187 protein-coding genes, 1 tRNA gene and 7 pseudogenes (2 of these 195 only partly in view) are annotated in these 230,686 nt (G+C 72.5%); 90 read left to right on the top strand and 105 right to left on the bottom strand.

Annotation, left to right across the window (positions count from 1 at the left end):
* The 3 genes in view from DVA86_RS30140 to DVA86_RS30130 are tightly spaced (at most 7 nt apart) and all read right to left on the bottom strand, a layout consistent with a single transcriptional unit that may run on beyond the window.
* Positions 1-865, bottom strand: the 5' portion of a protein-coding gene (locus tag DVA86_RS30140; protein ID WP_208883083.1) for a cobyrinic acid a,c-diamide synthase CobB. Its footprint begins 581 nt before the window's first position; only the first 865 of its 1,446 coding nucleotides appear in the window; its start codon is at positions 863-865; the stop codon falls past the left edge of the window.
* Between the two features lie 7 nt (positions 866-872).
* A complete protein-coding gene (gene cobO, locus DVA86_RS30135) occupies positions 873-1,472 on the bottom strand; it encodes a cob(I)yrinic acid a,c-diamide adenosyltransferase (RefSeq protein ID WP_208883081.1) in 600 nt (199 codons plus the stop codon).
* Complete coding sequence (locus tag DVA86_RS30130; RefSeq protein WP_208883079.1) at positions 1,472-3,682, bottom strand: putative cobaltochelatase; 2,211 nt, start codon at positions 3,680-3,682, stop codon at positions 1,472-1,474. The genes cobO and DVA86_RS30130 overlap by 1 nt, the downstream gene beginning before the upstream one ends.
* A gap of 343 nt (positions 3,683-4,025) precedes the next feature.
* Here DVA86_RS30130 and DVA86_RS30125 point away from each other — a divergent pair, with 343 nt between their 5' ends.
* Entirely contained in the window at positions 4,026-5,354 is a 1,329-nt protein-coding gene (locus DVA86_RS30125) for an MFS transporter (protein ID WP_245997348.1), read from the top strand.
* A 243-nt stretch (positions 5,355-5,597) separates the two neighbouring features.
* Entirely contained in the window at positions 5,598-8,222 is a 2,625-nt protein-coding gene (locus DVA86_RS30120) for an NACHT domain-containing protein (protein ID WP_208883078.1), read from the top strand.
* An 86-nt stretch (positions 8,223-8,308) separates the two neighbouring features.
* Here the strand turns inward: DVA86_RS30120 and DVA86_RS30115 are convergent, their stop codons facing one another.
* Entirely contained in the window at positions 8,309-10,840 is a 2,532-nt protein-coding gene (locus tag DVA86_RS30115; RefSeq protein ID WP_208883076.1) for an ATP-dependent Clp protease ATP-binding subunit, read from the bottom strand.
* A 447-nt stretch (positions 10,841-11,287) separates the two neighbouring features.
* Here DVA86_RS30115 and DVA86_RS30110 point away from each other — a divergent pair, with 447 nt between their 5' ends.
* Positions 11,288-11,926: an SCO3374 family protein gene (locus tag DVA86_RS30110; protein WP_208883074.1), complete on the top strand. Its 639-nt coding sequence runs from the start codon at positions 11,288-11,290 to the stop codon at positions 11,924-11,926.
* Here the strand turns inward: DVA86_RS30110 and DVA86_RS30105 are convergent.
* From DVA86_RS30105 to DVA86_RS30055, 11 genes are all read right to left on the bottom strand, one after another.
* Positions 11,905-12,243 (bottom strand): histone-like nucleoid-structuring protein Lsr2, encoded by a 339-nt coding sequence (locus DVA86_RS30105; RefSeq protein ID WP_208883072.1) that lies wholly within the window; start codon positions 12,241-12,243, stop codon positions 11,905-11,907. The two genes, DVA86_RS30110 and DVA86_RS30105, sit on opposite strands and share 22 nt — an antisense overlap.
* Positions 12,244-12,387: 144 nt before the next feature.
* Positions 12,388-12,915 (bottom strand): amino-acid N-acetyltransferase, encoded by a 528-nt coding sequence (locus DVA86_RS30100; RefSeq protein WP_208883070.1) that lies wholly within the window; start codon positions 12,913-12,915, stop codon positions 12,388-12,390.
* A 9-nt stretch (positions 12,916-12,924) separates the two neighbouring features.
* Entirely contained in the window at positions 12,925-13,314 is a 390-nt protein-coding gene (locus tag DVA86_RS30095) for a BlaI/MecI/CopY family transcriptional regulator (protein ID WP_208883069.1), read from the bottom strand.
* 30 nt (positions 13,315-13,344) lie between these two features.
* Positions 13,345-13,494, bottom strand: coding sequence for a hypothetical protein (locus tag DVA86_RS30090; RefSeq protein ID WP_208883067.1), 150 nt, complete (start codon positions 13,492-13,494; stop codon positions 13,345-13,347).
* A 162-nt stretch (positions 13,495-13,656) separates the two neighbouring features.
* Entirely contained in the window at positions 13,657-14,565 is a 909-nt protein-coding gene (locus DVA86_RS30085; protein WP_342776382.1) for a hypothetical protein, read from the bottom strand.
* 107 nt (positions 14,566-14,672) lie between these two features.
* On the bottom strand, positions 14,673-15,470 hold the full coding sequence (locus DVA86_RS30080; protein WP_208883065.1) for a type III pantothenate kinase: 798 nt from the start codon (positions 15,468-15,470) through the stop codon (positions 14,673-14,675).
* A 2-nt stretch (positions 15,471-15,472) separates the two neighbouring features.
* Complete coding sequence (gene nadC / locus DVA86_RS30075; RefSeq protein ID WP_208883064.1) at positions 15,473-16,576, bottom strand: carboxylating nicotinate-nucleotide diphosphorylase; 1,104 nt, start codon at positions 16,574-16,576, stop codon at positions 15,473-15,475.
* On the bottom strand, positions 16,573-18,507 hold the full coding sequence (locus tag DVA86_RS30070) for an L-aspartate oxidase (RefSeq protein ID WP_208883062.1): 1,935 nt from the start codon (positions 18,505-18,507) through the stop codon (positions 16,573-16,575). The genes nadC and DVA86_RS30070 overlap by 4 nt, the downstream gene beginning before the upstream one ends.
* Before the next feature lie 226 nt (positions 18,508-18,733).
* On the bottom strand, positions 18,734-19,699 hold the full coding sequence (gene panC / locus DVA86_RS30065) for a pantoate--beta-alanine ligase (RefSeq protein WP_208883060.1): 966 nt from the start codon (positions 19,697-19,699) through the stop codon (positions 18,734-18,736).
* Positions 19,696-20,682, bottom strand: coding sequence for a Rossmann-like and DUF2520 domain-containing protein (locus tag DVA86_RS30060; protein WP_208885354.1), 987 nt, complete (start codon positions 20,680-20,682; stop codon positions 19,696-19,698). Before DVA86_RS30060 ends, panC begins: the two co-directional genes overlap by 4 nt.
* Before the next feature lie 238 nt (positions 20,683-20,920).
* Positions 20,921-22,063, bottom strand: coding sequence for an NADH-quinone oxidoreductase subunit D (locus tag DVA86_RS30055; protein WP_208883058.1), 1,143 nt, complete (start codon positions 22,061-22,063; stop codon positions 20,921-20,923).
* An 82-nt stretch (positions 22,064-22,145) separates the two neighbouring features.
* Between DVA86_RS30055 and DVA86_RS35645 the strand changes: the two genes are divergently transcribed.
* From DVA86_RS35645 to DVA86_RS30020, 7 genes and pseudogenes are all read left to right on the top strand, one after another.
* Positions 22,146-22,796, top strand: a complete 651-nt coding sequence (locus DVA86_RS35645) for a PH domain-containing protein (RefSeq protein ID WP_245997347.1) — start codon at positions 22,146-22,148, stop codon at positions 22,794-22,796.
* Positions 22,793-24,142, top strand: a complete 1,350-nt coding sequence (locus DVA86_RS30045) for a PH domain-containing protein (protein ID WP_208883056.1) — start codon at positions 22,793-22,795, stop codon at positions 24,140-24,142. Before DVA86_RS35645 ends, DVA86_RS30045 begins: the two co-directional genes overlap by 4 nt.
* 125 nt (positions 24,143-24,267) lie before the next feature.
* Positions 24,268-25,671: pseudogene (locus DVA86_RS30040) on the top strand (serine/threonine-protein kinase); the annotation flags it as partial.
* 76 nt (positions 25,672-25,747) lie between these two features.
* Positions 25,748-27,388, top strand: coding sequence for a serine/threonine-protein kinase (locus tag DVA86_RS30035; RefSeq protein WP_208883053.1), 1,641 nt, complete (start codon positions 25,748-25,750; stop codon positions 27,386-27,388).
* A gap of 118 nt (positions 27,389-27,506) precedes the next feature.
* Complete coding sequence (locus tag DVA86_RS30030) at positions 27,507-29,240, top strand: succinic semialdehyde dehydrogenase (RefSeq protein WP_208883051.1); 1,734 nt, start codon at positions 27,507-27,509, stop codon at positions 29,238-29,240.
* A gap of 66 nt (positions 29,241-29,306) precedes the next feature.
* On the top strand, positions 29,307-31,232 hold the full coding sequence (locus DVA86_RS30025; protein WP_208883049.1) for a GMC family oxidoreductase: 1,926 nt from the start codon (positions 29,307-29,309) through the stop codon (positions 31,230-31,232).
* Between the two features lie 150 nt (positions 31,233-31,382).
* Entirely contained in the window at positions 31,383-32,216 is an 834-nt protein-coding gene (locus DVA86_RS30020; RefSeq protein WP_208883048.1) for an aldo/keto reductase, read from the top strand.
* 735 nt (positions 32,217-32,951) lie between these two features.
* On the opposite strand, the gene DVA86_RS30015 is transcribed toward DVA86_RS30020, so the two are convergent.
* Positions 32,952-33,278: a chorismate mutase gene (locus DVA86_RS30015; protein ID WP_208883046.1), complete on the bottom strand. Its 327-nt coding sequence runs from the start codon at positions 33,276-33,278 to the stop codon at positions 32,952-32,954.
* Positions 33,279-33,749: 471 nt separating this feature from the next.
* On the opposite strand from DVA86_RS30015, the gene guaA reads away from it, so the two are divergent.
* Positions 33,750-35,297 carry a glutamine-hydrolyzing GMP synthase gene (gene guaA, locus DVA86_RS30010; protein ID WP_208885351.1) on the top strand — a complete coding sequence of 516 codons (1,548 nt, stop codon included), beginning with the start codon at positions 33,750-33,752 and terminating at the stop codon, positions 35,295-35,297.
* Positions 35,298-35,405: 108 nt separating this feature from the next.
* Positions 35,406-35,999, top strand: coding sequence for a Uma2 family endonuclease (locus tag DVA86_RS30005; RefSeq protein WP_208883045.1), 594 nt, complete (start codon positions 35,406-35,408; stop codon positions 35,997-35,999).
* Positions 36,000-36,018: 19 nt separating this feature from the next.
* Here the strand turns inward: DVA86_RS30005 and pip are convergent, their stop codons facing one another.
* Positions 36,019-36,990, bottom strand: a complete 972-nt coding sequence (pip, locus tag DVA86_RS30000; RefSeq protein WP_208883044.1) for a prolyl aminopeptidase — start codon at positions 36,988-36,990, stop codon at positions 36,019-36,021.
* 65 nt (positions 36,991-37,055) lie between these two features.
* Between pip and DVA86_RS29995 the strand changes: the two genes are divergently transcribed.
* From DVA86_RS29995 to DVA86_RS29955, 9 genes are all read left to right on the top strand, one after another.
* On the top strand, positions 37,056-37,625 hold the full coding sequence (locus tag DVA86_RS29995) for a MarR family winged helix-turn-helix transcriptional regulator (RefSeq protein ID WP_208883042.1): 570 nt from the start codon (positions 37,056-37,058) through the stop codon (positions 37,623-37,625).
* A 138-nt stretch (positions 37,626-37,763) separates the two neighbouring features.
* Positions 37,764-38,669 (top strand): SAM-dependent methyltransferase, encoded by a 906-nt coding sequence (locus DVA86_RS29990; protein ID WP_208883041.1) that lies wholly within the window; start codon positions 37,764-37,766, stop codon positions 38,667-38,669.
* A 123-nt stretch (positions 38,670-38,792) separates the two neighbouring features.
* Positions 38,793-39,050 carry a helix-turn-helix transcriptional regulator gene (locus DVA86_RS29985; protein WP_208883040.1) on the top strand — a complete coding sequence of 86 codons (258 nt, stop codon included), beginning with the start codon at positions 38,793-38,795 and terminating at the stop codon, positions 39,048-39,050.
* Positions 39,047-39,589, top strand: coding sequence for a hypothetical protein (locus DVA86_RS29980; RefSeq protein ID WP_208883038.1), 543 nt, complete (start codon positions 39,047-39,049; stop codon positions 39,587-39,589). Before DVA86_RS29985 ends, DVA86_RS29980 begins: the two co-directional genes overlap by 4 nt.
* A gap of 65 nt (positions 39,590-39,654) precedes the next feature.
* Positions 39,655-40,272 carry a MarR family winged helix-turn-helix transcriptional regulator gene (locus DVA86_RS29975; protein WP_208883036.1) on the top strand — a complete coding sequence of 206 codons (618 nt, stop codon included), beginning with the start codon at positions 39,655-39,657 and terminating at the stop codon, positions 40,270-40,272.
* Positions 40,273-40,276: 4 nt separating this feature from the next.
* Positions 40,277-41,182, top strand: a complete 906-nt coding sequence (locus DVA86_RS29970; RefSeq protein WP_208883034.1) for an EamA family transporter — start codon at positions 40,277-40,279, stop codon at positions 41,180-41,182.
* Between the two features lie 172 nt (positions 41,183-41,354).
* Entirely contained in the window at positions 41,355-42,050 is a 696-nt protein-coding gene (locus DVA86_RS29965; protein ID WP_208883032.1) for a haloacid dehalogenase type II, read from the top strand.
* On the top strand, positions 42,047-42,721 hold the full coding sequence (locus DVA86_RS29960) for a GntR family transcriptional regulator (RefSeq protein ID WP_208883031.1): 675 nt from the start codon (positions 42,047-42,049) through the stop codon (positions 42,719-42,721). The genes DVA86_RS29965 and DVA86_RS29960 overlap by 4 nt, the downstream gene beginning before the upstream one ends.
* A gap of 135 nt (positions 42,722-42,856) precedes the next feature.
* Entirely contained in the window at positions 42,857-43,627 is a 771-nt protein-coding gene (locus tag DVA86_RS29955; protein ID WP_245997345.1) for a serine hydrolase, read from the top strand.
* 89 nt (positions 43,628-43,716) lie between these two features.
* Here DVA86_RS29955 and DVA86_RS29950 read toward each other — a convergent pair whose 3' ends face one another.
* The 5 genes from DVA86_RS29950 to miaA form a co-directional block, all read right to left on the bottom strand.
* Positions 43,717-44,736, bottom strand: a complete 1,020-nt coding sequence (locus DVA86_RS29950) for an alpha/beta hydrolase (protein WP_208883029.1) — start codon at positions 44,734-44,736, stop codon at positions 43,717-43,719.
* 87 nt (positions 44,737-44,823) lie between these two features.
* Positions 44,824-46,632, bottom strand: a complete 1,809-nt coding sequence (locus DVA86_RS29945) for a RelA/SpoT family protein (protein ID WP_208883028.1) — start codon at positions 46,630-46,632, stop codon at positions 44,824-44,826.
* 188 nt (positions 46,633-46,820) lie between these two features.
* Positions 46,821-47,690, bottom strand: coding sequence for a diaminopimelate epimerase (gene dapF / locus DVA86_RS29940; protein WP_208883026.1), 870 nt, complete (start codon positions 47,688-47,690; stop codon positions 46,821-46,823).
* A gap of 102 nt (positions 47,691-47,792) precedes the next feature.
* Entirely contained in the window at positions 47,793-48,260 is a 468-nt protein-coding gene (locus DVA86_RS29935; RefSeq protein ID WP_245997778.1) for a hypothetical protein, read from the bottom strand.
* Between the two features lie 107 nt (positions 48,261-48,367).
* On the bottom strand, positions 48,368-49,318 hold the full coding sequence (gene miaA / locus DVA86_RS29930; RefSeq protein WP_208883023.1) for a tRNA (adenosine(37)-N6)-dimethylallyltransferase MiaA: 951 nt from the start codon (positions 49,316-49,318) through the stop codon (positions 48,368-48,370).
* A 251-nt stretch (positions 49,319-49,569) separates the two neighbouring features.
* On the opposite strand from miaA, the gene DVA86_RS29925 reads away from it, so the two are divergent.
* Entirely contained in the window at positions 49,570-49,782 is a 213-nt protein-coding gene (locus DVA86_RS29925) for an antitoxin (protein WP_208883022.1), read from the top strand.
* Positions 49,783-49,913: 131 nt separating this feature from the next.
* On the opposite strand, the gene DVA86_RS29920 is transcribed toward DVA86_RS29925, so the two are convergent.
* From DVA86_RS29920 to DVA86_RS29910, 3 genes are all read right to left on the bottom strand, one after another.
* Entirely contained in the window at positions 49,914-50,627 is a 714-nt protein-coding gene (locus DVA86_RS29920; RefSeq protein WP_208883021.1) for a class III extradiol dioxygenase subunit B-like domain-containing protein, read from the bottom strand.
* Between the two features lie 72 nt (positions 50,628-50,699).
* Positions 50,700-52,211 carry a tRNA (N6-isopentenyl adenosine(37)-C2)-methylthiotransferase MiaB gene (miaB, locus tag DVA86_RS29915; protein ID WP_208883019.1) on the bottom strand — a complete coding sequence of 504 codons (1,512 nt, stop codon included), beginning with the start codon at positions 52,209-52,211 and terminating at the stop codon, positions 50,700-50,702.
* 113 nt (positions 52,212-52,324) lie between these two features.
* The gene (locus DVA86_RS29910) at positions 52,325-54,640 is read right to left on the bottom strand and encodes a terpene synthase family protein (RefSeq protein WP_208883018.1); all 2,316 of its coding nucleotides are present in this window, start codon (positions 54,638-54,640) and stop codon (positions 52,325-52,327) included.
* 295 nt (positions 54,641-54,935) lie between these two features.
* On the opposite strand from DVA86_RS29910, the gene DVA86_RS29905 reads away from it, so the two are divergent.
* A complete protein-coding gene (locus DVA86_RS29905; RefSeq protein WP_208883016.1) occupies positions 54,936-55,967 on the top strand; it encodes a TAXI family TRAP transporter solute-binding subunit in 1,032 nt (343 codons plus the stop codon).
* A 113-nt stretch (positions 55,968-56,080) separates the two neighbouring features.
* Complete coding sequence (locus DVA86_RS29900; RefSeq protein ID WP_208883015.1) at positions 56,081-59,128, top strand: alpha-mannosidase; 3,048 nt, start codon at positions 56,081-56,083, stop codon at positions 59,126-59,128.
* A 33-nt stretch (positions 59,129-59,161) separates the two neighbouring features.
* Here DVA86_RS29900 and DVA86_RS29895 read toward each other — a convergent pair whose 3' ends face one another.
* Both DVA86_RS29895 and DVA86_RS29890 read right to left on the bottom strand, forming a co-directional pair.
* Entirely contained in the window at positions 59,162-60,583 is a 1,422-nt protein-coding gene (locus tag DVA86_RS29895) for a sensor histidine kinase (protein ID WP_208883013.1), read from the bottom strand.
* A 23-nt stretch (positions 60,584-60,606) separates the two neighbouring features.
* Positions 60,607-61,329 (bottom strand): response regulator transcription factor, encoded by a 723-nt coding sequence (locus tag DVA86_RS29890; RefSeq protein WP_208883011.1) that lies wholly within the window; start codon positions 61,327-61,329, stop codon positions 60,607-60,609.
* 300 nt (positions 61,330-61,629) lie between these two features.
* Here DVA86_RS29890 and DVA86_RS29885 point away from each other — a divergent pair, with 300 nt between their 5' ends.
* From DVA86_RS29885 to DVA86_RS36360, 5 genes and pseudogenes are all read left to right on the top strand, one after another.
* Positions 61,630-62,415, top strand: a complete 786-nt coding sequence (locus DVA86_RS29885; protein WP_208883009.1) for an amino acid ABC transporter ATP-binding protein — start codon at positions 61,630-61,632, stop codon at positions 62,413-62,415.
* A 49-nt stretch (positions 62,416-62,464) separates the two neighbouring features.
* The gene (locus DVA86_RS29880) at positions 62,465-63,292 is read left to right on the top strand and encodes a glutamate ABC transporter substrate-binding protein (protein WP_208883007.1); all 828 of its coding nucleotides are present in this window, start codon (positions 62,465-62,467) and stop codon (positions 63,290-63,292) included.
* Between the two features lie 79 nt (positions 63,293-63,371).
* Positions 63,372-64,040 carry an amino acid ABC transporter permease gene (locus tag DVA86_RS29875; RefSeq protein WP_208883005.1) on the top strand — a complete coding sequence of 223 codons (669 nt, stop codon included), beginning with the start codon at positions 63,372-63,374 and terminating at the stop codon, positions 64,038-64,040.
* Positions 64,037-64,918: an amino acid ABC transporter permease gene (locus tag DVA86_RS29870; RefSeq protein WP_208883003.1), complete on the top strand. Its 882-nt coding sequence runs from the start codon at positions 64,037-64,039 to the stop codon at positions 64,916-64,918. Before DVA86_RS29875 ends, DVA86_RS29870 begins: the two co-directional genes overlap by 4 nt.
* A gap of 167 nt (positions 64,919-65,085) precedes the next feature.
* A pseudogene (locus DVA86_RS36360) lies at positions 65,086-66,138 on the top strand (FAD-dependent monooxygenase); the annotation flags it as partial.
* A 221-nt stretch (positions 66,139-66,359) separates the two neighbouring features.
* Here DVA86_RS36360 and DVA86_RS36355 read toward each other — a convergent pair.
* The 7 genes from DVA86_RS36355 to DVA86_RS29830 form a co-directional block, all read right to left on the bottom strand.
* On the bottom strand, positions 66,360-66,965 hold the full coding sequence (locus DVA86_RS36355) for a LysE family translocator (RefSeq protein ID WP_425471006.1): 606 nt from the start codon (positions 66,963-66,965) through the stop codon (positions 66,360-66,362).
* Between the two features lie 73 nt (positions 66,966-67,038).
* On the bottom strand, positions 67,039-67,614 hold the full coding sequence (locus DVA86_RS29855; RefSeq protein WP_208883000.1) for a helix-turn-helix domain-containing protein: 576 nt from the start codon (positions 67,612-67,614) through the stop codon (positions 67,039-67,041).
* A gap of 104 nt (positions 67,615-67,718) precedes the next feature.
* Positions 67,719-68,639, bottom strand: coding sequence for a phosphotransferase family protein (locus DVA86_RS29850; RefSeq protein ID WP_245997340.1), 921 nt, complete (start codon positions 68,637-68,639; stop codon positions 67,719-67,721).
* 113 nt (positions 68,640-68,752) lie between these two features.
* The gene (locus DVA86_RS29845) at positions 68,753-69,940 is read right to left on the bottom strand and encodes an outer membrane protein assembly factor BamB family protein (protein ID WP_208882996.1); all 1,188 of its coding nucleotides are present in this window, start codon (positions 69,938-69,940) and stop codon (positions 68,753-68,755) included.
* A 153-nt stretch (positions 69,941-70,093) separates the two neighbouring features.
* Positions 70,094-70,957 (bottom strand): hypothetical protein, encoded by an 864-nt coding sequence (locus tag DVA86_RS29840; RefSeq protein WP_208882994.1) that lies wholly within the window; start codon positions 70,955-70,957, stop codon positions 70,094-70,096.
* A 13-nt stretch (positions 70,958-70,970) separates the two neighbouring features.
* The gene (locus DVA86_RS29835; protein WP_208882993.1) at positions 70,971-71,402 is read right to left on the bottom strand and encodes a hypothetical protein; all 432 of its coding nucleotides are present in this window, start codon (positions 71,400-71,402) and stop codon (positions 70,971-70,973) included.
* Positions 71,403-71,431: 29 nt separating this feature from the next.
* A complete protein-coding gene (locus tag DVA86_RS29830; protein WP_208882991.1) occupies positions 71,432-74,170 on the bottom strand; it encodes a CHAT domain-containing protein in 2,739 nt (912 codons plus the stop codon).
* Between the two features lie 452 nt (positions 74,171-74,622).
* On the opposite strand from DVA86_RS29830, the gene DVA86_RS29825 reads away from it, so the two are divergent.
* A complete protein-coding gene (locus tag DVA86_RS29825) occupies positions 74,623-75,045 on the top strand; it encodes a hypothetical protein (protein WP_208882989.1) in 423 nt (140 codons plus the stop codon).
* Between the two features lie 65 nt (positions 75,046-75,110).
* Here the strand turns inward: DVA86_RS29825 and DVA86_RS29820 are convergent.
* Positions 75,111-75,192 (bottom strand) — tRNA-Tyr (locus DVA86_RS29820).
* 199 nt (positions 75,193-75,391) lie between these two features.
* On the opposite strand from DVA86_RS29820, the gene DVA86_RS29815 reads away from it, so the two are divergent.
* A complete protein-coding gene (locus tag DVA86_RS29815) occupies positions 75,392-75,880 on the top strand; it encodes a YajQ family cyclic di-GMP-binding protein (protein WP_208882987.1) in 489 nt (162 codons plus the stop codon).
* Here DVA86_RS29815 and DVA86_RS29810 read toward each other — a convergent pair.
* The gene (locus DVA86_RS29810) at positions 75,867-77,480 is read right to left on the bottom strand and encodes an MFS transporter (RefSeq protein WP_208882985.1); all 1,614 of its coding nucleotides are present in this window, start codon (positions 77,478-77,480) and stop codon (positions 75,867-75,869) included. The two genes, DVA86_RS29815 and DVA86_RS29810, sit on opposite strands and share 14 nt — an antisense overlap.
* 83 nt (positions 77,481-77,563) lie before the next feature.
* Here DVA86_RS29810 and DVA86_RS29805 point away from each other — a divergent pair, with 83 nt between their 5' ends.
* Entirely contained in the window at positions 77,564-78,181 is a 618-nt protein-coding gene (locus tag DVA86_RS29805; RefSeq protein WP_208882983.1) for a TetR/AcrR family transcriptional regulator, read from the top strand.
* Between the two features lie 12 nt (positions 78,182-78,193).
* Here the strand turns inward: DVA86_RS29805 and DVA86_RS29800 are convergent, their stop codons facing one another.
* The 11 genes from DVA86_RS29800 to DVA86_RS29750 all read right to left on the bottom strand — a co-directional run bounded on the left by DVA86_RS29800 (position 78,194) and on the right by DVA86_RS29750 (position 89,999).
* Positions 78,194-78,598, bottom strand: a complete 405-nt coding sequence (locus DVA86_RS29800) for a YccF domain-containing protein (RefSeq protein ID WP_208882982.1) — start codon at positions 78,596-78,598, stop codon at positions 78,194-78,196.
* Positions 78,595-79,458, bottom strand: a complete 864-nt coding sequence (htpX, locus tag DVA86_RS29795) for a zinc metalloprotease HtpX (RefSeq protein WP_208882980.1) — start codon at positions 79,456-79,458, stop codon at positions 78,595-78,597. Before htpX ends, DVA86_RS29800 begins: the two co-directional genes overlap by 4 nt.
* 119 nt (positions 79,459-79,577) lie before the next feature.
* Positions 79,578-81,203, bottom strand: a complete 1,626-nt coding sequence (locus DVA86_RS29790) for an NADH-quinone oxidoreductase subunit N (protein ID WP_208882978.1) — start codon at positions 81,201-81,203, stop codon at positions 79,578-79,580.
* Positions 81,200-82,789 (bottom strand): complex I subunit 4 family protein, encoded by a 1,590-nt coding sequence (locus tag DVA86_RS29785; RefSeq protein ID WP_208885348.1) that lies wholly within the window; start codon positions 82,787-82,789, stop codon positions 81,200-81,202. Before DVA86_RS29785 ends, DVA86_RS29790 begins: the two co-directional genes overlap by 4 nt.
* Positions 82,790-82,815: 26 nt before the next feature.
* On the bottom strand, positions 82,816-84,837 hold the full coding sequence (locus tag DVA86_RS29780) for an NADH-quinone oxidoreductase subunit 5 family protein (protein ID WP_208882977.1): 2,022 nt from the start codon (positions 84,835-84,837) through the stop codon (positions 82,816-82,818).
* Entirely contained in the window at positions 84,834-85,223 is a 390-nt protein-coding gene (gene nuoK / locus DVA86_RS29775) for an NADH-quinone oxidoreductase subunit NuoK (RefSeq protein ID WP_208882975.1), read from the bottom strand. The genes DVA86_RS29780 and nuoK overlap by 4 nt, the downstream gene beginning before the upstream one ends.
* The gene (locus DVA86_RS29770) at positions 85,223-85,828 is read right to left on the bottom strand and encodes an NADH-quinone oxidoreductase subunit J family protein (RefSeq protein ID WP_208882974.1); all 606 of its coding nucleotides are present in this window, start codon (positions 85,826-85,828) and stop codon (positions 85,223-85,225) included. Before DVA86_RS29770 ends, nuoK begins: the two co-directional genes overlap by 1 nt.
* On the bottom strand, positions 85,825-86,418 hold the full coding sequence (locus tag DVA86_RS29765; RefSeq protein WP_208885346.1) for a NuoI/complex I 23 kDa subunit family protein: 594 nt from the start codon (positions 86,416-86,418) through the stop codon (positions 85,825-85,827). Before DVA86_RS29765 ends, DVA86_RS29770 begins: the two co-directional genes overlap by 4 nt.
* A gap of 137 nt (positions 86,419-86,555) precedes the next feature.
* The gene (locus DVA86_RS29760) at positions 86,556-87,518 is read right to left on the bottom strand and encodes a complex I subunit 1/NuoH family protein (protein ID WP_208885344.1); all 963 of its coding nucleotides are present in this window, start codon (positions 87,516-87,518) and stop codon (positions 86,556-86,558) included.
* A gap of 446 nt (positions 87,519-87,964) precedes the next feature.
* The gene (locus DVA86_RS29755; protein WP_208882972.1) at positions 87,965-88,846 is read right to left on the bottom strand and encodes a transglutaminase-like domain-containing protein; all 882 of its coding nucleotides are present in this window, start codon (positions 88,844-88,846) and stop codon (positions 87,965-87,967) included.
* 28 nt (positions 88,847-88,874) lie between these two features.
* Positions 88,875-89,999: a GNAT family N-acetyltransferase gene (locus tag DVA86_RS29750; RefSeq protein ID WP_208882970.1), complete on the bottom strand. Its 1,125-nt coding sequence runs from the start codon at positions 89,997-89,999 to the stop codon at positions 88,875-88,877.
* Between the two features lie 138 nt (positions 90,000-90,137).
* Between DVA86_RS29750 and fdxA the strand changes: the two genes are divergently transcribed.
* Positions 90,138-90,464, top strand: coding sequence for a ferredoxin (gene fdxA / locus DVA86_RS29745; RefSeq protein ID WP_027764481.1), 327 nt, complete (start codon positions 90,138-90,140; stop codon positions 90,462-90,464).
* Positions 90,465-90,550: 86 nt separating this feature from the next.
* Positions 90,551-91,648, top strand: coding sequence for a succinyldiaminopimelate transaminase (gene dapC, locus DVA86_RS29740; RefSeq protein WP_208882968.1), 1,098 nt, complete (start codon positions 90,551-90,553; stop codon positions 91,646-91,648).
* 196 nt (positions 91,649-91,844) lie between these two features.
* On the opposite strand, the gene DVA86_RS29735 is transcribed toward dapC, so the two are convergent.
* Both DVA86_RS29735 and DVA86_RS29730 read right to left on the bottom strand, forming a co-directional pair.
* Positions 91,845-92,171 carry an ATP-binding protein gene (locus tag DVA86_RS29735; protein ID WP_208882966.1) on the bottom strand — a complete coding sequence of 109 codons (327 nt, stop codon included), beginning with the start codon at positions 92,169-92,171 and terminating at the stop codon, positions 91,845-91,847.
* A gap of 231 nt (positions 92,172-92,402) precedes the next feature.
* Positions 92,403-93,395: a VldE C-terminal domain-containing protein gene (locus DVA86_RS29730; RefSeq protein WP_208882964.1), complete on the bottom strand. Its 993-nt coding sequence runs from the start codon at positions 93,393-93,395 to the stop codon at positions 92,403-92,405.
* Positions 93,396-93,434: 39 nt separating this feature from the next.
* Here DVA86_RS29730 and dapE point away from each other — a divergent pair, with 39 nt between their 5' ends.
* Both dapE and DVA86_RS29720 read left to right on the top strand, forming a co-directional pair.
* Positions 93,435-94,514 (top strand): succinyl-diaminopimelate desuccinylase, encoded by a 1,080-nt coding sequence (gene dapE, locus DVA86_RS29725; RefSeq protein WP_208882962.1) that lies wholly within the window; start codon positions 93,435-93,437, stop codon positions 94,512-94,514.
* Between the two features lie 190 nt (positions 94,515-94,704).
* A complete protein-coding gene (locus tag DVA86_RS29720) occupies positions 94,705-95,451 on the top strand; it encodes an LOG family protein (RefSeq protein WP_208882960.1) in 747 nt (248 codons plus the stop codon).
* 106 nt (positions 95,452-95,557) lie between these two features.
* Here the strand turns inward: DVA86_RS29720 and folP are convergent, their stop codons facing one another.
* Complete coding sequence (gene folP / locus DVA86_RS29715; protein WP_208882958.1) at positions 95,558-96,424, bottom strand: dihydropteroate synthase; 867 nt, start codon at positions 96,422-96,424, stop codon at positions 95,558-95,560.
* A gap of 132 nt (positions 96,425-96,556) precedes the next feature.
* On the opposite strand from folP, the gene DVA86_RS29710 reads away from it, so the two are divergent.
* Both DVA86_RS29710 and DVA86_RS29705 read left to right on the top strand, forming a co-directional pair.
* Complete coding sequence (locus DVA86_RS29710; RefSeq protein WP_208882956.1) at positions 96,557-96,946, top strand: DivIVA domain-containing protein; 390 nt, start codon at positions 96,557-96,559, stop codon at positions 96,944-96,946.
* The gene (locus DVA86_RS29705) at positions 96,933-97,568 is read left to right on the top strand and encodes a DNA-3-methyladenine glycosylase I (protein WP_425470945.1); all 636 of its coding nucleotides are present in this window, start codon (positions 96,933-96,935) and stop codon (positions 97,566-97,568) included. Before DVA86_RS29710 ends, DVA86_RS29705 begins: the two co-directional genes overlap by 14 nt.
* A gap of 42 nt (positions 97,569-97,610) precedes the next feature.
* Here DVA86_RS29705 and chcB read toward each other — a convergent pair whose 3' ends face one another.
* Positions 97,611-98,399, bottom strand: coding sequence for a 2-cyclohexenylcarbonyl CoA isomerase (gene chcB, locus DVA86_RS29700; protein ID WP_208882954.1), 789 nt, complete (start codon positions 98,397-98,399; stop codon positions 97,611-97,613).
* Positions 98,400-98,708: 309 nt separating this feature from the next.
* On the opposite strand from chcB, the gene DVA86_RS29695 reads away from it, so the two are divergent.
* Positions 98,709-98,876, top strand: coding sequence for a DUF3117 domain-containing protein (locus DVA86_RS29695; RefSeq protein WP_106965600.1), 168 nt, complete (start codon positions 98,709-98,711; stop codon positions 98,874-98,876).
* Between the two features lie 90 nt (positions 98,877-98,966).
* Here the strand turns inward: DVA86_RS29695 and DVA86_RS29690 are convergent, their stop codons facing one another.
* Positions 98,967-99,653, bottom strand: a complete 687-nt coding sequence (locus DVA86_RS29690; RefSeq protein ID WP_208882953.1) for an O-methyltransferase — start codon at positions 99,651-99,653, stop codon at positions 98,967-98,969.
* Between the two features lie 130 nt (positions 99,654-99,783).
* On the opposite strand from DVA86_RS29690, the gene sigE reads away from it, so the two are divergent.
* The 5 genes from sigE (at position 99,784) to DVA86_RS29665 (ending at position 104,783) form a co-directional block, all read left to right on the top strand.
* The gene (sigE, locus tag DVA86_RS29685) at positions 99,784-100,557 is read left to right on the top strand and encodes an RNA polymerase sigma factor SigE (protein WP_208885340.1); all 774 of its coding nucleotides are present in this window, start codon (positions 99,784-99,786) and stop codon (positions 100,555-100,557) included.
* On the top strand, positions 100,554-101,483 hold the full coding sequence (locus tag DVA86_RS29680) for an anti-sigma factor family protein (protein WP_245997337.1): 930 nt from the start codon (positions 100,554-100,556) through the stop codon (positions 101,481-101,483). The genes sigE and DVA86_RS29680 overlap by 4 nt, the downstream gene beginning before the upstream one ends.
* A 76-nt stretch (positions 101,484-101,559) precedes the next feature.
* A complete protein-coding gene (locus DVA86_RS29675; RefSeq protein WP_208882952.1) occupies positions 101,560-103,335 on the top strand; it encodes a S1C family serine protease in 1,776 nt (591 codons plus the stop codon).
* Positions 103,336-103,456: 121 nt separating this feature from the next.
* Complete coding sequence (locus DVA86_RS29670) at positions 103,457-103,936, top strand: sec-independent translocase (protein WP_208882950.1); 480 nt, start codon at positions 103,457-103,459, stop codon at positions 103,934-103,936.
* A gap of 163 nt (positions 103,937-104,099) precedes the next feature.
* Positions 104,100-104,783 (top strand): hypothetical protein, encoded by a 684-nt coding sequence (locus DVA86_RS29665; RefSeq protein WP_208882948.1) that lies wholly within the window; start codon positions 104,100-104,102, stop codon positions 104,781-104,783.
* A 165-nt stretch (positions 104,784-104,948) separates the two neighbouring features.
* On the opposite strand, the gene DVA86_RS29660 is transcribed toward DVA86_RS29665, so the two are convergent.
* Genes DVA86_RS29660 through DVA86_RS29650 form a run of 3 tightly spaced genes read right to left on the bottom strand, consistent with a single transcriptional unit; the run spans position 104,949 to position 108,120 of the window.
* Complete coding sequence (locus DVA86_RS29660; RefSeq protein ID WP_208882946.1) at positions 104,949-106,112, bottom strand: Mrp/NBP35 family ATP-binding protein; 1,164 nt, start codon at positions 106,110-106,112, stop codon at positions 104,949-104,951.
* A gap of 57 nt (positions 106,113-106,169) precedes the next feature.
* Complete coding sequence (locus DVA86_RS29655) at positions 106,170-106,709, bottom strand: DUF1003 domain-containing protein (RefSeq protein ID WP_208882944.1); 540 nt, start codon at positions 106,707-106,709, stop codon at positions 106,170-106,172.
* Entirely contained in the window at positions 106,702-108,120 is a 1,419-nt protein-coding gene (locus tag DVA86_RS29650) for a magnesium transporter MgtE N-terminal domain-containing protein (RefSeq protein ID WP_208882942.1), read from the bottom strand. Before DVA86_RS29650 ends, DVA86_RS29655 begins: the two co-directional genes overlap by 8 nt.
* A gap of 241 nt (positions 108,121-108,361) precedes the next feature.
* Here DVA86_RS29650 and DVA86_RS29645 point away from each other — a divergent pair, with 241 nt between their 5' ends.
* Complete coding sequence (locus DVA86_RS29645) at positions 108,362-109,075, top strand: hypothetical protein (protein ID WP_208885336.1); 714 nt, start codon at positions 108,362-108,364, stop codon at positions 109,073-109,075.
* 231 nt (positions 109,076-109,306) lie between these two features.
* Positions 109,307-110,134 (top strand): annotated as a pseudogene (locus DVA86_RS29640) (HAD family hydrolase); the annotation flags it as partial.
* 11 nt (positions 110,135-110,145) lie between these two features.
* Here the strand turns inward: DVA86_RS29640 and DVA86_RS29635 are convergent.
* From DVA86_RS29635 to hisC, 5 genes are all read right to left on the bottom strand, one after another.
* Positions 110,146-111,909, bottom strand: a complete 1,764-nt coding sequence (locus tag DVA86_RS29635; protein ID WP_208882940.1) for a GAF domain-containing sensor histidine kinase — start codon at positions 111,907-111,909, stop codon at positions 110,146-110,148.
* 54 nt (positions 111,910-111,963) lie between these two features.
* The gene (cydD, locus tag DVA86_RS29630; protein ID WP_208882938.1) at positions 111,964-115,575 is read right to left on the bottom strand and encodes a thiol reductant ABC exporter subunit CydD; all 3,612 of its coding nucleotides are present in this window, start codon (positions 115,573-115,575) and stop codon (positions 111,964-111,966) included.
* Between the two features lie 8 nt (positions 115,576-115,583).
* Positions 115,584-116,585: a cytochrome d ubiquinol oxidase subunit II gene (gene cydB, locus DVA86_RS29625; protein WP_208882936.1), complete on the bottom strand. Its 1,002-nt coding sequence runs from the start codon at positions 116,583-116,585 to the stop codon at positions 115,584-115,586.
* A 16-nt stretch (positions 116,586-116,601) separates the two neighbouring features.
* Positions 116,602-118,149 (bottom strand): cytochrome ubiquinol oxidase subunit I, encoded by a 1,548-nt coding sequence (locus DVA86_RS29620; RefSeq protein WP_245997336.1) that lies wholly within the window; start codon positions 118,147-118,149, stop codon positions 116,602-116,604.
* Between the two features lie 296 nt (positions 118,150-118,445).
* Complete coding sequence (gene hisC / locus DVA86_RS29615) at positions 118,446-119,525, bottom strand: histidinol-phosphate transaminase (RefSeq protein WP_208882932.1); 1,080 nt, start codon at positions 119,523-119,525, stop codon at positions 118,446-118,448.
* Positions 119,526-119,847: 322 nt separating this feature from the next.
* Between hisC and DVA86_RS29610 the strand changes: the two genes are divergently transcribed.
* The 3 genes from DVA86_RS29610 (at position 119,848) to DVA86_RS29600 (ending at position 123,734) form a co-directional block, all read left to right on the top strand.
* Entirely contained in the window at positions 119,848-120,975 is a 1,128-nt protein-coding gene (locus DVA86_RS29610) for a LacI family DNA-binding transcriptional regulator (protein WP_208882931.1), read from the top strand.
* Positions 120,976-121,325: 350 nt separating this feature from the next.
* On the top strand, positions 121,326-122,573 hold the full coding sequence (locus DVA86_RS29605; protein WP_208882929.1) for a metallophosphoesterase: 1,248 nt from the start codon (positions 121,326-121,328) through the stop codon (positions 122,571-122,573).
* A 171-nt stretch (positions 122,574-122,744) separates the two neighbouring features.
* Entirely contained in the window at positions 122,745-123,734 is a 990-nt protein-coding gene (locus tag DVA86_RS29600; protein WP_425470944.1) for a hypothetical protein, read from the top strand.
* A 120-nt stretch (positions 123,735-123,854) separates the two neighbouring features.
* On the opposite strand, the gene DVA86_RS29595 is transcribed toward DVA86_RS29600, so the two are convergent.
* From DVA86_RS29595 to DVA86_RS29575, 5 genes are all read right to left on the bottom strand, one after another.
* Positions 123,855-125,057: an LCP family protein gene (locus DVA86_RS29595; RefSeq protein ID WP_208882925.1), complete on the bottom strand. Its 1,203-nt coding sequence runs from the start codon at positions 125,055-125,057 to the stop codon at positions 123,855-123,857.
* Between the two features lie 124 nt (positions 125,058-125,181).
* Entirely contained in the window at positions 125,182-126,351 is a 1,170-nt protein-coding gene (locus DVA86_RS29590) for a cystathionine gamma-lyase (RefSeq protein ID WP_208882923.1), read from the bottom strand.
* Between the two features lie 85 nt (positions 126,352-126,436).
* The gene (locus tag DVA86_RS29585; protein ID WP_208882921.1) at positions 126,437-127,369 is read right to left on the bottom strand and encodes a fructosamine kinase family protein; all 933 of its coding nucleotides are present in this window, start codon (positions 127,367-127,369) and stop codon (positions 126,437-126,439) included.
* An 11-nt stretch (positions 127,370-127,380) separates the two neighbouring features.
* Positions 127,381-127,923, bottom strand: coding sequence for a low molecular weight protein-tyrosine-phosphatase (locus DVA86_RS29580; RefSeq protein ID WP_245997777.1), 543 nt, complete (start codon positions 127,921-127,923; stop codon positions 127,381-127,383).
* A gap of 143 nt (positions 127,924-128,066) precedes the next feature.
* Complete coding sequence (locus DVA86_RS29575) at positions 128,067-128,444, bottom strand: phage holin family protein (RefSeq protein ID WP_208882917.1); 378 nt, start codon at positions 128,442-128,444, stop codon at positions 128,067-128,069.
* A 42-nt stretch (positions 128,445-128,486) separates the two neighbouring features.
* Between DVA86_RS29575 and DVA86_RS29570 the strand changes: the two genes are divergently transcribed.
* Together DVA86_RS29570 and DVA86_RS29565 are read left to right on the top strand one after the other, a co-directional pair.
* On the top strand, positions 128,487-128,804 hold the full coding sequence (locus DVA86_RS29570; RefSeq protein ID WP_208882915.1) for a cupin domain-containing protein: 318 nt from the start codon (positions 128,487-128,489) through the stop codon (positions 128,802-128,804).
* Between the two features lie 243 nt (positions 128,805-129,047).
* Complete coding sequence (locus tag DVA86_RS29565; RefSeq protein WP_208882914.1) at positions 129,048-129,269, top strand: DUF5326 family protein; 222 nt, start codon at positions 129,048-129,050, stop codon at positions 129,267-129,269.
* Here the strand turns inward: DVA86_RS29565 and DVA86_RS29560 are convergent.
* Positions 129,232-130,509: a YibE/F family protein gene (locus DVA86_RS29560; protein ID WP_425470943.1), complete on the bottom strand. Its 1,278-nt coding sequence runs from the start codon at positions 130,507-130,509 to the stop codon at positions 129,232-129,234. The genes DVA86_RS29565 and DVA86_RS29560 overlap by 38 nt on opposite strands.
* Before the next feature lie 394 nt (positions 130,510-130,903).
* On the opposite strand from DVA86_RS29560, the gene fomD reads away from it, so the two are divergent.
* The 3 genes from fomD to DVA86_RS29545 all read left to right on the top strand — a co-directional run bounded on the left by fomD (position 130,904) and on the right by DVA86_RS29545 (position 135,068).
* A complete protein-coding gene (gene fomD / locus DVA86_RS29555) occupies positions 130,904-131,743 on the top strand; it encodes a cytidylyl-2-hydroxypropylphosphonate hydrolase (RefSeq protein ID WP_208882912.1) in 840 nt (279 codons plus the stop codon).
* A gap of 157 nt (positions 131,744-131,900) precedes the next feature.
* Positions 131,901-132,581 (top strand): class I SAM-dependent DNA methyltransferase, encoded by a 681-nt coding sequence (locus DVA86_RS29550; RefSeq protein WP_208882910.1) that lies wholly within the window; start codon positions 131,901-131,903, stop codon positions 132,579-132,581.
* A gap of 72 nt (positions 132,582-132,653) precedes the next feature.
* Positions 132,654-135,068, top strand: coding sequence for a SpoIIE family protein phosphatase (locus DVA86_RS29545; RefSeq protein WP_425470942.1), 2,415 nt, complete (start codon positions 132,654-132,656; stop codon positions 135,066-135,068).
* Between the two features lie 128 nt (positions 135,069-135,196).
* Here DVA86_RS29545 and DVA86_RS29540 read toward each other — a convergent pair whose 3' ends face one another.
* On the bottom strand, positions 135,197-135,730 hold the full coding sequence (locus DVA86_RS29540) for an alkyl hydroperoxide reductase (RefSeq protein WP_208885332.1): 534 nt from the start codon (positions 135,728-135,730) through the stop codon (positions 135,197-135,199).
* A 1-nt stretch (position 135,731) separates the two neighbouring features.
* Positions 135,732-136,286: a peroxiredoxin gene (locus DVA86_RS29535; protein WP_208882906.1), complete on the bottom strand. Its 555-nt coding sequence runs from the start codon at positions 136,284-136,286 to the stop codon at positions 135,732-135,734.
* 259 nt (positions 136,287-136,545) lie between these two features.
* Here DVA86_RS29535 and DVA86_RS29530 point away from each other — a divergent pair, with 259 nt between their 5' ends.
* The 6 genes from DVA86_RS29530 to DVA86_RS29505 all read left to right on the top strand — a co-directional run bounded on the left by DVA86_RS29530 (position 136,546) and on the right by DVA86_RS29505 (position 143,213).
* Positions 136,546-138,006 carry a catalase gene (locus DVA86_RS29530; RefSeq protein WP_208882904.1) on the top strand — a complete coding sequence of 487 codons (1,461 nt, stop codon included), beginning with the start codon at positions 136,546-136,548 and terminating at the stop codon, positions 138,004-138,006.
* A 119-nt stretch (positions 138,007-138,125) separates the two neighbouring features.
* Complete coding sequence (locus DVA86_RS29525; protein WP_208882902.1) at positions 138,126-138,650, top strand: PadR family transcriptional regulator; 525 nt, start codon at positions 138,126-138,128, stop codon at positions 138,648-138,650.
* Positions 138,647-139,342, top strand: coding sequence for an ABC transporter ATP-binding protein (locus tag DVA86_RS29520; RefSeq protein WP_208882900.1), 696 nt, complete (start codon positions 138,647-138,649; stop codon positions 139,340-139,342). The genes DVA86_RS29525 and DVA86_RS29520 overlap by 4 nt, the downstream gene beginning before the upstream one ends.
* Complete coding sequence (locus tag DVA86_RS29515; protein WP_245997334.1) at positions 139,339-141,801, top strand: FtsX-like permease family protein; 2,463 nt, start codon at positions 139,339-139,341, stop codon at positions 141,799-141,801. The genes DVA86_RS29520 and DVA86_RS29515 overlap by 4 nt, the downstream gene beginning before the upstream one ends.
* A 141-nt stretch (positions 141,802-141,942) precedes the next feature.
* Positions 141,943-142,884, top strand: a complete 942-nt coding sequence (locus tag DVA86_RS29510) for an SPFH domain-containing protein (RefSeq protein WP_208882898.1) — start codon at positions 141,943-141,945, stop codon at positions 142,882-142,884.
* Positions 142,885-142,967: 83 nt separating this feature from the next.
* Positions 142,968-143,213, top strand: coding sequence for a type II toxin-antitoxin system antitoxin (locus DVA86_RS29505; RefSeq protein WP_208885329.1), 246 nt, complete (start codon positions 142,968-142,970; stop codon positions 143,211-143,213).
* Between the two features lie 99 nt (positions 143,214-143,312).
* Here the strand turns inward: DVA86_RS29505 and DVA86_RS29500 are convergent, their stop codons facing one another.
* The 4 genes from DVA86_RS29500 to DVA86_RS29485 all read right to left on the bottom strand — a co-directional run bounded on the left by DVA86_RS29500 (position 143,313) and on the right by DVA86_RS29485 (position 148,463).
* Positions 143,313-144,791: an AI-2E family transporter gene (locus DVA86_RS29500; RefSeq protein WP_208882896.1), complete on the bottom strand. Its 1,479-nt coding sequence runs from the start codon at positions 144,789-144,791 to the stop codon at positions 143,313-143,315.
* A gap of 204 nt (positions 144,792-144,995) precedes the next feature.
* On the bottom strand, positions 144,996-145,709 hold the full coding sequence (locus tag DVA86_RS29495) for an aggregation-promoting factor C-terminal-like domain-containing protein (protein ID WP_245997332.1): 714 nt from the start codon (positions 145,707-145,709) through the stop codon (positions 144,996-144,998).
* 411 nt (positions 145,710-146,120) lie between these two features.
* Positions 146,121-147,443, bottom strand: coding sequence for an RNA 5'-3' helicase PhoH2 (gene phoH2, locus DVA86_RS29490; protein WP_208882892.1), 1,323 nt, complete (start codon positions 147,441-147,443; stop codon positions 146,121-146,123).
* A gap of 258 nt (positions 147,444-147,701) precedes the next feature.
* The gene (locus tag DVA86_RS29485; protein ID WP_208882890.1) at positions 147,702-148,463 is read right to left on the bottom strand and encodes an isoprenyl transferase; all 762 of its coding nucleotides are present in this window, start codon (positions 148,461-148,463) and stop codon (positions 147,702-147,704) included.
* 134 nt (positions 148,464-148,597) lie between these two features.
* Between DVA86_RS29485 and mgrA the strand changes: the two genes are divergently transcribed.
* Positions 148,598-149,644: an L-glyceraldehyde 3-phosphate reductase gene (mgrA, locus tag DVA86_RS29480; protein WP_208882888.1), complete on the top strand. Its 1,047-nt coding sequence runs from the start codon at positions 148,598-148,600 to the stop codon at positions 149,642-149,644.
* 262 nt (positions 149,645-149,906) lie between these two features.
* Here mgrA and DVA86_RS29475 read toward each other — a convergent pair whose 3' ends face one another.
* Together DVA86_RS29475 and DVA86_RS29470 are read right to left on the bottom strand one after the other, a co-directional pair.
* Positions 149,907-150,641 (bottom strand): prepilin peptidase, encoded by a 735-nt coding sequence (locus tag DVA86_RS29475; RefSeq protein WP_208882886.1) that lies wholly within the window; start codon positions 150,639-150,641, stop codon positions 149,907-149,909.
* A 185-nt stretch (positions 150,642-150,826) separates the two neighbouring features.
* The gene (locus DVA86_RS29470) at positions 150,827-151,441 is read right to left on the bottom strand and encodes a TIGR03086 family metal-binding protein (protein WP_208882884.1); all 615 of its coding nucleotides are present in this window, start codon (positions 151,439-151,441) and stop codon (positions 150,827-150,829) included.
* Between the two features lie 97 nt (positions 151,442-151,538).
* Between DVA86_RS29470 and DVA86_RS29465 the strand changes: the two genes are divergently transcribed.
* Positions 151,539-152,483 (top strand): helix-turn-helix transcriptional regulator, encoded by a 945-nt coding sequence (locus tag DVA86_RS29465; protein ID WP_208882882.1) that lies wholly within the window; start codon positions 151,539-151,541, stop codon positions 152,481-152,483.
* A 106-nt stretch (positions 152,484-152,589) separates the two neighbouring features.
* On the opposite strand, the gene DVA86_RS29460 is transcribed toward DVA86_RS29465, so the two are convergent.
* On the bottom strand, positions 152,590-153,333 hold the full coding sequence (locus DVA86_RS29460) for a bleomycin resistance protein (RefSeq protein WP_208882880.1): 744 nt from the start codon (positions 153,331-153,333) through the stop codon (positions 152,590-152,592).
* Between the two features lie 125 nt (positions 153,334-153,458).
* Here DVA86_RS29460 and DVA86_RS29455 point away from each other — a divergent pair, with 125 nt between their 5' ends.
* A complete protein-coding gene (locus DVA86_RS29455) occupies positions 153,459-153,944 on the top strand; it encodes an HAD domain-containing protein (protein ID WP_222623382.1) in 486 nt (161 codons plus the stop codon).
* 433 nt (positions 153,945-154,377) lie between these two features.
* On the top strand, positions 154,378-155,352 hold the full coding sequence (locus tag DVA86_RS29450) for a pentapeptide repeat-containing protein (RefSeq protein ID WP_245997330.1): 975 nt from the start codon (positions 154,378-154,380) through the stop codon (positions 155,350-155,352).
* A gap of 61 nt (positions 155,353-155,413) precedes the next feature.
* Here the strand turns inward: DVA86_RS29450 and DVA86_RS29445 are convergent, their stop codons facing one another.
* Together DVA86_RS29445 and DVA86_RS29440 are read right to left on the bottom strand one after the other, a co-directional pair.
* A complete protein-coding gene (locus DVA86_RS29445; protein WP_208882876.1) occupies positions 155,414-156,370 on the bottom strand; it encodes a tetratricopeptide repeat protein in 957 nt (318 codons plus the stop codon).
* A 200-nt stretch (positions 156,371-156,570) separates the two neighbouring features.
* Positions 156,571-158,813: pseudogene (locus DVA86_RS29440) on the bottom strand (MMPL family transporter).
* Between the two features lie 280 nt (positions 158,814-159,093).
* Between DVA86_RS29440 and DVA86_RS29435 the strand changes: the two are divergent.
* Positions 159,094-159,915 carry a TetR/AcrR family transcriptional regulator gene (locus DVA86_RS29435; protein ID WP_208882874.1) on the top strand — a complete coding sequence of 274 codons (822 nt, stop codon included), beginning with the start codon at positions 159,094-159,096 and terminating at the stop codon, positions 159,913-159,915.
* A 120-nt stretch (positions 159,916-160,035) separates the two neighbouring features.
* On the opposite strand, the gene DVA86_RS29430 is transcribed toward DVA86_RS29435, so the two are convergent.
* The 3 genes from DVA86_RS29430 to DVA86_RS29420 form a co-directional block, all read right to left on the bottom strand.
* Positions 160,036-161,244 carry a cytochrome P450 gene (locus DVA86_RS29430; protein WP_208882872.1) on the bottom strand — a complete coding sequence of 403 codons (1,209 nt, stop codon included), beginning with the start codon at positions 161,242-161,244 and terminating at the stop codon, positions 160,036-160,038.
* Positions 161,245-161,910: 666 nt separating this feature from the next.
* Positions 161,911-163,119, bottom strand: coding sequence for a cytochrome P450 (locus DVA86_RS29425; RefSeq protein ID WP_208882870.1), 1,209 nt, complete (start codon positions 163,117-163,119; stop codon positions 161,911-161,913).
* A gap of 154 nt (positions 163,120-163,273) precedes the next feature.
* A complete protein-coding gene (locus DVA86_RS29420; protein WP_245997328.1) occupies positions 163,274-164,533 on the bottom strand; it encodes a cytochrome P450 in 1,260 nt (419 codons plus the stop codon).
* Between the two features lie 99 nt (positions 164,534-164,632).
* On the opposite strand from DVA86_RS29420, the pseudogene DVA86_RS29415 reads away from it, so the two are divergent.
* Positions 164,633-174,064, top strand: a pseudogene (locus DVA86_RS29415) (type I polyketide synthase); the annotation flags it as partial.
* A gap of 289 nt (positions 174,065-174,353) precedes the next feature.
* Here the strand turns inward: DVA86_RS29415 and DVA86_RS29410 are convergent.
* The 6 genes from DVA86_RS29410 to DVA86_RS29385 form a co-directional block, all read right to left on the bottom strand.
* Positions 174,354-174,938 carry a TetR/AcrR family transcriptional regulator gene (locus DVA86_RS29410; protein ID WP_208882868.1) on the bottom strand — a complete coding sequence of 195 codons (585 nt, stop codon included), beginning with the start codon at positions 174,936-174,938 and terminating at the stop codon, positions 174,354-174,356.
* A 64-nt stretch (positions 174,939-175,002) separates the two neighbouring features.
* Entirely contained in the window at positions 175,003-178,200 is a 3,198-nt protein-coding gene (locus tag DVA86_RS29405; RefSeq protein ID WP_208882867.1) for an NACHT domain-containing protein, read from the bottom strand.
* A gap of 44 nt (positions 178,201-178,244) precedes the next feature.
* Positions 178,245-178,826 carry a GNAT family N-acetyltransferase gene (locus tag DVA86_RS29400; RefSeq protein ID WP_208882865.1) on the bottom strand — a complete coding sequence of 194 codons (582 nt, stop codon included), beginning with the start codon at positions 178,824-178,826 and terminating at the stop codon, positions 178,245-178,247.
* Between the two features lie 44 nt (positions 178,827-178,870).
* The gene (locus tag DVA86_RS29395) at positions 178,871-181,450 is read right to left on the bottom strand and encodes an NACHT domain-containing protein (protein ID WP_208882863.1); all 2,580 of its coding nucleotides are present in this window, start codon (positions 181,448-181,450) and stop codon (positions 178,871-178,873) included.
* Positions 181,451-181,535: 85 nt separating this feature from the next.
* On the bottom strand, positions 181,536-182,087 hold the full coding sequence (locus DVA86_RS29390; protein ID WP_208882861.1) for a GNAT family N-acetyltransferase: 552 nt from the start codon (positions 182,085-182,087) through the stop codon (positions 181,536-181,538).
* A gap of 182 nt (positions 182,088-182,269) precedes the next feature.
* Positions 182,270-182,827 (bottom strand): TetR/AcrR family transcriptional regulator, encoded by a 558-nt coding sequence (locus tag DVA86_RS29385; protein ID WP_208882859.1) that lies wholly within the window; start codon positions 182,825-182,827, stop codon positions 182,270-182,272.
* A 152-nt stretch (positions 182,828-182,979) separates the two neighbouring features.
* Here DVA86_RS29385 and DVA86_RS29380 point away from each other — a divergent pair, with 152 nt between their 5' ends.
* From DVA86_RS29380 to DVA86_RS29370, 3 genes are read left to right on the top strand one after another with little or no spacing between them, the layout of a single operon-like run.
* Complete coding sequence (locus DVA86_RS29380; RefSeq protein WP_208882857.1) at positions 182,980-184,731, top strand: MDR family MFS transporter; 1,752 nt, start codon at positions 182,980-182,982, stop codon at positions 184,729-184,731.
* The gene (locus tag DVA86_RS29375) at positions 184,728-185,228 is read left to right on the top strand and encodes a helix-turn-helix transcriptional regulator (RefSeq protein ID WP_245997325.1); all 501 of its coding nucleotides are present in this window, start codon (positions 184,728-184,730) and stop codon (positions 185,226-185,228) included. Before DVA86_RS29380 ends, DVA86_RS29375 begins: the two co-directional genes overlap by 4 nt.
* Before the next feature lie 39 nt (positions 185,229-185,267).
* The gene (locus DVA86_RS29370; RefSeq protein ID WP_208882856.1) at positions 185,268-185,741 is read left to right on the top strand and encodes a VOC family protein; all 474 of its coding nucleotides are present in this window, start codon (positions 185,268-185,270) and stop codon (positions 185,739-185,741) included.
* Here DVA86_RS29370 and DVA86_RS29365 read toward each other — a convergent pair.
* From DVA86_RS29365 to DVA86_RS29345, 5 genes are all read right to left on the bottom strand, one after another.
* A complete protein-coding gene (locus DVA86_RS29365; RefSeq protein ID WP_208882854.1) occupies positions 185,732-187,219 on the bottom strand; it encodes a sensor histidine kinase in 1,488 nt (495 codons plus the stop codon). The genes DVA86_RS29370 and DVA86_RS29365 overlap by 10 nt on opposite strands.
* Positions 187,220-187,344: 125 nt before the next feature.
* Entirely contained in the window at positions 187,345-188,115 is a 771-nt protein-coding gene (locus DVA86_RS29360) for a response regulator transcription factor (protein WP_208882852.1), read from the bottom strand.
* 11 nt (positions 188,116-188,126) lie between these two features.
* A complete protein-coding gene (locus DVA86_RS29355) occupies positions 188,127-188,963 on the bottom strand; it encodes a hypothetical protein (RefSeq protein ID WP_208882851.1) in 837 nt (278 codons plus the stop codon).
* Positions 188,951-189,460, bottom strand: coding sequence for a SigE family RNA polymerase sigma factor (locus DVA86_RS29350; protein WP_208882849.1), 510 nt, complete (start codon positions 189,458-189,460; stop codon positions 188,951-188,953). Before DVA86_RS29350 ends, DVA86_RS29355 begins: the two co-directional genes overlap by 13 nt.
* A gap of 198 nt (positions 189,461-189,658) precedes the next feature.
* Entirely contained in the window at positions 189,659-190,585 is a 927-nt protein-coding gene (locus DVA86_RS29345; protein WP_208882847.1) for an HhH-GPD family protein, read from the bottom strand.
* A 183-nt stretch (positions 190,586-190,768) separates the two neighbouring features.
* On the opposite strand from DVA86_RS29345, the gene DVA86_RS29340 reads away from it, so the two are divergent.
* Both DVA86_RS29340 and DVA86_RS29335 read left to right on the top strand, forming a co-directional pair.
* Positions 190,769-192,598 carry a sensor histidine kinase gene (locus DVA86_RS29340; protein WP_208882845.1) on the top strand — a complete coding sequence of 610 codons (1,830 nt, stop codon included), beginning with the start codon at positions 190,769-190,771 and terminating at the stop codon, positions 192,596-192,598.
* Complete coding sequence (locus tag DVA86_RS29335; RefSeq protein ID WP_208882843.1) at positions 192,595-193,257, top strand: response regulator; 663 nt, start codon at positions 192,595-192,597, stop codon at positions 193,255-193,257. The genes DVA86_RS29340 and DVA86_RS29335 overlap by 4 nt, the downstream gene beginning before the upstream one ends.
* On the opposite strand, the gene DVA86_RS36350 is transcribed toward DVA86_RS29335, so the two are convergent.
* Positions 193,236-193,706 carry a phosphatase PAP2 family protein gene (locus DVA86_RS36350; RefSeq protein ID WP_425471005.1) on the bottom strand — a complete coding sequence of 157 codons (471 nt, stop codon included), beginning with the start codon at positions 193,704-193,706 and terminating at the stop codon, positions 193,236-193,238. The genes DVA86_RS29335 and DVA86_RS36350 overlap by 22 nt on opposite strands.
* Positions 193,707-193,981: 275 nt before the next feature.
* On the opposite strand from DVA86_RS36350, the gene DVA86_RS29325 reads away from it, so the two are divergent.
* Positions 193,982-194,797, top strand: coding sequence for a hypothetical protein (locus tag DVA86_RS29325; RefSeq protein ID WP_208882841.1), 816 nt, complete (start codon positions 193,982-193,984; stop codon positions 194,795-194,797).
* A gap of 7 nt (positions 194,798-194,804) precedes the next feature.
* On the opposite strand, the gene DVA86_RS29320 is transcribed toward DVA86_RS29325, so the two are convergent.
* The 5 genes and pseudogenes from DVA86_RS29320 to DVA86_RS29300 all read right to left on the bottom strand — a co-directional run bounded on the left by DVA86_RS29320 (position 194,805) and on the right by DVA86_RS29300 (position 198,573).
* Positions 194,805-195,800, bottom strand: coding sequence for a hypothetical protein (locus tag DVA86_RS29320; RefSeq protein WP_208882839.1), 996 nt, complete (start codon positions 195,798-195,800; stop codon positions 194,805-194,807).
* A pseudogene (locus DVA86_RS29315) lies at positions 195,797-196,510 on the bottom strand (glycosyltransferase); the annotation flags it as partial. The pseudogene DVA86_RS29315 and the gene DVA86_RS29320, both read right to left, overlap by 4 nt.
* Positions 196,441-197,277, bottom strand: coding sequence for a GNAT family N-acetyltransferase (locus tag DVA86_RS29310; protein ID WP_208882836.1), 837 nt, complete (start codon positions 197,275-197,277; stop codon positions 196,441-196,443). The pseudogene DVA86_RS29315 and the gene DVA86_RS29310, both read right to left, overlap by 70 nt.
* Positions 197,278-197,413: 136 nt before the next feature.
* Complete coding sequence (locus tag DVA86_RS29305) at positions 197,414-197,908, bottom strand: DinB family protein (RefSeq protein WP_208882834.1); 495 nt, start codon at positions 197,906-197,908, stop codon at positions 197,414-197,416.
* Positions 197,909-197,946: 38 nt separating this feature from the next.
* Positions 197,947-198,573 (bottom strand): SAM-dependent methyltransferase, encoded by a 627-nt coding sequence (locus DVA86_RS29300; RefSeq protein WP_208882832.1) that lies wholly within the window; start codon positions 198,571-198,573, stop codon positions 197,947-197,949.
* Between the two features lie 107 nt (positions 198,574-198,680).
* Between DVA86_RS29300 and DVA86_RS29295 the strand changes: the two genes are divergently transcribed.
* Positions 198,681-199,331, top strand: coding sequence for a helix-turn-helix domain-containing protein (locus DVA86_RS29295; protein ID WP_208882830.1), 651 nt, complete (start codon positions 198,681-198,683; stop codon positions 199,329-199,331).
* Between the two features lie 56 nt (positions 199,332-199,387).
* Here DVA86_RS29295 and DVA86_RS29290 read toward each other — a convergent pair whose 3' ends face one another.
* Complete coding sequence (locus DVA86_RS29290) at positions 199,388-200,281, bottom strand: bifunctional helix-turn-helix transcriptional regulator/GNAT family N-acetyltransferase (protein WP_208882828.1); 894 nt, start codon at positions 200,279-200,281, stop codon at positions 199,388-199,390.
* Between the two features lie 120 nt (positions 200,282-200,401).
* Between DVA86_RS29290 and DVA86_RS29285 the strand changes: the two genes are divergently transcribed.
* From DVA86_RS29285 to DVA86_RS29270, 4 genes are all read left to right on the top strand, one after another.
* On the top strand, positions 200,402-201,133 hold the full coding sequence (locus DVA86_RS29285) for a DUF7873 family protein (protein WP_208882826.1): 732 nt from the start codon (positions 200,402-200,404) through the stop codon (positions 201,131-201,133).
* A gap of 1,229 nt (positions 201,134-202,362) precedes the next feature.
* A complete protein-coding gene (locus tag DVA86_RS29280) occupies positions 202,363-203,820 on the top strand; it encodes a Glu/Leu/Phe/Val dehydrogenase dimerization domain-containing protein (protein WP_222623381.1) in 1,458 nt (485 codons plus the stop codon).
* Positions 203,821-204,302: 482 nt separating this feature from the next.
* Positions 204,303-206,111 carry a coagulation factor 5/8 type domain-containing protein gene (locus DVA86_RS29275; protein ID WP_208882824.1) on the top strand — a complete coding sequence of 603 codons (1,809 nt, stop codon included), beginning with the start codon at positions 204,303-204,305 and terminating at the stop codon, positions 206,109-206,111.
* Between the two features lie 182 nt (positions 206,112-206,293).
* Positions 206,294-206,977: an HAD family hydrolase gene (locus DVA86_RS29270; RefSeq protein ID WP_208882822.1), complete on the top strand. Its 684-nt coding sequence runs from the start codon at positions 206,294-206,296 to the stop codon at positions 206,975-206,977.
* Between the two features lie 30 nt (positions 206,978-207,007).
* On the opposite strand, the gene DVA86_RS29265 is transcribed toward DVA86_RS29270, so the two are convergent.
* From DVA86_RS29265 to DVA86_RS29255, 3 genes are all read right to left on the bottom strand, one after another.
* Entirely contained in the window at positions 207,008-208,132 is a 1,125-nt protein-coding gene (locus DVA86_RS29265) for a winged helix DNA-binding domain-containing protein (RefSeq protein WP_208882820.1), read from the bottom strand.
* 114 nt (positions 208,133-208,246) lie between these two features.
* Positions 208,247-208,807: a DinB family protein gene (locus DVA86_RS29260; RefSeq protein ID WP_245997775.1), complete on the bottom strand. Its 561-nt coding sequence runs from the start codon at positions 208,805-208,807 to the stop codon at positions 208,247-208,249.
* A gap of 205 nt (positions 208,808-209,012) precedes the next feature.
* A complete protein-coding gene (locus DVA86_RS29255; RefSeq protein ID WP_208882818.1) occupies positions 209,013-209,576 on the bottom strand; it encodes a YceI family protein in 564 nt (187 codons plus the stop codon).
* Positions 209,577-209,901: 325 nt separating this feature from the next.
* Here DVA86_RS29255 and DVA86_RS29250 point away from each other — a divergent pair, with 325 nt between their 5' ends.
* The 5 genes from DVA86_RS29250 (at position 209,902) to DVA86_RS29230 (ending at position 216,255) form a co-directional block, all read left to right on the top strand.
* Positions 209,902-211,902, top strand: coding sequence for a serine/threonine-protein kinase (locus tag DVA86_RS29250; protein WP_208882816.1), 2,001 nt, complete (start codon positions 209,902-209,904; stop codon positions 211,900-211,902).
* A 101-nt stretch (positions 211,903-212,003) separates the two neighbouring features.
* Positions 212,004-212,768, top strand: a complete 765-nt coding sequence (locus tag DVA86_RS29245; protein WP_208882815.1) for an FHA domain-containing protein — start codon at positions 212,004-212,006, stop codon at positions 212,766-212,768.
* 150 nt (positions 212,769-212,918) lie between these two features.
* Entirely contained in the window at positions 212,919-213,488 is a 570-nt protein-coding gene (locus DVA86_RS29240; RefSeq protein WP_208882813.1) for a phosphoesterase, read from the top strand.
* Positions 213,485-215,050: an alkaline phosphatase D family protein gene (locus DVA86_RS29235; RefSeq protein WP_208882812.1), complete on the top strand. Its 1,566-nt coding sequence runs from the start codon at positions 213,485-213,487 to the stop codon at positions 215,048-215,050. Before DVA86_RS29240 ends, DVA86_RS29235 begins: the two co-directional genes overlap by 4 nt.
* 446 nt (positions 215,051-215,496) lie before the next feature.
* Positions 215,497-216,255, top strand: a complete 759-nt coding sequence (locus DVA86_RS29230; RefSeq protein WP_208882811.1) for a hypothetical protein — start codon at positions 215,497-215,499, stop codon at positions 216,253-216,255.
* Positions 216,256-216,303: 48 nt separating this feature from the next.
* Here the strand turns inward: DVA86_RS29230 and DVA86_RS29225 are convergent, their stop codons facing one another.
* Entirely contained in the window at positions 216,304-217,173 is an 870-nt protein-coding gene (locus DVA86_RS29225; RefSeq protein ID WP_208882810.1) for an SAM-dependent methyltransferase, read from the bottom strand.
* 230 nt (positions 217,174-217,403) lie between these two features.
* On the opposite strand from DVA86_RS29225, the gene DVA86_RS29220 reads away from it, so the two are divergent.
* The 3 genes from DVA86_RS29220 (at position 217,404) to DVA86_RS29210 (ending at position 222,645) form a co-directional block, all read left to right on the top strand.
* Positions 217,404-218,963, top strand: coding sequence for a type 2 periplasmic-binding domain-containing protein (locus DVA86_RS29220; protein ID WP_208882808.1), 1,560 nt, complete (start codon positions 217,404-217,406; stop codon positions 218,961-218,963).
* A 339-nt stretch (positions 218,964-219,302) separates the two neighbouring features.
* Positions 219,303-221,987 carry a helicase associated domain-containing protein gene (locus tag DVA86_RS29215; protein WP_425471004.1) on the top strand — a complete coding sequence of 895 codons (2,685 nt, stop codon included), beginning with the start codon at positions 219,303-219,305 and terminating at the stop codon, positions 221,985-221,987.
* 343 nt (positions 221,988-222,330) lie between these two features.
* Entirely contained in the window at positions 222,331-222,645 is a 315-nt protein-coding gene (locus tag DVA86_RS29210) for an LppU/SCO3897 family protein (RefSeq protein WP_208882805.1), read from the top strand.
* A 360-nt stretch (positions 222,646-223,005) separates the two neighbouring features.
* Here DVA86_RS29210 and DVA86_RS29205 read toward each other — a convergent pair whose 3' ends face one another.
* Entirely contained in the window at positions 223,006-223,191 is a 186-nt protein-coding gene (locus tag DVA86_RS29205; RefSeq protein ID WP_208882804.1) for a hypothetical protein, read from the bottom strand.
* Between the two features lie 634 nt (positions 223,192-223,825).
* On the opposite strand from DVA86_RS29205, the gene DVA86_RS29200 reads away from it, so the two are divergent.
* The 3 genes from DVA86_RS29200 (at position 223,826) to DVA86_RS35625 (ending at position 227,920) form a co-directional block, all read left to right on the top strand.
* A complete protein-coding gene (locus DVA86_RS29200) occupies positions 223,826-223,972 on the top strand; it encodes a hypothetical protein (RefSeq protein ID WP_208882803.1) in 147 nt (48 codons plus the stop codon).
* 2,067 nt (positions 223,973-226,039) lie between these two features.
* Complete coding sequence (locus DVA86_RS29195) at positions 226,040-226,333, top strand: hypothetical protein (protein WP_208882802.1); 294 nt, start codon at positions 226,040-226,042, stop codon at positions 226,331-226,333.
* Between the two features lie 1,386 nt (positions 226,334-227,719).
* On the top strand, positions 227,720-227,920 hold the full coding sequence (locus tag DVA86_RS35625) for a 4'-phosphopantetheinyl transferase family protein (protein WP_245997324.1): 201 nt from the start codon (positions 227,720-227,722) through the stop codon (positions 227,918-227,920).
* A 347-nt stretch (positions 227,921-228,267) separates the two neighbouring features.
* Here the strand turns inward: DVA86_RS35625 and DVA86_RS29185 are convergent, their stop codons facing one another.
* Positions 228,268-229,200 (bottom strand): zinc-binding dehydrogenase, encoded by a 933-nt coding sequence (locus DVA86_RS29185; protein WP_208882800.1) that lies wholly within the window; start codon positions 229,198-229,200, stop codon positions 228,268-228,270.
* 89 nt (positions 229,201-229,289) lie between these two features.
* Between DVA86_RS29185 and DVA86_RS29180 the strand changes: the two genes are divergently transcribed.
* Positions 229,290-229,886, top strand: coding sequence for a TetR/AcrR family transcriptional regulator (locus DVA86_RS29180; RefSeq protein WP_208882798.1), 597 nt, complete (start codon positions 229,290-229,292; stop codon positions 229,884-229,886).
* Here the strand turns inward: DVA86_RS29180 and DVA86_RS29175 are convergent.
* A pseudogene (locus tag DVA86_RS29175) lies at positions 229,870-230,052 on the bottom strand (response regulator transcription factor); the annotation flags it as partial. The gene DVA86_RS29180 and the pseudogene DVA86_RS29175 overlap by 17 nt on opposite strands.
* A gap of 585 nt (positions 230,053-230,637) precedes the next feature.
* On the opposite strand from DVA86_RS29175, the gene DVA86_RS29170 reads away from it, so the two are divergent.
* A protein-coding gene (locus tag DVA86_RS29170) for a hypothetical protein (protein WP_208882796.1) crosses the window boundary here: on the top strand, positions 230,638-230,686 show its beginning. The gene runs 299 nt beyond the window's last position; 49 of the gene's 348 nt are visible here — the first part of the coding sequence; its start codon is at positions 230,638-230,640; its stop codon lies off the right edge, out of view.

Below are 230,686 nucleotides of genomic sequence, written 5' to 3'. Positions count from 1 at the left end.
CGCTCGCCACGGCGACGACCGGCCTCCGCGCGCGCGGCGCGCGCCGAGCACCGTAGGGAGCCGCATCTGCGCGCCGAGCACCGTACGGAGCCTCGTCTGCGCGCCGAGCACCGTACGGTGCCGCCGCCACCTCCGCCGCCGCGTCCCACGCCGTGCCCTCCAGCGGGGGCGCGCTGCGCGCCAGGGTGAGCAGCGCGTCCAGGTCGCAGCCCTCCCGTACGCGTGCCGCCAGCGCCGACACCATCTGCCGCGCCTCGGTGTGCCGTTCGGCCTCCGGTACGAGCCCCAGGTGGCGGCTCGGCGACTGCAGCGCCGCCTCGCGCCGCAGGGCGCCGAGCACGGGCACGCCGGACTCGTCGAGCGCCGCGCGCAGCAGGTCCTCGTGCCGCTGCGAGCCGAGCTTGTTCAGGATCACGCCCGCGACCCGCACCTCGGGGTCCCAGGACGCGAAGCCGTGCACCAGCGCGGCCACGGACCTGGACTGCGCGGAGGCGTCCACGACGAGCACCACAGGCGCCCGCAGGAGCTTCGCCACGTGCGCGGTCGAGGCCAGCTCCCCTTCGCCGCTGGCGCCGTCGTAGAGGCCCATCACGCCCTCGATGACGGCCAGTTCCGCGCCGGCGGCGCCGTGCAGGAAGAGGGGGGCGATCCGTTCGGGACCGCAGAGGTACGCGTCCAGGTTCCGCCCGGGGCGGCCGGTGGCCAGCGCGTGGTAGCCGGGATCGATGTAGTCGGGGCCCACCTTGTGCGGCGACACGGCCGCGCCGCGCTCGGCGAACGCGGCCATCAGGCCGGTGGCGACGGCCGTCTTGCCGCTGCCCGAGGCGGGCGCGGCGATGACGAGCCGGGGGACGTCGGTCAGCATGCGCGGGTCACCATTCGATGCCCCGCTGGCCCTTCTGGCCCGCGTCCATCGGGTGCTTGACCTTGGTCATCTCCGTCACCAGGTCGGCGGCGTCGAGGAGTCCGGGCGGCGCGTTGCGCCCGGTGATCACCACGTGCTGGGTGCCGGGCCGGTCCCGCAGGACGGCGACCACCTCGGCGGTGTCCACCCAGCCCCAGTGCAGCGGGTAGGCGAACTCGTCGAGCACGTACAGCCCGTACGTCTCCGCCGCCAGGTCCCGTTTGATCTGCTCCCAGCCCTCGCGGGCGGCCTCCTCGTTGCCCAGTTCGGCGTCACGCTGGATCCACGACCAGCCCTCGCCCATCTTGTGCCAGTCGACGGTGCCGCCCTCTCCGGAGGCGCCCAGCACGCGCAGGGCGTGCTCCTCGCCGACCTTCCAGCGGGCCGACTTCACGAACTGGAACACCCCGACGGGCCAGCCCTGGTTCCAGGCGCGCAGCGCCAGCCCGAAGGCCGCCGTCGACTTGCCCTTGCCGGTGCCCGTGTGCACCGCCAGCAGCGGGCGGTTGCGGCGCTGACGTGTGGTGAGACCGTCGTCCGGTACGACGTTCGGCTGTCCCTTCGGCATTACGCTGCCCTCTTCCTGCCGCGTACGGCTGCTGCTTCGGTTTCGCGTGCTGCTGCGGCCGCGGTCGCCACTGCCGCCCCGCTGTCCTTCCTGACGCTCCGTACGAGGTCCGAAACCGCGTCCGCACGGAGCTCGTCGAGCGTCACGGCGGGGCCGCCGCCCAGCCGGTGCGCGAGTTCGGCCGCGAGGCCCAGCCGTACGGGGCCCGATTCGCAGTCCACGACCACCGACGCCGTGCCCTCCGCCGCCAGCAGTCCCGCCGCGTGCCGCGCGCGCGGCAGCGGTTCCGCACCGCCCGTCGCCCGCCCGTCCGTCACGACGACGAGCAGCGGGCGGCGCGCCGGGTCGCGCATCCGCTCGACGCGCAGTACCTCGCGCGCCCTGAGCAGTCCGGCCGCCAGCGGCGTACGGCCCCCGGTGGGCAGCGATTCGAGCCGGGCCGCGGCGGCCTCCACCGACGACGTGGGCGGCAGCGCCAGTTGGGCGTCCGCCCCGCGGAACGTCACCAGGCCGACCTTGTCGCGGCGCTGGTACGCGTCCAGGAGCAGCGACAGCACCGCGCCCTTCACGGCGCTCATACGCTGCCGTGCGGCCATCGACCCGGAGGCGTCGACGGCGAACAGCACGAGGTTGCTCTCGCGGCCCTCGCGCACCGTCTCGCGCAGGTCGTCCCGGCGTACGAGCAGCCCGCTGCCGGTACGCCCGCGCGCGTGCTGGTGCGGGGCCGCGGCCTGAACGGTCGCCGCCAGGTGCAGCTTCCCGAGCGCGCCGTGCGGGCGGCGCGCGCCGGTGGTGCGGCCCTGCGCCGTACGGGCGCGGGAGCGCCGCCCGGCGGCGCCCTCGCCGAGGCCGGGGACGGTCAGGGTGCGCGTCTTGAACGGCTCGGAGGCCTGCGCGGGGCGCTGTTCGGGGGCGCCGCCGGCGGCGCGGCTCTGCCCGGGGGCGGCGGTCTCCGTGTCCGCGTCCTGGGTGTCGGCGGCGTCCTGTGCGTCCGTGGCGTCCTGCGGAGCGGGCTGCTCCTCCGCACGCTGCTCGGGCAGCGGCGGCCGCCCGGACGGCGGCGGGTCCTCCGGGCCGCCGCCGTCGGGACCGCCGTCCTCAGGGCCGTCCTGCGGTCCGCCGCCGTCCGGACCGCCGTCGGGGTCCGGCTCCGGGCCGTCGTCCTCGCCAGCGTGCTCTCGCAGCGTCTCGTCCAGCTTGTCCTCGTCCAGTCCGGGCGCGTCGAACGGATTGCGCCGCCGCCGGTGCGGCAGCGCCAGCAGCGCCGCCTGCCGTACGTCCTCCGCGAGCACGTCCGTACGGCCCGCCCAGGCCGCCAGCGCGCTCGCCGTACGCGCCATCACGATGTCCGCGCGCATCCCGTCCACCTCGAACGCGGCGCACGTCGCGGCGATCTGCCGCAGCGCGGCGTCGCCCAGCCGCACGCTCGGCAGCAGCGCGCGGGCGGCGGCGATACGGGCGCGCAGCGCGTCCTCGTCGTCGGCCCAGCCCGTGGCGAAGCCGTCCGGGTCGGCGTCGTACGCGAGCCGCCGCCGTACGACCTCCACCCGCTCGTCCGTCTCGCGGGAGGCCGCCACCTCGACGGTCAGCCCGAAGCGGTCCAGCAACTGCGGCCGCAGTTCACCCTCTTCGGGGTTCATCGTGCCGACGAGGAGGAAGCGCGCCGCGTGCCGTACGGAGACGCCTTCGCGCTCCACGTACGAGGCGCCCATCGCGGCGGCGTCCAGCAGCAGGTCGACGAGGTGGTCGTGCAGGAGGTTGACCTCGTCGACGTACAGCACACCGCGGTGCGCCTCCGCCAGCAGGCCGGGCTCGAAGGCCTTGACGCCCTCGGACAGCGCCCGTTCGATGTCCAGCGCGCCGACGAGCCGGTCCTCGGAGGCGCCGACGGGGAGTTCGACCATGCGGGCCGCGCGCGTCGTACCGGAGGAGCCTGTGCCGGTGCCCGTGCCCGGTTCTGTCGCGGGCTCGTGAGGACCGTCCGGGCAGCCCGGGTCGGGCGCGGCGGGGTCGCAGGAGAACCGGCAGCCGGGCACGGCCTCCAGGCGCGGCAGGAGGGCGGCGAGGGCGCGTACGGCGGTCGATTTGGCGGTGCCCTTCTCGCCGCGTACGAGGACGCCGCCGATGGCGGGGTGCACCGCGTTGACGAGGAGGCCCAGCTGGAGGTCCGGCATGCCCACGAGGGCGGTGAAGGGATAGGGGGTGCTCACGTCGCTGCTTCTCCTTGGGGTCCTTCGTGCGGGCGGGATGCGGCGGGTGCGCGGGGCGCGAGCCGGACGGTCCTTCCGCAGCAGCGGCACGAGGGCCGCCTCGGCCGGAGCCGACGCCTGCGCCATCGCCGTCAGCGTGCCGTCCGGGCCGATCTCCACAAACCGCTGCACGCCGCGCTCCGCCAGCGTTGTCACACCGTCCGCGACGCGCACCGCCCCACGCACATGCCGCACCCAATACTACGCCAAACACCACCCCTCCGCACAGGCCACCCCACCCGCCCGCTCCACCACCACCCGCTCCCGCCCCCGTACGGCACAGGGCTTCGCCCTGCTCGGCACCGTGCAGGCCGTCCTCATCTTCACGCTCGCCGCGCTCGCCGTGCCGCTGCCCGACATCGGCGCCGAGTACGGCCTCCTGCGCGCCGACCTCATCCTGCTCAACGCCGCGTACGGGCTGACCTTCGCCGGACTGCTGCTGTTCGGCGGCCGGCTCGTCGACCGTTTCGGCGGGCGCCGCATACTCACCGCGGGGCTCGCGGTGTTCGCCGCCGCGTCGCTCCTCGCGCCGCTCGTACCGGGCTATCCGGCGCTGCTCACCGCGCGCTTCGCCCAGGGCACCGGCGCCGCGCTGATCGCGCCCGCGGCGATGGCGCTGCTGCGTGCGCTGTTCCCGGCGCCGCTCGCGTACGCCCGTGCCATGGCCACGTGGGGCGGCCTCTCCGTACTCGGGGCGACGGCGGGGAATCTGCTGTCGGGGGTCATCTCGGCGCTGGCGTCGTGGCGTTGGACCTTCGCCGTGCCGCTGCTGGTGGCCGCCGCCGCGCTCGCGCTGGCGCCCCGGCTGCTGCCCGCGCCCCCACCGCGTACGCGCGCCCCGGGGGCGTACGCGCCGCCCGCGCTGGATCTGCCGGGCGCCGTGCTCGCCACCGCCGGTATCACCGTGGCCAGTTACGGCCTCGTGCTCACCGACGCGCGCCCGTGGTCGTCGGCGGCCGTACTGGTGCCGCTGCTGTTTGGTGCCGCGCTGCTGGCCGCGTTCGTGCTGGTGGAACTGCGCGTACGCGACCCGCTGCTGCCGCCGCGCTTCCTGCTGCGGCCACGGCGCGCGCTGGGCCTGACCGCCATCGCCCTCACCGCGACCAGCACCGCGATCGCGTTCCTGCTGTTCTCCCTCCACCTACAGGAGGCGCGCGGCTGGTCGCCGTTGGAGACGTCGGCGGCGTTCGTGCCGTTCGGCGCCGCGCTGCTGCTGGCCGGCGGCGCGGCGCGGCCGCTGATCGCGCGCCACGGTACGGGCCCGGTCACCGCAGCAGGCCTCGGCACCGGCGCGGCCGGGCTGCTTCTGCTGGCGGCCACGGGGCTCGACACGGGCCTCCCGTACGCGCTCGGCCTGCTGCCCGGCCTCGTCCTGCTGCCGGCCGGGGCGGCGGCTTCGTTCGCGGGCGCCGCGGTACTCGCGATGGAGGACGTTCCGGGGCGGCAGACCGGCCTCGCAGGCGGCGTGCTGAACACCGCCATGGAGCTGGGCCCGACCGTCGTCCTCGCCGTCCTGCTGACCTTCGGCGGCGACGCCGCCTCACTCACCGCGGCGGGCGCCTCGCTGGCCGCCGTCGCCGCCGGGGTGGCCGTCCTCGGCGGCCCGGCCCGGTCCGGTCCGTCCGGCGGTTGAGGACGAGCCGGGGCAGCCACGGCCCGGGGCGGGCCAAGGCGCCGGGCCCGGCACACGCACATCGGGGCCGAGGGCCGTCCTCAAACGCCGGACGGGCTTGAAAGGCTGCGCTCCGAGCCCTGACCCGGACGGGCGAACGCGGGCGATAGCCGCGGACCGCCTCCCGCGCATAGGCTTGGTTGAACACGGCAGCCACTGCCAAGAGCCGCCGCACGCACGCCAGATGGCCTCCGGGGGAGCCGCATGGAACCCGTCCGCCTGCCCTCAGTCGACGCAGCGCCGCTGGTCCGGAGGCTCTTCACGCAGCAGAGTCCGGTCACGCAGCAGAGTCCGGCAGTCCCGCCGCAGCCTCAGCACCCGCAGCAGCATCCGCAGCAACCCGCGCAGCACGAGCAGCTGATCGCCGGCCTCGTCTCCTTCCGCGGCACCAACCCCGACTGCGGCTACGACGAACTGGAGCGGCTGGCCGCCGAGTTCGTACGGCTCGGCCTGGGCGCGTACGAGCTGCCGCAGGGCGAGACGGCCGGCGTCGGCACCGTACTCGCCCGCACCCTGGCCATCATGGGCGAGCTCGACACCACGGACGTACAGGCCCTGCGCATGGGCCCGCAGGACTACGCGCGCCGGCTGCGCGCGGGCGTGCCGGGCGCGGACCGGAGCCTGTCGCCGGAGGCGGCGTCGTTCCACGACAGCCTGCTCGTGGCCGTCTGCCTGCACGTACTCAACCTGCTCATCGACCGCTCGCCGCATCTCGCCGAGCGGCTGCCCGAACGGAGTCACCACATCCGCCAGCTGGTCGATCTGGGCGATGTCGCGGTGGTACGGCGGCGGCCGACGCCGTCGGCGGAGGACGCGGCGTTCGAGGAACGCTATCTGCGGACGGTTGTCGAGCAGTGCAACCGCGTCACGATCCACGGCATCGACCTGCCGAATCCCAACACCCCCGACACATGGCCGCTGGAGACGACGTATCTCAGTCTCGGCGCCCAGTTCGACGACTCCGCGGACGACGCCGAACCCACCGAGCCCATCCTGCCGCTGATGCCCGCGGAGCGCGCGCTGGCCACCCAGGAACGCCTCCTGGTCCGCGGCGTCGCCGGATCCGGCAAGACCACCCTGCTGCAGTGGCTCGCCATCACCACCGCACGGGGCCGGCTGCCCGCCGAACTCGAGCCGCTGCGCGGCCGCATCCCGTTCCTCCTGCCCGTACGCCGCTTCGCCCGCAGCGGCTTCCCCACCCCGAACGACTTCCTCACGGCCATCCACCATCCGCTGGCCGACGAGGCACCGGACGGCTGGATCGCCCGTACCCTCGCCGACGAGCGGGCCCTGCTTCTCGTCGACGGCCTGGACGAGGCGCCCGAGCACCAGCGCGCCGCCCTCAGCGAACAGCTCCGCCGCGTCCTGCGCATCTACAGCGGCAACATCTGCCTCGTCACCACCCGCCCCCCGGCCGTCGACGCCACCTGGCTCACCGGCGAGGGCTTCACCGAACTCACCCTGGCCCCCATGAACCGGGACCAGGTCGCCGCGTTCATCACCGCCTGGCACACCGCGGCCCGTACCGACGACGGCCGCGACCACCAGCACCTGGAGGACTACAAGGAACGCCTCCTGCAGTCCATCCCCCTCTACCGCGAGCTGCGCGGCCTCGCCACCAACCCCCTGATGTGCGGCCTGATCTGCGCCCTCAACCGGGACCGCAGCGGCTCCCTGCCGCAGGGCCGCCGCGAACTCTACGAAGCCGCCATGGAGATGCTCCTCCAGCGCCGCGACCCCGAACGCCGCGTCCTGCACGCCGACGACGTGAAGCTGGACCGCGCGCCCCGCGAGCGCATACTGCGGAAGCTCGCGTACCGCATGCTCGTAGAGGAGCGCTCCGTACTCGAAACGGAGGCGGCACTCGAGGAGATAGAGGCCCACACGCCCGCGATCCCGGCCGTCTCGGGACAGGGCGCGCCGGACCAGATCTTCGAGCATCTCCTGCTGCGTACGGGGCTGCTGCGGGAAGGGGCCGACGGCACCGTCGAGTTCATCCACCGCACCGTGCAGGACTACCTCGCCGCCAAGGAAGCCGTCGAACGCGGCACCTTCCAGCTCCTGTTGGAGCACGCGCACGAGCCGGAGTGGGAGGAGGTGATCCGTATGGCCGTCGCCCACGCCCGGCCCCACGAGTGCGCCACCCTCCTCGAAGGGCTCATCGCCCCGGGCCTCACGGGCATGCCGCGCAACCGGCGCCGGCTGCTGGCCGCCGCCTGCCTGGAGCACGTCACCGAGCTCGACCCGGCCACCCACGCCCGTATCCGCCGCGAGACCCGCCACATGGTCCGCCCCACCACCATCGCCGCCGCACGCGGCCTGGGCTGGGTCGGGCCCATCGTGCTGGAGATGCTGCCGGACCCCGCGACAGTCACGGACGAGGAGGCGCACCGCCTCGCGGTCACGGTGACCCGTATCAAGGACGACGCCGCCATCCACTACCTCGCGCAGCTGCGGCACCGTACGTCGCTGCCCCTCCGCGCGGAACTCGCCCGCGGCTGGCACAACTTCGACACCGCCCACTACGCCGAGGAGATCATCCGCCACCTCGACTCCGAGGGGCTCTACTTCCCGCTGACCGACCGGGTGGAGCTGAACACGCTGGCGAAGCTGGGCGGGCGCGAGTGCGTGCAGATCGCCGGGCAGTTCACCCCGGAGGAGCTGCTGGCCGGGCTCTCACGGGAACGGCTGGCGCACCTGTGGCTGGCGTACGACCTGGGCGGGTCGATGGAGTGGCTGGAGGAGTTCCCGCATCTGACGACGCTGCGGGTGACGCCGCGGCTGCCGCGCGTCAACGGCGTACCGGAGGGCATCCGCATCATCTCGTGACAGACAGCATCCCGTGACAGAACTGCGCCGGGCGTACGTCCGTGGACGTGCGCCCGGCGCAGTGTCGCCGTGGACGGACCGGAGGGTCACGCCTCCTTGGAGAGGTTCGGCGTGCTGCCGCCGCCCGCCGCGGACTCGACCGGCGGGGCGTCGGGCAGTGCCGACTTCTCCTCGCCGCGGAAGGTGAAGGTCTTCGCTTCGCCCTCGCCCTCCGTGTCGACGACCACGATGTGGCCCGGAAGCAGCTCACCGAACAGGATCTTCTCGGAGAGCGGGTCCTCGATCTCGCGCTGGATCGTCCGGCGCAGCGGCCGGGCGCCCATCACGGGGTCGTAGCCCTTCTTCGCGAGCAGCTCCTTGGCGTCGGTGCTGAGCTCGATGCCCATGTCCCGGTCCTTCAGCCGCTCGTCCACCTGCGAGAGCATCAGGTCCACGATCTGGATGATGTCCTCGCGAGTGAGCTGGTGGAAGACCACCGTGTCGTCGACACGGTTGAGGAACTCGGGCCGGAAGTGCTGCTTCAGCTCCTCGTTGACCTTGTTCTTCATCCGGTCGTAGTTGGTGCTCACGTCACCCTGGCCGGCGAAGCCGAGGTTGAAGCCCTTGGAGATGTCCCGGGTGCCGAGGTTCGTCGTCATGATGATGACGGTGTTCTTGAAGTCCACGACCCGGCCCTGGGAGTCGGTCAGCCGACCGTCCTCCAGGATCTGCAGCAGCGAGTTGAAGATGTCCGGGTGTGCCTTCTCGACCTCGTCGAAGAGGACCACGGAGAACGGCTTGCGGCGCACCTTCTCGGTGAGCTGGCCGCCCTCCTCGTACCCCACGTATCCGGGCGGGGAGCCGAACAGCCGGGAGACGGTGTGCTTCTCGCTGAACTCCGACATGTCGAGGGAGATCAGCGCGTCCTCGTCGCCGAAGAGGAACTCGGCGAGGGTCTTGGACAGCTCCGTCTTGCCGACACCGGACGGGCCCGCGAAGATGAACGAACCGCCCGGCCGCTTCGGGTCCTTGAGTCCGGCACGCGTACGCCGGATCGCCTGCGACAGCGCGTGGATGGCGTCCTTCTGCCCGATGACGCGCTTGTGCAGCTCGTCCTCCATGCGCAGCAGCCGCGAGGACTCCTCCTCGGTCAGCTTGAAGACCGGGATGCCGGTGGCCGTGGCCAGGACCTCGGCGATCAGGTCCTCGTCGACCTCGGCGACGACGTCCATGTCGCCGGCCTTCCACTCCTTCTCCCGCTTGGCCTTCTGGGCGAGGAGCTGCTTCTCCGTGTCGCGCAGCGACGCGGCCTTCTCGAAGTCCTGCGAGTCGATCGCGGACTCCTTGTCCCGGCGGACGTTCGCGATCTTCTCGTCGAACTCGCGCAGGTCCGGCGGCGCGGTCATACGGCGGATCCGCATCCGCGAACCGGCCTCGTCGATCAGGTCGATCGCCTTGTCCGGCAGGAAGCGGTCCGAGATGTAGCGGTCGGCGAGCGTGGCCGCGCCGACCAGCGCCGCGTCCGTGATGGAGACGCGGTGGTGCGCCTCGTAACGGTCCCGCAGGCCCTTCAGGATCTCGATCGTGTGCGGCAGCGACGGCTCCGCGACCTGGATGGGCTGGAAGCGACGCTCCAGGGCGGCGTCCTTCTCCAGGTGCTTGCGGTACTCGTCGAGCGTCGTCGCACCGATGGTCTGCAGCTCGCCGCGGGCCAGCATCGGCTTGAGGATGCTGGCGGCGTCGATCGCGCCCTCGGCGGCGCCCGCACCCACCAGGGTGTGCAGCTCGTCGATGAACAGGATGATGTCGCCGCGCGTGCGGATCTCCTTGAGCACCTTCTTCAGGCGCTCCTCGAAGTCACCGCGGTAGCGGGAGCCGGCGACCAGGGCGCCCAGGTCCAGGGTGTAGAGGTGCTTGTCCTTCAGGGTCTCGGGCACCTCGCCCTTCACGATCGCCTGGGCGAGGCCCTCGACGACCGCGGTCTTGCCGACGCCGGGCTCGCCGATGAGCACCGGGTTGTTCTTGGTACGGCGGGACAGCACCTGCATGACCCGCTCGATCTCCTTCTCGCGCCCGATGACCGGGTCGAGCTTGGATTCGCGGGCGGCCTGCGTCAGGTTGCGGCCGAACTGGTCCAGGACAAGGGAAGTGGAGGGCGTGCCCTCGGCGGGGCCGCCGGCCGTGGCGGCCTCCTTGCCCCCGGAGTAACCGGAGAGCAGCTGGATGACCTGCTGCCGCACGCGGTTCAGATCGGCGCCCAGCTTCACCAGGACCTGGGCGGCGACGCCCTCGCCCTCGCGGATCAGGCCGAGCAGGATGTGCTCCGTACCGATGTAGTTGTGGCCGAGCTGAAGGGCCTCGCGGAGCGACAGCTCCAGAACCTTCTTGGCACGGGGAGTGAAGGGAATGTGGCCGGAGGGCGCCTGCTGGCCCTGGCCGATGATCTCCTCCACCTGCTGGCGGACCGCCTCGAGCGAAATCCCGAGGCTCTCCAGTGCCTTAGCGGCGACACCCTCTCCTTCATGGATCAGGCCCAGAAGGATGTGCTCGGTGCCGATGTAGTTGTGGTTGAGCATCCGGGCTTCTTCCTGAGCCAGGACGACAACCCGCCGCGCGCGGTCGGTGAACCTCTCGAACATCGTTAATCGCTCCTCAGAGCGGTCAGGCAGTGAGGGGTCGGTCCCCTCCCTGTCCTTCCGCAGCTTAGTCCCGCAAGCGGGGACCGCTCATTCCAACTGCCGACACCTGCCCGGATCGCCCCCACGCGGGCGGGGACTGGGCGCCTCGTGCCCCGAACAGCTGACAACAGTTCCAACCCGATGGTGGGAGACGATGTTCCCGCAGGCCAGGCGTATTCACCTGGATCCAGTACGCCGACGGCGAACGCCCCGCCACCGATGCACCCGCGCGTCTCGTCCATCGCTGTCCACACCCCCGTTCCACTAGGGACTTCTTACCCGCTGCCACTGACAGTCCATGCCGTGACACCGTACGCATCCGCTACCGGCGAACACTATTGCGCGCACGAAACGTGGCGAGCCGTCAACCGTGCGTAACGCAAGGCCCGTTCCTCAGTTGCTCCGCACATGACGCCTTCCCCTGCGAGTCCCCGTACGAGTCTTACGAGCCGTACGACGGCAGCGTTCACAGCGTTCACCCTCTTCACGATCCCACGCCAGCGCACGGAGTGCGGCGGCATCGACTGGTACGCGCGGGAACTCGGCTGGCCCGTGCGGGCCGAACCGCCGGAACTGGTCACGGGAACGCACTTCGACGCCCTGCGGCTGCCGGCCGCCGCGGGCCTGCCGCTGCTGGCGCGGACGCGGCACGCCGGTCCCGCACTGCGGGCCGGATCCGACGTGTGGCTGCTGATCGCCGAGGGGGCCGCGGCGGAGGTGCCGGGGCTGCTCCAGTGGCTGGAGTGGGGAACGCTCGCCACGGAGCTCGGCCTCCGCGCGGTCGGGGCGGGCGGGCGTGTTCCCGCCCCGGTGCCGGGTGCGCCGTACCCGCGGGAGGCCGCCTGGGTGCGGCCTCCCCTGCCGGGGCGGGAGGGTGAGCGGGCCCTGCCCGCGCTGGGAATCGGAGGGCGCGGGGAGGCCCCCGATCTTGTCCGCCTGGTCGGCGCCGCGGCGACGGAGTGTCACCGGGCGCTGCTGCGGCGTACACATGCCGCTGCCGGTGCCGCTACGGCTTTCGCCGCGGATCAGCCGTTGGCCTTCTCATAGGCCTCACGGATGTTGGCCGGAACGCGACCCCGGTCATTCACCTCGTAACCCTGCTCCTTCGCCCAGGCACGGATCTTCGCCGTGTCCTGGCTGGCGCTCGTGGAAGCGGCGGCGCGGCCGCCCTTTCCGCGACCGGAACGGCCACCGGTGCGCCGGCCCGCCTTCACGAAGTCGGCAAGCGCGTCACGGAGCTTGTCCGCGTTGGCGGTGTTGAGGTCGATCTCATAGCTCTTGCCGTCCAGCGCGAACGTCACGGTCTCGTCGGCTTCGCCGCCTTCGAGGTCGTCGACCAGAAGAACCTGAACCTTCTGTGCCACCGGTAACTCCATTCGTCATCGATAACCGATTACTGATACTACCGACGAAAGCAAACCGCTTTTCCGCGGGAAACACAAACCCTCAGCGGAGTTTGACTCTCGACTCAGCAAGATTCACGGGATGTTTCGGACATAGCGGATCACTCAGAGATGCAGCAGCATGCGACTGTTACCCAAGGTGTTCGGCTTCACCCGTTCGAGCCCGAGGAACTCGGCGACGCCCTCGTCATAGGAACGCAGGAGCTCGCTGTAGACGTCACCGTCGACCGGAGTCTCGCCGATCTCGATGAAGCCGTGCTTGCTGAAGAAGTCCACTTCGAAGGTGAGACAGAAAATACGCCGCACACCCAGCCAGCGCGCCGTCTGCAACAGCTTCTCCAGCACCAGATGCCCCATGCCGGTGCCCTTCAGGGCCGGGTCCACGGCGAGAGTTCGCACCTCCGCCAGGTCCTCCCACATCACGTGGAGAGCCCCGCAGGCGACCACCTCCGCGTCCTGGTCGCGTTCCGCGACCCAGAACTCCTGGATGTCCTCATAAAGCGTCACGGTGGCTTTGCCGAGCAGGATGCGATCGCGCGAGTAGGCGTCCACGAGACGCCGCACCGCGCGTACATCACTCGTGCGTGCCCGCCGAACGGTCACCCCGCTCGCCGGGTTCAGATGATCGGGCATGCGGCGACGCTATCGCTCCGGGACATCGGGGCGCACACCGCTCACCTGTACGACTCGGAGAGCGTCGCGGAGGGCTTCCCCTTCTTCCGGGGACATCATGCCGAAGAAGTCCACGAGCGCGGCCGCGAGGTTGTCACTGGCCGACCACGCCTCGTGCATGAGAGCGGCGGAGTAGGCGGCCCGGGTGGAGACCGCGGCATATCGATAGGCGCGGCCCTCTTGTTCGCGCCGGACCCAGCCCTTCTGATGAAGGTTGTCCATTACGGTCATCACCGTCGTGTAGGCGATGGTCCGTTCCCGTTGCAGGTCTTCGAGGACTTCTCGCACGGTGACGGGGCGGTTCCACTGCCATACCCGCGTCATGACGGCGTCTTCCAACTCTCCCAATGGCCGAGGCACAGGAGAATAATAGGCGGAGATGTCGCGAATTCAGCCGTCCGTCTTCCGCGCGGCCGCGTCCACGATGGCATCCTCCTTGGTCTTGTTCGCGCCACCCTGGCTCTTCACGATGGTCACGACCAGTGCGGTGAAGGCGATCGCCATCACGACAGGCGGGGTCAGAGCTGCGACGTAATCCATGGTGTCGGGCCTCCTCGGGCAACGCGGACTCCACTCAGGGTAACGCCGCGTCCCCGTACGGCCGTCGGCAGGCCACCGCGCGGCACGCCCGTACGGGAGTGTGCGTACGGGCGCGGCGCCTTCCGTACGGGAGAGTGCCGTACGGAAGGCGCCGCGCGCGTGTCATGCGGGGAGCGCCTCGCGGGGCGGGCCAGTGACGGGGGTCTCCGGGTCCGTGCAGTCCGGGCAGACTTCCGGACTCAGGCCCGGACTCAGGCTCTCCCATTCAGTGCCCAATTCCGGGCCCAATTCCCCGCCCTGTTCCGGGCAGAGGTCCTGCGACGGGTCCTCCGCGGGCTCGTCGCCCGGCTCCTGCGGACGGCGGCGGCGCGGCGGGAACACCTCGGCGGGCGTCGGCACCGGGCGCGAAGGCTGCGGCTCCGGCCGCGGCGACGACGGGCTCTCGCCCGGCTCCTTCGCGGGGGCCTTGTCCGGGGCCTTGCCGGGGTCCTTGTCCGGGCTCTTGCCCGGCGACTCGGACGCGGGCCCACCCATGGACGCGGACAACGGCTGCGGCCCGTCAGCGGCCTCCCGCGCGTCGCCGGGCGCCGCGGCGCTCACGGGCCCGTACGGCGGCTCCGGCGCCGCCGAGCGGCCCCCGGGGAGCACCAGCAGCCGCGCCCGTACGGCCTGTTCGGCCAGGCGCTCGCTGCGGTGAAGCAGTTCCGTACGGCGCGTGCCCTCGCGCTCGGCGGCCGGCTCGGCGCAGAGCAGCCGGAGCGCGGCGAGGTCGTCGGGGCGCGGCAGGTAGCCCGCGGCGAGCGCGTCCTCGAGCTGTTCGAGGTAGCCCGCGGCGGAACCGGGCAGCGCGGCACGGTAGCGGGCGAGGTCGGCGAGCAGGAACGAGCGGAGTCTGCTCCCTTCCCGTACGGCTTCGTCTAGTGCCTCGGCGAGCCGGAGGTACTCTCCGGACTCGGCGGCGGAGGCGGGGACCGCGGCGGGCTGAAGGGCGACGGCGAGAGCGCCTCGGAGCACACGCAGCTCTTCCGCGCTGAAGGCCATGCCGCCTCGGGATCCGTATGGCGTGGGCATGGGGTGATTTTAGGTGTCTTGCCGACTAAATCGTCTTATCCCCGATTTGGCGTGTTCAGGCCGCGCCCCCGACACGGGCCGCCGCACCGGTCGTACGCCGCGCGTGCTCAGGCCCGCGACACGTTCCGCTCGTAGACGAGGCGCAGGCCGATCAGGGTCAGCCAGGGCTCGTGCTCGTCGATGACCGACGCCTCCCCGAGCACCATCGGGGCCAGCCCGCCCGTGGCGATGACCGTGACGTCCTCGGGCTCGTCGGCCAGCTCCCGGGAGATCCGCCGTACGACTCCGTCGACCTGCCCGGCGAAGCCGTAGAGGATGCCGGACTGCATCGCCTCGACGGTGTTCTTGCCGATCACGCTGCGCGGCCGGGCCAGTTCGATCTTGCGGAGCTGCGCGCCCTTCACGCCCAGCGCCTCGACGGAGATCTCGATGCCGGGCGCGATGACGCCGCCCACGTACTCGCCGCGTACGGACACCGCGTCGAACGTGGTCGCCGTGCCGAAGTCGACGACGACGCAGGGGCCGCCGTACAGCTCGACGGCCGCGAGCGCGTTGATGACCCGGTCGGCGCCGACCTCCTTCGGGTTGTCCATGAGGACCGGCACGCCCGTCTTCACGCCGGGCTCGACGAGGACGGCGGGAATGTCGCCGTAGTACCGGCGGGTGACCTCGCGCAGCTCGTGCAGGACGGACGGCACCGTCGAACAGATCGCGATGCCCTCGATGTTGTCCCCCAGCTCCTCGCCGAGGAGGGGGTGCATGCCCATCAGGCCCTGGAGGAGCACGGCGAGTTCGTCGGCCGTACGGCGGGCGTCGGTGGAGATCCGCCAGTGCTCGACGATCTCCTCGCCGTCGAACAGGCCGAGGACGGTGTGGGTGTTCCCGACGTCGATGGTCAGCAGCATGCTCAGCCGACCTCCTGCGCCTCGTCGCGCAGGTCGAGGCCGATATCGAGGATCGGCGCCGAGTGCGTCAGCGCCCCGACGGCGAGATAGTCGACGCCGGTGTCCGCGTACGTACGGGCCGACTCGAGCGCGAGGCGGCCCGACGACTCGAGACGCGCCCGGCCCGCGACGAGCGCCACGGCCTCGGCGGTCTGCTCCGGCGTGAAGTTGTCCAGCAGCAGCAGGTCCGCTCCCTCGGCGAGGACCGGCTCGATCTGGTCCAGCCGGTCGACCTCCACCTCGATCGGGATGTCCGTGCCGCCGAACTCCCGTACGGCGTCCCGCACTTGCTTGAACGCCTCGGCGACGCCGCCCGCCGCGATCACGTGGTTGTCCTTGATCAGCGCCGCGTCGGACAGCGCGAAGCGGTGGTTGACGCCGCCGCCGCAGCGGACCGCGTACTTCTCCAGGGCGCGCAGCCCCGGCGTCGTCTTACGGGTGTCACGCACGCGCGTACGCGTCCCCTCCAGCGCGTCCGACCAGGCGCGGGTCGCGGTGGCGATGCCGGACAGGCGGCACAGCAGGTTGAGCGCGCTGCGCTCGCCGGTGAGCAGGTCGCGGGTGCGGGCCCGTACGGTCAGCAGCCGCTGCCCCGGCTCCACCCGCTCGCCGTCCTCGGCGTGCCGCTCCACCTCGAACTCGTCCGTGCACACCACCGACAGCACCGCCTCCGCGATGCGCAGGCCCGCGACCGTACCCGCCTCGCGGGCCGTGAAGTCGCCGGTGGCGATGGCGTTCTCGGGGACGGTCGCCACGGTCGTGACATCCACGCCGTGGTCCAGGTCCTCCTCGATGGCGAGGTGCGCGACGTCCTCGACCTGTACGGGATCCAGCCCCGCGTCCTGGATGAGGCGCGCGAGCGCCGGGTCGAGGCCGCAGTCGAGGGGGTCCAGGCCGTAGTCGCGGCCGCCAGCGCCGTACGGCTCGTCCGCCCCGGCGGCACAACCGCATCCGTCTCCGCAGCCCCCGCCCCCCGGGGCGGCTTCGGCGGGCGAACCGCCGATCTGCAGCAGCGGCACATCCACCGGCTGCGGACGGCGCTCTTCGTCGGAGGTGGGGCTGGTCACGGGTTCTCCTCGGTGGCGGCGGCCTGGCTTCCGGGCGGCGCGGGGTTCGTGGGCGGGTCGTGCGTGGACGGGGCGTTCGAGGGCGAGGCGTTCGTGGACGCCTCGGTCGCGGGGCCGCCCCTGGACGGTTCGACGGGCGGGAAGGCGGTCGCGTCGGTCGTACGGACGTCGAGGGTGTCGAGCGTAGAGCTCCGCGCGTCCGGGCGCAGGGAGACCGTGAGATGGCGGCGCCATACGGCGTCGTCGCGCTCCGGATGGTCCTCGCGCCAGTGGCAGCCGCGCGTCTCCGTACGGCGCAGCGCGGCCGCGACCAGTACGCGCGCGACGAGGTGCAGGTTGGCCGTCTCCCAGGTGTCCACGCCGGGTTCGGCGGGCTTGTGCTCGGTGTCCGCGCTGAGCGCGGCCAGCTGGGCGGCGGCCCGGGTGAGGCTCGTACCGGAACGCAGCACGCCCGCGCCCTCCGTCATGATCCGCTGGATCGCCGTACGGGCGGAGGCGGGGAGGAGCGGTGTGGTGAGGGCGGGCGCGGCCGCGGATTCGGTGGCGGGCAGCGTGGGTTCGTGGGCGTCGCCGTGGGTGCTGTCCTGGGCGATGCCCTGCGCGATGTCCTGCGCGATGCGTTCGGCGAAGACCAGGCCCTCCAGAAGGGAGTTGGAGGCGAGCCGGTTCGCGCCGTGCACCCCCGTGCAGGCCGCCTCGCCGCACGCGTACAGGCCCGGGACCGTCGTACGGCCGCGCAGATCCGTACGGACGCCGCCCGACGCGTAGTGCGCGGCCGGCGCCACCGGGATCGGCTCGGTGACCGGGTCGATGCCGTGCGCACGGCACGCGGCCAGGATCGTCGGGAAGCGGTGCTCCCACATCTCGGCACCGAAGTGGCGGGCGTCCAGGTACATGTGCTCGGCGCCGCGCTCGCGCATCCGCCGCATTATCCCCTTGGCGACGATGTCGCGCGGTGCCAGCTCGGCGAGTTCGTGGCGGCCGAGCATGAAGCGCTCGCCGTCGGCGTCGACGAGGTACGCGCCCTCTCCCCGTACGGCCTCCGAAATGAGCGGCTGCTGCCCCTCCGCCTCCCGGCCGAGATACAGCACCGTCGGATGGAACTGCACGAACTCCAGGTCGCTCACCTCAGCCCCCGCGCGCAGCGCGAGCGCCACGCCGTCACCGGTGGACACGGCCGGGTTCGTCGTCGCGGAGAACACCTGCCCCATGCCGCCGGTCGCGAGCACCACGGCGGGCGCGTGCACGGCACCGACGCCGTCGTGCTGGCCCTCGCCCATGACGTGCAGGGTGACGCCGGTGGTACGGCCGTCGTCGGGGGACGTGAGGAGGTCGAGGACGAGCGCGTTCTCGACCGTGCGGATGCTGCCCTGGGGGAGGCCGGTTGCGGGTGCGCCGGTTGCGTCGGGTGCGGCGGGCGCGGGTGCGGCGGGCGCGTGGGTGCGTACGGCCTGCACGAGCGCCCGGGAGATCTCCGCGCCCGTCGCGTCGCCGCCCGCGTGCGCTATCCGGCTCCGGTGGTGACCGCCCTCACGGGTCAGCGCGATGCCGCCCGTACGGGACACGTCGAACTGCGCTCCGCTCGCGATCAGCCGCCGTACGGCGTCCGGTCCCTCCGTGACGAGCGTGCGTACGGCCATCTCGTCGCACAGGCCCGCCCCGGCCACCAGGGTGTCGTCCAGGTGCTGTTCGGGGGTGTCGCCCTCACCGAGCGCGGCGGCGATGCCGCCCTGAGCCCAGCGGGTCGAACCATCGTCCAGACGCGCCTTGGTGACGACGACCGTACGACTGCCCGCCGCCGCGCAGCGGAGGGCGGCGGTGAGCCCGGCAACGCCGGAACCGACGACGACGACGTCCGCGTCGATGATCCAGCCGGGCGGGGGCGCGGGGAGCTTTGTGCCGGGCTTTGTGCCGGGCCCGTGCCCGGTCATACGGCACCTCCGCCGTCGCGGTGCGCCGTCGCGCACCGCGACGGCGACGACCTGTTGCGCCGCAACGGCGCGCAACCACCACGCACGCAACCGGCGGTCACCACCGGCCCGTTCGGCACCGCCGAACAGCGACGCTCGGCCACTCGCCGTCGCGGCGGAGAGAAGCGGCCGGTCGGCGCCGCCGAGCCGCGGCGGTGCGGTGCAGAGGAACGGGTGGAGGGCGGGGTCATCGCGGGCCTTCCCTTAGGGGGATGCGGGCGTTGTCGATCAGCCGCGTCGTACCGACGCGCGCCGCAACCGCGAGGACCGCTTCGCCCTCGAAGTCCTCCGGAACCTCCGTGAAGTCGTCGGGGTCGACAAGCGCCAGATAGTCCGGCGCCAGCGGCGGCGTACCGGCGCGTGCCCCGTCCAGTACCCGCAGTGCCGCCGTACGGACCGCCGCCGGTCCGCCGTCCGCCGCGTCGCGGCCGGCGAACAGGGCGCCGGACAGGGCGAGTGCCGTACGGCGTTCGGCCGGGCCGAGGTAGCGGTTGCGGCTGGAGAGGGCCAGACCGTCCGGTTCGCGGACGGTCGGTACGCCGACGATCTCCGTCGGGAAGTTCAGGTCGCGCACCATCCGCCGGATGAGCGCGAGTTGCTGGGCGTCCTTCTGCCCGTAGTACGCGATGTCGGGCGCCGTCAGGTGCAGCAGTTTCGCGACCACGGTGAGCATCCCGTCAAAGTGGCCGGGCCGGTGCGCGCCTTCCAGGCGTTCGCCCATGGGCCCGGCAGTGATGCGCACCTGCGGTTCGCCGCCGGGGTACACCTCGTCTCCCCCGGGCGCGAAGACCGTGCCCGCGCCCGCCTCGGCGGCGACGCGGAGGTCGGCGTCGAGCGTGCGCGGGTAGCGGTCGAGGTCTTCGCCGGGGCCGAACTGGAGCGGGTTGACGAAGACCGTCACCACCACCTGACCGTCCGCGCCCACCCGTGAACGGGCGGCGCGGATCAGGGCCGCGTGGCCGTCGTGCAGGGCGCCCATCGTCATCACGACGGCGCGCCGTACGCCCTCGGTGCGCGCGGGCGGCGGCGGGAGTTCCGCGGCTGTGCGGGCGAGGCGGAGGGGCGCTGCGGCAGCGGCGGCCGTACGGTCCACACGGTCCGTACGCGCGCCACCGTCCGTACGCGCGTCGCCCGGGCGCTCGGCGGTCGTCATCGTCCGTCCTCCCCCGCCGGTCCGGGCCCCGTGGGCCCGCCGGTCCCGCCAGAGCCGCCGGTGCCGCCGCTCCCGCCGGAGCCCGCGGGCCCCGCCGGTCCCGACAGCACGTCCAGCAGGTCCTCCGCCAGCTCCGGCTTGAGCAGCCCGTGCGCCAGCGCGCGGTCCGCCGTCGTACGCGCCATCGCGAGGTACCCGGCGACGGCCTGCGGCGCGTGCTCGCGCAGCTCGCTGACGTGGGCGGCGACCGTGCCCGCGTCGCCGCGGGCGACGGGTCCGGTGAGGGCCGCGTCGCCGGAGCGCAGGGCGTTGTCGAGGGCCGCGCCGAGCAGCGGCCCGAGCATGCGGTCGGGGGCCTCGACGCCCGCGGTCCGGAGCAGTTCCATGGCCTGGGCGACCAGCGTGACCAGGTGGTTCGCGCCGAGTGCGAGCGCCGCGTGGTAGAGCGGACGCGCCTCCTCCGCGATCCACTCGGGCTCGCCGCCCATCTCGATCACCAGCGCCTCGGCCGCGAGCCGCAGTTCCTCGGGCGCGGTGACGCCGAAGGAGCAGCCTGCGAGCCGTTGTACGTCGACGGGCGTACCGGTGAACGTCATCACCGGATGCAGCGCCAGCGGCAGCCCGCCCGCGCGCAGCACCGGTTCGAGCACGTCCGTGCCGTACCGCCCGGAGGTGTGCACGAGCAGCTGCCCCGGGCGTACGGAGCCGGTCTCCGCGAGGCCGGCGGCCAGGCCGGGGAGCGCGTCGTCGGGGACGGTGAGCAGGACGAGGTCGCAGCGCGCCAGCACCTCGGCGGGCTCGACCAGCGGAACGCCCGGCAGCAGCTCGGCGGCCCGGGAGCGGGACGCCTCGGAGACACCGGACGCGGCCACCGGCCGGTGCCCGGCGAGCCGCAGCGCGGCGGCCAGCGGGGGGCCGACGCGGCCTGTGCCGACGACGCCGACGCTGAGCCGCGCGGGGCGGTCCTCGGCCCGTACAGGCAGGGGATCGGGCCCGGAGAACCCGGAAGCCCCGGAGGGAGGCCCGGACGGCTGCCCGGAGAGAGGCCCGTACGCGGGGTCGGGCGGTTGCTGTGCGTTCACGGAGTGCTGACCTTCCGTCTTCCGTTCCAGTCCGCGTGCGGTACCGGACGATGTGACGATGCCCGGCCATGCTACGTGAGCGCCGCCCCGCACCCTCCGCCGCGCACCCTCGGCCTCATGCCCCGCCGTACCCGCCGGCTCACTTGTCGATGTCACCCACGACGAAGAAGAACGACCCCAGGATCGCCACCATGTCCGCGACCAGCGTCCCCGGCAGCAGTTCGACGAGCGCCTGGATGTTGTTGTACGAGGCGGAGCGCAGCTTCAGCCGGTGCGGGGTCTTCTCGCCCTTGGAGACGAGGTAATAGCCGTTGAGGCCGAGCGGGTTCTCCGTCCAGGCGTACGTGGCGCCCTCGGGGGCCTTGAGCACCTTGGGCAGCCGCTGGTTGACGGGCCCGGGGGGCAGCTCGGCGAGCCGGTCGAGGCAGGCGTCGGCCAGTTCGAGGGAGTTGTGCGCCTGGCCCAGCAGCACCTCGAAGCGGGCGAGGCAGTCGCCGCCCTGGCGGGTGACGACGCGGAGGGTGTCGCGCAGTTCGCCGTACGCGAGATACGGCTCGTCGCGGCGCAGGTCGAAGTCCACCCCGGAGGCGCGGGCGATGGGGCCGCTGACTCCGTACGCGTGCACGGTCTCGGGGGCGAGGACGCCGACGCCCTCCGTACGGCCGCGGAAGATCTCGTTCCCCAGCACCAGCCGGTCGAAGACGTCCATTCGGGAGCGTACGGCGGCCACGGCTTCGCGGGCCCGCCCGTACCAGCCGGCCGGCAGGTCCTCCTTGAGGCCGCCGACGCGGTTGAACATGTAGTGCATCCGGCCGCCGGAGACTTCCTCCATCACGTTCTGGAGCTCCTCGCGCTCGCGGAACGAGTGGAAGACGGGGGTGATGCCGCCGAGCTCCAGGGGATAGGAGCCGAGGAACATCATGTGGTTCAGGACCCGGTTCAGCTCCGCGAGAAGGGTGCGGGTCCAGACGGCGCGCTCCGGCACCTCCATGCCGAGCATCCGCTCGACGGCCAGCACGACGCCCAGCTCGTTGGAGAACGCGGACAGCCAGTCGTGCCGGTTGGCGAGGACGATGATCTGCCGGTAGTCGCGTGCCTCGAAGAGCTTCTCGGCGCCGCGGTGCATGTAGCCGACCACGGGCTCGGCGGAGGTGATCCGCTCGCCGTCCAGGACGAGGCGCAGCCGCAGTACGCCGTGGGTGGAGGGGTGCTGGGGGCCGATGTTGAGCACCATGTCCGTGCTCTCCGCGGCACCTCCGATGCCAACCGTCGTCTCCGTCATGGCCCATAGTGTGGCACTTCCGTCCGCCGCCTCCTTCCCCGGTCGGATACGCACTGTCACGGGACGCGCATACGCTGCCCACATGACGACGGGCAGAGACGAAGACGGGGACAGAACGGGCGCCGGCGGGGGTGCGGACGGCGGCGACCGTACGGAAGTCCCCCGTACGGAAAACGCGCACCGTACGGAGGCCGCCGTCGCCCGTACGGAAAGCGCGCACCGTACGGATGTCTCCCGTACGGACGCCGCCCTTACGGGCGCCTCCCCCGCCGGCGAGCGCTGGCAGAGCGTCGAGCCCGCCCTCCTCCGTATGCGCCGCCTCGTCCTCCTCGGCACGCTCCTCCCACTGGCCGCCGCGGCGGGCGCGCTGCCCGGCGTGCTCGCCGGCCGCGTGTGGTGGCTGTGCGCGCTGCCACCCCTGGCGGCGGCCGGCTGGGGGTGGGGCGCGCTGGCCCGCAACTGGCGTTCGTGGCGGTACGCGGAGCGCGCCGACGATCTGCTGATCACCCGCGGCGTCCTGTGGCGGGAGATGACGGTGGTGCCGTACGGGCGGATGCAGCTCGTCGAGGTCACCTCCGGCCCGCTGGAACGGCGTTACGGCCTCGCCCGCCTCCAGTTGCACACCGCCGCAGCGACCACCGACGCCACCATCCCGGGGCTCACCCCGCAGGAGGCCGAACGGCTGCGGGACCGGCTGACGGAGCTGGGCGAGGCCCGTTCGGCGGGGCTGTGACCGTGCGACTGCTGCCCGCCCGGCCCGAAGGCAACCGGCTGCACCCCATCACCCCGTGGCGGCGCGCGTGGGCGCCGGTCGCCGGTTTCACCGTGTACGCCGTCCAGGACTTCGAACGCACCCGCCAGTGGTTCACCGAACTGACCGTCGGCTGGCTGCTCGCCGGCTTCGCCGTACTGCTGCCGGTGGCGGGCGCGTACGGCTTCTTCTCCTGGTGGTTCACCAGTTACGTGGTGACGGACACCGAACTGCGCATCCGTACGGGCCTGTTCTTCCGACGGACGGCGCACATCCGGCTGGACCGCATCCAGGGCATCGACGTGAGCCGGCCGATGCTCGCCCGTATCGCGCAGGTCGCCAAGCTCAAACTGGACGTCGTCGGCACGGAGGCCAAGGACGAACTGGCGTACCTGGGCGAGCGCGACGCGACCGCCCTCCGCGCCGAACTCCTCGCCCGCGCCGCCGGGATGGCGCCCGACGCCGCACCGGAGGCGGGCGAGGCACCGGCGCACGAGCTGCTGCGGGTGCGTACGGGCATGCTCATCACCGGGCTGCTGCTGCTCGGCAGCGGCTGGGCGGCGCTGGCGGCGGCGCTGGCCGTGCCGCCGCTGGTCTACCTCGCCAGCCACAGCCCCTGGGTCGCCCTCGCGGTCGCGCTGCCGCTGCTGGGCGGGGTGTGGGCGAGCAGTCTGGGGCGGTTCCTGACCGAGTTCGACTGGACGGTGGCGGAGTCGCCGGACGGCCTCCGTATCGACCACGGCCTGCTGGACCGCGACCACGCGACGGTGCCGCCGGGCCGCGTGCAGTACGTACGGGTCAGGGAGCCGCTGCTGTGGCGCCGCCGCGGCTGGGTACGGGTCGAGCTGGAGGTCGCCGGCGCCGCGAAGGGCGCACGGGGCAAGGCAGGCGGCGTCCTGCTGCCCGTCGCCACCCACGCGGACGCGGCACGCGTCCTGGCCCGCGTCCTCCCGGGCGTCGATCTGGCCGCGACGGTGGCGGCCACCGTACGGGCACCGGTACGCGCCCACTGGTGCGCACCCGTACGGTGGCGCGGCTACGCACACGGGGTGACGGACGCGGTGTTCGTGACGCGCAACGGGCTGATGCACCGCCGTACGGAGCTCGTGCCGCACGCGAAGGTGCAGTCCGTGCGCTTCCGCCAGGGCCCGTGGCAGCGGCGGCTGCGGCTGGCCGACGTGGCCGTCGACCACGGAGCGCGGGGCTGGGCCGCGGCCCGGCAGCGCGACGAGACGGAGGCCCGCGCGTTCGTCGCCGCCCAGGCGGAACGCTCCCGCACGGGCCGCCGCGAAGCGGGCCCCGAGCGGTGGCTGACGGGCGGTGGCTGAGGGGCGTAGGGGCGCGGGGCGCGTACGGGCGGTCTTTTTGTTACTGGCACGCCCATCGCCGAGACCGACACCTAGGCCTTCGTCGGCAGCGTCAGATGGGTAAAAGGGACCGCCCCCCGTACCAGGGTTCCCCCGACCGCTACCGCGGCCCCGTCACCGCACTCGACGCCGAGCGTGCGCGCCAGGCGCGCATGACCGTCGTGGGCGCCGTGACCGAGCGCTGGGCGCCCGAGCAGGCCGGTCCGGTGTACGAGAACTGGCGGCTGGCACCACCCGTCGGTCCCGCCGCGGACCTGTGGGCGCTGGGCGTGCTGCTGTTCCGCGCGGTCCAGGGGCACGCGCCGTACCCGGAGGACAGCGTCGCGGAGCTGGTGCAGATGGTGTGCGCCGAGCCGCCCGCGTACGCCGAGGAGTGCGGCGCGCTGCGGCCGGTCGTCGAGTCGCTGCTGCGCCAGGACCCCACGGAGCGGCCGGAGTTCGAGGAGCTGCGCGGCTGGCTGCGTTCGCTGATCCGGTCCGCGCCGGAGCCGGAGGTCGGCCGCCGTACGCTGACCGCGCCGCCGTCGCTGGAGCCCGGCCGCCCGTCCGACCCGAAGCGGCTGCCCATCAAGCGGCGCCGCGGCGAGCTCGTACGCAGGCGCCGGATGCGGAAGCAGCCTGCCCCGCCCCAAAAGCAGCCCAAGCAGCGGCGCGGACACCGGCCCGCGGACGAGCCGGCCGCCGCGCCCCAGGTCGAGCTGCCGGCGGAGCCGCGGCCCGAACGCCCCGCGCGGCGCCCCCGGCGCGAGCCGCGGGCACGCGCCCCGCGTGGCGCGGACAGCCCGCGCCGGCTGGGCCGGCTGCTGCTCGGGCTGGTGCTGCTGGTGCTGACGCTGGCGGTGCTGTACGCGATGTGGTTCATGCCCGAGCAGGACAGCGGCGGTTCGGACGGCCGCCAGCGCGGCTCGGTGGGGGAACAGGAGCCCGCGCCGTCGGGCGCCCCCGAGGACGGCGAGGGCGGCGACGAGGGCAAGGCCGGTGACGGCCGGGACGCGCCCGAGGAGCAGTCGCCGCAGACGACGCAGCCTGCCGATCTCGCCAAGGGCTTCAGCCTGCACAAGGACGCCACCGGCTTCCAGATCGGGCTGCCCGACGGCTGGGACCGCAGCGGGCCGAACGACCGCGGCCAGGTCCGGTTCGACTCGGGCGAGTTCGAGATGGTCGTCGTCAAGGGCCGTGACACGACGGCGAAGTACGGCAAGGACCCGCTCGAGTACCAGGCGGACAGCGAGCGGGAGCTGGCGCCGTTCCGCGACTCCGGCTGGTCGTCGGCGAGCAGCCTGCGCCGTATCGACGTGGGCGACACGGCGATGGCGGAGGGCACTTACACCTGGGAGGACGACAGCGGGCGCAAGGTCTACGTGCGCAACCGCGCGATGATCCTCGGCGACCGCTACCACCTCGTGCTGCTGATCGGTCCGGAGGACGAAAAGCAGGATGTGGACCGGTATTTCGAGGGTGTCGTCGACACGTACCGGGTGCTCTCCTGACGGCTGCGCGGCAGCAGTGTCACAGCTGGGTTATCCAACTGGCGTCCGGACGGCTCCACACGGTAATGATGGGGTCATGACGAACGACGGGGGGCCAGTGAACGAGCCCACGAGCTACGGGCTGCAGCCGCCGACGGCCGCGGCCCAGCAGCAGCACGCTCGCCCGCAACAGCAGAACGCGAGCCCGTACGAGCCGACCCAGGTCGCCACATCCGCCAACGCGCCCGGCGGCGGCGGGAGTCCGGAGGGCGGCCGGGTGCTGGGCGGGCGGTACCGCCTCGACGCGCGCTTCGGGCACGGCGGCATGGGCACCGTGTGGCGCGCGCACGACCAGGTGGTGGACCGCGACGTCGCCGTCAAGGAACCGCGGGTGCCCGACCACCTGTCGGACCAGGAACGCCAGACCATGTACCAGCGGATGCGCCGCGAGGCGCGCGCCGCCGCCCGTATCGACCACCCGTCGGTCGTCACGGTGCACGACGTGGTGGTCGAGGACGGCCAGCCGTGGATCGTGATGGAGCTGGTCAAGGGCCGTTCGCTGGGCGACCAGTTGACCGAGGGCACGCTGGGCGCGCGCGACGCCGCGCGGATCGGCCTGGCGGTGCTGGGGGCGCTCGGGGCGGCGCACGAGGCCGGTGTGCTGCACCGCGACGTGAAGCCGGACAACGTCCTGCTCGGGCGGTACGACCGGGTGGTGCTCACGGATTTCGGCATCGCCCAGGTCGAGGGCGAGCAAGGGCTCACGGAGACCGGCGCGTTCGTCGGCTCGCCCGAGTTCATCTCGCCGGAACGGGTGCTGGGGCAGCGGCCCGGACCCGAGTCGGACCTGTGGTCGCTGGGTGTGGTGCTGTACGCGGCGATGGAGGGCGTCTCGCCGTTCCGCCGCAGCAACACCCCGGCCACACTGCAGGCCGTCCTCTCCTCCGAACCGCAGATGCCCGCGCGGGCAACGGGCGCGCTCGGCACGATGATCATGCAGCTGCTGCGCAAGGACCCGGCCGCCCGGCCCGACCCCGCCGAAATCCGGCAGACGCTGGAGGAGGCGGCCCGGCCGCCGCAGCCGAAGGCGGGGACGCTGACGAACGGGGCCGGCGGCACCACCCGGGTCCAGGGGCTCACCCGCTCGTACGCCCGTGCGCTGCGCGGCAGCCGCAAGGCCCAGTTCGGCACGGGCGGCAGCGTACTGGCGATAGCCGTCGCGCTGGTGCTGCTGCTCGCCAATCCGTTCGCGGACAGCGGGCTGCCCGACGGCTGGAAGCAGCGGGACGAGACGAAGCAGACGGGCGCCTCCCTCGCGGTCCCGGCGGACTACGTACGCTCCGAGAACGAGGGCCAGGTGACCTTCACGTCCAAGGACGGGGACTGGTACATCGAACTGTCCAAGGCCGAGGACGCGGAGAAGGGCTCGGTCGGCGAGGCCAACAGCAGGCTCGAGTGGTACAAGGACACGCTGTACAGCAACTTCGAGAACGTCGAGGGCACGGTCGAGAGCACGAAGCACCAGGGGAAGGACGCGGCTGAGCTCGAGGCCACGTACCAGCCCGAGGACTCGCCCAAGAAGCGCTCGGCCCGGGAGCTCGTCTACGTCAACGGCAATGCCATCGAGTGGCACCTCATCCTCCAGGCGCCGGACGGCGACGCCGCCTCGCGCAAGGAGGCCAAGGAGATGTTCGAGGACCTGGTCGCGAACCTGGAGATCAAGCAGGCCAAGTCCTGACCGGGCTGCCCGCTCGGCGCCGATCGTGCCAGTGATCGCTGGCGCAGTTGTAAACGAGCGGTGAAGACTGGTTACCGCCGGGTATGCGGGTGCGCACAGCGGCCGTACGCTCACCCCCATGACGGACTCGCAGGACACCGAACGGCACGAAACCGACCGCCCGGAACCCGCGCCGGACACCGCCGCGTCCGGCAGCGCGGCCCCGGACGCCGCTGCTGACGCCCCGGACGCCCCGGCGCCGGACGCCGCGCCGGACGCCGCCCCGGACGGCGGGAACCCGGTCGCCCCCGCGCCCGCGGGCGCTCGTACCGCGGCCGACGTGGTCACGCCCGAGCTGGTCGCGCGCCTCACCGGCCCGGTGGTCGGCTCGGGCAGTACGGCCGGCCACTCGCCGTTCACCGGGCAGCGGCTCGCCGAGCTGCCCGAGTCCACCCCGGAGGACGTCGTCACCGCCTTCGCACGGGCGCGTGACGCGCAGCGGGCGTGGGCGGACACGCCCGTACGGCGGCGGGCCGCCGTCCTGCTCCGCTTCCACGACCTGGTGCTGCGCCGCCAGTCCGAGGCGCTGGACCTGATCCAGCTGGAGACGGGGAAGGCGCGGCTGCACGCGTTCGAGGAGGTGCTCGCCGTCGCCGTCGCCGCGCGGCATTACGGCCGCAAGGCCCCCTCGTACCTCGGCGCGAAGCGGCACACCGGCGCCATCCCGGCCCTCACCAAGGTGACCGAACTGCGCCAGCCGCGCGGCGTCGTCGGCCAGATCGCGCCCTGGAACTACCCGCTCGAACTCTCCGTCGGCGACGCCCTCCCCGCTCTCGTCGCGGGCAACGCGCTGGTCATGAAGCCCGACACGGAGACCGCGCTCACCGCGCTCTGGGCCCGCGAGCTGCTCATCGAGGCCGGGCTGCCCGAGAACGTGTGGCAGGTCGTCCTGGGCGAGGGGCCCGTCATCGGCACCGCTGTCGTCGAGAACGCCGACTACGTGTCGTTCACCGGCTCGACCCGCACGGGGCGCGAGGTCGCGCAGCGAGCGGCGGCGCGGCTCGTCGGCTGTTCGCTCGAACTGGGCGGCAAGAACGCCATGCTGGTGCTGCCCGACGCCGACCTCGACAAGGCGGCGCAGGGCGCGGTGCGCGGGTCGTTCTCGTCCGCGGGCCAGCTCTGCATCTCCATCGAGCGGCTGTACGTCCACGAGTCGGTCGCCGACGACTTCCTGGAGCGCTTCGCGGCCCGTACGAAGGCGATGCGGCTCGGCAGCTCCCTCGCGTACGGCGCCGACATGGGCTCCCTCGTCTCCCGGCGCCAGCTCGACACGGTGAGCAGGCACGTCGAGGAGGCCGTCGCGAAGGGCGCCAAGGTGCTCGCGGGCGGCCGGGCGCGGCCCGACATCGGGCCGCTCTTCTACGAGCCGACGATCCTCGACGGCGTCGAGTCCCCGATGGCGGTGTGCGGCGAGGAGACCTTCGGACCGGTCGTGTCCGTCTACCGTTTCTCTTCCGAGGACGAGGCCGTCGAACTCGCCAACAGCACGCCGTACGGCCTCAACTCCAGCGTCTGGAGCCGGAACGGCCGCCGCGCGCGCGGAGTCGCCGCCCGCCTCCGTACGGGCACCGTCAACGTCAACGAGGGCTACGCCTCCGCGTACGGCAGCGTGCAGGCCCCGATGGGCGGCATGGGCGACTCCGGACTGGGCCGCAGGCACGGTTCGGAGGGCATCCTCAAGTACACCGAGGCACAGACCGTCGCGCACCAGAGGGTGCTGCCGATGGCGCCGTCGCTGGGGATGAGCGAGGAGGCGTACGCGGCGTTCATGGGGCGTTCGCTGAAGCTGCTGAAGGCACTCCGCTTCCGCTGACCGGTGGGGCCTCGCGGCCCCCTTGCACCGCTTCCGTTTCCGCTCCGCTTCCGATCAGGAGACCCCGTGCAGGCGTACGACTACGACGTGATCGTCATCGGCTCCGGCTTCGGCGGAGCGGTGTCCGCCCTGCGCCTGACGGAGAAGGGCTACTCCGTCGGCGTCCTCGAGGCCGGCCGCCGCTTCACCCGCGAGTCCCTGCCGAAGAACTCCTGGGACATCCGGAACTACCTCTGGGCGCCCGCGCTCGGGCTCTACGGCATCCAGCGGATCCACCTGCTCGACAACGTCATGATCCTGGCGGGCGCGGGAGTCGGCGGCGGCTCGCTGAACTACGCCAACACCCTCTACGTACCGCCCGCGCCCTTCTTCCAGGACCGCCAGTGGGGCCACATCACCGACTGGCAGGACGAGCTGAAGCCGTACTACGACCAGGCGCAGCGCATGCTCGGCGTACGGCTCAACCCGACGATGACGCCCTCGGACGTCCATCTGAAGGCGGCGGCCGAGCGGATGGGCGTGGGGGACACGTTCCACTTCGCGCCGGTGGGCGTGTTCTTCGGGGACGGCAGGGACGCGGTGGAGGGTTCCGGGACCTCCGGGGACTCCGGGACCTCCGAGGGCGCCGAGGGCTCCGACGCGTCGGGCGGTTCCCGTACGGAGAAAGCCCCGGGGCCGAGCGCGGCCCCCGGCGGCGAGGTCCCCGACCCGTACTTCGGCGGCGCCGGCCCTTCCCGGCGCGCCTGCTCCGAGTGCGGCGAGTGCATGACCGGCTGCCGGCACGGCGCGAAGAACGCGCTCACCGAGAACTACCTGCACCTCGCAGAGCGCGCCGGCGCCACCATCCTGCCCATGACCACCGTCGTGGACCTCCGCGAGGTGGACGAGGAGGCGGACGAGGGCTTCCTCGTCGGCGTCGTCCCGACGGACACCCGGCGCGGGCGCCGCGCACGGCGCACCCGGCGTACGGCGGGTGCGCCGCGCGGGATGCGTACGCTGCGCGCCCGCAGGGTGGTCGTCGCCGCCGGCACGTACGGCACGCAGACCCTTCTGCACCGGATGCGCGACAGCGGCGCGCTGCCCCGTATGTCGGCCCGGCTCGGGGAGCTGACCCGTACCAACTCCGAGTCCCTGATGGGCGCCCAGACCGTCCCGCGCCGCTACCGCGAGAAGCACGCCGACAAGAAGCTCGACTTCACCCGCGGCGTCGCCATCACCTCGTCGATCCACCCGAACGAGAACACCCACATCGAGCCCGTCCGCTACGGCAAGGGCTCCAACGCGATGGGCGCCCTCACCACGCTCCAGGTGCGGCACGGCACGCGGCTGCCGCGCGTGCTCGCGCACGTGGGGACCTGCCTGCGGCACCCGAACCTCTTCCTGCGTTCGCTGTCGCAGCGCAAATGGTCCGAGCGCGTCATCATCGGCCTCGTCATGCAGACGCTGGACAACTCCCTCACCACGTACCGCAAGGAGAAGGGCCTCGGCAAGGGCCTGCTGACCGCACGGCAGGGCCACGGCGCGCCGAACCCGCTGCACATCCCGGAGAGCGCCGAGGCCGCCCGCCACCTCGCCGACGAGATCAACGGCTTCGCGGGCGCCAATGTCGGCGAGCTGATGGGCACCCCGCTGACCGCGCACTTCCTGGGCGGCTGCCCGATCGGGGACAGCGCCGAGAACGGCGTCATCGACCCGTACCAGCGGCTGTACGGGCACCCGGGCATCTCCGTCGTCGACGGCTCCGCGATCACCGCCAACCTCGGCGTGAACCCCTCGCTCACCATCACCGCCCAGGCGGAGCGCGCGATGTCCCTGTGGCCCAACAAGGGCGACGAGGACGCCCGTCCGGCACAGGACGAGCCGTACGCACGGCTGCCCGCGGTGCGGCCCCGTACGCCGGCGGTCCCGGAGGACGCGTTCGCCGCGCTCCGGCTGCCGGTCCTGCCCGTACCGGCGGTGCCGCCGAAGCGGAAGGCGCCGGCGGCCGACTGAGGGTTCACGGCTGACGGCTGAGCGCGGCCCGCCGCCGCGGGGACACGTACGCCGGGCGGGCCCGTACGGTCCGGACTACGGTGATCCGGGGGCCGGGCGGCCCGTGCCGGCCCCGGCCCCGGCCCCGGCACCGGCAGAAAGGCGTACGCGATGACCACGGCCCGGACAGTGACCCTCCCCTCCGGCGCCACGGTGCCCGCCCTCGGTCAGGGCACCTGGCGCATAGGCGAGGACCCAGCCCGCCGCGAGGGCGAGCTGACCGCGCTCCGGCACGGCCTGGACCTGGGCATGACGCTGATCGACACGGCGGAGATGTACGGGAGCGGCGGCGCCGAGGAGCTCGTCGGCGAGGCGGTACGCGGCCGGCGCGACGAGGTGTTCCTCGTGAGCAAGGTGCTGCCCTGGCACGCGGACGCCCGCGGCACGGTCGACGCCTGCCACGCCAGCCAACGCCGCCTGGGCACCGACCACATCGACCTGTACCTGCTGCACTGGCGGGGCGAGGTGCCGCTCGCGGAGACGGTCGAGGCGTTCGAAGGGCTGGTCGAGGAGGGCAGCATCGGCAGCTGGGGCGTCAGCAACCTCGACACCGGCGACCTCGCCGAACTGCCTGCCCACGCACGGGTTCAGACCGACCAGGTGCTCTACAACCTCGTACGCCGCGGCCCCGAGTACGACCTGTTCCCGCGCTGCCGGGAGCTCGCCGTGCCGCTCATGGCGTACTCGCCGGTCGAACAGGGCCGGCTGCTGCGCCATGAGGCGCTGCGCGCCGTCGCCGCCGCGCACGGCGCCACCCCCGCCCAGGTGGCGCTGGCGTGGGTGCTGCGGCACGACGACGTCATCGCGATCCCCAAGGCGTCCTCCGCGGAGCACGTGGCGGAGAATCACACCGCGCTCTCCCTGCGCCTGACGGAGGACGATCTCCGCGTACTCGACGAGGCGTTCCCGCCGCCGACGGAGAAGCAGCCGCTCGACATTCTGTGAGCCTCGACCTCTAGTGAGCGGGGCAGTCCCACCGAGAGCGCCGAAAGGCCCCGGGTGCCCGCCGGGTGGGTGGCGGCGTCCGCGGGGCCTTACGGCCGGCATCGGAGCCAGGGCAGCAGCGATGCCGGCGGGCGACGCCGGGGGGTAACGCCGCCGTCCGGTGGGAGCCTTGGCGAAAGCGCCCGAGTGGTGAACAGTGCTCGAACCGGCCGTCCAAGGTCACCAACATGGCTGGATACAGAGGGATTTACCCCACTCCGCATCGTCCTCGATGCGCGCCGGGCCCGCAACCGTACGGGGCGAATCGGGCGGTGATCGGTACACACCGCTCCGCGGAGCGGCCGGTCCAGGGCGTCCCCGGGACCGGCCGCTGGGCCCCCTGCCGTGGCAGAGGGTCGTGACCGGGCTGCTGTCCCCTGCTGTCCGGTCACTGCACCGAAGCGAGGTCCCACGACGCGGTCGCTCCCGTTCCGAGGAGCCGCGTCTCATCGCTCCGGTGATGCCGCCCCTGAGCCGCCGGGCGCCCAGCCGGCTTCGGGGACACTCCATCCAACGAGAACCGCCGGGAGCGGTCACGCGCCGTACGGGTGACCGGCCGCTCGCCGTATGCGCGCGCGGGGCACGTACGAGCGCACCGCGTACGCCCGCCGCATGCCCTCGGCGGCGCGCACCCGCGCCACACCGGCCGGTGTCACCTGTGCCGGGACCGGACCCGCCGGGTTCACACCGGCCGTGTCACACCTTTCCGCGGCTCAGCTCCAGCAGCGTCATCGCCAGCGCGGTGCCGGGGCGGCCCAACTCGTCGCGGTAGCGGGCGAGGATCTCCATCTCGCGGGAGAGGTTCACGCGGCGGCCGCCGGAGCCGATGCGCGCCCGCTGGATACGGGCGGACACGGACACCCGTTCCTGGACGAGGGCGATGATGCGCGCGTCCAGCTCGTCGATGCGTTCTCGTGCGCCGGTGATCTCCGCCGCCGCCTCGGCGTCGCGTGCGCCCGTGTCCGTGGCCGGCGCGGTGTCCGTGGCGGGCGCGGTGCGGGGAGTGCTCGTACTGGTGGTCATGGTCTCTCCGGGGCTCGGGGCGGAGCCCGGTGCCGTCCGGCCCGTGGACGGAGCGAACGCAGCGCGCCCCGGGCCTTGACCGGCCCGGGGCGCCTGGGAAGTCGCTTGTCAGTGGCTCAAGCAGCACGACCATGGCAGCCGGACGGGCCGGTGCCATAGGTAAACCAGAAGGTCGTCTGCGTGGGCATGGCGCCCAGTATGCCGACCGCGCGGAGCCGGGGCCGGCACGAGCCGCATTCTGAGACGCCCGGCGGCCCCGGTAGAATTGCCCGGGTCCACCCCTTCAGCTGCGGTTCCCCGTCCCCGCGGGGCGCGCAGCCGCCCGCTCCACCGCCGAAAGGCCGCCCCGTGGCATCAGAGCCCACCGCCGCGTCCGACACCTCCGCTTCCCACCCGGCAGCGACCTCCCTCGCCGGGACCGGCCCCGCCGCGTCCGCGGTCGCCGGGCCGGCCGCGGAGCCGGACACGGTCCTGGTCGTCGACTTCGGCGCGCAGTACGCCCAGTTGATCGCGCGCCGCGTGCGCGAGGCCCGGGTGTACAGCGAGATCGTCCCGCACACCATGCCCGCCGCGGAGATCCTCGCCAGGAACCCGAAGGCGATCATCCTCTCCGGCGGCCCCTCCTCCGTGTACGCGGACGACGCGCCCTCCATCGACCGCGCGCTCTTCGAGGCCGGCGTCCCCGTCCTCGGTCTCTGCTACGGCTTCCAGCTGATGGCTCAGGCTCTCGGCGGCACCGTCGACAACACCGGCAGCCGCGAGTACGGCCGTACGGACCTGTCCATCGCCAAGCGCGGCTCCACCCTCTTCGAGGGCACTCCCGGCGAGCAGCAGGTGTGGATGTCGCACGGCGACGCCTGCTCGGCGGCCCCGGAGGGCTTCACCGTCACCGCGTCCACCGCGACGGTGCCGGTCGCCGCCTTCGAGAACGACAAGCGGAAGCTCTACGGCGTCCAGCACCACCCCGAGGTCATGCACTCCACGCACGGCCAGCAGGTGCTGGAGCACTTCCTGTACCGCGGCGCGGGCCTCGCCCCCTCCTGGACCACGACCAGCATCGTGGACGAGCAGGTCGCGGCCATCCGCGAGCAGGTCGGCAGCAAGCGCGCGATCTGCGGACTGTCCGGCGGCGTCGACTCGGCGGTCGCCGCGGCGCTCGTACAGAAGGCCATCGGCACCCAGCTGACCTGCGTGTACGTCGACCACGGGCTGATGCGCAAGGGCGAGACCGAGCAGGTCGAGAAGGACTTCGTGGCCGCCACGGGCGTCCAGCTGAAGGTCGTCGACGCCGCGGACCGCTTCCTCGACGCGCTCGCCGGGGTCTCCGATCCGGAACAGAAGCGGAAGATCATCGGGCGGGAGTTCATCCGGGTCTTCGAGCAGGCGCAGGCCGAGCTGGTGGCGGAGGCGGGCGCGGCCGGCGAGGACGTCGCGTTCCTGGTCCAGGGCACGCTGTACCCGGACGTCGTCGAATCCGGCGGCGGCTCCGGCACCGCCAACATCAAGTCCCACCACAACGTCGGCGGCCTCCCCGAGGACCTGGAGTTCGAGCTTGTGGAGCCGCTCCGGAAGCTCTTCAAGGACGAGGTCCGGATGGTCGGCCAGGAGCTGGGGCTGCCGGACGAGATCGTCCAGCGGCAGCCGTTCCCCGGGCCGGGGCTCGGCATCCGTATCGTCGGCGCCGTCGACCGCGAACGCCTCGACCTGCTGCGCGAGGCCGACGCCATCGCCCGCGAGGAGCTCACGGCCGCGGGTCTGGACCGGGACATCTGGCAGTGCCCGGTGGTGCTCCTCGCCGACGTCCGCTCGGTCGGCGTCCAGGGCGACGGCCGCACGTACGGCCACCCCGTCGTGCTCCGCCCCGTCTCCTCGGAAGACGCGATGACAGCGGACTGGTCCCGGCTCCCGTACGACGTCCTGTCCCGCATCTCGACCCGCATCACGAACGAGGTGCGCGACGTCAACCGCGTCGTCCTGGACATCACGAGCAAGCCGCCGGGCACGATCGAGTGGGAGTGACCCCCGGGTCCTCGGCCGCGCGGCCCTTCACGCTTTGAGCTGAAGGGCCGGGCTTTTCCTCCCGCTAGTCTGGACGCACGGCCAAGAATCCCGTCCATGGGAGGAACCATGACTGCCGAGCCGTTCCAGACCGGCACCTCGTGGCCGATGCCGCCGCAGGACGGCTACACCGTGGACGATCTGTTCAACCTGCCTGACCTCCCGCCGCACACTGAGTTGATCGACGGGAGCCTGGTCTTCGTGAGCCCGCAGCGGGACTTCCACATGCTGGCCCTCTACCTCTTGGAAAGAGGCCTGCGGTGTTCTGTTCCCGAGGACTTGAGGGTCAAGCGCGAGATGGCCGTGGTCCTGAGCCGGAAGAGCGCTCCGGAGCCGGACTTGTTCGTCGTCCATGCCTCCGCAGTGACCAGCCGCAGACAGACCCGCTACGAGGCCATGGACGTCGTCCTCGTGGTGGAGGTCGTCTCTCCTGAGTCGGAGGAGCGCGATCGAGACACCAAGCCGTACAAGTACGCCAGGGCGGGCATCCCGCACTTCTGGAGGGTGGAGATGAAGGGGGACGACGACCACCCGGTCGTCTACGTCTACGAGTTGGACACGGTGACCCGCTCGTATGTCGCGACCGGCATCCACCACGACCGGCTGAAGCTGTCCGTGCCGTTCGACATCGACATCGATCTGGCGGAGATCGACCGGCTGTAGCGGTCGGCTGGCCTCGGCGTCAGCGGGCGGCGAAGCGGTCGAGGGCCGCCCGTTCCCGTGCGCGCATCTCATCGCTGCCCAGGTGGCCCGAGTCGGACACGACCTGCAGTTCCGCGTCCGGCCACGCACGGGCGAGTTCCCACGCGGTGCTGAGCGGGCCGCCCAGGTCGAATCTGCCGTGGATCAGCACGCCCGGGATGCCGGCCAGGCGGCCGGCGTCCCGGAGCAGCGAGCCCTCGTCGAGCCAGGCGCCGTGCGCGAAGTAGTGCGAGGCGATCCGGACGAGGGCCAGGCGGGCGGGGGAGGGGCGGCCGGTGTACGGGGTGGGTGGCGAGTTCGGCTCCAGCGAGATCACCGCGTCCTCCCACGCGCACCAGTCGTTCGCCGCCTTCGTCCGCACCTCCGGGTCCGGGTCCGCCATGAGCCGGGCGTAGGCCGCGACCAGGTCTCGGCCCCGGCTGTCGGGGCCGGGTGCGCCGGGGGCGCCGGCCCGGAACCGTTCCCACTCGTCGGGCAGGAACCGCGCCACGCCCCCGTACAGCCAGTCGATGTCCGAGCGCCGGGTCATCGTGACGCCGCAGAGGACGATCTCGGAGACGGTCCGCGGGTGGCGTTCGGCGTAGGCGAGGATCAGTGTCGAGCCCCAGGAGCTGCCGAAGAGCAGCCACCGCTCGATGCCCAGGTGGGTGCGCAACAGCTCCATGTCCGCGACCAGATGGTCCGTCGTGTTGCTGCTCATGTCCGTGGCCGCGGCGCTCGCGTGCGGGGTGCTCCGGCCGCAGCCGCGCTGGTCGAAGAGGACGATGCGGTAGCGGTCGGGGTCGAAGTACCTGCGGACGCCCGCGCGGGCGCCGGAGCCCGGGCCGCCGTGCACCCAGACTGCGGGCTTGCCGTCCGGGTTGCCGCTGACCTCCCAGTGGACGAGGTTGCCGTCGCCGACGTCGAGCATCCCCTGCTCGTACGGCTCGATGGGCGGATACAGCTCAGTCATGTCACCCCTCCCTCTCCGCTCTCATTCAGCGGCCGACAATACAACAGCGCTGTTATATTTCTGCCATGACCCCGCCCGTCCCCTCTGACCCGTCTCGTCCGCCCGCTCCTTCCGCCGTGCCGGAGCCGGAGCCGGAGCCCGGGCCGGAGCTGCTCGGCACCCGGCTGCGCCACCTGCTCGACCTCATGGAGGCCGATGTCGCCGCCGTGTACGCCGATCTCGGACTGCCCGACGGATACCGGCCGCGGTTCACCCCCGTCATCCGTACGCTCGCCGCCACGGGTCCACTGCCGATCCGCGATCTCGCGACGGCCATCGGCGTCACGCACTCCGCCGCCAGTCAGACGGTGGCCCAACTGGTCAAACGCGGGCTCGTCGACACCGCGCCGGGCACCGATGCGCGCCAGCGGGTCGTACGTCTGACGGCGGCGGCCGAGCCGCTGCTTCCCGCGCTGGAGGCCGAGTGGGCCGCGACGAGCGCGGCGGCCGCCCAGTTCGAGGAGGAACTGCCGTACCCGCTGAGCCGGTTGATCGGCGAGGCGCTCGAGGCGCTGCGCCGCCGGCCGATGCGGGAACGGATCGCGGCCACCGCCGCGCCGCACGGCACCGCGCCGCACGGCACCGCACCGCGGTGAACCGGCCCGCCTACCGCGCCAGTTGGCCGGAATGCGGTGGGGGACGGCCCCGCTCGCGGCGCTAGCGTGGGGAGGCGCAACGCGACACCGTCCGTGGCCGGTTGGCCGCCGAGCCGCAATCCGCCTCCGGGGGGCACCGTGCAGGATCCGGCCGCCGGGGAAACACCCGCGCACAGAGCTCCCGCCCAGGGCACGCCCGAAGAGGCGTCCGCCGAGCGGACGTCCGCAGCCGGGGCCGAGCCGCCGCCGGCGCGGCAGGCCCGTACGCGGTCACGGCTCGCAGGCGTCTACACCGGCTACACCGGAGGCAAGGACGCCCACGAGGACGACCGCAGGCTCGCGGAGGCCGTGGGCAGGATCAACCCGACGGCCGTGCTCTGCGCCGAACAGAACCGCGCCTTCATGCACCGCGCCGTCCGCTGGCTCGCCGCGGAGGCGGGCATCCGGCAGTTCCTCGACATCGGCTGCGGTCTCCCCGTCCATCCCGATCTCCACGACGTGGCCCAGGCGGTCCGGCCCGACGCGCGTATCGCGTACGTCGACAACGAGCCGACCGTCCTGGTGCACGCCCAGGCGCTGGCCCGCAGCACACCCGAAGGCAGGGTGACCGCCTTCGCGGGGGACGTACGCGACCCGGAGGGCGTCCTCTCCGATCCGCGGCTGTCCGCCACGCTGGATCTGACCCGGCCGGTCGCCGTGTGCGTGATCGCGGTGCTCCACTTCGTGCCGGACGGAGCGCGCGACGCGCGCGGCATCGTCCGCCGGCTGCTCCGCGACCTGCCCTCCGGCAGCTTCTTCGTCTGCTCCCACGTCACTTCGGAGTTCGCCCCCGTGATGCTCGAACGGGCCTCACGTGAATACCGGCGCGCCGGGCACGCGGTGGCGATCCGCAGTCGCGCGGAGATCGAGCGGCTCTTCGACGGTCTCGAACTCGTCCCGCCCGGCGTCGTTTCCGTGCACCACTGGCGCCCCGACGACCCCGCCGCGGCCGCGCTGGACGAGGCCGCGATCAACGGCCTCGCCGGAGTCGGCCGCGTCCCGTGACGCGCTGACGCGCCTGTCACCTGCACCTTGCGCTTCCCCATGGCGCATCCCCCGCCTCTTCGCTTTCCCGGATCCCGCCAGTTCGTGTTGCCAAGCTGTGTTGAGATGTAGTACACCTTATACATGAGCGAGCAGGTGCACAACCGACTGGCGATGGTGCGGGCAGAGCGAGAGGTCTCGCGGCAGCGTCTGGCGGAAGCAGTCGGCGCCCACTACCAGACGATCGGGTACATCGAGCGGGGGCAGTACAACCCGAGTCTCGACATGGCCCTGCGCATCTCGGCTTTCTTCGAGTTGCCGGTGGAGGCGCTGTTCTCGCTGGAGCCGTTCCGGCCGCTCACGGACGAGGTATACAGGCACGGAAAGAAGGCGACACCATGACGGGGACCAACGCACAGCGGACCACGCGCTACGACCGCTGGACGTACGGCAAGATGAACGACTCCCGGCTGAGTCATCTGCACGCCACCCGTGCGCAGCGGCACCGGATCGTGGCTGCGCACGTCGTGGTGACAGCCGCCGCGACCGCCGGGCTGATGCTGTTGTACGGCCTCGGGCAGCCCTGGTGGCTGGCGCTGCTGGTGGGGGCGACGGTCCTGTGGATCCCGCTGACCGGCCTGCTGAATTCCATGACGCGGGGCCTGCTCGAGCTGCGTCTCCGGATACTCGACGAGCGCCAGGTCGCCGAGCGCGAGGCGGTCCTCGCGCGGGCGCACCGCGGCACGCTGCTGGTCATGGTCGCGTGCTTCCTGGGGGTCATCGCGGCGCACGCGGCGGGCGCGACGATCTCGGAGCTCGGTGGGCCGATCGCGGCCGTAGGGGCGGCGACGCTCGTAGTCCACTGGCTGATGCCGCTGTGGATAGCCGGTTTCCGTGCGGAGGACGAGCCGGGGGAGGACGAGATGCCGGCCACGAGCTGACGCCGACGGGACGCGGGGGCAGCGCGTGGGTTGCCTACTCCTCCGTAGCGCGTTATGCATGACTCATGCATGATGAGACGGAGGAAGCTACGGCAGGCAACGGCGCGGGCACGCGCGCGCCGAGCCCGCGTCCTGCGGGCCGCACTGCGAACCTGCTCGGCGCCACCGCGCTCGCCGTCACCGACCTGGCGCTCACCGACGCCTCGCGGGCGGCGGGAGTGAGCGCCAGCGGCGCCGCCGCGCTGGTCGCCCTGTCGGCCGCGCCCGGCCTCAGCGTCACCGAACTGGGCCGCCGGGTGGGGCTCTCCCAGTCCGCGGCGGCCCGCATGGTGGACTCGCTGGAGGCGGGTGGACTGCTCGAACGGCGGCCCGGGCCGGGCCGCTGGGTGGCCGTCCACCTCACCGCGACCGGCACGCGTACGGCCGAGGGGCTGCTCGCGGCCCGGAGCGCGCCGCTCACCGAACTGGTCGCTGTCCTCGACGAGAAGGAGCGGGAGGAGCTCGACGGCCTGCTGGCCAAGCTGCTGACCCGGCTCTACGCGGACGTCGGCAGTGCGGACCTGCTGTGCCGGCTGTGCGACCGTAAGGCCTGCGTACGGGGCGCGGTCTGCCCCGTCGGCGAGGCCGAGCGGTGCGCGGGGCGTGCGGAGCGCGACGAGTCGGAAGGGCCCGAAGGGCGCTGACGACATGGGTGCGCTGCTCGCACTCGCCTCCGCGCTGTTCTACGGGCTCGCGGACTACGCCGGCGGGCTGCTGTCCCGCCGCGTCGACTTCACGGCGGTCGCACTCGCCGGTCAGCTCGGAGGGCTCGTGCTGACCCTGGTGGCCGCCCCGCTCGTGCCCGCCCCGGCACCGGCGGGGACGGACCTCGCCTGGGGTGCGCTCTCCGGCGCGGGCACGGGTGCGGGGATGCTCTTCCTCTACCGGGGTCTCAGCCGGGGCGCGATGAGCGTGGTGGTGCCGGTCAGTGCCGTGGGCGGGGTGGCGCTCCCGGTTCTCGTCGGGGTGGCGCTGCTGGGCGACCGGCCGTCGCCGCTGTCCTGGCTGGGGATCGTAGTCGCCGTCCCGGCGCTCTGGTGTGTGTCCCGTACGCCGTCCGCGCCCGCGTCCGCGTCCGGAGTCGGGACCGCGTCCGGAGTCGGGACCGAGCCCGGAGTCGGGGCCGGGGACGGGTCCGGTGCCGTGGTGGACGGCCTGGTCGCCGGCCTGGGCATCGCGCTGCAGTACGTCGCGCTCGCCCAGGCCGGGCCGGGTTCCGGCATCTGGCCGGTCGTCGTGGGCCGCGTCGCTGCCGCGTGCACGATCCTGCCGCCTGCCGTCCGTGCGGTCCGAAGCGGCAGGTCGCGGCTGCGGCTGCCCGTACGGCTCGCGGGTGCTGCCGCCGCCACCGGGGGCGCCGCGGCCCTAGCCCTCGTCTGCTATCTCCTGGCGACCCGAGCGCAACTCGTCGTCGTCGCCGTCGTGTTGTCGTCCCTATACCCCGCGATCCCCGTTCTGCTCGGCGTCACGGCCCTGCGTGAGCGGCTCCGCCCGGTGCAGACCGCTGGCCTGGCCGGAGCCGGAGCGGCGATCGTGCTGCTCACCCTCAACTGAGCGCTCCCCACCGGCCGCCCTCGGCTTGCTCGCCCCCAACCCAGTCCGCCTCCAACCGAGCCCGCTGCCGAGCGCCGACCGCCGACGTGGCCGTTGACCCGCGCCACCAGAAAGTGTCACTCTGTCTGACAGTACGACTGTTAGCTCGCCGCCCTTCCCCGGAGGTACCGAGATGTCTCCCCCCTTCGCCGTCGCGACCTTCGACAACTACGGCACGCTGACCGACTGGGAGGGCGGCGCCGCCCAGTTCCTGTACGAGCTGGCCCTGCGCAACGGCGATACGGACCTGGTCCCCGGCATCGAGCTGCGCGACCTGTGGGAGGGAATCCAGTTCGAGATCCTCGGCCGCGAGTACCGCAGCTACAAGCAGGTGCTCGCCGAGAGCCTGCGCGAGGTGTGCGCCGTGCGCGGCTGGCCGTACGACGAGGAGCTGGCCGCCGCGTTCGTCCGCTCGATGCGTTCCTGGCAGCCGTTCCCCGACACCCGCCCCGCGCTGCTGCGGGCGCAGGCCGCGGGCATGCGGCTGGTGATCCTCTCCAACACCGACCGCGACATCATCGAGCACAGCAGGCGCCACATGCGCGTCCCCTTCGACGACGTGATCACCGCGGAGGACTGCCGGACGTACAAGCCGAGTCTCGACTTCTTCCGGCAGGCGCTCGACAGGATCGGCGTCGAGCCGGAGAAGATCATCCATGTCGCGTTCGGCTTCAAGTACGACAACGCCCCGGCGAAGCACTTCGGGATGACCACGGCGTGGGTCAACCGGCACGCCGAGCCGGCGCCGGACGGCGAGCCCGCCGACCACGAGTGGCGTGACCTGTGGAGCCTGGCCGCCCTCGCCGACGGGCAGCCGGTGCCGCGATGACATTCGACGCGGTGGCGGGCGGCCGTTCCGGCGGCGGCCCCTTGCAGGTGACGAGTACGACCGACGCTCTCGTCGCCGAGCTGCGCAAGCAGATCCTCGGCGGCGAGCTGCGGCCGGGGGAGGCCCTGCCAGAGATCGCCGTGGCCAACGCCTTCGGCGTCGCCAGGCCCACGGTCCGTTCGGCGCTGCAGATCCTGGCGAGCCGGAATCTCGTGCACCGGCCGCAGGGACGGTCCGCCACGGTGCCGGTGCTGACGGCGGACGACGCGCGTGACCTGCACTTCGTCCGTGCCCCGCTCGAGTACGAGGTCGTCACCGCGATCGTGGAGCGGCGGATCGACGTGACCCCGGTGCGCCGCCGGCTGGGGGAGCTGGAGGCGCTGCCTGCGGAGGCGAGTTGGGCCGACCGCGTGCAGGCGCACACCGCGTTCCACATCGCTCTGGTGGACGCGGTGGGCAGCCCGCGCCTGAGCCGGCTGTATCCGCCGTTGCAGGAGGAGATGCAGCTCTGCCTCGCCCAGCTGCAGCCGTCCTACCCGCGCCCCGACGACCTCGCGCGCGAACACCGCACCCTGCTCGACGCCGTCTCCGGCAACGACGCCGGGCACGCGCGCGCGGTGATGCGCGAGCATCTCGACCAGGCGGTACGGCGCTTCACGGCGCGGGAGTGAACGGGCCGCCCGCGCAGGCCGTTTGTGCGGAACGGCCGCATACGGTGGGCCCGCTTGCGGGTAGCCCGTACGAGGGTCGGCCGTACGAGGACAGGCCGCACGACGGCCTGCCGTACGCGGAGGGGAGGGACCGGCGTGGCGTGGTTCGCGGGCACGGCTGCCCCCGCCCCCGACGCCGTACTCGCCGCCGCCCTCCGGGGCCTGGCCCGTACGGCCGAGGGAAACGTCTCGCTGGCGATCGGTGACCCCGCGTCCGGCAGCAGCGCCGTCTACGCGCCGCCCGACGAGCACGCGTTCGTCACCGCGAGCGTCGCCAAGGTCGGCATCCTCGCCGCGCTCCTGCTCCGCGCCCAGAAGGAGGGTCGGCCGCTCACTGCCGAGCAACGGACCGACGCCCGCCAGATGATCCAGGTCAGCGACAACCACGCCGCCGACCGCCTCTGGCGCGCCATCGGCGGTGCCGACGGCCTCGCCGAGGCGAACCGGACGTTCGGCCTCACCGGGACCGTGCCCGGCGCGGACGACCACTGGGGCCTGACCACGACCACCGCCGCCGACCAGTTGCGGCTGCTCACGGCGGTCACCGCCGCCGACTCGCCGCTGACGCCCGAGTCCCGCGCGTACGTGCGCGCGCTCATGTCGCGGGTACGGTCCGGGCAGGACTGGGGCGTGTCGGCCGCCGCCGACCCCGGGACGGGCACCGCGCTGAAGAACGGCTGGCTGCCCCGTACGGCCTCCGGCCTGTGGGTCGTCAACAGCGTCGGCGTGGTGCGGCACGACGGCCACGAGCTGCTCCTCGCCGTGCTCTGCGACGGTCAGCCGTCCCAGGCGACGGGGATCGACACGGTGGAGGCGGCCGTCGTCGCGGCCGCCGAGGCGGTCACCGGCGTCCTCGTCGGCCGCTGAACGAGCGCGCCCCGTACGCCTGTTGCCGCCTGCCCCGGACGCCCTCGCCCGTACGGTCACCCCCCCCCGTACGGTCACCCCCCGTACGGTCACCGCCGCCGTACCGCCACCCCCTCCAGCGCGTCCACGACCGGTGCGGGATCGAGCGGGCCGATGTGCGGCGCCCGCGTGAAGTCGTGCACGGTGAACTGGTTCCCGGGCGTCAGCCGGTCCGCCTCGTTGATCATCCGGTCCTGGAGCTCCGGCGTGACCAGCCGGTCGCGCCCGAACCGCAGATACGTCCGCGGCACCCGCCCCCACGTGTCCCGCTCGCCGACCGCCCGTTCCCCGTACGCGCGCAGCGTCTCGTCCGTCTGCATCCCGGCGATCACCCGCCGGAACGCGTCGTCCGGATGGTCCGCGCAGATCATCTCCTTGAAGACGTCGAGGTCCTTGCGCCTGCCCGTACGCCAGTTGAAGCGCGCCACGCCCAGCCGTTCCATGTCGCCGACGACCTGCTCGTCGGTGCTGACGGCGGAGGCGCTCTCCGGCGCGGACATGCAGTCGTTGAGCGTCGGCATGCTGCGGGAGGGGCAGAACGACGCCATGTAGCAGATGTGGTCGATGAGTTCGGGCACGGCGTTCCCCGTACGGGTGACGGAGATGCCGCCCATGCTGTGCGCGACGAGCACCAGTGGCCCGTGCTCGGCGGCGCGCCGTACGGCCTGCTCGACCCGCCGCGCGTAGTCGTCCAGGCCGAGCCGGGCCACCGGCGACGGCTCGGTGGCGAGGGCCCGCAGGTCCTGCGTCTGGTACGCCTCCGGCACGAACGCCTCGGCGCCGTGCAGCGGCTGGTCCACGGCCACGACGCGGTGTCCGCGCAGGGTGAGTTCGCGGGCGATGGGGGTCCAGTAGGCACCGGCGCTGTGGGTGCCGTGCACGAGGACGTACGTGCGCACCGTCCCGTGCCGTGGGCGCCCGCCACCGTGGGGCGCGCCGCGCACGGCCGCCGAGGCCGCACCCGTACCGGCGCCCGTACCCGCGGCGAGCGCGGCCCCGCCCGCGACGATGCCGGCATTCCGCAAAGCGATGCGACGAGTCACTCGTCCGCCGTAGCTGTCTCCACTCATGCGCCCGACGCTACGGAGCCCCCAAGCCGCGGCCCATGGGCCTGAGCGCCCTCCCGGGGGTGTACGTGACACCTCCTCATGTTGTTGTCAAGCGGCGGTCGTGACGGAAGGCGGAGCGTGGTAGCACTGTCGGTCACGGATCATGGCGAAGAGAACGTTGACGCGGCGGCGGGCGAGCGCGAGGACGGCATGCTTCGGTGAAGCCGGTGCGCTGGACGGTGATGTCGCGGGGGCGTGCGTACGGGATTCCGCGACGGGTTCCGGTCGCGCGTCGCGCCGCGGCGCGGGCCGGGCGTCCGTGCCGTGCTCCGCGGGGGCCGTCACGGTGTCGGCGGCCGGTACGGGCGGGTGCGCCGCGAGCCACTTCCGGATGGCGATGCGGGCGGCGGGCGTCCGCGCGTGGTCGAGCCACTCCGGCGCGGGCGCGTACGCGGCGGTGCCGGTCGTGGGAGCCAGGAACAGCTGCACCGTGTCGGCGTCGCGCAGCACCGTGCTGAGCGCGGTGAGCCGCCCGTTGACGCGGGCGCCGATGCAGCGGTGCGCGGCCTCGCCGTGCAGCGCGTACGCGGCGTCGACGCAGCTGGCGCCGGCCGGGAGCGGCAGCGCGCCGCTGCTGCCGCCGGTGCCGGGCTCGGCGCAGTACACGGTGATCTCGCGGTCCTCGGCCAGCTCGTCGCGCAGCTCGCTCCAGAACGTGTCCGGGTCCGTGGTGTGGCTCTGCCACTCCAGCAGCCGGGAGAGCCAGCCGGGCCGGGTCGGGTCGGCCCGTTCGCCGTCGCCGCCCGCTTCCGCTTCGGCTTCCGCGGGCGCGCTGTGGGGATCGCCGAGCGCGATCACACCGGCCTCGGCGACCTGGTGCATCTGCCGCGTACGGACGAGGACTTCGGCGACGCGGCCGTCCTTGTCGGCGAAGGCGGTGTGCAGCGACTGGTAGAGGTTGAACTTGGGCACCGCGATGAAGTCCTTGAACTCGGACATCACGGGCACGAAGCAGGTGTGCAGTTCGCCGAGCGCCGCGTAGCAGTCGGCGTCCTCGGCCACGAGGATCATCAGCCGCCCGAAGTCGCAGGGGCCGAGCTCGCCGCGTTTCAGCCGCAGCCGGTGCAGGGAGACCAGGTGCCGCGGCCGGATGAGCACCTGAGCGTCGATCTCCGCCTCGCGCAGCACCGCCCGTACGGTCGCGGCGACCTGGGTGAGTGGGTCGGGGCGCGCGGTGTGCTCGCGGATCAACTCCTGGGTGCGCGCGTGCTCCTCGGGCAGCAGGATCGCGAAGACCAGGTCCTCCAGCTCCCGCTTGAGTGCCTGGACGCCCAGCCGTTCGGCGAGCGGAATGAGCACGTCGCTGGTGACCTTGGCGATACGGGCCTGCTTCTCGGGCCGCATCACGCCGAGCGTACGCATGTTGTGCAGGCGGTCCGCGAGCTTGATGGACATCACGCGGACGTCGCTGCCGGTGGCGACGAGCATCTTGCGGAACGTCTCGGGCTCGGCCGCGGCGCCGTAGTCGACCTTCTCCAACTTGGTGACACCGTCGACGAGATGGCACACCTCGTCCCCGAACTCGGCGCGCACCTGGTCCAGCGTGACGTCGGTGTCCTCGACCGTGTCGTGCAGTAACGAGGCCGTCAACGTGGTGTGCTCCGCGCCCAGTTGGGCAAGGATCAGGGTCACGGCGAGCGGATGCGTGATGTACGGCTCGCCGCTCTTGCGGGTCTGCCCGCGGTGCGAGGACTCGGCGAGCAGATACGCGCGCCGCAGCGCGTCGAGGTCGGCGCCGGGGTGGTGCGCGCGGTGCGCCTGCGCGACGTGCTCGATGGCGTCCGGCAGCGCGCCGCGGGGGGCGGGCCGGAGCAGGGCGGCCCGGCTGAGCTTCCGAAGGTTTCGCACCGCGCCCATGGCACCTCCCGCTCGTGAACACCCCGTGTCCGGTGGTGTGATGCTACAGAGCCCACCACGAGCCGATCACCGCCTCTTGCCCGGGGTGTTCGGGATCACCCAATCGAGCGACGTTTGTTATACGCCTGAGTGGAAAGGGCGCACGATCGTCACTCTTCGTGGCGAACTGACCGCACCGGGGCAGGATGTCAGACGGCGAGCAAGTCCGGGTCGAGCATCCCTTCAGCGACGATGACGGCCGGACCGGTCATCTCGATACCGCCGTCGGTGCCCTCGCTGATGACGAGCCGGCCGCCCGGCACGTCCACCGTGTACGTCACCGGGTTGCCGTCCGCGGAGGGATCGGCGCCGTCCCGGCGGGCGGCGGCGACCATCACGGCGCAGGCGCCGGTGCCGCAGGAACGGGTCTCGCCGGAGCCGCGCTCGTACACCCGCAGGGCGACGTGCCGCGGGCCCCGGTCGACCACGAACTCGACGTTCACACCCTGCGGGTAGGCGGCGGCCGGCGCGACGCCCGGCGCCTCGCGCAGCGGGCCCGCCGCCGCGAGGTCGTCGACGAAGGCCACGGCATGCGGATTGCCCACGTTCACGTGCCGCGCGGGCCACGTACGGTCACCGACGGTCACCCGCACGTCCCCGGCGGGCAGCGCCGCCCGGCCCATGCCGACCGTGACGCCGCCGCCGTCCGCGGCGAGCCGTACGCGGCGGATGCCCGCGCGGGTGGCCACGGCCAGCTCGCCGGCCGGTGCCAGCCCGGCGCGTACCAGGTGGCGGGCGAAGACCCGTACGCCGTTGCCGCACATCTCGGCGATGCTGCCGTCGCTGTTGCGGTAGTCCATGAACCACTCGGCCTCGCCGGCCATCCCGCGCGCCTCCGGGTGCCGCGCGGAGCGTACGGCCCGCAGCAGCCCGTCGCCGCCGATGCCGGCGCGCCGGTCGCACAGCCGGGCCACGGCCTCCTTGGACAGCTCGAACTCGCCATCCGGGTCGGGGATGATCACGAAGTCGTTCTCGGTGCCGTGTCCCTTGAGGAACGGCACGGGCCGCGCGCTGCTCACGCCGTCGATCGTACGGGACCGGGCGGGCGCGGCGCGTACGGGCGGAGCGCGGAGGCGAGGAGCGCGGAGGCGATGCGTACGCGTACGGGCGTGGGCGTGGGCTCAGCTGAGCCGCGCGACGCGCCACACGGCGAGCACCGCCACCGTGCCGACGACGACGGCGTACAGCAGCACCACGCGCCAGTCCGCACGCTTGCCCGAACCGGGCGACGGCAGCCCCGGCCAGGTGTGGCCGACGCGGCGCGCGGCCATCACGCCCCAGCCCGCCGCGCAGCAGCAGATCAGCAGCCCGAGCATGGACACGACGGCGCCGGAGCGGCTGCCCGGCTCGAAGGCCAGCGGGAACGCGAACATCAGCGAGCCCAGCGCGCCGAGCACCACGATCGGCGCCAGCTGCCAGAGCCGCAGACGGCGCTGCGGACGCAGCTCGTGCGGCTCCACGGGCGGCCCGACGGGACCGTCCACGCCCGCCACTGCCGCAAGGTCGTCGTCGACGCCCGGGCGTCCGACGTCTCCGTCACTGACGTAGTCGACCCGGGACTCTTCGTTGTCACGAGGGCTGGCCTCCATCGCCACGCGCCCTCCCAACTCCGGCTGCTCGGCTCGAACGATGGTTGATGATGGCACGACCGGGACCCCCCTATTGACGCCCAGGACGTCCCGATGCCATCACGTGATCAGGCTGTGACCGCTCGTTCGAGCAACGTCAGGGCACTGGCGGTGAGTTCCCCCCGGTCGGAGGCAGCTCCGCTGAGCCAGTGGACCCGCGGGTCCCGGCGGAACCAGGAGTCCTGCCGACGGGCGAACCGCTTGGTGGCGCGCACCGTTTCGGCCCGCGCCTCGTCCTCCGTGCACTCCCCGGCGAGCGCGGCGAGTACCTGCTGGTAGCCGAGGGCACGGGAGGCCGTACGGCCCTGGCGCAGCCCGACCTCCTCCAGCGCACGCACCTCGTCCACGAGCCCGGCACGCCACATGCGGTCGACCCGGTCGGCGATCCGCTCGTCCAGTTCGGGCCGGGCGACGTCGACGCCTATCTGGAGGGTGTCGTAGGCGGCCTCGTGTCCGGGGAGGTTCGCGGTGAAGGGGCGGCCGGTGATCTCGATGACCTCGAGGGCGCGTACGACGCGGCGCCCGTTGCTGGGCAGGATGGCGCGGGCGGCGTCCGGGTCGGCCGCGGCGAGGCGGGCGTGCAGGGCGCGGGTGCCGTGCTCGGCGAGCTCCGCCTCCAGCCGGGCGCGTACGGCCGGGTCCGTGCCGGGGAACTCCATGACGTCGATGACCCCGCGCACGTACAGCCCGGAGCCGCCGACCAGCACGGGCACGCGGCCGGCGGCGAGCAGCCGGTCGATCTCGGCGCGGGCCAGCCGCTGGTACTCGGCGACGCTGGCCGCGACCGTGACGTGCCAGATGTCCAGCAGATGGTGCGGCACACCCTGGCGTTCCTCGGCGGTGAGCTTGGCGGTGCCGATGTCCATGCCCTGATACAGCTGCATCGAGTCCGCGTTGACCACCTCGCCTCCCAGTTGCCGGGCGAGACTGACGGCCAGGTCGGACTTGCCGGCCGCGGTGGGACCGACGACTGCGATGACCTGGGGGGCGGGCCGGAAGGCGGATACCGGGACTGTCACATGCGTAATTCTCGCAAACGCCGCGGGCCCTTCCCGAACGGGCGCCGTACGGCGCCGCAGCACGGCGGGGCCGGGACGGCAAGAGGGCACTCCGGACAGGGCGGAATCTCACCCGGCCGGGTATGGTCTTGAGTAGATATGGGCGTTTTATTCGGATATCGCCGCTGCGTGCCGCTCGCGTAGGCGGAGCGGCAGACCGGTGCAGCGGCGGGAGCGCCCGCACACAGTCGCCACAACGGAAGGTGACCGCCATGGGCTTCATGGACAAGGTCAAGGGCATGCTCGGGCAGCACAGCGACAAGGCCGGCCAGGGCATGGACAAGGGTGCCGACACCCTCAACGAGAAAACGGGCGGCAAGCACTCCGACAAGATCCAGTCCGGGACCGACAAGGCCAAGGACAGCATGGACCGCATGGGAGACGACACCCGCGGCGGCGAACGCGGCGGGAGCGACGCCGCCTGACACCGGCGGACCCGTGGACCGCGGGCGCGGCCGCTCAGCCCGAAGAGGCCGTACGGCCGCGCCCGGCGGGCCGCGGACGCGCGTACGGGCGGACAGCTCGCGGACGTACGGGCCGGCCCGCCGCTTGCGCGCTACGACCAGCCGGCGACCAGATAGCCCACGCCGTACGGCGCCTCGTCGTACAGCAGCCGCCCGCTGAGCCCGGCGCCCTCCCCCGCGCCCGCGAGCACCTGCCAGCAGGCGCGGCCGGCGGCCTTCAGCTCGTACGCCAGCTCCTCGTCCAGGGCGAGCAGCCCGTCGAGGTCCGCTTCACCCAGCGCGCGGGCGGCCTCCGCGTCGAACGCGGCGGCGCGCTCGTCGAAGTAGCCCGGCGCCTTCAGCGTGCGGCACGCGCTGCCGTCACCCATGACGAGCAGCGCCACGCGGCGTGCGCTCGCGGCCAGTTCGCGTCCGGCGGCCGTGCAGCGGTCGCGGGTCAGCGGCTCGCCGACGCCGAGCCCCTCCAGCGGCGCGGAACTCCAGTCCGTACGGTCGAGGAGCCACGCGCCGACCGCGAGTGACGGCGGCAGGTCGCGCGCGCCGGGGGCGGGGTCGCCCTTGCCCAGGGTCACCTCGATGTCCGCGCCGAAGCCGCGGAAGGACCCGGGCGCGCCCTGCGGATGCGGGCCGCGGCCCGGCTGTTCGGCGGGCCCGACGACGACGAGCCGGTCCGGGCGCGCGGCGGCCAGCACGCCGATCGCGTCGTAGCAGGCGGCGCGGGCGCCGTCCATCTCGGGGGCGGCCGCACCGGCCACCTCGGGCACCAGCAGGGGTGGACAAGGGCACACGGCGGCGGCGACAAGCATGGCGCGCAGCTTAGACGACGACGGCCCGGAATCGTATGGTCACTTGGCGTGTGAATCCGGCACGCGCGCCCCTCAGCAGCTGCCGCAGCTTCCCGTGCCCGTGGCGGCGGGCTGCGGCTCCGGTGCGCCGACGGTCGGCAGCCCCAGCAGCACCCCGGAACCGGAACCCGGCTCCTGCGGTGCGGAGTTGCGGCGCTCCCAGGCGTCGCCCGCGCGCGTACGGCGGACGGAGCGGGCGGGGCCCTCGGCGAGGAGGTGGTGCGGGGCGGCGTAGGTGATCTCGACGGTGGCGAGGTCGCCGGGGCGTACGGCGTCCTCGCCCGGCGTGAAGTGCACGAGCCGGTTGTCAGTTGCGCGGCCCGACAGGCGGCGGGTGGCGCCGTCCTTGCGGCCCTCGCCCTCGGCCGCCATGACCTCGACGGTGCGGCCGAGCTGCTTCTTGTTCTCCGCCCAGGAGATCTCCTCCTGGAGCTCCACCAGCCGCTCGTAGCGCTCCTGCACGACGGCCTTCGGCAGCTGCCCGTCCATCTCCGCGGCGGGCGTGCCGGGGCGCTTGCTGTACTGGAAGGTGAAGGCCTGCGCGAACCGCGCCTCGCGCACCACGTGCAGCGTCTCCTGGAAGTCCTCCTCGGTCTCGCCCGGGAAGCCCACGATGATGTCGGTGGAGATCGCCGCGTCCGGCATGGCCGCGCGCACCTTCTCGATGATCTCCAGGTAGCGCTCCTGCCGGTACGAGCGGCGCATCGCCTTCAGCACCCGTGACGAGCCCGACTGCAGCGGCATGTGGAGCTGCGGCATCACGTTCGGCGTCTCGGCCATCGCGGCGATCACGTCGTCCGTGAAGTCGCGCGGGTGCGGCGAGGTGAAGCGGACCCGCTCCAGCCCCTCGATGCGGCCGCACGCGCGCAGCAGCTTGCCGAACGCCTCGCGGTCGCCGATGTCGCTGCCGTACGCGTTGACGTTCTGCCCGAGCAGCGTGATCTCGCTGACGCCCTCGTCGACCAGCGCCTCCACCTCGGCCAGGATGTCGCCGGGCCGCCGGTCCTTCTCCTTGCCGCGCAGCTGCGGGACGATGCAGAAGGTGCAGGTGTTGTTGCACCCGACGGACACGGAGACCCAGGCGGCGTACGCGCTCTCGCGCCGCGTCGGCAGCGTCGAGGGGAACGCCTCCAGCGACTCGGCGATCTCGACCTGCGCCTCCTCCTGCACGCGGGCGCGCTCGAGCAGCACGGGCAGCTTGCCGACGTTGTGCGTGCCGAAGACGACGTCCACCCACGGCGCCTTGCGCACGATCGTGTCGCGGTCCTTCTGCGCCAGGCAGCCGCCGACGGCGATCTGCATGCCCGGGTGCGCGGCCTTCTTCGGGGCGAGCTGGCCGAGGTTGCCGTACAGCCGGTTGTCCGCGTTCTCGCGCACCGCGCAGGTGTTGAACACCACGACGTCGGCGCCGTCGCCGTCCGCGGGCGCGCGCACGTATCCGGCGTCCTCGAGCAGACCCGCCATGCGTTCGCTGTCGTGGACGTTCATCTGGCAGCCGAACGTGCGGATCTCGTAGCTTCGCGTGAAGGTGTCCTGCGCGGTCATGGCACCAGGGTAGGCGCTCCCTGGGACAACCCGACCCGCGCCCGCCCTCCCGTCCGCGCCCCCGCGTCCCGCCGCGCGCCCGCCGCGCGCCCGCGCAGTCAGCCTGCGCGCCGTCAGCCCGCGCCGCCGCGCGCGCTCGCCGCCGTACGGGCCAGGCGTGCCGCCGAGGTGCCGAGCCCGGTCGGCAGCGCATACGCGGACGGGCCGCCTCCGCCGCCCGCCGCCGGGGGCGCGGCGGCGTGCCTGCGCAGGTCGTCCTCCGTGTACCGGCGGCAGCCCTGGTGCCAGGTGAGGATGCCCGACAGCCAGTTCTCCAGGTCCCGTACGTAGTCGTCCAGGGCCGCGACCGCCACCGCGTCCAGGGAGAACTCGTCGTGCAGGACGGGCAGTTCGTGGGCGACGACGTGCTGGAACTGGCGCATACGGGAGCTCATCAGATCCCCGATGACCGCCACCGCGGTCGGGCGGTCGCAGTCGAAGAAGTGCTGCACGACGAGGACGCCGTTGTGCACCTCGCCCTCGAACTCGATCTCCTTCTGGTACGAGAAGACGTCGTTGACCAGGCACGCGTAATCCGAGGCGGCGTTCTCCAGGGAGCGCATGGGGCGGCTGCCGTGGATCTCCGGCGGGAGCCGTTCGCCGTGCGCGAGCCGGCACAGGCTCATGGTGAGGTCGGAGCCGAAGGTCAGCCGGCGCATCTCGATGTAGTCGACCGGGTCCGGGACGCGGTTCTGCGCCTGGTTGCCGAGCTCCCACAGCCAGCTGTCCGTCATGTCCTCGACCGCCTTACGGAGCGCGCGCCGCGCCGCCGCGGCCATCGGCCCCGCCGTACGCGTCCACAGGTCCGCAAGACCCCGCTCCAGGGCGTTGGCCGGGGGCGGCACGGGCTCGGACTCCAGCGGCATGAACGCCCGTAGCCGTTCCGTGCACACCCGCGCGCCCGCGAGATCCCGCTGCCGTCCGAAGACGACGGGGTAGTAGTCGTCGCCGTACGTGCCCCAGGCCAGCCAGTCTGAGCTGAGGTCGAGCTCGTCCGGGGTGGCGTCGGGGTGGATTCCGGCGGCACAGAGCGGCAGGTCGTGGTCCCGCAGCAGCTCCTCGTCCCAGACGTGCGAGTGGGGCACGCCGGGCTGCGGCTCCAGGAAGCCCATGCGGCGCGACCAGTCGACGACGTTCCGGCGGGCGGCGCCCAGATGCGGGCTGAGTCGGGCGGTGAACGGCATGTCGATCGGGGGCAGTTGGGACGGGCCCACCCGCTGGTACGGCATGTACCGGAAGGTGCGGGCGCGGGCGGCCTCCGCGCGCGCGGTGGTCAGCCGCGTCGCCGCCAGCCCGGCGGCGGCCGTGCCGAGGCCGCGCGCGGTGAGCCCGGACAGCCCGAGCGGGGCGGCGAAGGGGGCGCCCGCGTCCGTACCGCTGTCCGTACCGCCGTGCGCGGAGCGGCTGTTCATGTAGCGGCTGGAGCGCATGTGCCACTCGTGGCCGCCCGACTGCCAGTCCTGCAGCCCCTTGACGTACGCCATGACGGACGCGCTGGAGGGCGCGTCGAGGCCGGTCTCGGCGAAGAGGGGGCCCAGTTCGGTGAACACCGTGTGCTCGAACTGCTGGAGCCGGGAGGTCAGCAGGTCGTTGACGGCGTCCGCGGCCTGCTGAGTGGTACAGCCGAGGAAGGTCTCCAGGACCAGTACGCCGTTGGCCAGTTCGCCCTCCTCCTCGGTCTCCCGCTGGTACGAGAAGAGGTCGTTGCGGAGGTGGACCGCGTCCGAGAAGCTGTCCCGGAGCACCCGCAGCGGCCGCGACCCGGCGACGGCGGCCGGCACCTCGGCGCGTGCCGCGTACTCCACCAGCCCGGCCGACCAGGGGGCGCCGCCCACCTTGCGGCGCATCTCGATGTACTCGACGGGGTTCGGGACACGGCGCGCGTGGATGTTCGCGAGCTCCCACAGGGACTCGTTCAGCAGGTTCCTGGTGCTCTCCGCGAAGCGCGCCCGCCAGGCCGCGGACATCTCGGGCACCGTACGGGCCCACAGGTCGGCGAGGCCCGCCTCAACGGGGTTGGCGGGCTCAGGGATGCCGTCGTCGAGGTCCATCGGCATGAAGGCGGGGAGCCGGTCCAGATACGTACGGGCGCCCTCGCGGTCCTGCGGCTTCTTGAAGACCTCCAGGAAGTGGTCGTCGAAGAAGAAGACCCACACGTACCAGTCGGTGACCAGCGACAGGTCCGGACCCGAGGCGTCGGGGTGCGTGTACGCGCAGAGCAGCGCGTAGTCATGCGCGTCCAGGTCGCTCTGCTCCCACACGCCGGAGCCCTCCAGCATGCCCATCTCGCGGGCCCAGTCCCTCGAGTGCGTCCGCGCCTCGGCGGTGTGCGGGTTCAGCCGGGCGGGATACGGAGTGTAGAAGTCCGGCAGTTCGAAGGGCTGTGTCACGTGCCCGGGCCTTTCCTCGAAGCGGCTGAGCTGTCGTTCCGCGGCGTCGCCGGGGCCGCGCCCGCCCCGGACGCGCTGAGCCTTACCCGTGGCCCGCGGGCGCCATCCGGGCGGCGGAACAGTCATACAAATCACCCGTGGATTTCGGCCATGGCGCCGGTCACCCACAGAAGTCGCCTCAGGCCACTCCCGTACCAGGTGAGCCCCGAGGGTGCACCCGTGACCACCGCGTTCCGCGCACCGTTCCGCTCCGTACGGCTGCCTGCCGCGCACCGCGACTGGCAGGATCGTGCGCATGGTCAGACCCGGAGTGCCGTACGGCTTGCGCGACGGCGCACGCGCTGTGCGCGCGCTGACGCGCCGGCGCGTGGTGCGCGGCGCGTGCGCGGCGTTGGTCGTGCTGGGGCTGCTGGCGTGGTGGCTGCTGCCCGGCGGCAGCCCGGCGCCCAGCGGGAACGTCACGTTCGCCACCGGAGTCCCCACCGGGGTGTACGCCCGCTACGGCACGCTGCTGCAGCAGCGGCTCGGCCGTGACGCGCCGGACCTCGACATGGGCCTCAAGGCCAGCGAGGGGTCCGTGGAGAACATCGAGATGGTGGTCTCCGGCGAGGCGGACTTCACGATCGCGCAGTCGGACGCCGTCGCCGACTACGTGGACGGCGGCGGCGAGGGCGCGGACCGGCTGTCCGCGTGCGCCCGGCTGTACGACGACTACGTGCAGCTGATCGTCCCCGCCGACTCCCCCGTACGCAGCGCGCGCGACCTGAAGGGGCTGCGGGTCGGCATGGGCGAGGAGCGTTCCGGGGTGAGCCTGGTCGCGGGGCGGCTGCTGCAGGCCGCCGGGCTGAACCGGAAGAAGGACCTGCACGAGGTGCCGATCGGCATCGACCGGATGCCCGCGCTGCTGGCGGACGGGAAGCTGGACGCGTTCCTGTGGACCGGCGGGCTGCCCACCACCGCCATCGAGCAGCTCGCCGAGAAGACCCGCATCCGGCTCGTACAACTCGGCGACCTGGTGCCGCGGCTGCAGCGGATGGAGCCCGAGACGCGCCACTACCGCCCGGCGGTGATGCCCGCGGACGCGTACCCGGCCGTACAGCAGGGCGAGCCCGTCAACACGGTCGCGGTGTCGAACCTGCTGGTCACCACGGACCGGACGGACGCGGAGGTGGCGGAGGCCCTGACGCGTTCGCTGATCAACAGCCGGGACCAGATCGGCAACGAAGTGCACGCGGCCCAGAAGGTCGACCTGCGCACCGCGATCTACACCGACCCGCTTCCCCTGCACGAAGGCGCCGAACGGTACTACCGCGCGGTCAAGCCCTGAGCGGACGCCGGCGCCGGGATAACCAACCTGCGAGATGGGGAAGACGCCCTGTCGGAGCGGGTGATATCGATGTCGGAGGTCCGCTCCGTGACGCCCATCGAAGGAGTCGCCGTATGCACGACGACCACAGCATTGTCGAAGACCGACTGCGCCGCGTCCTGGACGAGCGGGTGCGCCCCGCCGTCTACACCTCGCCGCTGCCGCTCACCGTCGAGCGCTGGGACGCGCCCGACGAGCCCGTGCCCGTGTCCGAGGGCCTCGGTGCCCCGTACGGTCCCGGTGCGGCCGGCGAGGAGTGGGGGCCGGCCTGGGGCACGACCTGGTTCCGGGTCACCGGACAAGTGCCCGCGGAGTGGGCGGGGAAGACCGTCGAGGCGGTGCTCGACCTGGGCTTCGACCGGAGGATGCCCGGCTTTCAGTGCGAGGGCCTCGTCTACCGCGCGGACGGCGAGGCGGTGAAGGCGCTCAACCCGTTCAACGACTGGGTGCGGATCGGGCAGCCCGCCGCGGGCGGCGAGGCGGTGGAGCTGTACGTCGAGGCGGCCGCGAACCCGATCCTCAACACCCCCCAGACGCCCACCTACGAGGGCGACCGGCTCACCGCAGGCGACCACCCGCTCTACCGGCTGGGCCGCATGGACCTGGCCGTCTTCGAGACCGAGGTCTGGGAGCTGGTCCAGGACCTGGAGGTCACGGGCGGGCTGATGCGGGAGCTCCCGCTGGACGACGCGCGCCGCTGGGAACTGCTGCGCGCCCTCGAACGCGCCCTGGACGCCCTGGACCTGACCGACGTGCCCGGCACCGCGGAACGCGCGCGTGCCTGCCTCACCGGCGTCCTTGCGGCGCCGGCCCGCGCGTCCGCGCACCGGATCAGCGCGGTGGGGCACGCCCACATCGACTCGGCGTGGCTGTGGCCGCTGCGGGAGACCGTACGGAAGGTGGCGCGCACCGCGTCCAACATGGTCAGCCTCATGGACGACCACCCGGAGTTCGTCTTCGCCATGTCCCAGGCGCAGCAGCTGGCCTGGATCAAGGAGCACCGGCCCGAGGTGTACGCCCGGGTCAAGAAGAAGGTGGCGGACGGGCAGTTCGTGCCGGTGGGCGGCATGTGGGTGGAGTCGGACACGAACATGGTCGGCGGCGAGGCCATGGCCCGGCAGTTCCTGTACGGCAAGAAGTTCTTCCTGGACGAGTTCGGCGTCGACACCAAGGAGGTGTGGCTGCCGGACACCTTCGGCTACACGGCGGCCATGCCGCAGATCGTGTCGCTGGCGGGCGCGAAGTGGTTCCTGACGCAGAAGATCTCGTGGAGCCAGACGAACGAGTTCCCGCACCACACCTTCTGGTGGGAGGGCATCGACGGCACCCGCGTGTTCACCCACTTCCCGCCGGTCGACACGTACAACTCGGAACTGAGCGGCGCCGAGATGGCGCACGCCGCGCGCAACTACCGTGAGAAGGGCGCCGGTTCGCGCTCCCTCGCGCCCTTCGGGCACGGCGACGGCGGCGGCGGCACCACCCGCGAGATGCTGGCGCGCGCGGAGCGGCTGCGCGATCTGGAGGGCTCGCCGCGGGTCACGGTGGAGAAGCCGGCGGCGTTCTTCGAGAAGGCGCACGAGGAGTACCAGGACGCGCCCGTGTGGGCCGGCGAGCTCTATCTGGAGCTGCACCGCGGCACGTACACCTCGCAGGCGAAGACCAAGCAGGGCAACCGGCACAGCGAGTCCCTGCTGCGCGAGGCGGAGCTGTGGGCGGCCACGGCGGCGCTGCGCGTGCCCGGTCAGGCGTACCCGTACGAGCAGTTGGAGCAGCTGTGGAAGACGGTGCTGCTGCACCAGTTCCACGACATCCTGCCGGGCTCGTCCATCGCGTGGGTCCACCGCGAGGCGCGCGAGACGTACGCCCGCGTGCGCGCCGAGCTGGAGGGCATCATCGAGCGCGCCCAGCGCGCGCTGGCGGGCGAGGGCAGCGCGCCGATGGTGTTCAACGGCGCACCGCACGCCCGCGGCGGCGTACCCGGCGGCGGCGCGGCAGCCCGGACGCGTACGGCCGAGGGCGAGACCGTCACCGTCGCGGAACGGGACGGCGGCGGCTGGGTGCTCGCCAACGGCCTGCTGCGCGTGGAGATCGACGACCGCGGCCTGGTGGTCTCCGCATACGACGCCGTCGGCGACCGCGAGTCGGTCGCACCGGGGCACGCCGCCAACCTCCTCCAGGTGCACCCGGACTTCCCGAACCACTGGGACGCCTGGGACGTGGACGAGTTCTACCGGCACAACGTCACGGACCTGACCGGCGCCGACGAGGTGGCGGTGACCTCCGACGGGCCGGACGCCGTGACCGTACGGGCCGCCCGCTCGTTCGGCTCCTCCTCCGTCGTGCAGCAGCTGACGCTGCGCGCCGGCGCGCGCTCGCTGGACATCGACACCGAGGTGGACTGGCAGGAGACCGAGAAGTTCCTCAAGGCCGCGTTCCCGCTGGATGTGAAGGCCGAACGGTCGGCGTCGGAGACGCAGTTCGGGCACGTCTTCCGCGCGACGCACACCAACACCTCCTGGGAGGCGGCCAAGTTCGAGATCTGCGCGCACCGCTGGCTGCAGGTCGAGGAGCCGGACTGGGGCGTCGCCCTCGTCAACGACTCGACGTACGGGCACGACGTCACCCGCGACGTACGCCCCGACGGCGGCCAGACCACCACGGTCCGGCTGTCCCTGCTGCGCGCGCCGCGCTACCCCGACCCGGAGACGGACCAGGGCAGGCACCGGCTGCGCTACGCGCTGGTGCCGGGCGCGACGGTGGGCGACGCGGTCCGCGAAGGCCACTGGATCAACCTGCCGGAGCGCACCGTGGAGGGCGGCGGCGACCCCGTCGCGCCGCTCATCGCCGTCGCGGGCGACCAGGTCGTGGCGGAGGCCGTCAAGCTGGCGGAGGACCGCAGCGGCGACGTGATCGTACGGCTCTACGAGTCCCGCGGCAGCCGCGCCCGTACGACCGTCACGGCGGGCTTCACGCTCGCCTCGGCGGCCGTGGTGGACCTGCTGGAGCGGCCGCTCACGGACGCGTACGCGCTCGCGGAGCCGGAGGCGGCGGCGGACGGCGCGGTGGAGGTGTCGCTGCGCCCGTTCCAGATCCTCACCCTGCGGCTCACACCGGCGGGCTGACGGCCCCGGTACCGAGTGGCGACGAGCCCCTCGTCACCGCGCCGGGGACTCCGCGTCCCCGGCCGGTGCGGGGGGCTCGTCGCGTGGCAGGGTGAGGGTGACGCGCAGGCCGTGCGGCTCGTTCGGCGCGAAGCCGACGCGCGCGCCGCCCGCGGAGAGCAGCGCGCGGGTGATGGACAGTCCGAGGCCCGAGCCGGACACGTTCTGGTGGCGGCTGCTGCGCCAGAAGCGGTCGCCGACGCGGGCGAGTTCCTCCTCGTCCAGCCCCGGGCCGCCGTCCGCGACCTCCACCGTCGCCTCGTCCCCGCCCGCGGCGGCCGTGACGGTCACCCGCTGCCCCGCCGGCGTGAACTTGACCGCGTTGTCGACCACCGCGTCCAGCGCGCTGGACAGCGCCACCGGGTCGGCCCACCCGGTGACCGCCGGCGCGCCCTCGTAGCGCAGCTCCACACCGTCCTGCTCCGCGACCGGCTGCCAGGCCGCGACGCGTTCGGCGGCCAGCGCCGCGACGTCGGTCAGCCGCAGGTCCGCCGCGGAGTGCTCGGCCAGCGCCAGGTCCAGCAGGTCGTCCAGCACCTGTGCGAGCCGCTTGCCCTCCGCCCGTACGGACGCGACCTCCTCGTTGCCCTCCGGCAGCTCGAGCCCGAGCAGCTCGATCCGCAGCAGCAGCGCGGACAGCGGGTTCCGCAGCTGGTGCGAGGCGTCGGCCACGAAGGCGCGCTGCTGCTCCAGCACATCCTCCACGTGGTCGGCCATCTCGTTGAACGACCGCGCGAGGCGGCGCAGTTCGGGCGGGCCACCGGAGGCGGCGACACGGGACTTGAACTCGCCGGTGGCGATCTCGTGCGCGGCCCAGTCCAGCGTGCGCACCGGCCGCAGCACCCAGCGCGTCAGCAGGAACGCCGCCGCCACCGCGAGCAGCAGCGCCGCGGCCTCGCCGGCCGCGATCGGCAGCCAGCCGTGCAGGATGCGGGAGCGCAGCTGCCCGGTGGGCGAGTCGGTGTAGACGACGGCGGCCACGTCGCCGTCCCTGATCACCGGCGAGGCGACGGCGATACGGCCCCGCTGCCACGGCCACACCTGCTTCGGGTCGTGGCTGCGCCGCCCGGCCAGCGCCTCCATGAACGCCTCCTGGCCCGCGCCCGTACGCGGCACCCGCCAGCCGTCGGGGGCGGCGGCCATGGTCTGCCCGTCGCGGTAGAAGACGCCGGCGCGGATGCCGTACAGGTCGTGGTAGCGGCGCAGTTCGCGGCGGAGCGTGGCCAGCCGCTCGCCCTGCTCGCTGCGCGCGGTGACGAACTGCGCGAGCGACGCGAACCGCGCGGTGTCGTCGATGCGGTCCACGACGACGTTCTGCTGCTCGGCCGAGGCCAGGCTGACCGCGAGCGGCAGTCCGAGGGCGAGGGGCACCCCGGCGAACAGGAGGATGAGGAGCGGGAGGAGGCGGGCGCGCACGCGATCGGTCCGGCGGTCCGTGGCTACGCGGCCGGCGGCGCGACGAGCCGGTAGCCGACGCCCCGTACGGTCTCGATGAGCGCGGGCAGCCCGAGCTTCGAACGCAGCGACGCCACATGCACCTCCAGCGTCCGCCCGGTCCCCTCCCAACTCGTACGCCACACCTCGCTGATGATCTGCTCCCGCCGGAACACCACCCCGGGCCGCTGCGCGAGCAGCGCCAGCAGGTCGAACTCCTTGCGGGTCAGCGACACCGCACGGCCGCCCACCGACACCTGGCGGGTGGGCAGCTCGATCGTCAGCTTCCCGAGCCGCAGCACCGCGCCGCCCGCGGCGCCGCCCGTACCCTGCTCCTCCGCGCCGGCCTCGTCGGCGGGCACGGTGCGCCGGCTGACCGCGTGGATACGGGCGAGGAGCTCGCCGGTGTCGTAGGGCTTGACGACGTAGTCGTCGGCGCCGAGGTTCAGACCGTGGATCCGCGACCGTACGTCCGCACGGGCCGTCACCATGATCACGGGTACGGAGGTCAGCTTGCGGATGCGTCCGCACACCTCGAAGCCGTCCTGGCCCGGCAGTCCGAGGTCGAGCAGCACCACGCCGAAGGGCGCCGCGTCGTCGCCGGGCAGCAGCTCCCGCAGGGCGTCCTCGCCGTCCCGGGCGTGCACGACGGTGAAGCCGTGCCGCTCCAGCACCGCGGAGAGCGCGGCGGCGACCCGCTCGTCGTCCTCGACCAGCAGCAGTCTCATACGTGCCCTCCCTTCCGGCCCTGTCGATCTTCTGCCCGGCACGCGGACCGGTCCCGGTACGGCACGCGGTCCGGCACTGCATCCACGCGGATCGGCCCAGACGAGTCAAGGGGCCACGGGTGCCCCGCGCTTTCCGTTATGCAGCCGGTACGCGCCCCGCGGCGCCTCCGCACGCCCGGCTCACCGAGTGTGCCGCGCTGCGACCAGATCGTTATGCTCAATTTCCCCTCAGATGTAATGACGCTGGTGGCGGGGGCTCACTAGGGTCCTCGCAACCGACGAGGACGGAGCTGCAGGCCGATGAGCAAAGTATCGGTGACCAAGGACGCCGGCGGACCGGAATCGGCGCCGAGCGGCCTGGTCGTCCTGGACAACGTCAACAAGCACTTCGGTGCGCTGCACGTGCTCCAGGACATCGACCTGACGATCGCGCGCGGCGAGGTCGTGGTCGTCATCGGACCGTCCGGTTCCGGCAAGTCCACGCTGTGCCGCACGATCAACCGGCTGGAGACGATCGACTCCGGCTACATCGCCGTCGACGACAAGCCCCTGCCCGCGGAAGGCAAGGAACTGGCCAGGCTGCGCGCGGACGTGGGCATGGTGTTCCAGGCGTTCAACCTCTTCGCGCACAAGACGGTGCTCGACAACGTCATGCTCGGCCAGCTGAAGGTCCGCAAGACGGACAAGGAGGAGGCCGAGAAGAAGGCGCGCGCCCTGCTGGACCGGGTGGGTGTCGCGAACCAGGCCGACAAGTACCCCGCTCAGCTCTCCGGCGGCCAGCAGCAGCGCGTGGCCATCGCCCGCGCGCTGGCCATGGATCCCAAGGTGATGCTGTTCGACGAGCCGACTTCGGCGCTCGACCCCGAGATGATCAACGAGGTCCTCGAGGTCATGCAGCAGTTGGCGCGGGACGGGATGACGATGGTCGTCGTCACCCACGAGATGGGCTTCGCACGATCCGCTGCCAACCGGGTGGTTTTCATGGCGGACGGGCGAATTGTCGAGGAGGCTACCCCCGACCAGTTCTTCAGCAACCCGCGCAGCGACCGGGCGAAGGACTTCCTGTCGAAGATCCTTCACCACTGAGCTCGGCTCACCGGAACCACGGACAACAACGATCACAGGGAAGCTCACCATGAATCTCCGCAAAGCCAGCATGGCGGCGGCCGCCGCGCTCACCCTCGCACTGACCGCCACCGCGTGCGGTGGCGGCGGCTCAGGCGACGACGACGGACTGACCATCGGCATCAAGTTCGACCAGCCGGGGCTGGGGCTGAAGACTCCGGACGGCAAGTACGAGGGCTTCGACGTCGACGTGGCGAAGTACATCGCCAAGGAGATGGGCGTCAAAGAGGCGGACATCACCTGGAAGGAAGCCCCCAGCGCCGAGCGCGAGAACCTGATCTCGAACGGCGACGTGGACTTCATCGCCGCCACGTACTCCATCACCCCGGAGCGCAAGGAGAAGGTCGACTTCGCCGGCCCGTACCTGATGGCGCACCAGGACCTGCTGGTCCGCAAGGACGACAACTCCATCAAGAGCGAGAAGGACCTGAACACCAGCGATCTGAAGCTGTGTTCGGTCACCGGCTCGACCTCCGCGCAGAACGTCAAGAAGGAGTTCGCGCCGAAGGCGGACCTGCAGGAGTACGGCGGCTACTCGGAGTGCCTCACCGGCCTGGAGAACAAGGCCGCCGACGCCCTGACCACCGACGACTCCATCCTCGCCGGCTTCGCCTCGCAGAAGGAGCACCAGGGCAAGTTCAGGCTCGCCGGGCTCAACCTGAGCGACGAGCCGTACGGCGTCGGCCTCAAGAAGGGCGACACCAAGCTGCAGAAGCAGATCAACGACGCGATCACCAAGATGGTCAAGGACGGTTCCTGGGAGAAGGCGGCGGAGAAGCACTTCGGCCCCGCCGACTACCAGTACGACAAGGCACCGAAGATCACGGAAACCAGCTGACAGCTGATGGCAGGGTGGCGCGCCGTCCGGGAAGGACGGCGCGCCACTCCCATCCAACGAGGCGAGAGCGCGGGAGAACGTGTTCGACTTTCTTGATCAGTACGACGTGTGGGAAGCGTTCTGGGTGACGATCAAGCTCACCCTGTACTCGGCGATAGGCTCCCTGATCTGGGGCACCCTCCTCGCCGCCATGCGGGTAAGCCCGGTGCCGGTGATGCGCGCGTTCGGCACCCTCTACATCAACACCGTGCGGAACACCCCGCTCACGGTGATCATCGTCGCCACGTCGCTGGGGCTCTACCAGACGCTGGGCATCGAGCTCGGCGGCGGCACCTCGAAGGACATCAACTTCAAGCTGGCCGTCCTCGGTCTGATCGTGTACCACGCCAGCTTCGTCTGCGAGTCGCTGCGCTCCGGGATCAACACGGTGCCGGTCGGCCAGGCGGAGGCGGCGCGCGCACTGGGCCTGAACTTCATCCAGGTGCTGACGCTCATCGTCCTCCCGCAGGCGTTCCGCTCCGTGGTGGCGCCGCTCGCGAACGTACTGATCGCCCTCACCAAGAACACCACCGTGGCGGCGGCCATCGGCGTCGCCGAGGCGGCGCTGCTGATGAAGGAAATGGTGGAGAACGAGAGTGACGTCATCTTCCTGGTCTTCGCGGTGTTCGCCTTCGGGTTCATCGTTCTCACACTTCCGGTCGGCCTCCTCCTGGGCTGGGTCAGCAAGCGCGTGGCGGTGAAGCGATGAGTGACCTCTCTGTTCTGTACGACGCCCCCGGGCCGCGCGCCAAGGTGCGCAACTGGCTCTACTCCGTCCTGTTCCTCGTGGTCTTCGTACTCGCCGCGTGGTGGGTCCTGGGCGAGATGGCGGACAAGGACCAGCTGGCCGGGGAGAAGTGGAAGCCGTTCTTCACCGACTCCCGGGTGTGGACGACGTATCTCTTCCCGGGCCTGCTCAACACCCTGAAGGCGGCGGGCCTCTCGATCGCCATCGCGCTGCCGCTCGGCGCGATCCTCGGCATCGGACGGCTCTCCGACCACAAGTGGGTCAGCATCCCCGCGGGCGCCGTCGTGGAGCTGTTCCGCGCCATCCCCGTGCTGCTGATGATGGTGTTCGCGAACCAGGCGTACGCGGAGTTCAGCACCCTCGAGCCCGAAGTCCGCCCGCTGTACGCGGTGGTGACCGGCCTCGTGCTGTACAACAGCGCCGTCATCGCCGAGATCGTACGGGCGGGCATCCAGTCCCTTCCGGCAGGCCAGACAGACGCGGCCAAGGCCATCGGCATGCGCAAGGGCCAGCTCATGTCGTACGTGCTGCTGCCGCAGGCCGTCACCGCGATGCTCCCGGCACTGGTCAGCCAGCTGGTCGTGATCGTGAAGGACACGGCACTCGGCGGCGCCATGCTCGGCTTCGGCGAACTGCTGGGCCAGATCCGAGAGATCACCGCGAACTACGGCGCGAACACCATCGCCGCCTTCACCGTCGTCGCCGTCATCTTCATCCTGCTGAACCTCCTGCTCACCACCCTCGCGGGCTGGCTGGAGAGCCGTATCCGGCGCGGCAAGAAGACCACCGGCGCGGTGGTTCCCACCGCGGCGACGGACCCCGCGGGCGGGCTCGACTGACCACTCGCGAAACAGTGCTAACCACTCGATGTACGCTGCCCGTTCACCCGTCGCTTGACGGGGGAACGGGCAGTGGGTTGCATACGTTCTGTGATCGTGCACCGGGCTCCATCTGCGCCAACTCCCAGCTCTCCTACACACCGTGAGAACTGCGAGGTCCCCCTGCCGTGGACCCGGTGATCATCGTCGGTGCGGGCCCGGTCGGGCTCGCGCTGGCGCTGGCGCTCTCGCGCCACTCCGTCCCTTCCATAGTGCTGGACGCCGGCGACGGCCAGGTGGAGCGCCGGGCGGCACGCACCTGCGTGCTGCGCCCTGACACGGCGTCGCTGCTGCCCCCGGTCGGCGGCGTGCGGTGGAGCGGATGGCGCGCGGAGCGGCGCCGCCGGCTTGTGCACCACGTGGAGTTGGACGACGAGACGTCGCCGCTGCACGTCGAGCAGCACCGGCTGACGGGGACGCTGCGCGCGGCACTCGAACGGGACGAGCTGGTACGGCTCGTCACCGGCAGCCACCTGGACGAGCTGGAACAGGACGCCGACGGCGTCAGCGCACACACCCGCGGTGCGGACGGCACCTGGTGGCGCGGCAGCTACCTGGTCGGCTGCGACGGCGCCCGGTCGACCGTACGGGCACGGCTCGGGGTGCGCTTCACCGGCCGCACGGCCGTGGAACGGCACGCGGTGGCCGCGCTGCGCACCCGGCTGCCCTGGACGGACGAGGCACTGCTGCACCGCGACCCGGGCGGCGCCGGCGGCGAGGTGACGGCGCGTCCGCTGGCCGACGGGCTGTGGCGGCTGGACTGGCTGCTGCCGCCGCGCGGCGACCTGGTCACACCCGAGCAGCTGCTCACCCGCGTACACGACACGCTGACGGAGTGGTACCGCACGCGCGGCGGGGGCGGCGCGCCACCCGCGTACGAACTCCTCGACACCGGCGTCCACACCTCGCACCAGCGGCTGGCCCGGCGCTGGCGCTCCGGCCGCGCGTTTCTGGCGGGGGACGCGGCGCACCTGGTGGGCGCGCTGGGCGTGCAGTCCGCCGACGAAGGGCTGCGGGACGCCGCCAACCTCTCCTGGAAGCTGGCCCTGGCCTGGCACCACGGGCACACGGACGGCACCGAGACGCTGCTCGACAGCTACGAGGCGGAGCGGCGCAGGGCGGTCGGCGCGCGGCTGCGGGCCGTGGACCAGGCGCTGCCGCTCGTACGGCGCGGGGGCGGACGGGGCGGCGCGGACCGCCCTCGACGCGCCGCGGGACGGGCGCGTCAAGGGCTCCGCGCGAATGGTGCGCGTGCTGCGCGCGTCGGCGCGCGGGGCGCTCGGCCGGGACGGCGCGCCGGAGCGGCTGCGGGTCGTGGTGTTCGGCGCCGGGGTCGAGCTGGACGCCGAGGAACTGCGCGCCATCCGGCGGCAGGTGCTGGGCGGCGTCAGCGGGGGGCTCCTCAGCGGGGCATGAGCGCGGCGCCGACCCCCGCGAAGACTCCCCCGGTCACCGTGTCGATGGCCCGGCGCGCACGCCGGTACGCGCCGGTCACCAGCGGCGTGGCCACCGCGAGGGCCACCAGCCCGAACCAGGCCAGCGCCATGGCCAGCATCACGGCGAGCAGCACGACCCGTTCGGCCGGGCTGGTCCCGGCGGGCAGCAGACCGGCGAACAGGGCGCCGAAGAAGACGACGGCCTTCGGGTTGGCCAGATTGGTCAGCAGCCCGAGCCGCCAGTGCCGCAGCGCGCTTCCCGTACGGGCTCGGGCCCCGGCCCCCGCCCGTACGCCGACGGGGTCCGGCGCCTCCTCGGCCCTCTGCCGCCAGGTCCGCCAGAGGGTGGTGGCGCCGTAGTAGATGAGGAAGCAGGCACCGGCGGCCCGTACGGCCTGGTACAGGTGCTGGTGCCGGTCCAGGAGCGTGGTCAGGCCCAGCAGCGCGAGCACGGCCCAGCACGCGATCCCCGAGACGACGCCCGTCGCGACCCACAGCCCCGCCCGCCGGGTGTCGGCGGCGGCGGTGCGGAGGGTGATGACGAAGTCGGGGCCCGGACTGACGACGGCCACGGCCCAGGCGCCGAGCAACGGGAGTACGGCGGTGGTCACTTGGAACTCCTCAGGGGTCAGCGGGTGTCGCGGGTCAGCCGACGGCGGCCGGCGAGGCGATGACGACGGTGACGTCGGCGGCCGTACCGTCCGTCCGGTACACGTGCGGCGCGTCCCCGGCGAACGCCAGCAGGTCCCCGGCGGCGAGCGCACGCGGGTCCTCGGCCGGCCCGGCGGTGAGCCGCCCGGAGGCGACGAGCAGATGCTCGATGGTCCCGGGCGCGTGCGGCACACCGTCGACACCGGTGTGAGCGGGCAGCCGCAGCCGCCACAGCTCGAGGCTGTGCCCGCCGCTGATCCGCCGTAGCAACTCCCGCGTCGGCTCGTCCTCGTGCGCCGCGGTGGCCGCGATGTGCACGGTCCGCGCGTCGCCCTCGCGGGTCAGCAGGTCGGTGAGCGGGATCGACAGGGCGACGGCGATGGTGTCGAGCGTCTCGAGGGTGGGGTTGCCGTTCCCGGCCTCCAACTGGGACATGGTCGCCTTGCTCAGCCCCGTACGACGGGCCAGCTCGGCCCGCGTCATCCCCCGCTGCTGCCGCCGCCGCCGCACCTGCGCCCCGGCGGCGGCCGCGGCCCCACCGACCGCGCGCCGCTCCCGCTCGACGGCCATGGGCACCTCGCTCTCCGCTCTCCAGATGGCTACTTCAGCGAACCACAGGTTCACTATAACTAACCACGCGAGGGCTGGGAAACCCCGCTCCCCGCCGTACCGGCTCAGCCCGCCGCGACCATCAAGGCCGTGACGTAGGCGTCCAGCCGTTCCTCGACGGCTCGCGTCGTCAATTCCGTCCGGCCCGCCTCCCGCCAGGGCCGCGCCACCGACCGCAGTTCCTCCGAGAACGCCAGCGCGTCCCGCACCCGCCAGTACAGCCGCGCGCTCGCGGCGGCGGCCAGCACCCCGCCGGCACCCACGTACGCCTCGGCGAACCGCGGGCCCCACTCCGGGCCGTGCAGCAGCGCGAGATTGGTCGAGCAGTGCGCCACATCGAGGTCTGCCGGACCCCAGGAGGCCCCTGCCCAGTCGACGACTCCGCTGATCCGGTCCCCCGCCGGCCCCGAGGGCGACGCGTCGAACAGCACGTTGCCGAGGTGGAAGTCCCGGTGCAGGAAGCGCCCTTCGTAAGGCGGCGCGGGGTCGCGGATCACATCGATCGCCGCGGCCCACTCCGCCGCGCGTGCGCCCGCCGGAACGACGACGGTGTCGGCGGTCGTCAACGCCTCGTACTCCCGGGGCCGTTCGGCCGGGCGCACCGCGTGGATCGCCACGAGTTGCCGGGCCAGCAGACGTACGCGCGTCTCCAGCCCCTCGTGGTCCTCGCCGTCGAGGACGGTACGGCCCGCGACGTGCGTCATCAGGAGCGACGGATACTCGCAATGGGCCCCGGCCGGATCGACCGCGACCAGCCCGGGAGCCGGTACGCCGGTCCCCGCGAGCAGGGTCAGCGCGCCCGCCTCCCGGCCCAGCGAGTCCTCGGCGCGCTCCACGAAGAACGGGTCGACATAGGTCCGCAGCACCAGGGCCCGGGTGCCTCCGTCCCGCGTACGGATGGTCAGCCGCCGCATCTCGGCGGTGACGCCACCGTGCAACGCCCGGGCACCGACGATCCGCTCACCGGCCTCCAGGTGCCGCCTCACCCAAGCCAATGCCGACGGCCGGACAGCCGCCGCCTCACCGTGGTCTGTCACCGTGCCACCTCACCAGCGGGGCGGCAGCGAGCGCAAAGGGCTTTCGTCCTCCGGTACGGCGGCTATTCGCCGCCTTTGTCCGGCAGCGGGTACGCCGCGAGAAGGGTGCCCGGGACTCCCGGAAGCTCCACCACGTAAAGACTGTTCGCGTCCCTTTCGAGTACCTCGACAGCTTCGGACTTGACGGCTCCGAGCATCTCCCGCTGATCGGGGTTGCGGAGGTCGTGCCTCGTCAGCCGGAAGGTCGCGGCCTCCTCCGGGCTCTCCTCGATGGAGATGATCCCGTTTCGCTTCACGAGCTCCGGGGTGAAGCGATCACTCTTCTTGCGGGACCAGAGCTCCTTTCCCGCACGGAGGTCGTACGCGCGATATTTCCCTTTCTGCGCGATGACCAGTACGCCCTCCCCGACCGCGGCCACCTCGATGCTTCCCGAGGAGTCGTCGACGATGGCTGTCGCCTTTCCGTCGGAGTCGTACGTCTCGACGGCTCTCCTACCGTCGTCGCTGGTCGCGAGGGTCAACGGCTCACTGGCGATGATCTCCGGAAGGCTGTCGCCTTCGATGGAACGCGTCCACAGCCGCTTTCCGGTGTCCGTCCCGTACAGCTCGAGGGTCGATGCGGCACGCTTTCCGCCTGACTTCTCGTCGTCCGGCTCGTGCAGGATTGCTGTGACGGATTCGTCCTTGGTGAGGACGCAGTCGTCGTCCTTCACCAGCGGCGGCAGCTCACTGCCGTCCTGGACATCGAAACGCTGGTGGAAGAAGCAGTTGTCGCCGATCGCGGCGGCTTTCTCACCGATGGTCAAGTCCGAGGACTTCAGGGAGTTGGACTGGACGTCGTCCAGCGGTTTCTGCCAGCCGAGCGAGCCGTCCTGAACGTCGACCGCGGCCAGAATGCTGCACTCACCGCCCTTTTCCAGACCGATGAGCCCCCGTCCGGCGGAGTTGACCTTCTCGGACACGGCGCAGACCGAAGTGGCGCCGTCGGGCAGCGCGAAGGACCACTTCTTCGTACCGCTGTCCGCCGCGTGTCCCGAAAGGGAGAACTCTCCCTTGGTGGAGGTCACGCGGGCGACGGCGACGGTGTCGCCGTGCTGCCAGAGGGTCCTCAGCCCTTCCGCCTCGAGCTCCCACAGCGGCTTCAGCGCCGGAGGCTTGGCGTCCTTCTCCTCGGGCTCGCCCTCTTCGCTCCCGCCGCCGCACGCGGTGCCGGCCAGCGAGAGCAGCAGCGCCCCGGCCAACCCGGACATTGCGGCGCGCCGTGACGACGGTGACACAGTAACTTCCCCCGAAACCCTTGATTCGCCGACGGTTTCGCGCCGCCCGCCCAGCTTCTGGGAACGACGCGGGCGGCCGGCGCCGCGGTTCCCCGCGAGCCGCAGACTCGCCGGTTGAGATGACTTCTAAGGGTCTCCGGCATCCGGGGTTACGGGGAGGAACGTGCCCTTGTCCAGGATGTTTTCGACTACTGGACCGTCGGCCTTGGTGAACCGGCCGTGCGGCAGCGACACGCCCAGGGCTGTGGCCAGCTCCTGGAGTTTGACGTCGGTCAATGCCTCGACCAGGATGCCCAGTTCGGCGGCTGCGCGGCGGGCGGCGGTCCAGGCCGAGAGGCAAAGGGCGGCTCCGGCCACGGCCGCCGGCCACCACAGCGTGCCCAAAGCCAGGTAGCCCAGGGACCACGCGGCTCTGACCGATGCCGCGGTGTAACGGTCCCAGGCGAGTTGGGTGGGTGCGCGTTGGCTGTCGTCGCACAACTGCCACAGCCGGGGCCATACCCGGACCAGCGCCACCTCGTACTGGGCGGCCACCCGTTTCTCGGCGAGGAGCAGGTGGTCTCCGATGCGAGTCGCCCGTTCGGGCAGGTAGCGGTCGTTCAGGCGATGACCCCGCCGGGCCTGGCTCTCGGCCTGCCGGGTACGTCGGCGGAGGAACGGGGCAAGCAGGCGGCGGCTTCGCGGGCCGCGTCCCAGCCACAGCCGCGCGATGGGGCGGCTCAGCTCGGTGGCCACGCCGGCGGAGGCCGCCGCGGTGAGGGTCACCAGCGCGGCGAACAGCAGCCGGTGTGGTGTGCTCGCCAGCCAGCTGGGCGGCGCCTGGTCCAACCGGTCGCTGAGCAGGGCCGGGTCCAGGGCATGGGCCGCGCCGAGCGGGTGCAGCCACCAGGACAGCGCGAGCGTCAGTGCGAACAGCAGACCGGGCAGCGCGAGCAGGGTTACCCACCGCTCGGCGAACTTGGTGCCCAAGCCGTTGAGGAGACCGTCCATGACGTCGTGCCGCCTAGTCGAGCCCGTAAGTGGTGGGACGCAACGGCTGGTCGCCGATGTGACACCACGGCTCGCTCGCGTCCTGGAGACGACCACGCGGCGGGCATACGGCACTCGGACAGTGGAAGCGTTGTCCGATCGGAGCCTGCTCCCACACGTCGCGCAGGGGCACTTCGCCGGGTCCGCGCAAGGTGCCGGACGCGGACAGGAGCAGCACGTCCAGCGCCTCCTTGGCTGATTGCCCCTCCCGTACGGCCGTTACCTGGGCCTCCAGCTCCTGCCGCCAGCCGTCGCGGTCTGCTTCGTCACGCAGCAGCGGCAGATGCTCGCAGAGCCAGGCATGGGCCCGTGCGGGCTCCTCCGGAGGTGAACTCAGGTCAGCAGGCGGGGGCGGGGTGGCCGCGGGGCCGGTTCGGCGTGCACGTCGTCGGAAAAGCGGGGCCATGCCTCAACTCTGCCCCATCGGGAGCGTGTTCACGGGCCCATGTGTACGAAGGGTGCCCAGCGCGCGGGATCCCCCGGATGCTCGGCACGCAGTCGGCGCTGTGCCTGGTGGAGTGCTGAGGCGGGCCCGTATCCCTCGGTCAGCAGCAGGCGGTAGAAGTCGTCCGCGACCGTCGGCGCGTCCGAGCTGACGATCTGCCACATGGTCCCGATCACATGGGAGAAGCCGTTCAGATGGAATGCCGCGGCCGGATGGAGGACCTCGTCCACTACCTGGGCGTCCGGGAGCGCCGTGACACAGGCCGACAGGAACGCCAGGCGCCCGCCCTTCAGTTCCATGTCCGCCAGTTCGTCCATGCCGAGACGTCCGTCGCGCAGGACCAGCCCGCCCTGATCGCCGTGGCACGCGATGTGCACCCAGGGATGGTCGTAGAGCGCGGCCCGCGTCGCGGCGACGGTGACGTGCTGCTCACTCAGCGTTCTGGCCGCCGGAAAACGGGCGGAGACGACCGCTGCCTCCTCTTCGGCGTGCTCGAGTTCGGGCCAGCCGGGGGTCTCGCGCAGCGAGGCGGCCAGCAGTGCCGGGGGCGGGGCGGGGACCGCGGCCTCCGGCCCGAGCCGCCGGGCCTCCCGCAGCGCCCACAAGCTGGGCGTGTAGGACGAGACGACGTAATCGATCAGCGCGGGCCCGTTGTTGCGGTCATGGTGACCGGCCAGATGCAGGGGAAAGGCCGACAGCGGGCCGGTCGGGCACCACCAGACACGGCGGTCCGACCCGAGGTGTGGCTCGACGACTTCCAGGACGGGGGCGGCGATGGCGTCCCACAGGTGGCGGGCGAGGGAGAGGGCGCGCCTGGGCCCGAGGGTGGGGTGCAGCAGCCCGCCCGCCCGGCCGGCCAGCTTGTCGTGTTCCGCGTCGGGGAGCCTGATGTGCACCGGGTCACGATCAGCCAGCACGACGACCGCGGCGCAGCCCGTTTCGCTGACGTTGATGATGACGGCGGGCCCGCCGCGCGCCGCCTCCCGGAGCTCGGAGAAGCTCATGGGGCGGCCGGAACCCTGCCCGGCGGTCAGCTTCTCCCATGTGGCGGCCAACTCGGCGCGGGCACCGGCCGCGTGGTATCCAGCCAGCAGGTCGTCGCGCCCCGGTGCGGGGTAGCCCGGTCTGTCCAGAGCGATGCGGAGCTCTTCCAGCCGCGCCGCCTCACCGGGCGGCGCAAGGCTGCGGCGCAGCCGGTGTGTCTGCGACCAGATGACGGTCCGGCCAAGTTCCAGCAGCTCCACTGCTCGCTCGACCTGCCCGATGGACAGGGCGATGTCCGCGAAGGTGGTGGGGGCCGGAGCCATGCTGCCGAGCTGTGCCTTCCGGTCTTCGAGGCTCAGCCCGAGGGAGGCCGACTGTTCGACCAGCGTCAGGGCGCGCTCGTACCAGGAGAGCGCCGCCTCGTCGTCCTCGTCCACGACGAGGGCGGCTCTGAGCAGCGCGGACACCATGTTCAGCGGATACGACACATCCGGCAGGCGGTCCACCGCGTCCAGCAGGTCCGCCACCAGGTCACGCTCCGGCCCGGACAGCCACGCCGGCACCTGGGTGACGGTGAACAGCAGCATGGCCAGTCCCTCCTCGCTGTCCGGGTCTTCGGCGACCGTGTCTTGGGCGGTCGCGACGGCCTCCGCCAGGTCGTTTCCCTCACCGGTTGCACGGTGCCGGAGCACCAGTGCCCAGATCAGCGCGGGGGACCGGCCGGCCGGCCGCAGCGCGTCGATCGCCCGGTCCAGCGTGGTCGCATCCGCCTGCCGCTCGTACCGCTTGACCAGAAGCCGGCCCAGGGTTCCGCCCGTAGTCTCCGCGGGAAGCACGGCGGCGGCCTGCTCTGCCAGGACGACGGCACGGCCGAGGTCGTCGCCGTCGGCGGCGGAGGGGCTCGTATCGCGCAGGCCCAGGGCCCAGGCGAGAGTCAGCGCGACCGCGGCCCGCGCTCTGCGGCCGGCAAGGACCGGCGGGCGGCGATGAAGCCCTTCGAGGAGGAGCAAGGCCACGTCCAGGTGCGGCCGTGCCCGCGTGCGGGTGTAGTTGATCACCAGGGCGTCGGCGAGAACCAGACGCGCCCTCACTTCGGAGTCCCACAGAGGGCTGAGCCTGAACAGCCAGCCCGGCTCGTCCAGACGCGGGATGCGGGACAGGGTACGCAGCACGCTGTCCAACAACTCGCCCTGGGGCCGGCCCGCTTGGATGCGCAGCAGCAGACTGATCAGCGTCTGCTCGCGGTAGGGCCGTTCGGCGATCTCCTCGCCGAGCTTCAGGATGCCTCGCGACAGGGCCTCGTCCTCTCCCTGCCGTCGGAGCCGCTCAAGCCGTCGCCGATAGCGCAGCACACGTAAGAGGTGGTCCGTCAGCCAGGGCCCGATGACCGCGAAGAAGACGGCCGTTATCGCGAGCAGCGTGCCGACGAACCAGGCGAACGGCCGGTCGGCCAGCACCCAGCGGGACAGATGGCGGCCCGCCGGGACACCCAGCACCCAGTCCCGCACGAGCAGCCAGAGCAGCGCACCGCACCAGGGCGCGGCGGCCCAGGCGAGCGCGCCGGCAGAGAGCACGACCGGATGCTCCCGCCAGGCCGCCAGCCCGGTACGGATGTCCTCCCGGCGCCGCCGGAGCATCGCCACGATCAGCAGCATGAGGACGAGCGCGGCGAGGGGATACGCGAACTGACCGGCCCCGTCGGCCGTCAGCGCCGCATGAACGCCGCTTTCGGGGTCCTCGTCCAAGCTGAAGACGAGCCCTTGCCGCCGTCCAAGCCACCACCCCCAGCCGGCCATCCCTACACCACAGAGGACAATCGCTCCGCTCAACCACCGCACACGGGCAGTATGACGAAACCGTCCCGACCTTCATCGGGTGCCGCTCGAACACATGTTGAGTCCTCAGCGGCGTCCGGACCCCGGCCCCCTGTCACACCGGCACCGTACGACCGGCATCAGCAACTGTCCCGCCTGTCGCGGCGAGCAGAGTCCGGCCGCGGCAGACCCCTGAACCGCACAGAAAGCCGTCTCTTCAGTGGGAACTCGGCTGCGTTTCGGCCACCTCCGAAACACATGGGCGTCCGCTCCCCGGCTTCTTAGTGTGAGCGCAGGAAGTAAACGAGCCAACTGCACAGAAGGCTCGTCACCGTGTCCTTTCAGGACCCGAGACAGCTTCTTAACGGAGGAGGAGTTCCATCATGCGCAGGATCTTCAAGGCCGCGGCGACGCCGCTGGCGGCGATCGGTGCGGTGTGCGCGCTGGCGATGCCGGCCGCTGCTGCGCCCGGCGACGGGCCGGTCGCGCTGGGCAGCAACGAGACGATCAAGGTCTACGACACGTCCAACGGCTACAAGGACTACGCGGGCTACGTGCAGTTCAAGCACAAGGGCGACTGGTTCCACACCTACCGCCAGAAGAGCCCCGGCAACCGCATCTACATCCAGTACGACAAGGACAACGTCCCCGACTGGGGGGAACGGATCGATGGCGGTCTGAACCCGGACGACCGCACGAGCCGCAACACGAACCTTCCCGAGGGGACGGTCTACAACATCAGGGGCTGCGTGCAGGTGGATGACGACGATGACTACTGCTCGGGGTGGTACAAGTTCACTGCCTGACTCCGAGATGCAAGAAAGGGCCCGTGCTCAGCGTTTCCGCTGGGCACGGGCCCTTTTGCATGCTGTGGCGGCGCTAGGATTCGAACCTAGGAAGGCTGAGCCGGCAGATTTACAGTCTGCTCCCTTTGGCCGCTCGGGCACACCGCCAGGGTTTTGCTGCTCTGGGCGCCGCTCCTGGCCGCGCTCCGTGGCAACGGGGTAAACCATACCTGATGGCGGGGGGTGGTCCGCCACCCGGATTATCGGCGTTCGACGGCGGACGGGGGTGGCTAGGCTGGCGGGCGCGGTTCGCGCGAGTGGGCCGTAGCCCATGTGACCGGATCTAAGTGTGAGGAGCCAATCCACCATGGCCGACTCCAGTTTCGACATCGTCTCGAAGGTCGAGCGGCAGGAGGTCGACAACGCCCTCAACCAAGCCGCCAAGGAGATCGCGCAGCGCTACGACTTCAAGGGCGTGGGCGCCTCGATCGCCTGGTCCGGGGACAAGATCGAGATGCGCGCCAATGCCGAGGAGCGGGTGAAGGCCGTCCTCGACATCTTCCAGGCGAAGCTGGTGAAGCGCGGGATCTCGCTGAAGGCCCTGGACGCCGGGGAGCCGCAGGCGTCGGGCAAGGAGTACAAGCTCTTCGCGACGCTGAAGGAAGGCATCTCCCAGGACGATGCCAAGAAGGTCGCGAAGATCATCCGCGACGAGGGCCCGAAGGGCGTCAAGGCGCAGGTGCAGGGCGACGAGCTGCGGGTGACGTCCAAGAGCCGGGACGCGCTGCAGGAGATCATCGCGCTGCTGAAGGGCAAGGACCTCGACTTCCCGCTGCAGTTCGTCAACTACCGCTGATCTTGCCGTCCTCCGGAGCGGCGGCGGGCGTAGGAGCCGCGGGCGCGGGGGCCCGTACGGTGCGCAGGGCGCGCGCGGTGGCGACGGCCGCGGTCGCGGTGAGTACGGCGCCCGCGACCGCCGCGGCGTTCATGCCGTCGGTGAAGGCCGCGCGGGCCGCGGTGAGCAGCGCGTCTCCGGTCGGCTCCGGTAGCCGGCCGGCCACCGCGCCCGCGCCGCCGAGCGTCTCGCGGGCGGCGTCCGCCGCGTCGCCCGGGAGGCCGCCGGGGAGGGTGTCGGCGGCCTGGTGGCGGTAGACGGCGGCGCCGACGCTGCCGAGGACGGCCATGCCCAGGGCGCCGCCGAACTCCGTGACGCTCTCCAGCAACCCGGAGGCGGTGCCCGCCTGTTCGGCGGGGGCGGCGCCGAGTACGAGGTCGGTGACCAGGGTCATCACGACTGCGACGCCCATCGCGTACACGCCCGCCCCCGCGAGCACCAGGACCAGGGGCGAGCCGGCGCGCAGCTGGGTGAGGACCAGAAAGCCGAGCGCGGCGGCCGCGAAGCCTCCGCTGATCACGTACGCGCGGGGGACGCGGCGCGCGAGCTGGACGGCGGCGGGGGCGGCGACCCCGACGCTCCCGGACGGCACCAGGCTCCAGAGGGCGGCCTCGAGCGGGCTCATCGCGAGCACCGACTGGAGGTATTGGGTGGTGAAGATGGCGAAGCCGACCATCACAAACATCGCGACGAGGTTGGTGCCGAGCGCGGCGCCGAAGCCGGGGCTGCGGAACAGCGCGAGGTCGATCATCGGGTGTGCGGCGGTGCGCTGCCGGCGCAGGAAGGCGGCGGCGAAGGCGAGCCCGGCCGCGAGGGCGAGGACGGGCCCGAACGCCCAGCCGTGGGCGGCGAGTTCCTTGACGCCGTAGATCACCGGGAGGATCGCGGCGAGCGAGAGCAGTGAGCCGGGCCAGTCGAAGCGGGCGGCGGTGTACGGGTTGCGGGACTCGGGGACCAGCGCGGGGGCCAGCGCGAGCAGCAGGACCATCGCCGGCAGGTTCATCAGGAACACGGAGCCCCACCAGAAGTGCTCGAGGAGTACGCCGCTGAGTACGGGCCCGAGCGCGACGCCGCCGGTCAGGACGGCGGACCAGATGGAGATGGCGGTGGCGCGCTGCTTCGCGTCGCGGAACAGGTCGCGAATGAGCCCGAGCGTCGAGGGCATGAGGGTGGCGCCGCCGATGCCGAGGAGCGCGCGGGCGGCGATGAGCATGCCGGGGGTCGTGGCGTACGCGGCGGCCACGGAGGCGGCGCCGAACGCCGCGGCGCCGGTGAGCAGGAGCCTGCGGCGGCCGACGCGGTCGCCGAGCGCGCCCATGGTGAGGAGGAGGCCGCCGAGGACGAAGCCGTAGATGTCGAAGATCCACAGCTGCTCGGTGGCGCTGGGTCCGAGCTCGCGGGAGATGAACGGGACGGCGAAGTAGAGGACGGAGACGTCCATGGAGACCAGAAGGAGGGGCAGCAGGAGAACGGCCAGCGCGGCCCACTCCATGCGTCCGGCGCGTCCGGCGCGGTCGGCGCGGTCGCGGGCCGCGTCGGCGGCGGTCTTCGGCGAGGTCATGACGGCGACTATACGAGCGTCTTAAACGGTTGTCTATGACGTTTGTGTAATACGCCCGTCTATCGCTGCGGTACCGTCGTGCCATGGGACATCGCGAGGATCTGCTGGAAGGCGCGAAGCGCTGCCTGCTCGCCAAGGGGTACGCCCGTACGACTGCACGCGACATCGTGCGGGAATCCGGCACGAACCTGGCCTCGATCGGCTACCACTACGGGTCCAAGGACGCCCTCCTGCGCGAGGCGCTGTTCGCGGCGATGGGCGAGTGGGCCGACGACGTACAGCAGGCGCTGGAGGCCGGGATCGATCCCGGCGCGCCCCTGGCGGAGCGCTTCGAGGCGGGCTGGGCCACGGTCGGGGCGCTCTTCGAGAAGCACCAGCGGGTGTGGTCGTCGAACCTGGAGGCCGTACTGCACGCGGACACCGACCCGGAGCTGCGGGCGGCGTTCGTACGGGCGCAGCCAGAGGCGCGCGTGGGACTCGTCTCGCTGTTCAACGGCGTCCCGGAGGCGCACGTCTCGGACGAGGAGGCCGGCGTCTTCGGCACGCTCTACCAGACGCTCGTGGCCGGGCTCATCGTGCAGAAGGCGCTGGATCCGGACTTCGTACTGTCCGGGCACGACCTGCTCGTGGCGATGCGCCGCATCGTGGGCGACGCGGGCGACATGGGCACCACGGCCGACGCCGGCGAGGCGCGGTCGTGACGCCCGTACGCGCTACCAGCGGTAGCCGGGGTACGCCGTCGGGGCGTCCGTCGGGACGATCTCCCGGCCGAGAGGCATCAGGCTGACCGGCATCAGCTTGAAGTGCGCCAGCCCGAACGGGATCCCGATGATCGTGACGCAGAACGCGACGCCCGCCAGGAAGTGGCCGATCGTGAGCCAGATCCCGGCGAAGATCAACCAGATGACGTTCCCGATGCCGGAGGCCGCCCCGGCGTCGCCGCGCTGCACCACTCTGTTCCCGAAGGGCCACAGGGCGTAGACCGCGATGCGGAAGCAGGCGATGCCGAACGGGATGGTGACGACGAGGATGCAGCAGATGACGCCGGCCACCGCGTATCCGATGGCCATCCAGACGCCGGAGAAGATCAGCCAGATGACGTTGAGGAGAGTCTTCACGACCGCGGACCTCCCATCCGTTCGAGCCGTGCGATGCGTTCGGCCATCGGCGGGTGGGTGGAGAAGAGGCGGGACATCCCGACGCCGGGGCGGAACGGGTTCGCGATCATCATATGGCTTGCGGTCTCCAGGCGCGGCTCGGGCGGCAGCGGCAGCTGCTTCGTGCCCGCGTCCAGCTTGCGGAGTGCGGACGCGAGTGCCGCCGGGTCGCCGGTGAGCCGGGCGCCGGAGGCGTCCGCCGCGTACTCCCTGGAGCGGCTGACGGCGAGCTGGATCAGCGCGGCGGCGAGCGGCCCGAGGATCATGATGAGCACCATGCCGAGCAGGCCCGGACCCTCGTCGTCGTCGGACCGGCCGAGCGGGATCAGCCACGCGAAGTTCACCAGGAACATCACCACGGAGGCCAGCGCTCCGGCGACGGACGAGATGAGGATGTCGCGGTTGTAGACGTGGCTCAGCTCGTGCCCGATGACGCCGCGCAGCTCCCGCTCGTTCAGGATGCGCAGGATGCCGTCCGTGCAGCACACGGCGGCGTTACGGGGGTTGCGTCCGGTGGCGAACGCGTTCGGCGCCTGTGTCGGGGACAGATAGAGCCGGGGCATGGGCTGCCGGGCGGCCGTGGACAGCTCGCGCACGATCCGATAGAGCTCGGGCGCCTCGAACTCGCTGACGGGCCGCGCCCGCATGGCCCGCAGCGCCAGCTTGTCACTGTGCCAGTACGCGTACGCGTTCGTGCCGAGCGCGACAACGACAGCGATCAGCAGGCCCGTACGGCCGAAGAAGCTGCCGATGGCGACGATGAGGGCGGACAGTGCCGCGAGGAGCAGTGCTGTCCTCAGCCCGTTGTGCCGGCGGTGCACGGTACGCCCTCCAGGTGGTGCAGCAGGGGAACGCTGAGCCAGGTGGTCGTTCCACCCTCCAGTGGACCCTCACCTACTGGTCAACGCCAGATGAGGGCCGCCAGTTCCCGGCCGGACCCCTACAGAAGCGTCCCGGAGGCGAAGCGGAGGACAAGCTGGGGTGCACCGGACAGGGCGATGCCGAGCACCCCGGTGAGCGCGATGGTGACCGTGACGGGCGCGGCGACGCGTACGGCGGTGGCGGGCGCAGTGGCGGGCGCAGTGGCGTGCGCGGGCGCCGGCTCGCCGGAGGGGCGGAGTTCGCCGGAGGGGCGGAGCTCCTCGGAGGGACGGAAGAGGAGCGCGGTCCACTGGAGGTAGTAGTAGAGCGCGATGACCACGTTCACGGCCATGACGACGGCGAGCCAGCCCAGGTCGGCGTCCACGGCCGCACGGAAGACGGTCACCTTGGCGAACAGCCCGATGACGCCCGGCGGCAGCCCGGCGAGACACAGCAGGAAGAAGCCGAGGGCGAGTGCGTCCAGCGGGTGGCGCGCGTACAGGCCGCGGTAGTCGTCGATGCGGTGGGCCGCGCTGACCGTACGGACGTGGGCGGCGACGGCGAACGCGCCGAAGTTCACGACGGCGTACATCAGGGCGTACGCGACGGTCGACCCGATGGCCTCCGCCGGACGGTCGGCGCTCCCCGCGGCGGCGATGGGGACCAGGAGGTAGCCCGCCTGGCCGACGGACGACCAGGCCAGCAGGCGGACGGCGCTGTGTTCGCGCTCGGGGCGCTGGCGCAGGGCGGCGACGTTGCCGACGGTCATGGTGAGGGCGGCGAGCACGGCGAGCGCGGGCCCCCAGATGTGGTCGTAGCCGGGGAAGGCGATCACGGTGACGAGGATGAGGCCGGAGAAGCCGACCGCCTTCCCGATCACCGAGAGGTACGCGGCGACGGGCAGCGGCGCCCCGACGTACGTGTCCGGCACCCAGAAGTGGAACGGCGCGGCGGCCGTCTTGAAGGCGAAGCCGACCAGGGTCAGCACGACGCCCGTGGTGGCCAGCGTCTCCAGCCGCGCGTCGGCGCCGGGCAGCGCGTCGGCGACGGTGACCAGGTGCATCGAGCCGGTGGCCGCGTACACGAAGCTGACGCCGAGGAGCATCACGGCGGTCGCCGCCACCGACGACAGGAAGAACTTGAGCGCCGCCTCCGACGACATACGGTCCCCGCGCCGCAGCCCGACCAGCGCGAACGCGGGCAGCGACGCGACCTCCAGCGCCACCACGAGGGTCGCCAGGTCGCGGGAGGCGGGGAGCAGCGCGGCACCCGCCGCCGAGGACAGCAGCAGGAACCAGAACTCGCCCGCGGGCAGCCGCTCGTCCCGTACGGACGCCATCGACAGCAGCGCCGCGAGGAACGCGCCGCCGAGCACCAGGAACTGGATGACGAGCGTGAACGGGTCGGCCACGTAACTGCACACGTCCGGCTGGGTGGTGAGGCAGAACGTGCTCCGGTCGCCGTCCAGCAGCGGCAGGATCGACAGCCCCGCCAACGCCAGTCCGGCGCAGGCCGCCCAGCCGAGCAGGTGCTTGCGCGCCTCCGGCAGGAACAGGTCGAGGACGAGGACGGCGAGACCGGCCACGGCGGCGAGGGTCGGCGGGGCGATCGCGAGCCAGTCGACGGACTGCACGACGCCGGCGGCGGTGACCGTGTCGACGGTGGTGACCGTGTCGGCGGCGGCGCCCACTGCGGTGGCGGTCATCGGGTCACTCCTGGCAGGAGGTCCTGTACGGCGGGGTCGGTGAGCCCGAGGAGGGCCGCGGGCCAGAGCCCGGCGAGGACGGTGAGGACGACGAGCGGCGTCCAGGCGGCGAACTCGTGGCCGCGGATGTCGGGCAGCGCCGCCGCCCCCTCGGCCGGCTCGGGCTGCTGTTCCGGATCGCCCATGCAGACGCGCCGTACGACGAGCAGCAGGTACGCGGCGGTGAGCAGGGTGCCGACGGCGCCGAACGCCATGAAGGTGAGGTACGCGGGCCGGCTCAGCCCGTCGGCCGGCTGGAAGGCGCCGAGCAGGGCGAGCATCTCGCCCCAGAATCCCGCGAGTCCGGGCAGCCCGAGCGAGGCGACGGCCCCGAAGGCGAGCAGCCCGCCGAACCGCGGCACCCTCCCGTACAGCGCGGCGCCCGTGCTGCCCGCGAGCTGGTCGAGGTCGGTGGTGCCGGTGCGGTCCTTGAGCGCGCCGACGAGGAAGAAGAGGAGGCCGGTGATGAGGCCGTGGGCGACGTTCGCGAAGAGCGCGCCGTTCACGCCCGTACGGGTCATGGTCGAGATGCCGAGCAGCACGAAGCCCATGTGGCCCACGGAGGAGTACGCGATGAGGCGCTTGAGGTCGCCCTTGGCGCCGCGGCGGGCGAGGGCGAGGCAGGCGAGGGAGCCGTAGATGATGCCGACGGTGGCGAGGGCGGCGAGGTACGGCGCGAACGTCTGCATCCCGTCGGGCGCGACGGGCAGCAGGATGCGGACGAAGCCGTACGTGCCCATCTTCAGCAGGACGCCCGCGAGGAGCACGGAGCCGACGGTGGGGGCGGCCGTGTGCGCGTCCGGGAGCCAGCTGTGCAGCGGCCACATCGGGGTCTTCACGGCGAGGCCGATGCCGATGGCGAGGACGGCCACGAGCTGCACGGTGTGGCTCAGTTGGGGGCCGCCGCCGTCCGTGCCGGGGCCGTTGTCAGTGCCGAGTGCCACCATGTCGAACGTGCCTGCCTCGAGTCCCACGAGGAGCAGGCCGAGGAGCATCACAACGGACCCGAGGAGGGTGTAGAGGATGAACTTCCAGGCGGCGGGGCCCCGTTCCGCGCCGCCCCAGCGGGCGATGAGGAAGTACATCGGGATGAGCACCATCTCGAACGCCAGGAAGAACAACATCAGGTCGAGGACGGCGAAGGTGGCGAGGGTGCCGGACTCGAGGACGAGCAGCAGTGCGACGAAGCCCTTGGCGGACGGGCCTGAGGGCATCCGGAAGTAGCTGTAGAGCGCGCAGAGGAAGGTCAGCAGCGCGGTCAGCACGAGCAGGGGGAGGGAGACTCCGTCGATGCCGAAGTGGATGCGGATGTCGAGGGCCGGGATCCAGCTGATATCCGTCTCGGCCTGCATGGCCGCCGGGTGATCGTGGTCGAAGCCGAGAGCGAGCAGGACCGCGCCGGCGAGCACCACGCCGGTGACGGTCACGCCATGGCGCAGCACGGCCTGTTCGGGGCCGGTGCCCTTCAGTCCGGGCGGCGCGGGGAGCAGTGCCGCGGCCGAGCCGAGCAGGGGGAGCACGACGACGGCCGCGAGCAGGAGGCCCATGGTGGTGTCGTTGAGGGGCAGCACGGTCAGGCTCCTCCGGTTCCGGCGGCCACCAGGACGGCGGCCACGGCCAGCACGAGGGACCCGGCGAGCAGCGCGCCGAGATAGGTCTGCGCGTTTCCGGTCTGGGCCCGGCGTACGGCGGTGCCGAGAAGCCTGGGTCCGAGCCCGGCGCCGCGTACATACGTGTCGACGACCTCGCGGTCCAGGAAGCGCACCAGCCGGGCGGCGGCCTGGACGGGGCGTACGAACAGTGCCGCGTACACGGCGTCGAGGTGGAAGCCGCGCGCGGCGTGCCGGTGCAAGGGCCCGAGCAGCAGCCGGCCGGGGTCGGCGGGGTCGCGGGCGGCGGCAATGTCGCCATAAGCGGGCTCGTGGCTGGCGATGGCCTCGGCCTCGGACACGGACGGGTCGCTCCCGGGGTGCGCGGCGACGGCGCCGAGCGGGACGCGGGCGGCGAGCGCGGTGGTGTGCCGCCACGCGGCGTACGTCACGATCGCGCCCACTCCGGCGAGGCCGGTGCCGAGCACGGAGGTGGTGAGGGTCGGGGTCAGCGAGTGGCCGTCGAACCAGTCCGGCAGGGCGCCGTAGAGGATGCCGAAGGCGAGGGAGGGGAGGGCGAGCGCCCAGAGCACCGAGTTCATGACGAGCGGCTCGCGGCCGTGGTCGGGGGCCTCCTGCGGGCCGTCGCCGCGGAAGGCGAGCAGCCAGAGGCGGGCGGCGTAGGCCGCGGTGAGGAGGGCGGTGAGCAGACCGGCGACGAGCACGGTCCAGCCGGCGCCGGTGGGCACGCCGCGGGCGTCGCCGATCGCGGCGTGCTCGGCGGCGCCGAGCACCGCCTCCTTGGAGAAGAAGCCCGCGAAGGGCGGGATGGCGGCGAGCGCGAGGAGCGCGATGGCCATCGTCCAGCACGCGTCGGGGGCGCGCCGGGCGATGCCGCGCATACGGGCCATCGCGGCCAGCGAGTTGGTGCCGGCGGTGTGGATGAGGACGCCCGCGCCGAGGAACAGCAGCGCCTTGAAGGCGCCGTGGGAGAGGAGGTGGAAGACGGCCGCGCCGCGGTCGGCGACGGCCAGGGCGCCCGCCATGTAGGCGAGTTGGCCGATGGTCGAGTAGGCCAGGACGCGTTTCACGTCGTCTTGGGCGAGCGCGGCGAGCGCCGAGCCGACCATGGTGACGGCGGCCATCACCGCCAGTACGGAGAGGGCGGCGGCGGACGCGGCGAAGACGGGCAGCAGCCGGGCGACGAAGTACACGCCGGCGGCGACCATCGTCGCGGCGTGGATCAGCGCGGAGACGGGCGTGGGGCCGGCCATCGCGTCGGGCAGCCACGTGTGCAGCGGAAACAGCGCGGACTTGCCCGCGATCCCGGCGAGCAGCAGCAGCGCGATGAGAGTGGGGTGTTCGAGTTCGAAGCCGGAGAGTGAGGAGCCGACCCGGGTGACGATGGTGCTGATCCGGAAGCTGCCCATCTCGGTGGCCAGAGCCAGGATGCCGATCAGGAAGGGGACGTCGCCGAGCTTGGTGACCAGGAACGCCTTCATGGACGCGTCGCGCGCGGCCCGCGTCTGCCAGTAGTGCCCGACCAGGAAGTACGAGCAGATGCCCATGATCTCCCAGCCGACCAGCAGCACGATGAGGTCGTCGCTGTAGACGACGAGGAACATCGCGGCGGTGAAGAGGGAGACGAGGGCGGCGTACGAGGAGTAGCGCGGGTCGTCGCGCAGGTAGCCGGTGGAGTAGAGCTGCACGCAGCCGGCGACGACCCCGACCAGGATGGCGACCAGCGCGGCGAAGCCGTCGATGTGCAGGGCGAGCTGGATGGGGAGGGCTTCGTTGCCGGTGGGCGTCAGCTCGGTGGCCGCCTTCAGCGCGTCGCTCTTGCCGTGCTCGGCGGCGATGAAGCAGGCGAAGACGGTCGCGAGGAGGGTGGGCAGCACGGCGAGCGGCCGTACGAAGCCGGGTGCCGTACGGCCCAGCAGCAGACCGGCGACGGCGCCGAGGAAGGGCAGCAGGGGGACGAGGACGGCGAGGGTCGTGGTGGTCACGCGGTCTGCCTCCCGGCGGAATTCCCCTGTTCGCGTGTGCTGGCGTCGCCGTCCGCGGTCCCGGTCGCGGCCCCGGCCGCGGTCTCCTTGAGGTCGCGGAGGCGGTCGACGTCGGAGGTGCCTCTGTTGCGGTAGACCATCAGCACGATGGCGAGACCGATGCCGATCTCGGCGGCGGCGATGGCGATGACGAAGAGGGTGAGCGCCTGACCTGTGTGCAGGGTTTCGCGGAGCCAGACGTCGAACGCCACGAGGTTGAGGTTGACGGCGTTGAGCATCAGCTCGACCGACATCAGGACCAGGATGGCGTTGCGGCGGGCGAGGACGCCGTAGATGCCGACGCAGAAGAGGAGGACGGCGAGCACGGCCGGATAGGCGAGATGCATCAGCGCTGCTCCTCTCCGTCGGTGGCGGTCTCGTCCGGTGCGGGGCTCGGGCCCGGACCGGCGGCTGCGCGGCCCGCCTTGCGGGACAGCACGATCGCGCCGACGAGCGCGGCGAGCAGCAGGACCGACAGCGCCTCGAACGGCAGCACCCAGTGCCGGAAGAGGATCTCGCCGGTGACGTCGGCGGAGCCCTGCACGGACGAGTCGAGGTCGATCCACGTGGCGCGGAACGCGTCCACGACGACGGTGACCAGCGTGGCCGCGGCGGCCAGGGCGACCGCGAGCGCCACCCACCGGTTGCCGGAGTCGGCGTCCGGCGAGTCACCGATCGGCGCGCGCGTGAGCATCAGCCCGAAGAGGAGGAGGACGACGACGGACCCGACGTAGATCAGCACCTGGACCCACGCGATGAACTCCGCGGTGAGCAGCAGGTACTCGACGGCGATCCCGCCGAGCGCCACCACCAGCCACAGCGCCGCGTGCACCAGTTTCCTGGTGGTGACGGTGATGACGGCGGCGGCGAGGGTGGCGATGCCGACGAGGACGAAGACGATCTCGACACCGGTGGGCGAGAGGAATCCGGGGTGTGCGGCAGCGTGGCTCACGCGTCGCCCTCCCGCGGTCCCGGTGCCTGGTCCCGTGCCGCGTCGGCCTGTCCGGACTGTCCGGGCGGCTCGGGCTGTTCGCGCTGTCCCGGCTGCTCCGACTGCTCGGCCCGCTGCGCCTGTTCGGCGGCGGCGAGCTTGTCCGCCGTCTTACGGGCCGCGGCGATCTCCTTCGGCTCCTCCGCCGCCGGATCCAGCGCGGGCGGTTCGGGCACGGTCCACATCCACTCCCGCAGCTTGTCCCGTTCGTGCGTCAGCTCGTGGATGTCGGTCTCCGCGTACTCGAACTCCGGCGACCAGAACAGCGCGTCGAAGGGGCACACCTCGATGCAGATGCCGCAGTACATGCAGAGTGAGAAGTCGATGGCGAAGCGGTCCAGCACGTTCCGGCTGCGCTCCCGCCCGCCCGGAGCGGTCGGCGGCACCGTCTCCTTGTGCGAGTCGATGTAGATGCACCAGTCGGGGCACTCGCGCGCGCACAGCATGCAGACCGTGCAGTTCTCCTCGAACAGCGCGATGACGCCCCGGCTGCGCGGCGGCAGTTCGGGCTGCACGTCCGGATAGTGCGCGGTGACCGACCGCCGCGTCATCGTACGAAGGGTGACCGCGAGGCCCTTGGCGAGCCCCGAACCGGGCAGCGAACGGCGCTTCCCGGACGGCTCCGCCGGGGCGTCGGCCGCGCCGGCGGCGGCCGTCACGGTGGGAGTCGCGGACGACGGGCGGGACTTCACTGGATCACCACCTTGACGACGCCGGTGAGGGCGATCTGAAGGAGCGCGAGCGGTACGAGCGCGGTCCAGGCCACCCGCTGGATCTGGTCCTCGCGCAGCCGCGGATAGCTGACCCGCAGCCAGATGACCACGAAGGCGAGCACCGCCGTCTTGAGCAGGGTCCACAGCCAGCCGAGTTCGCCGGAGAACGGGCCGTGCCAGCCGCCCAGGAACAGCACGGTGGTCAGCCCGCAGAGCACCACGATGCCCGCGTACTCGGCAAGCAGGAAGAGGGCGAAACGCAGCCCCGTGTACTCGGTGTAGGCACCGAAGATGATCTCCGAGTCCGCGACCGGGGCGTCGAACGGGGGCCGCTGAAGCTCGGCCAGCCCGGCCGTGAAGAAGACGACGGCGCCGATGATCTGCCACGGCACCCACCACCACTCGAAGGCGCCGAGGATGCCGGTCAGCGAGAGCGTGCCGGCGGCCATCGCGACGGACGCGGCGGCGAGCAGCATCGGCAGCTCGTACGCCATCAGCTGGGCGCCCGTACGGAGGCCGCCGAGGAGCGAGAACTTGTTCGCGGAGGCCCAGCCGCCCATCAGCGAGCCGAGCACGCCGACGCCCATCACGGCGAGTACGAAGAAGATGCCGGCGTCGATCACCTGCCCGACGCCGCTGCCTGGCGCGATCGGAATGGCGATCAGGACCAGGAGGTACGGGATGAGCGCCACGGCGGGGGCCAACTGGAAGACCCGCCGGTCGGCACCGTCCGGAACGACGTCTTCCTTCTGCGCGAACTTGACCCCGTCGGCGATCAGTTGGGCCCAGCCGTGGAACCCGCCGGCGTACATCGGGCCGACGCGGCCCTGCATGTGGGCCATCACCTTGTGCTCGGTCTGGCCGATGATCAGGGGGAAGGTGAGGAAGACCACGAGCACGGCGACCAGCCGGAGCGCGACGTCGAATACGTCCATCAGCTCTCGCCCCCTTCGCCGTCGCCGTCCGTGCCGTCGCCGCTCTGGGTGCCGCGGCCGCGGTCGGGGCCCCGATCGCGGTCGGGGTCGGGGGCCGGGTCGCGGTCCGGGTCGGGGGCCGGGTCGCGGTCCGGCTCGGCGTCGCGACGTATACCGGGGGCCGCTGCTCCGCCTTCGTCGGACGGCGGCTGGGCGTGATGCCACGGCGCGTCCGTGGAGCGCGCGCCCGGCGCGGCCGCGAGAGGACGGCAGAAGAAGTAGGGGCCCGTCTATTGGGCTCGGAAATGTGTATAGGAGACGGGCCCCGGTCCGGGCGTCTGGCGTGCCGGGCCAGTTGGGCACGGGCCCGCACCCTTCCCGCCGCGACGGCGCCCCGCCCCCGTGGCGAGGGTCCGGCGGAATGCCGGGGCGCCCGAGGGCCGACGTACGGCTAAAGCCCGGCGCAGCGCCTAGTTGAGGCGGGCTCGGGCCGTGTGGGCCGCGTGGCGGGCCGTGTCGGCCGAGCGGGGGTCCACCGTCGCCACGAGGTCCGCGTACTCCTCCAGTTCCTGTGCCCCCGCCAGGAAATCGCCCCGCTCGACGAGCAGTTGCGCGTGCTCCAGCCGTAGCCGCATCGGGCGGTGGGGGAGGAGCAGGGCGAGTTCGAGGGCCCACAGCTGGACGGACGAGTGCTCGGGGCGGGCGGCGGCCCACGCCCGGACGTTGTTGAGCACCCGCAGCACCGTGTCCAGCGGGTCCGCGGGCCGCAGCAGGGTCGGCGGTACGGGGCTCCGTTCGCCGGTCGCGCCCGCGACGAGCAGGTCCACGTCCGAGGCCGCGAGCGTACGTCCGCCGGCGAAGGGGTCGGCCAGTACGTGTTCGCCGTCCGGGTCGCCGAAGCCGACGACGAAGTGGCCGGGCAGCGCCACCCCGTACACGCGCGCCCCGGCCCGCCGGGCCACCTCGATCCAGACCACGGACAGCAGGATCGGCAGCCCGCGTCTGCGGGTCAGCACGGCCTGGAGGAGTGAGGAGTCGAGGCGGCGGTAGTCCGCCGGGGTGCCGTGGAAGCCGTACGTCTCGCCGAGCAGCCGCCGCAGCGCCTCCGCCCAGGCCTGCGGGCCGCCGGGCGGCACGGGCCCGCTGCCGCCGGCACCGCTTGCACCGTCGCCCGGCAGGTCCGCAGGCAGTTCGCCGGCCAGCCGGTCGAGTTCGATCTGCGCCGCGTCGATCGCCGCCTCGCCGCCCTCCGGATCGGACTCGGCGCCGATCAGCAGGCACAGCAGTGCCAGGTCGGGCCGCTCCTCGGCAGCGGCACGCCGGAACCGCTCCCTGTTGCCGCTCGTCGTCATGTGTAGCTCCCTGGCGCGGTCGGCGCGGTCAGACCCGTGGTGCGGTGCGGTAGTGGTACGCGTGGTGGTCCGCGAACCCCAGGCCGTCGTACAGCGCGCGTGCCGCGTCGTTGTCCGCCTCCACCTGGAGGTACGCGGCCGAGGCGCCCTCCGCGAGCGCCGTACGGGCCAGCTCCGCCATGACGGCGCGGGCGAAGCCCTGCCGCCGGTACGCCGGTGCCACCTCTATCGCCGCGAACCCGGCCCAGCGCCCGTCCACCACGCACCGCCCGATCGCGGCGGGGACGGGCGGCCCGCCCTCGCCATGCGCCTCGCCCTCCCCACGCGGCCCGCCCTCGCCAGGCGCCTCGCCCTCGCCGGGAACCGTCGCGAACCACACCGAGGGCCCGCCGCTCAGCACCCGCGGCGCCGTCTCGTCCTCCGCCTCTTCCGCGCGCCCGTACGCCCGCAGCCAGTCGGCGTCGAGCCGCCGGTGCACCCGTACGCGGGTGTCCGGTGCGCGGTCGGCGAGCGGCGCGAGGGCGCCGGTGCGCATCAGCGTGTGCCGGTCGGCGGTCCAGCCGCGCTCGTCGAGCCGGGCGGCGAGCAGCTCGTGCGCGCCCTCGTGACCGGTCGCGACCTGCACCTTCGCCGGAAGCCCACGCTCCGCGTACCAGTCCTGAACGTGCCGCAGCGCCGCGTCGAGCGGAAGTCCGGGGTCGCCGAGCGGCAGCACGGAGTTCGCCCGCGAGGTGAAGCCCGCACGCCGTACGGGCCCCCGTACGGATGCTTCCCCCCGTACGGGCCCTCGTACGGCCACGGGGCTGGCCCGCAGTGTCCACTCCCCGAGCCGTTCCGTCTCGACGGCCGGCCACCCCCGCGCCGCGACCCACTGCAGCTCGCGCACGCTCGCGGCCGGTACGCCCCGGCGCCGCGCCGGCGCCGCCGGTACGGGCTTGCCCGCCACGAGCGCCGCCTCCCGGAGCGCGACGGTCCGCCCGTCGCGGCGCGTGATCCGCAGCGTCCCGCCGGTCCACGAGGTGAGGACGCCTACAGTGTCGGTAAAGGCGGCCTTCGGCTCATCCGGACCGGTCAAAGACCTCACGGATACGCGTTTCCCCACGTCGTCAGGGGTAATGCGGACCTCAAGATGTCCGCCTGTGGCGAATTCCACAGCTCTACCCACCCCTCCTGTTCGTCTCATGCCGGGGAACGGAGATACTAGGTGCGGGCATCGACGACGCCGCGCTCCCGCGCGCCCCGCGGCAGAGCCGTACTCGCTCCGCCGCCCCTATCGAGGAGGAACGACAGCGTGACCTACGTCATCGCGGAGCCTTGTGTCGATCTTAAAGACAAGGCATGCATCGAGGAGTGCCCCGTCGACTGCATTTACGAGGGCCAGCGGTCCTTGTACATCCACCCGGACGAATGCGTCGACTGCGGGGCCTGTGAGCCGGTCTGCCCGGTCGAGGCGATCTTCTACGAGGATGACACTCCCGAGGAGTGGAAGGACTACTACAAGGCGAACGTCGAGTTCTTCGACGAGCTCGGCTCGCCCGGTGGTGCTTCGAAGCTCGGCCTGATCGAGCGCGACCATCCCGTCATCGCCGCACTGCCGCCGCAGAGCCACGACGAGTGACCTGAGGCCAGGCGCGCACCGCTGCACCGGTCCCGTACGGCACGCCCGTACGGGACCGACGTGTTCCGAGAGAGAGTGAGCAACCCTTGTCATCCGTCTCCGCCCGGCTGCCCGTCTTCCCCTGGGACCGCCTGGAGCCGTACAAGGCGACGGCCGCGGCCCACGCGGGCGGCATCGTGGACCTGTCCGTCGGCACGCCCGTCGACCCGGTCCCGGAGCTGGTCCGGCGGGCGCTCGCGGACGCCGCGAACAGCCCCGGCTACCCCACGGTGTGGGGCACGCCCGCCCTTCGCGACGCGATCGCGGGCTGGTGCGGGCGCCGCCTCGGGGCACGCGGTGTCGAGCATGCGAACGTGCTGCCCGTCGTCGGCTCGAAGGAGTTCGTCGCGTGGCTGCCGACCCAGCTGGGGCTGGGCGAGGGCGACCGCGTGGCGTACCCGCGGCTGGCCTACCCCACGTACGAGGTGGGTGCGCGGGCCGCCGGTGCGGAGCCGGTCACGTACGAGGAGGTCACGGAGCTGGACCCGGCCGGGCTGCGGCTGCTGTGGCTCAACTCGCCCTCGAATCCGACCGGCCGTGTCCTGTCCGCCGAGACACTGCGCGCGGCGGTCGCCTGGGCGCGCGAGCACGGCGTGCTGCTCGTCAGCGACGAGTGCTACCTCGAACTGGGCTGGGACACCGAGCCGGTGTCCGTGCTGCACCCGGACGTGTGCGGGGGCTCGTACGAGGGGATCGTCGCCGTCCACTCGCTCTCCAAGCGCTCCAACCTCGCCGGCTACCGCGCCGCGTTCGCCGTCGGCGACGCGTCCGTGCTCGGGGACCTGCTGCTCGTACGGAAGCACGGCGGGATGATGGCGCCCGCGCCCGTACAGGCCGCCGCGGCGGCGGCGCTGGACGACGACGCGCACGTCGCGGAGCAGCGCGAACGGTACGCGGCACGGCGCGCGGCACTGCGCGGCGCGCTGGAGGCGTACGGCTTCCGGATCGAGCACAGCGAGGCGTCGCTCTACCTGTGGGCGACCCGGGACGAGCCCTGCTGGGACACCGTCGGCGAGCTCTCCAAGCGCGGCATCCTGGTCGCGCCGGGCGACTTCTACGGTCCGGCGGGCGAGCGGTTCGTACGGGTCGCGTTCACGGCGACGGACGAGCGGGTCGCGGCGGCCGTACAGCGGCTGGAGCACTGAGCAGGGGCGCACTGGGCAGGGGCGCACTGGGCACAGGCGCTGCGCCGGGTCGTACGCCGGACAGCGCCCGTACGCCGGACTGCGCGGACAGTGAGCACACAGCGGCGAGGGGCCCGGGAGGCGAACTCCGGGGCCCCTCGCCGCCGTTCGGATCAGGTGTCCCACGCTGCTCCCGGCCCGGCCGGGAGCGCCGGGGTCAGGAGAGCGGCAGACCCGCGGTGGGCAGGCCACCGGTGCTGGAATCGGAGTTGGAGCCCTTGACGGTCTCGCCCACGACCTTCGTCGCCGCCGGAACGCCGGCGTCCACCACGTCCTTGCCCGCCTTCCCGGCGAGCCCCGTGGCGTTCGTCGCGGTGCTGTCGAGGGTGCTGCCGGCGTCCGCGCTGCTGAGGTTGGTCAGTCCGCCCAGGCCGGAGGCCTGGTCAGCGGCGCTCGCGGCACCGGCCGCGCCGACGACCGACGCGGCGCCGGCTGCGCTGAGCAGGGCGGCCTTGGCGATCCGGCGCGTGAGGGGGAGGGACATGTTGCTCCTTTGACGGCGGGGGTGCTGTGTTTCGGAAGGCGCTCGCGGCCGTACTCGCTGTCGGCCGGAACGCACTGCCTATCGCGCCGGGAGGGCCGAAAGTTGCGGGCCAGTTTGGTAAAGGATTGGTAACGCGTCGCATAATCGGCTTCGGTGAGCACGCGCGGCAGCCGTGCCCCGGCCACCTCACAGCCCGCCCCGGACCGCCTTCAGCCAGGGCTTCCCGTACCGCTACGACGCCGTCGCCAGCCGCAGCACCACTGTCGTTCCGCCGCCGTCCGCCGCGTCCTCGTCCGACTCCCGCCAGCCGTCCTCGGAACGGTCCGCCGCCCACTCGCGGCCCCCGTACGAGATCTCGCTGATGCGCAGCTCCGCCCAGTGCGCCAGCGCCCAGTGCGCGAGTTCCCAGCCGCGCTGCTCCGCGTCGACGGTGAGGACGATCTCCGGTTGCTTGGCGTCCGCCCCCTTCGCGGCGTCCGCGCCGGTGCCGCTTCCGCGGTGGCTGCCCGTGCCGGCCGCCGCCGTGTCCGGCTTCGGGGAGCCGCGCAGCACGTCCTCGCCGAACTCCCGCGCCAGCTTCTCCCGTACGGTCGTCGCGTTGCCCGCTTTGTCGATTCCGCCGGGCCCCGTGGTGCAGTTGAGCGCCGCCGCGCGGCGGCCGGTGAGGGCGGCGGTGAGCAGGGCGGCGTTCGCCTCGTGCTTGGCGTACGCCTGCGGGAAGCCGCTGCGCTGCACGCGCTGCGCCGCGACGGTGAGCGGCAGCCGGGAGTAGCCGGGGACCTTCACCAGGTGGTCGTAGAACTTCCCCGACGCGTACACCGGGTCGAGGATCTGCTGCTGCGTGCCCCAGCCCTGCGAGGGGCGCTGCTGGAACAGGCCGAGTGAATCGCGGTCGCCGTGCCGGATGTTGCGCAGCCCGGATTCCTGGATGGCGGTCGCGATGGCTATCGTCACGGCACGTTCGGGCAGCTCGCGGGAGGACGCGACGGCCTCGATGGTCGCGGCGTTGGACGCCTGCTCGGGCCGCACCTTGTACTCCGCCGAGCCGCCGTCGCCGTTGCTCTCGCCTTCACCCGTCGCGCGTACGGTGCAGCGCGCCGGTCCGGCGCCGCCTGTGACGTACTGCGTCGCCAGATAACCGGCGATGCCGAGCAGTACGGCCAGCGCGGCAAGGATCCGAAGACCCCTGCCACGCCGCCGTCGAGGAGTGGAGGTCTCTGACACGCGGATAAAGGTACCGGTGCGCGGAGCTAGGGTGGCGCCATGTCGTTCACCGGACTTGACCTGGAGCAGGACGCGGCTCTGCTCACGGCGCAGCTCGTCGACTTTCCCTCCGAGAGCGGGACGGAGAAGCCCCTCGCGGACGCGGTGGAGGCCGCGCTGAGCGCGCTGCCGCATCTGGACGTGGACCGGTACGGGAACAACGTCGTCGCCCGTACGCGGCTCGGCCGCGCCGAACGCGTCATCCTCGCGGGTCACATCGACACCGTGCCCATCGCTGACAACGTCCCGTCGCGGCTCGACGCGGACGGCATCCTGTGGGGCTGCGGCACGAGCGACATGAAGGCCGGGGTGGCCGTGCAGCTGCGGATCGCCGCCACGGTGCCGCGCCCGAACCGCGACCTGACCTTCGTCTTCTACGACAACGAGGAGGTCGACGCCAGCCTCAACGGCCTCGGCCACATCGCCGAAGCCCACCCCGACTGGCTCGCGGGCGACTTCGCCGTCCTGCTCGAACCCTCCAGCGGCCAGGTCGAGGGCGGCTGCCAGGGCACGGTGCGCGTCCGCCTCCGTACGTCCGGACAGCGCGCCCACTCCGCGCGCGGCTGGCTGGGGAAGAACGCCATCCACGCCGCACAGCCCGTACTGGCCCGGCTCGCCGCGTACGAGCCGAGGCGCCAGGTGATCGACGGGCTCGAGTACCGGGAGGGGCTGAACGCCGTACGCATCGAGGGCGGCGTCGCGGGCAACGTGATCCCGGACGAGTGCACCGTCACCGTCAACTTCCGCTTCGCGCCGGACCGGAGCCCCGAAGAGGCGCTCGCACACGTCCGCGAGGTGTTCGCGGACTGCGGCGTCGAGGAGCTGATCGTCGACGACAGCTCACCGGGCGCGCTGCCCGGTCTGTCGCACCCGGCGGCGGCCGCGTTCACCGCGGCGGTGGGCGGGGTGCCGCAGCCGAAGTACGGGTGGACGGACGTCTCCCGGTTCAGCGCCCTCGGCGTGCCCGCGGTGAACTACGGGCCGGGCGACCCGAACCTCGCGCACAAGCGCGAGGAGCACGTCGAGACGGCGAAGGTGCTGCACTGCGAGGCGGCGCTGCGGGACTGGCTCACGGGCTGAGCGGGACCGGTTCACCGGCTGAGCGGGAGTGGTTCACGGGCTGAGCAGGCCCGCCGGACCGTGACGGAACGCTCCCCTTCGCTTCCGTTTCCCTTCCGCGTCCACAACCTCCGTCGTCTCCGCGAATTGCGTTGCCCGTCATTTACGACTGCGTACCCTGGGCGGAAGATCGCAGTCGGAGGGAGACGGCATGGACACGCCCGAGGAGCAGCGGGAGCCGCAGGAACAGCGTCTCGGGCCGGTGGTACGCCGCCGGCGCCAGGTCCAGGCGGGCACCACCGACCAGCGTCTGCTGGACACGGCCGGACCGTCCGACTTCATCCACCGCGACCCGTGGCGGGTCATGCGCATCCAGTCCGAGTTCGTGGAGGGCTTCGGCGCCCTGGCCGAACTCGGCCCCGCGGTCAGCGTCTTCGGCTCCGCCCGTACGCCGCTGGACTCGCCGGAGTACGAGTCGGGCGTACGCATCGGGCGCGGCCTGGCCGACGCCGGCTTCGCGGTGATCACCGGGGGCGGTCCGGGCGCCATGGAGGCCGCGAACAAGGGCGCGCTGGAGGCGGGCGGCACCTCGGTCGGACTCGGCATCGAGCTGCCCTTCGAGCAGGGCCTGAATCCCTATGTCGACATCGGGGTCAACTTCCGCTACTTCTTCGTGCGCAAGACGATGTTCGTGAAGTACGCGCGCGGGTTCGTCGTGCTGCCGGGCGGCATGGGCACACTGGACGAGCTGTTCGAGGCGCTCACGCTGGTGCAGACGAAGAAGGTCACCCGCTTCCCGATCGTGCTGCTCGGCACCGCGTACTGGCAGGGCCTGATCGACTGGCTGCGCGACTCCGTGGCGGGCACCGGCAAGGCGTCGGCGCACGACATGGAGCTGTTCCACGTCACGGACGACCTGGACGAGGCGGTCGCGCTGGTGACCAAGGAGGCGGGCTAGCGCGGAGGGCGCGGGCGGCCGTACGGCGCACCGGCCCGGCTGCCCTGCCCGTACGGCGCGCTGACCGGCGGTCCGTACGGCGCGCCCGGCCCGGCCCGCCGTACGTTCAGGCCAGTCCGCGCCGGGCCACGGCCGGGCTGCGGTGGCCCGCGATGGACGCCACCATGTCCAGCACCTGGCGGGTCTCGGCGACCTCGTGCACGCGGTACACCTGCGCGCCCAGCCAGGCCGACACGGCGGTCGTCGCGAGCGTCCCGGTCAGCCGCTCCTTGACCGGCTTGTCCAGCGTCTCGCCGACGAAGTCCTTGTTGGACAGGGAGACCAGGACCGGCCAGCCCGTCGCCGTCATCTCGTCCAGCCGCCGGGTGGCCTCCAGCGAGTGCCGGGTCGACTTCCCGAAGTCGTGCCCCGGGTCGATCAGGATGCCGTCGCGGCGCACGCCGAGCCCGGCCGCCCGCTCCGCCAGCCCGAGCGTGACCCGCAGGATGTCGGCCATCACGTCGCCGCCCTCGTACGTCACCCGGTGCGGGCGCGTACGCGGCTGGGCGCCGCCCACGTGCGTGCAGACCAGCCCGGCGCCGTGCCGCGCCGCCACCGCGGCCAGCTCCGGATCGGCGCCGCCCCACGCGTCGTTGAGCAGGTCCGCGCCCGCGGCGCAGACCGCCTCGCCGACCTCGTGCCGCCAGGTGTCCACGCTGATCACCACGTCCGGATAGCGCCGCCGGACCTCGGCCACGAAGCCGACCGTACGGCGCACCTCCTCCTCGACCGTCACCTCGTCGCCCGGACCGGCCTTCACCCCGCCGACGTCGATGATGGCAGCGCCCTCTGACATCGCCTGCTCGACGCGGTCCAGGGCCGGCTCGTCGCGGAAGGTGGCGCCGCGGTCGTAGAAGGAGTCCGGCGTCCGGTTCACGATCGCCATGATCACCGGCTCGTTCCCGCCGAACTCGCGTGTCCCCAGGCGCAGCATCCGCCGTCCTCTCGGTCTCGTCACCACCGCGTGGCCACTGCACGGGCCCCGTGGCCGACCCTAACTGTCAGTGCTCCATGGCACGATCGGAGAGCATGGGCAGCCGCACACATTCAAACGGACCTCGGGGAGATGGCCGTGTTCTGGTTCTTGCTGATCTCGCTGGTCGTGGTGGTCGCCGCGGTCACGCTCGCGGTGCTCGGCAGCGGGGACGGGCGCGGCCCGGACCAGGCCGCGGTCGGCGGCCTCACCGACGTGCCGCCGGACCGGCTGGACGACCCGCTGCCCGCGCACCGGCAGGTGGGCCGCGCTGACGTGGAGACGCTGCGGCTGCCGCTGGCGGCCCGCGGATACCGCATGCGGGAGGTCGACGACGTGCTCGACCGGCTCGGCGCGGAGCTGGCCGAGCGGGACGCCCGCATCGCCGAGCTGGAGTCCGCGCTGGCCGGTGCGCAGGCGGCGGCCATGGGGCGTACGGACCTGTTCAAGGGCGTGGAGGAGAGACGACGTGACGAGCACTGAGGACACGGGCGGCGGCGCGGGCGGGGGCGGCGCGGGCGCCGAGGGCGCGGCGCAGCCCGGCCCGGACGGGCGGCTGCGCTGCCCGTGGGGCCTGTCCGCCGAGGACTACGTGGCGTACCACGACGCCGAGTGGGGCCGCCCGGTGCACGGGGACGACGCGCTGTACGAGCGGCTGAGCCTGGAGGCGTTCCAGTCCGGGCTGTCCTGGCTCACGATCCTGCGCCGCCGGGAGGGCTTCCGGGCCGCGTTCAGCGGGTTCAAGATCTCGGAGGTCGCGGCCTTCACGGCGGCGGACGAGGAGCGGCTGCTCGCTGACACGGGCATCATCCGGAACCGCGCCAAGATCACGGCCACGATCGCGAACGCACGGGTGGCCGCGGAGCTGGCACCGGGGGAGCTGGACGCGCTGATCTGGTCGTTCGCGCCGGACCCGGACGGCCGCCCCGCACCCCGTACGCTCACGGACGTCCCCGCGATCACCCCGGAGTCGACGGCGATGTCCAAGGCCCTCAAGAAGCTCGGCTTCCGCTTCGTCGGACCCACCACGGCGTACGCGCTGATGCAGGCGTGCGGCCTGGTCGACGACCACCTGGCCGACTGCTGGGCCCGCGGCGCGCGCTGACTCCGCGGGCCCCGTGCCGGCCGGTGCGAGCGAACGGCGGTGTCAGCGGCCGGTGTAGCGGGGCTGCTCCTTGTTCACGAACGCCTCGACGGCGATGGCGTGGTCGGCCGAGCCCCCGGCGCGGATCTGCAACTCCGCCTCCTTCTCCAGGGTTTCCGCCAGCGAGTGCGAGGCGCCGAAGGCGAGCGACTCCTTGAGCGCGGCGTAGGCGGCGGTCGGCCCCTGCGCCAACTGCCGGGCCACCGACTCCGCTTCGGCGGCCAGGTCCGCGGCGGCCACCACCCTGTTGGCCAGGCCGAGTTCGAGCGCCTCGGGCGCCTTGACGTTGCGCGGGAAAAGCAGCAACTCCGTGGCGCGGGCGGTGCCGACCAGCCGCGGCAGTGACCAGGACATCCCGGAGTCGGCGGTGAGCGCCACCCCGGCGAAGGAGGTGTTGAAGGCGGCCGTGTCGGCCATCAGCCGGTAGTCCGCCGCGAAGGCGAAGCCCGCGCCGGCGCCCGCCGCGACGCCGTTCACGGCGGCCACGACGGGCTTCGGCATGCCGGAGAGCGTGAGCGTGATGGGGTTGTAGTGTTCGCGCACGGTGGTGAGCGCGCTGCCGCCCTTCTCGCGCAGCGCGCCGATGTGCTCCTTGAGGTCCTGTCCCACGCAGAAGGCGCGGCCGTTCCCGGTGAGCAGCACGGCCCGTACGGCCGTTTCGTCCGCCGCGGTCCGCAGCGCGTCGCGCAGCGCCGCCTTCGTCTCGTCGTCGAGAGCGTTCATCGCGTCGGGGCGGTTGAGTGTGATCGTCGCGAGACCCTCGGTGAGGTCGTAGAGCACGGTGTCGGCCATGAGCCCCAGCATGGCGTAGATCAACGGGAGCCGGTAGACGACGGCTCGGGGACGCGCGCGGGTGGCGTTGTGACCTGAGTCAAAGGGTCCGGGGCGGGCCGGAAGCGGAATGTCGAGCAGTATCACGGCTTGATCGCCGAATTGGGTGGTTTTGCGATAGCGCGTTGCCGAAGGGATGCAGACCGTTGTTGGTCATCGGGTCGCGGCATGCGGGATAATGACGAGGAAGCAATGTGTTCGATGCCGGTCACACGTGCCTACCCGAGGCCGTCGGCTGATGATGAGCTGGTTTCAGGAAGGGGAACGAGCATGGCGGCCATGAAGCCGCGAACGGGCGACGGCCCGCTCGAGGTGACCAAGGAGGGGCGGGGCATCGTCATGCGCGTTCCGCTCGAAGGCGGTGGGCGACTCGTCGTCGAGCTGACCCCGGACGAGGCGGTAGCGCTCGGCGAAGAGCTGAAGAAGGTCTGCGGCTGACACTGTCACCATCGGGCTGCCCCGGAGCGTGGGATACGCCCCGGGGCACCGCCGTCTCCGGCGCCCCCGGGGGCACCCGTGCCCGCCGGGTCAGCGGCCCTGCTTGACGGCGCACAGCAGCCCGTCACCGACCGGCAGCAGGGAGACCGCCAGCGCCGCGCTCTCCCGTACGGTGCGCAGCAGTTCACGCAGCTTGAGCACTTCGGCGCGCTGGGTTCCGGAGTCGACCGTGTGGCCGTCGGCGAAGACGCCCTCGAAGCAGACGAGGCCGCCCGTGCGCAGCAGGCGCAACGATTCGCCGAGGTAATCCGGGTATTCCATTCGGTCGCCGTCGCAGAACACGAGGTCGTAACCGCCGTCCGCGAGACGGGGCAGGACATCCAGCGCGCGGCCCGGAATGAAGCGCGCCCGGTTGCCCGCGAAACCGGCGCCGCGGAATGCCTGCCGGGCGAATTGCTGGCGTTCCGGTTCGATGTCGACCGTGGTCAGCACGCCGTCCGGGCGCATGCCGCGCAGCAGATGTATTCCGGAGACGCCGGTGCCCGTGCCGATCTCGGCCACCGCCTTGGCGTCGGCCGTGGCGGCGAGCAGCCGGAGGGCCGCGCCCGTGGCCGACGACACCGAGGACAGCCCCGCTTCCCGGGCCCGGTCACGGGCCCAGCGCAGTGCCACGCCCTCGGCGTTCTCGACGAGCTCGGCGCAGTACGCATCGGCGAACGCCCAGCTGGTCTGCCGGTTGCCGGTAATGGCCCTCTCCTGTCCCCGTAGTCGACGCAACCGAGACTGTATCCGTTGGCCCGGGAACCTGTTGGTGGGACCGGGCGTTGGGAGAGTGGGCGAATGGACGAGAAGCGGGTCGCAAATGCAGGTCAAATTTGCTTATCCGGAGCTAACGGGCGAGGTGGCTATGGTAGGGGCTCCACTGGACACCACCAGAGCCGACAGGGGAGGTGCGGCTGCGGCCGGAGGCCTGAGAGTGCTGAGGCGCTTTCGCAGGTCGGCGGGCGAGCCGAAATCCGTGACCAAGAATGCTGACCACGTCCACACAGCCGACTCCGCTGCGACCGCCACGTTCGACACTGATGCGGACGCCCAGGCGTGGACCCCTCCCACGTGGGAGGAGATCGTCAGCACGCACAGCGCCCGGGTCTACCGGCTGGCGTACCGCCTGACCGGGAACCAGCACGACGCCGAGGACCTCACTCAGGAGGTCTTCGTCCGCGTCTTCCGGTCGCTGTCCACGTACACGCCCGGCACCTTCGAGGGCTGGCTGCACCGCATCACCACGAACCTCTTCCTGGACACCGTGCGCCGCAAGCAGCGCATCCGCTTCGACGCGCTCGCCGACGACGCGGCGGAGCGGCTGCCCAGCCGCGAGCCCACCCCGCAGCAGCACTTCAACGACACGCACTTCGACGCCGACGTGCAGCAGGCACTCGACACGCTCGCCCCGGAGTTCCGGGCGGCCGTGGTGCTCTGCGACATCGAGGGGCTGTCGTACGAGGAGATCGCCGCCACCCTGGGCGTGAAGCTCGGCACCGTGCGCAGCCGCATCCACCGCGGCCGCTCGCACCTGCGCAAGGCCCTGCAGCACCGTTCGCCCGCCGCCCGCGCCGAGCAGCAGCGCGCGTTGAGCGCGGCGGTCCCCGGTGGTCTGTCCGGGGAGGTCGGGGCGGAGTGAACGGCACGGACAACGGCCTGACGCCTGCCGAGCAGCATCTCGGCGACCGTCTGGCGGCACTCGTGGACGGCGAGCTGGGGCACGACGCGCGCGAGCGGGTCCTGTCGCATCTGGCCACCTGCTGGAGCTGTAAGGCCGAAGCCGACGCCCAGCGCCGTCTCAAGAATGTCTTCGCGGACTCCGCTCCGCCGCCCCCCTCGGACGGCCTGCTGGCCCGCCTCCAGGGCCTGCCCGCGGGCGGCGACACCGGCTCAGCCTCCGGCCCCGGTGACGGCCCGGAGCGCGGTGACGGTGCGGACGGCGGGCCCATGCCGGGCGTCCTCCGCCGGGCCCGCTCCCCGCTGGCCCTGGACTATCTGCCCGCCGGGCGCGGAGCGAGCGCGCTCACCCCGGACCGTGGATTCCGCATACATCGCGGGCACGAGGTGGAGCGGACGCCCTCGCGCGGGCGCCGGTTCGCCTTCGTCGCGGCAGGCGCCTTCTCGGTGGCCGCCCTCGCACTGAGCGGACCGCTCAACTCCGGCTCGGCCGGGGGATCACCCGTCGCGGCCGGCGAGCGCGGCGGCGCCTCCGCAGGCCCCGCCCGTACGCCCGCCTCGCCCGCGGCCGCGGACCGGGACGGACGCCGCCGGGGCGGCTCCGGCGGCGAGGCCGGGCAGCAGCGCGCGGCCACCGCGTCGCCGCGGCCCGCGGCCACCACCTCCGTACGGACACAGCTGATGGCCAGCATGTCCGTGCCTGTCCGGGACCACCCCCTGATGCGCGGGTCGTCGGCCTTCACACCCTCGCTGACGCGCCCGCCCGCGCCGTCCCGGGCGCTGGCCGCCGACAAGCGGACGCCGATGGGCGCTGTCCCGGGCCGCACTCCGGCGGCGACGGCACCGGCACCCGCGCCCGCCACACCAGCGGCCACCCCACCACGCTGACCGCCCGCCTCGCTGGGCCAAGGTCCCGTGGACCTGGTTGAATCCTGTGCGAGGCGCGGAGAACGATGGGGAGAGCATGGACGAGGGGAAGGCCACCCGGCCGAAGCCGAAGTGGTGGAGCCGCCCACGAAGGGCCTCCAGCGAACAGCTGCCCGCGGACGTGGGCGACGGCGGCGAGACGCCGTCATCCGGCGTTCCCGAGCCGTCCGGCGAGCCCGGCACCGGAGGCGGGCCCACCGGGACGTACGACCGCACCGGCGGCCCGGACACGGACGGCACGGAGAGCGGCCCCGGTACGTCCGGCACACCGGACGCGTCCGCCACGTCTTCCGCCGCGGCGCCTGCGGACTCCGCGGCGGCCCCGCGGCCGTTGCACGCCGAGGACCCCTACCGCACCCCGCCGTACGGCGGCCCCGGCCCCTGGGCGCCCGCGCCGCCCGTCCAGCTGCCCGGCTCGACGCCGTCGCACGGCGTGCACACACCGCCCGGCGGCGGCGCGACGCCCGCGCAGGGCACCACGGCGCCCGGCACGCCCGCACAGCAGGGCACGCCGCCCTCCGGCACGTACGTGAGCGGGCAGCAGCCGCACGGTCCGCAACAGCAACAGCAACAGCAACAGCAACAGCAACAGCCCCAGCACCACCACCAGCCCCACCAGCCGCACGGGCACGGTCAGCCGTCCCCGTGGCTCCGCTACGACCCCTGGGCCGCCTCCCACCCCGCCCAGGCCGCACCGCCCCCGCGGCGCGGCCGCGGCCGTACCGTCGCCGGCGCGGTCCTGCTGGCGCTGCTCGCGGGCGGCCTCGGCGGCGCCGCCGGCGCGTACGTCGAGCGGCAGGGCGGCTTCGACGACGTCGAGCTGCCGCAGGCCCCCGCCGAGAAGAGCAGCGGCCGCGCGCCCGGCAGCGTTCCCGGGATCGCCGAGGCGGTGCTGCCCGGCGTCGTCACGATCAACGTCGAGGGCGGCGGCAGTGAGGGCACCGGCACCGGCTTCGTGCTGGACGGCGAGGGCCACATCCTCACCAACAACCACGTGGTCGAGCCGGCCGGGGACGGCGGCGAGGTCCAGGTCACGTTCCACGGCGGCGAGACCGCCGAGGCCGAGGTGGTCGGCCGGGACGGCGGCTACGACCTGGCCGTCGTCAAGGTCGAGGGCGTCTCCGGGCTCGACCCGCTGACGCTCGGCAACTCCGAGTCCGTACGGGTCGGGGACCCGGTGATCGCCATCGGCGCCCCGTTCGGCCTGGAGGGCACCGTCACGACCGGCATCATCAGCGCCAAGGAGCGGCCCATCACCGCGGGCGGCGAGAGCGGCGCCAGCGACATGAGCTATGTGGACGCGCTGCAGACCGACGCCTCGATCAACCCCGGCAACTCGGGCGGCCCGCTGGTCGACGCCAAGGGCCGCGTCATCGGCATCAACAGCGCCATAAAGGCCGCCGCCGAGGGCCCGCAGATCCCCGGCGACAGCCAGGGCGGCAGCATCGGCCTCGGTTTCGCCATCCCCGTCAACCAGGCCAAGCGGGTCGCCGAGGAGCTGATCAACACCGGCAAGGCCACGCACCCGGTGATAGGGGTCACGCTCGACATGGCGTATGCGGGCAACGGCGCCCGTGTCGTCGACGAGGGCAGCGAAGGCGACCCCGTCACGCCGGGCGGTCCCGGCGACAAGGCGGGCATCCGGGCCGGCGACCTGATCACCGAGGTGGACGGGCAGCGGGTGCACAGCGGTGAGGAGCTGATCGTGAAGATCCGCAGCCACCGCCCCGGTGACGAGCTGAAGCTGTCGCTGGAACGGGGCGGCAAGGAGAAGTCCGTACGCCTCAAGCTCGGTACGGCGAGCGGCGGATGAGGACCCGCAACCGGCCCGTACGGCCGTCGCATTCTGCGCGATCGACACGGTCCGCGGGCCGTTGGCTGGGGTACCGTGACAGCGGGCAGGGCGAGCCTGGACGTAGTGAGGGAGCTGCTAGGTGTTCTTCGACATAGGACCCCTCGAGCTGGTCGCGCTCATCATTCTTGCCATTTTGGTGTTCGGACCGGACAAACTCCCCAAGATGATCCAGGATGTGACCGGTTTCATTCGCAAGGTCCGGCAGTTCTCGGACAACGCGAAGGAGGACATCCGGTCTGAATTGGGGCCGGAGTTCAAGGACTTCGAGTTCGAGGATCTCAATCCGAAGACCTTCGCCCGCAAGCATCTGATGGACAACGACGACCTTGGCATCAAGGAGATCCGCAACGGCTTCGACCTGCGGAAAGACCTGGCCGAGGTGACCGACGCGGTGAACGGCAAGGACACCGCGAGCGGCTCCGGCGGAGCCGGCGGCAGCGGTGGCGGCACGAGTACGGGAAGCACGGGCGACTCCGGCTCGCGGCCGAACCTCACAAAGGGCGAACCGACCCGTACCGCCAAGGAAGACCCGCCGCCGTTCGATTCTGACGCCACCTGAAACCAGGACATAACGCCCCCCAGCGGAGTCGTCATCCGGGCGCGTATCACCGGTCATGCCCGACACGGCCGATGCGGGTGGCTATCCTCCCTGTGTCCGGGGTCGGGCCGTCCGAGGGGGGCGGGCCGTCCATGGCACGGGGCAACAAGGAGGCGTCGCGCAGATGGAGACGACGAGTCGGGTAGGACCGCAGGGAGCGCCCGGCGGTACGCCGGCCGACGGAGCAGCGCCCGCCACGGGGGATGGGTCCGCCGCCCGCAAGGCCGTGGACGGGTATCTGAGATCCGCCTTTCCCTGGTACGGCCTTGATGAGGCGTTCACGGGGCCGCGCTGGCTGATGCAGGTGGGTGCCACCGCCGACGGCACGGTCGAGCACGGCTCGACCGGCCACGGCGACGAGCCGTCGCTCCGGCTGGAGGTGAGCCCGGAGAGCCAGCGGTTCGCGGTGGTTGTGACGGTCGCCAGCCGGCCGGTACGGCGCAGTGCGGACGGTACGGGCGTGCTGGACGCGTCGTCCGTCTCGACGGCGGCGTGGCTGGCCGGATCGGGCCTGCTCTCCTGCACCTTCCCCACCGAGATGGAGCGCTCGCTCCGGCAGGACTGGCTGGACCAGCAGACCGCGATCGCGTGGGAGCTGGCCGACGACCTGGGCGGCCCGGACTGGTCGGGCCTCTCGCTGCCGGTCGACGGGGTGCCGACCGATTTCCACTACCGGGAGTCGGAGTACGGCTGGGTGCTGGCGGGGGCGGCCCAGGAGGGCGTCCTCATCGGCGCGTACGGGCGTGGCATGAGCGCGTACGGGCTGGGCTTCTCCGTGATCAAGGAGATCACCGGCTACGCGCACTGAGGCGCGTGCTGAGCCGCGTGCACCGAGGCGCGTACGCGGCGTACGGCGCACGCGCCGGACCGTACGGCCGTACGGCGCGCGCACGCACACGACGTGGCGGCAGGCAGGGCACTCGCCCCGCCTGCCGCCACGCGGCCGTTCAGCTGCCGCCGCTCACGGGAGCCGTCAGAACTTGTTGCTCGGGGTCAGCCCCAGCGACATCCCGGCAAGGCCGCGCTCGCGGCCGCCCAGCTTGCCCGCCATCGAGCGGATCGACGCGCCCGCGGGGGAGTCCGGGTCGGTGAGCACCACGGGCCTGCCGTCGTCACCGCCCTCGCGCAGCCGTACGTCGATCGGGATGGAGCCGAGCATCGGGACGTTCGTGCCGGTGGTCTTGGTCAGCCCCTCGGCAACGCGCTCGCCGCCGCCCGTACCGAAGACGTCGACCATCTCGTCGCAGTGCGGGCAGGGCAGGCCGGCCATGTTCTCGATGACGCCGACGATCTTCTGGTGGGTCTGTACGGCGATGGAGCCGGCCCGCTCCGCGACCTCGGCGGCGGCCTGCTGCGGGGTGGTGACGACAAGGATCTCGGCGTTCGGCACGAGCTGCGCCACGGAGATCGCGATGTCCCCGGTGCCGGGCGGCAGGTCCAGCAGCAGCACGTCGAGGTCGCCCCAGAAGACGTCCGCGAGGAACTGCTGCAGCGCGCGGTGCAGCATCGGGCCGCGCCATACGACGGGGGCGTTGCCGGGGGTGAACATGCCGATGGAGATGACCTTCACGCCGTTCGCCGACGGCGGCATGATCATGTCCTCGACCTGGGTGGGCCGGGCGTCGGCGGTGCCGAGCATGCGGGGCACCGAGTGGCCGTAGATGTCGGCGTCGACGACACCGACCTTGATCCCGTCGGCCGCCATCGCCGCCGCCAGGTTCACCGTGACCGACGACTTGCCGACGCCGCCCTTGCCGGACGCCACGCAGTACACGCGGGTCAGCGAACCGGGCTGGGCGAACGGCACTTCGCGTTCCGCCTTGCCGCCGCGCAGCGAGTCCCGCAGCTCGCGGCGCTGCTCGTCGCTCATCACGTCCAGCTCGACGCTGACGCCTGTGACGCCGGCCACTCCTTGGACCGCCTCGGTCACGTTGTTGGTGATCGTCTCGCGCAGGGGGCACCCGGAAACCGTCAGATAGATTCCGACCGCCACCGCGCCGTCGGGAGCGATGCCGATGGATTTGACCATCCCCAGATCGGTGATCGGCCGGTGGATCTCCGGGTCGTTCACCGTCGCGAGCGCGGCACGCACCGCGTCTTCCGTGGGGGTGGCGTCTGAGGGCGCGTCGGTAGCCATGCCGAAATGGTACGGCGCACCCGGCGCGGGACCGAAGGGGAGGAGCAGCGGTCTTGGTCACGCACCGCCGCGGTCGCCGCCGCGGTCGCCGTCCCCGTCGCGGTGCCGCAGCTCCTTCACCACCTCTTCGAGCTCCGAGCGGATCCAGTCCCGGGTGGCGACCTCGCCGAGACCCAGCCGCAGCGCGGCGATCTCGCGGCTCAGATACTCGGTGTCGGCGATGCTGCGCTCGTTCTGCTTGCGGTCCTGTTCGAGGTTGACCCGGTCGCGGTCGTCCTGCCGGTTCTGCGCCAGCAGGATCAGCGGGGCGGCATACGACGCCTGGAGCGAGAGCGCGAGCGTCAGGAAGATGAACGGGTACTCGTCGAAGCGCAGCTCCGCCGGCAGCACCACGTTCCAGCCGATCCACACGGTGACGGTGACCGTCATCCAGACGATGAACCGGCCGGTGCCCAGGAAGCGCGCGATCTTCTCGGACAGCCGCCCGAACGCGTCCGGGTCGTACTCCGGCAGCAGGCTGCGCCGCGGCGCCCGCGGCACGTCCAGCCTGCGGACCCGCTCCGCGCGCCGCGGCAGCCGCTCCTCGCGCTCAGCCACCGGCCGTACCCTCCCCCCGGTCGTCCGTGTCCGCGGCGCGGTCACCGCCGTCACCGCTCTCGCTGCCGCCGCCACGCCCGTACGGCAGGGGGGTGCCGGGGCCCGCGGACTCGCGCCAGTCGTCGGGCAGCAGGTGGTCGAGTACGTCGTCGACGGTGACGGCGCCCAGCAGATGCCCGCCCTCGTCCACGACCGGCGCCGCGACGATGTTGTACGTCGCCAGGTAGCTGGTCAGCTCGTGCAGCGGGGTGTCCGGCGCGATCGGCTGCAGGTCGCTGTCGACGAGCGAGCCCACCAGGGTGAACGGCGGGTCGCGCAGCAGCCGTTGGAAGTGCACGACGCCCAGGTACGTGCCCGTGGGCGTCTCCTCGGGCGGCCGGCAGACGTAGACCTGCGCGGCGAGCGGCGTGGACAGGTCGGCGACCCGTACGCGGGCGAGCGCGTCCGCCACGGTGGCGTCGGGGCTCAGCACGATCGGCTCGGTGGTCATCATGCCGCCGGCGGTGTCCTCCTCGTACGACAGCAGGCGCCGCACCGGGGCCGCGTCCTTCGGCCGCATCAGCTCCAGCAGCCGCTCCTTGTCGGCCTCCGGCAGTTCGGACAGCAGGTCGGCTGCGTCGTCCGGGTCCATCGCCTCGAGGACGTCGGCGGCGCGCTCCTCCTTGAGGCTGCCGAGGATCTCGACCTGGTCGTCCTCGGGCAACTCCTCCAGCACGTCCGCCAGCCGGTCGTCGTGCAGCGCCGCCGCGACCTCGCCGCGGCGCTTGGCCGAGAGGTGGTGCAGCACGTTCGCCAGGTCGGCCGGGCGCAGCTGCTCGAAGGTGGCGAGGAGGTTGGCCGCGCCCTGCTCCGCCTCGTCCAGTGCGAAGCCGGTCACCGCGGACCACTCCACGGTGAGCGTCTCGCGGCGGCGGCGCAGCGTACGGCCGCCCTTGCGCACGAACACCTTGTCGATCTGCCAGTCGCGGCGGGCCGGCAGCTGCATCAGCCCGACGTCCAGGACGGTGACCTCTTCACCGGAGCCGCCGGGTCCGCCCGGCTCGACGGGTGCTCCGGTCTTTCCGGGTGCTCCGGGGTCTCCGGGCTCCGCCGTCTCGACGAGGGTGACCCTGCGGTCGAGCAGCTCGCCGAGGACGAGCGTTTCGCCGGGCCGCTGTTCGAAGCGCCGCATGTTGAGCACGCCGGTGGTGATGACCTGGCCGGACTCGACGCCCGTCACGCGGGTCATGGGCAGGAAGATGCGGCGCCTGCTGACCACCTCGACCACCAGGCCGAGCACCCGCGGCGGGCGTCCGCCGGGGCGCAGCAGCACGACGACGTCGCGTACGCGGCCCACCTGGTCGCCGTTCGGGTCGAAGACCGCGACCCCGGAGAGGTGCGAGACGAAGACCCGTGAGGGGCCCGCTGCCATCCGGCTGCCTCCTCACGCCGCGCGTCCGCGCGGCCGTCGAGTGGGTGCTTTGTCCGGTTCAGGCTAGCGTGCACCAGCCTGGCGCGGCGGAGTGACATCGTCCGGACGGCTCCCTGACGGACCGTCGGCCCGGCAGCGGTAGGGTGCGGTCCGGTCCCCCACCGACCGCCGCCGACCGCAGGAGGAAGCCGACGTGACTGGACGCGCCCACAGGCGACGCAACGCAGCCGTGGCGGGGGCCATCTGCGTGGGGCTATCGGCTGCTCTGGCCGGGTGCGGCGGTGAGGAGCCCCCCAAGGGGACGAACGGGGTGGACGAGCTCTCCGCCGCGAAGATCGAGAAGAAGGCGCGGGCCGCGGTCCAACAGGCCGAGTCCGTACGGCTGTCGGGGACGATCGTCAGCAAGGGGCAGACGTACCGCCTGGAGATGCGGCTCAAGAGCAGCGGCGGCATCGGCGAGGTCTCCAGCAAGGGCGGCGACACGTTCCAGCTGCTGCGCGTCGACAAGGACCTCTACCTCAAGGCCGACTCCGACTTCTGGGCGCACCAGGAGAAGGGCGACGGCGAGGAGCCGTCGAAGGCGGACGTCGCGGCCGCGGGCAAGCTGGAGGGGAAGTACGTGAAAGTGCCGGACGAGGACCCCGCGTACGAGCAGCTCAGCGGGTTCACGGAGATGCGGGTCATGCTGGACGGGCTGCTGGTGCTGGACGGCGAGCGCGAGACCGGCGACCACGGCGAGGTCGGCGGCACCGACACCATCGAGGTGCGCGCGGGGGACGGCAAGGGCGGCACGCTCGAGGTGTCGCTGTCCGGCACGCCGTATCCGCTGCGGCTCGAACGCGGCGGCTCGGCGGGCACGGTCCGGCTCGACGACTGGAACAAGGGCTTCGCGGTGCGCGCGCCGAAGAAGGAGCAGATCGTCGACTACGGCAAGGAGATCTCGGCGGACGGCTGAGCGGCTGCTCCAAGGGCTGCTCAGGGCTGCTCAGCGCGACGCTGGTCCCGCCCCGCCGCTGGGCGCCCCCGCCCGCTGAGCCCGCCCCCGCCCGGGCCCGCGCCGCCCCGCCTGTTTGTTTTGAACTCTGCGCGCACCACCGAGCTCCACACCTCAGCCTACGTCGGCGCCTTAGGAGGTGTATAAGCGACAGCCCCCACTCCCGCCCCCGCAGCAGCCAGCGGCAGCAACCCCCGCCCCCGGCTCGTCGCCACCGATCTGGACGGCACCCTGCTGCACGACGACAAGTCCGTGTCCACCCGTACGGTGCGGGCGCTGGCCGCCGCCGAGACGGCCGGTGTCGAGGTGTTCTTCGTCACCGGGCGGCCGGCCCGCTGGATGGGCGTCGTCAGTGATCACGTGCACGGGCACGGCCTGGCGATCTGCGCCAACGGCGCCGCCGTGGTGGATCTGCACCGGGGCGGCGAGATCGTACGGCTGCGCCCGCTGGCGCAGTCCGACGCGCTGACGGTCGTGGACGCGCTGCGTGAGGCGGCGCCCGGGGTGAGCTTCGCGGTGGAGCGGACCGGTGGGGTCCATTACGAGCCCGAGTACCCGCAGTTCCCGCTCGACCCCGGCGGCATCATCGCTCCGGTGGAGAAGCTGCTGTCGGAGTCGGCTGTGGACGGTGACGGCCGTACGGTCGGCGATCAGCCGCTGCTGAAGCTGCTGGCGCGGCATCCGGAGCTGGATCCGGACGACTTCCTCACGCTGGGCCGTACGTACGCGGGCGCGCACGCGGAGTTCACGCGGTCGAGCCCGAGCGCGCTGCTGGAGATCAGCGGTCCCGGGGTGAGCAAGGCGAGCACGCTCGCGCAGTGCTGTGCGGAGCGGGGCATCGGGCCGGAGGAGGTCGTGGCGTTCGGTGACATGCCGAACGACCTGGAGATGCTGACCTGGGCGGGCACGTCGTACGCGATGGCCAACGCGCACCCGGCCGTACTGGCGGCGACCACGCACCGTACGGAGTCGAACGAGGACGACGGCGTCGCGGTCGTCATCGAGCGGCTGCTCGCCTAGCGGAGGCGAACTCAGAGGCGGCCCTGCCAGGTCAGGGTGGTGCCGCTGGTACGCCCCGACGCCGCGTCGTCCGCAGCGGCACCGGCACCGGCACCGACGCCGGCCCCGGTACCGACGCCGTCACCACCGCCGTCACCGGCACCCTCCGGCGGTCCCACCGCCCAGGTCGCGCTGCCGCCGAGGTTCTCGGCGCGCCGCGCGAGGTTCGCGAGGCCGCTGCGGCGCCCGTCCGGCGGTATGCCGACGCCGTCGTCGGCCACGGTGAGCCGTACGCCCGGCGTGCCGTCCAGCAGCGTGACCGTGGCGTCGACCGTCACGTCGACGCGGGTGGCGTGCGCGTGCCGGGAGGCGTTCGAGAGCGCCTCCCGCAGTGCGGCGACGAGTTCCCGCGTCGTGGCCTCGCCGACCCGGGTGTCCACGGGTCCGGCGAAGCGGACCGACGGCCGGAACCCGAGCGGGCCCGCCGCCAGCCCGACCTCCCGCAGGACGCGCGTACGGAGCCCGGCGTGCGCCTCGCCGGGGTCCTGCTGGAGGGCGTAGATGGCGGTACGGATCTCCGCGATGGTCGCGTCCAGCTGGTCGAGCGCGACGCCGATCCGCGCGGGGACGTCCGTACGGTCCTCACCGCCGCCGGCCGGGGCCTGCTCCGCCTCCCGCTGCGCGCCCTGCAGCGTCATGCCTGCCGCGAACAGCCGCTGGATCACCAGGTCGTGCAGGTCGCGGGCGATGCGGTCGCGGTCCTCGTACACGGCCAGCTGCTCCCGGTCGCGCGCCGCGTCCGCGAGGACGAGCGCGAGCGCCGCCTGCGCCGCGAACTGCGTGGCGAGCGTCTTCTCCGGCTCTGTGAACGGTGCCGCGCCCGGCGCCCGCGGCACCGCCAGCGTGCCGATCATCCGGCCACCGCTGCGCAGCGGGAGCAGCATGCTCGGGCCGAAGCGGCGGGCGACGGGCGTGACCATACGGGGGTCGCTCGCGGAGTCCTCGACGAACACCGGCTCGCCCGCGAACAGTTCACGCAGCACGGCCGCGTCGGGCGGCATCACCGTGCCGATGAGGCCGCGCGCGTCGTCGGCGGAGGCCGCGACGATCTCCAGGCCGCGTTCGGGCGTCGGCAGCAGCACGACCCCGGCGGCGGCGTCCGCGAGGCGGCGGGCCTGTTCGGCGACGACGGCGAGGGCGTTGTCCGCGTCGCCGGAGAGGAGGGAGGTGGTGACGGCGGCGCTGCCCTCGATCCACCGTTCGCGCTGGCGCGCGGCCTCGTGGAGCCGGGCGTTGCGGAGTGCGCTGCCCACCTCGGTGGCGAGGAGCCGGAGCAACAGGACGTCGTTGCCGGTGAACGCGCCACCGGCAGCGCGTCCGCCCCCGTGCTCGCCCACGTGCCCGCCCCCGTGCTTCCCGGCGAGGGTGAAGGTGCCGACGCGCTCCCCGTCCACCGTCACCGGGGCGTCGAGCCTGCCGTCCCGCCCGTACGGGTCGCCGCCCGCGCGCTCCCGTTCGCGTTCCTCGGGGGTCATGCCGTACGTGACGAAGCGCGCCGGGCCTGCCCGCTCACCGGCGTGCAGGCTGATCGCCGCGCACCGGCAGTCGGTGGTGCGGGCCGCGGCCCGCACCACGCGGGCGAGTGCGCTGTCCAGGTCGGGGCCGGTGCCGAGGTCGGTCACGGCGTCGAGCAGGTACGGGAGCCGCGCGGCCTGGTCGCGGGGCGGTTCCGCCGGCCCGCCGGCTTCGAGGACGTCGGAGGGGGAGGGGGCGGCGGCGCGGCGCGTCGGGGGCATGCTGCGAGGGTAATACGGGCGAACCAGGAGGAACGGCGCGTATGGCACCCGCCCTCACCCCCCGCTCCCCGCCGCGAGCAGCCCCGACGCCTCCGCCTCGCGGTCCAGCAGCCGCTGGAAAGCGCCGTCCGCGGCGGCCAGTTCCGCGTACGTGCCGCGCTCGACCGTACGGCCCTCGTCCAGCACGATGATCTCGTCGACGGCTTCGAGCCCGTACAGGCGGTGGGTGATCAGCACCGTCGTACGGCCCTCCGTCACCGCCAGCAGGTCGGCGGTCAGCGCGTCGGCGGTACGCAGGTCGAGGTGCTCGGCGGGCTCGTCCAGCACCAGTACGGGGAAGCCCGCGAGGAGCGCGCGTGCCAGCGCGAGGCGCTGCCGCTGGCCGCCGGAGAGGCGGGCGCCGTGCTCGCCGACCATGGTGTCCAGGCCGTACGGGAGGGTCCGCACCCAGTCGTCGAGCCGCGCCTCGGCGAGCGCCGCGTGCAGCTGCCCGTCGGTGGCGGCGGGGCGGGCGAGCCGCAGGTTCTCGCGGAGGGAGCTGTCGAAGAGGTGCGCGTCCTGCGCGCAGAGCCCGACCGCGCGGCGTACGGCGTCCGCGTCGAGCCCGGTCGCGTCGGCGCAATCCAGCGTGTAGCCGCCCGCCTCGGGGTCCAGGAAGCGCAGCATGACCTGCGCCAGCGTGGACTTGCCCGACCCGGAGGCGCCGACGACGGCGACGCGGCGGCCGGGCGGGAGGTCCAGGTCGAAGCCGGCGAGCGCCGGCCGCCGCTGCCCCGGATAGCGCGCGGTGACCCCGCGCAGTACGACGTGCGGCGCCGCGCCCGGTGCCGCGTCCGGCGCGCCGCGCGGGGCGTCGGTGCCGCCCCCACAGCCGTCCTCGTGGGCCTCCGCGCCCTCGTCCAGCAGGTCGTCGAGGCGCTCCGCGGCGCGGCGCGTGCGCTGCCGGTGCTGTACCGCGAGCGGCAGCCCGGCCACTGCCTCGAACGCCGCCAGCGGCGTGAGCACCACCAGCGCCAGCCACACCCCGTCCAGCCGCCCATCGCCCACGGCCCGTACGCCCGCCCAGGCCGCGCCCGCCACCGTGAGCCCGGTGATCAGCGCCGTCAGCCCGGCGGCCAGTGCCGTACGGGCCGCGCTGCGCGAGGCGATACGGGTGAGCGCCGCGTCGGCCGCCCGTACGCCCTCCGTACGGGCGGGGAGCGCGCCCGCGACCGTGAGCTCGCCGGTGCCGGTGAGCAGGTCGACCGTACGGGTGGCCAGCACGCCGCGCGCCGGCGCCAACTGACGTTCGGTGCGCCGCGATACGGCGCCCGTGAGCGCCGGTACGCCGACCCCGGCGGCCAGCAGGCCCACCGCGAGCACCGCGCCCGCCGCGGGCAGCAGCGCGCCGGTGAACGCGACGGCGGCGGTGCAGACGACCGCGGCCGTGGCGGCGGGGAGCAGCCAGCGCAGGAAGTGGTCCTGGAGCGCGTCGACGTCCGAGACGAGACGGGACAGCAGGTCACCGCGCCGGGCGCGGGCGAGCCGTACGGGCGCGAGGCGTTCGAGCCGCCGGTACACGGTGACGCGGAGCCCCGCGAGGACCCGGAGCACGGCGTCGTGCGACACGAGCCGCTCCGCGTAGCGGAACACCGCCCGCCCGATCCCGAACGCGCGCGTCGCCGTCACCGCGACCATCAGATAGAGCACCGGCGGCTGTTGGGAGGCGCGCGAGATCAGCCAGCCGGAGGTGGCCATCAGCCCGACGGCGCTGCCCAGCGCCAGCGCCCCCAGCAGCAGCGCGAGCGCGAAACGGCCGGTGAACGGCCGGCCCGCACGCCGTACGCGCGCCAGCGGGTGCGCCGTACGGGACGCGCCGCCCGCCTCCTCCGCGTAGGGCGCGTCCGCCGACGGCTCGCCGGTCCGTGCCTGTTCGGCACCCGCCGGGAGGGCCGCGTCGGCCACCGCGCCCGGCGCCTCCCCGTGCGCGGCCGCCGCGCCCCAGCCGCGCGCGCCGTGCGGCGCACGGGAGGGCGCGGGGGCGGCCTCGTCCGGGTCCGGCAGCGCGACGACGCGGTCGGCGACGGCGAGCAGCGCGGGCCGGTGCGCGACCAGCAGGACCGTACGTCCGGCCGCGAGGCGCCGGATGGCGGCCACGACCTGCGCCTCCGTCTCGCCGTCGAGCGCGGCCGTCGGCTCGTCGAGCAGCAGCAGCGGCCGGTCGGCAAGGAACGCGCGTGCCAGCGCGACCCGTTGGCCCTGGCCCGCGGACAGGCCCGCGCCGCGCTCGCCGAGGGCGGTGTCCGGCGCGAGGCCGTCGGCGCCCGCCGCGCGCAGCGCGTCCCGTACGTCCGCGTCGGTCGCGTCGGGGCGGGCGAGGCGTACGTTGTCGGCCACCGTCCCGGCGAAGAGGTGCGGGTGCTGCGGCACCCAGGCGATCTGCGCGTGCCAGCCGCCCAGGGGCAGTCCGGCCAGATCCGTACCGCCGACGAGCACCCGCCCCGCGGCCGGCCGTACGAACCCCAGCACCGCGCCCAGCAGCGTGGACTTGCCCGCGCCGGACGGCCCGACGAGGGCGACGGTCTCGCCGGGAGCGACGGTCAGGCTGGTCTCGGGCAGCGCGTCGCGCGCGCGGCCCGGGTGGCGTACGGCGACGTGGTCGAGCGCCAGTCCGGCCGTACGGACGTCGGGCACGCACCGCCCGGCGCACGAGTTCTCCGCGCCGCGCTCCGCCGGCGTCTCCAGCACGCTGAACACCTGCTCCGCCGCCGCCAGCCCCTCCGCCGCCGCGTGGTACTGCGCGCCGACCTGGCGCAGCGGAAGGTACGCCTCCGGGGCAAGGACGAGCACCACCAGGCCCGTGTACAGGTCGAGTTCGCCGTGTACGAGCCGCATGCCGATGCCGACGGCGACCAGCGCGACGGAGATCGTGGCCAGCAGCTCCAAGGCGAAAGCGGACAGGAACGCGATCCGCAGGGTGCGCAGGGTCGCGCGCCGGTAGTCGGCGGTGATGGCGCGGATGTTCTCGGCCTGCGCCTTCGCCCGCCCGAAGACCTTCAGCGTGGGCAGCCCCGCGACGACGTCGAGGAAGTGCCCGGACAGCCGGGCCAGCAGCCGCCACTGGCGGTCCATGCGGTGCTGGGTGGCCCAGCCGATGAGGATCATGAACACGGGGATCAGCGGCAGCGTCACCGCGATCGTCAGCGCGGAGATCCAGTCGGACCAGACGATGCGGGCGAGCACCGCCACCGGTACGACGACGGCCAGCCCGAGTTGCGGCAGATAGCGGGCGAAGTAGTCGTCGAGGGCGTCGATGCCGCGCGTGGCCAGGGCGGTGAGTTCGCCGCTGCGACGGCCGCCCAGCCAGGCGGGGCCGAGGGCCGTGGCGTGCCGCAGCAGCCGTATCCGCAGCTCGGACTTGACGGCGGCGCCGGCCCGGTGCGCGGCGAGTTCGGTGAGCCAGGCGACGAGCGCGCGGCCCAGCGCGACGGCCGCCAGCAGGAGCAGCGGCCCGCGCAGGTCCGCCGCCGTGTCGCCGGACTCGAAGGCGCCGACGACGACTTCGGCGATCAGCATCGCCTGCGCGATGACCAGGCACGCGCCGGCCAGCCCGAGCGCCACGCCGGCCAGCAGGAAGAACCGGGTGGCGCGCGCGTACCGGAGCAGCCGGGGGTCGACGGGTTTCACGTGAAACCTCAGTGACTCTCGGCGATGTGCTGGGTACCTATGCGCTTGCGGAACACCCAGTACGTCCAGCCCTGGTAGAGCACCACCACGGGAGCGGCGATCCCGGCGCACCACGTCATGATCTTCAACGTGTACGGGCTCGACGAGGCGTTGCTGACCGTCAGGCTCCAGTCGGGGTTCAGCGTGGACGGCATGACGTCCGGGAACAGCGTCAGGAACAGCGTCGCCGTGACCGCCACCACCGTCAGCCCGGAGAACGCGAACGACCAGCCCTCACGCCCCCGTACGTTCGCCGCGACGGCCGCGGCCAGGGCGAGCGCGGCGACGGCCGCCGTGGCGAGGCTGCCGGAGTCGCCACGGTCCGCCTGCGTCCAGCCGAGGAACCCGAGCGCGAGTGCCAGGGCGACGCAGCCGAGCACGGTGGCCAGCCGGCGCGCCCGTACGCGGATGTCCCCCACGGTCTTCAGCGCGGTGAACACGGCGCCGTGGAACGTGAAGAGGCTGAGCGTCACCAGACCGCCGAGCAGCGCGTACGGGCTGAGCAGGTCCAGCAGGCTGCCCGCGTACTCCTTGTCCCGGCCGATCTCCACCCCGTGCACGATGTTCCCGAACGCCACGCCCCACAGGAACGCGGGCAGCAGCGAGCACCAGAAGATGGCGTGCTCCCAGTTGCGCTGCCAGCTCTCCTCGGGGCGCTTCGCGCGGTACTCGAAGGCGACACCGCGCACGATGAGGCAGACCAGGATGAGCAGCAGCGGCAGGTAGAAGCCGGAGAAGAGGGTGGCGTACCAGTCGGGGAACGCCGCGAACGTGGCGCCGCCCGCGCTGAGCAGCCACACCTCGTTGCCGTCCCAGACCGGGCCGATGGTGTTGATCAGGACGCGCCGCTCACGGCGGTCGCGGGCGAGCAGCCTGGTGAGGACGCCGACCCCGAAGTCGAAGCCTTCCAGGAAGAAGTAGCCGGTCCAGAGGACGGCGATGAGGACGAACCAGACATCGTGCAGTTCCATCTCGCGCTCCTCGGGCTCAGTAGGAGAAGGCCATCGGGCGGTCGGCGTCGTCCGCCTCCGCGTCCGCGTCCGCGTCCGTGCCGGAGCCGGGCGGTCCGCCGATACGGGTGGGCGGGTTCCGGTCCGCGTCGGTCAGCTCGGGCGGCCCGGCCTTGACGTACTTCGCGAGCAGCCGCACCTCGATCACGGCCAGCACCGCGTACAGCAGCGTGAACACGGACATCGAGATGATCACCTCCGCCTGCGTCACCCCCGGCGAGACGGCGTCCCGCGTGCGCAGCACCCCGTACACGACCCACGGCTGACGGCCCATCTCCGTGAAGATCCAGCCCCACGAGCTGGCGATCAGCGGGAAGGTGAGGGTGAGGAACGACACCCGCCAGTACCAGGTCGTGAGCGTCGGCCCCAGCTCCCGGTGCTTGGTGAGCGCGAGCCGCGGCACCTCGTCCGCGCCCGTACGGAGCCGGTCGGCGAGCCACAGCTTCCTGCGGGTCAGCCACAGCCCGGCGGCGCCGAGGGCGACGGAGGTCATGCCGAAGCCGATCATCCAGCGGAAACCCCAGTACGCGACGGGGATGTTGGGGCGGTAGTCGCCGGGCCCGTACGCGCGCTGCTCGGCCTCGTTGACGTCGTTGATGCCGGGGACCTCGGAGTCGAAGTTGCCGTCGGCGAGGAACGAGAGCAGGCCGGGCACCTGGACGGCGACGGTGTTGTGGCCCTTCTCCACATCGCCGTACGCGAAGATCGAGAACGGCGCCGGGGACTCCGAGTCCCACAGCGCCTCGGCCGCCGCCATCTTCATCGGCTGCTGCTTGAACATCACCTTCGACAGCTGGTCACCGCTCACGGCGGTGAGCGCCCCGGCGGCGACCAGGGTGACCAGCCCGAGCCGGAGCGAGGTCCGCATCACGGCGACGTGCTTCCTGCGCAGCAGGTGGTACGCGGAGATCCCCACCATGAACGCGCCGCCCGCGACGAAGGCGGCGGTGAGGGTGTGGAAGACCACGACGAGGGTGGTGTCCTGGGTGAGCACCGCCCAGAAGTCGGTGAGCTCGGCCCGGCCGGACGCCTTGTCGATGCGGTAGCCGACGGGGTGCTGCATCCAGGAGTTGGCGGCCAGGATGAAGTACGCGGACAGCACGGTGCCGACGGAGACCGTCCATATGCACGCCAGGTGGATCCTCTTCGGCAGCTTGTCCCAGCCGAAGATCCACAGACCGATGAACGTGGACTCGAAGAAGAACGCGATCAGCGCCTCGAACGCGAGCGGTGCGCCGAAGACGTCACCGACGAAGCGGGAGTAGTCCGACCAGTTCATCCCGAACTGGAACTCCTGCACGATGCCCGTGACGACGCCCATCGCGATGTTGATCAGGAACAGCTTGCCCCAGAACTTGGTGGCACGCAGGTACGTGTCCTTGCCCGTGCGCACCCACGCGGTCTCCAGCACGGCGGTGAGGGCCGCCAGCGAGATCGTCAGGGGGACGAAGAGGAAGTGGTAGACGGTGGTGATGCCGAACTGCCATCGCGCCAGGGTCTCCGGCGCCAGAGCGAGGTGGTCCACGGGGTGGTCTCCTTCGGCGCGTGCGTGTTGCTTGTGAATGAGTTCACATTCACAAGCCATTATGCAGGAGGGGGTTTCGCCCGATACACGGGGGTCCCCTTTCCCCCGGGGGGCTCTGCCCCCGGGCTGCCCGCCCCTCCCCGCCGCCGCCGGTGCCACGGCCGTGACGCTGCCCTCTGACCTGGGCTGCCGCGCCGTTCCTCCCGCCGCCGCGGCGGTGCGCCGCGACGGCGAGGGTTCGGCGGAATGCGCGGGCGCCCGCAGTGGTGCGTACGGCTCAGGCAGAGCGCCCAGCGCTACAGCGATTTACGGAAGGTTTCAGCCGTCTGCAGGAAGATGTCGTTGGCCTCCGGCTCACCGACCGTGACGCGGACACCCTCGCCCGCGAAGGGGCGGATGATCACGCCGGCCTGTTCGCAGGCCGCCGCGAAGTCCGTCGTGCGGTCGCCGAGGCGCAGCCAGACGAAGTTGGCCTGGGTTTCCGGCACCGTCCAGCCCTGGTCGCGGAGCCGGCGGAAGACGCGGGTGCGCTCGGCGACGAGCGCGTCGACGCGTTGCAGCAGGGCGTCCTCGCTGCGCAGCGAGGCGACGGCCGCGTCCTGGGCGAGCTGGCTGACGCCGAACGGCACGGCCGTCTTGCGCAGGGCCGCCGCGACCGGCTCGTGCGCGACGGCGAAGCCGACGCGCAGCCCGGCGAGCCCGTACGCCTTGGAGAAGGTGCGCAGCACGCACACGTTGGGGCGGTCGCGGTAGAGCCGGAGGCCGTCGACGACGCGGTCGTCCCGCACGAACTCGCGGTACGCCTCGTCGAGGACGACGAGGACGTCGCGGGGGACGCGGTCGAGGAAGCGTTCCAGGTCGGCGCCGGGGATGGCGACGCCGGTGGGGTTGTTGGGGTTGCAGACGAAGACGAGGCGGGTGCGGTCGGTGACCGCGTCCGCCATGGCGTCCAGGTCGTGCTCCTCGCCCTCGGTCAGCGGCACCCGTACGGAGGTGGCGCCGGAGATCTGGGTGATGATCGGGTACGCCTCGAAGGACCGCCACGCGTACACCACCTCGTCTCCCGGGCCCGCCGTGGCCTGCAGCAACTGCTGTGCCACACCGACCGATCCAGTGCCGGTGGCCACGTGTTCGACGGGCACCTCGAAACGGTCGGCCAGCTCGTTGAGCAGGGCGGCGCAAGCCATGTCGGGGTAGCGGTTGAAGGAGCCGGCGGCGCCGGTCACGGACTCGAGGACGCCGGGCAGCGGCGGGAAGGGGTTCTCGTTGGAGGACAGCTTGTACGCGGTGGGGCCGTCACCGGTGTTCCGCTTGCCGGGCTTGTAGGAGGGCATGCCGTCCAGCGCGGCGCGGAGCTTCGGAATGTTCTCGGACATGTGGCTGCCTCCTCGGATCGGTCGAATACTGCACACCTTAAGAGGATTCACGGGCGTGGAGGGGGTGCGTTCGCCCACAACTGTGCGCCGGTGGCGTGCGCCGTGGCGCGCATCGCTCGTCAAGGTGAGTTGTGACCCGTTCGAAACCTGGCTGATTCTGCGGGTGCAACTGGCCCCATCTGGGATGATCCGCTCAGCGAACAGGACAACTACCGGAAAATCCAAGGCCGTTAGGGCATGTGTGTCATGCAGAATCGTGCCTGCCCACCTTTGCTTGTACGTCCCCGCGAACACACTCCTGCGGGCCTACGATCGGGTCGCCATGACAGCAGCAGAGAAGCATCAGGTGAGCCGGACAGCCGCCAACCCCCCGGCGGGGAGTCGGCTGAACGGGCGAGCGGGCATCCGTGACGTTGCCGCCGCCGCCGGTGTCTCCATCACGACTGTCTCCGACGCGCTCAACGGCAAAGGGCGGCTGCCCGACGCCACGCGCAGTCATGTCCGCGCGGTGGCCGAGCGGCTGGGATACCGGCCGTCCGCCGCCGCGCGCACGCTGCGCACAGGCAAGTCCGGACTCATCGGGCTCACGGTCACCACGTACGGCGAAGAACCGTTCACCTTCACGGAGTTCGCCTATTTCGCCGAGATGGCGCGCGCCGCCACCTCGGCCGCGCTCGCGCGCGGGTACGCGCTGGTCATCCTGCCCGCGACCTCGCGGCACAGCGCTTTCGACATCTGGTCGAACGTGGCCCTTGACGGCACCGTCGTCATCGACCCGTCCGACCACGACCCGGTCGTGACCGAGCTCGTGCGCTCCGGCATCCCCGTGGTCTCGGACGGGCGGCCGGCGGGTTCGCTGCCGGTGACGGCCTGGGTGGACAACGACCACGAGGCGGCCGTGCGGGGACTCCTCGACCATCTCGCGGAGTCCGGCGCCCGCCGTATCGGGCTGCTGACCGGGACCAGTACGGACACGTACACACGGTTGTCCACCAGCGCGTATCTGGACTGGTGCGAGCGGGTCGGGCAGGACCCGGTGGTCGAGGCGTATCCGGCACACGACCCGTGTGCGGGCGCCGTGGCCGCCGACCGGCTGCTGGCGCGCCCGGACCGGCCGGACGCGGTGTACGGGCTGTTCGACCCGAACGGCACCGACCTGCTCGCCGCCGCCCGCCGGTACGGCATGCGGGTGCCGGACGATCTGCTGCTCGTCTGCTGCAGCGAGTCGACGGTGTACGCGAGCACGGAACCGCCGATCACCACGCTGTCCCTGAAGCCGGGGCGGATCGGGAACACGGTGATCCAGCTGCTGATCGACGCCATCGAGGGGACCGGCAGCGGCCGGCCCGTCGAGCAGGTGATGCCGACGGACCTGATCGTGCGGACGAGTTCGCAGCGGCGGCCCGTACGGACCACGGTCAGTGCGCCGCGTCCGCTGCCGCCCGAGTAGGCTTGGTACGCGGTATGGCTCGCGCACCGGGGCTCAACCGTGGCTCGGGCACCGGGGTTCGGCGCTGGGGTTCAGGCACCGGGGTTCGGCACTGCGGCTCAGGCGGCGGCTCGGGCAGCGTGTCTCAAACGTGCTCCAGGCCGGCACGGGCGCGTCACGCGGAGCGCTCTCGAAACCGATGAAATCGGGACGTTTGGCCGGCCCATCCGGCACTCGAGTCAATTGCCACCCCCCAGGTGCGTCACAAGCCCCGACCAGCATTCCTATGATGGGTGAACGACACCGGGTCCGCCTCCCGACCAGGGCAGCGTCCGGCAGGTGCACGGCAGCGCAAAGTGGTGGAGGGGTCTATGACTCAGGGGGCCGGTCAGGGACCCGACGTGTGGCACGAAGGGGCGAGTGCCGACCCGCTCCGGGCGCGCAACACCCCGCCCGCGCCGCCGCCCGCACAACCTCCCGTACAGCCGACGGGCCCCGTGCAGCCCGCGGCGCACCCGGCCGTGCGGCCGCCCGCGCCCGTAACCCCGCCCGTTCCGCCGCCGCCTGCCCGTCCGGGCACCGGCGTGCCCGGCACCGGCCCCGTGCCCGGCCCGGGTACCGCGCCCGGTCCGCCCGGGGTGGCCGAGCCGGCCCCGGACCCGGACGGGTACACGCCGACGGAGCGCGATCTGCCGGTGATCGGCAGCCGCGCGCCCCTGGGGGAGCGCACGCTCGTGGACACGCCGGCGCCCGAACCGGCGCCCACGCCGGGGGCGCAGGGCGAGGGCCCGCTGTACGTCGTCGGTGACGTGCACGGCTATCTGGACGAGCTGCGTGCCGCGCTGCTCGGCGCCGGGCTGATCGACGCGGACGACCACTGGCAGGCTGGCAACGCGCGGCTGTGGTTCCTCGGTGACTTCACCGACCGGGGCCCGGACGGCATCGGCGTCATCGAGCTGGTGATGAACCTGTCCGCCGAGGCCGCGGCGGCCGGCGGCTACTGCAAGGCCCTGATGGGCAATCACGAGCTGCTGCTCATCGGCGCGAAGCGGTTCGGCGAGACGCCGGTCAACTCCGGCGCGGGCACGGCCTCCTTCCAGGCCGCGTGGCTGCTCAACGGCGGCCAGCGCACCGACATGGAGCGGCTGCAGGACCACCACATCCAGTGGATGTCGCGGCTGGACGCCATGGCGGTCGCCGACGGGCATCTGCTGCTGCACTCGGACGCGACCTGCTATCTCGACTACGGCGACACGATCGAGTCGGTCAACGACGCCATCACCGTGGCCCTCCAGCGGAACGACGCGGAGGAGACCTGGGACCTGTTCCGCAAGTTCACCAAGCGGTTCGCGTTCCGCGAGGAGGGCTCCGGGGCGACCGCCGCGCGCCGGCTCCTGGACACGTTCGGCGGCGAGCGGATCGTGCACGGCCACAGCCCGATCCCGTATCTGCTGGGCGAGGTGGGCAGCGAGGACGACGACAGCGCGCCGAACGTCACCGGGCCGCACGTGTACGCCGACGGGCTCGCGGTCGCGATGGACGGCGGAGTGACCATGGCCGGAAAGCTACTGGTCACCCAACTCCCCCTGGCTGAAAGGCCAGTCGGCGGGCAGATGTAGCTCGGAGGCGTCCCCTGGACTTGTCGGTGCGGGAGTAATTTCCGCAAACACCCTGTCACGCCGCACCAAAGGCGCTCTAACATCGGTCCTGCCGTAGCGAGCTCCCCTCCGTTTCTGCGTCGACAACCGACAGCGCGGCCCTACGGCCCTACGGAGCATCGGGGGATGCACATGAACAGCGCTCCGCAACTGCTGGTCGAGGACCGGCCCGAGTTCGAGCGGGTCCTCGATGAAGCGCTGCGCACCGCACAGCGCCGTCCGGGTGCGACGACCGCCGGACAGCGGCTCAACACCGAACAGCTGCGCACGATGGCCCTGGCCGCCGCCGTGCCCATCGCGGCGTGCGCCGCCGCCGAGTACGAGCATTTCGTGGCCCTGCGCGAGGAGCTGCGGCGGGACGCCAACGCGCCCTCGCCCGCCTCCGGTTCCGGCTCCGCGTCCGCTTCCGGTTCGGCCTCCGGTACGGATCCGGCGGGCGGCGGGCGGGAGGGTGGTGCCGGCGACCGCCGGGAAGCCGGCGCGGCGGGACTCGGCCTCGCGGGCGCGATGACCGCGGGCCTCACCGATACGGCCGGGGCGGGCGTCGTCGCGGTCGTTTCCGTGCTGGCACCGCTGCTGGCCGGGGCCGCCGCCGTCATCTTCCTGCTCGTCGGGTACGCCCTGCACATGCTCACGCCCGAACCGTCCGTGGCAGGTGCCATGCGGAACGCGGGCTGGGCGTTCGCCGTGCTCGCCGCCGCCACCGCCCTGGCCGGGATGGCCGGGCTGCTGCTCACCGCCCTGCGCAACGGGTCGAGTTCGGTGGGCGCGCCGGGGAGTGGTGCGGACGGCGATCCGCACGCCGGCCTCGCGAGCGAGGTCGCGAAGGCGCGGGACGGGTGGCGTACGGCACTGCGCGAACGGGGCGTAGAACCGTTCCTGCGCGAGGCGCTCGCCGACCCGCTGGCGGCTCCGCCCCGGCCCCCGGACCCGTATCTCCCGGACAGCCGCCGCCCGGCGCCGGACGAGCACCGCACCCCGCGGCTCGGCTACTCCCATCCGGACTACTCCAGTCCGGCCAGCAGGGGCCCGGGAGAGACGGACACGACGACCCGCCCGCGCTTCTCCAGCCCCGACTACTCCAGCCCGGACTACGGCGGACCGGAGCACAAGCCGGAGTGACGGCGGGGCCGCCGCGTACGGCACGCTTCCGTACGCCGCGCCCGCGCGCCCCGCTGTGCCGTACGCCCCGCTGTCGTACGCCCCGCCTTCGTACGTACGCCGCGCGCCCCCGCGCCGCCGTCAGCGCACCGGGTCGGTGGTGCCCAACTCGTCGGACGGCGGGTGCGCTTCGAGGTAGCCCGCCACGTCGTCGTCGCGGATGGCCTGCCAGAGCGGGGCAGCCCGCTTCCTGTCGAGCAGCACCACCGACTGCCCGTCGACGGAGTCGAAGCCGCCGAACGGCGCGTTCATGAAGTTCACATGGGAGCCGCGCAGTCCGCGCAGGCTCCAGGCCAGGTCGTACAGTCCCCGGTTGGTGAGCTTGTCGTCCACGCTCACGACGCCGCCGATGGCGTCGAGCAGTCCGCTCATACGGCTCGGGCTGGAGAACGTGTCGCCGCTCAGGACCCGGGTCATCAGGGCGCGCAGGAAGTTCTGCTGCCGCTTGGTGCGGTCGAGGTCGCCGCGCGGCAGGCCCTTGCGCTCCCGTACGTAGGCGAGGGCCTCCGCGCCGTTCATGCGGTGGGTGCCGGCGCGGTAGGCGGGCGCGTCGGCGCGGCCCGGCACGTCGCGCGGGACGGTGATGTCGACGCCGCCGACGGCGTCGGTGAGCGCGCGGAAGCCGTTCCAGTCGATGGCGGCGAGATGGTCGACGCGTACGCCGGTGAGGTCCTGCACTGTACGTACGGCGAGCGCCGGACCGCCCCAGGAGTAGGCGGCGTTGAGCTTCGCCTTGCCGTGCCCGGGGACGTCGACCCAGGTGTCGCGGGCGAGCGAGACGACGGTCGCGTCCTTCCGGTCCGCCGCCAGGTGTAGCAGCATCATCGTGTCGCTGCGCGACGCGCCGGTCTGCCACGCGGGGGCCTCCGCGTCGTCGCCCGTCGTCGGCACATCGGCCCGGGTGTCCACGCCGACCAGCAGGAACGTCTGCCCGCCGGTCGCCTTGGGCTGCTGGTCCGCGGGCAGTTCGGGCAGGGCGTCTGGAATGCGGTCGATGGCGTCGGCGGCGCGGTCCGCGCGCCAGTAGAGATAGCCGGCGCCGGTTCCGGTGAGCAGCAGGACGGCTATGAGGGACCAGAGGAGGACGCGTCTTCGGCGGCGCGGGCGCGGCCGGGCGTGGTGCACGGGGGTGGTTCCGTCGCCGGTTCCGTCTCCGGTTCCGTCGCCCGTTCCGTCTCCGCTTCCGCCGTCCGTTCCGGTTCCGGCGGCGGTGGGCTCGGGTGCGGTGACGGGGACCTCGGGTGCGGTGACGGGGGTCTCGGAGCCCGGATGCGTGTCTGTCATGCGCGCATTGTGCCGCCACATTGGCTTATTCCGGCGCCGAACGGTCGTATCGTGCACGCTTCTTGTCCGGGGAAGACCGTACTCTGCCGGACACATCCGACAACCACAGGTTTCGACAGGCGCGTTACGCCGGCCCAGCCCCCTCCGTCGCCCCCGCCGCCCGCTCCAGCGCCCGTTCGACGTCCGCGACCAGGTCCGCCGCGTCCTCCAGCCCGACCGACAGCCGTACGAACCCCTCCGGCACCGCGTCGCCACCCCAGCGCCCCCGCCGCTCCGCCGTGCTGCGCACGCCGCCGAAGCTGGTCGCGTCGTCGACCAGCCGCAGGGCCGCCAGGAAGCGCTCGCAGAACGCCTTGTCCGGCAGCGTGAACGACACCACGCACCCGAACCGCCGCATCTGCCGCGCCGCCTGCGCGTACGCCGGGTCGCCCGGCCGCCCCGGGTGCCGTACGTCGCGCACCTCAGGCCGTACGCTCAGCGCCTCCGCGAGCGCGAGCGCGCTCTCCGCCTGCCGCCGCGTCCGTACCTCCAGCGTCGCCAGGGAACGGTGCGCGAGCCACGCCTCCATCGGGCCGGGGATCGCACCGACTGTTTTGCGCCACAGCCGTACGTCGGCGGCGAGCCGGGGGTCGCGGCAGGCGACGTAGCCGAGCAGCACGTCGCCGTGCCCGGTCAGCGCCTTGGTGCCGCTGGCGACGGAGAAGTCGGCGCCGAGGGCGAGCGGGCGCTGCCCGAGCGGGGTGGCGAGGGTGTTGTCGACGGCGACGAGGGCGCCGTGTTCGTGCGCGGCGTCGGCGAGGCGTCGGATGTCGCACACGTCGAGGCCGGGGTTGGACGGCGACTCGATCCACAGCAGGCGGGCGCCGTCGAGGGCCGCCAGCTGCGCGTCGCCGGCGGTCGGCGCCGTACGGACCTCGACACCGAAGCCCTCGAGCCGTTCGCGGACGGGGACCAGCAGGTTGTAGCCGTCGGAGGGCAGGACGACGGCGTCGCCGGGGCGGAGCCGGCTGAACAGCACGGCGGAGATCGCGCCCATGCCGGAGGCGAACGCGAGGGTGTGCACAGTGTCGGCGAAGTCGCCGTCCGGCGCCTCCAGTTCGCCGATGGCCCGCTCCAGCGCCGTCCAGGTGGGGTTGCCGTCCCGGCCGTACGAGTACGGCGCGTCCGCCGGATCGCCCGGCAGGTGGTAGTGCGCGGCGAAGACGGGGCCGGGGAGCGGCGCCGCGTACGGCTCCTCCTCGGGCAGTCCGGCCCGTACGACGCGGGTGCCGTCGCCGTCTGCGGTGGCGCTCATACGGGTTCCCTCCAGGTCACGTGGGTGCGCAGGGCGCGGTGCGGGTCACGCCGCGTGCGGTCTCACCGGTTACGCCGGCCGCCGGTCACGCCGCGAGGGCCGCGCGTGCCGCCGCTCCGCACCGTGCACCGTAACCGGAGCCGAACAGCGCCGCGTGCACCAGGAGGTGCTGGAGCTGGTGCAGCGGCACCCGCGCGGCCCGCCCGTCCAGCGGCCGCACCTCCTCGTACGCCGCGAGAATCCGCGTCAGCTGCGGGCAGCCGAACAGCTCCAGCAGCGCCAGATCCGTCTCCGGATGCCCGCCCTGCGCGGCCGGGTCGATCAGGTGGGCGCGGCCCTCGGCGGACCAGTGGACGTTGCCGGACCACAGGTCGCCGTGGATCACGGCGGGCGGCTGCGGCGGACCGGCGACGCGGCCGAGCTCGGCGCAGAGCCGTTCCACGGAGCGCTGGTCGGCGGGCTCGATGGCGCCGTTGTCGACGGCGCGGCGGAGGAACGGCAGCAGCCGGTGCTCGGCGTGGAACGCGGGCCAGTCCTCGGGTGCCGTCACCGGACGCCCGTCGTCGGGCGAGGTCAGCGGCAGCGAACCGAGGTACGCGGCGCGGCCCGGGGTCCCGTACGAGGGGGCCGCCGTCGCGTGCAGGGCGGCGAGGTCGCGGCCGAGGCGTTCGGCCTGCTCGGGGGTGGGCGGTCCGGGGTCGATCCAGCGGAGGACGAGCAGCCCGTCCTCGGCGGCGTACACGCCCGGTACGGGCACGGTGCCGGTGTCGCGGAGCATGCGCAGCCCGGCGGCCTCGGCGGTGAAGAAGTCCGGCGGCGCGCCGGGGAGGGTCTTGGCGAAGACGGTGAAGTGCGGGCCGCCGTTCTGGTGCACGCCCTCGCCCAGTTCGATCTGCCACGCGTCGCAGATCGAGCCGCCGCCCAGGGGAAGGGCGTACGACAGGATTCCGCTGCCGGTGGCCCGGGCCGCCCGCGACCCGACTTCCCTGGCCTGCCTGCGGTCCGCACGCTCCCGCATCGCCCGCCCCTTCAGCCCAGCTTGCCGTCGGGGCCGTCGGGGCCGTCGGGGCCGTCGTGCCCGTCGTGCCCGTCGGTGCCGGTTACGCCCGCCGGTTCGCCGACCGCGTCGCCCACCTCCGCGAGCAGACCGGGCATGGCGGCCTCGATCAGCTCCAGGCAGTCGTCGAAGCCGCGCGCGCCGCCGTAGTACGGGTCGGGCACGTCGAGCGCGGCGCCCCCACGGCCGTACGCCTGCGAACCGCCGCTCGCCTCCGGGCCGTACGAGCGCAGCAGCCGCACCTTCGCCGCCTCCTCCGGCGACGGCGCCATGGCCCGCAGCTCCCGCTGGTGCCCCCGGTCCAGGGCGATCACCAGGTCGCGGTCCGCGAACCAGTCCGCCGTGAACTGCCGCGCCCGGTGCCGCTGCGCGTACCCGGCCGCCGTCAGCACCGCGACCGTACGCGGGTCGGCGGCGTCGCCGGTGTGCCAGCCGCCGGTGCCTGCGCTGTCCACCGTCACGAGGGCGTCGAGACCGGCGTCGACGAGCCGGGCGCGGAAGACGGCCTCGGCCATCGGGGAGCGGCAGATGTTGCCGGTGCACACGAAGCACACGCGGTACGGGCGCGGGGCGCGCGTGCCGTCGGCGGGGCGCGGGGCGGTACCGGGGGCGGTGCGGGGGCGGTCGTCGGCCATGCCGTCCATCATCGGTGACGGCCTCAGTCGTTGTCCGGCAGGATCATGTTCAGTGCCCAGGACACGATCGAGATGATCAGGCCGCCGAGCACCGCCGTACCGAAGCCCTCGACATGGAAGCTCAGGTCCACCTCGTCGGCGAGCCAGGAGGTGAGCAGCAGCATCAGCGCGTTGATCACCAGCGTGAACAGACCGAGGGTGAGGATCAGCACCGGGAGGGCCAGCAGCTTCACGAGCGGCTTGACCACGAAGTTCACGAGGCCGAAGATCAACGCGACGACGATCAGGGTGATCGTCTTGCGCCCCGTGTCCCCCCCGGTCAGGGTGATGTCCTTGAGCAGCCAGATCGCCACGGCCAGCGCACCGGCGTTGGCGAGTGTCTTGATAAGGAAATTGGTCATGTCGCAAGGGTTCCAGAGATCGCTGGAAAGCGGGGGGCAGGGGTGAAGGCATTCCGGCTGGAGGAGCTGGAGGCGCAGCGGGCGGCGAACGACGGCGCGTATCTGCGGTTCCTGCGGGAGCGGCACATGTCGGCCGGGCTGTACGCGCTGGACCGGGGCGAGCAGGACCCGCAGCAGCCGCACGCGCAGGACGAGGTGTACCTGGTGGTGAGCGGCCGCGGCTCGCTCACGGTGGGGGACGAGACGACGCAGGTCGCGCGGGGCAGCGTGGTGTACGTGCCTGCGGGGGCGCCGCACCGCTTCCACCACATCAGCGAGGACCTGCGGGTGATGGTGGTGTTCGCGCCGCCGGAGCGGTGACGCGGGCGCTCCTCGGGGGCGGCTGAGGTGCGGCCGGGGTGCAGCTGAGGTGCGGCCGCGGGACAGGGCGGACGACCGGGATCAGGGTTGCGTAGGGGTACGGTCAGGGACGAACCGGGGCTGAGCGCTCTCCCGCCCGCCCAACCGGCGCTTTAGCATCGAGGGCAGAACGGATGCCCGTGCCGCCGCGCGTGACGGACCTTCGCACACGCGGCGGCACACACCAGCACGACGGGAGCTCTCATGGCCGTAAAAGAAGTCTTCGCCACGATGCCGTGGTGGGTGAAATGGGTCGCCGTGCCACTGGTCGTGCTCGTCGTCTTCGGCAGCATGATCGCCAGCGTCGTCGGCTTCCTCATCGGTCTGCTCTTCAAGGTGCTCATCGTGGTCGCCGTGATAGGCGGGCTGATCTACGCCGTACGCCGGTTCACTTCGGCTTCCTCCTCTTCCCGCGGCGACTGGTGACGGGGGCGGCCGGCGCCGTACCCGCCCCCGCTTGCCCCGCCGGAGCGGTCTGGCCCGTCTGGCCCGGCCGGCCCGGCTGACCCGCCGGAGCCACGCCGGCCGGCTGACCGACAGCGCCCCGGTGCCGGTCAGCCGACACCACCAGGGCCGCCAGCAGTGTCGTCAGCGGCACCGAGGCGACCAGCCCGATGGAGCCGACCAGCGTCCGTACGATCTCCTGCGCGACCAGTTCGCTGCCCGCGACCGTGCCGACGCTGCTCTCCGCGATCGTGAACAGCAGCAGCAGCGGCAGCGCCGCACCCGCGTACGCGAGCACCAGCGTGTTCACCACCGACGCGATGTGGTCCCGCCCGATGCGCATGGCGGCGCTGTACAGCGTGCGCCGGCTGGCCGTCGGATCGGCCTGCTTCAGCTCCCACACGGCCGACGTCTGTGTGACCGTCACGTCGTCCAGCACACCGAGCGACCCGATCAGTACGCCCGCCAGCAGCAGCCCCTGGATCTCGATGTCCGGGTAGAGGCCGTGTACGAGGCCGGTCTGGTCGTCCGTGTTGCCCGTGAGCTCCGCCCAGCCGATGAACAGCGAGCCGAGCAGCCCGATCAGTAGCAGCGACGACAGCGTGCCCAGCGCCGCGACGGACGTGCGCGCCGACAGCCCGTGGCACAGGTACAGCGTCGCCAGCATGATCGCGCTGCCCCCGACGACCGCCACCACCAGCGGATTCGAGCCTTCGAGTATCGCGGGCAGGATGAACAGCGTAAGCACCCCGAAGCTCACCGCGAGACCGACCAGCGCCAGCACCCCGCGCAACCGTCCGACCAGCACCACCACCAGCGCGAAGATCCCGGCGAGCAGCAGCATCGGGAACGTACGGTCCACGTCGATCACGCTGTACTGCAGATCGCGCGGTGCCTTCTCGGCGTACGCGACGACCACGTCCTGGCCCGTGCTGTAGGTGCGGGTGGCGTCCGGAGTGACGATCTCCGTGAACGTGTGCCCCTTGTCCTTGCCGCTCGTCACCTCCACGGTCGCCTTCTGGCAGGGGCGCTTGCCGCCCTGGTTCTGACCGGGCTGGCCCTGCGGCTCCTGGCCGGGCGGGGGCTGCTGCGGCTGGGCGTTGACGTCCTCGCAGTCCACCTCCTTCACGGCGGTGACGCGCGCGTCGAACGTCGGACGGTCGAAGCCGACACCGCTCGGCCCGCCGCTGTGCTGCGCGTCGCCGGGCCACAGCACGAGCATGCCGACGGCGACGGCGGTGGCGAACGGGATGAGGACGGCCGCGATGACCTTGCGCAGATGGCGGGAGACGGGGGCGGCGGGGCCGCCGTGGGAGTGGCCGTGCCCGCCGTGGCCGCCGGGGCCGTGACCGGAGCCGTGGCCGCCGCCGGGACCGTGACCGCCCTGGCCGCCTTGGCCGCCCTGGCTTCCCTGGCCGCCTTGGCCGCCCCGGCCGTGCGTGCCGTACGGCGGTGGCTGGGGCGGTGGGTGGTCGGGGGGGACGGAGGTGGTGCGCGGAGGGTGTGCCGTTTCGTCATAGTGTTTTTTAGAAAGATACTGTGAGCAATCAGATATACACCTAAGCCTTCGTCGGGTGCGTCAGAGGTGTATAAGGGACAGCAATTAGGCTCTGCCCATGACAGCGGACACGGCGGGCCCGCGGGCGGGTGATCGCGGCGGCCCCCACGGCACCGGCCGGCCCGGCACAGACCGGCACGGCCCGGCCCGTAACGGCGCCGGGGCCCGGCGTAGCGGCGGCTCCCGGCGCACGGGGTGGGCGCCCGGGGACCAGATCCTGTGGCGGTACCGCGCCAACGGCCCGGTGCACACCGGCGTTCCGCACATCTGCCGCCCCGTGACCGTCGTCCAGGACACCCCCGAGCTGCTCGCCGTCTGGATGGCCCCGGGCACCGTCTGCGTCAAGCCGCAGCTCGCGGACGGGACGGACGTACACCGCGAGCCGCTGGCCACCCGCTACACGAAGCCGCGCACGACGGCGCTCTCCCGGTGGTTCGGGACGGGCGTGCTGAAGCTGGCGCGCCCCGGCGACGCGTGGTCGGTGTGGCTGTTCTGGGACCGCGGCTGGCGTTTCAAGAACTTCTACGTGAACCTGGAAGAGCCCCGGCACCGCTGGGCCGGCGGCATCGATTCCGAGGATCACTTCCTCGACATCGCGGTCTATCCCGACCGGCACTGGGAGTGGCGGGACGAGGACGAGTTCGCGGAGGCACAGCGCGCCGGGCTGCTGGACCGGGAGCAGGCGCGGCGGGTACGGGAAGCGGGGCACGCCGCAGTGGAGGAGATCCGGGACTGGGGATCGCCGTACGCTGACGGCTGGGAGCGCTGGCGCCCGGACCCGCGCTGGCCGGTGCCGGCGCTGCCGGAGGACTGGGACCGCCCGCCGGTGCCGGCGGAAGCGCCCGTACGGCACGCACAGAACGGAACGTCCGTGCGGAACGCAGGTAAAACACCATGAGGTACCTCCGACGATCACAGCCGGGCGACAACCTCCGTGCACCCCTTGATGCGCCCCCCGGTCGCAACCGTAGGATCAAGCTCCGGAATAGCGAAGCTGCTGCGCAACTCCCTTCCCCAGCAGGGGACTTGGCACATGGCCGGAGAGGAGCCTCCACATGAGCAGCACCGACGGACAGGGAGCCTACGACGGCTTCGACCGGTCGGAGATGGACCGCAGCGGCCAGGCCGAGGCGTTCGACATGATCGGGGACCGCTACGACGAGGCCTTTCCGCACAAGGAGGGCCAGCTCGCGGCGGGCGCCTGGCTGGCGGCGGAGCTGCCCTCGGGTTCACGTGTGCTCGACCTCGGCTGCGGTACGGGCCTGCCCACGGCGAAGCAGCTGTTCGACGCGGGACACCAGGTCGTCGGCACGGACCTGTCGCCGGGGATGCTGAAGCTGGCGCGGGAGAACGTGCCGGGTGCCGAGTTCCACCGGGTCGACATCGCCGACATGGAACGGCAGGCGCTGGGCCCTTTCGACGGTGTCGCCGCCTTCTTCTCGCTGCTGATGCTGCCGCGCGCGGAGCTCCCGTACGCGCTGCGCATGCTGCACGGGCAGTTGCGGGAGGGAGGCCTGATGGCGCTGGGGATGGTGGAAGCGGATGTGAACGATTTCTCGATACCGTTCCTGGGTAACACGATCCGGGTATCCGGCTATCTCAGGGAAGATCTGCGCCGGATCGTACGCGACACCGGGTTCGAAATCGTCGGGGAGGACGCGTATGCCTTCGCCCCGGCCAGCACGGAAGTACCCCCCGAGATACAGCTCTTCCTGCATTGCCGACGGCGTCCCTAGCCCCACTGGCCCGCGAGCAGCAAGCTCAGGGCGCGCCCGACGCGCAGCCCCGGACGGATGGAAACCCAACGCGTGACGGAGCACGAATCGCCTGCGGCGAGCAGAGCCGAGCCGCCGGACCCGCCGACAGGCCCGCCCGCCGGCCACTCCGCGGTCACCCCCGCGGCCGGCCGGGCGGACAGTGACGTGCCACTGACCGGTGGCGCGGCGGAGCGGCCTGCGCCGGGCCGCGAGGACACGGCGTACCGCGAGGAGACGGCGCACGCCGCCGTGCCCGACCCGCGCGAGCAGGGGGCCTCTCCCGTGCGCGGCAACGGGAGGCGCCGCGGGCCCGATGCCGTGAGTGACGCGAGTGGCGTGAGCGGCACGGGCGACGCGAGTGACGCGTCCGGACCGGCCGGTACGGGCGGTACGGGCGGCAGCACCGGCTCCGGCGCGGAGAGCACGCCGGCGGACGCCACCGGCGGCGGCGCGGCCTCCGGCGCCAAGGGCGCCGGCGCGAAGTCGCCGCGCGGCAAGCGCGCCGGGGCGAAGCGCCCCGCCGCGGCACGGGCCCAGGCCGCGGCGGAGGACCGTACGGCCGCCGGCGCGACCAGCAGGCGCCGCCCCGAGGACCCCGCCGACCCGGACCGGAACGCCGCAAGGGGCGCGGCACGGCGGCGTACGTCCGGCACGGTCGCGCCGGACCCCGCCCCGGAGACCGCGGCACCCGCACCCGCAGCAGCCCCGGCACCCGCGGCCGCGACCGCCGAGGACGGCGAGACCGCCGAACGGGAGCGCCGCGGCGGGGACCGGCTGCGCTTCGTCGGCGCCGCCACACGGCGCATCGCGCGCGGCGTCGACCTCGACGAGACCGTGCTCGGCCTGTGCCGGGCCAGCGTGCCCGCATACTCCGACGCCATCCTCGTCTACCTGCGCGACCCGCTGCCCGTCGGCGACGAGCGCCCCTCCAGCCCGTTCGTCCTGCGGCTGCGGCGCAGCGACCGGATCCCGGAGGCACAGCATCCGGAGAGCGGGCTGCCGTTCGTGCTCGGCCCGCCGGACGCCGCGGCGGAGGGCGCCGCCGAGCACACGCGCGTACAGCCGGGCGGGCCGCTGGCCGAGGTGCTGCGCGGCGTACGGCCCGTGTTCGCCGACGCCGACTCCGCCAGCGCCGCGCTCCCCGAACTGCTGGGCGCGGGCTGCACCATCCCGGACGGCTACCGCGCCGTCCTCGCCCCGCTGCGCGGGCGGCGCCGCGTGATCGGCGCGGCAGTGTTCCTGCGCCGCGCGGAGCGGCCCGCCTTCGAACCGGACGACCTGCTCGTCGCGGCCCAGCTCGCCACGCACACGGCGCTGGGCGTGGACAAGGCGGTGCTGTATGGGCGTGAGGCGTACATCGCGGACGAGCTCCAGCGCACCATGCTCCCGGACGCCCTGCCGCAGCCGACCGGCTGCACGCTGGCCAGCCGCTATCTGCCCGCGGCGGAGACGGCGCGGGTCGGCGGCGACTGGTACGACGCGATCCCGCTGCCCGGCAGCCGGGTCGCGCTGGTCGTCGGTGACGTGATGGGGCACTCGATGACCTCGGCCGCGATCATGGGCCAGCTGCGTACGACGGCCCAGACGCTCGCCGGGCTCGACCTGCCGCCGCAGGAGGTGCTGCACCACCTCGACGAGCAGGCCCAGCGGCTCGGCAGCGACCGCATGGCCACCTGCCTGTACGCGGTCTACGACCCCGTGGCGCACCGGCTGCTGGTCGCGAACGCCGGGCACCCGCCGCCCGTGATGCTGCACCGGGACGGGCGCGCCGAGGTGCTGCGGATACCGGCGGGCGCGCCGATCGGCGTCGGCGGCGTCGACTTCGAGGCCGTCGAGCTGGACGCGCCGGAGGGCGCCACCCTGCTGCTGTACACGGACGGGCTGGTCGAGTCGCGCGTACGCGACGTGTGGACCGGCATCGACTTCCTGCGCGAGAAGCTCGCCGACACGGCCCGGCTGACCCGGCCGGGCACGGCGCCGCCGCTGGAGCCGCTGTGCGACGAGGTGCTGGACATCCTCGGGCCCGGCGACCGCGACGACGACATCGCGCTGCTCGCCGCCCGCTTCGACGGGATAACGCCCAGCGACGTCGCGTACTGGTATCTGGACCCGCGTGCCCAGACCGCCGGGCAGGCGCGGCGGCTGGCCCGCCGGGCGCTGGCCCGCCGGGCGCTGGCGCGCTGGGACCTGGAGGAGCTGTCCGACGCGGTCGAGCTGCTGGTGAGCGAGGTCGTGACGAACGCGGTGCGGTACGCCGAGCGCCCGATCACACTGCGCCTGCTGCGTACGGACATGCTGCGCTGCGAGGTCGGCGACGACGTGCCGCAGCTGCCACGGCTGCGGCAGGCGCGCGCGACGGACGAGGGCGGGCGCGGGCTGTACCTCGTCAACCGGATAGCGCGGCGCTGGGGCGCGACCCGGCTGTCGACGGGCAAGGTGGTCTGGTTCGAACTCCCGCTGCCGTGACGGGCGTACGGGCGCCGTAGCGGCCCTTCAGCGGCCCTCACACGCGTACGGGGGCGGCACCGGTGCATCACGCACCTGTGCCGCCCCCGCGCACGTACGGCGCTCGCGCCGGGCGTACGGGACGGGCCTCAGCCCTCCAGCGCCGCCTCGGCCTCCAGGGTGGTGCCGACGGCCTGGAGCACGGACGCGATCTTGAACGCCTCCTGGACCGTCTCCCGGTCGACGCCCGCCTTGCGCAGCACCTGCTCGTGCGAGTCGAGGCACTGGCCGCAGCCGTTGACCGCCGAGACGGCGAGGGACCACAGCTCGAAGTCCACCTTCTCGACTCCGGGGTTACCGATGATGTTCATCCGCAGGCCCGCGCGGAGCGTGCCGTACTCCGGGTCGGAGAGGAGGTGCCGGGTGCGGTAGAAGACGTTGTTCATCGCCATGACCGCGGCGGCGGACTTCGCAGCCGTGTACGCCTCGGCCGACAGCTCCTCCTTCGCCTGCGGCTCGAGCGCGCGCAGCACGATCGGGGAGCGGACGGCGATCGCGCACGCGAGCACCGTGCCCCAGAGCTGCTGGCGCGGCAGCTCGGAATTCCCGATCACGGAGCCGAGGTTGAGCTTGAGGTCCTTCGCGTAGGCCGGCAGGGCCGACTTGAGGTCGTCGAGCGCCACCTCACTCACCGGCCAGCAGCTTGACCGGGTCGAGGGTCTGCTCGCCCTGCGTCCAGTTGCACGGGCACAGCTCGTCGGTCTGCAGCGCGTCCAGCACCCGCAGCACCTCCTTGGGGTTACGGCCGACGGAGCCGGCGGTCACCATCGTGAACTGGATCTCGTTGTTCTGGTCGACGATGAAGACGGCGCGCTGCGCGTAGCCGTCCTCGCCCTCGACGCCGCAGTCCCGCATCAGCTCGTGGCGCGGGTCGGCCAGCATCGGGAACGGCAGGTCGCGCAGGTCGTCGTGGTCCTTGCGCCACGCGTGGTGGACGAACTCGCTGTCGCCGGAGGCCCCGAGGATCTGCGCGTCGCGGTCGGCGAACTCGTCGTTCAACCTGCCGAAGGCGGCGATCTCGGTGGGGCAGACGAAGGTGAAGTCCTTGGGCCAGAAGAAGACGACCTTCCACTTGCCCTCGTACGTCTTGTGGTTGATCTGCTCGAACTCGCGGCCGCTCTCCAGCGACACGCAGGCGGTCAGATCGAACTCGGGGAACTTGTCACCGACAGTGAGCACTTGCTCTCCTTGTGCATGGGAAATAGCCCCTTTTTCTGGTTTTTGGGGGGCGTTCCCGGGGGTTGGACGAGCACCACAGTGCCACAGCCGCCGTTGATCACCGTAAACGGGTCACCGTTATCCGGACACCCGCCGGAGTTATACAGATTTTAAGGTTAGACCCCATCCAGGTGCTTGCCGACGTGTCGGCGGAGCGTTCTCCTGGGAGGAGCGATATCCCGGACCTGTATCTCAACCTCGCAGCGGGAGGCGCTTCCAGATGACCGAGCACACGACGAACAACGCCGGCATCCCGGTGGAGAGCGACGAGCACTCGCTCACCGTCGGCTCTGACGGGCCGATCCTTCTCCAGGACCACTACCTCATCGAGAAGATGGCCCAGTTCAACCGGGAACGGGTGCCGGAACGGGTGGTCCACGCCAAGGGCGGCGGCGCGTACGGCACCTTCGAGGTGACGAACGACGTCAGCCAGTTCACCAAGGCGGACCTCTTCCAGCCCGGCAAGCGGACCGGGATGCTGGCCCGCTTCTCGACGGTCGCCGGGGAGCAGGGCAGTCCGGACACGTGGCGCGACCCGCGCGGCTTCGCGCTGAAGTTCTACACGGAGCACGGGAATTACGACCTGGTCGGGAACAACACCCCGATCTTCTTCGTGCGGGACCCGATCAAGTTCCAGGACTTCATCCGCAGCCAGAAGCGCCGTCCGGACAGCGGACTCCGCGACAACGACATGCAGTGGGACTTCTGGACCCTGTCCCCCGAGTCCGCGCACATGGTCACGTGGCTGATGGGCGACCGCGGCGTCCCCCGTACGTGGCGCCACATGAACGGCTACGGCTCGCACACGTACCTGTGGGTGAACGGCGGCGGCGAGAAGTTCTGGGTCAAGTACCACATCAAGACCGACCAGGGCATCGACTTCCTCACCCAGACCGAGGCCGACGACCTCGCCGGCGCCGACGGCGACTACCACCGCCGCGACCTGTACGAGGCGATCCGGCTCGGCGAGGCCCCGAGCTGGACGATGCACGTGCAGGTCATGCCGTTCGCGGACGCCCCGGACTACCGCTTCAACCCGTTCGACCTGACCAAGGTGTGGCCGCACGGCGACTACCCGCTGATCGAGGTCGGCCGGATGACGCTGGACCGGAACCCGGAGGACTTCTTCATCCACATCGAGCAGGCGGCGTTCGAGCCCGCGAACCTGGTGCCGGGCATCGGCCCGTCCCCGGACAAGATGCTGCTGGGCCGGCTCCACTCGTACCCGGACACCCACCGGTACCGGATCGGCCCCAACTACGCGCAGCTGCCGCCAAACCGGCCGCAGGTGCCGGTGCGTTCGTACGCCAAGGACGGCCCGATGCGGTACGAGCCGTCGCACACGGCACGCCCGTACGCGCCCAACTCGTACGGCGGTCCCGCCGCCGACACCGCCCGCTTCGGCGAGCCCGCGGGCTGGGCCACGGAGGGCGAGATGGTGCGCGAGGCGTACAAGCCGCGGCGTGACGACGACGACTGGGGCCAGGCGGGCACGATGGTCCGCCAGGTGCTGGACGACGCCGCGCGCGAGCGGCTCGTCGGCAACGTCTCCGGGCATCTGCTGGGCGGCGTGAGCCGGCCGGTGCTGGACCGCGCGCTGCAGTACTGGCGGAACATCGACAAGGACCTCGGCGACCGGATCGCCACCACGGTGGAGGAGGGCGCCGAGCGGCCGCGCTGACCCCCGCGCGCACCCCGAACTCCGTATCACCGCAGTTCAGTGGCCCTCGTCCAGGGACGGGGGCCACTGTCCACCGGGGGTATACGCAAGGTGTATACACGTGGTGTAGAGTCCCCGTCATGTCCATCAGCCACACTCTGCTCGGTCTCCTGGAGTCCGGCCCCCGCCACGGGTACGACCTGAAGCGGGCCTTCGACGAACGCTTCGGCCATGACCGCCCGCTGCACTACGGGCAGGTCTACTCGACCATGTCCCGGCTGCTGAAGAACGGTCTTGTGGAGGTCGACGGCGTCGAGGCCGGCGGCGGTCCGGAGCGCAAGCGGTACGCCATCACCGACGCCGGCGTCACCGACGTCGAGGACTGGCTCAGCCGCCCGGAGAAGCCCGAGCCGTACCTGCAGAGCACCCTCTACACCAAGGTCGTCCTCGCGCTGCTCACCGAGCGCGACGCGGGCGAACTGCTGGACACGCAGCGCGCGGAGCATCTGCGGCTGATGCGCGAGCTCACCCGTCGCAAGAAGGACGGCGACCTCGCGGACCAGCTCATCTGCGACCACGCGCTCTTCCATCTCGAGGCCGATCTGCGCTGGCTGGAGCTGGCGGCCGCGCGCCTCGACAAGCTCGCGAAGGAGGTGCGGCGATGACCTCGGCCACCACCACCGGCGCCCTGCTCAGCGCGCACGGACTGCACAAGACGTACGGCAGCACGCCCGCCCTGGCGGGCGCCGACTTCAGCATCAACGCCGGGGAGGTGGTCGCCGTGATGGGCCCGTCGGGCTCCGGAAAGTCCACCTTGCTGCACTGTCTGGCTGGCATCGTGCCGCCGGACTCCGGCACGGTGCGCTACAAGGACCGGGACCTGTCCGGCATGGCGGACGGCGGGCGGAGCGCGCTGCGCCGCTCCGACTTCGGCTTCGTGTTCCAGTTCGGCCAGCTGGTGCCCGAGCTGACGTGCACGGAGAACGTCGCGCTGCCGCTGCGCCTCGTCGGCGTCGGCCGCAAGGAGGCGAACGCGCGGGCCACCAGCTGGCTGGAACGGCTGGAGGTGGACGACGTACGCCACCACAGGCCCGGCCAGGTGTCCGGCGGCCAGGGCCAGCGCGTGGCCATCGCCCGCGCGCTGGTCGGCAACCCGGGGGTGATCTTCGCCGACGAGCCCACCGGTGCGCTGGACTCGCTGAACGGCGAGCGCGTGATGGAGCTGCTCACGGACGCCGCCCGGGACACGCACGCGGCGGTCGTGCTGGTCACCCACGAGTCACGGGTGGCGGCGTACTCCGACCGCGAGGTCGTCGTACGGGACGGCAAGGCCCGGGACATGGCGGGCGTCGGATGACCGGCACGAAAGCTCCGCCGCGCACCCGTGCCGGCGACGCGCCGCCGGACGGCGCGGACGGGCCGTACGGCAGCGGGGACGGCGACGGGCACGGCGGCGACGGGGGGCACGACGGCCGCGCCGGAGGCGGCGGTGACAGCGGCTGGGTCGCCGACCTGGCGATGGGCGCGCGCTTCGCGTTCGGAGGGGGACGCGAAGGCTGGACCCGTACGCTGCTCACCGCCGTCGGCGTCGGGCTGGGGGTGGCGGTGCTGCTGCTGGCGGCGTCCGTGCCGCACATGCTCGGCGCGCGGGACGCGCGCACCGACGCGCGGGACAACATGATCAGCACGACCGACATCGAGAAGTCCGACCGGTCGGCGCTCCAGCTGAGCGCCGACACCGAGTACCACGGCGACAGCATCAGGGGCCGCGTGCTCGACCCCGAGGGCTCGCGCCCGCCCGTACCGCCGGGCCTGGACAAGGTGCCGGCGCCGGGCGAGATGGTCGTCTCCCCCGCCCTGAAGAAGGTCCTCGAATCGGACGACGGCGCGCTGCTGCGGGAGCGGCTGCCGTACCGGATCACCGGGACCATCGCGGACGAGGGCCTCGCCGGGCCGAGCGAGCTGACCTACTACGCGGGCAGCGACGACCTCAGGCTCGACCCCGAGAACGAGGGCTTCACGAACCGCATCGACAAGTTCGACGAACCCGCCGAGGCGCCGCCGCTGCCACCCGAGCTGGTCGTGCTCATCATCGTCATCTGCGTGGTGCTGCTGCTGCCCGTGGGCGCGTTCATCGCCGCCGCCGTACGGTTCGGGGGCGAGCGGCGCGACCGGCGGCTCGCGGCGCTGCGGCTGGTCGGCGCCGACACCCGGATGACGCGGCGGGTCGCGGCGGGTGAGGCGGCGAGCGGGGCGCTGCTGGGCCTGCTCGTGGGCACGGCGGTGTTCCTGCCGCTGCGTCAGCTCATCGCGACGGTCGAGAGCCAGGACCTGACGGTGTTCGCGTCCGACGTGACGCCGAGCATCGGGCTCGCCGCACTCATCGCGCTCGGGGTGCCGGGGTGCGCCATCGCGGTCACGCTACTCGCGCTGCGCGGGGTGGTCATCGAACCGCTGGGCGTCGTACGGAAGTCGAGCCCGCCGAAGCGGCGCCTGTGGTGGCGGCTGCTGCCGACGGTGCTCGGCCTGGCGCTGCTCGTCCCGACGCTGAACGGCTTCGACAGCTCGTCGACGATCGGCACGTACCAGGTGGCGGCCGGCATCGTCCTGATCCTCGTCGGTGTCACCGCGCTGCTGCCGTGGCTCGTCGAGGCGGTCGTACGGCGGCTGCGCGGCGGCGCGGTGCCGTTCCAGCTGGCGGTACGGCGGCTCCAGCTGGACAGCGGCACGGCGGCGCGGGCGGTCAGCGGCATCACCGTGGCGGTGGCGGGGGCGATCGCGCTGCAGATGCTGTTCACCGCGGTGCAGGAGGACCAGACGCAGCGGACGGGCCGTTCGGAAGAGGCCGACGTCATGGTGATGGCGGACCTCGACTCCGAGCGGTACGCGAGCCTGCCGGGGAAGCTGGCGCGCACCGAGGGCGTGGCCGACAGCCTCCGGATGACGACCGGTTACACGGTGCTGGCCGGCGAGGGCGAGGACTCGCCCGGCGAGCAGCTCACGGTCGCCGACTGCGCCACGCTCAAGAGGATCGCGAAGCTGCCCTCCTGCCGGAACGGCGACTCGTTCCTGCTGGACACCTCCGAGAGCCAGTCCGGGCGTTCGCAGGTACGGGCCGGCTCGGTGCTCGACCTCACTGGCGGCACGTACGCCGGGAAGAAGCACAAGCCCGAGCTGTGGACGGTACCGAAGGGCACTCCGCAGGTGGAGGCGCGGCCCAGCCCGCTGGGCGACTTCCTGCCGGGGATCATCGCCACGCCCGGTGCCGTCGACATGTCGCGCGTTCCGGACGCCTCGTCGGAGACGTATCTGACGCTCGACCCGGAGAACCGGGACGCGTTGGAACACGTACGGAACACGACGGCGGCCGCCGACCCGGCGCTGTACGTGATGACGCTGAAGTCCGAGGCCACGTCCGGGCAGTTCGACGCGATCCAGCGCGGGCTGTACGTGGGTGCCGTCGGCATCCTGCTGCTGATCGGCGCCAGCATGGTCGTCTCCACGCTGGAGCAGCTCCGCGAACGGAAGCGGCTGCTCTCGGTGCTGATCGCGTTCGGCACGCGGCGCTCGACGCTCGCCTGGTCGGTGCTGTGGCAGACCGCCCTGCCGGTGGTGCTGGGGATGGCGCTGGCAGCCGCCACCGGCCTGGGGCTGGGCGTGGTGCTGCTGCGGATGACCGAGCAGCCGCTGGCCGTGGACTGGCTCGGGCTGGGCGTCATGACCGGGCTCGGCGGCGTGCTGATCCTGTTCGTGACGCTGCTCAGCATGCCGCTGCTGTGGCGGCTGATGCGGCCGGACGGCCTGCGTACGGAGTGAGGTCCGCGCCCCGGGTGAGGTTGCGCGGGGAGTGAGCGGAAGCGGGCGGTCCGGGCCTCTGGCCGGGACCGCCCGCTTCCGCTAAAGTGATATCACTTTGCTAGAAGGCAGAGAACGACCGCCAAACACGGGGAGCCCCGTATGACCACCAGCCAAGCCGTAGTCGATCCACAGGACCTGCCGGAGATGCCCTCACCACAGGTGCGCGAGACTCCGGCGCACAGCCTCCCCGGCGCGCTCGCCCTGGTGTTCAGCCTGGTCGGTGTGGTGCTCGGCGCCGGCGTCATCGTGCTCGGCGGCGTCATCGCCGCCAGCAACACGATGGGCGTCGCGCTCATGCCCGTCGGCGTCATCGTGCTGATCTGCTCGATCTTCGGGCTGATCGGGCTGAACATGGTGGCGCCGGGCGAGGCCCGCGTCGTGCAGCTGTTCGGGCGGTACACGGGCACCATCCGCCAGGACGGCCTGCGCTGGGTCAACCCGCTGTCCACCCGCACCAAGATCTCCACCCGGGTGCGCAACCACGAGACGGCAGTGCTCAAGGTCAACGACGCGGACGGCAACCCGATCGAGCTGGCGGCCGTCGTCGTCTGGCAGGTCGCCGACACCGCGCAGGCGAGCTTCGAGGTGGACGACTACGTGGAGTTCGTCTCCACGCAGACCGAGGCGGCCGTACGGCACATCGCGATCGAGTACCCGTACGACTCCCACAACGAGGCCGTGAGCTCCCTGCGCGGCAACGCCGAGGAGATCACCGAGAAGCTCGCCATCGAGCTGACCGCGCGGGTCGAGGCGGCCGGCGTGCGGATCGTCGAGTCCCGCTTCACCCACCTCGCGTACGCGCCCGAGATCGCCTCGGCGATGCTCCAGCGGCAGCAGGCGGGCGCGATCGTCGCGGCACGCAAGACCATCGTGGACGGTGCCTGCGGCATGGTGGAGGACGCGCTGCTCCGCATCACCGAGCAGGACTTCGTGCAGCTGGACGAGGAGCGCCGGGCGACGATGGTCAGCAATCTGTTGGTCGTGCTCTGCGGCGACCGCTCGCCCCAGCCCGTCATGAACACCGGGACGCTCTACCAGTGACCTATCCCGCCGACGACGGCACCGGGCCGAACGCCCGGGCCCAGGACACCGGTTCCGGGAACGCATCCGGTACGGGCGGCGGGCTGACGAGCGCCTCCGGCGGAGCACCCCCGGTACGGCGGACGACCAGCCAGCAGCGCAAGCAGGTGCTGCTGCGGCTCGATCCCGCGATTTACGAGGCGCTGGCCCGCTGGGCCGCAGCCGAACTCCGTTCCACCAACGCGCAGATCGACTATCTGCTGCGCAGGGCCCTCAAGGAGGCGCACCGCCTCCCGAGAGAGGCCGGCCCGCCCCCGCGGCGCGGCCGCCCGCCGCGCCACGACGGGTGAACGGCGGCGGGTGAACGGCGGCGGGTGAACGGCGGCGGGTGACCGGCGACAGGTGACCGGGACCCACCCGGACGTACGGAGGTGGTGGCGCGGTGCGGCTCAGCCGCCCCCGCCGCCGCCTCCGCCACCGTCGCCACCGCCGGAAGAACCGCCTCCGTCGCCGCCCGGTCCGGCGCTGCCGCCCAGATCCTGGCGCGCGGCCGAGGCAAGTCCCCCGCCGCTGCCGCGCCGCCCGCTCTCCGGCGGATCGTCAGCCGTGCCGGGCGGTGGAGTGGGCGCCACGGCGGCCACCGTCGCCCCGTGCGGCCCGGGGACGTCGCGTCGCGCCTGCTCGTCGGAGTACGACTTCAGATAGCCGACGACCGTGTTCGTGACCGCCACCAGCGGTACGGACACCACCGCGCCCGGGATGCCCGCGATGAGGCTGCCCCCCGTGACGGCGAGGACGACGGCGAGCGGGTGCACCCGTACGAGCCGGCCCAGGATGAACGGCTGCAGCACGTGGCTCTCGATCTGCTGCACGACCAGCACCACCACGAGCACCATCAGCGAGGTGAACACGCCGTTCGTGACCAGCGCGACCACCACGGCCAGCGAACCGGACAGGACCGCGCCGACGATCGGGATGAACGCGAACAGGAAGATGAAGACGGCCAGCGGCACCGCCATCGGCACATCCAGGAAGTAGATGCCGATGCCGATGAACACGGCGTCGATGAACGCGACTATGACCGTCCCGCGCACGTAGCCGGTCAGCGTGACCCAGGCCCGCGGACCCGCGCCCGCCACGCCCTCGCGGGCGGGGGCCGGCACGAACTTCAGGGTCCACTGCCAGATCCGCGGCCCGTCGTAGAGCAGGAACAGCGTCACGAAGACGGCCAGCAGCGCGCCGGTCAGGAACTCGAAGATAACGGTGACGCCCTCGAGTCCGGCGGAGGTGATCTCCTGGCTGTTGTCGCCGAGCCAGTCGCTGAGGTTCTTCGAGATGTCGTTGATCTGGTCCTCGTTGACATGGAACGGGCCGTCGATCGCCCACGTCCTGAGGTCCTCGATGCCCTGCTGGACCCGTTCGGTGAGCGTCGGCAGGTTCTCCATGACCTGCCACACCACGAACCAGCCCACCAGGCCCATGACCACGAAGCCGGTGATGAACGTGACGGCCGTCGCCAGTCCCCGCCCGAGCCCGAGCTTGCGGAACCGGGCGACGGTGGGCTGCATCAGCGCGGTGATCAGCAGCCCGGCGGCGAACGCCATGATGAGCAGCCCTATGGCACTGACCACCTTCATCAGCACCCAGATGACCCCGGCCAGCACCAGCAGCCGCCAGCCCGCCTCGGCCGCGACACGCAGCCCCCACGGCACCACCGCGGGCGGCTCGGGCCGCGGGGCGACGGCGGGCGCGTACGCCGGGGGCGCGGGCACCTGTACGGGCTCCGGCTCGGCGCCTGCCGCGGAGTCCTCGGGTACGTCCGCCTCCCGGCTCCCGCCGTCGGGCGCCGATGCCCGCGCCCGGCGTTCAGCCATCCGCCCCGCCCACTGCTGCACGCCGTTCAGGAACCTGTCCACCCTGCGAGTCATCCCTGCCCTCCGCCCCCCTTGACCTGACCACTGTCCGTTGCCGTGTGGGGGACGACGTTACCGGCGTGGATGGTTGCTTCTGACCCGCCGCCGTGTCGCGACACACCGTTCGCACGACGAAGGCACAGCACGAACACAGCTGCCCCTGGTCCGTTTCGGTCCCAGGGGCAGCTGCGGTGGAGCGGATGAACCGCTAGGGAATTCTCAGTACCAGTTGTTGGCCTGCCAGAACTCCCAAGCGCCACAGGGGCTGTCGTAGCGCTCGTTCATGTAGTTGAGGCCCCACTTGATCTGCGTGGCAGGGTTGGTCCGCCAGTCGGAGCCGGCGGAGGCCATCTTGGAGCCGGGCAGGGCCTGGACGAGGCCGTACGCGCCGGAGGAGGGGTTGGTGGCCGTGTAGTCCCAGCCGGACTCGTGGTCCACGATGTTCGAGAAGCACTGGAACTGGCCGGAGCCCACGATCTGCTGGGCCATGGCCTTGACCTCTGCGACCGAGTACGAGCCCTGCTGCGGGAAGTCGCCGCTGTCGGCGCGCTCCTCCGAGCGGCTCGCGGCCTCTTCCGCTTCGGCGCGCTCCTTGGCAGCCTTCTCCGCCGCCGCCTTCTTCTCGGCGGCCTCCTTCTTGGACGACGCGTGCTCGGCTGCCTGCTTGCGGGCTGCCTCCTGCGCGGACTGCTTCGCCGCCGAGTCCGCGGCGATGGACTGCGAGTCCGCCTGCTGCGACAGGGAAGCTGTCTGAACCTGGGTGTTGCCACCCGCGGGTATGTCCGCGAGGACGGTCGCGTCAGCGGCGGTCGCCTCGACGTCGTTCGTCGAGTCTCCCTGCTCGCTGCCCGAAGCCACTCCGACGACAGCGCCGACGGTGGTGACTGCGGTGGCGGACGCCACGGCGAATCCCCGGACCGAGATCCGGCTCACACGGTTTCCTTCCAACCTGCCCGCTGGTGTGACCTCGCGGGCGCAATCGTGCCCCTGGCGCTGACCTCCCTCGTACATGGCCACAGGAGGTACTGGCCCGGCTGGCTGCCCTGGTCCGGACGCGTCCGAACTGAGGTAGCCCGCGTGGTACTTCGGGCGGCATACGGCGAACAGCTGTTGACTTGTGTGGTGCTGCACCCCTGGAGGTGCGTGTGTGCCGTATGCGGGGCCTGACAGAAACCACACCCTGCCGGACACGGGCGGGTTGAGGCAATTCCGTGCTGAGTGGGAAAGCTCACAGGGCGTTTGGGACTTGCGATTGCCGGAAACACGAGCGCGGCCGGGGCCCGCGTGAGTAAGCTGCTGCGCTTACCCGCACGAACCCCGGCCGTGAACGACCCGGTCAGGCGGTTAAATCCGGCCTTCCTCCAGCATTTCGGTCACGAGCGCGGCGATCGGCGAACGCTCCGAACGGGTCAGCGTGATGTGCGAGAAGAGGGGATGGCCCTTCAACTTCTCCACGACGGCGACCACTCCGTCGTACCGCCCCACGCGCAGATTGTCCCGCTGTGCCACGTCGTGGGTGAGAACGACCCGTGAGTCCTGGCCGATCCGGGAGAGAACGGTCAGCAGAACGTTCCGTTCCAGCGACTGGGCCTCGTCCACGATGACGAACGCGTCGTGCAGCGAACGTCCCCTGATGTGCGTCAGCGGCAGCACCTCGAGCATGCCGCGGCCCACGACCTCCTCGATGACGTCGCGGCCCGCGACCGCCCCCAGGGTGTCGAACACCGCCTGCGCCCAGGGGTTCATCTTCTCGTCGTGCGTGCCCGGCAGATAGCCCAGGTCCTGACCGCCCACCGCGTACAGCGGCCGGAACACCATCACCTTCCGGTGCTGCCGCCGCTCCAGCACGGCCTCCAGGCCCGCGCAGAGCGCGAGCGCGCTCTTGCCGGTGCCTGCCCGCCCGCCCATGGACATGATGCCGACGTCGGGGTCGAGCAGCAGGTCCAGTGCGATGCGCTGCTCCGCGCTGCGGCCCTTGATGCCGAACGCCTCCCGGTCGCCGCGTACGAGCTTCACGCGCCCCTCGGGGGTGACCCGGCCCAGCGCCTTGCCCTTCTCGGACTGGAGCACGAGACCGGTGTGCACGGGGAGTTCGGCGGCCTCCCGGACGAACACGCTCTCGGCGCTGAAGAGTTCGTCGACGTCCTCGCCCGGGAGCGTGAGCTCCGCCATGCCGGTCCAGCCGGAGTCCGTGATGGCGAGCTCCGCGCGGTACTCCTCGGCGAGCAGCCCGACCGACGACGCCTTGATCCGCAGCGGCAGGTCCTTGGACACGACCGTCACGTCGTAACCCTCCGCCTGGAGGTTCCTGGCCACGGCCAGGATGCGCGTGTCGTTGTCCTCGAGCCGGAAGCCCGCGGGGAGCACCGTCGTGTCGGTGTTGTTGAGCTCCACGCGGAGCGTGCCGCCCAGGTCTCCGATGGGGACCGGGGCGTCGAGTCTGCCGTACTGGACGCGGTACTCGTCCAGGCGGCGGAGGGCCTGCCGTGCGAAGTAGCCGAGCTCGGGGTGATGCCGTTTCGCCTCCAGCTCGGTGATGACGACCACGGGGAGCACGATCTCGTGCTCGTCAAAACGGGCCATGGCGGACGGATCGGCGAGCAGCACACTGGTGTCGATGACATATGTGCGCCGGCCGAGCGGACTGCGCTTCTTGCTGGTCACCACGGGTTGACGTACCCCCTCGGATGAGGTCGGGGTGCGACGGCGTCGCGGGGGATGAAACCGGGCCCGGGCCGCGCTGAACGGGCCGGACTCCGGCCCTCCGCGTCCTGCTCCGCGGCATTGCCGCGGACGTCCGTGGTGTGCAACGGGCCTCCCGGGGCCGACACCCTGAGGGCGGGCACGGCCATGAGGGATATTCCCCCCATCGGGGGCCGCCATGCAACGGCATATGACGGCGGTGAGCTGAACGATCAGTGACGATCAGTTGCCGTAGCGCCGGTGGCGTGCCGAGTAATCACGCAGCGCACGGAGGAAATCGACCTTCCGGAAGGCGGGCCAGAAGACTTCGCAGAAGTAGTACTCCGAATGGGCGCTCTGCCAGAGCATGAAGCCCGACAGGCGCTGCTCGCCGCTGGTGCGGATGACGAGGTCCGGGTCGGGCTGGCCGCGGGTGTAGAGGTGCTCGGAGATGTCCTCGACGGTCAGCGTCTCCGCCAGGTCCTCCAGCGTCGCGCCACGGGTGGCACGGTCGGCGAGCAGCGAGCGGACGGCGTCCGTGATCTCCTGCCGGCCGCCGTAGCCGACGGCGACGTTCACGAGTATCCCCTGGTTCTCCCGGGCATCCTGCTCGGCCTCCTTCAGCACCTTCTGCGTACTGGCCGGCAGCAGGTCCAGCTGGCCCACGTGGTGCACCCGCCAGCGGCCGTCCGCGGCGAGGTCGCGCACCGTGTCCTCGATGATGCCGACGAGCGGCAGCACCTCCTCCTCGGCGCGGTTCAGGTTGTCCGTGGACAGCATCCAGAGGGTGACGACCTCCACATCGGTCTCGGCGCACCAGCTCAGCAGTTCCTGGATCTTCACGGCACCCGCCTGGTGCCCCTGCTCCGTCGTCCCCCCGGAGGCACGGGCCCAGCGCCGGTTGCCGTCCAGGATCACCCCGATGTGCTTGGGCACCCGCTCGTGGTCGAGGCGGTCCTCCACACGGCGCGCGTAGAGCCTGTACACCAGGTCGCGAAGCTTCATGGGAATGGCCAGCCCTCCGTGCCGAGTCCGGGAACCCCAGAACCTTACTGCCGGTGGACGTGTCCAACGAAGCCGAAGGTCGTACACGGACTCGAAAACAGCAGAAAAGCACGTGCTCTTGATAGGAAAGTCCCATGAACGACGACGCTCCACTCTTCCAAGCCTCGGCCACGCGGTACGACACCATGGAGTACCGCCGCACCGGCCGCAGCGGTCTGCGGCTGCCAGCGATCTCGCTCGGCCTGTGGCACAACTTCGGCGACGACCGTTCGATCGGCTCCCAACGGGCCATCCTGCGGCGCGCCTTCGACCTCGGAGTGACCCACTTCGACCTCGCCAACAACTACGGCCCGCCCGCCGGCTCGGCCGAGACCAACTTCGGCCGCATCTTCGCCGAGGACTTCCGTCCATACCGCGACGAACTGGTCATCTCGACCAAAGCGGGCTACCTCATGCACCCCGGCCCGTACGGCGAGTGGGGCTCCCGCAAGTACCTGCTGTCCTCGCTCGACGCCTCGCTTCAGCGGATGGGGCTCGACCACGTCGACATCTTCTACTCCCACCGCTACGACCCGGACACCCCGCTCGAGGAGACGATGGGCGCGCTCGCGTCCGCCGTACAGCAGGGGAAGGCGCTGTACGTGGGGGTGTCCTCGTACAACTCCGAGCGCACGCGCGAAGCGGCGCGGCTGCTCCGCGAGATGGGGGTGCGGCCGCTGATCCACCAGCCGTCGTACTCGATGATCAACCGCTGGACGGAAGACGACGCGCTGCTCGACACGCTGGAGGGGGAGGGCATGGGCTGCATCTCCTTCGCACCGCTCCAGCAGGGCATGCTCACCGACAAGTACCTCGGCGGCATCCCGGAGGGCTCGCGGGCTTCGCAGGGCAAGTCGTTCAACCCGGAGTGGCTGACGGACGAGGTACGGCGGCGGCTCCACGGCCTGAACGACATCGCGCAGCGGCGCGGCCAGTCGCTGGCGCAGCTGGCGCTCTCGTGGGTGCTGCGCGACGAGCGGATGACGTCGGCGCTGATCGGCGCGAGCAGCGTCGGGCAGCTGGAGGCGAACGTGGCGGCGCTGGGCGCGCCGAAGCTGACGGACACGGAGCTGGCGGAGATCGACACGCTCGCCACGTCGGAGCCGGGCGTGAACATCTGGTCGCGCAGCAGCGACAGCTGAGGTCGTGACGGCGAGCCACGCGGTCCTGCGTACGTGAACGGGCCGGTCCGCGCCCATAGAAGCGGGCCGGTCCGTGGGGGACTGCGATCCTCCGGGGGACGACCCCCGTACCCCCGCGCATCCCCCGCCCGTAAAAGCGGGCCGGTCCGTGGGGGGATACGGACCGGCCCGAGGGGGGGTTTCCACCATAGCCCCTATACGTGGCGTCTTCGCGCATCCGCGGCCGTGTTCACACAACCGGTCCGGAACGCCCGCCGCGCGGCTACGCGGCGAGCCCCCCGAGCAGCACCCCGGCCAGCGCGCCGAGCACCATGAAGGGCCCGAACGGCACCTCCGTGCCGCGTTCCGCGCGGCCGGACAGCAGCAGCACCGCCCCGTACGCGGCGAGCAGCAGGAACCCCAGGAAGGCGCCCGCGAGCAGGACGCCCCACCCGTACCAGCCGAGCGCGACGCCGAGCGTGAGCGCCAGCTTGACGTCACCGAAGCCCATACCACTCGGATTGATGAAGAACAGCAGGAAGTAGACGCTCGCCAGTACGACGCCGCCCAGCAGTGCCCGGCGCCAGCTGCCCGCCGCGTGCGGCTGGAGCGCGGCGACGCCGAGCAGCGTGCCGGTGCCTGCGGCGAGCGGGAGGGTGAGGACGTCGGGCAGCCGGTTCACGGCCCGGTCCACGGCGGCGAGCAGCAGCGCGAACGGGGCGGCCAGCAGCCATACGCCCAGCTCGGGCCGTACCCCCACGACCGCCGCCAGCAGGCCGCAGACCAGCGCGCCCGCGAGGACGAACACCGGCTCGCCCGGCCCGTACGTGCGGCAGCACACGTCGCACCACGCCCGCCCGAGCCAGCCGCTGACCGCGCCGTCCAGCGCGTGCCCGGCCGGGCACCTGTCCCGCCACGGCTCCTCGGGCTCGACGGCGAGCCGGTAGACGGCGCGGGGTAAGAGCAGACCCACGCCCGCGCCGTACCAGGCGGCGAGAGCCGTCCACAGCGTCAGCACACCGTGAGCCTACGCGGGCGCGTGCCGAGCCGTGTACTGCGCGAACGGCTCGGTGCCTGCCTCCGCGCGCAGCTCGTCCACGCGTTCCGGATCGCGGCAGGGCCAAGGCGCGGCGCTGCACGTCCAGTTGGCGGTCGGCGTGCCACGCGGGCTGTTCGGCGGGGGCGGCCCGGCCCGGCCCGTCCTCAGCCCGCCTCGCGTCCCAGCCAGGCCGCCAGCCGCCCGTACGCGTCCGCGCCCTCCGGGGCCTCCCGCACCGGGGCGAACGGGGTGGGGCCACCGCGGCGTTCGGCCGGAACGGCGCGGTGGGCGACGGCCAGCGCGTACTCCGCGAGCTCCGGGTCCAGCGTCCGTACGTGCTCACCGCCGAGCGCCTCTGCGAGGTCCCAGGTGTGCGTGACCGTGTCGAGCACGAGGCCGGAGAGCGCTGCGCGCCCCGGCACCTCGCCCCACGGCAGCGTGTACGCCGCGTCCAGCAGGGCGTCGTCCGCCCATGCCGCCGTGAGGCCGGCGCGTGCCGAGGCGTACGCCTCGGCCCAGGCAGCGCTGTCGTCCGGGATGCCGGTGGGCACTGCGGGCGCGTCCATGGCCGTGCCGGCGCCGCCCTCCCCCAGCCGCGCGAAGCGCCGCGTGGCGTCGACGATGTGGCCGAGCAGCGCGCGGACGTCCCACTCGTCGCAGGGGGTCGGGTCGTCGAACCGGCCGGGGCCGACGGCGGCGATCAGCGTGGCCGCCTGGTCGGCGGCCCGTGCGTGGTACGGGCGGGGATCGGCGCTCTGCTGCCGGGGGGAGGCGGTCATGGGTACGGCTCCTCTGCTTGCTTGCCGGTGTCTGCGCGGTGCAGCCTGCCCGCATAACTTGACAGCTCTCGTCATATATCTCCGGCATCCTGGATCCGTGAAGTCCGACCGGCTCCTCTCGATCCTGCTGCTCCTCCAGACCCGCGGCCGCGTCCCGGCCGCCGAGCTGGCCGAGCGGCTGGAGGTGTCCGCGCGCACCATCTACCGGGACATCGACTCGCTCTCCGCCGCCGGAGTGCCGGTATACGCCGAGCGCGGGCGGCACGGCGGCATCGCCCTGCTGCCCGGCTTCCGTACGGACGTCACGGGCCTCACCGCGGACGAGTCCCGCGCCCTGTTCGTACTGGCGGCGCAGAGCGCGCACTCCGCGCTCGGCCTGGAGAAGGCGCTGAGCTCCGCGCTGCGCAAGGTCATGGCGGCGCTCCCGGCACCGCACCGGCCGGCCGCCGAACTGACCAGCCGCCGCATCCTCGTCGACCCCGACCGCTGGCTGGCGGGCACGCGCAGGGGCGACGCCGTACCGCGGCCCGTGGACCTGGACGTGCTGCACACGGCCGTCTTCGCCGACCGGAGGCTGCGCATCCGCTACCGCCACAGCGGGGAGAGCGAGCAGCGTACGTACACGGTCGACCCGTACGGGCTGGTCGCGAAGGCCGGGACCTGGTACCTGGTCGCGGACCGGCGCGGGCGCCCGCAGCTGTTCCGTGCGGACCGGGTGGCGGCGGCCACGGTCACGGACGCGCCCGTACGGCGCCGGGACGGCGTCGAGCTGGCGGACGCGTGGGACGTGCTGCGCCGGGAGGTGGAACGGCGGCCGGAGGGCGTACGCGTACGGGCGCGGGTGCGGCGCGGGCGGCTCGACATGTTCACCCGTATCTCGGGCGCCAGCCTGGCGCGCGTACTGCCCGACGCGGGCGCGGACGCGGACGCGCACGGGGCCGGAGACGGGGCCGGGGCCGGGGCCTGGGCCCCTGACCCATATCCCGCCCTCTACCCCTTCGGCGCTTTGGGCGTCGGGGGCGACCGTAGCGTGCAAAGATAGGAGTCCAGAGACAGCTCCCCCCCAGGGGACAGGCACCCGGGCGACGGAAGGGCGAACGGCCGCACCCCGCGAGGGGGCGGCCGTTCGCTGCATCCGGGACCCGCGCCTAGGGGGTCTCATCCGGGGCGCCGCCGGGCCGCAGCTCGGCGAGGCGCGCGAGGGCATCGCGTACGTCGTCCGCGTCCCGCTCGCGGTCGCTGAGCTCCGTACGCCCGACGTCCTCGGCCCGCGCCAGCAACCGCTCGGCCTCGGCGTCCTCCCCGAGCCGCTGCGCGAGGTCCCCGCGGAGCACGAGCAGCCGCAGGAGCTGCGCGGGCGTGGGCCGTTCGCCGGTCAGCCCCAGCACCCGGTCGATGATCTTCGCGGCCCCCGGCAGATCCTCCTTGGAGTCCACGAACAGATCCGCCATGTGCAGCGCCCGCGCGAACTTCTCCTTGGGCACGGGCCGCATGCGCTGATCCTCACTGATCGGCTGCCCGACCCGGATGCTGTTCCCACCGGGATCGGTCATCAGAAACTGCCGCACCCCGTACGACATGTCCTTGACCGGCCCGATCCGCGGCAGCCCCCGACTGGGTATCCGCCCGTACGCGGCCTTGAGCCCCCGCCGGAAGTCGGCGAAGAGGGCGTCCACGCCGTCGGTGAGGACGTAGCAGCCGGAGTACGACTGCGCGGGGTCGTAGCCCTTCATGGCGAAGAACTGCAGCTGGACGGGGCCGCGTTCGACGACGGCGTACGCGTACGGGCTCTTCTGGAGGAAGGTCGTCTCGAAGCCGAGCGCGGTGTAGAAGTCGACCACGGGCTGGATCTGGTGGCAGGGCAGCAGGGGAATGGTCTGGGTGGAGGTCATGCCGGGCAGTCTAGTCAAAATTGAATAGTGTGCAGCCCTCGCGGGCGGCGGGGCACCGCTCAATACCTGTGGATCGGCCCCGGAAGGGCTGCCTCTCGGACCGTGGAGGGCGTACCTTCCCGGGTGTGAAACGTCCGCTGCTGTTCCTGGACGTCGACGGACCTCTCCTGCCGTTCGGCGATGGCCCGCAACGCGAACCGTCGAGCACCGCGGCGGATTCGCACCTGATGCGGCTCGACCCCCGAATCGGGCCTTGCCTCGCGGCACTGCCGTGCGAGCTGGTCTGGGCCACCACCTGGGAGGAGGAGGCGAACACCGACATAGCACCTCGGCTCGGCCTGCCGCCCCTGCCGGTCGTGCGCTGGCCGGCGACCTCCGACGCGCACGAACGCGAGGACCAGTGGTACGGGCTCCACTGGAAGACCCGAACCCTGGCGGCATGGGCGGATGGACGCCCGTTTATCTGGGTCGACGACGAGATCACCGACGCAGATCGAAACTGGGTGTCCACCCACCACCCCGCCCCGGCCTTCCTTCACCACATCGCGTCGTCCCACGGCCTCACCAACGAGGACTTCGCAGTCCTCGACCGATGGCTGCGGGCCACTTGAGGCTCCCCCGCGGCGAGCTGCAGCAAGCTCAAGCGCCAGTGACGCCCGGGCGCCGCCGCGCCGCGTAACGCCCGTGCCGGGAGCGGGCGTTGGCCGGTGCGGCGGCGCTGTACGGGGCGCTGGCGGAGGGTGTGCCGTGAGCGCGGGGGAGTTGCTGGCGGCGGCGGGGGAGTGCGCCGTGTGCAAGGAGTACGCCCACAGTGGGGTCTCCCCAGGGCGAAGCCCGAGGGGAAGTGTGCTGGTCGCGGTGGTCGAAGTCGGCTCGGGAACGGGCGCGTTGGTGCACGGGTGCCTGCCGTGTGCCCGTACGCGGGCGGCGTCGCCGTTCGCGCCCCGTGGCTCGCGGAGGACTTGGCCGTCATCGACGCGGAACGCAGTGAAGCCCGTTCGCGAGATCCCGGTGGTGGACGGTGAGCCCTGTCAGACGCTCGGCGTGAGTGATGTCGGCGAAGACTCCTTCCATCAGGCGAACGGCCGCTCGAAGTCGGTGGCGCGGGCGGACATCATGCTTCGCATGAAGGCGGAGATGAAGCGAGCGCTGCTCATGGCGGGTGCCGGCCTCGCGGCTGTCGCGTACGGGCTCCTCCTGTGGCGAGGGCCCTGGTGGTTCGACGGCGGGCACCTGCGGGAGCGGGAACTGGAGCCGGCGGACGGTGTCGTCATCACCAGCTTCCGTACGACCCTCGTCGCCTTGGGCGCAGGGGTCGTCGCCGGACTCAGCCTGTACTACACGCACAAGAGCCACCGGCAGACCGAGAAGCTCTTCGAGCTCAGCAGGGAGGAACAGGTCACCGGGCGCTATGTCGAGGCCATGAAACTGCTCGGCTCCGACGACACGCACCAACGGCTCGGCGGCATCTACAGCCTCGAACGCATCATGCGCGACAGCGCGAAGGACCACGCCACGGTGGTGGAGGTGCTCGCCGCGTTTCTCCGCAACCAGTCCGTCGAGGGCAGGGATCCGCAACTGGTGGTGCTCAGCGAAAGAGAGCAGAGGTCGCGTTCGCCCGAGGACATCCAGGCCGCCCTCACCGTCCTCTGCCGCAGACCTCACCGCGACGGGGAGCCCCGCATCGATCTGCGGCTCGCCCTGCTCGGCCGCGCCAAGATGCAGGTGGGCAGGCTCAACGGCGTGGACTTCGAACGGGCCGATCTCACGGGAGTTGACTTCACACACGCGGACCTGACGTACGCGGATTTCGAGCACTCGATACTTCAGGAAGTCAACCTGACCGGGGCCGACCTGACGGGAGCGGACCTACGGGGGGCGAGTCTCGTCGGCGTCCAAGGGCTGACCGTCGCGCAGGTCGTACGGGCACACCTCGACCGGGAGACCGTGCTGCCCGAGGAGATCGCCGACGACTTCCGCGTACAGGAACGCATCGAGGAATGCACGTACGACGAGTAGGCGCGATGGGAGAGTCCCGTACGCACTTGGACGGCTGCGGTCCCGCCTGCGGCAGCTGGTGTCAGAAGCACGTACGGCCGCCGATGCGGAGGGGGCGTCCTGGCGGGAGCGGGGACTCCAGCGGTACGGGGTCCGGGACCTCCGGCCAGTCGATGCGGTCCGGTTCGCCGTCCGAGCCGATCCGTACGCGGCTGCCGAGGTCGTATTCGGCGACCGGCTGGCCGGGCCGGTGCACGTACAGGAAGGCGCCCTCCTCCTCGTCGTCGCCGTCCTCGAAATCGAAGTTGTCGCCGGTCAGGGCCTCGTCGGCGAAGGCCCGCGCGGCGGCGAAGGAGTCGAACAGGAAGTAGCCGCTGTCCGGGTTGTTGTTGTCGACCCACGAGCAGAGGCGCAGCAGGACGAACCCGTGCCGCCCGTGGCTCAGCTCAGGGCGGGGCTTCGTGAACCTCGCCTCGTCCCAGGACTCGCCGTCGGGCAGCGTCCGTTCGCCGTCGGGCAGCGCGTCCAGGTGCATCAGGGCGGCGCGTGCGCAGCTGTCCCACGGGTCCCGGCGCAGCGCCTCCTCGTACGCGTGGACGGCGCCTTCGCGGTCGCCGGACCAGGTGAGGGCGTGCCCGAGGTACAGGGGCACGAGGGCGTCGCCGGGGTCGACGTGCAGGGCTGCCCGTGCGGCCTCGACGGCCTGTTCCGCGAGGGGGCGGCTGACGCCTTCCGCGTCTTCCTCGCACATGCCGTTGAGGAGGGTGCCGTCGTCGTCATCGAAGTCGCAGCACGCTTCGGCGTCCACGCAGTGCCACAGCGCGAAAGTCGCCGCCGCGGCGCGCAGGACGGCGAGGGTCGCGGCGGTCTCGGCGTCGTCGGGGGCGCTCCGGCGCTCGGCCTCGTCGCAGTGGCGGCGGGCCTCCGCCAGGGGTTCGAGGCACCCGTCCTCCCCGCCGATGCACCTGAGCCGGAATTCGCAGTCCTGGAGCGCGCGGCTCGCGCGGACGAGGAGCACGCCGGCGCTGTCGTCGGTCATGCCGCCGCAACCTACCGCGCCGCCCGAGTGCGGCCTGGTCCGGGGTGGTCGGCGGCCACCCGGCGGCCGAGCCGCAGGAGCCGGTCGCCCGGCGCTGAGCATCGTACGGAGGCGGGCACACGCACCACCCAGGGGCGCGCGCCCGCCTCCGTACGGTGGCGGAAGCGGGCACCGTACGGAGGCGTTCCGGGGCAGACGCGTCAGACGCCCGCCGCGTCCCTGTCGTGTGGCGGTCCGGCCGCGGACGCCGGCTGCGCGGGCGGGGCCGCCGGTCCGCCCTCGCTGAGGCCGAACCGCCCGTGGAACCGGCGCAGGAACGGCGGCGCGTACCAGGCGGAGCGGCCCAGCAGGCGCATCGCGGCGGGCAGGAGGACGCCGCGTACGGCGACCGCGTCGATGAGGATGGCCAGCCCGGTGCCCAGGCCGAACATCTTCATGAAGCTGATCTCGGCCGCGCCGAAGGCGAAGAAGCTCACCGCCAGCAGGCAGGCGGCGGCGCTGACGACGCGTCCCGTGTGCCCGAGGCCGTTGACCACGGCGGGCTCCGTGTCCTCGCCCTGGTCGTGGAGTTCCTTGATCCGGCTGGTGACGAACACCTCGTAGTCCATCGAGAGGCCGAACGCGATGCAGAACATCAGCACGGTCATCGAGGTGTCCATCGGACGCGGCGTGAAGCCGAACAGGCCGGCGAGGTGGCCGTCCTGGAACATCCACGTCATGACGCCGAGGGCCGCGCCCAGGCTGATCCCGTTGAGGAGCAGGGCGCGCAGAGGATGCACGACGCTGCCGGTGAACAGGAACAGAGGAGGAAGGTGCTGATCGCGATCCAGGCCGCGGCGGCCGGGAGGCTGCCGCTGATGGCTTCCTTGGAGTCGACCAGTTCGGCGTCGGTGCCGCCGACCAGGACGTGCGATCCGGCGGGCGGTTCGGACGCCCGTACGTCCTTGACGAGGCTCTCGGCCTCCGCCGACTTCGGCGTCAGCGAGGTCACCACGTTGATCCGCTGAGCGTCGGGGCGGCCGAGGGCGGCGCTCGCCGGGCCGGCGGGCTCGGACACGCCGTCGGCGTGCGTTCCCGTGGACGACTCGACGCGGAGGACGCCCTGGAGCCGGGACAGCTTGTCCGCGTACGGGGTCAACTCGCCTTCGCCGACGGCCCCGTCGAGGACGACGTGGACGGCCGCGTCGTCGTTGCCGTCGAAGTTCTTCTGCAGCGCCGCGGAGACCTGGCGGCTCTCGGCGTCCTCGGGCAGGACCTTTTCGTCGGCAGTGGTGAAGCCGATGCCCAGGAGCGGGCTCGCGGCCAGCAGCAGTACGGCGAGCACCGGCAGGGCCGTGAGCGCGGGCCGCCGCATGACGGTGGCGGCCAGCCGCCCCCAGAAGGGCGCGCGGCCGGCGGGGCGCCGTCCCGGCTTCACCCACGGCAGCCGCCCGCTGTTGACCCGGTGCCCCAGGACGGCGAGCAGAGCGGGCATCACGAACAGGGTGGCAACGGCGGCGATGGCGACGACGCCGACTCCCGCGTACGCGAACGAGCGGAGGAAGAACTGCGGGAACACCAGGAGGGAGGCCAGCGCGACGGCCACCGTGGCGGCGGAGAACGCCACCGTACGGCCCGCGGTGCGCACCGTGTGCCGTACGGCGTCGGGTACGTCCGCCCCTGCCGCGAGCTGCTCCCGGAAGCGGCTGACCATCAGCAGGGCGTAGTCGATGCCCAGCCCGAGGCCCAGGGCGGTGGTCAGGTTGGTCGCGAAGATGGAGACGTCGGTGGCGCCGCCGAGGAGGGCGAGTTCGGCGAAGGTGCCCGCGATCGCGAAGACGCCGATGACCAGCGGCAGCAGGGCCGCGACGACGCTGCCGAAGACGAACAGGAGCAGCACGAGCGTCAGGGGGACGGCGATCGTCTCGGCCAGGACAAGGTCCTTGGGCGTCTGCGCCGACAGGTCGTTGATGACGGCGGTGCCGCCGCCGGCCCTGACGTCGAGCCCGCCCTCGTACGAGCCGGTGAAGTCGTCGATGATGCCCTTGACGTTCTTGCCCTGCCCGGACTCGCCGCCCTTCACATGGGCGAGCACCATGGCGTCGCGGCCGTCCTTCGAGCGGAGTTCGGGGCTGCCCGTGTCCCAGTACGAGTACACGTTCTCCAGGTGCTCCTCCTGCTTGAGATCGGTCACCAGGGCCCGGCCCGCCTCCTTCGCCTCGGGGGTGTCGGCGCGGCCTCCGGGGGCGCGTACGAGCAGCACCAGGTTCGTCTCGCCGCCGAACTTGTCGTCGATGGCCTCCGCGGCCCTGGTGGAGTCGGCGGCGGGGTCGGCGTAGCCGCCGTCGACCAGCTTGCCGAACGCGCCGGCCCCGACGGCACCCATCAGGGCCAGCGCCAGGACGGCGACCACGAGTACCAGCCGGGACCGGCGAATGGCCAGTTCGGCTATGCGCTCAAACACGCACTTCTCCTTTGCGTTCCTGCGGTGAAAGAGCGTGCAGCAGTCGGGATGACATGGAGGGGCAGGGAAACGTGCGCCCTTGCTGACGCCGGGAAGAGACGACGCGGACGGACCGCTCAGGGCGGTCCGGACCGCCCTGCGGGGCCGGGAGCGCGGTATCGCACTCCCTGTCGCCGCCGCCGACGCTAGCGGGGAGCAAGAGGATTTGGCAGTGTTAGATTTTCCTCACAGTGTGCACACTTCCGGTGCCGTACGGGCGCGGCCGTCGTACGGTCGCCACATGCCCCCACCGGAATCCGCGACGGAGTCCCCGACGGCCATACCCACGCTGCGGCAGCGGCGCCGGGCCGTGGCCACGCAGGAGATTCTGAGCGCCGCCGAAAGCCACATCACCGAACACGGGCCGGCCGCGCTGTCGCTGCGCGCGGTCGCCCGCAGCCTCGGCATGACCGTGCAGGCGCTCTACCACTACTTCCCGAGCCGGAACGACCTGGTCACGGCGCTCGTCACGAAGACGTACGACGACCTGGCCGACGCCGTACAGGCGGCCGTGGACGCGGCTCCGTACGGTGCGACTTCGGGCGACGCGCCTCCGTACGGTGAGCCTCCGTACGGCACCGCCGTGCCCCGGCTGGTCGTCGCAACGGAGGGCTACCGCCGCTGGGGCATCACCCATCCCGAACGGTTCCAACTCCTCTACGGCACGCCGCTGCGGGACTACCAGGCACCCGTGGACGGCCCGACCACACAGGCCAACCGCCGGATGAGCGCGATCTTCGAGCGGGAGCTGTTCGGCGACTTCACCACGGCGCAACTGGCCTCGGCAGACATCCGTGGACTGTCGCCGTCATTCCGGGCGCATCTGGAGTCCCTGCCGCGGGACGCGCTGCGAGATCTGCCGCCGCCCGCGACGGCGCTCCTGCTGAGCGCGTGGGGGCAGATGCACGGGCTCGTCGTGCTGGAGGTATTCGGCCACACGGCGTTCCTCGGCGAGCATCAGGCCGAGGTGTTCCGTACGGTGATGCTCGACATGTACGAGGGCATCCGCGCCCGTATCCCCGCCCCGGCCCCGGAAGCCGACACCGCCACGCCGCCGGACTGACCCCCGCCGGGGAGGCCCCCGCAGGGGGCGTGCGGGGCCGTGGGAACACGGATGCGGGCAGCGGGCGCCGCCGCGCCCGCTGCCCGCATCCCGTCGTATTCGGCGCCGGTCCGTCTCGGGTCAGTCGTCCCAGGTGACGAGGAGCTTGTCCGCGCCGTAGTGCATCGCCCGTTCCCGCAGGGGTACTTCGGACGGGTCGACCGCGAGTCGTAGCGTCGGGAAGCGGTCGAAGAGCTTGGACAGGCCGATGCGGAGGGTGGCCCGTGCGAGGTGCTGGCCCAGGCACTGGTGGATGCCGAAGCCGAACGCCACGTGCTTCCGCGCGGAGCGGGTGACGTCGAGTTCGTCGGCGTCCGTGAAGAAGTCGGGGTCGCGGTTGGCCGCCGGCAGCGAAAGCACCACCGTCTGGCCCTTCTTGATGGTGATGCCGCCGATCTCGACGTCTTCGAGGGCCGCCCGGCTGGCGCCGAACTGCGATACCGTCAGATAGCGCAGCAGCTCCTCGACGGAACCCTCGACGATCTCCGGGTTCGCGCGGAACTTCTCCAGCTGCTCCGGGTGTTCGAGCAGGGCGAACGTGGACAGGCCCATCATGTTCGGGGTCGTGTCCAGCGCGCCGCCGATGATGATCCACGCCATGTTGGCGATCTCGTCGACCGTCAGCTCGCCCGTGGCCACGAGGTGGCTGAAGATGTCGTCCGACGGCTGCTCGATGCGCTGCTCCACCAGCTGCACGAGGAGCTTCTGGACCTCCTCCATGTGGTAGACGAACTCCTCCATCGTGTACTGGAGGGCGAAGATCGCGGCGAAGTGCGTGGACATGTTCGCGACCATGTCCGGCGGCACGCCCATCATGGAGCACACCGAACGGGCCGGGATGACCTCGGCGAACTCACTGATGAGGTCGAGCGGCCGGTCCTTGGTCTCCAGCTCGTCCAGCACCTCGTCGATCAGCTTGGCGAGCGTCGGCTCGTACTCGCGGATCTTGCGCACGGTGAAGTGGCCGGCCAGCAGCGTCCGGTACTTGGTGTGCTCCGGCTTGTCCATCCGTACGAAGGAGCCCGGCGCGGACGGCTCCGGCTCGTACTTCTCGATCGGGAACGGCGGCTCGATGAGGTGCGCGCAGAGCTCGTTGCGGTGGCTGAAACGGTTGTCGGCGAGGATCTGGCGTACGTAGTCGTGCCGGGTGACGAGCCAGCCGTTCGGGTCCTGTGGCGCGATCTTGAACCGGATCGGGCTGATGGGCTCTTCCTCACGGAGCCTGCCGTACTCCTCGGCCGGGTCGAACGGACAGGTCCGCTTGCTCGGGACCACCGGTGCTTCCACCATGGGGGGTGATTCCTTTCTCATGAGTTCCACATCTCGCGAAACTGGCGGGGGGCACTAGGCCCGGCTCACCGTCAGCGGCAGACGGCGGGGGGCCGAAGATGTTGCCGGCGTGGACGACGGCCGTTCGCTGCCGTGCACGCGGAAGTCGGAGTAGCGGTCGAGCAGCAGATCGAGCACTGAGGGGCCTCCCGCCGCGGGCGGCGCGCCGACGCCGGTGGCGGATGCCGTATCCGAAGGCCACTTCCTGGCGTCGTGGAGGCTCGGGCCTAGTGTCTTCGTGCCGGAAGAAGTGCGTGTGCCCGCCGGGCCGGCCCCCGAGTCCCGGCGGCGCCAGCGATGCCGGACTGCCCCTGCGCCTGCCCCTGCTCCCGTACGGCCGGCGGGTCCTGGTCCTGCTGCACTGCCACTGGTCGTTCCTCCAGCTGATCGTTCACCCTCCAAGCCGAGCACGAAGCCGCGAGGGCGGGCCAGTGTGGGCCGTGAATTCTAGGGATTCAGTCACTCATCCCGCCCCCGGACAGGCACCCCGGCGGTACGGCAGGGTGAACTGCCGTACCGCCCGTGGCCCTTCACCCCTCGGAAACACGGATGCGGGCAGCGGGCGCCGCCGCGCCCGCTGCCCGCATCCCGTCGTGTCCGGCGGCTTCGCCGCCTTGCGGCCGTGGCTCAGTCGCCCCAGGTGACCAGGAGCTCGTCCACGCCGTAGTGCGCCGCCCGTTCCCGCAGGGGGACTTCGGACGGGTCGACCGCGAGTCGCAGGGTCGGGAAGCGGTCGAAGAGCTTCGACAGGCCGATGCGGAGGGTGGCGCGCGCGAGGTGCTGGCCGAGGCACTGGTGGATGCCGAAGCCGAACGCCACGTGCTGGCGCGCGGAGCGGGTGACGTCGAGTTCGTCGGCGTCCGTGAAGAAGTCGGGGTCGCGGTTGGCGGCAGGCAGCGAAAGGACCACTGTCTGGCCCTTCTTGATGGTGATGCCGCCGATCTCGACGTCTTCCAGGGCCGCGCGGCTGGCGCCGAACTGCGAGACCGTCAGATAGCGCAGCAGCTCCTCGACGGGGCCCTCGACGTTCTCGGAGTTCGCGCGGAACTTCTCCAGCTGCTCCGGGTGTTCCAGTAGGGCGAACGTGGACAGGCCCAGCATGTTCGGCGTGGTGTCCAGCGCGCCGCCGATGATGATCTCGGCGACCTTGGCGAGCTCGTCGACCGTCACCTCGCCCGTGGCCATGAGGTGGCTGAAGATGTCGTCCGACGGCTGCTCGACGCGCTGCTCCACGAGCTGCACGAGGAGCTTCTGGACCTCGCCCGAGTGGTGGAGGAACTCCTCCAGCGTGTACTGGAGGGAGAAGAGCGCGGCGAAGTGGGTGGCCATGTCCGCGACCATGTCCGGCGGCACGCCCATCATGGAGCACACCGAACGGGCCGGGATGATCTCGCAGAACTCACTGATGAGGTCGAGCGGCCGGTCCTTGGTCTCCATCTCGTCCAGGACCTCGTCGAACAGCTTCACCAGCGTCGGCTCGTACTCGCGGATCTTGCGCACGGTGAAGTAACTGGCCAGCAGCTTCCGGTACTTCGAGTGTTCCGGGTTGTCCATCCGCGAGAAGTAGCCCGGCGGGGACGGCTGCGGCTCGTACTTCTCGATGGGAAACGGCGGCGAAATGAGGTGCGCGCACAGCTCGTTCCGGTGGCTGAAGCGGTCGTCGGCGAGGATCTGGCGGACGTATTCGTGCCGGGTGACGAGCCAGCCGTCGGGGTCCTGCGGGGCTATCTTGAACCGTATCGGGCTTATCGGCTCTTCCTCGCGGAGCCTGCCGTACTCCTCGGCCGGATCGAACGGACAGGTCCGCTTGCTGGGTACCACCGGTGCTTCCACCATGGCGGCTATTCCTCTCTCATCTCATGAAACTCACATCTCGCGAAACTGACAGGGGGGTGGCGGCCTGCGCGCACGGTGGCGGCAGGCCCAGATTTCGACGCCCGGAATCACTGCTCCCGGGTCACTGCTCCCGGAATCAACTGCTCCCGGTTTGCTACGCCCGGCTCACCTTCAGTGGCAGACGGCGGGCGCCGAAGATGTTGCTGCCGTGGAACGACACGGGTTCGCTGCGGTCCACGCGGACGTCGGTGTACCGGTCGAGCAGGAGGTCCAGCACAATGCGGGCCTCGAGCCGCGCGATCGGTGCGCCGATGCAGTAGTGGATGCCGTGCCCGAAGGCGACCTGCTTGGCGTTGTGGCGGTCCGGGTCGTACGTGTCGGGGTCGTCGAAGACCTCGTCGTCCCGGTTCGCCGACAGCAGCCACAGGTGGAGCTGGGAGCCCGACGCGACCTGCACGCCGGAGATCTCCACGTCGCGCATGGCGACCCGTTCGACCTTCGTGAACGGGGAGCGCATACGGAGGGTCTCCTCGATGCACGGGGTGATCAGCTTGCGGTCCTCCCGCAGCTCCTTGAACAGCTCCGGGCGCTCGTCCAGGCACATCAGCAGGTTGCCGAGCAGCACGGACGTGGTGATGTGGCCCGCGAGGAGCAGCAGCGCGGAGAAGTTGATGACCTCCATGTCGTTCAGCTGCTCCCCGTCCACCTCCGCCGCGCAGAGCTGGCTGATCAGGTCGTCCTGCGGCTCGGCGCGGCGCGCGTCCACGAAGCCCTGGAGGTACGCGCCGAGCGCCTCCGCCGTGCTGCTCAGCCCGGCGACGCTCTCGGGGTCCTCGGGGTCGACGGCGAGCAGGTTGTTCGCCCACTGCTGGAACTGGTCCCGGTCGGAGCCCGGGACGCCGAGCATCATGGAGATCACCGTGACGGGCAGCGGGTTGGCGAGCGCGTCGTTCATCTCGAACGAGTCGGCGCCGGCCACCGCGTCCAGCAGTTCCTCGGTGATCTCGGTTATTCGCGGCTCCAGCGCAGCGACCATCTTCGCCGTGAACGCCTTGCTGACCAGGCGCCGCAGCTTGCCGTGGTCCGGCGGGTCGAGCATGAGCAGCTGGCCGCCGGACGGCTTCTGCTTACCGCCGGAGCCCTTGCTCACCAGGTCGGAGGAGAACACCGCCGGGTCGGTCACGACTCGCATGATGTCCTCGTGCCGGAAGAGGTGCACGTGCCCGTTGGGCGCGTGCCACACCGGGGCCTCCCGGCGCATGCGGGCGAGCCAGCCGAGCAGCGTGGCGCCGCCGTCCGGCTCCACCGTCGGCGCCTTGGGGACCTCCGGGCCAGGGACGGCGGCCGGCCCCGGCCCCTGCCCCGGCTCCCGTGCGGCTGGCGGGTCCTGGTGCTGGTCCTGCTGCACTACCACTGGCTTTCCTCCCGTGATCGTTCGGCGTCCAAGCCGAGCACGAAGCCGCGAGGGCGGGCCAGTGTGGGCCGTGAATTCTAGGGATTCGGTCACTCATCCGTGCCTCCGGCACGCGTCCGGGCAACCCTAGGGGTTCTCTTAGAGCAGGTGAGCGGCCCTCCGGGGGTACGGCCGCGCCCGCGCATAATCGGCGTGGCATCGGTGGGACCGCGCATCGGTGGGACCGCGTGCTCGCTCGGGACCGGGTGGCCTGGACCGGGGTGGCGTGCGCTGGCCGCCACCGGGGGACCGCCGCTGACGATCCGTACACCGTCCGTACTTCGGCCCGTACGCCACTTCGGCCCGTACGCCGAACGAGGACAGTCAAGCGACAGTGAGCGAGGACAAGTGAGCGAGGACAAGCTCCGTGACTACCTGAAGCGGGTGACCACGGATCTGCACCACACTCGCACCCGGCTCCGCGAGTTCGAAGCGAAGGCGTCCGAGCCCATCGCCATTGTCGCCATGAGCTGCCGCTACCCCGGCGGCGTCAGCTCGCCCGAGGAGCTGTGGCAGCTCGTCGAGAGCGGTACGGACGGCGTCACCCGGTTCCCCGACGACCGCGGCTGGGGCGTCGACACCCTCTACGACCCGGACCCCGACACCCCCGGCACCGTCTACACCCGCGAGGGCGGCTTCCTGCACGACGCCGCCGACTTCGACGCGGACTTCTTCGGCATGTCCCCGCGCGAGGCGCTGGCCACCGACCCGCAGCAGCGGCTGCTGCTGGAGACCGCCTGGGAGGTCTTCGAACGGGCCGGACTGCGCCCCGCCGACCTCAAGGGCAGCAACACGGGCGCCTTCATGGGCGTCATGTACAACGACTACGGCTCCCGCTTCCCCGAACCCCCCGAAGGGCTCGACGGGTTCATCGCGAACGGCAGCGCCGCCAGCATCGCCACCGGCCGCATCTCGTACACGTTCGGGCTGGAAGGCCCGGCCGTCACCGTCGACACGGCCTGCTCGTCGTCGCTCGTCTCGCTGCACCTCGCGGCCCAGGCGCTGCGCGGCGGCGAGTGCGACCTGGCGCTGGCGGGCGGCGTCGCCGTCATGTCGACACCCGTGACGTTCATGGAGTTCAGCAGGCAGCGCGGGCTCTCCGCCGACGGCCGCTGCAAGTCGTTCGCCGACGCCGCCGACGGCACCGGCTGGGGCGAGGGCGTCGGCATCCTGCTGCTGGAGCGGCTGTCGGACGCCCAGGCCAACGGGCACGACGTACTCGCCGTCCTCCGCGGCTCCGCCGTCAACCAGGACGGCGCCAGCAGCGGCCTCACCGCGCCCAACGGCCCCTCGCAGCAGCGCGTCATCCGCGCGGCGCTCGCCAGTGGCGGACTCCAGCCGGGCGACGTGGACGCGGTGGAGGCGCACGGCACCGGCACGACGCTGGGCGACCCGATCGAGGCACAGGCGCTCCTCGCGACGTACGGGCAGGAGCGGGACGCCGAACGGCCGCTCTGGCTCGGCTCGTTCAAGTCCAACGTCGGGCACACGCAGGCCGCGGCAGGCGTGGGCGGCGTCATCAAGATGGTGCAGGCCATCCGGCACGGCGTACTGCCGCGCACGCTGCACGTGGACGCCCCGGCGTCCGCCGTCGACTGGTCCGAGGGCCACGTAGTGCTGCTCACCGAGGCCCGCGAATGGCCCGACGCGGGACGGCCGCGCCGCGCGGCCGTGTCGGCGTTCGGCGTCAGCGGGACGAACGCGCACGCGATCGTGGAGCAGGCGCCGGACGCGGAGGCGGACGAGGACGCGGGCAAGGGCAAGGACGCGGGCAAGGGCGACGAGAGCGGCGAGAGGGCCGTTGAGGCGCCGGAGGGTGCAGCGTCTGCGGCGTCGCTGCCCGCCGTGCCGTGGGCGCTGTCCGCCCGCACCCCGGAGGCGCTGCGCGGGCAGGCGGAACGACTCTTCGCGTACGCCGGCCGGCACCCCGACGCCGACCTCAACGCCGTCGCCCGCTCGCTGCTCACGACGCGCTCGACGTTCGACCACCGTGCGGTGGTCGTGGGCGCCGACCGCGACGAACTCCTCGATGGCCTCCGTGCCTTGGCGGCGGACGAGTCGGCGGCGGGTGTGGTGACGGGTGCGGTGCGTCGGGGTGGGCGTACGGCGTTTGTTTTTGCGGGTCAGGGTGCGCAGCGGTTGGGGATGGGGCGTGAGCTGTATGAGGCGTTCCCGGTGTTTGCGGAGGCCTTCGATGAGGTGTGTGCGCACTTTGATGGGGAGCTTGAGCGGCCGCTGCGGGATGTTGTTTTCGGGGATGACACTGCGGCGCTGAGTGAGACCGGGTTTACGCAGCCTGCGTTGTTCGCGTTCGAGGTGGCTCTTTTCCGGCTGGTCGAATCCTGGGGTGTGCGTCCGGACTTCCTGGTGGGTCATTCCATTGGTGAGTTGGCGGCGGCGTATGTGGCGGGTGTGTGGTCGCTTGCGGATGCGTGTCGTTTGGTTGCTGCGCGTGGGCGGTTGATGCAGGCGCTTCCGTCCGGTGGCGGAATGGTGGCTGTGGAGGCGTCCGAGGGTGAGGTGCTGCCGCTGTTGGAGGGCCGTGCCGACCGGGTGTCGATTGCCGCTCTGAACGGGCCCTCTTCGACGGTGGTTTCCGGTGCCGAGGACGCGGTGGAGGAGATCGCGGGGCACTTCCGTTCGGAGGGTCGCCGTACGAGTCGTCTCTCTGTCAGCCACGCCTTCCACTCCCCGCTGATGGAGCCGATGCTGGCGGAGTTCCGTCGGGTGGCGGATTCGGTGTCCTATGGGGTTCCTTCCGCTGCTGTGGTGTCGAATCTGACGGGTGGGCTGGCCTCTGCGGAAGAGTTGTGCTCGCCGGATTATTGGGTGCGGCATGTGCGGGAGGCGGTGCGCTTCGCCGACGGCGTGACCACGCTGGCGGAGCGCGGCGTGCAGCGGTTTGTGGAGATCGGCCCGGACGGCACGCTGACCGCGATGGCGCAGGCGTCCGTCCCGGCCGAGGCGGCCCTCGTGCCGCTGCTCCGGAAGGACCGCCCCGAGGCGCAGGCGCTGCTGACGGGTGTCAGCCGCCTCCACGTCAACGGCCTGTCGCCGGACTGGACTTCCCTCCTGCCGCAGGCGCCCCGCGTGGACCTGCCCACGTACGCGTTCCAGCGCGAGCGCTATTGGCTCGACGGCCCCGCGCGCGCGGAGGCCGCCGGACCGGACAGCGCGCTGTACGCCGTCGACTGGCACGAGGTCGAGGTGCCCGCAGCGGGTGCCGCCTCCGTCGCCGTACTCGGCCGTACGCACGCCGACCTCGCCGCCCTGAGCGGCGCCGTCGCGCAGGGCGAGGCGCCGCCAGAGGTCGTCGTCCTGCCGTGGCCGCCCGCCGCCACGGACGGTGGTGCCGACGCGGCGTCCCCCGAGGCCGTACACGCCGCCGTCAACGACGCGCTGGCCCTCGTACAGCAGTGGCTCGCGGACGAATCGCTCTCCGGTGGCCGACTGGTGCTGCTCACCTCCGGTGCCGTTGCCACCTCCGGTGACGACGAGCTGAGTGACCCGGCGGCGGCTGCCGTGTGCGGGCTGCTGCGCTCCGCGCAGTCGGAGAACCCCGGCCGCATCGTGCTCGTCGACGCGGAGAGCGGCACACAGCGCGACGCGGACACAGACGCCGCCGTACGGGCCGCCCTCTCCGGTGAGCCCCAGGTCGCCCTGCGCGCAGGCGGCCGTACGATCGCCCCCCGCCTCGTCCGGCACACGCCGCCCGCCGGACAGCGTTCCGCCGCTGCCTTCGACGCCGACCGTACGGTGCTCGTCACCGGCGCGTCCGGTGCTGTCGGCACCGCCGTCGCCCGCCATCTCGTCGCCGCCTGCGGCGCGCGGCGCCTGCTGCTCATCAGCCGGCGCGGCCCGGAGGCGCCCGGCATGGACGCGCTGCGGGCCGAACTGGCCGACGCCGGGGCCGAGGTGACCGTCGCGGCCTGCGACGCCGCCGACCGCGGCGCACTGGCCGCGCTGCTCGCCGAGATCCCGGCGGACCGGCCGCTGGGCGCCGTCGTGCACGCTGCCGGCGTGCTGGACGACGGTGTCGTGTCGGCGCTCACGCCGGAGCGGATTCGTACGGTGCTGCGTCCCAAGGTGGACGCCGCCGCGCACCTGGACGAGCTGACGCGCGAACTGGGCCTGGATCTGTCGGCGTTCGTCCTCTTCTCCTCTGCCGCCGGCACGTTCGGCGGTCCCGGCCAGGGCAACTACGCCGCCGCCAACGCCTACCTGGAGGCGGTCGCGCACCGCCGCCGCGCCGCCGGGCTGCACGGGCTCGCACTCGGCTGGGGCATGTGGGCGGAGAGCAGCGACATGACGGCCGGGCTGGCCGCGTCGGACCGGCAGCGCATGCAGCGCACCGGTATCGGCAGCCTCCCGACGGATGACGCCCTGGAGCTGTTCGAGCGGGCGCTCGGCACCGACCGTTCGACGGTGCTGCCCGTACGGATGGACCTGGGCGTGCTGCGTGCCCGCGCGGCCGAGACCGAGCCGCCCGCGCTGCTCCGCGAGCTGGCGGGCCGTCCCGCCGCCCGCCGCGCCGCCAAGGCGGACTCCTCCGACACCGGCAGCGGGAAGCTGGCGGCGACACTCGCCGGGCTGCCCGAGGGGGAGCGTTTCCCGACGCTGCTCGGCATGCTGCGCGCGGAGGTCGCCACCGTACTGGGCCACTCGTCCGCGTCCCGTGTGGACGCCGAACGCGCCTTCACGGAGCTCGGCTTCGACTCCCTTACGGCGCTCGAATTGCGCAACGCCCTCGGGCGCCGCACCGGGCTGCAGCTCGCCTCCACCCTGATCTTCGACCACCCCACTCCGGCCGCCGTCGCCCGCCACCTGATGGACGAACTCCTCGGCGCCGCACCGCAGTCCGCCGCAGGCGGCACGCAGCGGCAGGCGACAGCGGACGAGCCGGTCGCCATCGTCGGCATGAGCTGCCGCTTCCCCGGCGGCGTCGACACCCCGGAAGCCTTCTGGGAGTTCCTGGCGGCGGGCCGCGACGGCATCACGGACTTCCCCGAGGACCGCGGCTGGGACACCGAGGCGCTGTACGACCCGGACCCCGACCACGAGGGCACCAGCTACACCCGCAGCGGCGGCTTCCTGCGCGGCGTCGCCGACTTCGACGCGCCGTTCTTCGGGATCTCGCCGCGCGAGGCCCTGGCGATGGACCCGCAGCAGCGGCTGCTGCTGGAGACGTCCTGGGAGGCCGTCGAACGGGCGGGCATCGACCCGCGCACGCTGCGCGGCAGCCGTACGGGCGTCTACGCGGGCACCAACGGGCAGGACTACACCACCGTCCTGCGCGAGGCCGCCGAGGACAGCGACGGCTACCTCGGCACGGGCAACGCCGCCAGCGTCGTCTCCGGCCGCATCGCGTACACGCTGGGCCTGGAGGGCCCGGCGGTGACCGTCGACACGGCGTGCTCCTCGTCGCTGGTCGCCCTGCACTCCGCCGTACGGGCGCTCCAGTCCGGGGAGTGCGACGCGGCGCTGGCGGGTGGCGTGACGGTGATGACGACCCCGGCCGCCTTCCTGGAGTTCAGCCGGCAGCGCGGGCTGGCGGCGGACGGACGGTGCCGCGCGTTCTCGGACGACGCGGACGGTACGGGCTGGGGCGAGGGCGTCGGCATGCTGCTCGTGGAGCGGCTGTCGGACGCGCGCGCCAACGGGCACCCCGTGCTGGCCGTCGTACGCGGTTCCGCGATCAACCAGGACGGCGCGTCGAACGGTCTGACGGCGCCCAACGGTCCGTCCCAGCAGCGCGTGATCCGCGCGGCGCTCAACGACGCGGGGCTCGCGCCCGGCGACGTGGACGCGGTGGAGGCGCACGGCACCGGCACCACCCTCGGGGACCCGATCGAGGCGCAGGCGCTCCTGGCCACGTACGGGCGCGAGCGGGACGCCGAACGGCCCCTGTGGCTCGGCTCGGTGAAGTCCAACATCGGCCACACGCAGGCCGCCGCCGGTGTCGCCGGAATCATCAAGATGGTCCTCGCCCTGCGCACCGGCGTCCTCCCGCGCACCCTGCACGTCTCCGAACCGTCCACACACGTGGACTGGTCGGCGGGCGGCGTACGGCTGCTCACCGACAACGCCGACTGGCCGGACGCCGGACGGCCGCGCCGCGCCGCTGTGTCGTCGTTCGGGTTCAGCGGCACCAACGCACACGTGGTGCTGGAACAGGGCCCGGAACAGCACCGTACGGAGGCCGATGCGGAGCCGCGTACGGACGCCGCCGGGCTCGCCGTCTGGCCGCTGACCGCACGCGGCCCCGAGGCGCTGCGCGCACAGGCGGCGCGGCTGCACGCGCACGCCACCGCGCACGGTGAACTGTCCGTACAGGCGCTCGGCCACGCGCTCGCACGCACCCGTACGGCGTTCGACGAGCGGGCTGTCGTCTTCGGCGAGACACGTGACGAACTGCTGGCCGCCGTGGCCGCCTTGGCGGACACTGACACGGCGCCGGCCGAGGGCGCCGCACAGCCCCCGGTGACGGGCACCGCGCGCGCGGCGCGCACCGCGTTCCTGTTCACCGGGCAGGGCGCGCAGCGCGCCGGCATGGGACGTGCCCTCTACGAGGCGTTCCCCGTCTTCGCCGCCCGTCTGGACGAGGTGTGCGCCCACTTCGACGCGGAGCTGGAACGGCCCCTGCGCGAGGTGATGTTCGCGGACGACGATCCGCTGCTGCACCGCACGGCGTACACGCAGCCCGCGCTGTTCGCGTACGAGGTCGCCCTGCACGCGCTCGCCGAATCCGCCGGGCTGCGCGCCGACCTCCTTCTGGGGCACTCCATCGGCGAGCTGGCCGCCGCCCACGTGGCCGGCGTCTGGTCGCTCGCCGACGCCTGCCGGCTGGTCGCCGCGCGCGGCCGGCTGATGGACGCGCTGCCCGGGGGAGGCGCCATGGTCGCCGTCCAGGCAGCCGAGGACGAGGTGCTGCCGCTGCTGGCGGGCCGCGAGCACGAGGTGTGCGTCGCGGCCGTCAACGGCCCCCGTTCCGTGGTGCTTTCCGGCGACGAGGACGCGGCGCTGGACGTGGCCGCGCGCCTGGCCGAGCAGGGCCGCCGCACGAAGCGGCTGACGGTCAGCCACGCGTTCCACTCGCCGCGCATGGACGGCATGCTCGACGCGTTCCGTACGGTGGCCGAAAGCCTCGACTACCGCGAGCCGCGCACCGCCGTCGTGTCCAACCTGACCGGCGCCCTCGCCACCGCCGGCGAGCTCTGCTCGCCCGACTACTGGGTGCGGCACGTGCGGCAGGCCGTACGGTTCGCGGACGGTGTGCGCGAACTGCGGGCACAGGGCGCGGCACGGCTGGTGGAGGTCGGCCCCGACGGCACCCTCAGCGCCATGGCGGAGGAGTGCAGCGTCCCGGCGGACAGCGCCCCTACGGGTGCCGACGCGGACAGCACGGACACCACCGTCGTGGCCCTCGTACGGGGGCGCGCCGCCGAACACGCCGCCGTGCTGCAGGGCTTCGCGCGCGCGTACGTGGACGGCGCCGACATCGACTGGACGGCGCTGACGGCTCCCGACGGTGCGCACGAGACCACAAGCGAGGCCGCGGCGGACTCCGACTCCGACTCCGACACCGCGTCCGGTGACGCGCCCCTCCCGGCACCGCTCCCCACCTACCCCTTCCAGCGGCAGCGGTACTGGCCGACGCGCCGCGCCGCCGTCGGCGACCTCGGCGCCGCCGGACTGGAGGCCGCCGGGCACCCGCTGCTCGGCGCCGCGGTGGACGTCGCCGACGCCGACGGCCACCTGTTCGCGGGGCGGCTCTCCGTACGGGACCAGCCCTGGCTGGCCGACCACGCGCTGGGCGACACCGTCGTGTTCCCCGGCACCGGCTTCCTGGAGCTGGCCGTACGCGCGGGCGACCGCGCCGGCTGCGACCGCGTCACCGAACTGACGCTGCTCGCCCCGCTGCTGCTCAGCGACAGCGGACAGGTCAGCGTGCAGGTGTGGGTCGGCGCCGAGACCGGCACCGGCGACGGCGAACGCCCCGTCAGCATCCACGCCCGCGACACCGCCACACCGGACGCTCCTTGGACCCTGCACGCCACAGGGCTGCTCGGCACCTCCGCGCACGCGGAGCCCGGCCCGTCCGCGGCGACCGCGGAATGGCCACCCGAGGGTGCCGCCGAACTGCCCGTGGACGGCGTGTACGAACGCCTCCAGGACGCCGGTTTCGCGTACGGCCCGCACTTCCAGGGCCTCCGCGCCGCCTGGCAGGACCCGGCCGAGCCCGCCCGCGTACACGCCGAAGTGGCGCTGCCCGACGACGCGCACGCCGACGCGGGGCAGTTCGGGCTGCACCCCGCGCTGCTCGACGCCGCGCTGCACGCCACGTCGTTCCTGCCGCTGGAGGACGGCGCGGGCGGGCGGCTGCCGTTCGCCTGGCGCGGAGTACGGCTGCACGCGTCCGGCGCGGGCGCCGTGCGCGTACGGCTCGAGACCACCGGTCCCGACTCCGTGTCGCTCGCCGTCGTCGACAGCGCGGGCGGCCCGGTCGCCACCGTCGACGAACTCGTCCTGCGGGAGACCTCCCCGGACCAGATCGAGGCCGCCCGTACGGCGCGGGCCGCCGCCACCGACCCGCTGTACCGGCTGGACTGGCCGCTCGTCACGGGCGAAGCGGCGGGCGGCAGCGCGGAGTTCGCCGTCCTCGGCGACAGCCGTACGAGTCCCGCCACCGGTACGGACACCTCCCTGGCGGACACCCTCCGCGAGGCCGGGGTGCCCTGCACCGCACACCCCGACCTGGCGTCGCTCCTCGCCGCCGACGGCGACGGCAGCCTGCCCGGCACCGTGCTCGCTCCCGTGACGGGCGGCGACCCCCGTACGGCTACGGCGCACGCCCTGGCGCTGCTCCAGGACTGGCTGGCCGACGAACGGCTCGCCACCGTACGGCTCGCGTTCCTCACCCGGAACGCGGTGGACGCGCCGCACACCCTCGGGCACGACCCGGCGCACGCCGCCGTCTGGGGGCTGCTGCGCTCCGCGCAGTCCGAGCACCCGGACCGCTTCCTGCTGCTCGACACCGACGACCAGGACGCCTCACACCGGCAGCTCCCGGCGGCGCTCGCGGCCGGTGAGCCCCAACTCGCCCTCCGTACGGGCGCCCTGCACGCCCCGCGTGTCGCCCGCGTCGAACCGGACGACACGCTGCGCCCGCCGGCCGGTGCCGACGGCTGGCTGCTCGACATCCCCGAGAAGGGCACCCTCGACAGCCTCGCCCTGCTCCCCAGCGACCGGGGTACACGGGCGCTCGCTCCGGGCGAGGTACGGATCGCCGTACGCGCCGCGGGTGTCAACTTCCGCGACGTGCTGAACGCCCTCGGCATGTACCCCGGTGATGCCAGCGACTTCGGCCTTGAGGGTGCGGGCGTCATCACCGAGACCGGTACGGATGTCACGGACGTGGCGGTCGGCGACCGCGTACTGGGCATGTTCCCGGGCGCGTTCGGGCCGACGGCTGTCGCGGACGCGCGCACTGTCGTACGCATCCCCGAAGGGTGGTCGTTCGCGCAGGCCGCCTCGGTGCCCATCGTGTTCCTGACGGCGTATTACGCGCTGGTGGATCTGGGTGGTGTGCGTCGGGAGGAGTCGGTGCTGGTGCATGCGGCTGCCGGTGGTGTGGGCATGGCTGCCGTGCAGTTGGCCCGTCATCCCCCTGGGCGGGGAGGGTGGTGGGCATGGCGCTCCCGGTATATAGACCGTACGTTCCAGTATGGAGGCGTGCGTGTGCGTGTGCGTATGCCGTCTGCTTCGGCCGTGCGTGCCCCGCTCAGTCCAGGACCGCGAGCGCCTGCTCGGCCGCGTCCCGTACGCGCGCCGGGTCCGGCGACGCCTTCCCGACGACCCGCATCCCCTGCATCAGGACGACCAGCATCCGCGCCAGCGCCCGCGGATCGCGCCCTTCCGGCAGCTCGCCCTGTGCCTCGGCCCGGGTGAGCGCCGAGTGCAGCAGCGTCTCCAGATGCGCCCAGCTGGCCTCGACGCGGCGGGCCGCCTCGCGGTCGTGCGCGGCCAGTTCGGCGGCGGTGTTGGTGACGAAGCAGCCGCGGGCGCGCCGTTCTGCCGTGCAGGCCTCGTCGGCGAACCGCCGCACCAGCTCCCGTACGGCGGGCAGCGCCGGTCCGGACCGGGACAGCTCCCGCACGATCCGCGGGTCCTGCTGCTCGCCGTACCGGTCGAGCGCCTTCAGGTACAGATCGTGCTTGTTCCCGAAGGTGGCGTAGATGCTGGCGCGGCCGATGCCGAGGTGTTCGACGAGATCGCTCATCGACGTTGCCTCGTAGCCGCGCTGCCAGAACAGCTGGAGCGCGGCCTGGAGTGCGGCGTCGGGGTCGAATTCCTTGGTGCGGGGCATGGGGTGCACGCTAGCCGAGTCTGGAACGGTCGGTCAAGAAAGCCCTCAGGGTGTCGACTGGTGCTCACTGCTCGCCGCGGGGTCGGGGCGTGATCGTGACGGTGACCGACGGCGGCAGCGCGTCCGCGCCGCGTACGAGTCCGGGCCTGATGCACTCGACTTCGCTGAGCTGGGGCAGCTCGGCGAGCGCCGAGAGGCCGACGTGCTGGCAGTCGCGTACGGTCAGCGACTCCAGGTTGGGGAACAGGCGCGGGAGGTCCGCCAGTTTGAGGGGATCGTCCTCCGCGTGCAGGAAGACCAGGCCAACGTGCGGAAGCCTGGCGCCAGCTCCGGCAGCGCCGGAGATCTGGTCGGGGCGCAGGCTGAGGGCCGAGATGCCAGGGTGATTCGCGACCGCGGCCCAGTCGGCGGCCCTCAGTTCACCCCGTACGGCTTGCAGTTGCAGGAAGCGCAGTGCCGGATATGCATCGATGCCCACCAGGCCGTCCGTCTCCGCGGGCAGCAGAAGCTCGTTCAGCGGCGCCGAGGGGGGAAGCACGGACGACAGGCCGGGCCAGGTGCGCACCTCGTCAAGGGCGATTGTCTCCAGGTGGGTGCAGGCGCCCAGAGCGTCCGGTGCCAGCTCCTTGAGCCCGAATGCCCAGAACCGGCGCAGCGGGAGCTGCGCCAGCGGCGCGAGGTCGCGAACCTGGCCGCAGGACCACAGCTCCAGGTCGGCCAGCCGCGGGAACGCCTGGAGGAAGGCCAAGTCGCTGATGCCGGGGTTCTCAACGAGGCGCAATCTGACCAGATGGTCCGGCGAGAGGGCCGCGCACATCTGTTCCGGGGTGAACGCGCCTCCCAGCATCACACTGCTGAGGTTGCCCAGCGACTCGACCGCCGCCAGCTCCTCGTCCGTGCTCAACGCCACTACCACCTCGGGGTCCTCCGCCAGGTGCCGGATCACCTCGTGCGCGTACGTCTCGGTGTCGAAATGGCCCCAGTAGGCTCCGAGTTCACGCCGCACGCCCGCGTCCGGGTGGTCCAGGAAGCGGACCACGGTGGGCAGTGCCGCGTCCGTGCCGATCAAGCAGGCGGTCTGCACGACAGCCACGGCCTCGTCATCCTCCAAGCCCTCCGGCCCCGGCAGCAGCTCCAGCACCACCGGCCCGGCCTCCGCCAGCGCCTTCGCCTCCTCCGTGCTGCGCGGCGGGATCAGGGCCGCCGCCCGGCGCTCCACCTCCTCTCGCACCTCCGGGGCAAGCTTCGTGGCGTGCTCCAGACACGCCATGGCGAGCAAGTGGAGCCGCCGCGAGTGGTACTCCGTGTCGCCGCGCGCCAGCACACCCCGCAGCAGTCGCGCCCGCTCGTCCGGCCGGGCGTGGGCGACGGCCATCCGCAGGACGTCCTCCCACTGGTCCAGGTGCGCGTGCCGGATCAGCAGGTCGAAGTCGCGTTCCTCGACGGCCTCCCGCGCGCCCAGGTAGTCCTGGAAGGTGCGGTGGATGAAGTCCACGCCGTTCGGGGCGGGTTCGCGGAGCAGGCCCGACCGTACGAGCAGGTGGCGGAAGATCTCCTCCACCGAACCCTGCGCGCTGACCTGGGGCATGGACGGCAGTACGCGGGCCAGCAGTTCGACGGCGTCGGACTGGTCCATCTCGGCGCGGCCGTTGCGGATCAGCCAGTACGCCAGCTTCTGCAGCAGCTCCGTCTGCGACTCCTCGTCCAGGTCGATGCCGCCTGGCCGGTGCATGTCCCGTTCGCGGTCGCGCCGTTCCAGGAGCATGCTCAGCGCCGCGTCGTAGAGCGCCTTGCGGCCGCGCGGCAGGAAGCCGCGGCGCTCGCGGTGGAGGGCACAGATCAGGCCGCACATCAGGGGGTTGGTGGCGAGCCGGCCGAGATCCTGCTTGCCGCGTACGGACGTCAGCAGGGCCTCGCCAAGCGCCGGGTCGGCGCCGGCGGCACGGTGCCAGCGGTGGACGAACGCGGCGACGTCGGGGCGGTGCATCGGGGCGAGGGACAGTTCGGTGAAGCCGTCCGCGTCGAGCCAGTCCTCCCGTACGGCGGAGGGGCGGGAGGTGACCAGCCACAGGTTGCCTGGGAACGCGGTGACGAGGTCACGCAGCCAGCGGCGCGTACGTTCGCGCTCCTCCTCGGGCACCTCGTCGATGCCGTCGACGAGCAGCAGCCCGCGCCCCGCGTCCAGCACCCGGTCCGCCCAGCCGGGCGGCTGCGAACCGGCCACCAGGCAGCTGGTGGCGGCCAGGAACCGGTCCGGGACGGGCAGCTCCGCGCCGCCGCGGGTGAGCGTACGCAGCGGCAGCACGAACGGGACCCGGCCCAGCAGGTGCGTCATGCCCGGCGGCGTGTCTTGCCGAGCCGTGTCCTGCCGAGCCGTGTCCTGTCGCGCGGTGGTCACCGCGAGCCACTGCACGAGCGTCGTCTTGCCCGAGCCCGCCACCCCGCGCAGCAGCACGCGGTCGCGGCCGGCCAGGGCGCGGTCGGCGGGCTGGGCGGTGGTGAGCTGTACGCCCGCCTGGGACGGGTCGTCCCTCTGGCGTGGCCGGGACTCCGTGGCCTCCAGGGTCAGGTACGCGGCGTCCAGCGGCCATTCGCGGCACTGCTGGAGGTCCAGGCCGTGGATGGTGAGCGTGCCGTGCTTGCGGACGACGAAGTCGGCGTACCGCCGCTCGAAACGGGCGTCCGCGGCGGACTGCGCCGGTACGCGTTCGATGAGCACGTCCAGCTTCCGTACGTTCTCCGCCAGTTGGCGGCTCTGCTCGACCAGGGAGCGGGCGACGAAAGCGGAGCGCTGCGTGAAGAAGTGCAGGATGTGCAGGCAGGCGGTGTCCAGCAGGGAGACGTACAGCTGCTCCGCGTCCCCCGACAGGTCCCGCGCCGCCCGCGGATCGCCGTCGCGCAGCAGCCGTGCGAACTCGCGGTGCCCGAGCCGTACGGCCTGTACGTCCTCCATCCCCACATCGCCGAGGACCAGCAGCGTTCGGGCCAGGGCGAGGGCGACGGCCTGCTCCTCGTCTTCGCCGACGGGGCGCTCGTACGGGTCGGCATCGCGTACGGCACGCCGCACCAGCTCCGCCGTCAGCTTCTGCAACTGCCGCTTGCCGAGGGTGCGCTGCTCGCCCTTGAACGACACGAGGGCGGAGACCCGTACGGGCTCCCGCACCAGGTCGGCGCCCGGGTCCGGCTGCACGAACAGCTTCTTCAGCAGCGGTGTGACGACGCTCGACGCGAGCCGTAGGCCGGCTGCCGCTCCCGGTTCCACATGCCCCCCATGGACGTTGACGTGTCGCTGGTGCGCGGTCGAGCTTACGGGCGTCGCTGCTCTGCCTGCAGCCACTCCTCCCTCGTCAGGGCGTACTCGACCTCGCCGTGCTCGGAACCCTCGATGGCCTCCGGCCAGGACTGGAAGAAGGTGCGCCGGCAGGTCAGCCCGGCCTTCTCCATGACGTTGCGGGAGGGGGTGTTGACCTTCATGGTGTCCGCCGTGACGCGCTGGACGCCGAGCTCGGTGAAGCCCTTGCGGAGCAGGGCGCGGGCGCCTTCGGTGGCGTAGCCGCGGCCCCAGGCGGACCGGTGGAGGCGGTAGCCGAGTTCCACCTCGGCGCAGCTGTCCTCGGCAAGCGGCCGGAACTCGAACCAGCCGACGAACGCCCCCGTCTCCCGCTCCTCGGCCGCCCAGTACCCGCGGTCGCCGCGGCCGGCGAGGCAGGGGTAGTCGTGCAGTACGCGGGGGAGGGTGCGGTCGCGGATCGCGGTCCGGGGGACGGGCTTGCCACCGTTGAGGTAGCGCATGACGCCGGGGTCGTTGTCGAGCGCGACGAGCCGGTCCAAGTCGGCCTCGGTGAACGGGCGGAGCCGGAGGCGGGGCGTGCTGAGGAACGGCGGCATGCCTCGATCATCGGCCGGGCTGGGGGAGGGGTGCCACCGGGTTTTCAGCGGACGCGCAGGCCGTCCTCGGGGGCGGGGAGGACGGTGACGTGGGACGGTACGAGTTCCGCGTCGACGGCCGGGCTGTCCGGCAGGACGAGCGTGTGCAGGTGCGGCAGGTTGGCCAGCCAGCCGATGTCGACGCGGCCGAAATCATCCCGTACCCACACATGGGTCACGCCCTCGAAGTCCGCGGGCTCGTACTCGTGTGACATCCACGGACCGATGACCTGCACGTGGGACCGGCCGCCCAGTCTGCGCAGCGCACGGAGGTGTTCGGGCCCGGGTACGGCGAAGTACAAGTCGTCGTCCGGGAGGTGGGCGATGATCTCGTCCGCGTACGCGTCCGTGTCGAAGCGGTGCCAGGCCCAGGAGAGCTGGCGGCGCACGGCGAGGGACGGGTGCTCGCGGAAGCGGGCCAGGATCGGAAGGGCGGCGTCCGTGGCGATGCGGCTGGCGGCGATCACGACGGCCTCCGCCTCGTGGGCCGCCAGCCCCTCCGGCCCCGGCAGCAGCCCCAGCAGCAGCGGTCCGGCGGACTCGGCGATCGCGATCGCCAAGCTGATGCTGCCCGGCGGCAGCATCACGCGGGTGTTGTGGTCGACCTTGCGCACCACGTCCGCGTCGATCTCCGTCGCGTGCTTCACACAAGCCGCGGCGAGGGCGACGCGCCGGAAGGGGAGGGGGTCGCCCGATTCGATGGACGTCTCCTCGGCGAGAACCCCTCGTACGATCCGCGCCCGCTCCGCCGGGCGCGCGTGCGCGACCGCCATCTGGATCACGTCCGCCCACTGGTCGTTGTCCGCGTTGTCGATCAGCAGCGGGAAGTCGCCCTCCTCCACCGCCGCCTTGCCCGCGAGGTAGTCCTGGAAGGTGCGGTGGACGAAGTCCACGCGGTCCGCGGCCGGTTCGCGGAGCAGCCCCGAGCGGTCCAGGAGGTGCCGGAAGACGCGTTCGGGCGTGGCCTCGATGTGCGTCATGTTCCGCAGCGCGTGCGCGAGGCGTTCGACCGCGTCCGTACGGTCCATCTCCGCGCGGTCGTTCCGCATCATCCAGTGCGCCAGCTTCTGCAGCAGCTGGACCTGCGTCTCCTTCGACAGCGGCAGCGCGGCGGCGGCCGTCACCGCGCGTTCCGCGTCCCGCCGTTCCAGCAGCATGCTCAGCGCCGCGTCGTACAGGTCCTTGCGGCTGTGCGGCAGGAAGCCGCGCCGCTCGCGGTGGAGGGCGCAGAGCAGCCCGCACATCAGGGGGTTGACGGCGAGCGAGCCGAGGTCGCCGTTCAGGCGGACAGCCGTGAGCAGGGCGTCGGCCAGTTCGGGGTCGGCTTCGGCGGCGGTGTGCCAGCGGCGTACGAAACCGGCCACGTCGGCGCGGGACATGGGCGCGAGGGTCAGTTCGGCGAACTCCTCCGCGGCGAGCCAGTCCTGCCGTACGGCCGAGGGGCGGCAGGTGACGAGCCACAGGTTGCCCGGGAACTCGCCCATCAGCTCCCGCAGCCAGCGCCGCGTCTCCTCGCGTTCGCGCTCGGGGATCTCGTCGATGCCGTCGACGAGGAGCAGCCCGCGGCCGCCGCGCAGCACCCGGTTCGCCCAGCCCGGCGGCTGGTCTCCGGCGACGCCGCTGCGCGTCGCGTGCAGGAAGCGGTCCGGCGTCGGCGGCAGGCCGTCGCGCATGACGCGGCGCAGCGGCAGCACGAACGGGACGCGCCCGACGAGGTGCGCGAGGTGCGGGTCGTACGACTGGCGGGCGGCGGTCAGCGCGAGCCACTGCACCATCGTGGTCTTGCCGGAACCGGCGCTGCCGCGCAGCAGGACGCGGTCGTGGCCGGCGAGCGCGCGTTCGGCGGGCTGCGGGGCGCCCGCGGCATGACTGGCCTCAAGGGAGATGTACGCGGCGTCGAGCGGCCATTCGCGGGCGTGGTTGAGGTCGAGGCCGTAGATCGTCAACTCGCCGTGCTTGCGGACGATGTGATCGGCGTACAGCTCCTCGAAGCGGGCGTCCTCCGCGGACTGCGAGGGGAGGCGTTCGATCAGCAGGTCCAGCACGGCGGTCTGGTCGGCGAGCTGGCGGCTCTGCTCGACGAGGGTGCGCGGGACGAACGTGGACCGCTGGGTGAAGTGGTTCAGGATGTGCAGGCAGGCGGTCTCGACGACGGCCTTGCACAGCTCGGTGCCGTCCGCGCTGAGGTGCCGGGCGGCGCGGGGCGAGTGCAGGCGCAGCTCGCGGGCGAAGGCGCGCGGGCCGAGCCGTACGGCCTGCACGTCGTCCATGCTGATGCCGCCCAGCGCCCGGAGCTGGGCCGCGACGGCGTGGGCCACGGCGTCCTCCTCGCTGACCGGGACGGGCCGTTCGTTCGGTCCGGCGGCCCGCACCGCGCGGCGTACCAGCTCGGCGGCGAGCCGTTCCAGGTCGAGGCTCGTGAGGGTGTGCCGCTCGCCGCAGAAGGAGACGAGGGAGGAGATCCGGACCGGCTCGTCCACCAGCGCGGCGCCGGGCGCCTGCGGCGCGAACAGCTTCTTGATCAGCGGCGCCACGGCGGTGGAGGCGAGCCGTACGCCGAGGGTGGTGCCGGTTGCCGGGTCCATGCCGGTGATCGTAGGTCAACGGGCGGTGAGCGGTGGGCGGTTGGGCCCACGGCGGCGGCGCGCCGAGGGCGCCCGACGGGGGTGCTCAGACCGAACGGAGGTCCAGGCGCCAGTCGTTGCAGTGCATGAAGTGCCCCGGCGGGTACTCGACCCGGCACTCGCCGAGCAGCGCGAAGCCGACCTTGCGGCATATCGCGTTGGACGCGGGGTTGTCGGTGGCCGGATACGCGTGCAGATGCCGGTGTCTGTGCTGCGCGCGGGCCTGGGCGACGGTCTTGGCGGCGGCGAGGGCGGCGATGCCGCGGCGCTGGAACTCCGGGAAGACGATCCACCCCATCTCGTAGACGGGCTCGTCGTGCCAGACGCGCTCCCAGTACCCGACCGTGCCCACCGGCTCGTCGCCGGGCAGCAGCACGATGGCGTACATGATCCCGGCGCCGGGGTCGGTGGCCGCGAGATACCGCTCGTGCCGGCTGCGCAGCTGCTCCTCGGTCTCGGGGCCGCCGAGGTGTTCGGTCATCTCGGCCGTGTTCGCACGGTGGAGCAGCCCGAAATCCCCGTCCGTCCACGGCCGGAGCGCCACTTCGGACGGCTCGCCCGCGCCGCCCGCGGCGGGATGGTTCGCCGGAACCGGCATCGCACACGCCCTCTCGTACGTCCTCGCACGTCTTCCAGGTGCTGCTCAGCATGTCAGGGGGCACTGACAACGGGCACCGGCACCGGCACTGACAACCGGCAGCGGCACTGACAACCGGCAGCGGCTGTGACAACCGGCACCGGCGCACCGTGCGCGCGGCGCCGTACGGGGCGGGGCGCGCCTCAGTCGCCGTGGTGGGCGCTGGTGATCAGCTCGTACGCGACGGTGAGCGCCGCCTGCCGCCGGTCCTCCGGGGCGTCGCCGGAGTCGTGCATCGCGACGATGGCGGCGTGCATGGTGAACAGGGAGGTCGTGGCCCGTACCCGGTCCACCAGGTCGGCGTCCTCCTCCACGAGGAGGGCGGAGAGGGTGAACATGCGCTTCTTCAGGCGTTCGCCCAGGCTGAGGTCGCGGAGCGAGGCCTGGTTCTCCTGGATGAAGCGGAAGAGCGGTTGGGCGCGGCTCAGGGCCTCGCTGTAGCGGCGGAGGATCTCCTTCTTCGTCTCGAGCGTGCGGGGCTGTTCCCGGCCCCACTCGATGAGCTCGACGACCGGTTGGTTGAAGTCGTCGACGATGCTGACGAGGATGTCCTCCTTGGTCTTGAAGTGGTAGTAGAGGGCGGCCTTGGTGACTTCGAGCCGCTCGGCGATCTCGCGGAGCGACGTCTTTTCGTAGCCGCGTTCGGCGAAGAGCTCCAGCGCCACATCCTGAATCCGCTGGTGGGTGTTTCCCCTGCTCATGACCGCTCTCCTCAAACTTACTTGACGCCCGGCTAGTAGAGCTTCTATCTTTCCACTGTACCTACTAGCCGGGCGGCAAGTAAGTTTCCGGGGGCGCCCAGCTGTTCCATGAAGTCGTGAAGTGACGTGACGCGAAGCCGGTGAAGAAGATCATGGCTGACTCAGCGCAGGACCAGGACCGAGAGCAGGGCCAGGAGGGGGCCGGCGGCCAGGCCCCGCAGGCCGCGCCGCCGCCGGGCCCCCGGCAGCGCAGTGTGCGCGTCACGATGGCCGCGCTGATGATCGCCGTCATGCTCGCCATGCTCGACAACATGATCATCGGCACGGCCATGCCGACGATCGTCGGCGAGCTGGGCGGGCTCGACCACCTGTCGTGGGTCGTCACCGCCTATGCGCTCACCACCGCCGCGTCCACCCCGCTGTGGGGCAAGCTGGGCGACATGTACGGGCGGAAGGGCACCTTCCTTGCCTCGATAGTCATCTTCCTGGCCGGCTCCGTGACCTCCGGCGCCGCCCAGAGCATGGAGCAGCTGATCGGCTTCCGCGCGCTGCAGGGGCTGGGCGCGGGCGGTCTGATGGTCGGCGCCATGTCGATCATGGCCGATCTGGTGTCCCCGAGGGAACGCGGCAAGTACATGGGCATGATGGCCGGCGTGATGTCGGTCGCCATGATCGGCGGGCCCCTCGTCGGCGGCACCCTCACCGACCACCTCGGCTGGCGCTGGGCCTTCTACATCAACGTCCCCCTCGGCGGCGTCGCCCTGGCCGCCGTCATCACGCTGCTGCACCTGCCGAAGAAGCCCGGCGGTGGCCGTATCGACTACGTCGGGGCGGCCCTGCTCACCACCGCGATCACAGCAGCGGTGCTCGTCACGAGCTGGGGCGGTACGGAGTACGACTGGGGTTCCGGCGTCATCCTCGGGCTGATCGCGCTGGCGGTGGCCACGCTCGCCGGGTTCCTCGTCGTGGAGCGCCGGGTGGCCGAACCGATCATGCCGCTCGGGATCTTCCGGAACCGGAACTTCTCGCTCATCACCCTCATCGGCTTCCTGCTCGGCTTCGTGATGTTCGGCGCGATGACCTTCCTGCCGCTCTTCCAGCAGGCCGTGCAGGGCGCCTCCGCCACCAACTCCGGGCTGCTGCTCCTGCCCGTGCTGCTGCCGATGATGCTCGTCTCGGTCGTCACCGGGCGCGCCACCACCGCCAACGGCAAGTACCGCATGTACCCGATCATCGGCGGCGCCCTCATACCCGTCGGCCTCTTCCTCATCGCGCAGATGGACGTGGGCACCAGCAGGCTGACGTCCGGCCTCTACATGGCCGTGCTCGGCGCGGGCATGGGCTTCCTGATGCAGCTCACCATGCTGATCGCGCAGAACAGCGTGGAGATGAAGGACGTGGGCGTCGCCTCCTCGTCCACGACCCTGTTCCGTACGATCGGCGGCTCGTTCGGCGTCGCGCTGATGGGCACGATCTTCGCCGACCGCGTGAAGGGGAGCATGACGGACCAGCTCGGCGCCGAGGGCGCCGGGGCGACCGGCGGCGCGGGCGCGCAGCTCGACGCGGCGTCGCTGGCGAAGCTGCCGGACGCGGTGCGGAACGCGTACGAGCACGCGGTGGCGGACGGGACGAACGCGGTGTTCCTGCTGGGGGCGGTCCTGACGGTGGTCGTCTTCGTCGCGGCCTGGTTCATCGAGGAGGTCCCGCTGCGCGGGGGCGAGGCACCGGCGGAGGCCCCCGCCGGCACCGGTTCCGCCCCCGACCTCGCCGCCGACTCCGGCACGGTGGCGGACACCGGCTCCGTCACCGACTCCGGCATGGACGCCTGCGTCGGTGCCGGAACGGAATCCGGGGCGGGCGCACCTCCCGCAGGCACCCGGGAGAGTGTCAGCATCGAGAAATGACGACACCCGGCCTGGCGCAGCTCCGCGCCCTGCGCCAGGCCAAGGACGCGATGGACCGCGACTGGGCCGACCCCGCGCTCGACCTGGACGCGGTCGCCGCGTATGCGGGCTACTCGCGCTTCCACTTCGTCCGCGCCTTCAAGGCGGCGTACGGCGAGACGCCGGGGCAGTACCTCAGCCGGCGCCGCATCGAACGCGCCGAGGAGCTGCTTCGCTCCGCGAACCTCTCCGTCACCGAGATCTGCGGCCTCGTCGGCTTCAGCAGCCTCGGCACCTTCTCCGCGCGCTTCAAGGCGGAGACCGGCGTGAGCCCCAGCGAGTACCGCACGAAGCACGTACGGAACGGGGCGGCGCTGATCCCCGGCTGCTACGCGATGCTCTGGACCGGCGGATTCCGGCCGCGTACAGAGGCCGCCGGGGCGACGCCGAAGCGACCGGCGGAGCGTCCGGCGAAGAGCGCAATTCTGGAGAAGCGGACTGAACCGCCCGGTGCCTAACGTGGTCGGCACACGGCCACCCGCACCCAGGAGCACCGCATGATCAAGAGCCTTGCCCTCACCACCGTCTGGTCCACCGACCAGGAACGCGACAAGAAGTTCTTCGTCGAGAAGCTCGGTTTCGAGGAGCGCACCGACATGGACATGGGCGGCATGCGGTGGATCACCGTGTCCCCCCGGGAGCAGCCCGACGTACAGCTCGCCCTGATGCGCCCGGACGGGCCCGGCATGGACCCGGATTCGGCCAAGGCGCTGGTCACGCTGGTGACGAAGGGCGTGCTCGGCGCGGGCGCGTTCCGTACGGACGACTGCCACGCGGAGTACGCCGAACTCAGGGCCAAAGGCGTCGAGTTCATCCACGAGCCGCAGGAACGCCCGTACGGCATCGAGGCGATCTTCCGCGACCCGAGCGGGAACTGGTACTCGCTCACGCAGGAGCGCGAGCACGACGAACTGGACATGTCGAAGCCGTGGAGCGGCGACTGCGTCACCGAGGACAAGCCTCAGGGCTGACGGCCGCGCGGATCGCGCCTGACGGCGGGCACCCCGCCGGGCGGGGTGCCCGGGTCCGTCGGCGCCGACTCCGGGAGCCACAGCACGGCGACCGCCCCGGTGTCCGTCTTCCGCGTACGGGCCGACGCGTCCGGTGCGGTCGGTGCGTGCGCCGCGTCCGGTGCGGTCGCCCCGGACTCCGAGCCCGTGCCCGCGCCCGGCTCGGTGCCCGCCGCGTCCGCCGCGTCCGCCGCGTCCTCCGCACCTGGCTCCGGCTGCCAGCTCGGCTCGCCCGGCCCGACGTTGCGGAACGTCAGCCGTGCCCCCAGCACCCGCGCCTGCCCGGCCGCGATCGTGAGCCCCAGCCCGTGCCCCGGCCGCGAACGGTCGTCGCTACCCGTACGGAACCGGCGCACCCCGTCCGTCAGCAGCTGCACCGGGAAGCCGGGCCCGTGGTCGCGTACGCGGATGCGCCGCCCGTCCACGGTCACCACGACCGGCGGCCGGCCGTGCCGTGCGGCGTTCGCGAGGAGGTTGCCCAGGATGCGTTCCAGCCGCCGCGGGTCGGTGACCACTTCCGCGTCCCGTGCGACGCGTACCTGCGCGTCCGGGGCCGCGACCGCCACCCGCCGCCGTACGAACTCGCCGAGCGCCACCTCCTGCAGCTCCGCCCGTTCCCGCGCCCCGTCCAGCCTGGCGACCTCCAGCACGTCCTCGACCAGCTGGCGCAGCGCCTGCGCGCGGTCCCGTACGAGCTCCGTCGGGCGCCCGTCCGGCAGCAGTTCGGCGGCCGTGAGCAGGCCGGTCACCGGGGTGCGCAGCTCGTGCGCGATGTCCGCGGTGACCCGGCGCTCGGCCTCCAGACGGGCCTGGAGCGCGTCGGCCATGCCGTCGATGGCGTCGGCGAGTTCGTCGGTCTCGTCCCGTACGCGTACCCGGCCGCCGATCGCGTCCCGCACCCGTACGCCGGTGCCGCCGCCCGCCACCTCGCTCGCCGCGTCGGCGGTCTTGCGCAGCCGCCGCGACAGCTGGCCGCCGACGAGGACGCCGAGCGTGCAGCCGCCGAGCACGACGGACAGGGAACCGATCAGCAGCGAACGGTCCAGGTCGGCAAGCACCGCGTAACGGTCCGAGAAGCGCGTACGGAGCGACAGGATCCGGTCGTCCGGCAGCGGGGTGGCGGCCCAGACGACGGGCGCGCCGTGCCGCTGCTCCTCCAGGTACGTGGCCCGCCGCCCGTCCTCGGCCGCCTTCCGCAGCGCGGACGGCAGCGACGGATCGTCGATCCGCGCGCCGAACGGCACCTGCCCGGTGGAGTCGTAGATCCGCCGCGCGTACTGCAGCCGCTCGTCCTGTACGTCGCGGCTGCTGTCCTGCATGGTGCCGCGCGCGGCGTTGTGCACGACGAGGCTGAGTGCCACCGCGACGAGCGCGCTGACCAGCGCGATGGCGGCGCTCAGCTTCCAGCGGAGGCCCGTGCGGAGGGAGATGCGCGTCATGGCGGGGTGCTTTCGGGGGGCGGGCGGGCGTTGCCCTGGGGGTACGGGGGGGGCTCCCCGGGGGACGGCAGACGGGGGCGGGCGGGTGCCCTGGGGTAACGGGGCGGCGCCCCGGGGATGGCAGGCTAGCCCTTCAGCTTGTAGCCGAAGCCCCGGACCGTCTCGATCCGGTCCTGGCCGATCTTCCCGCGCAGCCGCTGCACATGGACGTCCACGACGCGCGTGTCACCGCCCCAGCCGTAGTCCCACACCCGTTCCAGCAGCCGGTCGCGGGAGAGCACCGTGCCGGGTGTCGCGGAGAACTCCAGGAGCAGCCGCATCTCGGTCGGAGTCAGGGACACCGGACGGCCCGAGGTGCGTACCTCCATGCCCTCCGTATCCACTTCCAGTTCGCCGAACCGCAGGATCTCCGCCTCGCCGCCCGGCGGCCGTTCCGGCCCGCCCTCCGCGTACCGGCGGTGCGCGCCGCCCGCGCCGTTCGCGCCCGCCGCGCCGTGCGGCCCGGCCAGCCCCAGGCCGCTGGCGTGCCCGAAGCGGCGCAGCACCGCGCGGATGCGGGCGACGAGCACCGCGCCGTCGAAGGGCTTGGTCACGTAGTCGTCGGCGCCGGCCTCCAGGCCGAGCACCACGTCTATGGAGTCCGCGCGCGCCGACAGCATGATCACCGGGACCGTGGACGCGTCCCGGATACGGCGGCACAGGCTCACCCCGTCCAGCCCCGGCACCATCACGTCCAGCAGCGCGATGTCCGGCTGGTCCGCGCGGAACGCCTCCAGCCCGGCCAGCCCGTCGCCGACGGCCGTCACCGCGTAACCGTCGCGCTCCAGCGCGAGCTGGGTCGCCTCCCGGATGACGTCGTCGTCCTCGACGAAGAGCACATGCGTCGTCTCGCCCATGCCTGCCCGCCTCACTCCTTCCGTTCCGTGGCCGCCGGTGCCGGGGGCGCGGGGGTGCTGTCGGAGCCCCCGCTGCCGCCGCCGTCCACACCGTCGTCGTCCTCGCTGCGTTCGCGGCCCACCTCGTGGAAGACGCCGTCCTGCCACGCGTACGTGATGACGTCGCGGCCCGAGGGGCAGCACAGCGGTTCGTCGCCGACGTAGACGTCCCGCGTGACCTCCAGCATGCCGTCCCGGAACGTGGCCCAGACCGGCGGACGTTCCGCCGCGAAGACGTTGACCAGCGCGCCGTTCGTGCTGCGCCGGTACACGTATGCGCCGACGCCGACGCTGTCCGAGCACGAGGTCACGTTGACGACGAGGTCGGCCTGCCGGCCGCGGGTGGCGCGCGCGTAGTCCATGCCCACCGGGTACTGGTCGCCGACGCACGGCTTCAGGCCGCGCTTCACATGGCTGCTGACCTTGGGGTCGCGCTTGATCACGGAGATCACCTCGGTCTCGCTGACCTCGCGGACCTCGCCGCTCTCCGAGTACGCGGCCGTGCCCCGCCCGACCACCTCGGGCTTCGGCTCCGCTTTGGGTTCCGCTTCCGCCTCGGGGCCGGAGTCGCGCGGCCCGTCGGGCCGGGCCGTCGTGCCGTCGGAGGACGCGGACCGAGGCGCCGCGGAGTCCGTCGGCGCGCCCTCGACGCGTACGCCGCCCGCGGTCGTACCGCACGCGGTGAGCGCCACCACCAGCGCGGACAGTGCGGTCAGCACGGCGGCGCCCAGCGCGGCACGTATGCCGCGCCGGGCGCTCCGGCCTTCCCGTTCCGTGCCGGTCCCGGCCGCCGCCCTCAGGCGGCGCACTCCGCCGACCTCCGTTCCAACTCCTCGCGCATCCGCGCCAGCGAGCGGTGCAGTGTGCTCTTGACCGTGCCGGGCGACATGCCCAGCGCCCGCGCCGTCTCCACCGTGCTCATCTGCTCCCAGTGCCGCAGAATGACCACGCTCTGCTGCTTCGGTGCCAGCGTGCCCAGCACCTCCATCAGCAGCGCGCGGTCCGCCCGCTGGTCCGTCCCGTCCTCGACACTCGCCACGTCGGGCAGGTGCTCCGTCGGCACCTCCTGGAGCCGCCGGGTGCGCCACCACTCCGTACGCGTGTTGATCATCACGCGCCGGAGGTAAGCGTCGGCAAGGGACTTGTCCGCTATTCCGTCCCAGCGACCATACGTGCGTACGAGGGCGGTCTGCAGCAGATCCTGCGCCTCCATGGGGTCCGTCACCAGGCGCCGGGCGCTGCGCAGAAGGGCGTCCTGCCGGGTCCGTACGTACTCCTCGAAGTCCAGGACCTCTGCCGCGGCCATGTCTGCCTCCCGGTTCTGTGACGTAGGGCGCTTTCGCGATACGTCACAGAACCTAGGCAGCGGGTGTTGCGGGAGCGCATGCAGTGAACCAACGGGAACCCTGCGGCTGCCCATCGGTTGTGTAACAGCGACGCCTCGGGCAGGCGTCGGCGGGCCCGCGGCCCGCCGCCGCGTGGCGGCGGGCCGGTGCCGGGCGGCTCAGCCGCGGCTCTGCGGCAGCCGGTACTCGCCGCCCGCCAGCGGCTCGACGAGTCCGTCCGCCACCAGCCCGTCCAGGGCCCGCGCCCGCTGCACCGGTTCGTGCCACACCCGGTCCAGGACCGCCTGCGGCACCGGCGCGTCGGACTCCCGCAGGACGGCCAGCAGCCGGCCGCGCACCTGGCGGTCCGTACCGGCGTAGGTCTGCGTACGGCGCGGCGGGCCCTCGTGCTCCGGCGCGCCCGCGCGCTGCCAGGCGCACCGGTCGGCGATCGGGCAGCGCCCGCACACGGGCGTGCGCGCGGTGCACACGAGCGCGCCGAGCTCCATCGTGGCGGCGGCCCAGCGCGCGGCGGTGGCGTCGTCCGCCGGGACCAGCATGCGGGCGAGCTTGCGCTCGGCGGCGGTGGTGGCGTTCGGCGGGTACTGCCGTCCGTTCACGGCGCGTGCGAACACCCGGCGGACGTTGGTGTCCAGCACCGCGTGCCGCTGCCCGTACGCGAACGAGGCCACCGCGGCGGCCGTGTACTCGCCGACGCCGGGCAGCGCGAGCAGCTGCGCGTGCTCCTTCGGTACGTCGCCGCCGTGCCGTTCCGCTATGGCCGACGCCGCCCCGTGCAGCCGCAGCGCGCGCCGCGGGTAGCCGAGGCGGCCCCAGGCGCGTACGGCCTCCCCCGACGGCTCGGCGGCCAGGTCGGCGGGCCGGGGCCAGCGCTTGAGCCACTGCTCGTACACCGGGAGCACCCGGGCGACGGGGGTCTGCTGCAGCATGAACTCGCTCACCATGACCCCCCACGCACCGGCCTCGGGGCGGCGCCAGGGAAGGTCACGGGCGTGTGCGTCGAACCAGTCGACGACAGGGGCGTGGAGGTCGGTGTAGTCGTGGTCCTGGGCGGCGTTCGCGGCGTCTTCAGTGGTCGCAGTCATGGCACGGACGATCCTGACACGGCGCGCGCCGCGGCCGAAACGACCACGCGGCGCGGACGCGCGACGTCCCCCAAGGGGAGCGCAGCGTGGGCCGGATAGCCGCTACGCGGCCTCGCGGCGCGGCCCCGGGACCTGACTTTCGTCAGGGGCGGCGGCCCAGGTCCGGCCGGTAGCGTCGGAGGGATGCGGGTGTGGAGCGGTGCGACGGGGAGCACGCGGCGCCGGGCCGGGCCGGCGCTCGTACGGGACGGTGCGCTGTGGGCGCTGCTCGCGGCGGCCGTCGTCACCGGCGACGCGTACCTCCGCGAGCCGCCGCAGCGATGGTGGCTGACGGCGGCGGGGCTGCTCCTGCTGGGTGCCGCGACGGGGCTCGCGCGGCGCCGTCCGGTCGCGGCGTGGCTGCTGGCCGCGGCGCTCGCGCTGGCCGCGTCACCGCAGCTGCTCACGTTCTCGTACGGGCCCGCGCTCGCCGCGTTCGGCTACCTCCTCGGCCGGCGCTGCGCGCAGAGCCGCCCCGCGCTGGTCGCGTTCGCGGGCGTGGTGGCGGTGGGGACGGCGAGCGCGTACGTGCGTACGGCGGACGACGGGCAGGGCGCAGACCCCGTACTGGTGTGGCTGGTCATGACCGGCACGCTCGTCTTCGGCGCCGTCTTCCCCTGGACCGTCGGCCGCTACCGGCGGCAGGACCGCGAGCTGTTCGCCGCCGGCTGGGACCGCGCCGAACGGCTCGAACGCGAGCAGCGCATCGTCGCCGAACAGGCCCGGCTGCGCGAACGCGCCCGTATCGCCGAGGACATGCACGACGCGCTCGGCCACGACCTGAGCCTCATCGCCCTGCGGGCGGGCGCGCTCCAGGTGGCACCCGGCCTGGAGGACGAGCACCGGCAGGCGCTGGCGGGGCTGCGCGGGGAGGCGGCGCGGGCGACGGAGCGGCTGCGCGACATCATCGGGGTGCTGCGGGAGCCCGCGCCGGACCGGCCCGCGCCTGACCGGCCCGCGTCCGACGAGCCCGCGCTCGGCGAGCGCGCCTCCGGCGGGACGGCGTCCGGCGGGACGCGGGCGGCGGAGGCGGCTGAGGCCGCTGAGGCGGCGGCGCCGCTGGCGCCCGTCGGGGAGACGCTCGCGTCGCTCGTCACGCGCGCCGCGGCCTCCGGGCTGCCGGTGCGGCTGGTGACGGACGGCGCCGCGGAGAGCGCCCCGGGCGCACTGCCGCCGCCCGCCGACCGGGCCGCGTACCGGGTGGTGCGTGAGGCCCTGACCAACGCGGCGAAGCACGCGCCGGGCGCCGAGGTGACCGTGGCCGTCGACTGTACGGAGGACGGGACGGCGGTCTCCGTACGGAACGGGCCGCCGGCCGCGGGCGCCACCACCGCGCCCGCGGTGCCGGTGCACACGGACGACGGCACCGGGCTGGTCGCCCTGCGCGAACGCGTGCGGCTCGCCTGCGGCGGCCTCACCGCCGGGCCGAGCGACGACGGCGGTTTCACGGTGACGGCCCGCTTCCCGGCAGACCCGCAGAAGGCGGACCTGCGTGCGGACGTCCGCCCGCACGCCCCCGCCGCCGGCCCGTACGAACCCGGCGCCGGCACACACGCCCCCGCCGTCGGCCCGTACGAACCCGGCGCCGCCGCCCGCCAGTTCGCCGCCGCCCAGCGGGCCGCCCGCCGCCGGACCGCCCGCGCCACGGCCCTCGCGTGCGGGGCCGCCGCGCTCGTGGTCGCCGCCGTCTTCGGCTGGTACGCGTACACCACCGCCGAGTCCGTCCTGCCGCGCGCCACCTACGATCGGCTGCGTGTCGGCGACCCGGAGGACGGCGTACGCGACGTGCTGCCCGGGCGGCAGGAATCGGCGCCGTCGGAGGACCGTTCGCCGCCACCGCCGCCCGGTGCGCGCTGCGCGTACTACCGGACCGACGGACGGCTCTTCACCAGCGTCGACATCTACCGGCTGTGCTTCCGTAACGGCACGCTGGCCGGGAAGACCGTGATCCAGGGAGCGGGAGACGAACGTTGAACATCCGCGTGCTGCTGGCCGACGACGAGGCGACGGTACGGGCGGGCGTGCGCGCCATCCTCGGCGCCGATCCCGGCATCGAGGTCGTCGCCGAGGCCGCCGACGGCCGCCAGGCCGTCGAACTCGCCCACGCACACCGCCCCGACGTCGCCCTCCTCGACATCCGCATGCCCAACCTGGACGGCCTCGCCGCCGCCGAGGAGATACTGCGCACCCGCGCGGGAGAGACCGCCGTCGCCATCCTCACCACCTTCGCCGAGGACGCGTACATCGCCCGCGCCCTGAGCGGCGGCGCCACCGGCTTCCTGCTCAAGACCGGTGACCCGCACGAACTCCTGTCCGGCGTACGGGCCGTGGCCGACGGCGGCGCCTTCCTCTCCCCGAAGGTGGCCCGGCACGTGCTCACCGAACTCGGTGGCGGCGCGGGCGGCCGCCTCTCGCGCGGCGCGCAGGCCCGCGCCCGTACGGACGGCCTCACGGCGCGCGAACGCGAGGTGCTCGCGCTGGTGGCACGCGGGCTGTCCAACGCGGACATCGCGCGCCGCCTGCACCTCGTCGAGGGAACGGTCAAGGGCCATGTGAGCGCGGTCCTCGACCGGTTGGGGGCCGAGAACCGCGTACAGGCGGCGATCGTCGCCTACGAGGCGGGGTTGGTGTGATCCCGCCCGGGTGCGTTGGCGGATGCGGTCGAGGTCGCCGTCGGAGTCGCGGTCGCGGATGCGGTCGCGCGGCGGCGTAGGAGCAGCCGGGCACCGTGCAGCACGAGCGGCTCGCTCGCGCACAGCGCGGCAACGGTCGCCCCGAGCAGACCGCCCGCCAGCACGTCGAACGGATAGTGCACCCCGACGAACACCCGCGAGAACGCCGTCAGCAACCCCACCGGCACTGCCAGCCACGCCAACCCCCGCCACAGCAGCGCCACTCCGGTCGCCGCCGCCAGCGCGAGCGTGGCGTGGTTGCTCGGGAACGACCAGTCGCCGGACGCGGGACAGGCCGCGAGGGGCGGCGCCGCGTCGGGCACGGCGCGGCACGGACGCTCCTCCGCGACCAGCAGCTTGACGACCTCGCTGAGTCCGTACGCCACGACGAGCGCGCACGCCGCGAGCAGCGCGGCGGCGCGTCCGTACGGGCCGTTGGCGCTCCGGGCCGAACGCAGGCAGGCCAGCGCCAGCAGGGCGACCAGCAGGACGAGCCCGCCCTCCGAGCGAACGACGGGGTGCGGACCTGACTTTCGTCAGGTCGGCAAGGTCCCGGCGGGAGCCGGGAGATCGCCCCGCTCATTGCCCACTCATCGCTTCGCTCATCACTCTCATCACAAAAGTTGCGGGATTGAAGCGGCGGGTACGGCTCTGTGCCGGGGGGCAAGTCTCGTAAGGTTTCCGCGTGGGATCTCTGCGCAATCCGATCGGGCCGCTTCCCTCCTCCATCTACTGGCGGCGGAGGGCAGTTGCGCTGTCCATCCTCGCCCTGCTTGTCCTGCTCGTCGTCTGGGCGCTGAACATGGGCGGTGACAGCGACGACCGCAGCGAGGCGGGAGGCAAGGGCGGACCGGACGGTCAGGGACCGACCGACTCCATCACGCCCGGCCCCACCACGTCCAAGCCGCCCGTCAGCGACCGCCCCGGCGGCAGGGACGAGGTGGACGGCGGTGCCGGTTCGGGCGGTGGCGGTGGCGACGAGGGCGCGGACGGCGGCGCCGACGGGGGAGGCGAGTCCGGCGGTACGGCGGGCGGCGGTGCTCTCTCCGGTTCCAGCGGCAGCGTCACGGGCGGTGGCGCCCTGCCCGCCGGTACGGGTCTGTCCGTCTGCGGCTCCGGCTCGGTGACGGTGACGCTGAGCAGCGTCAAGAACGAGTACGCGCCGGACGACAAGCCCGAGTTCAAGCTGACCGTGAAGAACTCCGGCAGCGACGACTGCCGGATCAACCTCGGCCGTACGGCGACCGTCGTCACCGTCTCCGACTCCGACGACGAGCGGATCTGGTCTTCCGCCGATTGCCCGCCCAGCCGTGCGACGGCCTACGTGCAGGTGCCCGCGAAGGGTTCGACCGTCCAGACCCTGACGTGGGACCGCAAGCACAGCAAGCCCGAGTGCGCGAAGGCGCCCGCCGGTTCGGCCAAGGCGGACACGTACCTGGTGGAGGCGGAGATCAAGGGGCTGAAGGCGGCCCGTACGTCCTTCGTCCTCGCGAAGGACTGAACACCCCCTAGCGGCGGCGCAGCCGCGCCAGCACGCCGCGCCGGACGCCGGACGCGGCTGTGCTGCCGGGCACCGGGGCCAGTTCGACGGCGAGTTCGTTGTCGACGGTGTAGTACGGGCGTACGCGTACGCCGTCGAGAGTGCGGGCCGGGTACACGAAGACGTTCTTGCGGTCCAGTACGTCGTCCAGCAGCCGCCCGACCCGTACCCAGCGCGACGGAGGGTTCCCGGGTGCCGCCGCCTCCGGCCGTACGAAGGCGTCCCACACGTCGAGGCCCGCGTCCCCGTCCCCGCCGGGGCCGGGACCGCGTTCGGCCAGCAGGTCTCGGTGGTCCACGGTGAACGTGAAGTCGTGCGCGCCGTCTGCCCGCAGCGCGGCCTCCCGGACCGTGCCCGCGCCCCGGCGGCGCAGCAGCGCGGCCGCGCCGTCGCCCAGCCGTGCGCCGTACAGCCGGCCGCACACCGTCAACGCGTGGTCGCCGACGCGGATTTCGCCCGCCTCCGCGTGCGCCGTACGGAGCCACGTGCGCACGGCGAGACGCCGGTCCACGGTGACGTAGGGGAGCCGTACGGCCAACGGCCGCTCACCGTCCGCCGTTCCGTCCGCCGGTTCGCGTCCGACCAGCGCGCGCAGGTCCAGCAGCCCGGGGCGGAGGCGGCGGCGCGGCTCGCCGTCCGGGAGGCCGTCGACGAGGTACGGGTCCCAGCGGCCCTCGGCGAGAACCGGTTCCGCTCCGAGGGTGGCGTGCCAGCGGCCGTCGTCCCGGCGTGCCAGGTCCAGTACGTGGCCGGTCTCGTCGGCGCGTGCGTCGGGGGTGCGCAGCACGAAGAGCAACCGCGGGCGGGCGGTGGGGGCCAGTGCGGGCGCGGACAGGCGCAGCACGAGCCTGCCTGCGCCGTCCACCGTGCAGTCGGCGGACGCGTCCCCGAGAGCGGCCTCGGCGGCGGCACCCTCCGCGGCCGCGGCCTCCGTTGCGGTCTCCTCGACGCCTTCCACAGTCACCTCGCGGCCTTCCACAGGGTTCGCAGGACGGTGTCGACAGCCTCGACAGCGGTGTCCCGCGCGGCGTACGAGCCCCTCACCAGCGCCCGCCCCGCGGGCTGCGGGCCCGCCGGCACCGCGGCGGCGGGCCGGCCCGCGGACTTCGCCTCCGTAAGCGTGCCGAAAAGCCGCTCCGCGCGCGCGACGACGCGTTCCGGGGAGTAGCGCCGCGAACTCTCCAGCGCCGTACGGCTCATACGGCGGCGCTTCTCGTCGTCCTCGATCAGCTCCAGCAGGGCGGCGGCGAACGCGTCCGGCCGCCCGACCGGCACCAGCCTGCCGTCCGCGCCGTCCTCGATGATCTCGCCCGGCCCGTGTGGGCAGTCCGTGCTGACGACGGGCAGCCCGCAGCGCATCGCCTCCACGAGGGTCATGCCGAACGGTTCGACGTCCGAAGTCGACGCGGCGATCGAGCCCTTGACCCACTCGGCCTCCATCGGGCTGGCGAGGCCCATCAGGAAGACGTTGTTGTAGAGGCCGAGTTCGTCGATGAGGTCCCGCAGCCCGCCGTGCTCCTCGCCCCGCCCGTAGATGCGCAGCTGCCAGTCGGGATGCCGCGCCGCCACCGTGGCGAACGCCCTGATCAGCACGTCGTACCTCTTCACCCGCACCAGCCGGCCCGCCGCGACGACCACGCGCCCGCCGTCCGCGGGCGGGAGGGAGGGGGGCGGGTGTTCCGCCCTTCGGTGGGGGCGGGTGCGGCGTCCTGCTCCGTGCCCAGGCGGATGCTCAACTGGCCGCCCAGCTCACGGAAACCGAGCGCCGCGGCCACCCGCCGGGACGGCTCCGGGCGTGCACGCCACTGCGGCAGCAGGCCGGCGTCGAGCGCGTGGGCGGTGGCCGCCGAGGCCACCTGCCGGGCCAGGCCGCGCCCGCGTCGCCGCGGGTCGGTCAGCACGCACAGGTGCGCCGTCGAGGCAGGCCACGTCCGGTAACCGGCCGCGGCTACGACGGCCCCGCCTTCGCGCAGCACGAAGGCGGGGGAGTCGATCTCGTCGAGGGCGCTCTCGTCCGCGTCCTCCGGTCCCGCCGCCTCCGTCAGCGCCCGCAGCACGGCGGCGCCCGGCTGCGTACGCGCGACCGAGCCCCCGCCCTCCGCCGGACGGAAGCCGTGGCCCGCGAGATACGCCAGGGTGGCGGGGCCGAGCACGTCGGTCACCGGCACCGGCACCCGCGCCCGCAGTTCGTCCGGCCGTACGAGAGCCTCCGCCCGCGCGTCGCCCAGGGCCCGGCGGAGCGTACGAGCCTGGGCCTCGTCCGGGGCCGTGACGAGCGCCGCGTCGCCCAGTCGCACCACTCCCGCCCAGCCGGGCGGGCACAGCCGCGAGTCTGGCGAGGCGGCGAACACGGCGCCGCCGTCCGGCGGGAACGACACCGGTACGGCGGCCAGTTGCTCCCACAGGCCGCGCGCGCGGGTCATCAGCGGGTCATCGTTCATGGCCCGATAGTGCCACCCGAAGATCGCGGGTCGAGCGGGTCGAGCGGGTCGAGCAGGTCGAGCGGTCGAGCGGTCGGGCACAAGCGCGCCCGGGCACAAGGGCGCGCGGGCGCCGCCCCCGCGTACCCAGGCGGGGTCAGCGCCCCGTCGCCCCGTCGATCAGCTCGCGGAGGATGTCCGCGTGACCCGCGTGGCGGCCGGTCTCCTCGATCATGTGGGTGAGCGCCCAGCGGACGCTGGGCGCGGCCCGCCCAGGCCGCGCCCGCGGGAGGGGTGCGCTGAGGTCGGCGCACCCGTCGAGAACGCTGTTCGCACGCTCGACGGATTCCCGGTAGCGGGCGACGACTTCGGCCGCGCTGTCCTCCGGCCCGGCCTGGAACGTCGCCTTCCAGTCGGTGACCTGTTCGCCGAGGAACGTCGCGCGTTCGACGTACGTGAGGTGGTTGAGCAGCCCGAGCAGGTTCGTGCCCGACGGCACCCCGGGCGTACGGACCTGGGGTTCGGGTACGCCCTCGGCCTTCGCGGCGACCGAGGCCCGCAGGTAGTCGAGGAACCCGCGCAGGGTCTCGGCCTCGGTGCCGCCGGTACGGGGCGGCGGGGTGTCGCCGCGGCGGCGGGATGCGGTGGGCATGGCGGTCCTGCCTTTCACTGGGGGCGTCCGCGCCGGGCTCAGGCGGCCCGGCGTACGCACAGGACGTGGTCGGTGACCTCGGCGGTGCTCCCGTCGGGTCCGTTCGCCATCCGGCGGGAGGCCTCGGCCCGCTCGACCGTCCACACCGCCGGGTCCAGGTCGATGCCCGCCGCGACCTCCTGCGGGCTCGGGTACCGGACGTCGGGGTCCTGGTTCCACGACCACGGCGCGGTGGAGCCGTGGTCGACGACCAGCAGCCGCCCGTCCGGGCGCAGCCGCTCCGCGGCCACGCGCAGGACGGCGGTCCTGTCCAGGTCGTAGGGGGTGTGGAGGTAGTGGGCGGACACCAGGTCGTACCGGCCGGGCGGGAACGACTCGTGCAGGTCGTGCCGTACGGCGGTGATCCGGTCGCCGAGACCGGCCGCGCGGGCGCGCTCGGTGAGCCGGTCGGCCGCCACGGCGGAGATGTCGACGGCGGTGACCCGCCACCCGCGGCGTGCCAGCCACAGCGAGTCGCCGCCGTTGCCGCATCCGAGGTCCAGCACGTCGCCGGGCGGCAGGTCGGTGACCGCCTCGACGAGGAGGGCGTTGGGCCGCGGCTCGCCGGCTGCCGGGCGGGCGGCGTACACGCCGTCCCAGAACGTGACCGCGTCGGTCGTACTCATCAGGTCTCCTTCGGTCGGGGCCGGTCATGCGCCGGTCGGGATGCGGTCAGCCTCGCCGGACGGGCCGGATCTGGCGAGAAATCTTGCGGTTATGGCAAGTTGGCGGCATGGAAAACGGATCAGCCGGCGGACCGGACGGCGGCACGGCGGACGTACTCGGCGCTGTGGGCCCGCGGCTGCGGGCCCTGCGGCGCGAGCGCGGCATCACCCTCGCCGACCTCGCGGTGACGACCGGGGTGTCGGAGAGCACCCTGTCCCGGCTGGAGAGCGGGCAGCGCCGGGCGACCCTGGAGCTGCTGCTGCCGCTCGCCCGCGCCTACGACGTTCCGCTGGACGACCTCGTCGGCGCCCCGCGCACCGGTGACCCCCGTATCCACCTGAAGCCGATACGGCGCTTCGGGATGGTCTTCGTGCCGCTGTCCCGGCGGCCCGGCGGCACACAGGCGTTCAAAATGATCATCCCGGCCCGGCCGGAACCCCTCGAACCGACCCCGCAGACGCACGAGGGCCACGAGTGGCTGTACGTGCTCAACGGCCGGCTGCGGCTGGTCGTAGGGGAGCGCGACATGACGCTGCCGCCCGGAGAGGCCGCCGAGTTCGACACGTCCATGCCGCACTGGCTGGGCAGCGCCGACGGCGGGGCGGTCGAGCTGCTCATCCTGTTCGGCCTGCAAGGGGTGCGTGCGCATGTGCGCGACGGGGCGCGTCCGCCGGAGTCCGGCGAAGGGCGGGGAGGTACGGGAGGCACGGCGCGGTAAGGGCCACCGAGGCGCCCCGCCCCGCCCCGCGCCTCCCGCCCCGCAGCCCGTGCCCCTCAGCCGGACCGTCCGATCCGCTTCTCGAACCAGTGGTGGGCGTACGGCTCGTCGTTGAAGGCGGCGACCTCCTCGAACCCGTACGCGTGGTACAGCCCGATCGCCGCGCTGAGCGCCTTGTTGGTGTCCAGGCGCAGCACGTCGCAGCCGTGCCGGGCGGCGCGCGCCTCCAGCTCGGCGAGGAACCGGCGGCCGAGGCCCAGGCCGCGTGCGTGGGGCGCGACCCACATGCGCTTGATCTCCGCCGGTGCGCCGGCCGGCAGCTTCAGCCCGGCGCAGCCGACGGGCTCGCCGTGCAGCCGGGCGACGAGGAACAGGCCGTGCGGAGGCCGGAGTTCACCCGCGTCGGGCAGCAGGCTGCGGGCCGGGTCGAAGCCGGTGTCGAAGCGCTCCTGCAGCTCGGTGAAGTACGACCGCAGGCAGTGCTCGGCGTCCGGCTGGTCCGGGTCCACGGCGTCCAGCGTGACCGTCGCGGCGGTCAGCAGCCGGTCGACCTCGGCCATGGCGGTGGTCAGCCGGGCGCGCTGACCGGTGTTGAGCGGCTCCAGCAGGGAGCAGGCCAGTTCGTCGCTGCGCCGGTCGAGCAGGGCGCGCTCCGTACGGCCCGCGTCGGTGAGCCGTACGGTGCGCACGCGCCGGTCGCGGGGCAGCGGCTCCACGGTCACCAGGCCGTCGGCCTCCAGGGAGCGCAGCAGCCGGCTGACGTAACCGGAGTCGAGCCCGAGGCGTTCGCGCAGCCGCCGTACGTCCTGGCCGCGCCCGTCGATCTCCCACAGCAGCCGGGCCTCGCCGACGGGCCGCCCGCGGCCCAGGTAGTGGTCGTGGAGCACGCCCACGCGTTCGGTGACGGTGCGGTTGAACCGCCGCACCTGGTCGATCTGTGCCGGATCCATTCTCTGACTCTAGTCAGGGAATCGCGAGCGGGGCCAGTCCGCGGGGCGTACACACGCGCTCAGCGCCGCCGGCGGAATCCCGTTCGAAACGCGGAGAGCACGGCCGGTAAGGTGCCGTCCGTGCCGAAACTCAATCAGATCATCGCAGTGGAGAAGGGCGTCAAGTCCAAGGTGCAGCAGGACCTGACCGCGGTCCGGCGCCGGCTCGACAAGCCCGCTCTGCTCGCCGGCATTGCGCGGACCTACCAGCCCAAAGACGAGGAGGGCGAGGAGCTGCCGCCCGAGGCCACCCGCGTCCAGGTGAAGGCGGAGGACGTCCTGCGCGACACGGCGGAGTCCCTGACCCGGCTGTTCGACGTCACCGCCACCAAGGACTGGGCGAACCGCGAGTCCCGCGCGGACATCACCGTCGACGGCCGCACCCTGCTGACGGACGTGCCCGTCTCGTACCTGCTGTTCCTCGAGAAGCAGCTCACGGAGCTGGCCGCGTTCGTGCGGAAGCTGCCCGTGCTGGACGCCGCCGAGTCCTGGTCGCTCGACCCGTCGACCGACTCCTGGAAGACGGAGGCGGTGCGCACCGTCCGTACGAAGAAGGTGCCCCGCAACCACGTGAAAGCGGAGGCGACAGAGCAGCACCCGGCGCAGGTCGAGGTGTACTACGAGGACATCCCCGTCGGCCAGTGGACGACGGTGAAGTTCTCCGGCGCGCTCCCGGCCCGCCGCGTCAACGAACTCCTCGACCGGGTCGAGAAGTTGCAGCAGGCGGTCAAGTTCGCCCGCGAGGAGGCCAACGGCGTCGAGGTCGCCGACCAGCGGGTGGGCGACGTGGTCTTCGGCTACCTGTTCGGGTAGCGTCACAGGATCCCCGGTGGCCGTCGCGCCTCCGGGGTGCGCGAGGAGCGCAAGCTGACACTGAAGCTCATCGTGATGCACGCGGCTGCCTGGGGGAGTGACACCCCTCCGAGCACTCGGTCACGAGAGGGGACCACCGGGACCGCGGGACCAAGCCGGGAATGTAGCCCCCGGCTCCCACGGCCGGAAGTCGCCCGTGGCACGCGTTCAATCTCAGATTCTCGCTCCAGCATCAGCATTCGCCGCCGATCGCCGGACCGGCCGGGCGCGGACCCGGTCGTCGGGTGCCGGTTCGAATCCGGCCCGCACAGCTCGGTGTGCGGTAGCTCAACGGAAGAGCACGACGACTTCACTCTGATCCGCGCCCTCCAAGGTCACGGCGTGCGCAGCTGGGCGGCTCACCAGGGCCCGGGGGATGGCCACTCTCCCGGGCCCGCTCCATGTCCTGCTGCCGGTACGGATCCCTGCGACGCGGTGCCTGTACGGGCGGTTGTACGGGCGCTCGTACGCGCGCCGGTACGGGTGCCGGCCCCGGGGGCGTACGGGCCGGAGCGCGGGGGAGCCGTACGGGCGCGTGGCAGTTCTGCCGGGCGGCGGGGGAGTACGGGGCGGCGCGTTCACCGGGGCGAGTGACGCCGTACCGGAAAGGCGTGCCTGACGGGCAAACGCCCCGCGTGTGCGGGCGCCGCCGAGAGGGCTGCACCCGGTGCCAGAAAGCCGTGCTGAGCTGCGGGTTTCCGGCCGCCGACGAGGGCGGGCGCGGGGCCGCGCAAAAGAGTTTCAGTTTGCGATCGATAAGCCCGTCAGGGGGCGCGTCCAGCTGGCGCAGCCTGCCCTCAGACACCGCTTGACAAGGGGTGAATCCCGACCTCACAGTGGGCGCTACGTACAACGCAAATCCATTGCGTTCCCTGCGTATTCGGAGAGTTTGTTGTGCCGCCCGTCAGGCGCGCCGTGCGCGCGCCCAGGGGTGCAATGCCATGTCGTCCATAATCCCCGTCGGCCGTCCAAGCACCGGAGAAGCTACCGCCGGCGGGGAACCGCTCTGCATTCACGGGTAATTCCCGACACCACCGGATTCCGGCCTGCCCGGAACCCGGCTGCCGGGATGCCCGAGCGCGCCTGAATTCAGGGTCCTGCAATTCAGCGTGTACGCGTGAACCGATGTCCATCTGACTGGAAAGGGTGAGTACCAAGTGACGCACACAGCCGTCTCCACGCCAACGCAGGTGCCGAGCCATAAGCCCTTTCTCCAGGTTACCTGGGACGACGATCAGACCTCCGCCCGAGGGTTCGTCGTCATCGACCAGCTGGTCACGGGCATCGCCACCGGCGGCATGCGCATGCGCCCGGGCTGCACGCTCGGCGAGGTGAACGAACTCGCCCGCGAGATGACACTCAAGATGGCCGCCTTCGGCATTCATGTCGGCGGCGCCAAGGGCGGAATCGACTTCGACCCCGCCGACCCCCGCGCCGAAGAGGTGCGCGAGCGGTTCGTGCGCGCCGTACGGCCGTTGCTCGAGCGTTTCTGGGTGACCGCGGGTGATCTCGGCACGCGGCAGGAACAGCTCGACGCGACATTCGAACGGGTCGGCCTCGGCGACACCTCCTTCCACGCCGCCGTGCTCCGCGCCGGCGACGAGACCGAGGTGCGCGCCCGCATCCGGCAGGCATTCGACACGCACACGGACGGCCTGAAGCTCTCGGAACTCGTCGGCGGCTTCGGCGTCGCGGAAGCGGCACTCGCCGCCCTCGAGCACCGCGGCATTCCTGCTGCGAACGCCCGGGCGGCCGTGCAGGGATTCGGCGCGATGGGCGGCTCCACGGCGCTCTATCTGGCCCGTGCCGGCGTCCGGATCGTCGGAATCACCGACTCCCGCGGCCTCATCGTCAACACCTCGCGCGGTCTCGACGTCGAGAGCCTGCTCGCCGCCCGGGACGAGGCCGGCGTCATCGACCGCTCAGTGCTCCGCGAGGACGACGCGGAGGAGCCGGGGGACACCTGGCTCGGCCAGGAAGTGGACGTCCTGGTGCCCGCCGCCGTCTCGTACGCGATCACCCCGGACAACTGCGACCGCATCCGCGCCGGGCTCGTCGTGGAGGCGGCCAACGTGCCCACGACCGCAGAGGCGGAGCGGGCGCTGCTGGCCCGCGGCGTCACCGTCATCCCCGACTTCGTGGCGAACACCGGTGCCGCGGCCGGCGCCTGGTGGGTCATCCTCGGCGAGGTGGTCAGCCCCAGCGGCGCGTGCGGACGGCTGTCGGCCCAGATGCGGCCGCTGGTGCGCCGCCTGATGGCCGAGGCCGACGCGGGCGGCGTCTCGACGCGGGACGCGGCGGTCCGCTTCGCGCGGGACAACGCGCGGCGGCTGGCGGGGGAGTTCGGTTCGGTGGTGGCCTTCCGCGACCTGTACTCCGGCACGCAGCAGGAGCAGCAGGACCGCCGCGAGGACGGCGGGCCGGGCCGGGCGCCCGCGGTGCCCGTGGCCGTGGCGGACCCGGCGCCCGCGGACGGCCCGGCGGCGCAGCCGCAGCCCGCGTGCCCGTCGAGCGCCGCCGACCCGGACCTGGCCGAGGTGCTGGACGGCCCGGCCCCGGCCGGGCGGCAGACGGCCGACACCCTGCCCGCGTACAGTGCGGCCTACTGGCCGGGCCCCGCCGAGGGCGACGCCGGGCGCCGCCCCTGACCGGGCCGCACCCGCAGCCGCACCCGACCGACCTGCCCCTGTCCGGGCCCGGAGCCGAGCGCTCCGGGCCCGGACCGGTGTGCGGTGCGGACCGGTGTGCGGTGCGGACCGGCGAGATGTACGCGCGCATGTGGCGTACGGCACCCGTGTGCCGTGCGCAACGGCGGCCCCGCGCCCGCCCTTTCGACATCTCCTGAACTCGGCCGTTCCGGTGCGACGAGCCAACGCGCCGCCGCGTGCCGCCCCGTGTCTCGCCACCGCACCCGTGAGAGGTGCGCAAACCGTTACGTACGGGCCGAGTTGGCTGCCTGCCGTGTGCACACTCTTGACTTCACGTTCTTATCAACGAAACTATCCAACGCGTATGAGAGCGCTCTCTTCGTGCGATCACCGTTCACTCCTTGAATCCCCACTGAGCCGCACCACTCGCCTCTTCCTCGGGGCGGGACCCCACAACGTGCTGACGAATCAGGAGAGTTCCCATGCGCGTACCCCCCACCGGCGCCTCCGACGGCGGAGGCACACCCTCGCGCCGCCGTGTCCTGGCCACCGCGACCGCCGCGGCCGTGGCCGTTCCCGTGGGCGGCATGCTCGCCCACTCCCAGGCGACCGCCGCTCCCGGCAGGTCCGGCGTCAAGGCCGACGTGCCCGGCGGCGGTGACCTCGGCCCGAACGTGATCGTCTTCGATCCGTCCACCCCCGGCATCCAGGGGAAGCTGGACGAGATCTTCAAGGAGCAGGAGTCCGCGCAGTTCGGCGGCGGCCGCTACGCGCTGCTGTTCAAGCCGGGCACGTACGACGGCCTCAACGCCCAACTGGGCTTCTACACCTCCATCATGGGCCTCGGCCTGTCACCGGACGACACGCAGATCAACGGTGACGTCACGGTCGACGCGGGCTGGTTCGACGGCAACGCCACGCAGAACTTCTGGCGTTCGGCGGAGAACCTGGCGCTCACCCCCGTCAACGGCACCAACCGGTTCGCCGTCTCGCAGGCAGCGCCGTTCCGCCGGATGCACGTCAAGGGCAACCTCAACCTGGCCCCGGACGGCTACGGCTGGGCCAGCGGCGGCTACATCGCCGACAGCCGGATCGACGGCGAGGTCCAGCCGTACTCGCAGCAGCAGTGGTACATCCGCGACAGCGCCGTCGGCGGCTGGCTCAACGGCGTGTGGAACATGGTGTTCTCCGGTGTCGACGGCGCCCCCGCGCAGGGCTTCCCCGACCCGCCGTACACCACCCTGGACACCACGCCGCTGTCCCGCGAGAAGCCGTTCCTGTATCTGGACGGGGACGCGTACAAGGTGTTCCTGCCGGCGCTGCGCACCGACGCGAAGGGCACCACCTGGGGCAGCGGCACGCCGAAGGGCGAGTCGCGGTCACTCGACGAGTTCTACGTCGTCAAGGGCGACGCCACGGCGGCCACCATCAACGAGGCACTGGAACAGGGCCTGAACCTGCTGTTCACACCCGGCGTCTACCACGTCGACCAGCCCATCGAGATCAAGCGCGAGGGCACCGTGGTCCTCGGCATCGGCTACCCCACGATCATCCCGGACAACGGCGTGACCGCGATGAAGGTCGCCGACGTGGACGGCGTCCGGCTGGCCGGCATCCTCATCGACGCGGGCACGGAGAACTCCGAGACGCTGCTGGAGGTGGGCCCCGAGGGCGCCTCCGCGGACCACTCCGGCAACCCCATCTCGCTGCAGGACGTGTTCATCCGCATCGGCGGCGCAGGCCCCGGCAAGGCCACCACCAGCATGGTGGTCAACAGCCGCCACACGATCGTCGACCACACCTGGGTCTGGCGCGCCGACCACGGCGACGGCGTGGGCTGGGACACCAACCGGTGCGACTACGGCGTCGTCGTCAACGGCGACGACGTGCTCGCCACCGGGCTGTTCGTGGAGCACTTCAACAAGTACGACGTGCAGTGGAAGGGCGAGCGCGGCCGCACGATCTTCTTCCAGAGCGAGAAGGCATACGACGCGCCCAACCAGGAGGCCATCCAGAACGGCGACATCAGGGGCTACGCGGCCTACAAGGTCGACGACTCGGTCACCGAGCACGAGGGCTGGGGCCTGGGCAACTACTGCTACTACAACGTGGACCCGACGATCATCCAGGAGCACGGGTTCGCCGCACCGAACACGCCGAACGTGAAGTTCCACAACCTCCTCGTCGTCTCCCTCGGCGGCGAGGGCCAGTACGCCCACGTCATCAACGACATCGGCGACCCGACCTCGGGCACCGACACCATCCCGTCCACGGTCGTCTCGTACCCCTGACCTCCGGGACCGGACCCGATCAGGGCCCCAAGGCGGAACCCGCGCCCCCGGCAGGCTCGTTGAGCCCGTCGGGGGCGCCTGCGCGTCCGGGGCCGCCGACCCGGCAGGCTCTCCACCTCCAGTCGCGCCCGCCGGCCGAGCCGGGGGCCGCCGCGAACGACCGAAGCCGAGGAGTGCCTGACATGCCGCCCGTTCCCCGTGACTCCGCTCCCCGTAACCCCGTGCCGTACGACGTCCTGCCGTACGACGCCGTTCTCTGCGACATCGACGGCGTGCTCCGGCACTGGCCGCCCGCCGACGCCGTCGAGCAGGCGAACGGGCTGCCCGTCGGCGCCCTCGCCGCCGCCGCCTTCGCGCCCGCCCGGCTGCATCCCGCCATCACCGGGGAGGTCACCGACGAGCAGTGGCGGGTGGCGGTCGCCGCCGACCTCGCCGACCGCTACGGCTCGGCGGGCCGGGCCCGCGCGGTGGTCGCGGCCTGGTCGGAGTTCGTGCCGGCGGTCGACCAGGAGGTGGTCGCCCTGCTCGGCCGGTTGCGCGGCGTCGCCTCCGTCGCGCTCGTGTCCAACGCCACCACCCGGCTGGAGCAGGACCTGGCCCGGCAGGGGCTCGACGGGCTGACCGACGCCGTCGTCAACACCTCCCGCATCGGCGTCGCCAAACCCGACCCGCGGGTCTACCGCATCGCCGCCGAACGCCTCGGTGCTCCGGCCGCCCGCTGCCTGTTCGTCGACGACACCGAGGCCAACGTCGTCGCGGCCCGCGAGGCCGGCATGACCGGCCTTCATTACCAGCACCTCGACGACCTGCGCCACGCCCTCGCCCCGCTGCTCGACGCGCCCGGCTCCGCGCCCCGGCGGCCCTGAGCGCGCCTCCGGCCCGTACGCGGTGCGGGCTCAGCGGGGAGACGCGGCGACCCGTACGCGGTCGCTGTCGCCGTCCGAGAGGAACGACGCGACCGCGTGCCCCTCTTCGGCGACGGCGGCGCGGTCGGCACGGGAGAAGCGGGCCAGCGGGGTGACCGCCACCGTGCCCGACTCCTCCGTCCACGTCGCGGCGACCCGGCCGTCGACCAGGACGACGCGTTCGCCCGCGACCGACAGGCCGCGGTGGCCGTCGTCGATGATGCGGCGCCGGTCGTGGTAGCCGAGGATCGCGTTGTCGAACGCCGGCAGGAAGCGCACCGGCGCGGGCGTGTCCGGATCGGGGCGGGGCGCGTCCGGCAGGTCCAGGAGTTCACGGCCGCGCTCGTCACGGAAGACGACCAGCTCGCCGCGCAGTGCCGACACCGCCGCCGGCAGCCCCGCGAGCCCGCACCAGGCGCGCAGATCGGCGCTGGCGGCGGGCCCGTACGCGGCGAGATAGCGCCGTACGAGCGCCTGGCCCGCCGGGTCGGAACCGTCCCGCGGCGGGGGGTCGACCTCGCGGCCCAGCCAGGAGGCGACCGGGGCGTAGCGCGCGCCCGCCTTCGTACGCCACAGCCCGCGCGGCGGCAACTGCACCACGGGGACGAGGGCTCCGAGGGCCATCTCGCCCAGGGCCCGCTGCCCCGGCGCCGGCCAGCGCCCGGCGAGCGCCCGCGCGAGCTCGCCCATCGTGCGCGGCTCGCCGTCGGCCAGCACCGTGCGGGCCGCGGCGGCGAGTTCGCCGAGGTCCGTCCCGTCGAGCTCGCGGCGGTAAGTCCCCAGCACCCGCTGGCGCAGCATGGCGTCGTGCCGGGCGCGCCAGGCCAGCAGGTCGTCGGCGGTGACGAGATGGACGGTGCGGCGCATGAGGTGGGTCCGTACGGCGTGCCCCTCCGTCAGCAGGTCCGACAGCTGCTCCGGGCGGAACGCGCGTAGCCGCGACCAGAGACCGACGTACGGCTCCTGCGGCTCCTGTGCCTGCAGGCCGCACAGGTGCGCGACGGCGTCGAGGGCGGGCAGATCGGCGCGTTCCAGCAGCAGTTGGCGGGCGAGCGTCGCGCGGTTGAGCGCCCGGGCGCTGAGGACGCCGGTCCGCTCCGGGTCGTGCGGGGTCACGTGGAGCCGTTCCCTTCGGTTCCGTGCGGGAGGGGGCAGGGGCAGAGGGCAGGGGCGGCCGGGGCGAGCCGGTCCGGACCCCGCGGGGTCCGGACCGGCTCGCCCCGGCCGCGCTCAGGTGGACGTCTGGCCGTCGAGCGTCTCGCGGAGGATGTCCGCGTGCCCCGCGTGCTGGGCCGTCTCGGCGATCACATGCATCAGTACCCGGCGTACGCTCCGCACCGCTCCCGGCTCGTGCCAGGGTGCCTCGGGCAGCGGGTGCGCCGCGGACAGGTCGGGCAGGGACGCGATGATCTCCTCGCTGCGGGCCACCACTTGCTCGTACCGCGCGAGTACCTGGGAGAGGGTCTCGCCGGGCAGCATCCGGAAGTTGTTCTGGTGGTCGATCGCCCACTGCGGGTACTCCCGCGCGGTGCCCTTCGCGAGGTCGTCCCAGGTGACGCCGGGCGGAAGGTCGAAGTTCAGTGCCGACGGGCCCTCGGCCGCGAAGCGCAGCCAGCCTTCCTCGACGGCAGTGACGTGCTTGACCAGCCCGCCCACGCACAGTGCGCTGACGGTCGGCTGCTCGCCTGCCCGCTCGTCGCTGAGTCCGCGCGCCGTGGTGACCAGGGCGGCCCGCGCGGCGGCGAGCTCGGCGAGCAGGTCGGCGCGCTCGGCGCCGTCACCGGCGGGCAGGGAGGCGTGCGGGGCGGCGGGGTGGGTGGAAGGCTGGGCGGAGGGTGCGGTGGCGGGTGACACGGTGATCGGGTCCTTCCGGTCGTTCTCGCTGTCGTTCACGGGAAGACGATCGCAAGGGAAGCGGACAGAGGATGTCCGCTTCCCCCGCGGACATCGCCGGAGTGCCGACGGCGAGGACCGGCGTACGATCCGCGCCGGCCGGTCAGGGCTGCCGCAGCGCGGCGGCGATCTCCAGGTTGACCTGCACCTTGTCGCTGAGCACCACGCCGCCGCCGTCCAGCGGCATCCTGATGTCGACGCCGAAGTCGTTGCGGTCGACGGTCGTCGAGGCGGAGAACCCCGCGCGGTGGCCGCCCATCCCGTCCGGGCCGAAGCCGTTGACCTCCAGCGCGAACGTCACGGGACGAGTGGTGCCCTTGATCGTCAGGTCGCCGTCGAGCTGGTACGCGTCGCCGCCGGCGCGCAGGCCCGTGGACCGGAAGCTCCATTCCGGGTGGTTCTCCACGTCGAAGAAGTCGGCGGAGCGTACGTGCTCGTCGCGCTGCGGCTCACCGGTGTCGACCGACGCCGCGTCGACCGTGACGGCGACCTCGGAGTCGGCCACGTTCTCGCGCGTCTCGACGGTGCCCTGGAAGCGGCCGAACCGGCCGCGCACCTTGCTGACCATCAAGTGCCGCACGGTGAACGAGACTTCGGAGTGCATCGGGTCGATGTCCCAGGTCCCGACGGCGTATCCGGGGATGTCCTGGCTGGCGGGGGAGGTCATGTCTGTCTCCGATCGGTGGTGGCGGGCCGGAGGTGCGTGGTGGCCCGGCGGGTTCGCGTGCGGTGTGGCCGTCGGCCGCTGAACGGGTAGACCCGGCCCGGCACCGGAACTCATCGCGCGTGCCGGCCGGGCGCCGTACGGGGCGCGTGGTGCGGTCTCCTGTTGCCTCGCGTCTCACCGCCCGTCACTCTGCCGTCTCCACGATGAGGGCGCCTGATGGAGGCTCGGGGTAGACCCTGCGTAGCGCGTGCCTTACACAGTAGGTTCGGTCCACGCGCGCGGCCACGTGGCCGCGCGCGTCGTGGAACCAGGGGAGGGGGAGCACGTGCGTCCCGGAGACGAGCTTGCCGGCCGCTACGTCCTCAAGGAGGTCGTCGGCGAGGGGCGGAGCGGCGAGGTGTGGCTGGCTCACGACACAGTGGTGGGGCAGGACGTCGCCGTGAAACCGGAGCGGATCGAGGGCGACCGCGAGACCGCGGTGCGGCGGCTGCTGGGCGAACCGCGGGCGCTGGCCAAGTTCCGCGACCATCCGCATGTCGTGACCCTCTTCGACGTCGTGTCCGTGCCGGAGGGCGGCGACGGGGACGAGGGCGTGGACGGCGGTGCCGGCGGAGGGAAGGACACGTACTGGTTCGTCATGGAGTACGTGCCCGGGGGCGGTCTGGACCGGCAGCCTCCGATGCCTCCCGAGCGTGTGGCCCGTATCGGCGCCGAACTCGCCGACGCGCTCGCCGCCCTGCACGAGGACGGCGTCGTCCACTGCGACGTCAAGCCCGCCAACATCGGGCTGTCCCGGCGCGGTACGGCCAAGCTGCTGGACTTCGGCGCCGCCTACCGGGCCGGCGGCGCCGAGACCATCACGGCCAACGGCCCGTTCAGCTTCACCCCGGACTACGCCGCGCCGGAGCTGGCCAGGGGGAACTTCCCGCGGCCCGCCTCGGACGTGTTCTGCCTGGCCGCCACCCTGTACGCGCTGGTCACCGGCTCGCCGCCGCGCGGCGGCCGCCGGTACTCGGAGGACGACGAGGGGGACCCGGCGGAGGGACAGGCGGACCACGGGGACGGGCAGGACGACGGGCGGGACACCGAGCGGCTGACGTACTGGAAGGCCGAGCGCGGAGTCGTCGAGATGGACGCCGACGCCGTGGGGCCGCTGCACCCCCTGCTCACCGCCATGCTCCAGCGCGACCCGCGCCGGCGCCCCGACGCGGCCGAGGCGAAGCGGCTCCTCGCCGCCGTCGCCCGGCCGGAAGCGGGCGGTAGAGCGGGCGGCGGACCGGGCGGCGGACCGCGTGGCCGTACGGGCGGGTGGCTGCGCCAACGCCGCCCGCTGCTCGCCGCCGGGGCGGCCGTCGGGATCTGCGCGGCGATCGCCGCGGGCATCGCCGTGCTCCCCGGGGACGACGACGGTACGGACGGCGCCCGCCAGACCGGCGAGAGCCGCGCCGCCGACGACGCACCGGGCGGCGCGCAGGAGTTCCCCGTGGGCGATCCGCGCACCGCCGACCTGTGCTCCCTCACCGACCCCGCCGCGCTCGGCCGGTTCGGCGAAGCCCAAGTCGACGTGGACTACGGCAACTTCGACCGCTGCGACGTGCTCGTCCACCCCGACGAGCACAGCCGAATCGACGTGTCCGTGTACCTCCGCAAGGGCTCGCCGCCCGAGGCCGGAAAGCCCGCCCGGACCATCGGGAAGATCGGTGTCATGGAGGAGCCGCCGGAGAACGGCGAGTGCGGGCTGTTGCTGCTGCCCGAACGCGAGGCCGGCGACACTCTCCTCGGCGTCCGCGTCGAGGTCGGTGACGGCTCGGTGACCGGCGGTACGGCGACGCTGTGCGCCGTCGCCGACGAGGCCGCCCGACACGCCGCCGAGGCGCTGAACGAGGGCCCGGTGCCCCGCCGTTCGCCGGGCTACCCGGACGCCTCGCTCGCCTGGGCCGACGCCTGCGACCTGCTCGACGCCGAGGCGCTGGACGCGGCCGGCCTCCGCGACGACCCGGAGCCCGGCGTCGCGAACTGGAGCTGCGAGTGGTCCGGCAGCGGCGAGCTGGAGGCGGAGGCCGCCTTCTTCCGCGACCAGCCCAAGTCGGAGGCGGACGGTGAACTCGTACGGCCCAGCGGCTACAAGGCGTACGTCGTGCCGGAGGGGGACGGCGAGGAGACCTGCACGGTGTTCCTCGAGTACCGCGAGTACAGCAACCACGAGGCCGAGAAGGCCGCCGAGATGGTGCGCCTGTACGTCAGCGGGGACCGGCCGATGGACTCCCTCTGCGACGCGGCCGTCGGCCTGTCCGGTGCCGCCGCCGAACGGCTGCGCGCACGCTGACGCCCCGGGCGTGCGTCCCCGTACGAACGGGTCCACGGGGAGGGGTCCCGGACCGGTCCGGACAGTGTGGGCGGCAACGCGCCACGCGAAGGAGCCCGGTGATGAGTCGTCGCGACAGTCTGGCCCGCGGTGCTCCGCCGGCCGAGACGGGCACGCTCCACGCCAGGTCCGCCGCGGAGGAGGTCACGGCGGGGCCGGAGCCCGGCCGCGTGGTGCGGTTCGGGCGGGCCGCGCGGCCCGGGACGGACCTGCGGGTCGGCCCGGACGACCGGGGGGTGAGCCGCCGGCACGGGGAGCTGGCGTACCGGCACCGGCGCTGGTGGCTGCGGAACACCGGGCAGCAGCCGTTCCGCCTGCCGCGCGACGAACTGCTGCACCCCCGCGCCGAACCGGCACCGCTCGCCGCCGGCTACACCCCGCTGTTCGTCCGCGGCTTCGGCTACCGCGAGCACCTCGTCGAGCTGTACGTGTCGGACGGCGCGCGCGGCAACCGGCGCGCGGCGGAAAGGTGGCCGCTCGCCGCCGACGAACGGCTGCTGCTGGTCGTACTCGGCCAGCGCTACCTGCGCCACGAGTCCGCACCACGGCCCCTGCGCCGCCGGCAGGCGCTCGAACAGCTGCGGGTCCTGCGCCCGTACACCGACTGGGAGTCACCCGGCATCGAGCACAGGATCGCGGCGCTCACCGCGCGCCTGATCCACCGCGGCGGCTCGTACGGCCGCCCGTGCGAGTGCGCGCCGCCGCTGCACGGCCTGCTCGAAGGGCTGGTGGGCTCGGCGACACTGGTGCCGCCGGATCTCGCCCTGCTGGACGGCGACTTGCCGGAGGGGCGACGGGACACGGCGGCCGACGGACACGACGGCTGACGGACGCGACACCGAGAGGGCCGCGCCCGCCCGTACCGCTCCCTCCGCTGGCCGGCGCGCCGGAAGGGATTCGCCGTACGTCTGCGTCCGGTTCACGTGGCGCTGGTGTGCTTCCTGCGCCGCCCCCCTTCCCACCACCAGGAGGTACGCGTGTCACTCGTCGTGAACGGCGACGCGGAGAGCGGGCCGGGAGGCACCGCGGAGCCGGTCCGCTCCGTCCCCGGCTGGCGCATCCTGCAGGGCGCTCCCGCGGTCGTCGACTACGGCCTGGGCGGCGGCTATCCGGCCCCGGACGACCCCGGCCCCGCCGCACGCGGCCGCCGCTTCTTCGCCGGCGGCAACAGCCCCCGGACCGCGCTCGTACAGGACATCGCCCTGCCCCGCCGCGGCCCCACCGGGCGCCCCGCCGTCGACGCCGGCCGGGTGCGGTACGCCGTCACCGCCTGGCTCGGCGGCTACGCGGCGCAGGAGGACGGGGCCCGGCTGTCCGCCGAGTTCCGGGACGCGGACGGCACACCCCTGGCGCTGAGCGTGCTCGGCCCCGCCACGGCGGCCGAACGCGGCGGCCGTACGGCGCTGGTGGAGCACACCGCCACGGCCGCCGTCCCGCCCGGCGCCCGCGGCGTACGGCTGCTGCTGGTCTTCACCCGCGGCGGCGGCACCTCCAACGACGGCTACGCCGACGGCATTTCGCTCACTCTCCGGGGAGCCCGCTCATGACGCTCAACCGCCGTGATCTGCTGAAGTCCGCGGCCGCGGCCGGCGCCCTCGGCGCCGCCTGGCCGCTGACGGCGGGGCTCACCCCCGCGCAGGCCCGCGAGGCCGCCGAGGCGCTGGGGGCCTCGTACGACAGGGCGCCGTTCACCCTCGGCGTCGCCTCCGGCGATCCGCAGCCCCACTCCGTGGTGCTGTGGACCAGACTCGCGCCCGAACCGCTCGCCGCCGAGCAGGACCTGCCGGACGTCGTCGAGGTGCGCTGGGCCGTCGCCCTCGACCCCGGGCTGCGCGAGGTCGTCGCCCGCGGCACCGCGCCCGCCTCTGCGACCCTCGGCCACAGCGTGCACGTGCCGGTCGACGGGCTGGACGCAGGGCGCACGTACTGGTACGCCTTCACCGCTCTCGGCCGGACCAGCCGCACCGGGCGCACGCGGACGGCTCCCGCCGGGCGCGTGTCCCGCGTACGCTTCGCCACCGCCAACTGCCAGGCGTTCCACGACGGTTACTACGCCGCGTTCCGTGGCATCGCCCGCGAGAACGTCGACTTCGTCGTCCATCTCGGCGACTACATCTACGAGCACGGCCAGGTCGGCGGCGTCCCCGAGGACCACGTACGCGACCACGACGGCGGCGAGATCCTCACCCTCGCCGACTACCGCAAGCGCCACGCCCTCTACAAGGGCGACCCGTCGCTGCGCGAGGCGCACGCCGCGCACCCCTGGTTCCTCACCTGGGACGACCACGAGGTGGTCAACGACTACAGCGGCTCCGGCGGGGGAGCGCCCTTCGTACGGCGGCGGGCGGCGGCGTACCAGGCGTGGTACGAACACCTCCCGCACCGCGACTCGTTCGGCGCCTCCGCGCTGCCCGACCCGGAGATCCACCGGGTGCGGCGCTGGGGCAGCCTGCTCGAGCTGACCGTGCTCGACCTGCGCTCGTACCGCTCCGCGCAGAACCTGCCCGACGGCACGATCCTCGGCGCGGAGCAGAAGGACTGGCTGCGGCGGAACGTACGGCACGCCGCGGACGCCTGGCACGTCTGGGCCAACTCGATCATGCTCAGCCAGCTGCGCGGCTCGCCCGGCGGGCCGTACATGTTCACCGACCAGTGGGACGGCTTCCTCGCCGAGCGCAAGGAGGTCCTGGAGCACGTGCACGCGAGCGGTCTGGAGGACCTGGTGGTCGTCACCGGCGACTGGCACTCGGCGTTCGTGGACGACATCCGCACCGACTACGACGACGCCGGATCGCCGCTCGTCGGCACGGAGTTCACGGCCCACTCGGTCACCTCGGCGGCGTACGCCCCCGAGTGGAACGAGTCCAACGGCCCGCTGATGGGCGCGGCGAACCCGCACCTGAAGTATTTCGAGGGCAACCGCTACGGCTACGACGTGTACGAGCTCACGCCGGAACGCCTCACCGCCCGGATGCGGGTCATCGCCGACCGGCGCGACCCCCGCTCCCCGGTGACGACCCTGACGTCCTTCCACGTCGACCGGGGCCGCACCGGCAGCCACGAGGACCCGGCGACGAAGGGTTCACCGGCCCAGTACCGGCGCGACTGAGACGCGGGGGCGCCGCCCGTACGGAGCCGTGCGTGCCCGTACGGACCCGTGCGTGCCCGTACGGACCCGTGCGCGGCGGCGCCCCAACTCCCGTGGCGGCGCCGCGGGTTGTGCCCACCGGGTGAACCTTCCGTGCCGTACGGCGGGGCGCGAACCGTGGCGGGCGGGCGCGCGTCCTACCGGGGAACGACGACGGAAGGGAGCGCGGAGTGGCAGCCATCCGGCCCGGATACGGCCCTCAGCCGCCCGGGGCGCCCGACGGGGGGCCGCAGCCTCCTCCGGGAGCGCCCCAGCCACAGCCGGGACACCCGTACCGCCCGCCCGGAGACCCCAACGGGCCGCCGGGACACCCGTACCGCCCGCCGGGAGACCCCAACGGGCGCCCGGGGCTCGGCCCATGGCCCCCGCTGTGGCGGCTTCTCAGCCGCCTCCCGTCCGGTCTGCTGATGCTGCTGGCGCTCCCGCTGATCATCCTCTCGCCGCTCCTGCTGCTGTACGTCCTCGCCCGTACCGCCCGCCTCGTCGCGTTACGGATCTTCCGCCCCGATGCGCCCGCCCGCGTACTCGACCCGGCCGTGGCACGCGTCAAGAGGCTCCGGATGTGGGCGGCCGCGGCGGTGTCGCTGGGGGTGCTCGCGTGCTTCGGCTCCACGGACGACCTGACCGAACAGTTCCAGGACCGCTGGCTGGCGCTTCTCATCACCCCCTGGCTGCTCATCGCCACCTCACCGGTCGTCATCTTCGTTCTCATCCGCTGCTCGGAACCCCGGCGGCGCCCGGCGATGCGCGCCGCCCTGCGCGGTCCGCTGCGCAGACTCGGCTTGTTCGTCGGCACGCTGGCGCTCCTGCCCGGCCTCATCGCCGGCCTGGACCTGCTGAACGTCTCGCAGGCTCCCGGCTCCCTCGGCGGGTGGCTGGTCTTCGCCGGGATACTGGCCGGCATCTGGTCGGCGTTCCTCTTCCTGTTCGCGTCGGGGGAGGTCGCACGGAGCGGCTTCGGCGCCGCCGAGGTGCATCTCGCGCTGCCCGCCCTGCTGACGAGCGTGCTGGTCTGGGAGTACGCGGCGATCGGCGGACTGCCCACCGGGCCACCGGCGATCGCGTACGTGATGCTCGTCGGCGGCCCGGCCTCGGTGACGGCCATCGCGTGCTGGGAGATCCGCCGGCTGCGGACCCACTGCGGGGTGACGCTGGGGGGCGGCTGAACGGCGCGGTACGCGGGCCGCTCTGTCCGTACGGGCCGCCCCGCCGCGCTACGGCTTCCGCAGCAGATAGACGTAGTACCCGAGGTGGTCGCGGACGAAGGTGCGCAGCAGCGGCATCGCCGCGTCCATGCGGGCGGTGGCCTCGGGGCCGTAGCGCCGCAGGACCTCGTCGTGGCGGTCCTGGTAGAGGACGGCCATGAGTTCGCCGCTCACGGCGACGTTCTGGGAGTGGTTCTCCAGCCGTACGAGCTCGAACCCGGCCCGCGCGGTCAGCTCCAGCCCCTCCGCCGGAGTCATCGGCGGGGGAGAGGTCCACACCTCGCGGAACGTGGCGACCTGCTCGGGCGGCGGGTCGCCGCGGCGCGTGAACTCCGTCAGCAGCATCGTCGCGCCCGGCCGCAACACCCGGCACGCCTCCCGCAGTCCCGCGAGCCGGTCGGAGAGGTGGGGGAACGAGTCGATCGCCCAGGCCGCGTCGAACGACCCGTCCTCGTAGGCGAGTTCCATGGCGTTGCCGTAGGCGAACGACACCCGGTCGGTCAGCGCGGCCGCGCGCGCCCGCTCCTCGGAATGGGCGATCTGCGACTTGCTGACCGTCACCCCGGTGACCCGGGCGCCGGTCCTGCGGGCCAGCCGCACCGCGGGGCCGCCGGTGCCGCAGCCGATGTCGAGGAAGTGGTCGCCGGGGCCGACCGGCAGGGCGTCGATGTACGCGTCGGTCTGCCGGTCCATGGCACGGTTGGCCAGATCCGGGAGGGTGGAGGCGGGTTCGCGTTCGCCGTGCGGCGTCCACATGCCGATGTGGATGGCGGACTCGCCGAGCGTCAGTCCGTACAGCGGGCCGAACTCGTCGTACGCGGCCCCGACTTCCTCGGGGGTCGGAGCGTCGAGGCCACCGTCGTGCATGTCCGATGTCATGACCCGCCACCTCTTCGTGTGGGAGACGTTCGCTGCCGCCGTCACGATAGAGCGGACTCCGCTCCGGCACCGGAGCTCGAACCGGCCAACCCGCGGACGCCCGCGACACCCTTGTCGACCGCGTGGAGGGTCGGCTATGTTAGCGCTATCGGTAGCGCTAACACCAGCCGCCGCCAGCAGCTGACACCAGCGCCGCACCGGACCGGCTCCTCCGCGAAGAACGGCACCTCATGACGGACTACCGTGGCCTGACCTGGGACCATCCCCGTGGCACGGTCGCACTGCGGCGGGCGGCGGCGGAGTTCTCCGCCGACCGCTCGCACGGCGACACGCTCACCTGGGACAGTCAGCCCCTCGAAGGGTTCGAGTCCCATCCGGTCGACGACCTGTGCGCCCGTTACGACCTCGTGGTGCTCGACCACCCGCACCTCGGCGACGCGCTCGCCACCCGCGCGCTCCAGCCCCTGGGCCCGCTCGTCGGCCGCGACACGCTCGCCGAGTGGTCGGCCGCCGCGGTCGGCGCGTCGTACGCCTCGTACGAGGCCGCCGGGCAGCAGTGGGCCGCCCCGCTCGACGCCGCCACCCAGGTCGCCGCCGCGAACCGCGCGCGGCTGCCCGTCCTGCCGCGCACCTGGGACGAGGTGCTGACCGTCGCCGACCGGCACCCGGTGGCCCTCTCCCTCGCGGGCCCCCACGCCCTGCTCACCTTCTTCTCCCTCTGCGGCGCGCTGGGCGAGCCGCCCGCCACCACGCCCGGCCCGCCGCTGGTCGGGACCGGGACGGGGCTGGCCGCACTGGAGCTGATGGACCAGCTCGTACGGCGCGGCGACCCCGCGACGGCGGGGCTCAATCCGATCGCTCTGCTGGAGCGGCTGGCGGCCGAAGACGGCCCGGCGTACTGCCCGTTCGTCTACGGCTACGTGAACTACGCCGCCCGGCACGCCGGTTCACCCGTCCGCTTCGGCGACGTCCCGCGGCTGACCGGGAACGGCCCGCTGGGCTCCACCCTCGGCGGCACCGGCCTGGCCGTCTCCCGGCACACCGCCGTGTCCGGCGCGCTCGCCGACCACATACGCGACCTCATGTCGGAGCCGGTCCAGCGCACCCGCTTCCCCGCGTACGAGGGGCAGCCGGGCCGCCGCGAGGCGTGGCTCGACGCGGGGGTCAACGAGGAGAGCGGCGGCTTCTACGCCGGCACCCTCGCCACCACCGAGGCCGCCTGGGTCCGGCCGCGCTACCCGGGCTACACCGCGTTCCAGAGCAACGCGTCGGCGGTGCTGCGCGACGGGCTCCTCGGCGGGCGGCCGCACCGCGCCTGCCTGTCCGACGTGCTCGCCATGCACCGGGAAGCGGTGCGGGCCCTTCCGCCGTACGACGGCACGCGCGGCCCACCAGAGCCCCCCCCCGGCGCCGCCCCCCCCGCCCACCTCCGACAGGCCGGGTGCGCCCCCCCGCCCCCCCCCCCCCCGCTCGCCCCCCCCGCCCCCCCCTCCGCACCCCCCACCCCCGCCCGCCTCCCACACCCCCGCCCCCCCACCCCCCCCCCCCCCCCGCCCCCCCCCCCCCCGCGCCTCCACGCACCCGCGCGCCGCCCCCCCCTACCACACACCGCACCACCGCCCACCCCGCCCCTCCCCATGCACCGCCTCTCCCACCCCGTGCGCAGCCCCCCGACGCAGCCCCCCGACCCTCCGGACCACTGCTCCGCAGGAACGACGCACGTCGCTACGCGACGTTACCCGAATTGCTCCGCAATTCGGGTATGGAAATCCCTTCGGGATTTCCTGTAATTCGCTCCGCGAATTACAGGTGAATTGCTCCGCAATTCACTGCGCGTGACGTGAGTGTGGTGACGGTTCGTCAGCGAAGTACGGTTTATGAAGTGTTGAGGTACATGCTTGGCCAACTATGAAGATGGGGTGCCTGTGCTCGCCCATCGGAAGGGGAGGGAATATTCATTCCTCTTCGCCTGACGGCTTTGACAGGTAGCAGCGCGGGCGGGATCTTTGAAGGACCTTCGTGACTCCTGGAGGAAGTGATGCATCACGGGTAGTCTTCGGGGAATCTGGCTACCACCCCTGGTGGTAGCCAGCCTTTCCATGAACACAGAAGAAGCCGCGGTGCTTGATATGATTTCCGGCCCTTACATTCAGAGGAGACGGTTCGCGGTGACGCAAGTACGAACCAATGAAATGGTTCTGAGGCCTCATCAGAAAGAAGCACTCGCGGCAATCGTACGGGGGCTCTCCGACGCACGGAGCGGCGACGTACGCGGCACCGTCATCATGGCCACGGGGACCGGGAAGACCCACACCGCGGCGGCCGCCGTGAAGGAGTTGGCGCCGTACGGCCGGACCGGTGTGCTCGTGCCAACGCTGGACCTGCTGGCGCAGACCGTGGAGGTGTGGCGGCGTACGGGGCACCGGGGCCAGATGGTCGCCGTGTGCTCGCTGGGAGACGATCCGCTGCTGGAGGCGCTCGGGGTGCGGTGCACCACCGACCCCGCGCAGCTTGCCCGTTGGGCCGCCGTGGACGGCCCTGTGACGGTCTTGATGACGTACGCCTCGCTGGTGTCCCAGGAAGCCCGCCAGGAGGCTGAGGAAGAGCCTCAGGAGGGCCCCGGGGTGCGGCAGGGGGTGCTGGAACGCGCCCTGTACGGGGACGGGTTCACGGCGATGCCGGCTTTTGATCTTCTGGTCGTGGACGAGGCGCACCGTACGTCTGGGGATCTGGGCAAGGCGTGGGCGGTGGCGCTGGATCAGGCGAGGGTGCCGGCGGCGCGCAGGCTGTTCATGACCGCGACTGCGCGGTTGTGGGAGGCGCCGCCGGCGGGTGGCGGTGAGGCGCGGTTGGTGGCTTCGATGGACGACGAGTCGCTGTACGGGCCGGTGTTGTACGAGTTGGAGTTGATGGAGGCGGTCGAGCGGGGTCTTCTGGCGCGGTGGGAGATCGATGTGCTGGAGATCACCGATCCGAGCGCGCCCGGTGACGAGGCCGAAGGGGTCGGGAGTGCGGAGGAGGGGCAGGGGCGGCGCCTGGCTGCTCTGCAGGCTGCTTTGTTGACGCGGTTGGACGAGGTCGGTGGGCGGTCGCTGTTGACTTTCCACTCCACCACGTTGGCGGCGATGGCCATGGCGCGGGGGCTGCCGGGGACGGCCGCCGAGTTGCACGCGGGGGATCCGGCCCGGTATCCGGCCCGTGTCGGGGCGGAGTGGCTGTGCGGAGAGCACGCCGCGGCCTACCGGCGGGAGGTGCTGGCGCGTTTCGCCGACGGCGTCACCGAGGACGGATGGGTCGCGGATGCCCAGTTCCTGTCGTCCTGTCGTGTGCTTGCCGAAGGTGTCGACATCCGCGGCCGCGCCGGGGTCGACGGCGTCGTGCTCGCCGACGCCCGCTCCTCCCCGGTGCAGATCGTGCAGATCCTTGGCCGCGCCCTGCGTCAGGAGCCCGGTGAGGGGAAGGTCGCGCGGATCATCGTGCCCGTCTTCCTCGCGCCCGGGGAGCGGCCCGACGCCATGATGGCCTCCGGGGCGTACCGGCCGCTGATCCAGGTCCTTCAAGGGCTGCGGGCCCATGACGAACGCATCCTCCAGCGGCTCGTGCTCGCCACCACTACCAGCTCCGGGACACCGACGAACGTGGTCGAGCTCGACCCCGGCACACCCGGTGACGTATCCGGGCGGGCGCACGGTGCCGAGGGAACCAGCTCAGCGGCCGTTCCAGGGCACGAGGGCGAGGCCTCCGGCGACCGGGCGGAGGGCGACGAGGGGCGCGGCAGCGTCGACGGTGTCGAGGTGGGAGTGGGGGTGCCGCTGCTGCGTTTCACCCGGCCGCGTGATCCGGCCGCCGTCGCCCGCTGGCTGCGCACCCGCGTCCTCCAGCCCGACAGTGAGGTCTGGCTCACCGGCTACGAAGCTCTCCGGGTATGGGTCGAGACCCGCGGGAACGCGCACGTGCCCGCCGGCGCCGTCATCGACATCGGCGGCGACCGTAGAGAGTATCCGGTTGGGCAGTGGGTCAGCGAGCAGCGCAGGGCCCTCGCTGACGGCATGCTGCGCCCGCACCGCTACCGGCTCCTCAAGGAGCTCGGCATGATCTGGAACGTCGCCGACGCGAAATTCCAGAACGGTCTCACGGCCGCGTTGGTGTGTTACGCGGAGTTCGGCACGCTGTGCGCGCCCCGCGACGCCGTTGTCGATGATTTCGCGTTGGGTCAGTTCCTGGAGAATCTCCGGAAAGGCGTCGTGGTGCTCACCGAAGCGCGGGACTCGGCGCTGTGTGCCGTCGATCCGTACTGGAACCCGCCCTGGCCGGTTTCGTGGCAGCGCCGGTACGCCGCTCTTGCCTACCTCTTGCACGGCGAGGACGGTGTACCGGTCGAGGAGGTACAGCCGGGCCTGCGGGTGCACGGAGTGGATGTCGGGGCGTGGCTGCGGCGGCAACTCGCGGAGTGGGGGCGGCTGGCGGAGGGGCAGCGGGAGTTGCTGGGACAGCTCGGTGTGCGACCGCCGGCGCCCGCTGAGGCCCGCGGGGCGGGCGGACCTGTCGTGGACGGCCTGGAGCACATGAGTTCCTTCGAGCGGGGTGTCGCGGCCGTACGGCAGTACCTGGAGCGCGAAGGCCACTTGGCCGTTCCCCGCCGGCACGAAGAGTTCCTTCACCCCGCCCGTGCGGGCGGCGCAGGCGGCCATGACGGCGCACCCATCGTCGTACGGCCCGGGGTGTTCCTCTCCAACACCAAGAGCCGCCGCACCAAGCTCACACCCGCCCAGCGCGCAGCCCTCGCCGGACTCGGGCTCGACTGGGCCAGATAAGCGCCCACGCCAACGAAATCGGAGTGGATCAAGCTCGCCGGTCGTCGGCGAAGCACGCCGCCGCAGCGTAACGACGGCCGGACCCCTGCGGTGGGCGGTCTGCGCAGCACGCGGCGGAGTTTGGGATTGGCAGGTCCCCGGCGGCTTCGTCGCGTGGCAGCCCGCCTCGGGACCTCAGCGGCCTGCCGCTGCCGTCACGCAGGGCAACAGGGGCGTGTGCGGGGCGTGTTGCTAGGGTCGCATGTTCCCGTACGCGTCCTCGCCCGGAGGTTTCGCCGTGTCCGAACTACCGCCCCTGCAGGAGCCGAAAGCCCAAGCCAGGGACGCACGGCGGCTTCGCCTGATGACTCTGGGGTTCACCGCCGTCGTCGCCGGATTGGTGGCGTTCGCGTTCTTCGGACCGAGCGAGGGGGAGGACGAGTCCGCGGACCTGAAGCGGGGCGACTGCTTCGAGAACACGGGTACGGAGGATGCCCCGACGGCCGAGAAGCGCGCCTGCACGGACGACGGCGCCGACTACAGGGTGCTGAAAGTGAACAAGGAAACGGGCTTTTCCTCCTTCGCCTGCGATGACGTCCCCGGAGCGACGGGGACCCTCTCGCAGCAGAGTCTCGAGAAGGACGGGGATTCGTTCGTGGTGTGCTTCAAGGACAACTAGTCTCCAGCGGCCCACTGGCCCGTGACGGCAGGGCCGGCTGTCCTTGAAGCCGGAGAGACACCGAAGACGGCCGCTGGCCGGCGCTTTGTTCCCCTGGTCTTGTCGAGAGCCTCTTTGTGCGCCGGGCACCAGGGTCGTGAGCAGCGGCAGGATGAGCACGCCGAGACCCGTGACACGCACCTGGACGCCGGGCGGGGGCCGGAGGACGCGGGAGGTGCCGGGGGTGTGAAGCCGTGGGGGATTGACGAGCCACATAGAGCGATTCGTTCCGGGGGTTGATGGGATCCATCAGCTTCATGGCCGGTGTCGTTGTCCGCTCACGCCGCGTCCAGGCGGCTGAAGGCCTTCGCAGTGCTTCCGTCACCGTGCGGCCTCGAGGGCGCGCACGTAAGCACGTCTCGCCCTGGTCGGCGGCGAGTTGGCCCCACTGCCTGGCTGCGTCCTCGTCTCCTTCGGCGGCGGCTTCGAGTAGCCGCTGGGCCCGGGTTTGGGCGGGTCGGTGTGCGGGCTGGTCTCGCGCTCGACGAGCGCGATGAAGGCTGCCATGTCCTGGGGACGCGCGGCCGGATCCAGGTGGGTGGCCTGGCGTACCACCTCGCGCCACGGGCCTCGGCGGAGGGAGCAGCGGGAGGTTCGGCTGGGGCCGGGTGCCGGTGAGGACCCATCCGGGGATCTGCCCGAGGCTGTGGATGTCGCTTGCGGGCAGGTGCCGTTGGGGGGCCTCGACAGCTCCGGTGCGGCCCGCGCCGAGTGATCTGTAAGCGGTACGAGCCGTACCGCTGGCAGGTCACCGCACGGGGACTTGCACAGGACGCCGTCGCGGTGTGCAGGGAGGAACTGGCCCTCCGGCAGAAGGAACTCGATGGGGCGGCCGAGCGGCGAGCCCGGGAGGAGGACGGGACGTCATCGGCGTGATCAATCCGGTGGCGTGGAGGGTTTCTCGGGTTTCTGTGGCGTCGCTTGTACGGGAAGGGGCCGTGACGCTGGCGGGTGTTCGGACTCCGGATACGGCGTGCTTGTCCGGGAGGACAGGATCTGGAGATCCGTTGGGGGCGGGTCCCATTTCGCTTGTCTCACTCTGATCCCACGTATCGGGTTGCAGGGCTTGCCCCCGGGTGGCGCAGGCTCTCCCTGCCGGTCATCGGACCGGCCCCCTGCACCTCAACGGGAGAGTCCATCCATGAATGCCGAGCGCCTCGTTCTGCTGCTGCTGACCGGCAGCCTGGCCGCCTATGTCGTGCTGCAACACCCGGCGGCCGGTACGCCGCTGCTGGCCGGCCTGGCCGCCGTCACCGTGCTCCTGGCTGTGCTCGACCGGGAGGAGTAGGACGTGCGCCCGACGCACCGCGCCAGGCCCGATCCCGCCATCAGGATGATCCCCGAAGCCGGACAGCAGCTCCTCCTGCCCGTGGCGCCCCGGGTAGAGCCTGATCCGCTGGTACAGGGCTCCCCGAAAGGTAACGGCGTTCGCACGCCTCAGGGGGGTGCCGGGAAGCGTCACCCTCTGGACGTACCCGTTGCACCCGTGGCTGCAGGCGAAGGTTCCTCCCACGACAGCTGTGCTGTGAGCGCGCGTTGTCCCTCCTCCTTGCCGACCACCGGCACCGGCACCGGCAGCAACCCAGAACGCAAAGGCCGGCCAGAAGATGGGCAGAAAGGGGCGGATACGCCGGCAGCGCGCCGGAGAATGCCGGAACCGGCCCCCAGCAGCCCGAACCCGCAAGCAACGGAACAAGAACACACAACAAGCCGCAGCAGCACCGACCGCCGCCCAGGTCGCCGGGACAGCCAGGCGAGCAGCCGCCCATACCGGCACCCCCACCCCACGGACGTCGTGCAGCGCAGCTTCGGGGCCGAGGGTTCTCCAGGTCTGGATGTCAGGCGGCCCAGCCGATGGAGGAGACGTAGGCGTAGGAGTCGTACTCGCTGCCCAGCTCCACGATGAGCTCGTCCCAGACCCGTCCATCGCCGCCCCGTCGTCCGCCAGCCAGGCATCCACCGCCGCCGCCCCGTGGCGCGGGCGCACCGTCGTCCGGCGTACGGGCAGGGTCCGGCGGTGGGCCGGGGCGACCGCGCTCTGGTCCGCCGGGTCGATCTCGATACGGGTGCCGAGCTGGCCGAACAGCCCTTGGGCGGCGCTACGATGAGTGGTACTGGTGGGCACGTCCGGCGTGCTCGCAGCAGGATGCACACGGTCAACGGGTAAGAGAAAGGTGGCGCGGAAAAGGTTAAATGAGTCGGCTTAAGGGCTTTATCGGCATTCTTTTTGTTAATTGCGCCATTTAGCCCGCCCTGCCCAAAAAGCCGAAGAAAACCTCCGCTAAAACCACCGGACAAAGCCTCTGGAAGACCCTGCGGGACCCGTGAACGGGTTTCCCGCGGGGCTGACAAGTCTGCAACGAGACACCACCGGCCCGCCCCATCGCGGCGCCGGCCTTCGGCGTGCCCTCACGCTCGGCACCCCTGTGCCGCCCTCTCCCCGTCCCAGCCGTGCCCGCACGGCTCGTTCAGGCATGAGGCGGCCCGGCCGTCACGTGCTGGAAGGGCATCCGCGCGATGAACTCGTCCTCTCTCGCCCCCATCACCGGCCTCCTCGCCGGACTCCCGGCCGTCCTCGCGGGCGCCCTGGGCGGCGCTCCCTGGTGGGCCGTCGGAGTGTTTGTCATCGCGGTATACCTCGTCGTCCCTCTCACCAGCCTCATCCTCGAACACACCCGACATCGAAAAGGAACACTCCTGGACGAGAAATTCGCGGCCACACTAGACCAGATACCAGACCCTGAAAAAAGAATCCAAGCCCTCATCAGCTACCGGCAAGCCACAGCCCTCGCCGCCACCCCCCAACCGCCGCCCGACCCGCCACCAGGAGCACTACCGCCCGCGAACCCAGACGGTGCCGGCCAGCCGCCGGTGTCCACATAGACGAACAGGCGGCCCTACAGTGGCGCTGGCAGCGTCGGCGTCCTCGGGGTTCGGGGAAGGTCAGTGTCTGCGCGTCGAGATCCGGTTCAAGCGCGGCTGCCGCCGTGCTTGCGTAGCTGCCGCCGGACGGGCGCGGCCAGTTGCAAACGCCCGCGGTTCCCCAGCCGCCCGCTGCGCGGTACGCCAGAAGAGAGCCCCGTGTCGTCGCGGAAGGGGAGCCGGTGCCCGGCCTTGGGTGGGCAGACTGGACAGCCGCGAAGGTGGGCCCGAACCGTTTGCCAGCCGACTGGGGCTGGAAGGTGATACGCCCTTCAGGCCGAGGCTTCGAAGACGACCCCGTCGACTACGCCGGTGCCTGCGCGACCGGCGCAGCATCCTCATCGGGGAAACACCGGGTGTGCCGCTGCGGCGCCGCAAGCAGCCGTGGCACCGCGCAGCACCGCACTCGACAGGCGCCGACTACTTGCCGTTCATGACCGAGGTCCCCTTCGGGCTATGGATCGTCAGTCTTCTCCCGAACAACGACGAGGAGCGCCTCGGACGGGCCTGGAGCCAGCACATACGGTGCCGGATACCGGCCTGGTGGGCGCTGGGGCCCCATGGGCGGGCAGCGGCAGCACTGCTCGCCCGGTTGGAGAAGCTGACCTGGGACGAGGTCCTCGCCCTGCGCCGCTCCTGCAACAAGGCATGGCCGATCGGGCGTGAAGATCCCGCCTGGTACGAGGCGCAGGACCTCGCCAAGACCACCGGCCGGACCCCACGCTGAAGAACGCCCTGGTCATGCACACCAAAGCAGCACTGGGCCGAGCAGCCCCACTGGCGCGCAGGGTGGCCAGCAGCGATCTCGCCGTCACCGTACCGAGGGTGCGTAGGGGGCGGCGATGAATCGCTCCCCGTACGCCCGGGAGGCCGGCGGCGCGCCGGTAGCGGGCGGGAACTGTCAGATGACGACGGCCTTTTACTCCGACCTGGGCAGTCGGAACCGGTTCATCAGGTCGGTGTGAAGCTTCGTGGTTCGGCTCTGCCCCTCCTGGTCCTCGGGGGCCGGGGACAGGGCGGTATTGGCGGGTCTGGACGGTGTGAGGCCGGTGGGCGTGCGGCGGTGTGCCTTCGCGGTTGAACGTGGAGTCGTAGGTGGTGGGCGCCAGAGCTCCGGGGCCGTGAGAGGTGACGATCGACGCAGTGAGTTGCTGGGCGGTGTCCGGGCGCAGTGCCCGCTGCAGTTCCTGGGGCGTCGTGACGAGGTCGCGGCAGCACGCCATGATCGGCCACTTCGGCACGGTGAGGTCGGCGCCCCGGGCGGGGCAGGTCATCCCGGCCTCGGGCCCACGACGCGTTGCCGGTCTTCGCCACGACGCCGTCGTCATGCGGCTCGGTGATGAACTGCGGGCCCCGGTCCCGTTCCGGGGGTGCTGCACATCCGGCGGCGCAGTCCTGGGCGCGGGTTGTCTCGCACGTCCGCGCTCATCGCGCTCAGCACCCCGGGCGGTCGGCGCGGCCCCGGGGGAACATCGCTGCGGCCTTGCTCTGTGCCCTTTCGAGAACCAGGCACATCACCGCACCCGTGCGGTTCGCCGACGCCGCCCGTCAGCTGCTCGCGCAGCAGCGGCCGAGGCACGTGGTGGAGGTGGGCCCGCGGGTGGTGCTCACCCCGTTCATCCGGCGCATCGAGAAGTCGCTCGGGCCCGCCCTGCTTCGCCGTCTGTCGGGGAGCCGAGACGAACGCCGTGGACCTCGCGGGGGTGGTCTCCCTGCTGGAGGCCGGGTCCTTCGCGCCTTCGATGGCGGGGGCGTGACGTGGCCGGGGCCGCGGCGCCGCCTGCGGCGCCGCTTCGGGCCCACGGCCCGGACGGGCCCTGGGATCAGCTCGGCGCCGAACTGGCCGACGTGGGCACCGCGGTCGTGTACGCCCGGCTCGGCGACTGGCTGCGCATGCGCACGGACGTGCCGTGGCTGCGGTCGCTGCCGGGCCGGGACTGGTGCCGCTACGAGTCGTTCTCGCCGGCCCGGATGCGCGACCGGTTCGCCGCCTCCCGGCTGCTCCTGCGGTACGCGGCGGCCTCCGTCATCGACACCAGCCCGGAACTCGTCGATCTGGGCTACCAGCCGGGCGGGCGGGCGGCCGTATGTACGCGGCTGCGACCAGATCGACGTGAGCCTCAGCCACATCGAGGAGCTGATGGTCCTCGGCATCACCCGGAAGGGCCGGATCGGCGTGGGCGTGGAGCTGGCGGACCGCAGACCGGCGGGCACCGGCTCGGAGCTGCAGGCATGCACGCCGTACGAACGCCGGTTGCCGGACGCGGGCGACCAGACGGAACGCAACGACACGCTGGTGCGGCTGTGGCGCTGAAGGAGGCGTACAGCAAGGCACTGGGGCAGGGACTGCGGGTTCCGCTTCACGGAGTTCGGCTTCGCGCTGGACGGCGTCGAGCCCGCGCCCCGGGGCGGCCGCGCCGCCCGGCTGGTGGGCCCCGGCGGGACACCCGTGGCAGGCGCGGACCGGGCGTTCGGCACGTACCGGGTGGGGCACGCGCTACGTGGTCAGCGCGGCGGTCTACGACGCGGGCTTCGGCGAGGTCGCGGACCTGTCGGTGCGTACGGTCCTGGGCGAGGGCCTGCCGGACGCGCTGCCGGGCGGCGGCTGACCGGCCTCCGGCGGTCAACTCCGCCGTCGGACCGGCCGGTCGCCGAAGCCGGTCACTGAAGATCGAGGACGGCCTTGCCGTGGAGGCGGCGGTCGAGCAGGGTCTGTACGGCCTCGGCGTGGCGGGCCCAGGACCCGCGCCAGCTGATGCCCGGATCGAGGCGGCCCGCGGCAATCTCTCCGGCCAGCCAGGTCAGATCCGCGGAGAAGCCGGCGGCCGGGTCGCCGAAGAGGAAGAAGGTGCGGATCGACCGGTCATGCCGCCCCTCGTTGCCCAGCAGGGCATCCGGTGGCAGCACCGCGTCGGCCTCGGAGGAGCGGCCCACGCTGAAGAGGGTGCCGCCGGCCGACAGCGCGGCGAAGGCGTCGACGAGATGCCGGCCGCCGACGTTGTCGAGGACGGCGGCCACGGGCTCCCGAACGGCGGCCGGCTCGGGGTGGACCTCGCGGGCGCCCAGGGATCGGAGTCCGTCCGCCTGGGCGGAGCTGCGGCTGATGGCGACGACGTGCGCGCCCGCTCGGGCGGCCAACTGCACGGCGTAGCGGCCGACTCCGCCGGAGGCACCGGTGACCAGCACGCGGCGGCCGAGCAGCGACCCCATCCGGCGCAGCACGTGCAGGGCGCTCAGTCCGGCCACGGGGACGGTGCTCAGCGCACCGGGATCGGCGTCCTCCGGCGCGGTGCCGAGCAGGGCGGCGGGTACGGCCCGCAACTCGGCCCAGCCGGTCTCCCCGAGGGTGACGACCCGCGCTCCCTCGGCCGGCCCTGAGCCATCGGCCGCGGCCTGGACGACCACGCCGGCCGCGTCCCAGCCGAGCACGGTGCCGTCCGGCACCTCCGGACGGGTCGCCCCGTGGACCTCACCGAAGTTCAGCGAGACCGCCTCGACCCGTACGAGCGCCTCGTGGGCGGCGGGCCGCGGGTCCGGGACGTCCGTCAGGGACAGGTGTCCGGGTGAGGTGTGGTCGACGGCGAGTGCGCGCACGGAGTCCCCTTCCCATAAAGTGCCACAGTGTGGCGTTTGCTTCAGTAGAGCATATGCGCTGTCTTGGCGCACTTGGTACGCTGCCCGCGATGCCCGCTCCGGAACAGCCCCCCACCCTGCGCGAACGCAAGAAGCTGCGTACGCGCCAATCGCTGGTCGACACCGCCGTCACGCTCTTCGGCGAACGCGGCTTCGACGGCACTCCGCTGGACGCGCTGCTGGAACAGGTGGAGGTGTCCCGGCGGACCTTCTTCCGCAACTTCCACTCCAAGGAGGACGTGGCCCTCGCCGCCGTCAAGCAGCTCTGGGACGTCTACCTGGAAGTCCTGGACGACACAGAGAAGTCCGGGCCGCTGGCCGACGTCTTCCTCGGCGCCATGCTGACCACGCTGGAGCGCATGGACGACGACTGGTACCGGCGCTTCCCGCGCACGCTCCGCCTGATCGCCGACTCACCGGCACTCGACGGGCACACGCTGCGGCACTGCGCCGAGGTCCAGACCGAGATCGCACGCCGCCTCGACGGCCGGAACCGCCTCGAACTACGGCTCCTCATCGAGTTCTTCGTGGCCGCCTGGCGCTGCACGCTGGACGAATGGCTCCCCGACTGCACCCGGCACGAACTGCCCGCGCTCCTGCGCCGGACCTGCTCGACGATGAACTCGGCCCTCACCCTGGAGGCATGAGCCGTCTCCCGTGTGCCGCTCCTTCGGCCCACGGAATCCAGCCCGCCTCCTCGGCGATCCGGACGGCGTCGATACGGTTCCGCGCGTTGAGCTTGCTGACGATCGTCGTGAGGTAGTTGCTGACCGTGCCCCCGGGGAGGAAGAGGCACGCGGCGATCTCGCCCGCGCCGGAGCGGCGATCAGGCACAACGCCACCCAGAACCCGGGCTCCGCAACGACCGGCCGGGCGTCACCCGGACAGCGCTGCTTCGTTACCCGCCACAAGCCACCGCGCCGAGATCGCGGTCGAGCGCGCGGGAGGCAAGGGTGTTCGAGTGCATGGTGTTCGATGCCGACGGAGTCGTGCATGAGCGGAGACTCGACGCACCGGTGACCGTGCTGAGCGGGGAGACCCGCTCGGGCAAGAGCACGGTGGGTGAAGCGGGTGGAGCTGCTTCGGTGTCGGCGGCACGTCTTTCAAGCCCGTTCAGTGCGCGGTCACCGGCACCGCTGTGGCCGACCTCGGGCACCGGGCCGGGGACAAGGCCGGCGGAGCGCGCCGGACCGGTCGTCCACGAGCAGGCACGTGGGACACCTGCCCGGGTGCGGGAGCAGCACCCGGGCGCCGGCGGGTACGCGCTCAAGCGCCGCCGGACGGCCCGCGCGCCCAACCGCCCCCGCGCGTTTCGGGTGAGGCCGAAACACCCTGCGGCGCTGCCGCGGACTGCGCATCGTTGCCTGTGTCAGTCCGTGAGGCAAGGGGGAAAGCGTCATGAGCAAGATCCGTATGGGCCTGGTGGGTGCCGCGGCTCTGGGCACGA

It is taken from the genome of Streptomyces armeniacus, assembly GCF_003355155.1.
Taxonomy (GTDB): Bacteria; Actinomycetota; Actinomycetes; order Streptomycetales; family Streptomycetaceae; genus Streptomyces; species Streptomyces armeniacus.
Note: the sequence above shows the minus strand (reverse complement) of the source record. Positions and strands in the feature narration are given on the sequence as shown.

Bases quoted from the DNA above. Each gene is read 5' to 3' on its own strand.
- cobO (WP_208883081.1), bottom strand. From the start codon at position 1,472: ATGCCGAAGGGACAGCCGAACGTCGTACCGGACGACGGTCTCACCACA.
- DVA86_RS30120 (WP_208883078.1), top strand. From the start codon at position 5,598: ATGGAACCCGTCCGCCTGCCCTCAGTCGACGCAGCGCCGCTGGTCCGG.
- DVA86_RS30115 (WP_208883076.1), bottom strand. From the start codon at position 10,840: ATGTTCGAGAGGTTCACCGACCGCGCGCGGCGGGTTGTCGTCCTGGCT.
- DVA86_RS30110 (WP_208883074.1), top strand. From the start codon at position 11,288: ATGACGCCTTCCCCTGCGAGTCCCCGTACGAGTCTTACGAGCCGTACG.
- DVA86_RS30100 (WP_208883070.1), bottom strand. From the start codon at position 12,915: ATGCCCGATCATCTGAACCCGGCGAGCGGGGTGACCGTTCGGCGGGCA.
- DVA86_RS30090 (WP_208883067.1), bottom strand. From the start codon at position 13,494: ATGGATTACGTCGCAGCTCTGACCCCGCCTGTCGTGATGGCGATCGCC.
- DVA86_RS30085 (WP_342776382.1), bottom strand. From the start codon at position 14,565: ATGCCCACGCCATACGGATCCCGAGGCGGCATGGCCTTCAGCGCGGAA.
- DVA86_RS30080 (WP_208883065.1), bottom strand. From the start codon at position 15,470: ATGCTGCTGACCATCGACGTCGGGAACACCCACACCGTCCTCGGCCTG.
- DVA86_RS30070 (WP_208883062.1), bottom strand. From the start codon at position 18,507: ATGACCGGGCACGGGCCCGGCACAAAGCCCGGCACAAAGCTCCCCGCG.
- panC (WP_208883060.1), bottom strand. From the start codon at position 19,699: ATGACGACCGCCGAGCGCCCGGGCGACGCGCGTACGGACGGTGGCGCG.
- DVA86_RS30055 (WP_208883058.1), bottom strand. From the start codon at position 22,063: ATGACGGAGACGACGGTTGGCATCGGAGGTGCCGCGGAGAGCACGGAC.
- DVA86_RS35645 (WP_245997347.1), top strand. From the start codon at position 22,146: ATGACGACGGGCAGAGACGAAGACGGGGACAGAACGGGCGCCGGCGGG.
- DVA86_RS30035 (WP_208883053.1), top strand. From the start codon at position 25,748: ATGACGAACGACGGGGGGCCAGTGAACGAGCCCACGAGCTACGGGCTG.
- DVA86_RS30030 (WP_208883051.1), top strand. From the start codon at position 27,507: ATGACGGACTCGCAGGACACCGAACGGCACGAAACCGACCGCCCGGAA.
- DVA86_RS30020 (WP_208883048.1), top strand. From the start codon at position 31,383: ATGACCACGGCCCGGACAGTGACCCTCCCCTCCGGCGCCACGGTGCCC.
- DVA86_RS30015 (WP_208883046.1), bottom strand. From the start codon at position 33,278: ATGACCACCAGTACGAGCACTCCCCGCACCGCGCCCGCCACGGACACC.
- DVA86_RS30005 (WP_208883045.1), top strand. From the start codon at position 35,406: ATGACTGCCGAGCCGTTCCAGACCGGCACCTCGTGGCCGATGCCGCCG.
- pip (WP_208883044.1), bottom strand. From the start codon at position 36,990: ATGACTGAGCTGTATCCGCCCATCGAGCCGTACGAGCAGGGGATGCTC.
- DVA86_RS29995 (WP_208883042.1), top strand. From the start codon at position 37,056: ATGACCCCGCCCGTCCCCTCTGACCCGTCTCGTCCGCCCGCTCCTTCC.
- DVA86_RS29985 (WP_208883040.1), top strand. From the start codon at position 38,793: ATGAGCGAGCAGGTGCACAACCGACTGGCGATGGTGCGGGCAGAGCGA.
- DVA86_RS29980 (WP_208883038.1), top strand. From the start codon at position 39,047: ATGACGGGGACCAACGCACAGCGGACCACGCGCTACGACCGCTGGACG.
- DVA86_RS29975 (WP_208883036.1), top strand. From the start codon at position 39,655: ATGCATGATGAGACGGAGGAAGCTACGGCAGGCAACGGCGCGGGCACG.
- DVA86_RS29970 (WP_208883034.1), top strand. From the start codon at position 40,277: ATGGGTGCGCTGCTCGCACTCGCCTCCGCGCTGTTCTACGGGCTCGCG.
- DVA86_RS29965 (WP_208883032.1), top strand. From the start codon at position 41,355: ATGTCTCCCCCCTTCGCCGTCGCGACCTTCGACAACTACGGCACGCTG.
- DVA86_RS29960 (WP_208883031.1), top strand. From the start codon at position 42,047: ATGACATTCGACGCGGTGGCGGGCGGCCGTTCCGGCGGCGGCCCCTTG.
- DVA86_RS29950 (WP_208883029.1), bottom strand. From the start codon at position 44,736: ATGAGTGGAGACAGCTACGGCGGACGAGTGACTCGTCGCATCGCTTTG.
- DVA86_RS29945 (WP_208883028.1), bottom strand. From the start codon at position 46,632: ATGGGCGCGGTGCGAAACCTTCGGAAGCTCAGCCGGGCCGCCCTGCTC.
- DVA86_RS29935 (WP_245997778.1), bottom strand. From the start codon at position 48,260: ATGGAGGCCAGCCCTCGTGACAACGAAGAGTCCCGGGTCGACTACGTC.
- DVA86_RS29925 (WP_208883022.1), top strand. From the start codon at position 49,570: ATGGGCTTCATGGACAAGGTCAAGGGCATGCTCGGGCAGCACAGCGAC.
- DVA86_RS29920 (WP_208883021.1), bottom strand. From the start codon at position 50,627: ATGCTTGTCGCCGCCGCCGTGTGCCCTTGTCCACCCCTGCTGGTGCCC.
- miaB (WP_208883019.1), bottom strand. From the start codon at position 52,211: ATGACCGCGCAGGACACCTTCACGCGAAGCTACGAGATCCGCACGTTC.
- DVA86_RS29905 (WP_208883016.1), top strand. From the start codon at position 54,936: ATGGTCAGACCCGGAGTGCCGTACGGCTTGCGCGACGGCGCACGCGCT.
- DVA86_RS29900 (WP_208883015.1), top strand. From the start codon at position 56,081: ATGCACGACGACCACAGCATTGTCGAAGACCGACTGCGCCGCGTCCTG.
- DVA86_RS29890 (WP_208883011.1), bottom strand. From the start codon at position 61,329: ATGAGACTGCTGCTGGTCGAGGACGACGAGCGGGTCGCCGCCGCGCTC.
- DVA86_RS29885 (WP_208883009.1), top strand. From the start codon at position 61,630: ATGAGCAAAGTATCGGTGACCAAGGACGCCGGCGGACCGGAATCGGCG.
- DVA86_RS29880 (WP_208883007.1), top strand. From the start codon at position 62,465: ATGAATCTCCGCAAAGCCAGCATGGCGGCGGCCGCCGCGCTCACCCTC.
- DVA86_RS29870 (WP_208883003.1), top strand. From the start codon at position 64,037: ATGAGTGACCTCTCTGTTCTGTACGACGCCCCCGGGCCGCGCGCCAAG.
- DVA86_RS29855 (WP_208883000.1), bottom strand. From the start codon at position 67,614: ATGGCCGTCGAGCGGGAGCGGCGCGCGGTCGGTGGGGCCGCGGCCGCC.
- DVA86_RS29845 (WP_208882996.1), bottom strand. From the start codon at position 69,940: ATGTCCGGGTTGGCCGGGGCGCTGCTGCTCTCGCTGGCCGGCACCGCG.
- DVA86_RS29840 (WP_208882994.1), bottom strand. From the start codon at position 70,957: ATGGACGGTCTCCTCAACGGCTTGGGCACCAAGTTCGCCGAGCGGTGG.
- DVA86_RS29835 (WP_208882993.1), bottom strand. From the start codon at position 71,402: ATGGCCCCGCTTTTCCGACGACGTGCACGCCGAACCGGCCCCGCGGCC.
- DVA86_RS29825 (WP_208882989.1), top strand. From the start codon at position 74,623: ATGCGCAGGATCTTCAAGGCCGCGGCGACGCCGCTGGCGGCGATCGGT.
- DVA86_RS29815 (WP_208882987.1), top strand. From the start codon at position 75,392: ATGGCCGACTCCAGTTTCGACATCGTCTCGAAGGTCGAGCGGCAGGAG.
- DVA86_RS29810 (WP_208882985.1), bottom strand. From the start codon at position 77,480: ATGACCTCGCCGAAGACCGCCGCCGACGCGGCCCGCGACCGCGCCGAC.
- DVA86_RS29805 (WP_208882983.1), top strand. From the start codon at position 77,564: ATGGGACATCGCGAGGATCTGCTGGAAGGCGCGAAGCGCTGCCTGCTC.
- DVA86_RS29790 (WP_208882978.1), bottom strand. From the start codon at position 81,203: ATGACCGCCACCGCAGTGGGCGCCGCCGCCGACACGGTCACCACCGTC.
- DVA86_RS29785 (WP_208885348.1), bottom strand. From the start codon at position 82,789: ATGGGCCTCCTGCTCGCGGCCGTCGTCGTGCTCCCCCTGCTCGGCTCG.
- nuoK (WP_208882975.1), bottom strand. From the start codon at position 85,223: ATGCATCTCGCCTATCCGGCCGTGCTCGCCGTCCTCCTCTTCTGCGTC.
- DVA86_RS29765 (WP_208885346.1), bottom strand. From the start codon at position 86,418: ATGACGCGGCGGTCGGTCACCGCGCACTATCCGGACGTGCAGCCCGAA.
- DVA86_RS29755 (WP_208882972.1), bottom strand. From the start codon at position 88,846: ATGACGACGAGCGGCAACAGGGAGCGGTTCCGGCGTGCCGCTGCCGAG.
- DVA86_RS29735 (WP_208882966.1), bottom strand. From the start codon at position 92,171: ATGTCCCTCCCCCTCACGCGCCGGATCGCCAAGGCCGCCCTGCTCAGC.
- dapE (WP_208882962.1), top strand. From the start codon at position 93,435: ATGTCGTTCACCGGACTTGACCTGGAGCAGGACGCGGCTCTGCTCACG.
- DVA86_RS29720 (WP_208882960.1), top strand. From the start codon at position 94,705: ATGGACACGCCCGAGGAGCAGCGGGAGCCGCAGGAACAGCGTCTCGGG.
- folP (WP_208882958.1), bottom strand. From the start codon at position 96,424: ATGCTGCGCCTGGGGACACGCGAGTTCGGCGGGAACGAGCCGGTGATC.
- DVA86_RS29710 (WP_208882956.1), top strand. From the start codon at position 96,557: ATGGCCGTGTTCTGGTTCTTGCTGATCTCGCTGGTCGTGGTGGTCGCC.
- chcB (WP_208882954.1), bottom strand. From the start codon at position 98,399: ATGGCCGACACCGTGCTCTACGACCTCACCGAGGGTCTCGCGACGATC.
- DVA86_RS29695 (WP_106965600.1), top strand. From the start codon at position 98,709: ATGGCGGCCATGAAGCCGCGAACGGGCGACGGCCCGCTCGAGGTGACC.
- sigE (WP_208885340.1), top strand. From the start codon at position 99,784: ATGGTAGGGGCTCCACTGGACACCACCAGAGCCGACAGGGGAGGTGCG.
- DVA86_RS29675 (WP_208882952.1), top strand. From the start codon at position 101,560: ATGGACGAGGGGAAGGCCACCCGGCCGAAGCCGAAGTGGTGGAGCCGC.
- DVA86_RS29665 (WP_208882948.1), top strand. From the start codon at position 104,100: ATGGAGACGACGAGTCGGGTAGGACCGCAGGGAGCGCCCGGCGGTACG.
- DVA86_RS29660 (WP_208882946.1), bottom strand. From the start codon at position 106,112: ATGGCTACCGACGCGCCCTCAGACGCCACCCCCACGGAAGACGCGGTG.
- DVA86_RS29650 (WP_208882942.1), bottom strand. From the start codon at position 108,120: ATGGCAGCGGGCCCCTCACGGGTCTTCGTCTCGCACCTCTCCGGGGTC.
- DVA86_RS29635 (WP_208882940.1), bottom strand. From the start codon at position 111,909: ATGCCCCCGACGCGCCGCGCCGCCGCCCCCTCCCCCTCCGACGTCCTC.
- cydB (WP_208882936.1), bottom strand. From the start codon at position 116,585: ATGGAACTGCACGATGTCTGGTTCGTCCTCATCGCCGTCCTCTGGACC.
- hisC (WP_208882932.1), bottom strand. From the start codon at position 119,525: ATGTCCGAGAACATTCCGAAGCTCCGCGCCGCGCTGGACGGCATGCCC.
- DVA86_RS29610 (WP_208882931.1), top strand. From the start codon at position 119,848: ATGACAGCAGCAGAGAAGCATCAGGTGAGCCGGACAGCCGCCAACCCC.
- DVA86_RS29605 (WP_208882929.1), top strand. From the start codon at position 121,326: ATGACTCAGGGGGCCGGTCAGGGACCCGACGTGTGGCACGAAGGGGCG.
- DVA86_RS29600 (WP_425470944.1), top strand. From the start codon at position 122,745: ATGAACAGCGCTCCGCAACTGCTGGTCGAGGACCGGCCCGAGTTCGAG.
- DVA86_RS29595 (WP_208882925.1), bottom strand. From the start codon at position 125,057: ATGACAGACACGCATCCGGGCTCCGAGACCCCCGTCACCGCACCCGAG.
- DVA86_RS29590 (WP_208882923.1), bottom strand. From the start codon at position 126,351: ATGAGCGCCACCGCAGACGGCGACGGCACCCGCGTCGTACGGGCCGGA.
- DVA86_RS29585 (WP_208882921.1), bottom strand. From the start codon at position 127,369: ATGCGGGAGCGTGCGGACCGCAGGCAGGCCAGGGAAGTCGGGTCGCGG.
- DVA86_RS29580 (WP_245997777.1), bottom strand. From the start codon at position 127,923: ATGGCCGAGGCCGTCTTCCGCGCCCGGCTCGTCGACGCCGGTCTCGAC.
- DVA86_RS29575 (WP_208882917.1), bottom strand. From the start codon at position 128,444: ATGACCAATTTCCTTATCAAGACACTCGCCAACGCCGGTGCGCTGGCC.
- DVA86_RS29565 (WP_208882914.1), top strand. From the start codon at position 129,048: ATGGCCGTAAAAGAAGTCTTCGCCACGATGCCGTGGTGGGTGAAATGG.
- DVA86_RS29560 (WP_425470943.1), bottom strand. From the start codon at position 130,509: ATGCTCGTGCTGTGGCCCGGCGACGCGCAGCACAGCGGCGGGCCGAGC.
- fomD (WP_208882912.1), top strand. From the start codon at position 130,904: ATGACAGCGGACACGGCGGGCCCGCGGGCGGGTGATCGCGGCGGCCCC.
- DVA86_RS29550 (WP_208882910.1), top strand. From the start codon at position 131,901: ATGAGCAGCACCGACGGACAGGGAGCCTACGACGGCTTCGACCGGTCG.
- DVA86_RS29530 (WP_208882904.1), top strand. From the start codon at position 136,546: ATGACCGAGCACACGACGAACAACGCCGGCATCCCGGTGGAGAGCGAC.
- DVA86_RS29525 (WP_208882902.1), top strand. From the start codon at position 138,126: ATGTCCATCAGCCACACTCTGCTCGGTCTCCTGGAGTCCGGCCCCCGC.
- DVA86_RS29520 (WP_208882900.1), top strand. From the start codon at position 138,647: ATGACCTCGGCCACCACCACCGGCGCCCTGCTCAGCGCGCACGGACTG.
- DVA86_RS29515 (WP_245997334.1), top strand. From the start codon at position 139,339: ATGACCGGCACGAAAGCTCCGCCGCGCACCCGTGCCGGCGACGCGCCG.
- DVA86_RS29510 (WP_208882898.1), top strand. From the start codon at position 141,943: ATGACCACCAGCCAAGCCGTAGTCGATCCACAGGACCTGCCGGAGATG.
- DVA86_RS29500 (WP_208882896.1), bottom strand. From the start codon at position 144,791: ATGACTCGCAGGGTGGACAGGTTCCTGAACGGCGTGCAGCAGTGGGCG.
- DVA86_RS29485 (WP_208882890.1), bottom strand. From the start codon at position 148,463: ATGAAGCTTCGCGACCTGGTGTACAGGCTCTACGCGCGCCGTGTGGAG.
- mgrA (WP_208882888.1), top strand. From the start codon at position 148,598: ATGAACGACGACGCTCCACTCTTCCAAGCCTCGGCCACGCGGTACGAC.
- DVA86_RS29470 (WP_208882884.1), bottom strand. From the start codon at position 151,441: ATGACCGCCTCCCCCCGGCAGCAGAGCGCCGATCCCCGCCCGTACCAC.
- DVA86_RS29460 (WP_208882880.1), bottom strand. From the start codon at position 153,333: ATGACCTCCACCCAGACCATTCCCCTGCTGCCCTGCCACCAGATCCAG.
- DVA86_RS29445 (WP_208882876.1), bottom strand. From the start codon at position 156,370: ATGACCGACGACAGCGCCGGCGTGCTCCTCGTCCGCGCGAGCCGCGCG.
- DVA86_RS29435 (WP_208882874.1), top strand. From the start codon at position 159,094: ATGCCCCCACCGGAATCCGCGACGGAGTCCCCGACGGCCATACCCACG.
- DVA86_RS29430 (WP_208882872.1), bottom strand. From the start codon at position 161,244: ATGGTGGAAGCACCGGTGGTCCCGAGCAAGCGGACCTGTCCGTTCGAC.
- DVA86_RS29425 (WP_208882870.1), bottom strand. From the start codon at position 163,119: ATGGTGGAAGCACCGGTGGTACCCAGCAAGCGGACCTGTCCGTTCGAT.
- DVA86_RS29410 (WP_208882868.1), bottom strand. From the start codon at position 174,938: ATGCCCCGCACCAAGGAATTCGACCCCGACGCCGCACTCCAGGCCGCG.
- DVA86_RS29400 (WP_208882865.1), bottom strand. From the start codon at position 178,826: ATGCCGCCGTTCCTCAGCACGCCCCGCCTCCGGCTCCGCCCGTTCACC.
- DVA86_RS29395 (WP_208882863.1), bottom strand. From the start codon at position 181,450: ATGGACCCGGCAACCGGCACCACCCTCGGCGTACGGCTCGCCTCCACC.
- DVA86_RS29390 (WP_208882861.1), bottom strand. From the start codon at position 182,087: ATGCCGGTTCCGGCGAACCATCCCGCCGCGGGCGGCGCGGGCGAGCCG.
- DVA86_RS29385 (WP_208882859.1), bottom strand. From the start codon at position 182,827: ATGAGCAGGGGAAACACCCACCAGCGGATTCAGGATGTGGCGCTGGAG.
- DVA86_RS29380 (WP_208882857.1), top strand. From the start codon at position 182,980: ATGGCTGACTCAGCGCAGGACCAGGACCGAGAGCAGGGCCAGGAGGGG.
- DVA86_RS29375 (WP_245997325.1), top strand. From the start codon at position 184,728: ATGACGACACCCGGCCTGGCGCAGCTCCGCGCCCTGCGCCAGGCCAAG.
- DVA86_RS29370 (WP_208882856.1), top strand. From the start codon at position 185,268: ATGATCAAGAGCCTTGCCCTCACCACCGTCTGGTCCACCGACCAGGAA.
- DVA86_RS29365 (WP_208882854.1), bottom strand. From the start codon at position 187,219: ATGACGCGCATCTCCCTCCGCACGGGCCTCCGCTGGAAGCTGAGCGCC.
- DVA86_RS29360 (WP_208882852.1), bottom strand. From the start codon at position 188,115: ATGGGCGAGACGACGCATGTGCTCTTCGTCGAGGACGACGACGTCATC.
- DVA86_RS29350 (WP_208882849.1), bottom strand. From the start codon at position 189,460: ATGGCCGCGGCAGAGGTCCTGGACTTCGAGGAGTACGTACGGACCCGG.
- DVA86_RS29345 (WP_208882847.1), bottom strand. From the start codon at position 190,585: ATGACTGCGACCACTGAAGACGCCGCGAACGCCGCCCAGGACCACGAC.
- DVA86_RS29340 (WP_208882845.1), top strand. From the start codon at position 190,769: ATGCGGGTGTGGAGCGGTGCGACGGGGAGCACGCGGCGCCGGGCCGGG.
- DVA86_RS29310 (WP_208882836.1), bottom strand. From the start codon at position 197,277: ATGAACGATGACCCGCTGATGACCCGCGCGCGCGGCCTGTGGGAGCAA.
- DVA86_RS29305 (WP_208882834.1), bottom strand. From the start codon at position 197,908: ATGCCCACCGCATCCCGCCGCCGCGGCGACACCCCGCCGCCCCGTACC.
- DVA86_RS29300 (WP_208882832.1), bottom strand. From the start codon at position 198,573: ATGAGTACGACCGACGCGGTCACGTTCTGGGACGGCGTGTACGCCGCC.
- DVA86_RS29295 (WP_208882830.1), top strand. From the start codon at position 198,681: ATGGAAAACGGATCAGCCGGCGGACCGGACGGCGGCACGGCGGACGTA.
- DVA86_RS29290 (WP_208882828.1), bottom strand. From the start codon at position 200,281: ATGGATCCGGCACAGATCGACCAGGTGCGGCGGTTCAACCGCACCGTC.
- DVA86_RS29275 (WP_208882824.1), top strand. From the start codon at position 204,303: ATGCGCGTACCCCCCACCGGCGCCTCCGACGGCGGAGGCACACCCTCG.
- DVA86_RS29270 (WP_208882822.1), top strand. From the start codon at position 206,294: ATGCCGCCCGTTCCCCGTGACTCCGCTCCCCGTAACCCCGTGCCGTAC.
- DVA86_RS29255 (WP_208882818.1), bottom strand. From the start codon at position 209,576: ATGACCTCCCCCGCCAGCCAGGACATCCCCGGATACGCCGTCGGGACC.
- DVA86_RS29245 (WP_208882815.1), top strand. From the start codon at position 212,004: ATGAGTCGTCGCGACAGTCTGGCCCGCGGTGCTCCGCCGGCCGAGACG.
- DVA86_RS29235 (WP_208882812.1), top strand. From the start codon at position 213,485: ATGACGCTCAACCGCCGTGATCTGCTGAAGTCCGCGGCCGCGGCCGGC.
- DVA86_RS29230 (WP_208882811.1), top strand. From the start codon at position 215,497: ATGCTGCTGGCGCTCCCGCTGATCATCCTCTCGCCGCTCCTGCTGCTG.
- DVA86_RS29225 (WP_208882810.1), bottom strand. From the start codon at position 217,173: ATGACATCGGACATGCACGACGGTGGCCTCGACGCTCCGACCCCCGAG.
- DVA86_RS29220 (WP_208882808.1), top strand. From the start codon at position 217,404: ATGACGGACTACCGTGGCCTGACCTGGGACCATCCCCGTGGCACGGTC.
- DVA86_RS29215 (WP_425471004.1), top strand. From the start codon at position 219,303: ATGATTTCCGGCCCTTACATTCAGAGGAGACGGTTCGCGGTGACGCAA.
- DVA86_RS29210 (WP_208882805.1), top strand. From the start codon at position 222,331: ATGACTCTGGGGTTCACCGCCGTCGTCGCCGGATTGGTGGCGTTCGCG.
- DVA86_RS29205 (WP_208882804.1), bottom strand. From the start codon at position 223,191: ATGGCAGCCTTCATCGCGCTCGTCGAGCGCGAGACCAGCCCGCACACC.
- DVA86_RS29200 (WP_208882803.1), top strand. From the start codon at position 223,826: ATGAATGCCGAGCGCCTCGTTCTGCTGCTGCTGACCGGCAGCCTGGCC.
- DVA86_RS29195 (WP_208882802.1), top strand. From the start codon at position 226,040: ATGACCGAGGTCCCCTTCGGGCTATGGATCGTCAGTCTTCTCCCGAAC.
- DVA86_RS29180 (WP_208882798.1), top strand. From the start codon at position 229,290: ATGCCCGCTCCGGAACAGCCCCCCACCCTGCGCGAACGCAAGAAGCTG.